Raw genomic sequence first — 226150 nt, 5'->3', positions numbered from 1 at the left:
CTTGAGGTGCTGCGCAAGCACATCGAGCGCATCTGCCACGTGCATTTCAAGGACGTGCGCAAACCCGTGGTGCAGCTGGCGCGCAACCAGATGTGGAGCTTTCCCGACTGCATCGTCAACGGCACCTTCACCGTGCCCGGCGACGGCGATATCGAGTTTGCGCCATTGCTCGATGAGCTGTTGGCCGCCGGTTACAGCGGCTGGCTGGTGGTCGAGGCCGAGCAGGACCCGGCCGTCGCGCCCAGCTATATCTATGCGAAAAAAGGCTATGACACGTTGCGAGCATTGCTCGACGAGAGGACTTAACCATGAGCTTGCTGGTCAAGAGTAACAAGCGCGGGCAAACCATGGTCGCCCTGGAAGCGGGGCGTCTGGAGTATGTGGGTTTCAGCGCTTATCGCCTGAGCCTTGGGGAGACGCTGCCGGTCAGCGCCGGCGACCAGGAGCTGTGCCTGGTGCTGCTCAGCGGCCGGGTGAATATCCAGGGCGAGGGCTTCGACTGGCAGAACCTGGGGGATCGTCAATCGGTGTTCGAGGACAAATCCCCGTTTGCCGCCTACCTGCCGCCCGGCACCGACGCCCGGGTCACCGCCTTGAGTGACGTACAGATCGCGGTGTGCGCCGCACCCGGCGCGGGCGGTTACACACCGCGCCTGATCCGCCCGGAACAGTGCAAGCGCAGCGTGCGCGGCAAAGGCGCCAACACCCGCTACGTGTGCGACATCCTGCCCGACAGCGAGCCGGCGCATTCATTGCTGGTGGTGGAAGTGCGCACGCCGTCCGGGCATTCGTCGAGCTACCCGCCGCACAAGCACGACACCGATGACCTGCCGCACCAGAGCTTCCTGGAAGAGACCTATTACCACCAGATCAATCCGCCCCAGGGCTTCGTATTCCAGCGCGTGTATACCGACGATCGCAGTATCGACCAGGCCGTGGCTGTGGAAAACAGCGACCTGGTGGTGGTGCCCAAGGGTTATCACCCGGTCAGCGTGCCGTACGGCTACGAGTCGTACTACCTGAACGTCATGGCCGGCCCCAAGCGTGCCTGGCATTTCCATAACGACCCGCAGCACAGTTGGCTGCTGGACCTCTGAAACGGTTTTGCACGGAGAACAACAACAATGAAGTCGCCGCTACGCTTTGCCCTTAACCGGATGGTCGCACCCAACCTGTCCCTGCCGGATTTCATCCAGTTGGCCGCGTCGCTCAAGTGCGATGCCATCGAGATCCGCAATGATCTCAAGGACCGCCAGATCGAATACGGCACGCCCGCCAGCCGCGTGCGCGAGTTGTGCGCGGCGCAGGGCATCACAGTGCTGTCGATCAACGCCTTGTATCCCTTTGACGTGTGGAACGATCAACGCCGGGCCCAGGCAATCGAGCTTGCCACCTATGCCCGTGAATGTGGCGCCCAGGGCCTGGTGATGTGCCCGTTCAACGAACCGGGCGACATGCGCACCGATGCCCAGCGCGCCGCCGGTTTGCGCACGGCACTGAGCGAACTGGCGCCGATCCTGCGCGAGTACGGCATCCTCGGCTTTGTCGAACCTCTGGGCTTCGAAGAGTCCGCCCTGCGCCGCAAGCGCGTGGCGGTGGACGCGATCAAGGCCATCGGCGGCCTGGATGTGTTCCGTGTGGTGCACGACACTTTCCATCACCATCTTGCCAACGAGCATGAGTTCTTCCCGGAACTCACTGGCCTGGTGCACATCTCCGGCGTGGAAGATGCCGACGCGCCGCTCAACGCGATCCGTGACGGCCACCGCGTACTGGTGGGCGAGGGCGACATCCTTGGCAATGCGGCGCAGATCGACACCTTGCTCAGCACCGGCTACAGCGGCTACCTGTCATTCGAGCCGTTTGCGAGCAGCGTGCATGAACTGGCGGATATCCGGCAGGCCTTGGGGGCCAGCATTGCCCACCTGAAAAAAAGTTAAGGGGCGCGACATGACCACCACCCGACTGACCATGGCCCAGGCCCTGGTGAAGTTCCTGGATAACCAATACATCGAAGTCGATGGCGTGCAGAGCAAGTTTGTCGCCGGCGTGTTCACCATTTTCGGTCACGGTAATGTGCTGGGCCTCGGCCAGGCGCTGGAGCAGGACAGCGGTGACCTGGTGGTGCACCAGGGCCGCAACGAGCAGGGCATGGCCCACGCCGCCATCGGCTTTGCCAAACAGCACCTGCGCCGCAAGATCTACGCGTGCACCGCCTCGGTGGGGCCCGGCGCGGCGAACATGCTCACCGCCGCGGCCACCGCCACCGCCAACCGCATTCCGTTGCTGCTATTGCCCGGTGATGTCTACGCCAGTCGCCAGCCTGATCCGGTGTTGCAGCAGATCGAGCAGTTCCACGACTTGAGCATCAGTACCAACGACGCTTTCCGCTCGGTCAGCAAATACTGGGACCGCATCAACCGCCCGGAGCAATTGATGAGCGCGGCGATCCACGCCATGCGCGTGCTTACTGATCCTGCGGAAACCGGCGCGGTCACCCTGGCGCTGCCCCAGGATGTGCAGGCCGAAGCCTGGGACTACCCGGATTATTTCCTGCAAAAACGCGTGCACCGCATCGAGCGTCGCCCGCCCACCGCCGCGATGCTCGACGATGCGCTAGCGGCTTTTCGCGGCAAGCGCAAACCGCTGATCATCTGTGGCGGCGGGGTGAAGTACTCCGGCGCGAATGCTGCGCTGCAAGCCTTTGCCGAGCGCTTCGATATCCCCTTCGCCGAAACCCAGGCGGGCAAGAGCGCGGTGGTGTCCAGTCACCCGCTGAACGTCGGCGGTATTGGCGAGACCGGTTGCCTGGCGGCCAACCTGCTGGCGCCCGAGGCGGACCTGATCATCGGCATCGGCACCCGTTATACCGACTTCACCACCTCGTCAAAATCGCTGTTCAAACAGGCCGAGGTGACGTTTCTCAACCTCAATATCAGCCCGTGCGATGCGTTGAAGCTCGACGGCGTGCAAGTGCTGGGCGATGCCAGGGTCGCCCTGGAAGCGCTGGCTGATGCCCTGGGCGACTACCGCGCCGGTTGGGGCGAACAGGTGCGCGACGCCAGGGCGCAACTGGACGCCGAAGTGGACCGGGTGCATCAGGTTGAATACCAGGGCGATGATTTCGTCCCTGAAGTCGATGACCACCTGGACCGCGCGGTCCTGCGCGAATTTATCGAACTGACCGGCTCCTGCCTGACCCAGAGTCGCGTACTCGGCGTGCTCAACCAGACCCTGGCCGACGACGCCATCATTGTCGCCGCCGCCGGCAGCCTGCCCGGCGATCTGCAGCGCGCCTGGCGCAGCAAGGGCGTGAACACCTACCACGTCGAATACGGCTATTCGTGCATGGGCTACGAGATCAACGCCGCCCTCGGCGTGAAGCTGGCCGAACCGGGCAAAGAGGTGTACGCGCTGGTCGGCGATGGCTCCTACATGATGCTGCATTCGGAACTGGCCACCTCGATCCAGGAGCGCCGCAAGATCAATGTGGTCCTGCTCGACAACATGGCTTTCGGTTGCATCAACAACCTGCAGATCGGCAACGGCATGGACAGCTTCGGCACCGAGTTCCGCTACCGCAACCCCGAGAGCGGCAAGCTCGACGGTGGCCTGGTGCCGGTGGATTTCGCCATGAGCGCGGCGGCGTATGGCTGTAAGACCTACAAGGTCAGCAGCGTGGAACAGCTTGAAGCGGCGCTGGCCGATGCACGTACCCAAAGCGTGTCGACCCTGATCGATATCAAGGTGCTGCCCAAAACCATGGTCCACGGCTACCTGTCGTGGTGGCGGGTGGGGGTGGCGCAGGTGTCCACCAGCGAACGCACCAACGCCGCCGCAAAAAAACTCAATGAACAATTGGCCAAGGCCCGGCAGTACTAATAACAAGAGGAGTGCATGTATGTCGTTGAAGCTTGGAGTGATCGGTACCGGTGCCATCGGCCGTGACCATATTCGTCGTTGCAGCCAGACCCTGCTCAACAGCCAGGTGGTGGCGGTCACCGATATCAACCTTGAACAGGCCGCCAGGGTGGTGGCCGATTTGAAGCTGGACGCCGAGGTGTACCCGGACGGCCATGCGTTGATCCACTCGCCGCAGGTGCAAGCCGTGCTGGTGACCTCCTGGGGGCCGAGCCACGAAGAGTTCGTGCTCGCCGCCATCGCCGCCGGTAAACCGGTGTTCTGCGAGAAACCTCTGGCCGTGACCGCCGAAGGCTGCCGCCGCATCGTCGAGGCCGAAGTGGCACACGGCAAGCGCCTGGTGCAGGTCGGTTTCATGCGCCCCTACGACGAAGGTTATCGCGCCTTGAAAGCGGTGATCGACAGCGGCCAGATCGGCGAGCCGCTGATGCTGCACTGCGCCCATCGCAACCCGACGGTGGGTGAGAACTACAAGACCGACATGGCGATTACCGACACCCTGATCCACGAACTGGACGTACTGCGTTGGCTGCTCAACGACGACTACGTCTCGGTGCAGGTGGTGTTCCCGCGCAAGACCAGCAAAGCCCTGGCGCACCTGCGCGACCCGCAGATCGTGCTGCTGGAGACCGTCAAGGGCACGCGTATCGACGTGGAAGTGTTCGTCAATTGCCAATACGGCTACGACATTCAATGCGAAGTGGTGGGGGAGAGCGGTATCGCCAAATTGCCGGAGCCTTCACAGGTACAGATGCGCAGTGGGGCGAAATTGTCGAACGCGATTCTGATGGATTGGAAGGACCGGTTTATCGGCGCCTATGACGTCGAATTGCAGGCGTTCATCGACAGCGTGCGCGCCGGGCAAGTGGGCGGGCCGTCGGCCTGGGACGGCTACGCGGCGGCGGTGGCGGCGGATGCCTGTATCGAAGCGCAGGACAGTGGACAGATCGTGCCGGTGAGCCTGCCGGATCGCCCGCATTTCTATGGCTGAACCACTGGAGAAACGCGGTTAAAAATGTGGGAGGGGGCTTGCCCCCGATAGCGGTGGATCAGTGACAAGAGTAGTTACTGGCACACTGCCGTCGGGGCATAGGTACCTACAAACCACGATGCGAAGCGAGTCGCTCTTGATCTTGATCTGCTTTTGATCTCAGGCGCCCCGTTAAACCACGCTGGCCGAACGCAGGCTTGAATCCGTGGGCAACCCGGCAGGACGCCGGGTTAGCCGCACTGGGCCATGGATGGCCCATTGCGGCGGCCCACGGATTCAAGCCGGAGAGAGGGCACACCGAGCCTAGGCGAGGTGCCGAGTGGTGGGGCAGGAGCCCTTTGGTTACTTTGGGGCTTTTCCAAAGTGACCCGCCGTCAGGGCGGAACCCTAAGTGGCCGTTACCGCAGAAACGGATATGTACTCGTTCCAATCCAACATCCTGGTCGGCCCAGAGGCCGCCATCGGGGGCAAGCCCCCTCCCACATTTGGACCTCGGAGCGTCAGGTAGATACGCGTTAGCTCCCTCGCCACAGGTGCGGTGTCGCACCAAAATTGTGTAGATACCTATGGCCATCGGGGGCAAGCCCCCTCCCACATTTGATTGGGTTTGCACTTCAAAGAAGGAATAAATCATGCGAATCGGACTACTCGGCTACGGCCACGGAGGGCGCTTCTTTCATGCGCCGCTGATTGCGACGTTGCCAGGCGCGACCTTTGTCGGCGTCGTCACACGATCCCCCGAACGCCGCCAGCAACTGGCAAACGACCACCCTGGCCTGCCAGCCTTCGACACCCTCGGCCAGATCGTCGAAGCCGGCGTCGACGCCCTCGTCATCTCCACCACCCTCAAAGGCCGTCCGGCCTTGGTGCTCGAAGCCATCGAACATGGCGTGGCGGTGGTCAGCGACAAACCCTTCGCCGCCAACGCCGAGCAGGCCCAGGCTTTGATCACCGCCGCTGAACGCCAAGGCACATTGCTCAGCGTCTACCAGAACCGGCGCTGGGACTCGGACTACCTGACCCTGCGCAAACTCATCGAAGCCGGTGCGCTGGGTCAGATCAGCCGTTTTGAATCCCGCGTCGAACGCTACAGCCCCCAGGCGGTGGGCAATGCCAGCGGCGGCGGCTGGTTGCGCGACCTCGGCAGCCATCTGGTGGACCAGGCCCTGCAACTGTTCGGCCCGGTGGACCGGGTATTTGCGCAACTGCACTTCACGCCCGAGCATCCCAGCCTCGATCACGGCTTTTTCGTGGCGCTGACCCATGCCAACGGGGTGATTTCGCACCTGTGGGGCAGCGCCTTGCAAAACAGCCAGGCGCCGCGATTTCGCGTCAGTGGCACGCTGGGTTGCTACACCGTTGAGGGGCTGGACGGCCAGGAAGACGCGCTGATGGCCGGCAAGTCACCGAAAACCGAAGGCGAGCATTGGGGCGCGGAAGAGCATCGACGCTGGGGCTGGTTCGAACAAGGGTCGGAGCGGGAACGGGTGCCCTCGGAAAAGGGTTGCTGGCCGCAGTTCTACCGGCAGTTGCAACGTGCCGTGCAAGGCCACGGGCCGCTGCCGGTAAACGCCTATGACGCGCTGGAAACCACCCGTATATTGGACGCCGCACGCCTCAGCGCCGAGCGCCAGCAGGTGGTTTCGACAAAAATAGAATAAAATTCTAAAACAGGTTGATATGGAAATTATTTTCCAATAAAGTCTTTTCCAGGTTGCATAAAGTACGTCTTGGGCTCGACCCCGGCGACTCAACAAAAACAAGATCAAAAACAACCAGGTACCGTCAGATGAAAATCTTCAACGCTGTACTGCGAGTTTTACGCCCTGCCCACACGCCACGCGCATTGCCTCGCGCCCGGCCGTTCTACTTCTCCTTCCTCAATGTGCTGTGCGTCGAAAACCAGGGCGCGCTGGTCTGCTGCATTCCCGGCGCTCCGGTGGTCCGCGTGCCTGCCGAACGCTGATAAACGCAACGTCCATAAAACCAACAAGAAAGTGGAGACAGACCGTTCATGAAGACCCCGATCCGTTTTACCGCGCTGGCCCTGTCGATGCTGCTCGCCAGCGGCGTTGCCGCGGCGGCTGACATCAAGGTGGGGGTGAGCATGTCCGCCTTCGATGACACCTTCCTGACCTACCTGCGCGAAGACATGGACAAGCAGGCCAAGTCCTATCCCAAGGGCGACGGCGTGCAACTGCAGTTCGAAGACGCCCGTGCCGACGTGGTCAAGCAACTGAGCCAGGTCGAGAATTTCATCAGTCAGAAAGTCGACGCCATCATCGTCAACCCGGTGGACACCGCCTCGACCAAGAACATTATCAGTGCGGCTACCAAGGCAGGCATCCCGCTGGTGTTCGTCAACCGTCGTCCGGACCAGAAAGACCTGCCCAAGGACGTGGTGGCGGTGGTCTCCGATGACGTCGAAGCCGGCAAGTTGCAAATGCAATACATCGCCGAAAAGCTCGGCGGCAAGGGCAAGATCGTGATCTTGCTGGGTGACCTGGCGAACAACTCCACCACCAACCGCACCAAGGGCGTGAAGGAAGTGCTGGCCAAGTACCCGGACATCAAGATCGAGCAGGAGCAAACCGGCATCTGGCTGCGGGACAGGGGCATGACCCTGGTCAACGACTGGCTGACCCAGGGCCGCGAGTTCAACGCGGTGCTGGCCAACAACGACGAGATGGCGATCGGCGCGTCCATGGCGCTGAAGTCGGCAGGTACCAAGCCAGGCACGGTGTTGATCGCCGGGGTCGACGGCACGCCGGACGGCCTCAACGCCATCACCAAGGGCGACATGGCCGCCTCGGCGTTCCAGGACGCCAAGGGCCAGGCCGTGGGCTCGGTGGAAGCGGCGCGCAAGATGGCCAGGCACGAGCCGGTGGAGCAGAACGTGGTGATCCCGTTCAAGCTCATCACCCCGGACAACGTCAAAGACTTCAAGTAGCCCTGAACTCACAACCCTAAGCTGGCAGGGCGGTCACGGCCGCCCTGCAGATGGAGTACCTTCCTATGCTCGCTCACGCCACTGTCGCGCCGCCGCCGGGTATCCAGCCGCTGGCGCAGGACGAACCCTACCTGCTGGAAATTCTCAACATCAGCAAAGGCTTTCCCGGCGTCGTGGCCCTGGACAATGTGCAGCTGCGCGTGCGCCCCGGCACGGTGCTGGCGCTGATGGGCGAGAACGGTGCGGGCAAGTCGACGCTGATGAAAATCATCGCCGGCATCTATCAGCCCGATGCCGGCGAAATCCGCCTGCGGGGCAAGCCGGTCACCTTCGAGACGCCGCTGGCGGCGCAGAAGGCCGGGATTGCGATGATCCACCAGGAACTCAACCTGATGCCGCACATGAGCATCGCCGAAAATATCTGGATCGGCCGCGAGCAGCTCAACAGCCTGCACATGGTCAACCACCGCGAAATGCACCGCTGCACCGCCGATCTGCTGGCGCGCCTGCGCATCAACCTCGACCCGGAAGAACAGGTCGGCAACCTGAGCATCGCCGAACGGCAGATGGTCGAGATTGCCAAGGCCGTGTCCTACGACTCCGATATCCTGATCATGGATGAGCCGACCTCGGCGATTACCGAAAAGGAAGTCGCGCACCTGTTTTCGATCATTGCCGACCTCAAGTCCCAGGGCAAAGGCATCGTCTACATCACGCATAAAATGAACGAAGTGTTTGCCATCGCCGATGAAGTGGCGGTGTTTCGCGACGGCCAGTACATCGGCCTGCAACGCGCCGACAGCATGAACAGCGACAGCCTGATCTCGATGATGGTCGGCCGCGAGCTGAGCCAGTTGTTCCCGGTGCGCGAGACGCCGATTGGCGACTTGTTGCTGTCGGTGCGCAATTTAAGCCTGGACGGCGTGTTCGAGGACGTTTCATTCGACCTGCACGCCGGTGAAATCCTCGGCATCGCGGGGCTGATGGGCTCGGGCCGCACCAACGTGGCGGAAACCATTTTCGGCATTACCCCCAGCAGCAGCGGGCAGATCACTCTGGACGGCAAGCCGGTGCGCATCAGCGATCCGCACATGGCCATCGAGAAGGGCTTTGCACTGTTGACCGAGGACCGCAAGCTCAGTGGCCTGTTCCCGTGCCTGTCGGTGCTGGAAAACATGGAAATGGCGGTGCTGCCGCACTATTCGGGCAACGGTTTCATCCAGCAGAAGGCCCTGCGCGCCCTGTGCGAAGACATGTGCAAGAAGCTGCGGGTGAAAACGCCATCGCTGGAACAGTGCATCGATACCCTGTCCGGCGGCAACCAGCAGAAAGCGCTGTTGGCGCGATGGCTGATGACTAATCCGCGCCTGTTGATCCTCGATGAGCCGACCCGTGGCATCGACGTGGGCGCCAAGGCCGAGATCTATCGATTGATCGCCTTCCTCGCCAGCGAAGGCATGGCGGTGATCATGATTTCCTCGGAACTGCCCGAAGTGCTCGGCATGAGCGACCGGGTGATGGTGATGCACGAAGGCGAACTGATGGGCACCCTGGATCGCGCGGATGCGACCCAGGAAAAAGTCATGCACTTGGCCTCCGGTATGACCGTGGTCCACTGACTCCAGAATAAGAAGGTGATGGGTTATGAATGCAATAACAGATAACAAGCCGGCCACGGCGCCGGTCAAGCACCGTCGACGCCTGCCTACCGAATTGAGCATCTTCCTGGTGCTGATCGGCATCGGCCTGGTGTTCGAATTGTTCGGCTGGATCGTGCGCGACCAGAGCTTTTTGATGAACTCCCAGCGCCTGGTGTTGATGATCCTGCAGGTGTCGATCATCGGCTTGCTGGCCATCGGCGTGACCCAGGTGATCATCACCACCGGTATCGACCTGTCGTCCGGCTCGGTGCTGGCTTTGTCCGCGATGATCGCCGCCAGTTTGGCGCAGACTTCCGATTTTTCCCGGGCGGTGTTTCCGTCCCTGACCGACTTGCCGGTGTGGATCCCGGTGGCGATGGGCCTGGGTGTGGGCCTGCTGGCGGGGGCGATCAACGGCAGTATTATTGCGGTCACCGGTATCCCGCCGTTCATTGCGACCCTGGGCATGATGGTCTCGGCCCGCGGCCTGGCACGTTACTACACCGAAGGCCAGCCGGTGAGCATGCTCTCGGACTCGTACACGGCCATCGGCCATGGCGCGATGCCGGTGATCATCTTTCTGGTGGTGGCGGTGATTTTCCACATCGCCCTGCGTTACACCAAGTACGGTAAGTACACCTATGCCATCGGCGGCAACATGCAGGCGGCGCGCACCTCGGGGATCAACGTCAAGCGTCACCTGATCATCGTCTACAGCATCGCGGGTCTGCTCGCAGGCCTGGCCGGCGTGGTGGCTTCGGCCCGCGCGGCGACCGGCCAGGCGGGCATGGGCATGTCCTACGAGCTGGACGCCATCGCGGCGGCAGTGATCGGCGGCACCAGCCTGGCGGGCGGGGTAGGGCGCATCACCGGCACCGTGATCGGCGCGCTGATCCTCGGCGTCATGGCCAGCGGCTTTACCTTCGTCGGGGTGGATGCGTATATCCAGGACATCATCAAGGGGTTGATTATCGTGGTGGCGGTGGTGATCGACCAATATCGCAACAAGCGCAAGCTCAAGCGCTAGGCGAACTCAAGGCTGCAGCAGGTCAAATGTGGGAGGGGGGCTTGCCCCCGATAGCGGTGTGTCAGCTTGAACATCTGTGTCTGGCTGACCGCCATCGGGGGCAAGCCCCCTCCCACATTTTTAGTTCTATGCCGTCCGGATCAACCGTCTGTCTTCTATATAGCTCCATAAACTTGAATTTCTTGCTATAAACGCACTCCGATGACCGTTCGCCAAGCCCGTCCTGGTGCTTTTGGGGGTTGTTCGGGAAAAATGCCTGTCATTTCAGTTGCTGCGCCTTCAAGTCGGCCTTAGACTGCCGCCCCTCGTAAATTGAGTGCCGGGTGGCGCTTGGAATGGATGGCGCCTTTCCGAGACCTGCAGAGGTCGGCCGGAACGCTCCCTTATTCGCCTTAATGCACGTATTTTTTATAGAGAAATCAATGACAAAGGAAAAGTTGCTGGCCATGCCGGCGGATGACTACATGAATGCCGAACAGCACGCTTTTTTCGAGAAGTTGCTGCAAGACATGAAAGTGGAACACCACGAGCGCATTGAACAGAACCGTATCGCCATTGAAAGCCTGGACACCCCGGCCGATCCGGCCGACGCTGCTTCCGTGGAAGAAGAGCGCACCTGGCTGGTCAATGCCATCGACCGCGACCAGCGCATGTTGCCGCAACTGGAACGTGCCCTGGAACGCATCAAGGAAGATTCCTTTGGCTGGTGTGATGACAGCGGCGAGCCTATCGGCCTCAAACGCCTGCTGATCAGCCCGACCACCAAATACTGCATCGAAGCGCAAGAGCGCCACGAACAGATCGACAAGCACCAGCGTCAAGCCTGACGCGGTGTACGGGGGGCCGTCTGATCGGCTCCCCGGAGAGCTTTGCGTTACAGCCCTGGTTATTGATCTACTGCAAGCGCCTGTACTAAAGGCCCATGGATAATGGCCCGATAGTGGCGTTTAATGCAGGCACAATAACGACAAGCAGCGGGGTAACGACAATGGCTGGAGATGGATCTCTGATGGGCGCAGCAGTACCACCGCAAACGGCGGCGCGGGTGCTGCCCGGCTGGCTGATACCGCTCGCGCAGAGTGCCGCTCTGGTGCTCTTACTGCTGGGCCTGGCGTTTGCCCGCTTGCCGATCTATCTGTGCCTGCCGCTGGCCTTGCTGGTGATCTGGCTACCCCGCCTGAAAAGTCCCAAGCCTTCTGTGGCCCACGCTACCGCCAGCGATGCGATTGGCGCGCTGACGCGCGACCTGTCCCATACCACCAGCCATAATGCACTCTCCGCTGCGGGCGTGGCCTATTCGGTCAAGCAACTGGCGGCGCGCCTGCAATCGCAGTTGAGCGCCTCCCAGCAAATCGTCAGCAGCGCGCAGGTGATGATCGGCACCGAACAGGTCACTGCCCAGCTCAGCCGCCAGGCGTTGGGCGCGGCCAGCCAGGCCCGTCAGCGCAGCAGCGAAGGCCGTGAAGTATTGGTGCAGTCGATCACCCGCATGCATCAGCTCAGCCAGCGTGCCGATGCCAGCCGCACGCTGATCGAAGCCTTGAGCCAGCGCAGCGAGGAAATCCAGCGCGTGACGCTGGTGATCCAGTCCATCGCCAGCCAGACCAACCTGCTGGCGCTGAACGCGGCGATTGAAGCAGCGCGGGCCGGAGAGCACGGGCGCGGGTTTGCGGTGGTCGCCGATGAGGTGCGCGGCCTCGCCGGACGTACGGCCACGGCCACCGATGAAGTCGGGGTGATGGTCGCCGACATCCAGCAGCGCACGGCCCAGGTGGTGGAGCAGATTCGCCAGCTGTCGGCGGACCTGCACACCGGTGTAGAGCAAGTGGAAGATGCCGGCGAACACCTGGCGAGCATCGCCGGCCTGGCGGCGGATGTGGAGCAGCAGGTCAGTGAAATCGCCCAGGGCACCGACACCAACCGCACTCAACTCGACAGCCTGTTCCACGCCGTGGAACAGATGCGCAGCGACCTTGCGATCAGCGATCAGCAAACCCGTCAGCTCGCCGATGCCGCTGTGCAGATGGAAGGGCAGGCAGAGACCATCAGCGAGCGCCTGGCGCAAGTCGGCCTGGATGACTATCACCAGCGCATCTATGACCTGGCCCGCGAAGGCGCCCGGCGAATTGGCGAACAGTTCGAGGCGGATGTGCTGCACAGCCGGGTCAGCCTGGAGGATCTGTTCGATCGCACCTACACGCTGATTCCAAATACCCACCCGAGCAAATATAAAACCCGTTTTGACGCCTACACCGATCAGGTATTGCCCGCTATCCAGGAGGCGCTGCTGCCGCGTCATGAAGGCTTGGTGTTTGCCATTGCCTGCACGCAGCAGGGCTACGTGCCGACGCATAACAAAGCGTTTTCCCACGCTTTGACCGGTGATGCTCAGGTGGACGCGGTGCAGAACCGCACCAAGCGCAAATTTGACGACCGCACGGGCTTGCGGTGCGGCAGTCATCAACAAGCCATGTTGCTGCAGACCTACACGCGCGATACCGGCGAATTGATGCACGACCTGTCAGTGCCGATCATGGTCCGCGGGCGGCATTGGGGTGGCTTGCGCCTGGGCTACAAGCCTCAATAGCAGCACGCCCACTCCTGCGGGAGGAGCGGCGTGCGGTCAGTGCGTTTGAATCAAGCGACAGGAGACTCATGCAGCAGGGCGTTGAGGTCATCGACCGCAGGCGCCCATTCGGCATCGACATGCAGTTGTTCCTTGAGGAAGCTCGCCTGTTGCTCGCTCCAGAAAGGCGCGTCGACGAGTTTCACGTCATCCGGCAGACGGTGCTCGGCGGTGAAGCGTTCGATGCCTTCCTGACTGGAGTCCAGGCCTAACTGGTCGAAGAGGGTTTCAAGTGTCGGGGTGGTGGTGTCCATCATATTCTCCATGCGGGCTGATCATCGTTCTGCATGTGAGGGGGATGGCGCGCCAGAGTTCTATCGGATTGTCACGAATTGAGTGCGCCTGAATCCACGGCGGCTTTCAGGGCCCTGGCGGCGTCTTTGCCGGCAAGGGCGGCAGCGTCGACGGTTTTGAACCAACGGTCTTTTTCGACCTGATGCGTTGTTACCGTGGTCAACGGCGGTTTGGCCCGCATGATGATGACCGCTTGAAACTCTCCGTCCACTTCCCTCGCATCGCCATGGATAAAAAATTCGCCAATATCAAATTCCGTCACGTATAGCCTTCCCTTCGCGGTAACTGCACTGATGAAACCTGACCCCAGGGGGCAAACTTCAAGGACGAGTCAGTATGGCAGTTGTTGAAGGGCCGCTGTGCAGTAAAGTGTGCAGTACAGTCAGCCAGCTGACGAAACGAGTGTGCCGTGCAGGCCAGGCGGGTTGGCTTCCAGCGCTTTTGCCAGTGCACAGGCCTTGCTGTGATCGCTGCGAAAGCCTTTTATTCTGCCGCTGGTCACTTCCTGGATATGAAAAAAGTTTCTTCCCGCCGGCACCACCCGATAAAGCACGGAATGGGAGTACCCATCGGGTGCAGGTAAGCAGTAGTATTGATGTTCGTCTGGACATGATGAATGAGTGTGAAAAGACGCAGTATCGTGTTGACGTCGTTGCATGCTCAGCTCCTGTCGATCGACCGGGTTGATATAAGCGCCACGTTTCGGCTGGTTTTGACCTGTGTTGCTGTTTTAGTATTGTCGTCGGCAACGCGCGCCTGGTTCCATGAGCCGGTGTTTTCTTTTGTGATGCGTGTCGGAAAACTGTGTTTTTAATCGGGTTATTCTCTGAAGTTGTTCGACTCGTATTCTCGGGTCGTTGAACCTGTGATTTGCTGTCGCCGGATGACCTTGCACACGGGGCACCGCGGCTGTCTGTGCGGGTCTTAGATTTTTTAACGAGTATGCCATTCGTGCCGTAACGGCCGTTTTTTTGTGCTGCCCGCTCAAGCGGTCAGTGCTTTATCGATGTGGGGGCGTTTCCTTGGCAGTCAGTAATCTGGATATGCACGCGTTGTTCGTGCTGGGTGATTTGCGCGCAAAGTTGGTCAAGCAGTTTCAATCTCGTTTTGTCTACGTTACCGAACAGACGCCGGAAGGTATCTACATCGCCGAGATCGATACTGAAGCGGCGTTGGTCGTGGACGACAAGCCACGCCTGGAACTCAAGGTGGGCGATCATTTTCGCGCGGCGGTATTGCCCAGTCGCGAAGGTGGCAAGTTCGAACTGAAGTTTCGCGATATCAAATTGACCGTTTATGGGCTGGGCGACTACGCCTTTGTGTCTTCGGCTGAAGGCGAGGGCATTGTGTTCAAGGAAGGCCACAGCGTCATGCTGGTATTTGCCGCTCACGAACAATTGCAGGAAGGCCTGACCAAAACCCTCAAGGCCGTCACCGGCAAAGCCGCCAAGTGGCGCAAGGGCGAACTGGTGACGTTCAAGGCCAGCGAGTAACGCCCTGCACACGTGCTCTTTATTTCCCGGAACCTCTACTACAGTTGAGTTGACTTAACTACCAGAGAGGCTTCGCGCATAGCAGCAAAGCCGTCCGCTGATGGCTGCGATATCGCGAGGTGCGAAGCAATGAAAGGATTGAGAACGCTGTTGGCTGCATCGCTGACGAGCCTGGGCCTGGCCATGGCGTCAGTGCCGGTATCGGCCGCCCAGGCGCCGGTGCACTTTGCCGACCTGAACTGGGAAAGCGGCAGCCTGATCACCGAGGTGCTGCGGTTCATTGTCGAGAAGGGCTACGACTTGCCCACCGACACCTTGCCCGGTACCACCATCACCCTGGAAACCGCCCTGGCCAAGAACGACATTCAGGTGATCGGTGAAGAGTGGGCCGGCCGCAGCGCGGTCTGGGTCAAGGCCGAGGCGCAAGGCAAGGTGGTGGGCCTGGGCGATACGGTCAAGGGCGCCACCGAGGGGTGGTGGGTGCCGGAGTACGTGGTCAAGGGTGATCCGACCAAAAATATAAAACCGCTGGCCCCTGACTTGAAAAGCGTGGAGGACCTGGCGCGCTACAAGGATGTGTTCAAGGACCCGGAGTCACCGGGCAAGGGGCGCTTTCTCAATAGCCCCATAGGTTGGACTTCGGAAGTGGTCAACCGGCAAAAGCTCAAGGCTTACGGCCTGGACGACAGCTACGTGAACTTTCGCAGTGGCTCGGGGGCGGCGCTGGATGCGGAGATTGCTTCGTCGATTCGTCGGGGCAAGCCGGTGCTGTTCTACTATTGGTCGCCTACGCCGTTGATGGGCCGCTACAAGCTGATTCAACTGCAAGAGCCGCCGTTCGATGCGCAGGCCTGGAAGACGCTGACGGATGCGGACAATCCTGATCCCAAGCCGACGCGGTCGCTGGCGTCCAGGTTGAGTATCGGGGTGTCCACGCCATTCCAGAAAGAGCATCCGCAGATTGCGCAGTTTTTCGAGAAGGTTGAGTTTCCTATCGAGCCGCTTAATCAGGCGTTGGCGAAAATGAGTGAGAATCATACGCCGCCTCGGGAGGTGGCCCAGGTGTTTCTCAAGGCTCATCCTGAGGTGTGGAAGGCGTGGTTGACGGATGATGTGGCACTCAAGGTTGAGTCGGCCCTCAAGTGATTCGACAATATCGCTACCTGATGGCGATCCAAATGTGGGAGGGGCTTGCTCCCATGAAGGCGGGACAGCCTATAGCTATCTGAGTGATGCACTGCAATCCAAATGTGGGAGGGGGCTTGCCCCCGATGGCGGCCTCAGAGCCGACCAGGATGTTGGATTGGACCGCGTACATATCCGTTTCTGCGGTAACGACTGCTATGGGTTCCGCCCTTACGGCGGCTCACTTTTGAAAAGCCGGAATGCCGGCCCAGTCAAAAGTAAGCAAAACGCTCTTGCCCCACCACTCGGCACCTCGCCTAGGCTCGGTGTGCCCGAGCGAAGGCTTGAATCCGTGGGTCGCCGCAATGGGCCATCCATGGCCCAGTGCGGCTAACCCGGCGTCCTGCCGGGTTGCCCTCGGATTCAAGCCTGCGTTCGGCCAGCGTGGTTTAACGGGGCGCCTGAGATCAAGAGCAAAAGCGCGGCGGCCTTAGAGCCGACCGGTATCGTGTGTCGATCCGCGATCCAAATGTGGGAGGGGGCTTGCCCCCGATGCGGTGGGTCAGCCAGCTCTGTTGTCTCTGACCCACCGCCATCGGGGGCAAGCCCCCTCCCACATTGCTTGCATTTGAGCTTTAGAATCGGGTTTGTACAGCCACCTCGAACGTTCGCGGTGAGCCGAGGTAATACGCCGGTGATACGTGGGCGAATTCGGCATACACCTCATTGGTCAGGTTGCGCACCCGGCCGGTTATCGAGGTGTGTATGTCCACTTTATAGCGCAGAAAACTGCCAAACAGCGTGTAGGCCGGCACTGTCTGGGTGTTGGCATTGTCGGCATACACCTGGGCGACATGGCGCGCGTCTACGCCGCCTTGCCAATTTTCTGAAAAGTCATAGGTCAGCCATAGATTGCCCACGCGCTTGGGCACGTTGGTCGGCGTATTGCCTTTACGCGAGACCACCGCACCGCTGGCGGTTTTTTCGTTGAAATCGTCGTATTGCGCGTCCACCCAGGCGACGTTGCCTTCAGCCAGTAATCGGGGGGTGATGCGCAGCGAACTGGCCAGTTCGATGCCCCTGGATGACTGCGCACCCACGGGAATGCTGCGGGTGGGGTCCAGTGGGTCGGTTACCGCAAAGTCCTTGCGTTCGATCCTGTAGACGGCAAGCGTAGCGGCGCCGCGGCCTTCGAGGTAGTCGAACTTGCTGCCTATTTCCCATTGCTTGCCGGTCGATACGTCGAACACCTGAGTCGTGGTGCTCGGCTGTTCGGCGGCGGTGCTGTATTGCACGTAGACGTTGGCGGAGGGCATGAACTGGTAGGTCAAACCCACGCGCCCGGTCACCGGTTCCCAACTGCGCTGGAGGTGCCTGGGGTTGGCGGCTGTCACCGTTCTGTGGTTGGTCACGTCCAGGTCGATGGCGTCGTAGCGCAGGCCTGTGAGCAACGACAAGGTGTCGGTCAAGCCCAGGCGGTTTTCCACGAACAACGCTTTTGTAGTCACTGCACTGGTCTTGTCTTTGACGAAACCGGGTCGGGTGCCCGGTATGTCGTAGAAATGGCCGGGCTGATAGCCGTTCGGCTCGACGGTACTGTTGCCCGGCACGTTCAATGGGCTGTTGGTGGTGCTGTTGACCTTGTATTCCAAGCCCCCGGACCAGGTGGCGGCCAGGCCGAAGACAGCGTCCTCATGACGCAGCTCGAACTGGTTGCCGTTCTGCTCACCCTGATGCCGCACCTGATAGGCGGTGGAGCGGTTCACCGCGCTGTTGTCGGCGTTGTATTGGTAGGTCTCCAGGTTGCGGTAATCGCGCTGGCTGTCGAGGTGGTAGAGGGTGTTTTTCAGCGTAGTGCTGTCGTTGATCCGGTAATCGATGATCGAGCGTGCCCAGAGTGTGCGCTGCTCATAGCGTCCGTCCGCGACGTTGTAGTTGTTGAAACGGTTGTGCCTGTCGATCTTCAGTTCGCCGGCCTTGGGGTTGAGCACGGGAGTGCCCCAGTAGGGGCTGTCTTCGTGCTCGTCCTGATATTCCAGGGCCAGGGTGTGGGTCAGGTCCGGGGTCAAGTCGCTGAGCAGGGAAAACGCCATGCTCCAGGCCTCGCGCTGATCACGGTCAATGTAGCTGTGCTGGGTGTTGCGGCTCACATCCACGCGCGCGTAATGCTGCACGGCGGCACCCGGCTCGGTGAGCGCATGGTTGAGGCCCAGCGCCAGGCCGGCGGTATCGTGACTGCCATACGTCAACTGGCCTTCGGCGGCTTGTTCCTCCCGGCTGGCCAGTCTGGTCACGTAGTTCAGCGAGCCGCCTACGGAGCCTGCGCCATTGATCAGGGAGGAGGGGCCGCCGACCAGTTCGACACGGTCGTAGATCCACGCATCCACCGGCCGCGCCAGGCCCGTGGCGACGTTGATACCGTTGAACATCTGGGTGATCTGGCCGCTGGTGAAGCCACGGTATGAGACGAATCCTCCAAAGCCCGGTGGCGCGCTGGCGTTGACGCCGGGCAAGGTATTGGCTGCATCGCGAAAGGTCTTGGCGCCATGGCGCTCGATGTCGTTGCGTGTGGCGATGGCGATTGACGCCGGGGTTTCGCGCACGCTCAATCCCAGCCGCGACGCCATGCCGCTGGATTGATCCAGGGTCAGGCCGGCATCACGGGTTTGCTCGCCTTCGATAGTTGTAGGGGCCAGCTCAAAGGCTGCGGCGCAAACGGGCAGGCAACCGTACAGGCCCGCCAGCAAGGGTAAATGTTTCATAGTTGAATCCTGAAAACTTGGCGTGAAAGCAACGCACGACCGCGCGTATTCCCTGAGGGAGCAGTGGTCAGTGCAGAGGGACAGCGCAGGGATCAGGCAGAGGCGGGTGGCGCGCGTGGGTTGGCCGTGGGCCAGGTGAGGCGGGCAGGAATGTCGGCGGCGAGAACAATGGCCGCAGGTGGGGCGTGCGGTTGTGGCAGCACCGCTACATTCAGGTGACTGCTGAGCGCGGGGCCCATGCCGCCGGTGGAGCACAGCGGGCAACCGAAGGCCTTGGCCAGGGTTGGCAGGCTCTCATCGATAGAGTTCGATTGCACGGGCGCCTGGGTGCGCGGGTCGACCGTACAAAACTGGCCGCTGATGCCGTTGAGCTGCATCCCGAGCATCTGCCCGTGCCCGATGCTGCAGGCGAACACATTGAACAGGACGCAGCCATACAGCATCCAGGCAATGAGCGAGCGGTCGGTACGGGCGAGTTTCATGGGGCGGCACTTTACCATCAACTGCCGACGAAATACCTGCAAAAAATATCAGGACGTCTATGCTCCATCCCACATTTTCTGGGGAGCGCCCGCCATGAGCTTTGCTGTTGCGCGCTGGATCGTCGGGATTTTCACCTGCATCAGCATGGTGCATTTGTACTGGGCTGCCGGCGGCAAACGCGGCAGCCTGGCCGCCATTCCGCAATTGCCTGGCGAATTCGCCGGCGGGCCAAGGCCGGCGTTCAAGCCCTCGGCGCTGGGTACGTTCCTGGTGGCGATGGGATTGGTGGCGATTGCGCTGCTGGTCTGCCTGCGCGCCGGTTTGTATTTTTCGCCGGTATCCCATGGCGCGCTGCAATGGGGGATCAGCGCGATTGCCGTGGTGATGTTTGCCAGGGCAATCGGGGATTCCGAGTTGGTGGGGTTCTTCAAGAAGGTGGTGGGCTCAAGGTTCGCCCGGCTGGATACCTACTTTTATTCGCCGCTGTGCCTGGTGTTGGGTGCCGGCTTACTGATAGTGGCGTGGGCATGAGATAAGGCAATCTGATGGCCCCTCTGTAACAAAATTCTCGCCAGAATCGCTTTTATTTTCAGGTGGTTAGGTGGGAAAGCCCATGCGCACTGTTGGAATCATGCTGATTGCTTGCTCACTGGCCGGCGGCGCGGCAGCCGTGCAGGCCCGGGAGCTGCGCGAGGGCGACAAATATATGTGCAGCTGGGGCGCGGGCACGGCCGCCAGGGCTCAGGAACTGAAGCTTTCAGGGGTGTCGCTGTACGCAGCGCGGCAGAAGATCCAGACCCTCAAGTTCAACAAATCGTGGATGCGCATGATGGCCATGGGCATTACCGAGCAAACCTATGACAGCCGCTCACGGCTTAAACCCGAGGCGATTCGCCAGAGCTTCTACCAGGACTGCCTGCGCTATAAAGTGGCGCGCAAATAAGCGTCTTGCGCAGGTTTGCGCGGGGCGGTTTACAAATCCACGACAAATACCGTGTATGTATTTGCATACAATCGCGACCTTGATCAGGAGGCGTGTATGCAGGTGCTTATTCGAGCGGCGACCGTCGATGACCTCGACACGCTCATTTCAATCCGTACTTCTGTGGTGCAAAACCACCTGAGTGTTGAGCAGATGGTCGACCTGGGAATCACACCGCAGGTACTGGCCGACACCCTGCGCGCAGCCCGGTGTGCATGGGTCGCGCAAGTGGACGGACAAGCGGCCGCCTTCTCCATGGTCGACCTGGAGGCTGGCGAGGTGTTCGCGATGTTCGTGTTGCCCACTTACGAGAATCTGGGACTGGGACGGCAGTTGATGGCCGAGGCCGAGGCCGCATTATTCGAACATCACGACCGCGCGTATCTGTTCACCGATGGGCGCGATGGGATCCGCGCCAACGGGTTCTATCAGCGCGTGGGTTGGGTGAAGAGCGGCAGTGCAGAAGGTGACGACGTTCGCTATGAAAAGAGCAGGGCGCGCTGATCCCATGAGCACCCCAGTCCCTGAGTCATCCAATAGCTTGCGCAATTTCGTAGTGGGCGTGCTGGCGATTGCGGCGCTGCTGGGTGTCTATTTCGTACAACTCAACGCGGAGGCCGACCGCCAGCGTGAAGCCGCCGCCGAGCAGTTAGCGTTGTGCCTGCATCTGAAGCGGGTCGCCGGTGCAGCCACTTCAACCTCTGTCGAACTCGACGCGGCGTGCAGGCAATTGAATATCGAGTTTTTGAAAAGTGTAAAAGTGGAATAAATAATAACCTTTATTTATAAGTGGATAAGTTCGGTACAGCAGCGCTAACTTGCACCAAAAAGTGGCGTCGATAGCCCTCTTACCTTAAAAAACATGTGGTTATTGAACGACTTACAACGGTTTAATCCGACGAAAGGAATAAAATAATCTTGTGAGCCGATTTTACAGCCGCTACTATAGCCGGGCGTTTACCTCCCACGGTTTATGCATTTTTAAATCCCAAGTTTCCATCAGCTACTTGGGATTTTTTTTGCTTGTAATTTGATCTTCGCACTACCGCAGCGGCAACCCTTATCAGTCAGACCGCCGCATCAGAGGCGGCGCAGAAACGACTTGACGATGTGCCGCGTGGCGTCGGTGGTGTCCAGTTCGTCGAGTACGCCGTAGGCGTACCACTGGCATTCGACGATCTCGTTGCACGGTCGTGCCTCGTCGACATTCACCACCGAGGCCTCGAACACATGGTGCAGGGTGTCGCGGGCCTTCAGCTCCTGCAAGTACAGCAGGCTGTCCACGTTTAACCCGGTCTCTTCTTCCAGCTCGCGTTCCGCGGCGCCCACCGGGCGTTCGCCGCGCTCTACCTTGCCGCCCGGCAATGCCCACTTCGATCTGGCCTTGCGCACGAAGAGGATGTGCCCTTCGTGTTCGCAGATGACTGTGGCCCGTATTTTCATCGTTTATACCTGCTACGGGATGTATGTCATAAAAGTGTAATGCAATTGTCATGCTAAGTGGTTATGGCGCGCCGCAGCGTGTATGTGGATACTGCCCGATTGACGAAATGAACGAGGAGGGCAGATGAGCACCGTACGTTGGGGCATGATCGGCTGTGGCAGTGTGACCGAATTGAAGAGTGGACCCGCTTTCTACAAAGCGCCAGGTTCGGCCCTGGTGGCCGTAATGGGGCGCCGTGAGGAGGCCGCGCGCGATTATGCGACACGCCATGGCATTGCCCGCTTTTATACAGATGCCCAGGCCCTGATCGACGACCCGGAGGTGGACGCGGTGTACATCGCCACGCCACCCGACAGCCACCTCGAATACAGCTTGATGGTGGCGGCGGCAGGCAAACACTGCTGCGTCGAAAAACCGATGTCGTTGAACGCCGAACAGAGTGCGCTGATGCAACGCACCTTCGAGCGCGCCGGGCTGTATCTGTTTGTCTCCTACTATCGGCGCTCATTACCGCGCTTCCAGCAGGTGCGCACCTGGGTGAAGGAAGGCCGTATCGGCGAGTTGCGTCATCTGACCTGGACCCTGTGCAAGCCCGCGGCGCCGGCAGATACCAACCCAGGGAATTGGCGCACTGATCCGGCCATTGCCGGCGGTGGTTATTTTGCCGACCTGGCCAGCCATGGCTTTGACCTGTTCCAGTACCTGGCGGGCGATATCGTCGAGGTCTCGGGCTTTACCGCGCGTCAGGCCGGGCGCTATGCGGCGGAGGATGCGGTTACCGCGTGCTGGACCTTTGCCAGCGGCGCATTGGGCATGGGCTGCTGGAACTTCGTCGCAGACCGCCGCGAAGACCGGGTCGAACTGATCGGTAGCCGCGGGCGCATTACATTTGCGGTATTCGAAGACCAGCCGCTGCGCCTCGAAGGCGAGACCGACGAGGTGCTGGAGGTGCCTTGCCACGCGCATATCCAATGGCACCACGTACTCGCGATGAATGCCCATATTCGTGGCGAGGCCAAACACCCTTCGCTGGCGATCGAGGCGTTGAAGACCGATCGCATCCTCGACAAGGTATTACAACGTTACTCCCAACACCCTTAATCGTCGCGATAGCGTGATGCTTCACTTTTATTGAGAAGGATGTCGCGATGAAATACTGGATGCTGTTGTGGCTGTTGATCGTTACTGGCGCGACGGCGGCGCCGCGCAGTCAAGGGCTGGCGGGGGAGTTTGATTTCTATGTGTTGTCGCTGTCATGGTCGCCAACGTTTTGCCTGACGCACCCGAACAATGAACAGTGTTCGGGCAAGGGCTATGGGTTCGTACTGCATGGATTATGGCCGCAGTACGCCAAGGGCGGGTGGCCAGCCTCCTGTGCGCCGCAGTCGCCGTTGAGCGATGAAGCGATCGACAAGGGCGCCACGCTGTTCCCCACGCGTGCGTTACTCAAGCACGAATGGGCCAAACATGGCACCTGCAGCGGGCTTGAGCCGATGGAGTATCTGGAAAAGTCCGATACGGCGCTGGGCGCGGTTGTCATTCCGCAACAATTGCAGCCGTTCAATACGCCGCCATCATTATCGGCGAGCGAAATCGAGGCACTGTTTCGCGACAGCAACCCGCGCATGGGCAGCCACGGGATGGCCGTCATCTGCAAAGGCAAAGTGCTGTCTGAGGTGCGGGTATGCCTGACCAAGGACCTGACCTTTGCCGGTTGTCCGCGCAGTGTGAAAAGCCAGTGCCGGGATGGCGATATTCGCATCCCCACCCAGCGCTGAGCAGGCTTGAACACCGTCGGATGGGAGCTATGCAGAGCAACGGCGTTTTTCAAGGCTGCATCGCGACCCGATAGCGCTCATCGAAATCGTCTGCCAACTGCGCAAGGGTCACATCGCCCAGGCGCTTCAAAAGCAGGGCCTGGGCCTGTGCGAAGGCGTCCGTCAATGCCGCGTTGACGGCCTGTTCGACCAGGCATTGTGGGTGGTCGGTGGACAGGCCGATGGCAAAGATCGACGGCGTACCCAAGGCGTTGTGAATCTCCAGCAAGGTGATTTCACCCAAAGGCTTGCCCAGGGTCCAGCCACCCTGGTGACCCTTTTCCGAGCATACGTATCCCTTGTCCTTGAGCAGGCCGAGCGTGCGTCGCACCACTACGGGGTTAGTGCCAAGCATCTGAGCAATGGTCTGCGACGTCGCTCGCTCTTCATGGCGTCCCATGTGGATCAATACGTGCAGCATGCGCGAAAGCCGGGTGTCGTTTCTCATCCAGTCATCCCCAATCGATTCTGCGCAAAGTATCGTCCGTAACCTGAAAAGTTGCGAGAAGCTTGACGCGTTAATTTCATGTAACTTATGGTGTGTCTTGAAAGCGTGGAGACAATCTTTGCGCACTCAATGCGAGGCTACCTTCATGGTATACGACGTGATTATTGTGGGCGGCAGCTACGCTGGCCTGTCCGCGGGCCTGCAACTGGCGCGGGCGCGACGCACCGTGCTGGTGATCGATGCGGGCCAGCGGCGCAATCGGTTTGCGGCGACATCCCATGGCTTTCTCGGCCAGGACGGGCAGACGCCGGAGGCCATCGCCGCCGAAGGTCGCAGCCAGTTGATGGAGTATCCGAGCGTGACCTGGGTGCAGGACTTCGTCATGGTGGCCACTGCACAGCCTGACGGATTCAGTGTGCGTACTGAAGGCAGCGGGGAGTTCAAGGCCAGGCGCTTGATCCTGGCCACCGGCGTGGTGGACGAGTTGCCTCCCATCGAGGGCTTGGCGGAGCGCTGGGGCAAGCGCGTGTTTCACTGCCCTTATTGCCATGGCTATGAGCTGGACCAAGGCCGTATAGGTGTGTTGGCCACGTCTGCCCTGGCGATGCACCACGCGCTGATGTTGCCGGATTGGGGCGCTACCACCTTGTTCACCGACGGTGTCTTCACCCCGGACGCCGAGCAACAGGCGCAGCTGGATCGGCGTGGGGTGAGCGTGGAAAGTGGCCGCGTACGCCGCGTCCAGGGTGAGCGCGCCGACTTGCAATTGCACGACGGCCGGGTATTCAATCTCGACGGGATCTTCACGATGTCGCGCACCCGCATCAGCGCCTTGGCGCAGCAACTGGGATGTGAGCTGGCCGATGGTTCCACCGGGCCATACCTGCACACCAACGAAACCCGCCAGACCTCCGTGCCCGGTGTGTTTGCCTGCGGTGATACCTCCCTGGCTGCTGGCTCCGTGGCACTGGCCGTCGCCGAGGGCGTGCGCGCCGGAGTGGGGGCGCATTTTTCGTTGATCAGTCAGGGCTGATTGGGCGCGCTGCTACGAGGCAAAAGGTCATTTTGTTCAATACGCTGAACCTTTATCTCTTTATCGTGATCCCGACTTCGTTTGGCATCACATAAGGAACTGCAATGAGCTTGACTCTTTCCATGGCTGCCTTTGCCCTGGCCACGTCGATCACGCCGGGACCGGTGAATGTGGTCGCCTTGAGTGCCGGTGCGCGTTTCGGGTTTGTCGCCAGCCAGAAACACGTGTTCGGTGCAGCCGTCGGCTTCACCTTATTGTTGGTGCTGATCGGCCTGGGGTTGCATGAAGTGCTGCTGCGCTGGCCGATCCTGACCCAGTTGATCCAGTGGGGTGGTGTGGCGTTCCTGCTGTATATGGCTTGGAAACTTGCCGTGGACGATGGCCGCCTGGACGCCGACGCCAGCGCCACAGCGCCGTCGATGCTGTACGGCGCGGTCATGCAGTGGCTCAATCCGAAAGCCTGGTTGGCGTGTGTGGCGGGGATGGGATTGTTTGTGGGCGATGGCGACGCCGGGCAGGTGTTGCTGTTTGCGGCACTCTACCTGGTGATCTGCTACCTGTCGGTGGCGTGTTGGGCCTACGCCGGAACCTTTCTGCGGCGCTACCTGCGCAATCCCAAGGGTGTGAGAGTCTTCAACCGCTCCATGGCCGCGTTGCTGGTGGCCAGTGTGGGTTATTTGCTGATGGCTTGAGCGTTTCGCGGTATTGCCCGGGCGTGGCGGCGAAATGCTGCTTGAACGCACGCTGGAAATGCGCCTGGTCGGCAAAGCCTGCGGCCAGGGCGACATCGGCGATCAGCGCGCCATTGCGCAGTTGAGTGCGGGCGAACTGGATGCGGTGGTTGACCAGGAACGCATGGGGCGTCAGCCCGTAATAGTGCTTGAAGGCGCGGATCAGGTAGGACGGCGACAGCTCGGCCGCGAGGCAAATGTCCTCGAGCTTCAAGGCCTCGGTACAGTGTTCACGGATGTAGTCGGCAGCCCGCTCCAGCTTGTGATTGACCTCGCGCATGGGGGTGAGGGAAGGGTTCAGGCGTTGCTGCACTTCGCTGAAGTAGCCCACCAGCGCGCTCTGTTTGTGCAGCAGTTCGGCCCGTTCATCCACCAACAGCCGGTACAGCGCCAGCAAGCCGTTGTACAACGCGGTGTCCCGCGTATGGGGCGTGTTGAACGCACGGTAACCCTGGTCGGTGCTGAACCCCAGCTGATGCTGCAGGTCGGTCAACCAGGGCGTGTCGAGATAGAGCATATGGTAGGACCAATGCTCGTTTTCGATGGGATTGCACGCATGCACGTCGCCGGGGTTCATCAACACCACGGTGCCGGCGCTGATCACGAAGGTCTGTTCGCCATAGTGGTAATAGCTGCGCCCGGCGGTGATAGCGCCAATGGAAAAATGCTCATGGGCGTGGCGGGTGTAGGTGACCTTGCGCCCATCGGCAATGGTGCGCGCCTCGATGAACGGCAGACGCTCGTCGCGCCAGAAACGCGGCGCATGCGCAGGGTGAGCGGGGCTGTTCAACGACATGGCGGTAGCTCCTGCCTGTTATGCGGGCGCCAGAAAGGCCGCTTCCAGCAATTGCCGAGTATAGGCATGTTGCGGGTTGGCGAAAATCGTCGCGGCATCCCCTTGCTCCACGACCTGGCCCTGCTTGACCACCATCAACTGATGACTCAGCGCCTTGACCACCGCCAGGTCATGGCTGATGAACAGGTAGGTCAGGTTGTACTTGGCCTGCAAGCCGCGCAGCAGTTCCACCACCTGGCGTTGCACCGTACGGTCCAGCGCCGACGTCGGTTCGTCCAGCAGGATCAGGCGCGGCTTGAGCACCAGGGCGCGGGCAATGGCGATGCGCTGGCGCTGGCCACCGGAAAACTCATGGGGGTAGCGATGCCGCGATTGCGGGTCCAGGCCAACCTCCTTGAGCGCGGCGATGATCGCGGCTTCCTGCTCGGCCGGCGTGCCCATCTTGTGAATGCGCAACCCTTCGCCAACGATCTCGCTGACGCACATGCGCGGGCTCAGGCTACCGAAGGGGTCCTGGAACACCACCTGCATTTCCCGGCGCAGCGGGCGTACCTGTTGCTGGGTGAGCCGATCAAGCTGCTGGCCTTCGAAGCGAATCCCGCCCTGGCTGCCAATCAAGCGCAGGATCGCCAGGCCCAGGGTGGATTTGCCCGAGCCGCTTTCGCCGACGATGCCCAGGGTCTGCCCCTGGGGCAGGCTGAAGTTGATGCCGTCCACGGCCTTGACGTAATCGACGGTGTTGCGCAAAAAGCCTTTCTTGATCGGGAACCAGACTTTCAGATCGTCCACTTCCAGCAGCGTTGGCCCCACGGCATTGCCGGCCGGCCCGCCGCTGGGTTCGGCCGCCAGCAGTTCCTGGGTGTAAGGGTGTTGCGGCGCCTGGAACAGCGTCTCGCAGTCGGCCTGCTCGACGATGCAGCCCTGTTGCATCACGCACACCCGGTGAGCGATCCGGCGGACCAGGTTCAGGTCGTGGCTGATCAGCAGCAACGCCATGCCCAGGCGCGCCTGCAGTTCCTTGAGCAGTTCCAGGATCTTCAGTTGCACCGTCACGTCGAGGGCCGTGGTCGGCTCATCGGCAATCAGCAGTTCCGGCTCGTTGGCCAGGGCCATGGCGATCATCACGCGCTGGCGCTGGCCTCCGGAGAGTTCATGGGGCAGCGCCTTGAGGCGTTTGTGCGGCTCGGGAATGCCCACCAGTTCCAGCAGTTCCAGGGTGCGCCGGGTGGCGACCTTGCCGGTGAGGCCCTTGTGCAGGCCGAGCACTTCATTGATCTGTTTTTCGATGCAGTGCAGCGGGTTCAGCGAGGTCATCGGCTCCTGGAAGATCATCGCGATGCGGTTGCCGCGAATGTGCCGCAGGGTCTTTTCCTTGAGCGTCAGCAGGTCTTGACCGGCGTAGCTGATGGTACCGGACGGGTGCCGCGCCAGAGGGTAGGGCAAGAGGCGCAGGATCGAATGCGCCGTCACCGATTTGCCCGAGCCGCTTTCGCCGACCAGGGCCAGGGTTTCGCCGCGCTTGATATCGAAGCTGACGTGATTGACCACGCGATGCTGATGCTCGCCGGTGACGAACTCGACACTGAGGTCGCGGATTTCGATCAGATTGTCCTGATTCATCTCATTTCCTCGGGTCGAAGGCATCGCGAGCGGACTCGCCGATAAACACCAGCAGGCTCAACATGATCGCCAGCACGGCAAACGCGCTCATGCCCAGCCACGGCGCCTGCAGGTTGGATTTGCCCTGGGCCACCAGTTCGCCCAGTGACGGTGAGCCGGCCGGCAGGCCGAAACCCAGGAAATCCAGGGCGGTGAGGGTGCCGATGGCGCCGGTGAGGATGAACGGCATGAACGTCATGGTCGAGACCATCGCATTGGGCAGGATATGGCGAAACATGATCGCGCCGTTCTGCATGCCCAGCGCACGGGCCGCGCGCACGTATTCGAGGTTGCGCCCTCGCAGGAACTCGGCACGCACCACGTCCACCAGGCTCATCCACGAGAACAACAGCATGATGCCCAGCAGCCACCAGAAGTTGGGTTGCACGAAGCTGGCGAGAATGATCAGCAGGTACAGCACCGGCAACCCGGACCAGATCTCCAGGAAGCGTTGCCCGGCCAGGTCCACCCAGCCGCCATAGAAACCCTGCAGGGCGCCGGCGATCACGCCGATGATCGAGCTGAGCACGGTCAGCGTCAACGCGAACAGCACCGATACGCGAAACCCGTAGATGACCCGCGCCAGGACATCGCGGCCCTGGTCATCGGTGCCCAGCAGGTTGACGCTCGACGGCGGCGCGGGGGCCGGCACTTTCAGGTCGTAGTTGATGCTCTGGTAGCTGAACGGGATCGGAGCCCACAAGGTCCAGGCATCCTTGGCCTTGAGCAGTTCCTGGATATACGGGCTCTTGTAGTTGGCTTCCAGGGGGAACTCGCCGCCGAAGGTGGTTTCCGGGTAGCGCTTGAGCGCCGGGAAATACCAGTCGCCGTCAAAGTGCACGGCCAGGGGCTTGTCGTTGGCAATCAATTCGGCGCCCAGGCTCAGCACGAACAGGATCAGGAACAGCCACAGTGACCACCAGCCACGCTTGTTCGCCTTGAACCGCTCGAACCGGCGGCGATTGAGGGGGGACAGGTTCATCTCAATGCTCCCGGCTGGCGAAGTCGATCCGCGGATCGACCAGGGTGTAGGTGAGGTCGCCGATCAGTTTCACGATCAGCCCCAGCAGGGTAAAGATAAACAGCGTACCGAACACCACCGGATAGTCGCGGTTGATCGCCGCTTCAAAGCTCATCAGGCCCAGGCCATCGAGGGAGAAGATCACTTCCACCAGCAACGAGCCGGTAAAGAAGATACCGATAAAGGCCGAGGGGAAACCGGCGATCACCAGCAGCATCGCGTTGCGAAACACATGGCCGTAGAGCACGCGGTGGTTGGTCAGGCCCTTGGCCTTGGCGGTGACCACGTACTGTTTGTTGATCTCGTCGAGAAAGCTGTTCTTGGTCAGCAGGGTCATGGTGGCGAAGTTGCCGATCACCAGGGCGGTCACGGGCAGGGCCAGGTGCCAGAAGTAATCGAGAATTTTGCCGCCCCAGCTCAATTCGTCGAAGTTGTTCGACGTGAGCCCGCGCAAGGGGAACCAGTCCAGGTAACTGCCGCCGGCAAACACCACGATCAGCAGGATGGCGAACAGGAACGCCGGGATCGCATAGCCGACGATGATTGCCGAGCTGGTCCACACATCGAAGTGACTGCCGTGACGCGTGGCCTTGGCGATGCCCAGGGGGATCGACACCAGGTACATGATCAGAGTGCTCCACAACCCGAGGGAAATCGACACCGGCATCTTCTCCCTGATCAGGTCGATGACCTTGGCGTCACGGAAGAAGCTGTCGCCGAAGTCCAGCCGGGCGTAGTTCTTGACCATGATCCACAAGCGTTCCGGTGCCGACTTGTCGAAACCGTACATTTTCTCGATTTCCTTGATCAGCGCCGGGTCCAGGCCCTGGGCGCCACGGTAGCTGCTGGAGCCGGCCACCGAGACTTCGGCGCCGCCACCGGCAATGCGGCTGGTGGCACCGTCAAAGCCTTCGAGCTTGGCGATCATCTGCTCCACCGGACCGCCCGGGGCGGCCTGGATGATGACGAAGTTGATCAGCAGGATCCCGAACAGCGTGGGGATGATCAGCAACAGGCGACGAACAATATAGGCCAGCATTCAATCGCCTCCGCTCGCCGCTTCGGCGCTTTGCGTGGTGTCCAGGGGAACCGCCGGTTTGACGTCGGGTTTGGCCCACCAGGTGGCGGTGCCGACGTCATAGCGCGGTGAGACTTTCGGGTGGCCGAGGTGGTCCCAATACGCCACACGGAACGTCTTGATGTGCCAGTTGGGAATCACGTAGTAGCCAAACTGCAGCACGCGGTCCAGTGCCCTGGCGTGGGCGATCAGGCTTTTGCGCGAGTCGGCGTCGATCAGCTGCTCGACCAACTGATCGACGGCGGGGTCCTTGAGCCCCATGTAGTTGCGGCTGCCCGGTTTGTCGGCGCTGGACGACTTCCAGAACTCACGCTGCTCATTACCCGGTGAAGTGGATTGCGGAAAGCTGCCGACCAGCATGTCGAAATCCCTTGAGCGCAGGCGGTTGACGAACTGCGACACGTCGACCCGGCGAATCACCAGGTCGATACCCAGGTCGGCCAGGTTGCGCTTGAACGGTAACAGGATGCGCTCGAACTCGGTCTGGGCCAGCAGGAATTCGATGGTCACCGGTTTGCCGGTGGTGTCGACCATCTTGTCATCGACGATCTTCCAGCCGGCTTCCTGCAGCAACTGGTACGCCTGGCGCTGCTGCGCGCGGATCATGCCGCTGCCGTCGGTTTTGGGCGGTTCGAACGCCTGGGTGAAGACCTCGGCGGGGATTTTATCGCGCAGCGGTTCGAGAATGGCCAGTTCATCCGGGCCGGGCAGGCCGGTGGCGGCCATTTCCGAGTTCTCGAAGTAACTGCGGGTGCGCGTGTAGGCGCCGTTGAACAGCTGTTTGTTGCTCCATTCGAAATCCAGCAACAGGCTGATGGCCTTGCGTACCCGCACGTCCTGGAACATCGGTTTGCGCGTGTTGAACACGAAACCCTGCATGCCGGTGGGGTTGCCGTTGGGGATTTCTTCCTTGATCAAACGACCCTGGGCCACGGCCGGAATGTTGTAGGCGTTGGCCCAGTTTTTCGCACTGAACTCCAGCCAATAGTCGAACTGCCCGGCTTTCAGGGCTTCCAGGGACACCGTGCTGTCGCGGTAATAATCGGTGATGCGGTTATCGAAGTTATAGAAACCCTTGGCCACCGGCAGATCCCTGGCCCAGTAGTCCTTGACCCGCTCGTAGCGAATCATGCGCCCGGCCTTGACCTCGGCCACCTTGTACGGGCCACTGCCCAGCGGTATTTCCAGATTGCCTTTGGAAAAGTCGCGGTTGGCCCACCAGTGCTTGGGCAGCACCGGCAATTGCCCGAGGATCAGTGGCAGCTCGCGGTTGTTGGTGCGCTTGAATTTGAACAGCACCCGCAGCGGGTCTTCGGCGACCACTTCATCCACGTCGGCGTAGTAGGTGCGGTAGAGCGGGGTGCCGTCCTTGATCAGGGTCTGGAAGGTGAACACCACGTCTTCGGCGCGGATCGGGTGGCCGTCATGGAAGCGTGCCTCGGGGCGCAGGTAGAAGCGCACCCAGCTGTTGTCCGGGGCCTTCTCGATCTTGCCGGCCACCAGGCCGTATTCGGTAATGGGCTCGTCCAGGCTCTGCATCGCCAGCGTGTCGTAGATCAGCGGCAGATTGTCCGCCGGTACGCCTTTGCTGATGTAGGGGTTGAGACTGTCGAAGCCGCCCATGGCCGATTCGCGGAAGGTGCCGCCTTTGGGGGCGTCGGGGTTGACGTAGTCGAAATGCTTGAAGTCGGCGGGGTACTTGGGGGGCTCGTTATAGAGCGTCAACGCATGTTGCGGGGCGGCCTGCGCCGCGCCGCACAGCAACAGGCCGGCCAATACAGTACTGCGCAAGGACATCATTGGGCTTTCTCCGAAGCTTTCAGCCACCACGCGCTCAAGCCCAGGCTGTAGGGCGGCGTGGTGACAAAGGCGAACCGGTTGCGGTACGCCAGGCGATGATAGTTGAGGTACCAGTTGGGAATGCTGTAGTGCTGCCAGAGCAGCACCCGGTCCAGGGCGCGACCGGCAGCCAGCTGTTCTTCGCGGGTCTGTGCCGCGAGCAGTTGTTCGAGCAGGTGATCGACCACAGGGTTGGCGATGCCCGCGTAATTCTTGCTGCCCTTGATGGTGGCCTGGCTGGAATGAAAATACTGCCATTGTTCCAGCCCTGGGCTGAGGGTCTGGTTGAGGGTGACCAGGACCATGTCGAAGTCGAACTGATCCAGGCGCTGCTTGTACTGTGCGCGGTCAACGGTGCGCAGGCGCGCGTCGATGCCGATACTGATCAGGTTCTCGACATAGGGCTGCAGGATGCGCTCCAGGTTCGGATTGACCAGCAGGATTTCCAGGCGCAGCGGTTGCCCGTCCTTGTTCAGCAGGCGTTGGCCGGACAGCTTCCACCCGGCCTCGCCAAGCAGGGCCAGGGCACGGCGCAGGGTTTCACGCGGGATGCCGCGACCGTCGGTCTGCGGCAGGCTGAAGGCCTGGGTGAACAGGTTGGCCGGCAGTTGCTCGCGGTAGGGCGAAAGCATCAGCCACTCGTGCCCGACCGGCACGCCCGTGGCCGAGAACTCGCTGTTGGGGTAATAGCTCAAGGCGCGTTTGTAGGCGCTGCTGAACAGGGTGCGGTTGGTCCATTCGAAGTCGAACATCAACCCCAGGGCTTCGCGCACCCTGGTCTGGCTGAAGGCCGGTCGCCGGCTGTTGATGAACAGGCCCTGGCTCTGGGTGGGAATCCGGTGGGCGATCTGCGCCTTGATGACCTCACCGCGATTCACTGCCGGGAAGTTATAGCCGGTGGTCCAGTTCTTGGCCTGGTGCTCGATATAAATGTCGAATTCGCCCGCCTTGAAGGCTTCAAAGGCGACGTCGCTGTCGCGGTAGAACTCCACCTCGACCTTGTTGTAGTTATATAAACCCTGGTTGACCGGCAGGTCCTTGCCCCAGTAATCCTTGATCCGTTCGAACACCAGCTGGCGACCAGGGGTGACCTTGCTGATGCGGTATGGCCCGCTGCCCAGTGGCGGTTCGAACGTGGTGGCCTTGAAGTCGCGATGCTTCCAGTAATGCTGGGGCAGCACCGGCAGCTCGCCCAGGCGCAGGATCAGCAGCGGGTTGCCGGCGCGCTTGAAGACAAAGCGGATGCGATGGCGATTGAGCACATCGACCCGCGCCACTTCCTGCAGGTGGGTACGGTACTGCGGGTGGCCTTCGGTCAACAGGGTGCGATAGGAAAATGCCACGTCGTCGGCGGTAATCGGCGTGCCGTCGTGAAAACGCGCCTCGTGGCGCAGGTTGAACACCACCCAGCTGCGGTCTTCGCTGTATTCCACCGATTGGGCAATCAGGCCGTAGCTGGACGTCGGCTCGTCACCGGACGGCGCGTACTGGCCGGTGCCGACCATCAGCGGCTCGTTGAGCTCGTTGACGCCGTACTGCAGGAAGTTGGGGGTGGAAACCGGGCTGGAGCCCTTGAAGGTGTAGGGGTTGAGGGTGTCGAACGTGCCAAAGGCCATCACCCGCAGTGTGCCGCCTTTGGGCGCTGCAGGGTTTACCCAATCGTAATGGGTGAATTTGGCCGGGTACTTGAGCGTGCCGAACTGCGCGTAACCGTGGCTCTCGGTAATCGTCGCGTTCGCCGCAAAGCTCAAGGCCAGACTTATCAGTAGAAGGAGGGGACGCTTCAAGTCAGAGATCCGATCCGGGCGGCTTGGGCTTTATGATCGGTACAGTAACAGCTTGTTCCGGATGGAAAAAGGCTGCTGAGAACACTGAAGATCCAATGTGGGAGGGGGCTTGCCTCCGATAGCGGTGGGTCAGTCAATAGACGGGCTGACTGACCCACCGCAATCGGGGGCAAGCCCCCTCCCACATGAGTTCCTCGGTGTTTCTGAGGCCTCAGCGCGGGCCTGACACCACCAGCATCTGCCCAGGCTTCAATGCCTGGCCGGTACGCGGGTTCCAGCGCTTGAGGTGTTGCATCTCGACATTGAAGCGCTTGGCGACCATGTACAGCGAATCGCCTTTCTTGACCTTGTACTGCACCGGCTTTTTCGCGGCGGCTTTGCGCGTGTCCTGCATCACCAGGGTCTGGCCGACCTTGAGGGCCTGGCCGTTGAGCTTGTTCCAACGCTGCAGGTCGTGCACATCGACCTTGTTGGCCTTGGCGATCAGCGTGAGGTTGTCGCCGTTGCGCACTTTGTAGCTGCGGGTACGCCCGGCAACCGTCTTGGTCTCGACTTCGTCGAACACCGGCTTTTTCGGGCGCATGCTCAACAACTCTTCGGGCTTCATCATCGACAGGGTGCTGGTGAGCAGTTGCGCCTTGGAGGTGGGCACCAGCAGATGCTGGGGCCCATCCAGGGTGGTGCGTTGTTTCAGGGCCGGGTTGAGCTGGAACAGCTCGTCTTCATCGATTTCCGCCAGCGCGGCGACCCGGGACAGGTCCATGCTTTGCTTGACTTCAACCACTTCGAAATACGGCGTGTTGGCGATCGGGTTCAGGTTGACGCCATAGGCCTCGGGGGCCAGCACCACCTGGGACAGCGCCAGGAACTTGGGCACGTAGTCCTTGGTTTCCTGGGGCAGGGGCAGGTTCCAGTAGTCTGTCGGCAGGCCAAGCTTCTCGTTGCGCTCGATGGCCCGGCTGACCGTGCCTTCCCCCGCATTGTAGGCCGCCAGGGCCAGCAGCCAGTCGCCGTTGAACATGTCATGCAGACGGGTCAGGTAGTCCAGGGCGGCGGTGGTGGAGGCGGTGATATCGCGGCGGCCATCGTAGGCGCGGGTCTGGCGCAGGTTGAAGTAGCGCCCGGTGGAGGGGATGAACTGCCACAGGCCGACCGCATCGCTGCGCGAATAGGCCATTGGGTTGTAGGCACTTTCAATCACTGGCAGCAGCGCCAGCTCCAGGGGCATGTTGCGTTCTTCAAGGCGTTCGACGATGTAATGAATATAGAGGCTGCCGCGTTCCCCGGCGTTTTCCAGGAAGGACGGGTTGCTGGCGAACCACAGGCGTTGTTGCTCGATGCGTGGGTTGACGCCGACACCGTCCTGCAATTGAAAGCCCCGACGCATGCGCTCCCAGACATCCTGGGGCACTTCGGGGCTGGGCTTCTCTGAGAGCCAGATAGGTTTTTGCTTGATCTTGGCAGCAAGATTGGGTTTGGGTTGCACGGTGGATTGTGCAGCGTAATGGGTCGATTGGCAGCCCGCCAGAGTTGCGGAAACGGCCACCGCCACGGCTTGAGCCAGGCGGGTCAATGCGTCTGAAGAAATGGATTTACGAATAGATGACGACATTGGCTGGAAGTAAGTTCCGGGCAAAAATGTCGGGCGATTCTAGAAAGCGCTTTGGTTCCGGTCAACCATTCAGAAATTTCGTATCAGATCGCTTCGGCTTAGAACTTATCTTTCCAGGCCCTCAAGCTAGCAAACACCTCGGCCCCAGAGCGGTTGTCGCGTCCATTCCGTTCGTCCGCTTTTTGTTTAACGGATGTTTCAGAGGTGCGCAGGAAAGGGTTAGTGCGTTTTTCAAGCGCCAGGTTGGACGGCAGCGTCATCTCGCCACGCGCCCGCAACTGAGCGACTTGCGCAACCCGCTCAGCGATGTCGGTGTTATGCGGTTCCACGGCTTGGGCAAACTTGAGGTTACTTTGTGTGTATTCGTGGGTGCAGTACATCAGGGTGTCAGCGGGCAGGGCGGCCAGGCGCTCAAGCGAGGTATGCATCTGCTCCGGCGTGCCTTCGAACAGGCGACCGCAACCGGCGGCAAACAGCGTGTCGCCGCACAACAACACGCCTTGATGGTAATAAGCGATGTGGCCGAGGGTGTGGCCGGGCACTGCGTACACGGCGAAGTCCAGGCCGAGCACGGTAATGCGGTCGTTGTCCTGCAAGTCGACGTCCCTGGCCGGGATGTTTTCGTTCGCGGGGCCGTAGACCTTGGCGCCGGTGAGTTTTTTGAGTTGCTCGACACCGCCGACATGATCATGGTGATGGTGAGTCACCAGGATGTCGCCGAGTACCCAGGAAGGGTTCTGCTCAAGCCAGGCGATGACCGGCGCGGCGTCACCGGGATCGACCACGGCGCAACGTCGGGTTTGCTCATCCTGTAACAACCAGATGTAGTTATCGGTGAAGGCGGGCAGGGCACTGATCTGTATCATTCTTCGATTCGCCAAGCTGAACACATTGGTGCATCTTAGAACGTCTAGGCGAATTGGAGAATGCAATGACTGATAAAGCGTTCGCCCAGGCCGATCCCGAGTGGCTGGCTCTGATCGGTGCCGCCCGCGAATGGCTGTCCGGGCCGCTGGGGCAATTGCTGCTGGATGAAGAGCGGCGCATGCTCGAAGACGAGCTGGGCCGGTTCTTTGGCGGCTACCTGGTGCATTACGGCCCCTCGGCCGAGTCGCCGCCGTGCGCACCGCAGGTGCAACGCAATGTACGCCTGGGGGCGCCGTTGCCGGGCGTGGAAATCGTCTGCGAGGAGCAGGCCTGGCCGTTGAGCGAACACGCCGCCGATGTGGTGGTGCTGCAGCACGGCCTGGATTTCTGCCTGTCTCCCCACGGTTTATTGCGCGAAGCCGCGAGCAGCGTGCGCCCGGGTGGCCATTTGCTGATTATTGGCATCAACCCCTGGAGCAGTTGGGGCCTGCGCCACCTGTTCGCCCATGACGGTTTGCGCCAGGCGCGTTGCATTGCGCCTTCGCGGGTCGGCGACTGGTTGAACCTGCTGGGCTTCGCGCTGGAGAAACGCCGCTTCGGGTGCTATCGTCCGCCGCTTGCGTCCGCCAAGTGGCAGGGCCGCCTCGCTGGCTGGGAACGCCGCGCAGGCGCCTGGCAACTGTCGGGTGGCGGCTTCTATTTATTGGTGGCACGCAAGATCGTGGTCGGGCTGCGCCCGGTGCAGCAAGTGCGCCGCGAACCGCTCGGCAAGCTGGTGCCAATGCCGCTGGCCAAGGTCAACCGCGAACAACGTCAACCGTAAAACCTCATTTTGATTCAGGCCGAATAACCGATGACCGATAGTGTAGAACTCTTCACCGATGGCGCCTGCAAGGGCAACCCCGGCCCCGGCGGCTGGGGCGCATTGCTGGTGTGCAAGGGCGTGGAGAAGGAGTTGTGGGGCGGCGAAGCCAATACCACCAACAACCGCATGGAGCTGATGGGCGCCATTCGTGGCCTCGAAGAGCTCAAGCGGCGCTGCAACGTCCTGCTGGTGACCGACTCGCAATATGTGATGAAGGGCATCAACGAGTGGATGGTCAACTGGAAGAAGCGCGGTTGGAAAACGGCGTCCAAGGAGCCGGTCAAGAATGCCGACCTGTGGCAATTGCTCGATGAGCAATGCAACCGCCATGACATCACCTGGAAATGGGTGCGCGGGCATATCGGCCATCCAGGCAACGAGCGTGCCGACCAACTGGCCAACCGTGGCGTGGATGAAGTGCGCGGCTACAAGCAGAGCTGATGCCGGCTGACGTGTTAACATCGCGCCCCTTGAACACACTACACCGTTGAGAGCTGAACCCTGATGGCCATCCGATCCGTTGTACTCGATACCGAAACCACCGGCATGCCGGTGACCGATGGTCACCGGATCATCGAAATCGGTTGTGTCGAACTGATGGGGCGCCGCCTGACCGGTCGTCACTTCCACGTCTACCTGCAACCGGACCGCGACAGTGACGAAGGCGCGATCGGCGTCCACGGCATCACCGACGAATTCCTCAAGGGCAAGCCGCGCTTTGCCGAAGTGGCCGATGAGTTTTTCGAGTTCATCAACGGCGCCCAACTGATCATCCATAACGCGGCGTTCGACGTCGGCTTCATCAATAATGAATTTGCCCTGATGGGGCAGATGGACCGAGCGGATATTTCCCGGCACTGCTCGATCCTCGACACCTTGATGATGGCCCGCGAGCGTCACCCCGGCCAACGCAACAGCCTTGATGCCTTGTGCAAGCGTTATGGCGTCGACAACTCCGGGCGTGAACTGCACGGCGCCTTGCTCGACTCCGAGATCCTGGCTGACGTTTACCTGACCATGACTGGTGGGCAGACCAGCCTGTCGCTGGCCGGTAATGCAACCGATGGCAGCGGTTCGGCGGAAGGCTCGGGCAATCGCCCCTCGGAGATCCGTCGCCTGCCGGCAGACCGCAGGCCCACGCCTGTCATCCGTGCCAGCGAGCAGGATCTGGCCGAGCATGTCGCGCGGTTGGAAGCGATTGCCAAGGCGGCCGGCGCACCGGCGTTGTGGACCCAACTGACGCAACAATAATCCTGGCACCCTACGATCGTTCCCACGCTCTGCGTGGGAATGCATCCTGTGACGCTCCGCGTCACGCCGTCAAGAGCGGACGCAGAGCGTCCAAGGCGGCATTCCCACGCGGAGCGTGGGAACGATCAGCATCAACAGTTGATCCCGACTGTCTTCGAAATCTTCATTCGCCACATTCGCTTCCAGCCTCTACCCTGAGTGCAAGCCCTCAGGAGTAGGCGCGCTCATGTACAAAGACCTGAAGTTTCCCGTCCTTATCGTGCACCGTGACATCAAGGCCGACACCGTTGCCGGTGACCGGGTTCGCGGCATCGCCAGGGAGTTGGAGCAGGAGGGCTTCAGTATCTTTTCTGCCGTGGACTACGCCGAAGGGCGGTTGGTGGCGTCCACCCACCACGGCCTGGCGTGCATGCTGATCGCAGCGGAAGGCGCCGGGGAAAACACCCACTTGCTGCAGAACATGGTCGAGCTGATCCGCCTGGCGCGGGTGAGGGCGCCCAACCTGCCGATCTTCGCCCTGGGCGAGCAAGTCACCCTGGAAAACGCCCCGGCTGATGCCATGAGCGAACTCAACCAGTTGCGCGGCATTCTGTATCTGTTCGAAGACACCGTACCGTTTCTGGCGCGCCAGGTCGCCCGCGCTGCGCGCACCTACCTCGATGGCCTGCTGCCGCCGTTCTTCAAGGCCCTGGTGCAACACACCGCCGACTCCAATTACTCATGGCATACCCCGGGCCACGGCGGTGGCGTGGCCTATCGCAAAAGCCCGGTGGGGCAGGCGTTTCATCAGTTCTTTGGGGAGAACACCCTGCGCTCGGACCTGTCTGTTTCCGTCCCCGAACTGGGCTCGCTGCTCGATCACACCGGGCCGCTGGCCGAAGCCGAAGCCCGCGCCGCCCGCAATTTCGGCGCCGACCATACGTTCTTCGTGATCAACGGCACCTCCACCGCCAACAAAATCGTCTGGCACTCCATGGTAGGCCGCGACGATCTGGTACTGGTGGACCGCAATTGCCACAAGTCGGTGCTGCATTCGATCATCATGACCGGCGCGATCCCGTTGTACCTGTGCCCGGAACGCAACGAACTGGGGATCATCGGCCCCATCCCCTTGAGTGAGTTCAGCCCCGAATCGATCCGCGCCAAGATCGACGCCAGCCCGCTGGCCCGGGGCCGCCCGGCGAAGGTCAAGCTGGCGGTGGTGACCAATTCCACCTACGACGGCCTGTGCTACAACGCCGAACTGATCAAGCAGCAATTGGGCAACAGTGTGGAGGTGCTGCACTTCGATGAGGCCTGGTATGCCTACGCGGCGTTCCACGAGTTTTTCGCCGGGCGCTATGGCATGGGCACGTTGCGTACGCCGGACAGCCCGTTGGTGTTCACCACGCACTCCACCCACAAGTTGCTGGCGGCCTTCAGTCAGGCATCGATGATCCATGTGCAGGATGGCGGTGCGCGGCAGCTGGACCGCGACCGCTTCAACGAAGCGTTCATGATGCATATTTCCACCTCGCCGCAATACAGTATCATCGCCTCCCTGGACGTGGCATCGGCCATGATGGAAGGTCCGGCGGGTCGCTCGCTGTTGCAGGAAATGTTCGACGAGGCCCTGAGTTTCCGCCGTGCACTGGCCAATCTGCGTCAGCATATCGCCGCCGACGATTGGTGGTTTTCCATCTGGCAGCCACCCTCGGTGGCCGGTATCGACCGGGTCGCCACGGCCGACTGGCTGCTGCACCCCCAGGACGACTGGCATGGTTTCGGCGACGTGGCTGAAGATTATGTGCTGCTGGACCCGATCAAGGTCACGCTGGTGATGCCCGGCCTCAACGCCGGTGGCGCCTTGAGCGATTGCGGGATTCCCGCCGCCGTGGTCAGCAAGTTCCTCTGGGAGCGCGGCCTGGTGGTGGAGAAGACCGGGCTGTATTCTTTCCTGGTGTTGTTTTCGATGGGCATCACCAAAGGCAAGTGGAGTACCTTGCTCACCGAGTTGCTGGAGTTCAAGCGCAGCTATGATGCCAATGCCAGCCTGGCCAGTTGCCTGCCTTCGGTATATGCCCAGGGCCCGGTCCGTTATCAAGGCCTGGGGTTGCGCGATCTGTGCAACCAGTTGCACAGTTGCTATCGCAGTAATGCGACAGCCCGGCACCTCAAGCGTATGTACACGGTGTTGCCGCAGATCGCGATGAAGCCGGCCGACGCCTACGATCAGTTGGTCAGGGGGGAAGTGGAAGCCGTTTCCATCGATGCCTTGCCAGGACGCATCGCAGCCGTGATGCTGGTGCCCTATCCGCCGGGCATCCCGTTGATCATGCCGGGCGAGCGCTTTACCGAGTCAACGCGTTCGATCGTCGATTACCTGGCGTTCGCCCGCACGTTCGATAGCAGTTTCCCCGGCTTCGTCGCTGATGTGCATGGGCTGCAACATGAAGATGACGGCAGTGGTCGTTGTTACACCGTCGATTGCATCAAAGGTTAAGGAACGTTATGCAAGCTGTCATGAACCCGAAGTATCCAGGGCTCAGTGTGCGAGTCGCCGATGAAGGCTTCGACGCTTATGTGTGGGGCAATGACTTCAGTTTCGAGGTCAGTGCCTATGGCGTGCCGCAGATGGACAAGCGTGTCGATCAGTGGCCGCTGGAGCGCATCCTGCCCTATCGCAAGTGCTATGGCATCGACCCGGAAGAATTCGCCAGCTTTCGCAACGCGCCCGACAGCGCGATCTTCATGGCCTATCTGGATGATCGTGCCGTCGGACACGTCGTGGTCAGTACCAACTGGAACGGCTTTGCCCACGTTGACGAGCTGGCGGTGGCGCTGCCTGCACGGCGTCACGGTGTCGCCAAGGCGCTGTTGGATGTGGCGCAGTTCTGGGCACGCAAGAAAAACCTGCCGGGCATGATGCTTGAAACCCAGAACAACAACCTCGGTGCCTGTCGCCTGTATGAGCGTAGCGGGTATGTCATGGGGGGCATCGATCAACTGCGCTATCGCGGCATCGACCCGCAAACCCGTGAAGTGGCGATTTTCTGGTATCGGCTGTTCAAGACTGAAGTCAGCTCCATCTGAGGCCGCGTCTATACGAGTTTCATGTCGTTGGACAGCAGGTTTTCGGCCTTCTGGGTCACGATCTCCAGCAGCGCGCTCAGGGCCGGTGACGCGGCCCCGTCATGCAGGGTCAGGGCATACAGCTTGACACTGATCGGTGGTGAGATCGGGCATACATCCAGTCCCGCGTCCCGTGCACCGCAGGCCGTGAACGGGTCGACAACCGCGAGGCCTTCGCCGGCTTCGACCATGCTGCGCATCATCTGGTACGTCTGCACCCGCGTCTGCACCACCGGCAGCGGGCGCAAGGCTTGCAGCTTGGCGTCCAGCAGGCGGCTCAGCGGGTCCTGGCCTTCCAGGCCAATCATCGACTGTCCCGCCAGGTCCTGCAGTGCGATGTACTTCTGCCTGGGTTTGAGCCAGCCATGGGGCGCGAGCAATTGCAGTTTGCCTTGGGCCAGCACGCTGCTTTGAATGTGCGGGTGTTCCGGATCACGCAGACTCAGACCCACTTCGGTTTCATGCAGCAACAAACTGCGGACGATCTCCCGGGTCGGTTGGCTTGACAGGTTGCACGGCGTGTCCTGGAAACGTCGGCGCAGCAGGGCGATGCTGTGGGGCAACAGCTGGTTAGCCAGCGGCGGGGTGCACAGCACACGCAAGGTTGGCGCGTGATGGTGCTTCAAGCGGCTGGCCAGGCGCTGTATCGGCTCCAGCGCTTCGTACAGGGGCGCAATGTGCGCCTGCAGCTCCAGGGTTTCACGGGTGGCTTGCAGGCGCCCGCGCACACTGGCAAACAGCATGAAGCCCAGTTGCAGCTCGGCATCCCTGAGGGTGGCGTCCACCTCGCCCACGGAGAGTTGCAGCCACTCGGCGGCCAGGCCTGGGTGTCCGGTCTGCAAGATGGCCTGAATCACTTCGATATGACGTAAACGCATGGCCGGAGTCTATGTGCAGCGCGTCGGGGATTCAATGGCGCAGGTCTTTGTGCGCAAAAAAGACTGCGCGCGTCGCCCTGGCCTATGGCTTTGCACCACGATCCTACTAGAATGCTGTGTCTGATCAGTAACGACCAATGCCGGTTACCCGGTACTTACAACAAAAACAGGTCTGGTCTCAAATGCCTCTATCCTCGATGCTCTTCGGGGTAACGGCCAAGCAACTCCTGGTGCTGGTGACCGTAGGATGCATGGCGGCTTACTTCTTGAATAATCACACTGAACACGCGCCGGAAAACCCCGAACTTGAAGCGTTTATCCGCTCCCAGGAACAGGTTGGCGAACAGGTGGGCGCGGTGCTCGGTATCACGTTGATCAGGCAGGTGGAGGCCTATCCCGCTTACGACCAGTCGGGCTACACGCGTTCGATGTATGCAGTTGAGGGGGAGAGAGGGCAGGTGGTGGTGATGCTCAAGCGAGGCGAGCAGGGCATTGAATTGACGCAAATCCGCAGCCCGTGAGCGTCCCCTGCCCAGTCGCCAGGACTGGGCAGGTGTTTAAGGCTAAATCTTATGAGGCGAGGGTGGTCTTTGATTCGCGTACGAGGACTGTGCCCGATTGAATCAATCTGAACTCATCACCCTCGAGCTTTTCCACCCGGTCGCCAATGGCCAGCTTGTAGGTGATGGCAGGCGCCGAGCCCGCCAGGTCGCCTTGCGCCGGTTCGGATTCCTGGAACTCATGCACCGAATATACGCGGCCTTCCGCGTCTCTGGCATGAAACTGTCCGACTAGTACTGCTGCCATCTGTTTAGAACCTCTGGAGATAAACACTCGATTTGCGGTTCTGTAGACCGTCAGGGAGCGGGGTAGTTTACCTATAAGAAAAAAATACTATTCGTTTAAAATTTCAGACGTTTCCCACGCGTTGGGTTGCACGGCAACTTTTGCGGCATTCTCAAAACCCGCTGGTGCACGCGCGGTGAAATCTCTATAACTACAGGCTCCTTAGTCAAACGTCGGGAAACCTCAATGAGCAAGGTCTACACGATTGCCGTCCTGGTCGGCAGCTTGAGAAAAGACTCGATCAACCGCAAAGTCGCCTTGGCACTGGCCGAGTTGGCGCCTGCCAACCTGAAGCTGAACATTGTTGAAATTGGCGATTTGCCGCTCTACAACGAGGACATAGACGGGCCAGGCGCGCCGCAAGCCTACAGCACTTTCCGTCAACAGGTGAGTTCATCCGACGCGGTGTTGTTCGTGACGCCCGAATACAACCGTTCCGTGCCGGCGCCGTTGAAGAATGCCATCGATGTCGGGTCCCGCCCCTATGGGCAGAGTGCCTGGAGCGGCAAGCCCGGTGCGATCATCAGCGTATCGCCAGGCGCCATTGGTGGCTTTGGTGCCAACCATCACCTGCGCCAGTCCCTGGTGTTTCTTGATGTGTGGTGCATGCAACAGCCTGAAGCCTACCTGGGCGGAGCGGGCAGCGTGTTCGATGAGGCCGGCAAGCTGTCGGAAAAGACCCGGCCGTTCCTGCAGGCGTTTATCGATGCCTTCGGCAAATGGGTCGAAAAACAACAGGGCTGAATCGGACCATGAGTCCGGGTGCGGGAGGGGTTTGCCCCTCCCGCCGTTGGATCAGCGCAGCCAGTTGGTGCGCGCCAGCTCGATCACTTCATCACCACGCCCGCTCATTACCGCCTTGAGCATATACAGGCTGAACCCCTTGGCCTGTTCGAGTTTGATCGTCGGCGGCATCACCAACTCCTGGGTGGCCGTCACCACATCCACCAGCACCGGGCCGTTGTGGGCCAGCGCTTGGCGCAGGGCCGGCTCCAGGTCTTCGGATTGTTCCACGCGAATCCCCAGGATTCCCATGGCATTGGACATGGCCGCGAAATCCGGGTTTTTCAGCTCGGTGCCCGTGTCCAGGTAGCCTGCGGCCTTCATCTCCATGGCGACGAAACCCAGTGATGCGTTATTGAACACGATCACTTTGACGGGCAGGTTCAATTGCGCCAGCGAAATGAAGTCCCCCATCAACATGGTGAAACCGCCGTCACCCGACATCGAGATGACCTGCCGACCCGGGAACGCCGCCTGCGCCCCGATGGCCTGGGGCATGGCGTTGGCCATGGAACCGTGGTTGAACGAGCCGATCAGGCGGCGCTTGCCGTTCATCTTCAGGTAGCGCGCGGCCCATACGGTCGGTGAACCGACATCGGCGGTGAAAATCGCATCATCATCGGCCAGCTCGCTGAGCAGGCGTGCTACGTATTGAGGGTGGATCGGTCGATCAGCCTTGGACGGTTGCGCCAAGTCATCCAGGCCCTGGCGCGCTTTCTCGTAATGCTTGAGGGAGGTTTCGAGGAAGCTGCGATCGGTCTTGCGGGTCAGGCGCGGCAACAGCGCGCCGATGGTTTCACTGACATCGGCGGCGATGCCCAGGTCCAGGGTCGCGCGTCGACCCAGGGCCTGGGGGTCACGGTCAACCTGGATAATTCTGGCGTCGGTCGGATAGAACTGACGGTAAGGGAAGTCGGTGCCGAGCATGATCAGCGTGTCGCAGTCGAGCATCGCGTGGTAGCCGGAGCTGAAACCGATCAGGCCGGTCATGCCCACATCGAACGGGTTATCCCATTCCACATGCTCCTTGCCGCGAAGCGCATGCACCACCGGCGCGCCGAGGGCGTCGGCCAACGCCACCACCTGGTCATGGGCACCGGCGCAACCGCTGCCGCACAGCAGTGTGACTTTCTCGCTGCTCTGGAGCATATCGCTCAAGCGCTGCAAGTCGGCCTCGGCCGGCAATGTGCGCGGTGCATGCAGCGCCGGCCACGGCTTGAGCTTGTCGTCTACCTCCAGCAGCGACACGTCTCCCGGAATCACCACCACCGCCACGCCCCGGTTGAGGATCGCCGAACGCATGGCGCGATGCAGCACCTGGGGCATCTGCTCGGGGTTGCTCACCAGCTCGATAAAATGGCTGCATTCCTTGAACAGTTCCTGGGGATGGGTTTCCTGAAAATAATTCAGGCCGATCTCCGAGGACGGAATCTGCGCAGCAATCGCCAGTACCGGCACATGGTTGCGATGGCAGTCGAACAGACCGTTGATCAAATGCAGGTTGCCCGGCCCGCAACTGCCGGCACACACGGTCAGCTCACCGGTGGCGGCGGCCTCGGCGCCGGCGGCGAACGCGGCCACTTCTTCGTGGCGCACATGCATCCATTCGATGCTGTCCATGCTGCGCAGGGCGTCGGTGAGCCCATTGAGGCTATCGCCGGTCAGGCCCCAGATGCGCTTGATGCCCGCCTGTTCAAGGGTGGTCGCCAACTGCTGGGCCAGGTTGATTTTCGCCATGAAGCACTCCAATCGTCAGTGAGGTTGAAAAACTGCTGATCAGTAGGGGACAGTTCAATCACGGCGAATGCTCCACGTTTAATGTGAAGATTGCGTCATGCTTGCGCGGTACTGCCGCGTACGCCGCGCGGTAAACCACTGGTCACACACCAGCGCCAGCCACGGAGCGGCCTTGGCGTTGGGCAGGCGCCCGCGGCTCAGGCGGCGCATCTGGTCGCGCACCAGGGCGAGGGTGGCGAGGGCGGCCAGGGGTTTGCGTTTCCAGTCGATGGGTTTGAGCTGTGGGTTGAGGTCGCGGCCCTCGCGCCAGTGTTTGATCAGTTGCGGCTCCAGGGTCAGGGCGGTGGCGATGCCGGCCATGGCAATGCCGCTGTCGAGCACTTGTTGCACGACGGGCAGGCGGCGAATACCGCCGGTGACCATCAACGGCATCCTGGCGATCGTGACCAGTTCCTTGGCGAACTCCAGGAAGTACGCCTCACGGGCCAGGGTGCGGCCGTCCCGTGCCTCGCCTTGCATGGCCGGCGCTTCGTAGCTGCCGCCGGACAATTCCAGCAAGTCAATCGGCAGTGGGTTGAGCAGTTCGACCACGGCACGTGCGTCGGCGGCATCGAACCCGCCGCGCTGGAAGTCGGCGGAGTTGAGCTTTACCGCCACGCAAAAGGACGGGCTGACGCTGGCGCGCACGGCATGGATCACCTCGAGCAGCAGGCGCGCGCGGTTTTCCAGTGAGCCGCCCCAGCGGTCGGTGCGATGGTTGCTCAAGGGTGAGAGAAACTGACTCAGCAGGTAACCGTGGGCACCGTGGATCTGCACCCCGGTGAACCCGGCTTTCTCGGCCAGGCGGGCGCTGGTGGCGAAGCGTTGGATCACGTCCTGGATGTCGTCTTCGGTCATGGCCCTGGGCTTGGCGAACATTCTGGAAAAGCTGCCCAGGTCCAGCGCGATGGCAGACGGCGCCAGTGCCTGTTGGCCCAGATTGGCCATGGTCTGGCGCCCCGGATGGCTGAGCTGCACCCAGAAGTGCACGCCCTTGGCCCGCGCCACATCGGCCCATTCGCGAAAGCTCTCCAGGTGTTGCTCGTTTTCCAGCGCAACGCCACCGGGGCCGGTCATGGCGCGGCGTTCGATCATGACGTTGCCGGTGAGCAGCAGGCCGGGTTCACCCTCGGCCCAGGCCTTGTACAACTGCTTCAGTTCGCGGGAGGGTGCCTGATTCAGATCAGCCATGTTTTCTTCCATCGCCGCCTTGGCGATGCGGTTGGAAATAACCTGGCCGTTGGGCAGTTGCAAGGCTTCAAAAGGTGACATGCGTTGACTCCTGAGCGGGGGAGGCCTCAGGCTAAGCTTAAAGTTAACTTTAATGTCAAGCGGACGGTTCGATGAATATTGGTGAACTGGCAAAACAGAGCGGGTTGGCGGCGTCGCGCATCCGTTTTTATGAGGCCGAGGGGTTGATCAGTCAGGTCGGGCGCCAGGCCAATGGTTATCGGCGCTATGCCCCTGAGGCGCTGCAGACGCTGCAATTGATCCAGAGCGCGCAGCAGGCCGGCTTTACCTTGCAGGAACTCAAGGCGTTGATGCCCGCGCCGGGGGAGCACAAGCGTGATGAGTTGATCGAGGCATTGGAGCGCAAGGTGGCGCAGATCGAGGTGATGCAGGCGCAGTTGGCTCACAACAAGGCGCAATTATTGGGCGTGATCGAGGCGGTACGAGCGCAGCCCGAAGGCGTGCCTTGCTCCATGGGGCAGAAGCAGGTGCTGGCGTCGATTAAAACCTAACCGTGAAAATGCGCTGATTTGCAGAACAAGCAGATCCAAATGTGGGAGGGGGCTTGCCCCCGATTGCGGCGGGCCAGTCATATTGATGTTGACTGACACTCCGTCATCGGGGGCAAGCCCCCTCCCACATTTTTACTCAGCGGCGGCGGAACAGTGGCAGCGGTTCATCGGTAGCGGCCTGGTACGTCACCGAAAAGTCCTTGAGGCTTTCCAGCGCTTCGTACGGGTCTTTGTCGGCGCGCAAGGCGAAGGCATCGAACCCGCAGCGGCGCAGGTAGAACAGCTGGTCGCGCAGCACATCGCCAATCGCGCGTAATTCGCCTTTGTACCCATAACGTTCACGCAACAGGCGTGCGTTGGAGTAGTTGCGCCCGTCGGTGAAGGCCGGGAAGTTCAGGGCGATGACCTGGAAATGCTCGACATCTTCACCGATCTCTTCGGCTTCTTCATCGGCGTCCAGCCACACGCCCAGGCCGCCGTCGCGGGCCTTGAGGGCGTGGCCGTGTTCGCGCCACAGGGCCAGCGGCACGATCAGGTCGTCGCAGTTGGAGATACCGTCGAAGCTCGCGTCCTTGGGCAGCAGGTGCCAGGTTTCGTCGACGACGGCGTTGTTCTTAATGATTCGCTGCATAGACGCGCTCCTTGAACAGGTCGATGCCGATGCGTTGGTAGGTGTCGATGAAACGCTCATCTTCGGTGCGCTGTTCGATGTACACGTCGATCAGCTTGCCGATCACCTCCGGCATGGCTTCCTGGGCGAAGGATGGGCCGAGGATCTTGCCCAGGCTCGCATCGCGGCTGGCGCTGCCACCCAGGGACACTTGGTAGAATTCTTCGCCTTTCTTGTCCACGCCCAGGATGCCGATGTGGCCGACGTGGTGGTGACCACAGGCGTTCATGCAACCGGAAATGTTCAGGTCCAGCTCGCCGATGTCGAACAGGTAGTCCAGGTCGTCGAAACGGCGCTGGATCGACTCGGCTATCGGGATCGACTTGGCGTTGGCCAGGGAGCAGAAATCGCCGCCCGGGCAGCAGATGATATCGGTCAACAGGCCGATGTTCGGTGTGGCAAAACCGCCTTCGCGCAGCTCGCCCCACAGGGTGAACAGCTGGCTCTGCTCGACGTCCGCAAGAATGATGTTCTGCTCGTGGGACGTGCGCAGTTGGCCGAAGCTGTAGCGTTCGGCCAGGTCGGCGACGGCATCGAGCTGCTTGTCGGTGATATCGCCAGGGGCTACACCGGTAGGCTTGAGCGACAGGGTCACCGCTACATAGCCCGGCTTCTTGTGCGCCAGGGTGTTGCGCGCACGCCAGCGGGCAAAGCCCGGATGCTGTTGGTCGAGTGCGGCCAGCTCGGCGTCCTGGTTGGCCAAAGCCTTGTACTCAGGGTCGACGAAGTGCTTGGCGACGCGATGCACTTCGGCTTCGGTCAGGGTGGTCTGGCCGCCGCGCAGGTGTTCCATCTCGGCGTCGACCTTCTGGGCGAATACCTCAGGGGTCAGCGCCTTGACCAGGATCTTGATCCGGGCCTTGTATTTGTTGTCACGACGACCATAGCGGTTGTAGACCCGCAGGATGGCATCGAGGTAGCTCAACAGGTCCTGCCACGGCAGGAACTCGTTGATGAACGCACCGACCACCGGCGTACGGCCCAGACCACCGCCGACCAGCACGCGGAAACCCAGCTCGCCGGCAGCGTTGTGCACCGGCTCAAGGCCGATATCGTGCACTTCGATGGCGGCGCGGTCCGAGGTCGAGCCATTGATGGCGATCTTGAACTTGCGCGGCAGGTAAGCGAATTCCGGGTGGAAGGTGGTCCACTGGCGGACGATTTCGCACCACGGCCGAGGGTCGATCAACTCGTCGGCGGCGACGCCGGCAAACTGGTCGGTGGTCACGTTGCGCAGGCAGTTACCGCTGGTCTGAATGGCGTGCATCTGCACGGTGGCCAGTTCAGCCAGGATGTCCGGCACATCTTCCAGGGCCGGCCAGTTGAACTGCACGTTCTGGCGGGTACTGATGTGGGCATAGCCTTTGTCGAAGTCGCGGGCGATCTTGGCCATCATTCGCGTCTGGCGCGAGGTCAGCTGGCCATAAGGCACGGCCACCCGCAGCATCGGCGCAAAGCGCTGAACATAAAGGCCATTTTGCAGGCGCAGAGGGCGGAACTCTTCTTCGCTCAGTTCACCTGCTAAGTAGCGTCGGGTCTGATCACGGAACTGCTTGACGCGGTCCTCGATGATGCGCTGATCGTATTCGTCGTATACGTACATATAGGTCCTGTTCTCGGCAAATCTGCGCGCACGGCCGCGCACTCCCAACGGAGCCGGCGCACGATACCAGTTTGCGTATATGCGCAAAAGTGATGTTTGGGTATATGTAAATAACCAAACTGACTAATGAGAACCGTTATCGCCATACCCACATTTGTCATGCGGGCAATCATGATCTTTACTGTGATCGAGTCTTAGTGCTGTCACCTATAAAACCGACAAGAGGCGATGCAATGAGCAATTCCACCAAAACCCGTAAACCTGACAGTACCGTGGATGCCTGGGCCATTCTGTTCCTGATCATCCTGGTGGTCGGGACGGCCGTGTTCTGGGTCAGCCACCAGTAACAAAGAGCGTTGATTGGGCCTCGATTGGCTGTCGCATTGCCACTCTCCTGGCGATCATTATTCCAGGCTCGAGCAACCCTGTTGAAGGGTCTGACTGCGTGTGTGTGGTTACCCGTTGAGCCTGCAACTGCTGTTGCGTTAGACCCCGGCCAGGTGCAGTACCAGCTTGACGATGCCGAACAAGGTCAAGGCAAATACCGCCGTGAAGAGCACGCCCAGGATGACAAAGTGGCTGGGCTTGCCGTGGGTGAAATCGCGGGCGCGGTTCTTGCCGCTTTGTACACCAAAGGCCGCCGCAATGACGCTGTGGAGCATCTGCCAGAAGGTCGGCGGCTTATTGTTGGCTGGATCGTTCATAAAACCCTCGTGCGCATGGCTGTCCTCAAGAGCATAGCCAATCTGCCGGTGAGGGCTGCCCTCACTAGTTATTCACCACCGCCCAAGGGTTGAGCGGTGATGTCCTGTCACTTCCATTCAACGGAGTGACACCATGTCTGAATTACCCACCCAAGCCAGTGCTGATACGCGACCGGCGGCCACGCAGAGTATCCATGGGATTTTCTCGAAAAGGCCGTACCCCAGTGGCTGGTCGACGCGACGCCTGCCCGCAGGTCGGCGCTTAAACACAGCACAACGCCCTTGCCGTCGACCTATGAAACGCTTTCGACTGCACAGCGCCGGGCCCTCGACGCGAGCGTTAAAGCCTGCGCGATCGCCCAGGTCCGGTTGGACACCTGGTTGACCTGCACCAGATGGTCAGCGAGTACGCTAAAGGTCAATTGCGGTCGCTGAAAGTGGAATACAACCTGGCCAACTCCCTGCATCACGAAATACTCAAGAGCGCGCAAACTCCCGAAGCGCGGTTTGCGGTTATTGAGCAGATCAGCGACCAATACGCCGATGTCTTTGCGCCGTTTTACGCTGCACCTGAGGATCCAGTGAGCGGGTATTGGTCTCGTTCCACCCAATGGCGGGCAGGACCCAATGAACAAGTGATCAGCGAACTTGAAGCCCGTTGGTGGCGAGCGGTGGGTGAGCGTTATGGCATAGCGGGCGATGCATCGGTGTTTGAGTTGCAGGTGCCGGCATTTGTAATGGACGCCCTGTCGCAGGTGCACGGCGTGGCTGCCGGATCTGCAATGGCTGGACCTGCGAGACAATCAATTGGTGACGTTACCGCTGACGGTGCTGGCCGATGATGCCGCATTGATGAAGACCAACTTGACGGGGAACCGCCTCAACGCAGCGAGCCAGGCCGCGCTGGATTCGGCGCGTCAGCGCGTTGAGGTTACACAGGGCTTGCCCTCTGGGGCATTGGCTCGGTTTGAACAACAGCGTGTGCCGGCCGTCTTCCCCCCCGCAGGAAAGTGGTCTGACGATGAGGCGCCATCTGTTGCCAATGCCCCAGCAGATCGCCGTAGCCGAAGGTGCCGCGGGCTTTGTCAAGCGCTTGCAGCAACTGTCGCCGTTGGTGACCGAGGAAAATGCGTTGCTGTGGTTCGAACAATTGCGTAACGGTGGGATGAGCGATCCACAAATAGACACGCTGTTGACCACCTGGCATCAGGAATACGTCGGTCTGACTCGCCAGCTCAACGGCTGGCTGTACACCCGTGAATTAACTGGCCCGGACGTAAGCCCTCTGGCTGAGGAGCGCCAGTCTGTGGCACTGAAGATCATCGAATGCTGGCAGGCCGGCGTGTCGGCCAACGCCGGCTATGAGCTGAGTCTGCACGGCTTGCGCGTCGACAACCTGCCTGAACTGACGGTGCAGTTCAGCCATGTTCACACGCTGAATTTAACCGCAGTGGGGTTCTCGGCATCGGGGGCCGAAGGCTTTCTCAATAGCTTCCCCGGGGTGCGCAAGCTGATTTTGAGTGGTAATGAGCTGTCGGTGGTGCCCGAGGCAGTGGGGCGCATGACCCAGCTTGAGGCGCTGGATTTAAACACTAATGCCATCGCCGACCCCGAGCCTTTGTATCGATTGTCGATTGGCGCACACCTGCGTCGCCTGGACCTGGGCAAAAACCGCCTTGAGCAGTGGCCCAGAGGCACGTTGGCCTTGCCCAACCTGACAACCTTGGACCTATGTGGCAATTACATTGTTGATTTACCCTCCAGTTTGTTCGATGGCCGTCATGACGCGTTGGTGAATGGCACCGATCTGGCCGATAACGAAACGCTATCACTCGACAGTCTTGATCGGATGAGGGTTTATGGCCTTACCCACAATGGGCCGGTGATGGGATGGGATCAGTCAGAAATTGAAGGCTGGATTCAAGGGTTTGAACATACGTCCGATGAGGCTCAATCCAGCAGTGACAGCGACGAAAGCGCCGATGAACCTCTGGAGGATATTGTTGATCCCAGCCGCGATTCGGGAGAGGCGGTGCTGTCGTCCTGGCTGACTCACTCACCTCAAGGCTTGGCCGCACCTCGGCGGCGGATGTGGCAGCAATTGGCCCAGGAACCGCTGCATGAGCGTTTTTTCCATTTGCTCGAACGCCTGCGCGATACCGATGAGTTCCGGTTCCAACCGGTCGATCTTACCCGGCGGGTGTGGGAAGTGATTGAAAGCGCCGTCGGCAGTAGCGAGATGCGAGAGTCGTTGTTCGCGGCCTCGGCCACCCATGGCACCTGTATCGACGGGCGTATTCTCACCTTCAGCTCGTTGGAAGTGATGGTGCTCGTCGAGCGTGTGCTGTGTGACGTGCCGACCCGTTCCCTGAAGGTCAGGGGCCAGCGTTTACTGGCGCTGTCCCGGCAATTATTCCGCTTGGAGCAGGTTGATACCCTTGCCATGCGCAATGCCGCAGGCAGGGACGAGGCTGAGGTACGCCTGGAGTATCGGCTCGGTTTGACCCGTGGCTGGCCGGACGGGCTGGAGCTGCCGGGGCAACCCTCGCGTATGGCGTTTGGTACCCCGATCAGTGGGGCCGTCTTGACCAGCGCCCGCGAGCAGGTGCTGGCGGCGCAAGCGTCTGATGCGTTCTATGAACGCCTGATTCGCCATGACTACTGGAACCAGTACCTGGAAGAACGCTATCCCGATGAGTTCCAGCAACTTCAGCGCGACGCTGAAGCGGCCCATGAGGCGGTCGAGGACAAGTATGCGGACAGGGAGGAGGGCGCTGACAGTCAAGAGCGCTGCGAGGCGGCGATGAATCAACTGCAATTTGACCGAGAAAGCGCCCGGGTGAAATTGCGGCTTGAACTGTCCCGCCAGGAGGTGCACGAATTGTCGGCGGACATTGTTGTGGCGGCACCGGGCAGGCCTGCGTCGCCGCAGCCGGGGCCCTCGACACGTCAGTAAGCCAGACAGCCGTAGCCCATAGGATTACGCCCACGCCCTGGCAGCGTGGGCGTAATCAAAGCAAAGCCTCTCTTACACTTCCAGGCCGAGAAACAGTTTCTGATCCAGCGGCGCGCCGATCACGGCTTTGTCCAGATTGATCACGGCGCGGTTATCCGCCTTGGCCTGCTCCATCAGCTCCTTGCGCGTAAATAGGCGCTCGGCTGGGGTCTTCAGGTGGCCGAACTCAGGCGTCGAAGCCGGCGATTCAGCGGATGGGTAATGAAAGTGCGCGTACCACAGGTCGGTATCCTCCGGCCTTTTTCCGGATTGGATTTTACGTTTGTCGCGTATGGCATATTCGGTGAGAAAGTCTCCGGCCTTCAAGGGCACGCGTTTTTTCACCAGGTGGATGCTGACAAAATCATGGGTGTGTAAAAAGTCGACCTTGGCGGCTTTGGGACGCTGCAGCAGATAGCCTTCGCCGCACAATTGATAAGCCTGTGCAGTGGCCTCTGTTGCCGCCTGCTCGTAGCTATTGCGCAGTGCAATGGCGGGTTCATCCGTTGCGTTTTTGAGCTCCTCGGCAAGCGCTGTGAATTTGGCCGCATGTTGAGTCAGCATTACCTCCCAGTCATTGGGGTTGATTTCTTCCCGTCGGGTGGCGTCCAGGAGTTTGCGCTGTTGGAAGCGAATGCTGGCGTCGATACCGGGGCGCTCGTTTTTGAGGGCCTGGCCATCCGCTCGGATTCTTTTTAATGAGCGTGCCGCCGGAGTGGGTGCCGTTCTCGGCTCACTCGGGGGCGCGACGATTGCCCAGTCGCCCTCGCGACTTTGGTAAGTGTTAACCACTTCTCCAGTCAGCGTATCGGTGATATCGACGTAACTGACCGGCTCATCGGGCTTGCTTGGGCGCAAATCGCCGATCAGGCTTCTTTGATCAACGGTTTTGATGACGCGTCGGGTTGCCGGTTTTGGGCGTTTGCTCTTGTCGCGGGCGGGGCGGGGGGCAAGCTTTTGTTCAACCAGGATCAAGTTGGCCAGTTGTGCCTCAAGCTCCGTACGGGCCAGCCTGAGTTGATCAAGAAAGGGCTGCCGGTAGTGTTCCCGCAGCAGGGCGCACCGCATGTCGGTCAGCGAGACAACGGCGTTCTCCAGGCGGGCATAGTGCTGGAGCACATCCTTGAGCACGTCGATCTGTTCGGTCTCGGTGTAGCCAGCAGTGGTGCGCATTTCCGTATGGGCGTTGACCGTGGCATAGATCTGGCGGTCTGCGAGGGTATCAAGGTAGGGGCGCTCTTCGGGTTTATCGGCGTCAAGCGCGCGGTTGATGAGCATCTCAGCCAGGGATAACAGGATGTGTTGCTTTATGACGATAGGGGAGATGGGCTGATTGACCGGAACCTCTCTGAGCATGCTTTCACGCAGTGCCGGGCTGGCGCGCTGCACAATGGCGTCGCACTTTTCTGCTGTTTCGAGCAATTGATCCAATGTTTCCAGTCGTTGTGCTGCGGCGCCCATGTACTCATCGTAGGCGTCAGTAATGTTACGCGGCAGCTCGGTGTCGATACGCCTGAGCAGTTCACTAAAGTTTTCGCCGCGTTGGGTGTGCAACGTGTGGGAGATTTTTTGATGCAAGTCTGCGTAGTTCAACACCCAGTATTTGTAAATGTTTAACGTAGCGTTGTCTCGTGCGGTCTTGTATTGCGGTTCTGTCCTGTCCAAGTCCATCAATTCGCCGGCCATGACTTCGGTTTTCAGCAGCCCGGTTATAAACGCCTGGGTGTTTGTGCGGTAGTTGTCTACGGCAATCTCCCACTGGGTCATGGCGTGGGTCGTGGAGCGCTGTCTTTGCGCATGGCGCTCAGCGATTCGGGGGCGCAACACAGGCAATAATTCGGGGTTGTTAAGCCTTTCCCAATCCTCTCTGAGCGCCTGTTTTTGCTCAGTCAGCCGGATGCGTGCTGCCCTTACCGCTTCGCTGAAGGGTCGGGTCTGGTCCGCGACACGTTTCATTTCCCGGGTATGAATTTCCAGCTGCGGGATCAGTTGTTCCAATCGCTGTTTCTTACGGTCTACCAACTCGGCCACCCTTTGTCTGGGCATGCCACCTTCCAGCCGGGCATGGCGGTCCAGGCGCCAGTGCCCTTGGCCATCGCTGAACAACCTGAAACCGGGACGCTGCGGGTGCTGCGGATGCACCAGGTAGACCTCGTTGAAACCCGGCACCACGCTGACCTGGAACAACAGACCGCCGACGCTGGCGTGCCAGGTCCCATCAATGCGGTACAACCCTTTGAACGCACCGCTGAGCTGCGCGGGCGGCAAGGTTTCGGGCCACGGCACCTGCACCTCCAGTAACGCCTTGAGCAGCTTGGCGCCGGCCTGCGGGCTGGCAATCGAGCGGCTGAAGTCCAGGGCCGTTTGGCCGGTAGCGGGTGGCTCGCCGGGCAACGCCACGGCGCCATGGTGCACCTGCGGTGCCACTTGCGCGGGAGGCTGTTCTGCCGTGCGGCGCCAGGCTTCCAGTTGCAGGGCATGCTCCTGCGCAGTGGGCTGTGACAATGGCTTTGCGGGCTGGTCGTTGGGGGCGGCGGCGTGCAGCAGCACCATCGCGGTGTTGATCAAAAGGTCAATCAACGCCAATTCGCGAGTGGTTGGGTCATTGCTGTCCAGGCCTGCCAAGTCCTGTTCCAGGCTGCTGATCAGCACCACGAGCCAGCCGACCAGCATGGCCGGGCCCCGCACCAGCGGCAACAGCAGGGTATTGAACAGCAGCCACGCGCCTTCCATCACAACGGCCCAGCGGCTTTCGTGGTTGGACACCGACTCGCGGTCGGCCAGGTCCACCAGTGCCCGTGCCGTGCTGCCAAACAGATGATTGAGCAGTTGGCCGTTGACTTGCGATTGCAGCCATTCGCCCGCGCCTTCATCGACGGCGAGCGTCGCAGGGGCTGGTTTTTCAGGGATGCTGAATTCATCCCCGGGCAGGAAGCGAATGATGTGCGGTTCCTTGATGCCGCCATGGTCATAGATGGGGCGGGCCTTGTCGCTGAGCCACGCCAGCACCGTGTCTTGCAGCGCACCGGGTGCTGCCAGTGCATCAAGCAAGGCCTGGCGGGTCGGGTATTCATGCAGGGCTTCGGCATACAGCGGCTGGTACAGCAGGTGTGGGCCGACACTCGTATCACGCGGCTCGATAATGAACGCGTTGTTGACTTCATCCGGCGCAGCGCCAGGTTTGCGGCACAAAGCCAACGGGCGCAGAACAATCTCCTGTTCGTCGACGATTCGGTCCGAGGGCATCTGGCCCATCAACGCCTTCACATAGCGATAACCGGTGACGGTTACGCCATGCTGCCCGCGGATCTTGTATTCCAGTGCCTGCATCGGCAACTTGACCTTGAGTTCGCGGGTAAACAGGGTTTCTCGTCGTCGTGCCTCAGCGGTGTCGGACAACAAGGTGTCTTTGATTTTCTGTGGATAGGTGGCGCCGATATCGACGCGCTGGATCAGTCCGGTACTGCCCAGCAGGTAATCTTCGTTGAGCCAGCTTGGAAGAGGCGTTGGGTTTTTGGACAACAGCGTGAGTGTGCCTTTAGGCTTGCCGGCGAGGTTCTTCAGCGCCAGTTCCGTCAGCGACATGCGCACATGTTCGATAATGCCCGCGCCGCCTGGGTAACCGGCGGCCACAGCAAAGTCCAGCACCACTTCGTCAGGGTCGAAGTCGCCATGATCGGCTTGCATCTGCTTGCGCAAGGCGGCGCGGCTGAAATCGTGGATGTTTTCAATGCCTTCATTGAACGCGCGGCCTTGGTTGTGTTGCAGCACCTGCGCCATGGCCTGCAGGTGGCGATGGTAGGCAAAGCGGTCGACGGCGCTGGCCTGGGCAAGCCATGGCGGCAGTTGCTCATTGACCTTCTGCAAGGTCGTCGCAGCGGCTGTCGGCACCTGGGTAAACAGCCGCGCTGGATCGGTCAGGGTGTCGAGGCGTCGATCAAGGGCTCTTTCCTCCTGGCCCTGAAACTTCAACGTCGCCAGGTCTTCCAGTTGCTGATTGAGGATCAGGCCGGCCTGTTGCTCGAACACATTGCCGTCCGGTTCGTTGCGCCGCCACGTGAGGCTGTCGAACTGGAAGCGCGCCTGCATCCTGGCGCCCCAGGCCTGGCCGAACTCATCCAGGCCGTCAAACACCTGGATATCCCCGGCCACGCTGTACAGCAGCACCTGCTTTTCGCGCACCAGCAGCAGGTCGGGGGTTAGCAGGCTGACCTGTTCGCCGGCGTGGGTGAATGTGTTCTCAATCAAATAAACATAGGTGGCGGGTGAGGATTGGGGCAGGCGCTCGGCTTGCACCGGCCAGGTGGCGACGACCCTGAGCATGTCCCGCTGGGTCGGGTTCAAGCTCGATTGGCTGGCGGCTATCGCCGTCATCCGGCCGTTGAGAAACTCGCCCAGCCACTGCCAGCGGCTGCTGCCATGGCTGTCGGTTTCGCTCCAGTAGTCGGCCAGCGCAGCCTGGAAATACAGGTGAATCGATTCGGGCAGTTCATCAATGATGCTTGCGATTGCCTGCATGTCGATCAGTTGCGGGGCATCAGGCTTGAGGATCGTGGGGATCTGTTGCGTCAAGTAGTACGCCAGCTCGCGTTTTGGCTGCAGGTCGAGCAGCTGTGGGTTGAGCACGTGGGCGATGGTAACTTCCATCAACGACCGGTAGGTGTACACACCCTCGGGGTGCGGGCTGGCCAGCTTGACCGTAGCCAAATCCAGCTTGAGCGATGGGTAGCGCTCCAGAATACGGCTGCGCACGGCATTGAACACCACAGAATACAAGGCTGGGCGCGTAGCGAAATGCGCATGAATGGCCTGGGCGGGCAGCTGGCTCAGGGCGGTGGGGGAACTCGGGGTGGGCATGATGAAATCCTTTTGCCTGTTATGGGAAGCGACAGGAAATCGAATGTGGTAACCGCGCAGGCGGTACAGGAATACCACTGCCGGCGACCCGCCCCGAACGCGCACGAGGTCATATATGCACCGCCTGGCGCGCTGGGCGCCGTGATGAGCTGTCAGTCCATTTCAAAGGAGTGACACGATGGACGATTCCTCCCAGACTTCCTCGCCGGCCGTGCCAGCAAACGACGCACCTGAGCCAATAAAAAAACTCGCCGCCACCCAAAGCCTGCACGGTGATTTCCTGGAGCGCAGCAGCCCTGATTGGCTGATCAACGCGACGCCGTCCCGCAAGCAGGCGCTCAAAGACGCCAGCACGGTCATGCCGGCGTGGCTCGCCAACGCTACGCCTGAACAACGCAACGAGGTCACCGCCCGTTTCCTCGCCAACTTCACCACCCAGACGCAACTGGACAGCACGATGGCCACCTTCCAGGACATCGATGACTTCGCCCGGCCCTTGCTGCTCAAAGCCCTGAAGGATCAGTACCGACTGGACCTCGATGTCGACAAAATTCTGTTGTGCCTGCGCCGCCCGCTGGCGGTGGGTATTGCCGAAGTCGAAGCGGGGGATTTCGAGTTTTTGAAACTGTCCCTGCTGGAAGCGGCCTTGCACAACTTCGAGGCCTACGAGTGCAAGGAGGGCGCGTACCACAAGACCTCCGGGTTCATGCAAGCCACCGGCACCTCCGGCACCTACCACTCGGTGGCGATCAACCTGAAGGTCAGCGAGTTTTTGACGCTGTGTCGAAACCTCGATATCGGCGCGAAATACCAGGCCTATCTGCAAGCGTTTTTCTATCCCGAAGACGCCAGCGCGCAAGTCACCCTGCGTGACCAGTTCATCGCCAATCAGAAGGCCGCCGTCAGGGCTGCCGCCGAACAGGCACTGTTGACCGGGGATATCGAGTCGGCCGATTACCGCATGCTGCTGTCGGTGATCGAGGGTGAAATTCATCCCTGGATGGGCGACAAGCAGGTCTGGTTCAGAACCCTGGGCCTGATGCGGTTGCGGATGACCGGCTGTATGGTGTTCTCGATCTGCAAGAAATACAGCTACCCGGACGAACTGATCATCTATGTACCCCAGGATCCTGAGCATCCGCTCAAGCGCTACCGCTGGCGGCAGATGCAGGCTGAGTTCAAGCGCCTGTTCACCGCCCGCGACCCGGCCAGGGCCAATGATCCCTCGCCGACGACGTACCAGCAGTTCTTCAGTCGCTTCGTGCCCTACGACAAGCGGCCCTATTACTTCAGCCAGTTCACCCAGAAAGCCGCCGACTCACCTACCGATATCTGGCGCTCGCCGTGGAAGAGGTTGCTGGACTTCACCACGCCGCACTTCATCACCGGCATCAAGGAGTTGCCGCCCGAGGCGCCTGCCAAGCTTGAACCCAACCCCGACCCGTTCCTTGACCCCTCGACGCGCACGCGGCGTGGCAAAGGGGTCTGGGCAGAGAACATTGACCCGTGGAAGTACTTTTACGAGCAACACCGCGAGCAGGTGATCGCCGATGCCCGCGCCCATGCCGTGCCCACCGCAGACGTAGATGCCAAGGCCCGTGACGCCAAGCTGGCGCACCTGCTGGAAATCGGCATGTTGGGGTTGAACATGGTGTCGATGTTCGTGCCGGTGCTGGGCGAGGTCATGATGGGCGTGATGGCCGGGCAATTGCTCTACGAAACCCTGGAAGGCGCGATTGAGTGGGGCGAGGGCGACCGCCAGGCGGCCAAGGCGCACTTGATTGATGTGGCCGAGAACCTGGCGCAGATTGCGGTGATGGCCGGTGTGGGGGCGGGCGTCAGCCGCTGGCAAGCGGCCAAGGCCGAGCCGGTGATCGAAGCGCTGAGCGAGGTCACGCGGCCCGATGGCAAGGTTCGATTATGGAAGCCAAGCCTTAGCCGTTATGAGTACCCGGTGACCCTGGACCGCGCCGCATACCCCAACGCCCTGGGGCAGTATGTTAAAGAGGGCAAGACCTATATTCGCCAAGGCACCCAGGTCTACGAGCAATACTTCGATGCGCAGGTGCAGAAATGGCGGATCAAGCATCCGACTGACACCGAGGCTTACCAACCGCTGCTTGAACACAACGGTCACGGCGCCTGGCGGCACACCCTGGAGCGCCCGTTGGAGTGGGATCGGCTGACGCTGTTGCGGCGCATGGGTCATGAAACCGAGGCATTCACTGATCAGGAGTTGATCAAGATCGCGGATGTCAGCGGCGTCAGCGACAATACGCTGCGCAAGATGCATATGGATCACACGGCTGCACCTCCCGAACTGGCGGATGCGATGCGCCTGTTCAAGGCGGATGCAGACGCGGTGAGGGTGATCGAGCAACTGGAGGGCACCCGTGGGATTGATGACCTGTATTTGTATGCGCTGCCGCTGATCGTGGAGATGCCCGGATGGCCACTGGGGCGCGTGTTGGAAGTGTTTGAAGGCGCTGGTGCCTTTGGCCGGTCAGTCAAATATGGTGTCCGTCGCTCGCCCAAGGGCGTTGGCGCTAAACCGACGATCAAGGTGGGCCGCAACGACATTCTCGGCGGTGAGGTGCCTGCGCGCATTCTGTCGGCGCTGGACGAGTCGGAAGTGATGCAGTTGTTCGGTACACAAGCGCCCTGGAGTCCCGACTCGAGAAACGCCGCGTTCATCCGTAAGCTTGCCGATTATGCCCGCCAGCGCCGGCCGGCGATTTTCGATAGCATCTACGCGGGGACTGAGCCGTTGGACACGCGTATTGGGCTGTTGCAACGCACCTGCCCGGGGCTCAGCAAGACAGCGGCGCAAACCGTGCTCGACCACGCCCGCGGTGATGAGCTTGAACGGCTGGTCAGCACCTCGCGGGTGCCTTTGAACATGCTCGAAGAAGCCCGTTGGTATGCGCGGCAAGGGCGCGTGGCACGTGCCTATGCGGGGCTGCGCAGCGAGGTGATTGCGCCGGCCGACAGCAGACGGTTGGCACTGCATACCCTGGAAACACTTCCCGGCTGGCGGGACACGCTGCGCCTGGAAGTGCGCAGCAGCAACACCCAAGGCGAGTTGCTTGACAGTATTGGTGCGCCCGCCGCGCCGCAGAAAAAATACTTGGTCAAGCACGGCCCCAGCTACCAGGCGTTCGATGAGCGCGGGGAAGCGCTTAACAGTCTGGCGCTGGAGGGCGACAACTTCTATGCCTCGGTGATGCATGCCTTGCCCGATGAGGCGCGCCAGAGCCTGGGGGTGCCGCAGGTCAGCCAGCACCCAGCGTTGCAACGCAAACTTATCGAGCAAGCCGATGCACATCGCCTGGAAGCCTCGGCATGGCTGGAGCCGAAAACGCCCTGGTTCAAGCCGCCGGTGCGCATCAACGACACACTGATAGGTTATCGGGCCAGTGGACGGGGACCGAGTATGAACCCGCGGCTGGCTCAGCGTATGCGCAACATCTATCCAGACATGGATGACGTACAGATGCTTGCATTTTTTCGTGAACTGATGCGGACGGGGAATGATGCCCGGGCGATCGTCAGCAAGTTGAAAGCGCTGGTCGGCGAGCGCCAGGTACTGCACGACACGCTCAATCATTGGGTCAATCGTTCGTCGGCGGCCAATCGTCAGAATAATTTCATCTCCGGGGAGGCGCTTAAGCGAAGCTGGGGCCGTTCCTGGCTGGCCGGGAAAGTGCCGGGTGCCGATGCCTTGGTGTTGATCCTCAAAGAGCCTTTGCCGCCACTGACCGCGAATTTTTCACACGTGCGTGAATTATCGGTCATCGACACGGGCCTGAATGACACCAATATCGATGGGTTTCTGAGCCAATTTCCCTCTCTGGAAAAACTGACGTTACAGGCGCCCTACATTCCAACCGTAGAAACCACGACCGCCAGCCCGAAGTTGACCCGCGTGCCCCAGGTGTTGGCGCAGTTCAAAGGCCTCAAGCATCTGGCAGTCAGCTTCGATGCGCATCGGTTGAATGCGCAGTTGTCGTCGCAACTGGCGGCACTGGCCGGCCTTGAACACTTGGAAATTGGATATTTTGCCTACGACGGCGACGTCCTCAACGGCCTGGATTTGAGCCCCCTGCAACGCTTGAAACGCTTGACGATCATGGCGCCCAACGTGGTTATGCAATGGCCCTCCTATGTGCAGAAACTGCCGCTTTTAGAGCGACTGGACCTGGCCCAGACCGCCATTGCCACTCTGCCTGCCGAGCTCTATACCGGTTACGAGCGATTATGGAGCGGGTTATCGCTGGGCTGGTCGAAGTTCAGTTATGAAGACTTCAAGCCTGCCTATGAGCACGTCCGGAATTATGCGGGAGCGTTCGGGCCACACCTGGCGAGTCTGGACGAGATGGTCAGAGGCTTCGCGCGCGGAGAGTTGGGCCTGCTGATGGGCGAAGCGCCTCTCGGCCGGCGGCTGACGGACGTGATCATGGGCCTGTGGAACACGCCACAAACGCGGATGAACGCGGTGCAAGCACTGCGTGAAGAACACTTCGGCATTTTCAAACAGTTCTACGAACCCTCTCCGGTCCTCGGATTCAGGGTGCGCTTTGCGCGGGAGCGCTGGAGGACCGGGCATAATGCGAGCATCCTGACGTTGCTGGAGAAAAGCTGGCGCGGGGCGGTATGCGAACGCTATGGCCTGCCGACCGATAGCGATATTTCGATCTTTCAACTACCGGATCCGAACTTGTCATTGAGCGATCCCCTGGCCATTGAAAAAATTCGCGAATTGCCGATGTTGCCGGCCGGTACCTTTTCCCATGTGAAAACCTTGACAGTTAAATGGTTGGAGGATGTATCGCCCGATCAGATCAATGGTTTCATCCAAGCGTTCGCCGGGGTTCGAAGCCTTGAAGTGCGCTTAAGTCGCCTCACTGAGGTGCCGATCAGGGGGAGTGTGCTGCCAGAATTGACTTACCTGGACTTGTCCGACAACCAGATCGTAGTAACCCCGGCAGTACAGGCTCAATTCAATGAGTTGAACAGGCTACAAGTATTGAGTCTGCAATATAACCATCTGGGCAGCCTTGACGTCAGCGCACTCAGCCACCTGACAGCGTTGAACCTGCGTGGGTCGATGCTGCGCGAATGGCCACAGGGCGCTGAACAGCTTGCGCAATTGGCTTGCCTGGACTTACGTGACAATCAGTTGACGAGCCTTGCGCCGCTCGCGCTTGACGACTCGGATGTGTTGATGCGCACCGAATTGGCAGGCAACCCGCTAAGTGCCGAAGGCACGGCGGTACTCAATGCGGCGCGGCGCCGGATCGAGACGGCCAAGGGCTTGCCTGAGGGCGCATTGAGTCGGTTTGCGCTGGATCAGGAGCCTTTGGCGTTTCCGCCGAAGCAGACCGCGGATTCGGTCGCACAGTTTTTACTGCCCATCCGACAGAATGTTGGGAGCGTGAAGGGCACTCCGGAAATCGCCATAAGGTGGCTGAGCCCGTTCATGCAGCCTGAACAAGTATTGGCCCGGGTCAGGCAACTGCGCGAGATGGGGTTGGACGACGTGCAAGTCGATGCGCAGATCGGCCAGTGGCGTCAGACCCACGACGTGCTGACACGAGAGTTGAACGGCTGGTTGTTTACCCGCCAGGCGCGCTTTTATGACGGTATTGACAATCACTTGACACGAGAAAAAACCGTAACGGTTATCCGCGAATCCTGGGTGAAGGCGGTGGTAGAGGGACGTACCGGTGTCGAGGTCGAAGCGTTGAACCTGCAGTTGAGCCAACCCGGTGATCTTCCGGCGCTCTCCGTGCCGTTTACCCATGTGCGCAGCCTCAATCTGACGGGGGGCAAGCTCACTGCCCAGGGCAGCAACGGGTTTTTAGCCGCGTTTACCCAATTGAACCGGTTGATACTCAGCGGCAACAGGCTGACAGCGCTGCCCGAAGCCGTTCAGCGCATGGAGCAGCTTGAGCGTCTGGAACTGACCGAGAACGCATTCACGCAGGCGCCGTCGTTGCCTGCTCAACTGCGCAGCGAACGTTTGCGTTGGCTGGACTTGAGCCACAACAACCTGCAGGCGTTCGATCTGCGCGATTTCAGTCGCCTGGAGACACTGGACGTGAGCTACAACGACATCGCGAGCTGGCCCGACGGTGCGTTGGAGTCCCGGCACCTGACCCGGTTGAACCTGAGCGGCAATGCGTTGGAGTCCTTCCCGCAGCCTCTGCTTGGTGGCGCGCACGACGGCCTGGTCTCAGGTACGGACCTGTCCGATAACCATACCCTGACCGCGCAAGCCCTTGAACAAATGCGCGACTACGCCCAGGCGCATGAGGTCGATGAGGTCATGGGCTTTTCGCGAGCAGAACTTGACCGCGCTCATCGCCGCAATTTTGGAGGGACTGACACTGAGTCGGCCCCGGATTCCGACTCCGATCCTGATTCGGGCTCCGACTCCGGTTCTGACGACGATGACAGTGATCCGGACGCCGGCTACCTGCCGGCGGAGCGCATTGAAAACCCGCTGCAAAATACCGCGCAACCGGCACTTGACCCCTGGTTGGACAATACCTCTGCGGCGTTGGCGACACAACGAAGGGCGCATTGGAACCAACTGGCACAGGCACAAGATCATGATCGGTTTTTCCACCTCATTTCGCTGTTGCGCCTGACCTCGGAATTCAACCTCAACCGCCCGAGCCTGACGCAACGGGTTTGGGACGTTATCGCGGGGGCGGCAGAAAATGCCGAGCTACGTGGCACCTTGTTCGTCGAAGCCGAAACCCACGGCACCTGTATCGACGGGCGCATCCTGACGTTCAGCGAGATGGAAGTGCGAGTGTTCGAATACCGCGCCTTGCGCGACATTCCACAGCAACGGCTCGACCTCAGGGGCCGGGCGCTGCTGAACCTGTCGCGGCAGTTGTTTCGGTTGAGCAAGGCCGATCAACTGGCAGAAGCTGCCGCAGTGGGCATGGACCGGGCCGAGGTGCGTTTGAGTTACCGGATCGGCTTGACCCGCGGCTGGCCCGACGGCCTGGAGCTGCCAGGGCAACCCGCCTATATGGACTATGCCAGTCCGATCAGTGGCGAATTGCAGGCGCAGATCCGTGCGCAAATCATGGCTGCCGAAGGCACCGATGCGTTTGTCGAAAGCCTGATTCAGCGTGATTACTGGCTGCGTTACCTGGAGACGCGTTACGCCGAACAATTGGAGGCCCTTGAGGACGAACTGGCACGCCGTTATGAAGCCTTGGAGGACGCGCACGGTGATTGGGGCGACGCCCAGAGCAAGGCGCGCTACGACGAAGCCATAGGCCAGTTGGAGATCGAGCGGGCCGCCGCCCGCACCCAGAAACGCATGGAACTGTCCCGCGCAGAGATACAACGGTTATCGGGCATGGAACCTCTCACGCCTGCACCGTCGTCACCCCAGCCCGGCCCGTCCCGGCGCCCCTGAGTCAGTGCTTTAAGAGCGCCGAACCTTTGACTTCAGTTGTCATACCCCAGGTTCGGCGCCAGCCAGCGCTCCGTCACGCTGAGGTCCTGGCCTTTGCGCGCGGTGTAGCTGGCGACCTGATCCTTGTCGACCTTGCCCACGGCAAAGTACTGTGCCTGGGGATGGGCGAAGTACCAGCCGCTGACTGCCGCCGCCGGGAACATCGCGTAGTGCTCGGTGAGGAACACACCGCTGCGCCCGGCATGCATTTCCCGGGCCTCGGGGTCGAGCAGTTGGAACAGCTGGGCTTTCTCGGTGTGGTCCGGGCAGGCCGGGTAACCCGGGGCAGGGCGGATGCCGCTGTATTGCTCCTTGATCAGCGCCTCGTTGTCCAGTTGCTCGTCCTTGGTGTAACCCCAGTGCTCTTTACGCACCTGCTGGTGCAGCCACTCGGCGCAGGCTTCGGCCAAGCGATCAGCCAGCGCCTTGACCATGATCGAGTTGTAGTCGTCGCCAGCGTCCTGATACGCCTTGGCGACTTCTTCGGCGCCGATACCGGCGGTGGTGATGAAACCGCCGATGTAGTCGGTTATGCCGCTGTCCTTGGGCGCCACGAAGTCGGCCAGGGAGAAGTTGGGCTTGCCGTCGGTCTTGATGATCTGCTGGCGCAGGTGATGCAGCTTGGCAATCGGCTGGCCGTCGTCACCGTAGACTTCCAGGTCATCGTCCTGCATCTGGTTGGTCGGCCAGAAACCGAACACCGCGCGGGCGCTGATGAGTTTTTCGTCTATCAACTTCCTAAGCATGTCCTGTGCATCGGCATACAGCGCGGTGGCGGCTTCTCCCACCACTTCATCGGTAAGGATGCGCGGGAACTTGCCGGCCAGGTCCCAGGAAATAAAGAACGGTGTCCAGTCGATGTAGTTGGCCAGGACGTTGAGGTCGATATTGTCCAGCACCTTGGCGCCGGTAAAGCTCGGTTTGACCGGGGTGTAGCTGCTCCAGTCGAACTGCGGTTTCTTGGCGATCGCCGCCGCGTAGCTCAGGCGCTCGGTACGGGCGCTGCGGTTGGAAGTGCGCTCACGTACGTCGATGTATTCCAGGCGGGTTTTCTCGACGAAACCGGCCTTCAGTTCCTTGGACAGCAACTGCGTGGCCACGCCCACAGCGCGGGAGGCGTCGGTGACGTAGATCACCGCGTCATTGCTGTACTTGGGCTCGATCTTCACCGCTGTGTGCGCCTTTGACGTAGTGGCTCCCCCGATCATCAGCGGCAAGTGGAAATCCTGGCGCTGCATTTCGCGGGCCACATGCACCATTTCATCCAGGGATGGCGTGATCAGGCCGGACAGGCCAATGATGTCGCATTTCTGCTCCTTGGCCACCTGCAGGATCTTCTCCGCCGGTACCATCACGCCCAGGTCGACAATGTCGTAGCCGTTGCAACCCAGCACCACGCCGACAATGTTCTTGCCGATGTCATGCACGTCGCCCTTGACCGTGGCCATCAGGATCTTGCCCTTGGCTTCGGGCTTGTCGCCTTTTTCCAGCTCGATGAACGGAATCAGGTGAGCCACGGCCTGCTTCATCACCCGTGCGGATTTCACCACCTGGGGCAGGAACATTTTGCCGGCGCCAAACAGGTCGCCGACGATGTTCATGCCCGACATCAACGGGCCTTCGATCACTTCGATCGGGCGCGCAAACGACAGGCGCGATTCTTCGGTGTCTTCGACAATGTGCGTGGTGATGCCCTTGACGAGCGCATGCTCCAGGCGCTTGTTGACCTCCCAGCCACGCCATTCCTCGGTCTCGGCTTCCTTGACGCTGCCGTCGCCCTTGTACTTGTCGGCAATCGCCAGCAGGGCGTCGGTGCCGTCCGGGGTGCGGTTGAGCACCACGTCTTCCACTGCATCGCGCAATTCGGCCGGGATCTGGTCGTAGATCTCCAACTGGCCGGCGTTGACGATGCCCATGGTCAGGCCGTTGCGGATCGCATACAGCAGGAACACCGAGTGGATCGCCTCGCGCACCGGGTTGTTGCCGCGGAACGAGAACGACACGTTGGACACGCCACCGGAGGTCAGCGCATACGGCAGTTCGTCGCGGATATAGGCGCAGGCGTTGATGAAGTCGACGGCATAGTTGTTGTGCTCTTCGATGCCGGTGGCGACCGCGAAGATGTTCGGGTCGAAGATGATGTCTTCCGGCGGAAAGCCGACTTCGTTGACCAGGATGTCGTAGGAGCGTTTGCAGATCTCTTTCTTGCGCGCTTCGGTGTCGGCCTGGCCGGCTTCGTCGAACGCCATCACCACCACCGCCGCGCCGTAGCGCTTGCACAACTTGGCGTGATGAATGAACTGCTCCACGCCTTCCTTCATGCTGATGGAGTTGACGATGCCCTTGCCCTGGATGCACTTGAGCCCGGCTTCAATCACTTCCCACTTGGAGGAGTCGATCATGATCGGCACGCGGGAGATGTCCGGCTCGCCGGCAATCAGATTGAGGAAGGTCACCATCGCCTTCTTCGAATCGAGCATGCCCTCGTCCATGTTGATGTCGATCACCTGGGCGCCGGCTTCTACCTGCTGCAGGGCGACTTCGAGGGCTTCGGTGTAGTTGTCTTCGCGGATCAGCCGGGCGAACTTGGCCGAGCCGGTGATGTTGGTACGTTCGCCGACGTTGACGAACAACGAACTGCGATCGATGGTGAACGGCTCCAGGCCCGACAGGCGGCAGGCCTTGGGAATGTCCGGGATCGGGCGCGGCGCATACCCGGCCACGGCCTTGGCGATGGCTTCGATATGCCCAGGCGTAGTGCCGCAGCAACCGCCGACGATGTTCAGGAAGCCGCTCTGGGCGAACTCTTCGATAACCTTGGCGGTTTCTGACGGCAGTTCATCGTACTCGCCGAACTCGTTGGGCAGGCCAGCGTTCGGGTGCGCCGACACATGGGTGTTGGCCTTGTTCGACAACTCTTCCAGGTAGGGGCGCAGTTCGCTGGCGCCAAGGGCACAGTTCAAACCGACCGAGATCGGCTTGGCGTGCGCCACGGAGTTCCAGAACGCTTCGGTGGTCTGGCCTGACAGGGTACGGCCGGAGGCGTCGGTGATGGTGCCGGAAATCATGATCGGCAGTTCGATACCCAGGGCTTCGAACACGCCTTGCACGGCAAAGATCGCTGCCTTGGCGTTGAGGGTGTCGAAGATGGTTTCGATCAGGATCAGGTCGGCGCCGCCTTCGATCAGGCCCTGGGTGGCCTCGGTGTAGTTTTCCACCAGTTCATCGAAGGTCACGTTGCGGTAGCCGGGGTTATTCACATCTGGTGACAGCGAGCAGGTGCGGCTGGTCGGGCCCAGCACGCCGGCCACGAAGCGCGGCTTGGCCGGGTTTTCGTGGGTCTTGGCGTCGGCGACTTTGCGCGCCAGGCGCGCGCCTTCCACGTTCAGTTCATAGGCCAGTTCTTCCATGCCGTAGTCGGCCATGGAGATGCGCGTGGCGTTGAAGGTGTTGGTTTCAAGAATGTCGGCGCCAGCGTCCAGGTACGCTTTCTCGATACCGCCGATCACGTCCGGGCGGGTCAGTACCAGCAGGTCGTTGTTACCCTTGACGTCGCTGGGCCAGTCGGCGAAGCGTTTGCCACGGTAGTCCTGCTCCTCGAGCTTATAGCTCTGGATCATCGTGCCCATACCACCGTCCAGGATCAGGATACGTTCCTTGAGGGCGTGGTGAAGGGCTTGCAGACGAACGCTACGATCGGACATGGGACTACTCTGGTCAGGCATTACGGAGGACGTGAATGATAACAAACCTGTGCCGGATTTGAGCATGCGGGGTTCTGCATGAATATCGCTCATGTTGGCTGCCGTCATGGCCCGGGTCATGCAGCTGTTTTTCAACGTTGGGCCCCCATGACGCCTTGGAGGGCCTGTTAGTCGGAAAGGGCGGCGCTGCAGGCGTTTGGCGTTGAGGATGCGCCACCCCTCAGGCAAAAGCATCAGGGCTGCCGTTCGGCGGCTCAGGGCCTGATATATTTCCAGTAGGCTTTTCCATAGTCCATCAGCAACTCGGTCCCTGCAGGGATATCCCGCCAGGCAACTAGAAAGACCATGTATTTGCCGACATACAAGGCGCCGACATTTTTGATGCCTGCGTCGGGCAGGTTGGGCACCTTGACCGCATTGATGAGGCTCAGCGTATTGCTATTGCCGTGGCCGCTGACGGTTGCGCTGTGAGTATTGGTCTGGAATAAATAAGTACCGACTGCCGCTTCACTTTTTTCCACTATCTCGGTATTGAGCGAGGCTTGATCCAGGTGCAACTTGCCGGTGTACGGCCCAATGACATCGAAGCGTTTTATATCGGTTCGCGCTACGACTGAAAGCCCGCGCTGCGGCCCATCAGCCAGTTTCTTGACCTCCAGCAGTCGATCAAGCCGGCGATGATGGTTGCCCTCCTTGGCGATCCAGTCGCGGATACTTTTGGTTGCCGCCTCCTTGACTTCGATGTACTGCGGACCGGTGAACTCGTCAAAAAAATGGTTGGCGTCGGTAATCTCGATGTTTTGCAGCGGGCCTTCAAGCTCAAGGGTCAAGCTGCGCCTGACATCTTTCGGGTCTTGCAGGATCGGTGCGTTATTGTTGATTTTGTGATCAAAAGAGGCCGTGATTGAAGTGGATCGGCGTCGCGTGGGCAGGATATCGTCTTCCAGGCGTGGTCTTTTTGAACTTCCTGCCGTGGGCACCGCCGGCCGTTTCCTCGCTACCGGCTGGTCCTGCGGGCTTCTTTGCCCGAAGAGCCACCTTTCTCTACCGGCGCGGGTCATGCTGCCGTTGTCGTTGACGTAGCTGCTCCAGATGACCGGATCGAGATTTTTCTGCTCGACAAATGCGTGCATGGACATCCTTGAATTGGTGGCGTTGTAGTGCTTGTTCCACTCTTGCAGGTGTTCGGGTTTCAGAGCGTTGAACTGCTCACCTCTGGCGTATTTGGCGAGTACTTTGCCTGCCGCTTTATAGGTGCCATCAGGGTTTACGTGGTCGGCAAAGGCCACCGGATCCAGGTTATGGTCGGCGGCGAAGCCTTCAAGGGTGAGGCTGTTGCGCTCGCGCTGGGACGCCTTGCTCCAGTGCTCCATATGCTCGTAAGTGACGCTGGTGCGAGCGGTTCCTGCGCGGTCCAGCATCTTTTGCCCGCGGGGCGTCAGGGTGTTGCGGCTGTTGACGAACTGCCGAAAGGCGCTGGGGTCCAGGTTGTAAGTGCTGACGAAATTGTCCATGGTTTTTTTCAGCGCGTCTTCACTGGCCTCGGTCCATTTCAACAGCACCGAGGGCGTTACCACGCTTGGCGCATCCGGAGCGCCGCCCGAGAGCTTGATCGGGCTTGAATACCAATGACCGGGCTCAACCGACGACAGCGTGATCGACAAATCCCGGTTGGTCTTTGGATTGACCAGTACGATTGAAAAGCTGTTGTCGGCGCCGGCGGCGGTTTCCTGAATGAACCCATAGGAGTTATCGCGCACCTGGTACACCGCGATTTTGCCCTTGTCGTCGACATTACAGATGAACTTCTGGTTGTAGTCCGTTCGGGAGAAGATACCGCGCGCGTCGGGCTTGAGGCCTCTGATCAACTCAGGGTCAACCGCGTACTGACGGATCAACGGGCTGCTGTTGCTGATGACCGTGATCGGCTCTCTAAAGCGCGGCCCGAAGGCTTTATTGGCGGCGGTATCGATCAAGCGATAATCCGGCGCGTCGAGGCTGCCGACGTTGCGCATCGGGACATTGGCGAAGCCGTCCACGGTAAACAGTTGATCGCCCGCCTGCAGCGGCTTCCAGCTGTCAGGGTCGACCGAGCGCATATGCCTGGCGGCGATCGTCCCATCGCGCAGTTGGGCGATACCCCGTTTTGCCTGGCGCATCAATTTATGGCCCAGCTTGAGCAAACCAAAGCGCGCGAGCCTGAGCAGGCTGGGCAGGGCGGCCAGGGGGTTGAGTTCCTGGAGTGTGCCAATCACCAGTTTCCCGGTCAGTTTCGCGAGTTTAGGCAGCGCCAGGCGCACCCCGGTCTTGCCTGCCTGGATAAGCAGGCGAGTAGAGCCGGCCACATACCGCCCCACCGGCAACGCGAAAGCTACGATGTCGATGAACAGGCTGGCGACGCCTGACTTGATGCGCTGGGGATCGCCGGAGGCGATGTCGTCGATACCCCCCCAAAGTGGGATAAAAATCTTGCCCCAGAACGCCAAGTCTTCGAGTACTTCAGCGGGGATGTCCACTTTGCGCGTGTCTTTACGGGTTTTTTCCAGGAGGGCTTGTTCATCGCAGAAAAACAGCTCGCGGGCAATCATGCTCGCCAGGGTTTCACTGCGCGGCGCATACAACGTGTTGGGCGCAAACGACGGGATGCGCGGCCCAGCGTCGATGACAGGCAGCGTCTCGCCGACTTGTTCAACGATCAACTGTGCTTTTTTGCCTGGCCTGGGCGCCTTGTTCTCGCGGTAAGCCTCTCGATCAAACGGTACTTCGGTGGCCAGCCTGTACTTGTCCCAGCTCATGGCGTCGCGTAGTTCTACCACTTTGCCGTTTAGCGGTAGGGCTTTGATTTCTCTGCGTCGACGAATCAGGCCGGCGAAGGGGAATACCTCAATGTAGAGGGCATGGAAGGGCGAGCGGGGCTTTACGATGCGCAGGATAAAACCTGTCCGGTAACGAACGGCATCGGTCTTGGCTTTGGTTTCATATTCAATGGGCACCTTGTTCAGGGCTTCTCTTAATGAATACACGGTGATCTCGTCCTGATCTACATCCAGAGTCGCACTGCCCAAGTGCGCAAGCAGTGATTGGATCAAGGTCTTGTAGGCATTTCTCGGCACCTCGAGGGCTTCGCGAAAGGCTTTGTCGTACTCCGTGTCCGACGCAAAGCGCCAACGGCTGGGCAGGTTGAGTTTGAGGTTCTGAACCGCGTTGAACAGCTCATATTCATGCTGCTCCAGTGCGGTGACGGCCTGGGTGAGCTCATCGCGGGAGTGGCCCGACGCTCGGCTGGCAATCAGGCCGTTGGCTTGTGCCCATTGGACAGTAGGGGCCAGCCTGGCGGCAGCGACCAGCGCCTGCTGTTTGACGTCGCCCTCACTGACGCGAAAATGTTCCGCCGCCAGGTTAAGCAATTGTTCGAAACTCATGTGGCGCGATGAGCCGGGAGCAAGCGATTCGGCCAGCACAAAACCGCTTCGAAAGTTAACCCAGGTACTGGCGGCGGCGTAGGGCAGGTCATCGGGGATATCGGCTACCCACACTTCACTGGCGACGTGGGCCTTGACGACACACACTGCCAATTGCGCCCCGTCAGTGCTGATCGACAAATTGTGGTGATAGCGGCTGATCAAGTCCTGGCGGATCGACTTATAAGACGCCCCCGGAGTGATGAATAACTTCAATTCGTTATCTATCGTCGAGTCGGGGTTGGGGATGATTGTCAGCCACAGTGCACGCCACAGCAACTTCACCAGCACCGGTTGGGGGCAGGTTTCGTCCTTTTGACTGCCATACCAGTCCAGCGCCCGGGCGATGCGCTCGGCCAGCGCCAGGTTCTCGGGGCTATTGAGCAGTTGCTCAAGCAATACGGTTGGCGTGGTGGTGAGCATCTCCTGCTGTGGGGCGGTAAACGTGTCAGGCAATACGTGGCGGAACAGCGATTGGCGGGTTTGTGTTTCGATCTCGCGAATAACCTCCTTGATCTTTTGGTCGGCAGGCGCATCCAGCAGGTGCTCCAGGTCGCTGAGGTCGCCTTCGTGCCCGAGTTTCCTGAGGGTGCGGTGTTCCTGCAAACCGCAGAGAACCGCTTTCCATTGCTCGCCTGTTTTGGGCAGTGCCGGAATGATCGAGTAGTACTTGAGCACCAAGTCAAACCGTACCGAACCATCGCTTTTGAGGCCGTTACCCACGCGCCGGTTGATATCCAGTAACACGTCGGCGTCGATGTACCAATAAGTGGGCATATGGCGCAGGATCACCGAATGGTCGGCGATGCTGAACGTTTCGGGAGGGTCGGGTATCGGTGACCGCGCGCTGCTGAACAGGGTTGAGAGCAGGTTGTAGAGAAAGTCCCGGCCCAGAATGGAGTCATCCGGTTCGGGCTTTTCCCGCAGGAACTGCTGAAAGTCCTCATCGGCTTCCAGTTTTGCCAGCACCCGGAAAGCTTCCTTGCACTCGCGATTCAGTTCGGAATCGGCTGGAGGGCGGTAGTAAACCTCGGCGGCGGACAATGAGCCTGAGCTTTGTGCCGTCGCGAAATCAATCAGGTGGTCCAGATGCGCTTGCTGTTCAGGCAAACCTTTGAAATAGAAACCCTGCAAAGCGTTATTCATTCAATCCTCACAACCCATAGTTCAAGAGGATTCACTTTATTCAGCCAGCTTTTGCAGGAGGCCTATATAGATACGTACAGGCTGTTGCAGGAAACGGGCAGGGCCGCCAGTGCCTTTGGTCAGCAGGATCAGGTCTTTCCCGACAAAAACACTCGGACTTTGTACCTGCGTAATAATTTGGCGTAAACTGCGGGCAAGCCTGTGAGGAGTTTCCATGACTGCCATAACCATTACCGACGCCGCCCACGATTACCTGGCCGACCTGCTGTCCAAGCAGAACACCCCGGGTATCGGCATCCGCGTCTTTATCACCCAGCCCGGCACTCAGTACGCCGAGACTTGCATTGCCTATTGCAAGCCTGGCGAAGAGAAGCCTGAAGACACCGCCCTGGGGCTGAAGAGTTTCACCGCGTACATCGACGCCTTCAGCGAAGCCTTCCTTGACGACGCGGTAGTCGACTACGCCACCGACCGTATGGGGGGGCAGTTGACCATCAAGGCGCCGAACGCCAAGGTGCCGAACGTCAATGCCGACAGCCCGGTCAACGAGCGCATCAACTACTACCTGCAAACCGAAATCAACCCGGGGCTGGCCAGCCATGGCGGTCAGGTGAGCCTGATCGACGTAGTGGACGACGGTATCGCCGTGTTGAAGTTCGGCGGCGGCTGCCAGGGCTGCGGCCAGGCAGACGTGACTCTGCGTGAAGGCATCGAACGTACCCTGCTCGAACGCATTCCGGAGCTTAAGGGTGTGCGTGACGTGACCGACCACACGCAGAAAGAAAACGCCTACTACTGAGTAAGGCGTTCACTGCGAGCATAAAAACGGCGCCCCGTGAGCGCCGTTTTTTATTTTTTTCAATGGCTTGTGCAACATTCCTTGTGCAGAACATTGGCTGTGGAAGGGGACTTGCTCCCGATAGTGGTGGGTCAATTGACACATCATTGACTGAACCGGCGCTATCGGGAGCAAGCCCCCTCCCACCGTTTTGACGGCGTTTACCCAGGGCGGTAAAGGTGGGCATGGCCGGCACGGTAAAGCGACGACTCACTGAAGCCGTCACTGGCCAGCACCCGGCCCACCAGGATCAGTGCGGTACGCCGAAAGCCTTTCGCTTCAACTTTCCCGACGATGTCCTCAAGCGTGCCAACGACCCAGTCCTGGTCCGGCCAGGTCGCCCTGTGCACCACGGCAATCGGGCAGTCAGCGCCGTAGTGGGGCAGCAGTTGGGCGACGATGTGTTCCAGATGACTGACCCCCAGGTGAATCGCCATTGTGGTGCCATGTCGCGCCAGGCTGTCGAAACCCTCACCGTCGGGCATGCTGGTCTTGTCGGCGTAACGGGTCAGTATCACGCTCTGCGCGATATCCGGCAGGGTCAATTCGGTTTCCAGCAGCGCTGCGCAAGCCGCTACCGCCGTGACCCCCGGAATGATCTGGAACGGGATGCCCAGTTCACGCAAGTGACGAATCTGTTCGCCGATCGCCCCGTACAGACTGGGGTCGCCGGAGTGCACTCGCGCGACGTCCTGGCCTCTGGCATGGGCCGCCTTGATCAGCTCGATGATCTGTTCCAGGTGCAAGTGGGCGCTGTTGACCACCTGCTGCGCCTGATGGCCCTCCAGCACCGCGGCGGGTACCAGCGAGCCTGCATAGATGATCACCGGGCAACTGCGAATCAAGCGCTGGCCTTTGACGGTGATCAGTTCAGGGTCGCCGGGGCCTGCGCCGATGAAGTAAACGGTCATGCAAGATTCCTGTTGGAGTGCCCATGAGCATGAACAATGCTCAAGATCGGGTGCGGTGATTATCCGGGCTGTGGTCGACGCCAGCCAATGCAAAGGTAGCCTGCGCGCTTTTACGGCGAGTGATCAGCAGTCGGGCAGGGACGCCGGCGAGGTGCTCGGCCAGGGCCAGGGCGGCGCTTTCGGCAACCCCATGACACTGAGTATGGGCAAACGCGACGGCGGATTTGTGGCTCAAGCGGTCCTCATAGGCGCTCAGGTGCGCGGCACTGAAACACAGCAGCGGCACATTCAGGATCTGAGCCAGTGCCAAAAGCCCTGGCTCAGCCTGTTTGCGCTCGATACTCGCCAATGCGCCGATGCGCTGGCGGTCGATTCCGACCTCGGCGAGGGCGCTGTCAACCAGCGCCAGCAGGGCCTGAGCACCACAGCCGCGCTGACAGCCCAGGCCGACGACCAGGGTCATGCCGAGTAGGATTCGTCGCGGTGACGGCGGAACAGCCAGGCGCTGATCAAGCCCAGGGCCAGCCAGAACGCAACGTTGGTCAACTGCGACGCGATCTTGAACTGGGTTTCGAGGGCTTCTGGTGCCAGCATCGAATGCACTTCGGGTTGCGGTGCGCCGATCACATGGGGCACTACAAGAATCGCCACACCCAATACTTTCAGCAACCCGTTGCGCCCGAACACCAGCAACGCAATCCCCGCAGCCGTCGAGGCGGCGGTGCCGACCCACCAGATCTGGCGCTGTGCCAGGTCTGCGGCGGCGGTGCCCGGCAACTCCGGTGGCAGGCCCAGAGTGGGAGCGAGTACAAAGGTCGCGTAACCGGCCAGCCCCCACAGCAAGCCTTGGGCAGTGCGAGTGGGGGCGCGCAACGTGTAGAGCCCGGCCAGCATCAGCGCAAACCCGACTGCCACTACCAGGTTGCCACCGGTGGTGGACAGCACGCGTTGCCAGCCGTCCTGCGGCTCCCAGGCCTGGGCGTCATGGGTGTGTGCAGGCGCGCCGGCCGTGTGTTCATGTGGGACCTCGGTGGCTGACGGAGCCTTTTCGAAGGTTTCTGCCTGCAAAATCAGCGGAGCGACCCAGAAGCTTTGCAGCAGAGTCAGCAACAGGGCAGCCGAAAGGCCGGTGAAACCCGCAGTTTGCGCGATACGCTTGATCATCTCGGCAGGCCTCAGTGGCACGGGAAAGCGGCGCTGTGGCGCGTATCGTGGGCGGCGTTGTGCACCGCCTCGATATGTGAGAAGCCGGCAAAGTACACCAGGCACGCGCCGAGGATCGACGCGCCGATGGCGGCGGTCAGGCGTTGACTCAGGCTGGAGGTGCTGCTGGCGGCGTGCGAGGTGCTGCGGATGATCGACATGGCGCGTCCCTTTCAAGTGTCTTGAGTGAAACGAGCGCATGCAAACACCGCGAGCCAGGCACGCAGCGTTCTGAACAGCGCCCGCCCACCGCGGGTTTGTTATCTGAATGTGTTCGGGCCGGTCTCCGGGCTCGCAAGGGGCGGCTCTGAAAGAGCCTCCGGACAAGCATCTCCTTCCCATGCACATGCACAGTGGATTTGACGCTTCGCTCGCTTACCGTTGCGGGGGCAGCACCGGACTGCTCATGTCCTCGATCAAGCAAGGCATGGGTCACCGGTTTCCCGTTTCACCCTGTGAAGGGCACCCGAAACATACTGCATAGGAAAACACGCGTATCACTGGCTCGTCAATTGAGGCGAGACCCGGCGGTGGGTTCGGCAGGAACGGGCAGCCCGGAGCAATATTTCCGAGTCGTGGGTAGTGCTCGACCTGACCGACAATGGCGAGATTGATTTCTACCTCGAGAGCCGCGGCCAAATCGGGCATGCCGACATTGTGGGTGATGTGCCGGTGAGCTATCGCTATGCGCGCGCTGTAGCTCGAGCATGGAACATTGACCGCCGGCCACGCACTGCGTAGCCTTGCCTGCTCGAGGTTCTTCGGCTGCGGTCGAAGCTAAGAAGGGAACGCGGTTCAAGCCGCGGCTGCCCCCGCAACTGTGAAGGGTTCAGCTGACTGCAACGCCACTGCCGATACGGCGGGAAGGCGCAGCCGGCGCCGGTCGTAGACCTGCAAGCCCCAAGCCAGGAGACCTGCCTCGCAATCGATTTTTCAATTCAACCGGGCGGGGTGATCCGGTGACGAAACCTGCTGCTGCGCGCCGTCGCAGAGCCTGTCGTCCCGTATGCCCGCCCCAAAGGGCATCCGATGAAAACACTGGCCAAACTCCCCGTCACCATCGTTACCGGTTTTCTCGGTTCGGGTAAGACCACCTTGCTGCGCCACATGCTCGACAACGCCCAGGGCCGTCGCATTGCGGTGATCGTCAACGAATTCGGTGAGCTGGGTATTGACGGTGAAATCCTCAAGCAGTGCTCCGTCGGGTGCACTGAAGAAGAAGCCAACGGCCGCGTGTACGAACTGGCCAATGGATGCCTGTGCTGCACGGTGCAGGAAGAGTTCTTCCCGGTGATGCGTGAGCTGGTCGCCCGTCGCGGTGACCTTGACCACATTCTCATCGAAACCTCGGGCCTGGCGCTGCCCAAACCGTTGGTACAAGCTTTCCAGTGGCCGGAAATCCGCAGCGCCTGCACCGTGGACGCGGTGATCACTGTTGTCGACAGCCCGGCCGTGGCCGCCGGCACCTTCGCCGCGTTCCCCGACCAGGTCGATGCCCAGCGCAAGCTCGACCCGAACCTGGATCACGAATCGCCCCTGCACGAGCTGTTCGCCGACCAGTTGGCCAGCGCCGACCTGGTGATTCTCAACAAGGCCGACCTGATCAGCGCCGAAGACCTGGCCCGGGTGCGCCTGGAAGTGGCTGAAGAGCTGCCGCCGGCGGTGAAGATCATCGAAGCCAGCAGCGGTCGCCTGCCGTTGGACGTGCTGATTGGCCTGGGCGCAGGCTCCGAGGAGCATATCGACGCGCGCCACAGCCATCATGATCAGCACCACGACGGTGAGGACGACCACGATCACGATGCCTTCGACTCCATTTCCATCGACCTGCCTCAAGCCGATGAAGCCCTGTTGCTCGACGCCTTGACCCAATTGGTGGTGCAGCACGGCATCCTGCGCGTCAAAGGTTTCGCCGCGATCCCGAACAAACCGATGCGCCTGCTGATCCAGGGCGTGGGCACGCGCTTCGACAAGCACTTCGACCGTGCCTGGGGCCTGGAAGAAGCACGCACCACGCGCCTGGTGCTGATTGGCCAGGAACTGGATGCCGTGGGCCTTGAAGCGCAACTGCGCGCCGCCCTCAGCGTTTAACCATGCACCTGCTCAGGACCCAACCCGGTGGCTTCGTCGCGGACGACAATATCGCCGACCTTGGCCAAACCCCCGCCGAGCTGGTGATCCTGTGCAGCGGCGATTCCAGCCTGGCGCTGCTCGCCGAAGCGGCGCAGCAACTGCCCGAGGATTACCCCAGCCTGCGCCTGGCCAACCCGATGCAGGTGCAGAACCACGCTTCGGTCGACCTGTACGTCGATGAGGTGTTGCGCCACGCCAGGGTCATCCTGATTTCCCTGCATGGCGGCATCGGTTATTGGCGCTACGGCATCGAGCGCCTGGTGGAACTGGCCGAACGCGGCGTCACGCTGATCCTGGTGCCGGGGGATGATCGTCCGGACCCGGAACTCAGCGGCCTGAGCACCGTCGCCGCCGAACAGCGCGAGCGTCTGTGGCACTTTCTGCGCCAGGGTGGCCTGGGCAATGCGCTGGATTTTTATCGCTGCCTGGCCAGTGCCCATCTGGGCCGCGACTACGCCTGGGCCGAACCGCAAACCTTGCCGCGTACGGCGATCTATCGCCCGCACACCGCCAATGCCCGCCTCAATGACTGGCAGGCGCAGTGGCACGCCGACTTCCCCGTGGCTGCGGTGCTGTTCTACCGCTCGCACTTGCAGGCGGCCAATACCGGGTTTATCGATGTGTTCTGCCAGCGCTTGCAGGCCGCGGGCCTGAACCCGTTGCCCATCGCAGTGGCCAGTTTGAAAGAGCCCGGTTGCCTCACGGTGGTCGAGGACCTGTTGGACGACGTGCAAGCCGCAGTGATACTCAACACCACAGGCTTTGCCCAATCCAGCCCGGAAGCACCGCACCTGCGCCCGTTTCGGCGCAATATCCCGGTGATCCAGGCGATCTGCGCCCAGGATAACCAGCCCGGCTGGGAGGCCAGCGCACAGGGGCTCGGCCCCCGCGACCTGGCGATGCACATTGCCTTGCCGGAGCTGGACGGGCGCATCATCAGCCGGCCGATCAGCTTCAAGGACCTGGCCTGGCGCAGTGAGCGCAGCCAGTCGGACGTGGTGTGCTACCGCGCCGCGCCCGAGCGTATGGATTTTGTCGCCGAACTGGCGCGCCGCTGGGTCGAGCTGGCGCGGCTGCCCAATGCACACAAGCGTGTCGCCTTGATCCTGGCCAATTACCCAACCCGCGACGGCCGTATCGGCAACGGTGTAGGTCTGGATACGCCGGCGGCGGCGCTGAACATCCTGCGCGCGTTGCAAGCCGAAGGATATCCAGTGCCATCCACCTTGCCGGACAGCGGCACCGCCTTGATCCACGCGTTGCTGGGCGGCGTCACCAACGACCTGGACAGCCTCGACCTGCGCCCGTGCCATCAAAGCCTGGGCCTGGACGAGTATGACGCGATGTTCCAGCGCCTGCCCGAGGCCAATCGTCAAGCCGTACTCGAGCGCTGGGGGGCGCCGCATCAGGACCCGATGTGCCGCGACGGCCGCCTGATGATCGCCGGCCTGCGCCTGGACCAGACCTTCGTCGGCATTCAGCCGGCGCGGGGTTATCAGGTTGATCAGAGCGCGGTGTATCACGACCCTGACCTGGTGCCGCCGCACGGCTACCTGGCGTTCTACTTCTGGCTGCGCCAGACCTACGGCGCCCATGCGCTGATCCATGTGGGCAAGCACGGCAACCTCGAATGGTTGCCTGGCAAGGGCGTGGGCCTGTCGGAAAACTGTTGGCCGGACGTGCTGCTCGGCCCGCTGCCGAATATCTACCCCTTTATCGTCAACGACCCGGGCGAGGGCGCCCAGGCCAAGCGGCGCACCCAGGCGGTGATCATCGACCACCTGATGCCGCCCCTGACCCGCGCCGAAACCTACGGCCCGCTGCGCGACCTGGAATTGCTGGCCGACGAATATTACGAAGCGCAGTTGCTCGACCCGCGACGTGCGCTGGAATTGCAGAAAGACATCCTCAAGCTGGTGCGCGAAACCCGTATCGACCAGGAACTCGAGCTGGACGGCGAGGCCGATGCCGACATCTGGTTACCGCGCCTGGACACCTACCTGTGTGACCTGAAGGAATCACAGATTCGCGACGGCCTGCATGTCTTCGGCGAATCGCCGGCAGGGCGCTTGCGTATCGATACGTTGCTGGCCTTGCTGCGCATTCCCCGTGGCGATGGCCGTGGCGCGCAATCGAGCCTGTTGCGGGTGCTGGCCAAGGCGTTCGAACTGGGTTTCGATCCACTGGACTGTGCGCTCGCAGAGCCGTGGACCGGGCGTCGGCCCGAGGTGTTGCGCAAGCTCGACGCGCAGGCGTGGCGCACCGCCGGCGACACCCGCGAGCGCCTGGAGCTCTATGCGACGCGTTTGATCGAGCAGGCGCTGGAGGGGCCGCTGGAGCAGTTGGAGGAAGCCGGCTGGGATGACGTGAAGGCGGTGGTCGAAAGCCTGCGCATTGTCGTGGCGCCGCGCCTGGACGCCTGCGGCCCGGCAGAAATGCGCGGCCTGCTGGATGCCCTGGGCGGGCGCTTTGTGCCGGCAGGTCCCAGTGGCGCGCCGAGTCGGGGCCGCCTGGATGTATTGCCCACGGGGCGCAATTTCTTCACCGTGGATGTGCGCAACCTGCCGACCACCACGGCCTGGCGCATCGGTTTCCAGTCGGCCAGTCTGTTGCTTGAACGGCACCTGCAGGACCACGGCGACCATCTGCGCCAGCTGGGCCTGTCGGTGTGGGGCACTGCCACCATGCGCACCGGTGGCGACGATATCGCCCAGGCCATGGCGCTGATGGGCGTGCGCCCGGTATGGGCCACCGGCAGCCAGCGCGTGGACGACTTCGAGATTCTGCCGATCAGCCTGTTGGATCGCCCGCGTGTCGACGTGACGCTGCGCGTCTCCGGCTTCTTTCGCGATGCGTTCGCCAACCTGATCCGCCTGTTCGATGCGGCGGTGCAAGCGGTGGCGGCCCTCGACGAGCCGGATGACATGAACCCGCTGGCCGCCAAGGTGCGCAGCGAGCGCCAAGCCCTGCGTGAGTCGGGCCTGGACGAAGCGGCCGCAGCGAAACAGGCCGGCTGGCGCATTTTCGGCGCCAAGCCAGGCGCCTATGGCGCGGGCGTGCAGGGCGCAATTGACGGTCGCCTGTGGCAAAGCCGCGAGGACCTGGCCGAGGTCTACCTCAACTGGGGTGGCTACGCCTATGGCGCCGCCGACGAGGGCACCGCCGCCCGTGGGCAATTCGCCCAGCGCTTGAGCCAGGTGCAGGCGGTGCTGCAGAACCAGGACAACCGTGAACACGATGTGCTCGACTCCAACGATTACTACCAATTCCAGGGCGGCATGCTCGCCGCCGTGGAAACCCTGAGCGGCAGCAAGGCCGCCAGCTATCATGGCGATCACAGCCAGCCGGACCTGCCGAAAATCCGCACCTTGAAGGAAGAGCTCAATCGGGTGGTGCGCTCCCGTGCGGCCAACCCGAAGTGGATCGAAGGCGTGAAGCGCCACGGCTATAAAGGTGCGTTTGAAATGGCCGCGACCGTGGACAACCTGTTCGCCTTCGACGCCACCACCGCATTGATCGATGATCACCAATACGCGCTGCTCGCCGATGCCTACCTGCTCGACCCTGATACCCGCGCGTTTGTGCAGCAGCACAACCCCGACGCGCTGCGCGACATGACCGAGCGCATGCTCGAAGCCCAGCAGCGCGGCCTGTGGCAAGCGCCCGGCGCTTACCGCGAAGCGTTGGAAAACCTGTTGCTGGATATGGAAGAAGACAGCTGATGACCGATATTGCGCATTTCCCCCTGGCCGCCGTGGTCGGCGCCGATGAGCTGAAACTGGCGCTGTGCCTGAACGCCATCGATCCGAGGATCGGCGGTGTGCTGATCGAAGGTCCGCGCGGCATGGCCAAGTCCACCCTGGCCCGTGGCCTGGCGGACCTGCTCGCCAGCGGGCAGTTTGTCACTTTGCCCCTGGGCGCAACCGAGGAACGCCTGGTCGGCACCCTGGATCTGGATGCCGCGCTCGGCGAGGGCCGTGCACAGTTTTCCCCCGGCGTGCTGGCCAAGGCCGATGGCGGCGTGTTGTACGTCGATGAAGTCAACCTGCTGCCCGATCACCTGGTCGACCTGCTGCTGGATGTGGCCGCCAGCGGCACCAACCTGATCGAACGTGATGGCATCTCTCATCGGCATGCGGCACGCTTTGTGCTGATCGGCACGATGAACCCGGAAGAGGGGGAGTTGCGCCCGCAGCTGCTCGACCGCTTTGGTTTCAACGTGGCCTTGAGCGGGCAGACGGTGCCGGCCGAGCGTGGCCAGATCATCCGTCGTCGCCTGGATTTCGACAGTGACCCCGCCGCGTTCTGTGAACAGTGGGCCGAGCCGCAAGCCGCTTTGCGCGAACGCTGCATCCAGGCCCGCGCACGCCTGAACAGTATCGAGCTGGATGATCAAGCTCTTGCGCAGATTACCCAGCGTTGTTTTGCCGCCGGCGTGGACGGGATGCGCGCGGACCTTGTATGGCTGCGCGGGGCCAGGGCGCATGCGGCCTGGCGCGGGGCCGGCGCTATCGCCGAGGAAGATATCGATGCGGTCGCGGAATTTGCCTTGCGTCACCGACGCCAGGAGCAGGCACCTGCGGCCAGCCCGCCCAATCAGGCGCAAGCCCCCCAATCCTCGAACCCCTCGCCGGGCCAAGGCCAATGGGGCGATATGCCCGCGCCGGCCCTGCCCACCGGCGCCCGCCGTGATGTTCCCGCCTGGCCAAAAAAGCCCTAGGCATTCGCCCTCGACCTGACGCGGGAGCGGATGCGCGGCCCCAGGCGGGGCAGTTGGAAAACGGCAGGCAAGGCAAGGCGCGCAGCGCGGGGCAGGGCCGGATCAACTGGCCGGGCACCTTGCTCGGTGGCAGGCCGCAAAGCCGTGACGATGTGCGCTGGCATATGCGCAGCCATTGCGCCCATGAGCTGTGGCTGGTGATTGTCGACGCCTCGGCTTCAACCCGCCGGCACCGGGCGTTGAGCGATGCCAAGGGCCTGTTGGCGCAATTGTTTGATGATGCCTACCGGCAACGGGCGCGCCTGGCCTTGCTGACGGCCAGCGGGCAAGCGCCGAAGTGGCAGGTGCAGGGCTTGAAGGCGGCAAAAAACCTGGCGCACTGGCTGGAACAGCTAGGCGCCGGAGGGGGGACCCCATTGCTGGCAGCCCTGATCGAGGCGGGGCATTGGCTGGTGGCGCGGCGCAAGCGTTATCCGGCTGAGCAGCAGCGCTTGCTGGTGATTACCGATGGACGGCTCAAGGTGATCGACGGGTTGTCACTGCTGGCGTGCCCGGGGTTGCTGGTGGATATCGAGCGTGGGCCGATCAGGTTGGGACGGGCGCGAGAGCTGGCTATCGGGTTGCAGCTGGATTATCGGCATATCGATGATGTGTAGTGCCTGGCCAGCCGCCATCGGGGGCAAGCCCCCTCCCACAGGGAAACGCATTCCAAATGTGGGAGGGGGCTTGCCCCCGATGGCGGCCTTCAATACACCACAGATTGATCAGCCCGCCCCCGGTACATTCGGCCAAAGATCGGCGACCAAAAACAGCCGCTCAGCTTCTTCCCAATCGTCACCGCTCTGCACCAGCCGCACCAGCAACTGCGCGGGCGCCATCGGGTCCAGGTCTGCCAGCCAGCCGGCCATCTGCTCCTCACGCCATACCTCATCCGCCGGGTAATGCGCCGGCGCCAGCCATGCATGGCGAGGCAGGGGTTGCCAGCGGCCGGCGGGGCGGGTGCTCACAAAGTCCGGCCAATCGCGCTGATGCAACCAGCGCCCACGCAAATGCTGCGGGTGGGCGCCCAGCGGTGGCTCGGCCTGGCCCGGCCACGGGTAAAGCAGGTACCCGCCCAGCCACAGGTGCGCATCGAACTGCTGGATATCCAGCGCTGCCAGCGCTTCGCGGCTCTCCGGCCGTGCCGAGATCGGTAATTGATGCTGGGCCAGGTGCGCCAGCTTGCGGTCCAGCCGGTCATGGCAGCCGGGGCCGAGCCATTGCGCAGTGTCCTGGCCGTTGCCGTCCTGTGGGCCAAGATAGAGTTTGATCGCCAATTCCAGGTGATGCACGCCATCGCGGTCGCGCAGCAGCATATCCAGCTCGCCCAGGGTGTGCCCGGCACGGCGGATCGGCAGGTTGGCCGCCAGCAGCTCCACGCCGGGCGCATGCTGCACGGCGAACTGCCACAGGCGCTCATAGTAGAGGCCCAGGCGCCGGGTGCGCGACAGGCTCAGCCACTGCTGTAACGCGCGGCTGTCCTGATCGAGCGCACGTAACCAGGCGTCGAGCACATGCGGCGCCTGTACCCAGTCACTGCCCGCCAGCGGATGGCGTTGCGGCCACGGCGTCTGTGTGAGCATGGGCGGCGCGAGCATCACCCACGCCAGGTCGCGCACCTCGGGGTGTCGCAGTTGGCGGGGCAGGGCGTGCAGGTCAGGGAACAGAGTCATGGTGCGAGCATAGCCTCTTAAGTCGCGTGCAGGTGCCTGAGGGACGCCTGAGAACCATTGTCATCACAGCCGGGCGGCGACAAAGGATTTTGCCTGACGCGGCCTTTCGCCCATAATCCTTTCTTTTTGCCACACCCCTACGCCCGCAGGAGCCCCATGGAGCAATTTCGCAATATCGGCATTATCGGTCGCCTGGGCAGTACCCAGGTGCTGGACACCGTCCGCCGACTGAAAAAATTCCTGCTGGAACGCCACCTGCATGTGATCCTCGAAGACACCATCGGCGAAATCCTGCCGGGCCACGGCCTGCAGACCTCGTCGCGCAAAATGCTCGGCGAAGTGTGCGACATGGTCATCGTGGTCGGCGGTGACGGCAGCCTGCTCGGCGCGGCCCGTGCCCTGGCGCGGCATAACGTGCCGGTGCTGGGGATCAACCGTGGCAGCCTGGGGTTTCTCACCGATATTCGCCCCGACGAGCTGGAAGTCGAAGTGGCCAAGGTGCTCGACGGCCACTACCTGGTGGAAAACCGCTTCCTGCTGCAGGCCGAAGTGCGCCGCCACGGCGAAGCCATCGGCCAGGGCGATGCCCTCAATGACGTGGTGCTGCATCCCGGCAAATCCACGCGGATGATCGAGTTCGAGCTGTATATCGACGGCCAGTTCGTGTGCAGCCAAAAGGCCGACGGCCTCATCGTGGCCACGCCCACCGGCTCCACCGCGTATGCACTGTCGGCCGGCGGCCCGATCATGCATCCCAAGCTCGATGCCATTGTGATCGTGCCGATGTATCCCCATATGTTGTCGAGTCGGCCGATTGTGGTCGATGGCAACAGTGAGCTGAAGATCGTGGTGTCCAAAGACATGCAAATCTATCCGCAAGTCTCCTGCGACGGGCAGAACCATTTCACCTGCGCCCCCGGTGACACCATCACCGTGAGCAAAAAGGCACAGAAGTTGCGTTTGATCCATCCGCTGGACCACAACTACTACGAAGTGTGCCGCACCAAGCTGGGCTGGGGCAGCCGCTTGGGGGGCGGAGGCGACTGATGCTCGATCCCGCGCGCAGCTACGACCTGATTGGTGACGTGCACGGTTGCGCCCATACGCTGGAGCACTTGCTCGACCGGATGGGTTACCACAAGCAGGGCGGCACCTGGCGCCATCCGTCGCGCATGGCGGTGTTTCTCGGCGATATCATCGACCGTGGGCCACGCATCCGCGAAGCGCTGCACATCGTCCACGACATGACCGAGGCCGGCCAGGCGCTGTGCATCATGGGCAACCATGAGTTCAATGCGCTGGGTTGGACCACGCCGGCACCGCCGGGCAGCGGCAAGCAGTTCGTGCGCGAGCACAACCCACGTCATGCGCGGTTGATCCAGGAGACACTGACCCAGTTCGAACAGCACCCGGGCGACTGGCACGACTTCCTCGGCTGGTTCTACGACATGCCGCTGTTTGTCGACGCCGGGCGTTTTCGTGTGGTGCATGCGTGCTGGGACGAGGGCTTTATCCAGCCGCTGCGCGCGACCTTCCCGGATGGCTGCATCGATCAGCATTTCCTGCAGGCCGCCGCCGTACCGGGCAGCTTTGCCTGCAACGCGTTCGATCGCCTGCTGCGCGGCACCGACATGCGCCTGCCCCACGGACTCACGTTGACCGGTGGCGATGGCCTGACGCGCTCGTTCTTTCGCACCAAGTTCTGGGAAGACGACCCGAAAACCTACGGCGACATCGTGTTCCAGCCCGACGCCTTGCCCGAGCCCGTGGCGCGCACGCCGTTGTCCTCCACTGAAAAGAATTCTTTGCTGCGCTATGGCGTCGACGAGCCGTTGTTGTTTGTCGGTCATTACTGGCGCAGCGGCAATCCGGCGCCGATCCGCCCGAACCTGGCCTGCCTGGACTACAGCGCTGTGCTGTACGGCAAGCTGGTGGCGTATCGCCTGGACCAGGAAACCCGACTGGATCCGCATAAATTCGTCTGGGTCGACGTTGAGCGACCTGAGGTTATCCAATGAGTACCGTGGCTGTATTGCGCCTGCCCCTGAGCGTCGACCTGGGCGGTTTCGTCAAATTGCTGCAACGCATGCAGGTGCCCCATCGCGTCAGCGAGGAAGCGGGCGAGCAAGTGCTGTGGGTGCCCGAGAGCATCAGTGACGACGTGCGCGTGTTGTACCAGCGCTTTCCCGCCGGCGACATGGACCTGCAACTGGATATTCCCGAGCAGGCGCCGGTTGCGCGCCCCGGCTTTATCCAGCAGGTCCGGCATAGTCCGGTCACGACACTGGTGCTGCTGGCAAGCCTGATCGTGGGCGCGGTGACGCTGCTCGGCGAAAACCTGCAAACCATGGCCTGGCTGACGTTCCTGCCGTTCCGGGTGCTGGGCGAGTACATCCAGTTCACGCCGTTGGCCGACAGCCTGGCGTCCGGGCAGTGGTGGCGGTTGGTCACGCCGATGCTGATTCACTTCGGCATCCTGCACCTGGCCATGAACGGCATGTGGTACTGGGAACTGGGCCGACGCATTGAAGCGCGCCAGGGCGGCATCAACCTGCTGGGCCTGACCCTGTTGTTCAGCCTGGTCTCCAATTACGCGCAGTACGCTTACGGCGGTCCGGGCCTGTTTGGCGGGTTGTCCGGCGTGTTGTACGGCCTGCTCGGGCATTGCTGGATCTTTCAGTTACTCGCGCCCAACCCGGCGTATCGTCTGCCCCGTGGGGTGCTGGTGATGATGCTGGTGTGGCTGGTGCTCTGCCTGTCGGGGCTGGTCTCGATGATCGGCTTCGGTGAAATCGCCAACGCGGCCCATGTGGGCGGCCTGGTTATCGGTTGCCTGACCGGTTTGCTGGGCGGGCTGTACAACCGCCGCAAATCGTCTATTTGATAAGGAAGAGCCTTATGTCCTCTTTTGCTGCAATGATCGAAAACATCACCCCGGACATCTACGAGAGCCTCAAGCTCGCCGTGGAAATCGGCAAGTGGTCCGATGGGCGCAAGCTCACCGCCGAACAGCGCGAGCTGTCGTTGCAGGCGATGATCGCCTGGGAACTGCAGAACCTGCCCGAAGACCAGCGCACCGGCTACATGGGCCCGCAGGAATGCGCGTCGAAATCGGCACCGGTGCCGAACATCCTGTTCAAGTCGGATGCGATCCATTGATTGAAATCGGTCGCGGTGCAGTCAGCAAAATGTCGGCGAAACTCGGTGAGTCGACCGTTCAATACGCGTTTCGTCTTGGCGACACCGAGGTTGCGGTCAACCCGTTGATCGGTACCCACATTCGCCTGGAATACCTGGGTGCCATTCATTGCAGCCATTGCGGCCGCAAGACCAAGAACAGCTTCAGCCAGGGCTATTGCTACCCGTGCATGACCAAGCTGGCCCAGTGTGACCTGTGCATCATGAGCCCCGAGCGCTGCCATTACGACGCCGGCACCTGCCGCGATCCGGGCTGGGGTGAAACATTCTGCATGACCGACCATGTGGTGTACCTGGCCAACTCGTCGGGGATCAAGGTCGGCATCACCCGCGCCACGCAGTTGCCGACCCGCTGGCTCGACCAGGGTGCCAGCCAGGCGCTGCCGATCATGCGCGTGGCCACGCGCCAGCAGTCCGGCTTTGTCGAAGACCTGTTTCGCAGCCAGGTGGCCGACAAGACCAACTGGCGTGCGCTGCTCAAGGGCGATGCGCAGTCCGTCGACCTCAAGCAGGTGCGCGATGAACTGTTCGCCACCTGCGCCGAAGGCTTGCTCGGTTTGCAGGAACGCTTTGGCCTGCAGGCCATCCAAACCATTGCCGACGTCGAGCCGATCGAGATCCGCTACCCGGTGGAGCAGTACCCGGCCAAGATCGTCAGCTTCAACCTGGACAAGAATCCGATTGCCGAAGGCACGCTGCTGGGAATCAAGGGCCAATACCTGATCTTCGACACCGGCGTGATCAATATTCGTAAATACACGGCCTACCAGCTCGCCGTGCATCAGTAGAAGGATGCCACCCATGCGCACCGAACAACCGAAGATGATTTACCTGAAGGACTATCAGGCGCCGGACTACCTGATCGACGAGACGCACCTGACCTTCGAGTTGTTCGAGGACCACAGCCTGGTCCACGCGCAATTGGTGATGCGCCGCAATCCCGAGCGTGGCGCCGGTTTGCCGCCGTTGGTGCTGGACGGCCAGCAATTGGAGCTGTTGAGTGTCAACCTGGCCGACCAGCCGCTGACGGCCGCCGACTACCAGCTGACCGACAGCCACCTGACCGTGCAGCCCACGCGTGAAACCTTCACCCTCGACACCACGGTCAAGATTCACCCGGAGACCAACACCGCCCTGGAAGGCCTGTACAAGTCCAGCGGCATGTTCTGCACCCAGTGTGAGGCCGAGGGTTTTCGCAAGATCACTTACTACCTCGACCGCCCCGACGTGATGAGCGTGTTCACCACCACGGTGATCGCCGAGCAGCACAGCTATCCGGTGCTGCTGTCCAACGGCAACCCGATTGCCAGCGGCCCCGGCGAAGACGGTCGGCACTGGGCGACCTGGGAAGACCCGTTCAAGAAACCCGCCTACCTGTTTGCCCTGGTGGCCGGCGACCTGTGGTGTGTCGAAGACAGCTTCACCACCATGACCGACCGCGAGGTCGCGCTGCGCATCTACGTCGAGCCGGAAAATATCGACAAGTGCCAGCACGCCATGACCAGCCTGAAAAAATCCATGCGCTGGGATGAACAAACCTACGGCCGCGAGTATGACCTCGACATCTTCATGATCGTGGCGGTGAACGACTTCAACATGGGCGCCATGGAGAACAAAGGCCTCAATATCTTCAACTCCAGCGCCGTGCTGGCCCGCGCCGAAACCGCCACCGACGCCGCGCACCAGCGCGTCGAGGCCATCGTCGCCCACGAATACTTCCACAACTGGTCGGGCAACCGCGTGACCTGCCGCGACTGGTTTCAGTTGTCGCTCAAGGAAGGTTTCACCGTGTTCCGCGACTCGGGTTTCTCTGCCGACATGAACTCGGCCACGGTCAAGCGCATCCAGGACGTGGCGTACCTGCGTACCCACCAGTTCGCCGAAGACGCCGGGCCGATGGCCCACGCGGTGCGCCCGGACAGCTTTATCGAAATCTCCAACTTCTACACCCTGACCGTGTACGAAAAGGGCTCGGAAGTGGTCGGCATGATCCACACCTTGCTTGGCGCCGAGGGCTTTCGCAAAGGCAGCGACCTGTACTTCGAGCGCCATGACGGCCAGGCCGTGACCTGCGACGACTTCATCAAGGCCATGGAAGATGCCAATGGCGTCGACCTCAGCCAGTTCAAACGCTGGTACAGCCAGGCCGGCACGCCGCGTTTGGCGGTGAGCGAGTCCTACGATGCGGCAGCCAGGACCTACAGCCTGACGTTCCGCCAGAGCTGCCCGCCGACCCCGGACAAGGTGGAAAAGCTGCCTTTCGTGATCCCGGTCGAATTGGGCCTGCTGGACGGGCAGGGCGGCGCTATCCCCTTGCGCCTGGCCGATGAACCGGCGGCTGGCGCTACCTCACGGGTGATCTCGGTGACGCAAGCTGAGCAGACGTTCTCCTTCGTCGATATCGCTGAAAAGCCGTTGCCTTCTCTACTGCGCGGTTTCTCGGCGCCGGTGAAACTGAGCTTCGCCTACACCCGCGATCAACTGATGTTCCTGATGCAGCACGACAGCGACGGTTTCAACCGCTGGGATGCCGGCCAGCAACTGTCGGTGCAGGTGTTGCAGGAGCTGATCGGCCAGCATCAGGCCGGGCAACCGCTCAAGCTCGATCAACGCCTGATCGACGCGCTGCGCACCGTGTTGAGCGACGAAAGCCTGGACCAGGCCATGGTCGCCGAAATGCTCTCGCTGCCGAGCGAAGCCTACCTGACCGAAATCAGCGACGTGGCGGATGTGGATGCCATTCACGCTGCCCGTGAGTACGCCCGCAAGCAACTGGCCGAGAACCTGTTCGAAGGCCTGTGGCTGCGCTACCAGGCCAACCGTGAGTTGTCCAAGCAAACCCCGTACGTGGCCGAGGCCGAGCACTTTGCCCGGCGCGCCCTGCAGAACATCGCGTTGTCGTACCTGATGCTCAGCGGCAAACCTGAAGTGCTGGCGGCGACACTGGATCAGTTCGACACCAGCGACAACATGACCGAGCGCCTGACGGCCCTGGCCGTGCTGGTGAACTCGCCCTTCGAGGCGGAAAAAGCCCAGGCCCTGGCGGTGTTTGCCGAGAACTTCAAGGACAACCCGCTGGTCATGGACCAGTGGTTCAGCGTGCAGGCCGGCAGCACCCTGCCGGACGGGCTGGCGCGGGTCAAGGCGCTGATGGAGCACCCCGCGTTCACGATCAAGAACCCGAACAAGGTACGCGCCCTCATCGGCGCATTTGCCGGGCAGAACCTGATCAACTTCCATGCCGCGGATGGTTCGGGCTACCGTTTCCTGGCGGACCTGGTGATCCAGCTCAATACGCTGAACCCACAGATCGCTTCGCGCCAATTGGCACCCCTGACGCGCTGGCGTAAATACGACGACGCGCGACAAGCGCTGATGAAAGCGGAACTGGAACGCATTCGTGGCTCGGGCGAGTTGTCCAGCGATGTGTTCGAGGTGGTCAGCAAGAGCCTTGCCTGACCTGGCTATCTTCCTGAAGATGGGTGCCAATGTGGGAGGGGGCTTGCTCCCGATGGCGGCCTCTGGGCCGACCAGGATGTTGGATCAGGCCGAGTACATATCCGTTTCTGCGGTAACGGCTGCTATGGGTTCCGCTTTTACAGCGGCTCACTTTTGAAAAGCGCAAAAGTAAGCAAAACGCTCTTGCCCCACCACTCGGCACCTCGCTAATGCTCGGTGTGCCCGAACGCAGGCTTGAATCCGTGGGCCGCCGCAATGGGCCATCCCTGGCCCAGTGCGGCTAACCCGGCGTCCTGCCGGGTTACCCACGGATTCAAGCCTGCGTTCGGCCAGCGTGGTTTAACGGGGCGCTTAAGATCAAAAGCCAGATCAAGATCAAGAGCGACTCGCTTCGCATCGTGGTTACCGGCTACAGCGGTGTGTGGCCTATGCCTCGATGCGTTGAGTCAGTAAATGCATCAGCGACTGACACATCGCTATCGGGGGCAAGCCCCCTTCCACATTGATCAGAACGGGATTACTAACGTGCCGCTTATTGGGAAAGCGGCGTCAACACCTCGGCCTTGTCATCCAGCACCATCACCACCAGTAGCCTGGCGGGCCGGGTCTGGCTGGCGTTGCTCGATTCGAAGTGCCGCGAGCCGGCGGGCTCGTAGAACGAGTCACCGGCCTTGTAGGTAATGGCTTTCTCATCGTTGACCCGTGAGGTGATTTCGCCTTCCAGCACATACGCCACGGCGGTGCCGGTGTGGCTGTGGGGCACGGTGGCCTGGCCGGGAGCGTAGTCCACGGTAAGCATGATGGTTTTCTTGCCGGGCACGTTGGCCAAGGCGTGCTCCTGCAGTACTTTGAGCGTTTCCTGGTGGTACACCGGTTCGTGGGCGTAAGCGTTGAGCGAGGCCAGTATCGCAGCGGTGGCGAGCAGTCGTTTCATGGGGATTTCCACGTAGTTCGAGACCCGTCCACCCTACGCTGGCGGTCCTGTTCGACCAATGACCAATCCTGCGCAAAACCACCTAGCCAATCTGCCGCAGAATGTCGCGGACCTTGTCCAGTGCCGGGTCGATATCGAGGGTTTCGATGGCGCCGAAGCCGAGAATCAGCCCGGCGCGTGGCGCCGTGTCGTGAAAAAACACATCCAGGGGGTACAGCCCCACTTGGGCCTTGCGCGCCAGTTGCATCAGCAACGGGATATCCACCGGCACCTTGCACAGCGCCGCCAGATGAAACCCGGCCACCGTCGGCACCGCCTCGAACCAGGGCGACAGGTCGCCCGCCAGGCGCTGCAGAATCCGTTCGCGGCGCCCCGCGTACACGCTGTGGCAGCGGCGAATGTGTTTGAGCAGATAGCCTTCGCTGATGAACTTGGCCAACGCCCATTGCGGCAGGGTGGAGCTGTGCTGGTCGGTCAATTGCTTGGCTTTGAGGACCGCGCCATGTATCGCCGGCGGCAGCACCGCGTAGCCCAGGCGCAACTCGGGCAACAGGGTTTTGGAAAAGGTCCCGACGTAGGTCACCACGCCTCGTGTGTCCATGCTTTGCAGGGAGTCGGTGGGGCGGCCCTCATAGCGGAACTCACTGTCGTAGTCGTCTTCGATGATGATCGCGCCGAGCGCGATGGCGCGGTCGAGCAGGGCCTCGCGCCGCGCCAGGCTCATGGGCATGCCGAGGGGGAACTGGTGCGACGGCGTCACATAGATCAGGCGGGTGCCGTCGGGGATCTGGTCGACCTGGATGCCCTGCGCATCGACCGGCACGCTGGCGACCCTGGCCCCCATCGCCACGAACAACTGACGCGCCGGGCTGTAGCCGGGGTCTTCCATGGCGACGATGCTGCCTGGCTCGAGTACCACGCGGGCGATGAGGTCCAGCGCCTGTTGCGCGCCATTGGTCACCACGATGTTACTGGCGCGACCTTTCACCCCACGGGAAAACGCAATATGCCCGGCGATGGCCTCGCGCAGCGCCGGCAAGCCTTCCGGTTGGCTGTAGAAACCGCAGTTCTGGGCGATACGGCGCAACGCATCCAGGGTGCAGCGTCGCCATTCCTCCTGAGGGAACTGATTGCGCGTGGTGGCCCCGCCGATAAACTCATACCGCAGGATCTCGGCGCTGGCGGGATGATGCATGGGCGAGGGCAACGCCGCCCATTTGCCCAGGCTGGCGGCGCAGGCCAGGTCGGTGGCGGTCTGCACGCGGTCGGGCCGGGGTGCCCACGCATTGACGAAGGTGCCCCGGCCGATCCTGCCGACCAGGAGGCCTTCGTACGTCAAGGTGGCGTAAGTGTCCGACACGGTTTTGCGTGAGACGCCCAGTTGCTCTGCGAGCAGGCGGCTGGGCGGTAATTGCGCGCCGGCTGAAAGTCGCCCGCAGGTGATGGCTTCGCGCAGTTGCTGGTAAAGCTGGGCAGCCAGGTCCTTGCGGCCGTTGATGACGAGGTGCAGTTCCATGTTTCATCCCGGGACAGATCGATCTGCGCCAAGGTTACGCGCAAATCGATCTGAAGAAACCAGGCGGGGTCAGGACAGGAAACCACCGTCCACATTCAGCGACACCCCGGTGGTGTAGCTGGACGCATCGCTGGCCAGGAACAACACGGCGCCGGCCATTTCGCTGGGGTCGGCCACGCGCTTGAGCGGGATCTGTGCCAGGGCCATCTTCAGGATCGCGTCGTTCTTGACCAGCGCCGAGGCGAACTTGGTGTCGGTCAGGCCCGGCAGCAATGCGTTGCAACGGATGCCGAACGCGGCGCATTCCTTGGCGAACACCTTGGTCATATTGATCACGGCGGCCTTGGTCACCGAATAGATGCCCTGGAATACACCCGGGGAAATGCCGTTGATCGAAGCCACGTTGATGATGCTGCCGCCGCCGTTGTCGCGCATCAGTTTGCCGGCCTCCACCGACATGAAGAAGTAGCCGCGGATGTTCACATCAACGGTCTTCTGGAACGCACCGAGGTCGGTGTCCAGCACGTTGCAGAACTGTGGATTGGTCGCGGCGTTGTTGACCAGGATGTCCAGGCGGCCGAACTGTTCACGGATACCGGAGAACACCTGGGCGATCTGCTCCATTTCACCGATATGGCAGGCAACCGCGGTGGCCTTGCCGCCGTCGGCGATGATCGCGTCGGCAACGTGCTGGCAGCCTTCCAGTTTGCGGCTCGAGACAATCACGTGGGCGCCTTGCTGGGCCAGCAGCTTGGCGATGGCCTCGCCAATGCCACGGCTGGCGCCGGAAACGAAAGCGATCTTGCCGTCGAGGTCGAACAGGTGGGTCTTGGACATGAGCGGTTCCTTGTGATTGTTATCAGAGGGCGGATTTGCCAATGACCGCCAGGCTCATCTGCTCCAGCAGCTTGTTCATATGGATGAACTGGGCAAAGCGTTTGTCCTGGGTCTGGCCGTGGAAGAAACGGTAATAGATCTGCTGCACGATGCCGGCCAGGCGAAACAGGCCGTAGGTGTAGTAGAAGTCGAAATTGTCGATGCGGATGCCCGAGCGTTCGGCGTAGTAGTCGACGAACTGGCGGCGGGTGAGCATGCCTGGCGCATTGCTCGGCTGGCGTCGCATCAACTGCACGGGCGCAGGGTCGGCGGCTTCGATCCAGTAGGCGAGGGTGTTGCCCAGGTCCATCAACGGGTCGCCGAGGGTGGTCAGTTCCCAGTCCAGCACGCCGATGATCTGCATCGGGTTGTGCGGGTCCAGGATCACGTTGTCGAAGCGATAGTCGTTGTGCACGATGCTGGAGGTCGGGTGATCGCCCGGCATCTTGTCGTTGAGCCAGGCGCGCACGGCTTCCCAGCGGGGGGCGTCGGGGGTCAGGGCTTTTTCGTAGCGCTCGCTCCAGCCACGGATCTGACGTTCCACATAACCCTGCGGCTTGCCCAGGTCGGCCAGGCCGCAGGCGGTGTAGTCGACCTGATGCAATTCGACGAATTTGTCGATAAAGCTTTTGCACAGGGCTTCGGTGCGCGTTGCGTCCAGGCCCAGCTCGGCAGGCAGGTCTGAGCGCAGGATGATGCCGTTGACGCGCTCCATCACGTAGAACTCGGCGCCGATCACCGACTCATCGGTGCAATGCACGTAGGCCTTGGGGCAGTACGGAAAGCCGTCTTTGAGCTGGTTGAGAATGCGGTATTCGCGGCCCATGTCATGGGCGGACTTGGCCTTGTGGCCGAACGGCGGGCGACGCAATACGAATTCCTGGCCAGGGTATTCCAGCAGATACGTCAGGTTCGACGCGCCGCCGGGGAACTGGCTGATCTTGACCGTGCCGTTCAGGCCGGGAATATGGGCCTTTAGATAGGGATCGATCAGGCTCGCATCAAGTTCTTCGCCGGGGCGAATCTGGGTCGATTGGTCGTTAAGCGTCATGCTTATCCCTTCTGCTTATTTTAAAGGCCTTGGACTATTGGCTAATCTAATGCGCGTCGCCGCCCAGCGACAAGGTCGGGACGGCTTAATAGGTCAGCGTGTTGAAGCAGGATCAGCGTGCCTGATCGGTCATTTATCGGGCGCCGGCAATGCTACCGGCGTAAGTACCGGGCGACCGGCAAAGTATTCCACCAGATTGTCGGCGACCCGTTGCACGGTATCGTGGGTGGCTTCTGGCGACAGGCCCGCCACATGCGAGGTGAGTACGGTATTGCTCAGACGCTTGAGTGCGTCGGGTACCTTGGGTTCGTCGTCAAATACATCCAGCGCGGCGCCGCCGATACGCCGCTGTTGCAACGCCGCTACCAGGTCGGCGGTGACCACGACGCTGCCGCGGCCGATGTTGACCAGAAAGCCGTTTGGCCCCAGTGCGTCAAGGGCGTGGCGATCGATCAGGTGGCGAGTACCGGCGCCACCGGGCGTGGCCAGGATCAGGAAATCCGAAGTGCGCGCCAGTTCCACGGCGGTTGCACAGTAGGTGTAGTCCACGTCATCGCGTGGTTGGCGGTTGTGGTAACTCACCTGCATGCCAAAGCCCAGCGCCGCGCGCTTGGCGATCTCCAGGCCGACGGCGCCCAGCCCGAGAATTCCCAGCTGCTTGCCGCCCAGGGAAGGGCGCATCACCTTCGGCCATTCGTCGCGGCGCACGGCGGCGTCCGTCTGGGGGATGCCGCGCACGAGTGAGAGCAGCAACGCCATGGCATGGTCGGCCACCGACGGCGCATTCACCCCGGCACCATTGGTCACCACAATCCCGCGGTTGGCCGCTGCCTGCAGGTCCACATGTTCATAGCCTGCACCAATCACGCAGATGATTTCCAGCAGCGGCAACGCGGCGATTTCTTCGGCATGCAGCCCCAGCGGCCCGCGGGTCAATACCGCCTTGATCTGCCCGCCATGGGCCTTGATCGCTTGCGCGCGCTCAGCGGGTGTCGGCGCCAGGATTACATGGAAATCATTGCTCTCGATGATTTGCAGGTATTCGTTGATGGTTTCAACCAGGACCAGAACGGTGGTGGGCATGGGCAGCTCTCCGGTGAGTTCGATGCCCGGATTATGCTGCATTTTTGTTGCATGAAATGTCGCAGGCCCGAGAAAGCTCCACTGACTTTGCGGAAAGTGCCAGCGTCTCGGCGAGTACGAGACGCTGTTTACGCGCGCTGATTATTTGGCGGACGTGGTTTTTCGTACCTTGCTCTGTTCTGCCGCTACGATGTCCATGTAATCGTAGGTAGGAAAGAACTCCGTCCTGAACGGCCCCCACGCAGAGCGCTCGATCGCAAGATTCACTTCGCGCAGGCGTGAGGCGGGGAAGCGTAGAACGATGACGTGACCGATTCCCATGGCAATGTTCCAACTGACAATTTCTACCCCTTCAGGAGGAAACACCTTGAAGAGTTCCTGCTCCGTGAGTTTGGCTCTTATTTCGTTCAAGTTGCGAGATTGATCATGCTTAAGAAAGACGGTCAACATGACGGCATTGTCAGCACTGACGGCGACTGGTTTTCCAGGGGCGGAAGCCTGTGCATGAACGCCGGTTGAAACAAGGGTAGATAGCAGTAAAACATAAGCGAATAAAGGCTTTAATATTGTTTTCATTGGGTGAGGCCTGTTATGAGTGTTGTCTTTAGTCGTGAAGTTCACGGTTCAAGGCTGGCGTGTTGGCGTGGTTTTTATTGAGCCTGTATAAGGCGCATGCACAACATATATTCGAACCAGTGGATTGGAGTCGATCATGTCGCGCGGCACTTCGCGGGAATAAGTAAATTCTTGCGTATTTAATGTCTCAAGTTTCCGGACGATGGTTCTTGTTGTCCCTTTGTCGGGTATCAGGATATGGCTTTTTTTGTCACCGGTTACCATGAAGTAACCGCCGCCGCCGTTCTCGTACTTGGACAGCCCGGTATCGCTGTAGAAAAATTCATAGCGGTTACGGTCAGGGTCCCACAGTGATATGCCGACCACGCCTGGGTACTTGTCCTTTACGTCAATGTCCGGCGCGCCCTCTACATATACTTTTGTCGTCAGCCAGCGGGGGGACGTCGCCAGGGCGCTGGCGTCGGAGTTTTCGGCTGTTGACTGTGCCTGACTGGTAAGTGGGGAGATTATTCCGACGAAAAGTAACAGGGTAAACAGTAGGTTATATTTTTTCATAGAGTCGCTCCTGGCGAATTCAGTGTTCGCTTTTGTTGTCATGGTTTCAGAAATGCGGCTTGTTCATGCTGGGTTGAAATATAGGCTTGACACGATGAGCGCTCAATACCTGGGCAAATCCTTGTAACAAAAGCGGCGGTTAATAAATTTATAGGGAGTACGGTGATAAACTCTATGTAGGAATTATCTTGCTTGGGCTGGTTAATTAAATACTAGTGGGTGCCTGTCGGGGGTTTAAACCGCAGAACAATGAGCGACTGGGCTGATTTAAATAAATCGAGTTGTGTCAGTGTGCCCATTTTCATCGCGCGTCATGCCCGGCGGGCGGAATCGACGAATGAGGCGCTCGGCTCAGCCTGGCAGGTAATGGCATAAGCGCGAGATCAACGACCAAAAATCGCTCTCAAGCCCCTGCACTGAGTTGCCGCTCCTCAGCTAAGTCTTTGCTTATTCTCAATAATCCCGGACAATCGCGCCCCTGTTGAGGTCGTGGCGCTGCCTGTCAGGTTTTTCTGACTCGTCCCGGCCGTGTGAATGCGGAGATCCGACCGGATGAATGATCAGGCCAATAGCGTCAACGAACGCTATGCAACGACACCTGCAACGCTCACAAGCTGGAGCCGCCAGGACACCACCTGGATGCTTGGGCTGTTCGGCACCGCCATCGGCGCCGGCACTTTGTTCTTGCCGATCAACGCGGGCCTGGGGGGCTTCTGGCCGCTGGTGATCCTGGCGCTGCTGGCCTTCCCGATGACATTTTTTGCCCACCGAGGGCTGACCCGCTTCGTCCTGTCCGGCCGTGAAGGCTCCGACATCACCGACGTGGTCGAAGAGCATTTCGGCCTCAAGGCCGGCGCTCTGATCACCTTGCTGTACTTCTTCGCGATTTTCCCGATCCTGCTGATCTACAGCGTGGCCCTGACCAACACCGTCAGCAGTTTCATGGAACATCAATTGCACATCATGCCGCCGCCTCGAGCGGTCCTGGCGTTTGTGCTGATCCTGGGCCTGCTCGCAGTGGTGCGTTGCGGTGAACAGGTGATTGTCAAGGCCATGAGTCTGATGGTGTATCCGTTTATCGTGGCTTTGCTGTTCCTCGCTGTCTACCTGGTGCCCCATTGGAATGGCGGTATCCTCAGCACCGCCAGTGAAATTCCGGCACCTTCGGCCTTGCTCAACACCTTGTGGCTGGCAATCCCGGTGATGGTGTTCTCCTTCAACCATTCGCCGATCATCTCGGCCTTTGCGGTGGACCAGAAACGCCAGTACGGCGCACATGCCGACGAGCGCAGTTCACAGATCCTGTGCCGCGCGCACCTGTTGATGGTGGCAATGGTGCTGTTCTTCGTGTTCAGCTGCGTGCTGACCCTGTCCCCGGCGCAATTGGCCGAGGCGAAGGCGCAGAACCTGTCGATCCTGTCGTACCTGGCCAACCATTTCGATAACCCGACCATTGCCTTCGCCGCGCCGTTGATTGCGTTTGTGGCAATTGCCAAATCGTTCCTGGGCCACTACATCGGTGCCAGCGAGGGCCTCAAGGGCCTGGTGCTCAAGACCGGTCGCCGTCCGGCGGCCAAGTCGCTGGACCGCATGACCGCCGCCTTCATGCTGGTGGTGTGCTGGATCGTCGCCACGCTGAACCCGAGCATTCTCGGCATGATCGAGACCCTGGGCGGCCCGGTGATTGCGTCGATTCTGTTCCTGATGCCGATGTACGCCATCCGCAAGGTGCCGGCCATGGCCAAGTACCGTGGGCAGGCGTCGAATGTGTTTGTCACCGCCGTCGGCCTGGTGGCAATTACCGCGTTGGTATATTCGCTGATTATTTAAGTGCTGACACACGCTTCAAAATCGGCAGAGATCCAAATGTGGGAGGGGGCTTGCCCCCGATAGCGGAGTGCCAGTCACTTGTGAGTTGACTGAACCACTGCTATCGGGGGCAAGCCCCCTCCCACAGGTGTTTTGTGGTGTTGCTGATACTTTATCCAGGCATAAAAAACGCCGCGTACCTTGCGATACGCGGCGTTAGCTACATCAACACACCGTTAAGCTTGAATTACCGGGATGTTGGCGCTTGCCGCGATCTTGCGGAACTCGGCAATCTGGTCGAAGTTCAGGTAGCGGTAGACGTCACTGGCCATGGTGTCCAGTTTCGCTGCGTAGCCCATGTACTCTTCGACAGTCGGCAGGCGACCCAGGGTAGAAGCCACTGCCGCCAGCTCGGCCGAAGCCAGGTAGACGTTGGCACCATCGCCCAGACGGTTCGGGAAGTTACGAGTCGACGTCGACACTACGGTCGAATTCGGTTCTACGCGTGCCTGGTTACCCATGCACAGCGAGCAGCCCGGCATTTCCATGCGTGCGCCAGCCTTGCCGTAGATGCCGTAGTAGCCTTCTTCAGTCAGCTGGTGAGCGTCCATCTTGGTCGGCGGCGACAGCCACAGACGGGTTGGCAGTTGGCCCTTGACCTGTTCCAGCAGCTTGCCGGCAGCGCGGAAGTGACCGATGTTGGTCATGCACGAGCCGATGAACACTTCGTCGATCTTCTCACCGGCAACGCTGGACAGCAGACGAGCGTCGTCCGGGTCGTTTGGTGCGCAGAGGATCGGCTCGTTGATTTCGGCCAGGTCGATCTCGATGACTTCGGCGTATTCGGCGTCGGCATCGGCTTCCATCAGCTCAGGGTTGGCCACCCAGGCTTCCATCGCTTGGGCGCGACGTTCCAGGGTACGCGCATCACCGTAGCCTTCACCGATCATCCAGCGCAGCAGGGTGATGTTGGAGTTCAGGTACTCGGTGACGGAGTCCTTGGACAGCTTGATGGTGCAACCGGCAGCCGAACGTTCGGCCGAGGCGTCGGACAGCTCGAAAGCCTGCTCCAGCGTCAGGTCGTTCAGTCCTTCGATTTCCAGAATGCGGCCGGAGAAGGCGTTTTTCTTGCCTTTCTTCTCTACGGTCAGCAGGCCAGCCTGGATCGCGTAGTAAGGAATGGCATGCACCAGGTCACGCAGGGTGATGCCAGGCTTCATCTTGCCTTTGAAGCGCACCAGGATCGATTCCGGCATGTCCAGTGGCATCACGCCAGTGGCAGCGGCGAACGCCACCAGGCCGGAACCGGCCGGGAAGGAGATGCCCATCGGGAAGCGGGTGTGGGAGTCACCACCGGTACCCACGGTGTCCGGCAGCAGCATGCGGTTCAGCCAGCTGTGGATGATGCCGTCGCCTGGACGCAGCGATACACCACCACGGGTCATGATGAAGTCAGGCAGGGTGTGGTGGGTGGTCACGTCGATCGGCTTGGGATAGGCCGCGGTGTGGCAGAACGACTGCATCACCAGGTCGGTCGAGAAGCCCAGGCACGCCAGGTCTTTGAGTTCATCACGGGTCATTGGACCGGTGGTGTCCTGGGAGCCGACGGTGGTCATCTTCGGTTCGCAGTACGTACCTGGACGAACGCCTTTGCCTTCCGGCAGGCCGCATGCCTTGCCGACCATTTTCTGTGCCAGGGTGAAGCCTTTGCCGGTGTCGACAGGCGCTTCAGGCAACTTGAACAGGTCGGTAGGGCCCAGGCCCAGTTCGGCACGGGCCTTGTCGGTCAGGCCGCGACCGATGATCAGCGGGATACGGCCACCGGCGCGCACTTCGTCCAACAGCACCGGGGTCTTCATTTCGAAGGTGGTGATGACTTCGTCGGTGCCGTGCTTGCAGACTTTGCCAGCATGGGGGTAAAGGTCGATCACGTCGCCCATGTTCATGTTGGTGACGTCGAATTCGATGGGCAGTGCGCCCGCATCTTCCATGGTGTTGTAGAAGATCGGCGCGATCTTGCTGCCGAAGCAGAAGCCGCCGGCGCGCTTGTTCGGCACGTAAGGCACGTCGTCGCCGAAGAACCACAGCACCGAGTTGGTGGCCGATTTACGCGACGAACCGGTACCGACCACGTCACCGACGTAGGCAATCGGGAAGCCCTGGCCGCGCATTTCTTCGATCTGCTTCATCGGGCCGGTCTTGCCTTGCTCGTCCGGCACGATGCCTTCACGGGCCATTTTCAGCATGGCCAGGGCGTGCAGCGGGATGTCAGGGCGGGACCAGGCGTCCGGGGCAGGGGACAGGTCGTCGGTATTGGTTTCCCCGGTGACCTTGAACACGCGCAGGCTGATCTTGTCGGCCAGGGTAGGGCGGTTGCGGAACCACTCGCCGTCAGCCCAGGACTGGATCACGCCCTTGGCGTGTTCGTTGCCGTTGCGGGCTTTTTCCGCCACGTCGTGGAAGGCGTCGAACATCAGCAGGGTGTGCTTGAGCTGGGCGGCCGCGACAGGCGCCAGGGTGGCGTCGTCCAGCAGCTCGACCAACGTCACGATGTTGTAGCCGCCTTGCATGGTACCGAGCAGCTCAACCGCGCGTTTCTTGTCGATCAGGGGAGAAGTGGCTTCGCCCTTGGCCAGGGCGGACAGGAAGCCGGCCTTGACGTAGGCCGCTTCGTCAACGCCTGGTGGAATGCGGTTGGTGATCAGGTCAACGAGGAATTCTTCTTCGCCAGCCGGGGGATTTTTCAGCAGCTCGACCAGGCCTGCGGTTTGTTCGGCGTTAAGCGGCTGGGGAACGATACCCAGGGCGGCACGCTCTTCGATATGTTTGCGGTAGGCTTCAAGCACAGTTATTACCCTCATCAGTGGTCCCACGGGACGCTCATCCAGGAATGACCGGCACGCATGCGCTCAGGGGCTTTTTGGGCCGCAAAGCCAGCGCTGCCGGCATTCCTTTACAGAAGCTGCTTTCAAAGTTTTACGCCTGCAGAACGGAGCTGATGAGGGTTGGCGCAAGTCTTGACCTACCGGGGTCAAACCTGCGCCAACACCGTTCTGAAGGAACGACTGTGCTCGTGACGCTTTGAAAACAGCTTCCAGCGGATTATTGGCGCCTTACAAGGCCGGGTGATTCTACGGCAAAAAAAATCTAAAGGTAAGTTGCGTTGCCAAGTTTGCAGGATGATCAACCTTAGACAAAGGGCTAACATGGCGCACTGTTCCGCTGATTTGCGTGTTTTCGCCCATGCCCAACCAAACCATCAAGACCCCCTGCGTCGGCCTGTGCTCCACGGTCTACGGCGATCTCGTGTGCCGCGGCTGCAAGCGCTTTCACCACGAGGTGATCCAGTGGAACGGCTATAACGAAGAAGAAAAGCGCGCGGTGTGGCTCAGGCTTGAACAGTTGCTGGTGCAGGTGATGGCCGGCAAAATCGAGGTTTTCGACCCCAGGACACTGCGCGGGCAGTTGGAACAGCGCAAGATTCGCTTTGTGCCGCACCAGTCCGAATATTGCTGGGCCTACCAGTTGATTGCGCGTGGGGCGCGGGTGATCAATAACCTGGAGGCCTACGGCATGGTGCTGCTGCCGGAGTTTCGCGACTGGGCGCTGCCGCAGCTGCGTGATGCCATCGACCGGGAATTCTTTATTCTTTCCGAGGCCCATTACCAGCGCTATATCGCGCCGGGCTTCCTGAAGGATGCATTCGCTGACTGACAATACAAATCCAAAGTGTGGGAGGGGCTTGCCCCCGATGGCTGAGTGTCAGTAACAGATGCATTGGCTGACACACTGTCATCGGGGGCAAGCCCCCTCCCACATTGGGTTATTGGTGCCTGAAGGCGCGATGTCAGGACTGGGTGGCGAGTTCTTCCAGATGGTCCATCAGTGTCTGCGGCTTGAGCACCAGCACGTCGCTTTCCACCGCATCGAGCACCACCTCCGCCGTATTGCCGATCAACGCCCCGGAAATCCCGGTACGCGCCACGGTGCCGATGATGGTCACGGCCGCTTGCCATTTATGCGCCGCGAAGGGAATCAACACATCCGCCGGCCCTTCTTCGATATGCAGGTGTGCGTCATCCACGTCGAATTCGGCCTGGAAGGCTTTGCATTGCTCGCGATAACGCGCCGCGATGGTTTCCCTGAGCTGGAAGGTCGGGTCCGCCGCCGACAGCATCGGCGATGGATGCGCGCTGATGACGTGCAACTGCGCCTTGGCCAGGCTGGCGATATCGAAGCCGTGGTCGATGATGGCGTTATGCAGTGCGCGGTGTTCGCTGTCGGTATTGCCCACGTCGATGGCCGCCAGAATCACCCGTTCGGCCCAGGGCGTAGCGGTCTTGACCAGCAGCACGGGCGTTGGGCAATAGCGCAGCAGTTTCCAGTCCGCCGGGGCCAGCAGGGCCTTTTTCAACGGGCTGTCGGGTAAGTGCTGCTTGATCACCAGCCCGCAGCCCTCGGCCTGCTGCACCTCGATGATGGTTTCGTGCAGGCTGTCGTTCCACGCCTGTTCGGTGGAAACGCTATACCCATCCTCCTGCAGACCGGACTTGAGCAGGCTCAGCAGCGCCGAATGCTCATGCTTCCTGTCACACACCAGCAGATGCAAGTGCGCGCCGGTGACGCCTGCGATCAGCTTGGCGCGCTTGAGCGCCAGGCTCTCGGAATGCTCGGGCTCGATGACCACCAGGATGCTGCGGATGGCTTGCATGGTCGGATCTCCAGGAAGGGGCCTGGAACAACTATAGTTGCTGCTGGCCTGGTGTCATCTTGATGTACATCAAGGCCCATGGCTGGCGGTCTGCGGCGGGGTCGGTATAATCGGCGGCCTTTTGTGATCCTTTGCCCGTGAGCCCGATGATCCTGCCCGAAATCCACGAATTCCTCGGCTGCCGCACCCCTGATGCCTGGGTGCAGGCCGCGCTGGCCGATCAGGACACCCTGCTGATCGACCACAAGAACTGTGAATTCAAAGCCGCCAGCACCGCCCTGAGCCTGATCGCCAAGTACCACGGCCACGTCGACCTGATCAGTATGATGTCGCGCCTGGCCCGTGAAGAGCTGGTGCATCATGAGCAGGTCATGCGGCTGATCAAGAAACGCAAGGTCGAGCTGCGTCAATTGTCCGCCGGCCGTTACGCCTCGGGCTTGCGCAAGGTGGTGCGCAACCATGAGCCGGTCAAGCTGGTGGACACGCTGGTGGTGGGTGCCTTTATCGAAGCGCGCAGTTGCGAGCGTTTCGAAGCGTTGGTGCCGCATCTGGACGAAGAGCTCGGAAAGTTCTACTTCGGCTTGCTCAAAAGTGAGGCGCGGCATTTCCAGGGTTACTTGAAATTGGCGTACCAGTACGGTGATGCCAAGGACATCGCCCAAGTGATCGAGCGGGTCAGGGCGGCCGAGCAGGAACTGATCGAGTCACCCGACGTTGAGTTCCGCTTTCACAGCGGCGTGCCAGCCTGAAGCCACGGCCACGCCGATCAAGGCGCTGATTGCGCTCAGCAGCAGAATCACCGTCTGCGTGCCGAGCGGCGCGGCCAGCATGGCAATCATCAAGCCGGCCAGGGGCTGGGCCAGGTTGTTGAGCAAGGTGATCACGCCCACTGTCTTGCCAAAGTCCTGCACCGGGATGACCCGCTGACGCATGCTGCGCATGTACACGTTGAACATCTTGTCGAAGCCGGTCACCAGCAGGAAGCCCACGGCGTACGCCCATAGGCCGGGGCTGATGGCAGTCATCAGCGCGCCGACGGCAATCATCGAATACGACAGCCCGCCGAGCACCTTCAGCGCCAGGCTCGAACGCGCCAGGTAAAACAGAATCACGAGGGTAACCACCGCGCCGGCGGCTTGCAGCAGGGCGTAGGCGTCCTTGTCGGCCGCGTATTGCCCGGTGACCATCGCCGCCGAGGTGGCGAGCGTGACCCCGACAATCAGGTTCACACCGACCGCCAGGGTGATGATGCGTTTCAACTCCACCCGGTTACGGATGTGGCCGACGGCGGTACGCAAGGGTTGCAGCCACGGACCCGAGTGTTGCTCATGGACAGGCAGGTGCACCGTGGTGTTGCGCTGCCAGATCAGCATCGACAGGTCCGCCAGCACAAACAGCGCGGCAATCCCCAGCACCACCCAGGGCCACGCCCAGACGTCCAGCATCAGCGCCGCCACCAAAGGCCCGAGGACCAGGCCGCTCTGGTCGGCGATCTGTGAATAGGACAAGGTTTTGGCGTAGGTGTAGTGCTGGAAGATATGCGGCATCACCACTTCCCGCGCCATGATGCCCTGGGTGGTCAATACCCCGCACAACGCGGACAGGATCACCAGCCACTGGATACCGTCGAACAGCCCATACAGCGCGACCGCCACCACACAGGCCAATGCCCGGTACACCTGGCTGATATGCAGGATGCGCACCGGGGAAAACCGGTCGCACAAGGCCCCGCATACGGGAAACGCCAGGTAGCGCGGCAGCGACTCGACAAAGAACGCAAGGCCCGCCCACGACACGCTGCCGGTGGTCTGGAACACCACCAGCGGCACGATGAACAGCAGGATCTGGTCCGCCAACCGCGACAGGAACAATGAAACGAAGAACGCCAGATAATCCTTGCGCATATGACTCCCTGTGAATGGCGTAAAAGAGTGCAGGCTATTTGTTAAAAACTCTTAAAAGCATGAAGCTTGCCGATGCGGTACAGGGCCGCTGCTCTCCTCGACCAGCTTGCCACCTATAATGCCGGCCTTTCAATCTGCATTCGCACACAGAGAACTTATGGAAAACCTGGGTCAGGGCAAAGTCCTGCTGGTTGAGGACGACGAGAAACTGGCGGGGCTGATCGCGCATTTTCTGTCGCAACATGGTTTCGACGTGCGGGTGGTGCACCGGGGCGACCTGGCCTTGACCGCTTTTCTGGCGTTCAAGCCGAAAATCGTCGTGCTCGACTTGATGCTGCCGGGCCAGAGCGGACTGCATGTGTGCCGCGAGATTCGCAGTGTGTCGGATACGCCTATCGTGATCCTGACGGCCAAGGAAGATGACCTGGACCATATCCTCGGCCTTGAGTCCGGCGCCGACGATTACGTGATCAAGCCGATCAAGCCGCCAGTGCTGCTCGCCCGTCTGCGCGCCCTGCAACGTCGTCAGACGCCCGAGCCCGTAGTTCGCGGCGCCCTGGGGTTCGGTCGGTTGTCGATTGATCGCAGTTGCCGTGTGGTCAGCCTGGGGGATGACAAGATTGATCTCACCACCATGGAGTTCGAATTGCTGTGGCTGCTGGCGAGCAACGCCGGAACCACCCTTTCGCGCGACGACATTCTCAACCGTATGCGCGGTATTGCCTTCGATGGCCTGAATCGCAGCGTCGACGTGTATATCAGTAAGCTGCGCGGCAAGCTCAATGACAACCCGCGTGAGCCGGTGTGCATCAAGACCATCTGGGGCAAGGGCTACCTGTTCAATCCGTTCGCGTGGGAGGTTTAGGTGCTGCGCCTGTATCTGCGCCTCTATGTGATCCTCGCGCTCGGCCTGGCCGGGTCGATCTGGCTGGTCAATTACGGCCTGGACGCGTACATGCCCGAGTCCAACGAGACCTATAACCGAGAGGCCTTGCGCGGTCCGGCGTGGGCCCTGGTGGAGCAACTGCGGCCGGTGCGGGGAGCGGCGCGCCAGGCACGCCTGGAGGAGCTGCAACCGCATTATGGGTTGCGTCTGAAACTGGTGCAGCGCGACGCCCAGCAGCTGAGCGAGCGCGAACAGAAGCTGCTGGCGGGTGATCAAGTGGTGGTGCGCGAGGACTTCATGAAGTTTCTCGCGCCTATCGACGACGGCGCGCAATTGCTTGAGATCCAATTGCCGGAAGAGCCCAAGTGGCTGTACCTGTGGGCCTATGCCTTCCTCGGCGTAAGCCTGGCCATCGTCCTGTATTTCTGGGTGCGCCCGCACTGGCGCGACCTGGAGCACATTCGCCTGGCGGCACAGCGCTTTGGCGACAACGACCTCGGTTCGCGCATCCTGCTGCCGCGTCGCTCCACCGTGCGCGCACTGGCCGGGCACTTCAATCAGATGGCCGGGCGCATCGAAAGCCTGATCGCCAACCAGCGCGAACTGACCAACGCGGTGTCCCACGAATTGCGCACGCCGATTGCGCGCTTGTCCTTTGAACTGGATCAGCTCAGGCAGCAGGCCGATCCGCGCCAGAGCCGCGAACTGATCGCCAATATGTACGCCGACCTTGGCGAGTTGGAAGAAATGGTCTCCGAGCTGTTGACCTACGCCAGCCTGGAGCGTGGCGCGACCCAGGTGACTCGCGAGAATATCGAGGCCCACAGCTGGCTGGACAGTGTGCTCGGCAGCGTGGCGCTGGAGGCGGAGGCGGCGGGCGTGCAATTGTCGCTGCGCACCTGTGAGGTCGATTTCATTCAGATCGAACCGCGCTTCATGGCAAGGGCGGTGATAAACCTGCTGCGCAACGCGATCCGTTATGCCGATCACCGCGTGGAAGTGTCGCTGGTGACGTTCGGCAGCGGCTATGAAGTGCGAGTCAATGACGACGGCCCGGGCGTACCGCCGGAGGGGCGCGCCAAGATCTTCGAACCCTTCCTGCGCCTGGATACCAGCCGCGACCGCCGCACGGGCGGGTTTGGCTTGGGCTTGGCACTGGTCAAACGGGTCAGCCAGTGGCACGGCGGTCAGGTGCAAGTGCTGGTTTCGGAGTGGGGCGGGGCGTCGTTTCGGATGACGTGGGGGGATGTGGAATAGGGCGCTCGGCAGTTGAAAATCCAAGTGCCCGATAAACCACAGCCCTGAGTGTGCCGGCAGCGGCTCAGCGCATGAACTGGCGCGGCCTGTACTCAATTACAGACGGTATATATCTGTCTGGTTGGTTCAAACCTGCCATGTTAATCATAATTTTTTGCCCATGGTTTTTAGAGACGATAGGTGTGATTTTTCCTAAAAATTTCTGCTTGAGCAAAACGTCGGTCGCCATATCGACCAGATGCGGCGTTGCTGTTGGATTGTTCTGCGTAACGAGGCCGCGTATCACGTCTCTTTTTTTGCTTACATCCGTTGAACCGTAGGTCATCGTCACTTTACCTTCAAACGCTTTTACGGGTTTTTTTATTTCCTGTTGGAATAGCCGCGCAAACGCTTTGCTTCGCCCTTCTCCTGAATAACAAATCAGCAGGCGCACGTTATCGAAACTGGCAGGGTCCACCCCTTTACTGCGCAATAATTTAACTAAACCCGGCGCATCATAAAGGGTATTATCCACAATCACTTTTGTGCCGTTTCCAGATAGCTTGTCGAACAAACCACGCTCTACGCCGTGGGCGACGATGTTAAGACGGTTTGTTTGTTTGAAGACATCCGAAAACGTGTATATTTCGTCGGCGATGTTCTGAAAGCCGGTCATCGGTCCCCCCATTTGAATCACATTATCCCTCCCCAGTGCGATATCCAACGCACGCTCCCTACTTGTCAGTCCATGACGACCCAGGCCAGTTGTTGCATGATCGAGCTTCGCGTGCGGTGTGTAATTCTGAAGCGGTTTTCCATAGGACTTGTTCTTCACAGGATTGAATGCTGTCCATTTTCCGGTTTTGTTGTCCAGCTTCGCAGGTGCTGACAAGGTCGCACTGCCTTTTTTATAGGTGCCCTCGGCGATATCGGGACGGGAGGCAAACTTGGACAATTCATAGCGTCCGGTTCGGGCACGGGTCAGGTTGTTGAATGGGCCATTGGCCGTATAAGAAGATATATTGGGCGTGCTTTTGAAGAGTTGGCTACCGAACGCTCGAGTGCTCCTGAGCCGGGAGGGCACCGAGGATAGCCCCCTGACTGTTTTCGGAAGACTTGGCGCCAGAAGCATGACTCCATCAAATACAAGCCCGATGGTTGCCTCTTGCCAGTCGCCCTGAATCGCATGCCGGATTCCGTTCGCGAACGGGATGGTACCCAGTAAAGCGTTGGTGTTTGCTTCGTGCTCGCCGTCTTCTTCGTCAAACTTGGTGGTGTGATGGGCGGCGGCCGTTAGGCTTTTCAAGTCGCAGTCCTCGTAGCAATACCGGGTCACCGCCTCACTGAGCAGTCGGCTGCGGGGACTGATATAGGACGCGGGGATAAATGACTCATCTGCCGCTACCGGTGCCGCCTGCAATTGACTTTCACGCACTTGACTGTCCTTCAGGGGTTCTACGATCACGTTTTTGTAGCGATAGCCCGTCACGGAGTTCTTGTGCGTTTCTTGCCACTCTTCTTGTAAGCCGGCTTTGACAGAACTTGGCCGTATGTAGTTTTTTGCCGGGTTGAATTCGTAGGTGATGGTTTTGCCTCGATGGGTAGCCTTAATTAGCAACGGCTCCTCGAGGTTGCTCTTCTCCGGCGTGGGGTACGACATTTCCGTGTAACTCCCGATGCCAGTACTGGTGAATTTTTGAATCGGTCTTTTGCGCAGTATTTCAATTTCTCCGTATTGCAACTGCTGCCTGTCGGCCAGAGGCAGTTGCGCAATCAAATGCCTGGTGAGATGGGTCAGTGAGGCCTTTCGCCGGCTATCGAAGTCTGCAAGATCGGCGGTGTGAATGGCTTTGATGTCCGGAAGGACGTTGAGTGACTGGATCGCACCCGTCGGGACTTTTTGCTGGTCGAATGAGTACCACTCTTTATTGTTTTTCAAACTCTGCAGGTCTGCAGAGAGGCTGAAGTCCAGCAACGAGTAAGGTCCATAGGTAACATCCCATGGGGCGATATTGAGTGCGTTGCTGGTTTTATCCGCGGCTCGGCTGATGACCTTGGCGGTGAGGTCGACATTTTTAAAGTGCTTGCCCATCAGTTCCAACGCCTTATCTTTCAGACGGGGCAAGGGCGCGCTTAAGTCGGTGCTGATAGCTGTCAGCCCGCCCATCACCTCAGAGAACGTGCTGTGCGCAGCGCTCAACTGCTGGGCCGAATAGTTTCCCGTAGTGGATGCTGGCAGGACCCCGTGCATCAATGCCCAATCGATCAATGCGTCCTGCTTGACCTCATTGAGCAGCTGTTCATCCTGGTCCGTGATGGGTTCGAGACTGCCGTAGTTTGCCACTTGGTTAAAGGTCATGTTTGCGCAGCTGCCGGGGCTCTTGGCCTCGATGAAGGCCACCGTGGATTTCAGGCTGAACCAGCTGGGCGAGCCGTAGGTCACGTAGCTGGGAATATCTTTGACCAGCAGTTCAGGCGCTGCTCGGGAAAGCAACAGGTAGGCGGCCGTCGGCGCCAAATCAGGGGTTGCGCGCCCGCTGGATACCAGGTGTTCCTCAAGACCCTGGCGGATATTCTCCAACGGCCTGCCGTGAAAGGCCTTGTCGGCCAGATCATACTGGGCCACTTCATTTCTCTTGGCAGGCTCCATCCAGGATGGAGAGCCCAGCCCCAGCGACATTGCTGCCAAGACCCAGTCGGAACTGTCTTTGTCCTCTGCGGCCCCCATCTTCTTTTGGAGGACGGCCTCCAATTCCCTGGCTTTCGGTGAAGCGAGAATCTCGCTCAATATGTGGCGAGGATATTGAAGCTGCTGAGGTGTGAAGTGAAGGTTTTTTGTCAAGTAATTAAAGGCATCGCCTTTTTTATCGCTGGCGTGCGTGCCGCCGAGTCCCGGCAGTTGCAAGTTGTTATAGGCGATATGCGAGTAAACCTGCTTTTGTTCATCCAGGCTCAGGGGCACCTCCCAACCCAGGGCACCGGTGAAGTTGCCATCAGGCGGGGCTGGCGCAACGTCGTGTCTGAGGTGTTCAATAAGGATTTTTATTTCATCTTTTGTTTCCGGAATTTTACGGCCGCTATCGGCGATGAATCGCTCAATGCTGACGTTATCCTCGGGCATCAACTGCGCGTCCTGGAAGTACCAGGAAGAGGGATCGATCGGTACGTGGTTGCTTTGCAGAAACTCCTTGATCCTGGCTTTTTCGATGCGCTCGGCAGCCCCGGGTGTCTGCGGCTCGGCGATGAAAATCGGCCGGGTATCAGCGGGCTCCGGCGCGGGTCTGAGTGATTCGAGTGCCTTGCTTAACTGCTGAAACAGTCGGTTTTCATTGTGAATATCGCCCAGGGTCTTTTGCTGCCGATCAAGTGTCTCTTCAGATCCGCTCTCAAGCTGTGCGCTTGACAGGGAGGTATCGGGCATCGGAAACGCGCCTACCTGTTTCAGCTCATTTGCGCGGTTCATGGCCTGCTGCCGGGTATCAGGAAGAGACTCGCCGTAAAACGCAGCGATCTCAGAAAGCGTGGCAGGACGCTCGGCATGTGCGCCGGGCGAAGACTGGCCGGGGGCGGGCACTACGACGGAGCTGCGACCCGGTGCCAAGGTGCTCGCGGCTTGCATGATCAACCGCCAGGAGTCTGGCATTGGTTTGCCCTGCCCAGGGCTGAACGCATAGATTTGCGCAGGATCATGACGGGACCTGGGTTTGATACTCACGGTGATGTGTTCCAGCGACCCGCCCAATTGAGGGGAAATGCGGATGGGCTTGGAGCGATCAATTTTATTGAGGTCGGCCCATTGCTGAAAGTCGGGCCCTGCGAGCAGGTCATCGAGGTGCTGGCGCCATTGTCCGAACCTTGAGTCGCAAGGAACGGGTAACACCGGGGTGTTGTAATTGCTTGCACTTTCGTCATCTGCCGCATTGACCAGCTCAGCGGCATAAGCGGCGGCGAGTTGGCTATCCGCTTTGTAACCTGGCGAGCGCTTGATCAGCTCAATCCATGACGAGGTCGGTGTATCGTGCTCGGCAGGCGACACCGCTGTGGCCGTATTCGCTGCAGCGGGATCGGTGGAAGAGGGTTGCTCAGTAGGAAAAATTTCTGCGGGGCGTTGAGAGATAACGGGCATCGACTGGCTCCGGAAAGACGACTTGGCTACCGCACGTTTCGTACGTGAGGCAGTGCTAATCCGTCGTCGGTTTCCGAAAGCACGTTCCCGCTTTGACTATTGCAAAGTTTTTATCAGGCTAGCCAACCCAATCCGTATAGGTTTTGCGCCAGGCGTCAGTGATCAATGGCACTCAAGATCGCATGGGCCACTTTCACTCGCTCGGCATTCGGGTAGTTCCTGTTCGCCAGGATGACCACGCCAATTTCCCTGCTGGGCACATATGCCACGTAGGCGCCGAATCCACTGGTAGAACCGGTCTTGTTGTACAGCACGTTGCCTGGTTGCGCCTGCGCCGGTTTCAGCCAGTTGACCCTGTGCGGCTCCATCGCCATCGGCGTTGAGTTGCCTTCGATCAACGCTTGCAGGGTGATGGGGTAGGGGTAGCGTTCCCAGCCCAGGCCCTGGGTCATGCCGCCGACCGTGTAGTAACCGGTGTGGGTGGCGGCGATCGCCTGTTGCAGCGGTTTGCTCAAGGTCTCGGGGTGCATGTTCAGCATCACGTAGCCCGCCAGGTCCTGGGTGCTGGTCTTGATACCGTAGGCTTCGCTGTCCAGTGCCCCGGCGCCCACGCGCACCGGTTTTTCCTGTTTGTCGTAGCCTTGGGCATACCGGCTGAACTGGTCGGCGGGCACGTTGATATAGGTGTTTTTCAAGCCTAGCGCCGGAAGCAGCGTCTGTTCCATGGCGATGTTGAACGGCTGGCCCAGGCTTTTGGCCGCGAGGTAGCCGAACAGGCCAATGCTCGGGTTGGAGTAGAGGCGCTGGGTCCCTGGGCTGTCACTGGGTTGCCAGGTTTTGTAGTAATCGAGCATGGTCGCGGCGCTGTCGGCCTCGCGCGGGAATTGCAACGGCAGGCCGCCCGCTGTGTAGGTCGCCAGTTGCAACAGGCTGATGCGGTCGAAAGCGCTGCCGGCCAGTTCGGCCCAGTGCTGGCTGGCGCTGTCCGACAGCTTCAGCTTGCCGCTGGCCAGGGCATATCCACCGAGCGTGGAGGTGAAGGTCTTGGTCACTGAGCCGACTTCGAACAACGTGTCTTCAGTGACGGGTCGCGCGCCCTCCCTGGACGTCATGCCGTAGTTAAAGTATTGCGCCCGCCCGTTTTTCACCACCGCCACCGACAGCCCGGTGATACGCTGCTGCTGCATGAGTGGTTTGATGTTGCTGTCGACGACTTTGCGCAGGTCAGCGACGGCCATGCAAGGGCCTGAGGCCAGCAACAACGAGAAGATCAGGAGATTTCGTACGCTAAGACAGGATTTTTTTTGCATGTTGTTTTCGCTTCCACTTAACGGGTTGACGAATGCTGAGGGCCTGCGCGGGCGTCGCCAATCTAGGCGCTAACGGGCATGGGTACAAACGATGATATCTTGCACGAGCTATTAGAAAAAATAGGGCCAACCATGCTGCGTTCCCATCTACCCCTCAATGCCCTGCGCGCCTTCGAGGCTTCGGCCCGTCACTTGAGCTTTACGCGTGCTGCCATCGAGTTATGTGTAACCCAGGCGGCGGTCAGCCACCAGGTCAAAAGCCTGGAAGCGCAACTCAACGTCACACTGTTCAAACGCTTGCCTCGCGGGCTGATGCTCACGCGCGAAGGCGAAACCCTGTTGCCGGTGCTGCGCGAATCGTTCGACCGCATTGCCCATACGCTGGGCCAGTTCGAGGCCGGGCATTACCGCGAGGTGCTGTCGGTCGGCGCCGTCGGTACCTTTGCGGTGGGCTGGCTGTTGGCGCGCTTGCCGGACTTCCAGAGTCGCTACCCGTTTATCGATCTGCGCCTGTCCACGCACAACAACCGCGTCGATGTCGCCGCGGAAGGCCTGGATTATGCGATCCGTTTTGGTGCCGGCGCCTGGCACGGCACTGAAGCCTGCCAACTGCTGGAAGCACCGCTCAGCGTGCTGTGTGTACCGCACCTTGCCGAGCAGTTGCACACGCCTGCCGACCTGTTGAAGCACACATTGCTGCGCTCTTACCGCGCCGATGAATGGAATCTGTGGTTCCAGGCTGCCGGATTACCCGCAGACACTTTATTGCCGCGCAGCATCGTGTTCGATTCGTCGCTGGCGATGATGGACGCGGCGCTGCAGGGCATCGGCGTGGCACTCGCGCCGGCGCTGATGTTTTCGCGGCAATTGGAGCGTGATGTGATTCGCCAGCCCTTCGGGGTGCAGATCACCACCGGCAGTTACTGGCTGACGCGCTTGCAGTCGCGGGCCGAAACACCTGCCATGCTGGCGTTCAAAGGGTGGTTGCAGACGAGTAGCGTCTGATAGAAGAGGGGACAGGCCCCTCCAACGTCTGATTGTGTCTAGGCGAGGTACTTGCGGAACCATCCCAGGGTGCGTTCCCAGGCCAGGTTCGCGGCTGCATCGTCGTAACGCGGCGTCGAATCATTATGAAAACCGTGGTTGGCGCCCTTGTAGATATACGTTTCGTAGGTCGTACCTGCGGCCTTCAGCGCCTGCTCGTACGCCGGCCAACCTTCATTGATGCGCGTATCCAACTCACCGTAATGCAGCATGATCGGCGCCTTGATGCGCGGCACGTCCCTGGCCTCGGGCTGGCGTCCGTAGAACGACACGGCCGCGCCCAGTTCCGGGTAGGCCACTGCCGCCGCGTTTGTGACGCCGCCGCCATAACAGAAACCGGTGATGCCGACTTTGCCGGTACCGCTGTCGTGGTGCATCAGCCACTCGATGGCGGCGAAGAAGTCGTTCATCAGCTTTGTCGGGTCAACGGTCTGCTGCAGGGCCACGCCTTTTTCATCGTTGCCGGGATAGCCACCCACCGAGGTCAGGCCATCCGGCGCCAGGGCGATAAAGCCGGCCTTGGCCAGGCGCCGTGCGACGTCTTCGATGTAGGGGTTGAGGCCACGGTTTTCGTGCACGACCACCACCGCAGGTAACTTGCCGACGGCCTTGGCCGGCCGCACCAGGTAGCCGCGCACCGTGCCGTTGCCCTTGGGTGACGGATAGGTGATGTAGTCGGCGACGATGTCGGGATCGGTGAATTTCACCTGTTCGGCCAGCGCGTAGTTGGGGCTCAGGGCGGCGAGCAGGGCCGAGGCGGTCAGACCGCCAAAGGTGAACAGCGCGGCGCGGTCGAGAAATTCGCGGCGGTTAAGCGTGCCGTGGGCGTAGCCGTCGTAGAGTTCCAGCAGCTCGGGAGCAAAGTCCTTGGCGGTAAGACGAGTCATCGGTGCGGTCCTCGATTAGCGGTATGGCGGGGGACGACACTTCTGTTTAGCAGGCCTTGGGCCGTAGCGCTAGCGCGCGAACCTTTTGGCCCCGGCCACGCAACCGATCACCGCCACCGTGACCAGCAGCATCCCCAGGCTCACCTGCTCATGCAACAGGCCCGCCGCCAGGGCCAGGCCAAAGAACGGTTGCAGCAGCTGCAACTGGCCGACCGCGGCGATGCCCCCCTGTGCCAGGCCGCGATACCAGAACACAAAGCCGATCAACATGCTGAACACTGTCACGTAGCCCAGGCTCAGCCAGGCCGGCAGGCTGATGGCCGTGAACGAGGCGGGCGCCAGCAGCAGGCTCAACGGCGCGACGACGGGCAGCGACACCACCAAGGCCCAGCAAATCACCTGCCAGCCGCCGAGGCTGCGTGACAGCGTGGCGCCTTCGGCATAGCCCAGGCCGCAGACCAGCACCGCCAACAGCATCAGCACATCTCCGGCGGGCGCTGCACTCAGGCCCTGGGCGAAGGCATAACCCATCACCAGCGCACTGCCCATCACTGAAAAAAGCCAGAACACCGGCCTGGGCCGCTCACCGCCGCGCAGCACGCCGAAGATTGCCGTTGCCAGCGGCAGCAGGCCGATAAACACAATGGAGTGCGCCGAAGTCACGTATTGCAGCGCCAGCGCGGTCAGCAGGGGAAACCCGATTACCACGCCGAGCGCGACAATGGCCAAGGGCGTCCATTGTCGGCGGGAGGGGCGTTTTTCCTTGAACAATCGCAGCAGGCACACCCCCAGGATGGCGGCGAGCGTCGCGCGGATCACGGTCAGGAACACCGGGTCGAACTCCATCACCGCCAGGCGCGTGGCCGGTAACGATCCGCTGAAAATCACTACGCCGATAAATCCGTTGATCCAGCCCTGGGTGCGCGTATCCAGAGTGCCGAGCGGAGAGGTGCGTTGCATGGGGACTGGTCCGAAAAAGAGGAGTTGCGTAGGCGCCATCCTAGGGCCGAAGATTGGGGCAATCAAAAAATTGTCATGGATACACCCACTATGCCCCGCGCCCGCTATAAATCGCTGGTCGATACGTTCGCCGAGGCCATTCGCTCGGGCACCATGTCGCCCGGCACACGCCTGCCCACCCACCGTCAACTCGCCGCCGAGCATGGGCTGGCGTTGGCCACGGCGAGCCGGGTGTACAGCGAGCTGGAGGCGATGGGGCTGGTCAGTGGTGAGACCGGGCGTGGCACCTTCGTGCGCGAGATAGCATTGCCGCCGGGGCAGGGCAGCGGGCAAATGCCTGTGGCAACGGGCATGCTCGACCTGAATTTCAACTACCCGTCATTGCCCGGCCAGGCAGACTTGCTGCGCAACGCACTGCGCCAGTTGGCGTTGTCGGGCGACCTCGAAGCGCTGTTGCGTTATCAACCCCATGCCGGCCGCCTGCATGAGCGCGCGGTCGTCGCGCGGCACCTGTTGCATCGCGGGCTGGCGGCGCAGGCCGAACAGGTATTGCTGGTCAGCGGCGCCCAGCACGGCTTGGCAATAACAATGATGGCGCTGCTCAAACCTGGCGATGTGATTGCCGTCGATGCATTGACCTATTCCGGCTTGAAGGTGCTGGCCGAGACCCTGCACCTGGAAATCGTCGCGATCCCGGCCAGTGCCACCGGGCCGGACCTGGATCATCTGCAGGCGCTGTGCCGCAAGCGCCCGGTGCGCGCGGTCTACAGCATACCGACCGTGCATAACCCGCTGGGCTGGGTGATGAGCCTGGCGCAGCGCGAGCGCCTGGTGGCGATCGCCCGACAGCATCAGTTGATGATCATCGAGGACGCCGCCTACGCTTTTCTCGCCGAACATGCACCGCCGCCGGTGGCGATGCTGGCGCCTGAGCGCACGGTGTACGTCGGTGGATTATCCAAGAGTGTCGCCACTGGCTTGCGCGTGGGTTTTGTCGCGGCGCCCCTGGATTGGGTCAAGCGATTGGAGCGCACCCTGATGGCAACCACCTGGAACGTGCCGGGGGTGATGAGTGCAATCGCCGTGGCCTGGATCGAAGACGGCACCGTGGCGCGGCTGGAGGCGCAAAAACGTGAGGATGCCCAGGCGCGGCAACGTTTGGCGGCGCAAGTGCTGAAGGGGCTGAGCTATATCAGCCATCCCTCGTCCTATTTCCTGTGGCTACCGCTGACCGAAGACAGCCGCGCCGATCAGGTGGCCATGAGTTTGCAACGCGAGGGTATTTGCGTATCCACCGCCGACCCTTTTGCCGTCTCCACGCATGTGCCCCATGCCCTGCGTCTGGCCTTGGGGTCGGTGTCGATGACGGCGTTACGTGAGGCGCTGACGACGGTGCGCAAGGTGGTGCAATGGTGAACCGTGGCTGAACGGCTCACCGGGCAAGGGTCAGTATTTATAAGCCTGGCGACCGATCAGCAGCCATTTGCCGTGCTGCTTCTGCCAGACCTGGAAATTGTCGATATCGGTCGGCACTTCCACACCACTGTTCACCGCCAGGGCATGGAAGTGGTTGCGCACCAGTGCAGTGTCGCCGTTCAGGGTGATGGTCTGGTTTTGCATTTCCAGGGTCTTGAACGCGCTGGTGTGGGTTTCCAGATCAGCGATGAACTGCGCCTTGTTCTGCACCTTGCCGCTGGAGTGACCGTAGGTGAGGGTGTCCGATGTCAGTGCGTGAAGTTGCTTGAGATCCAGGTGCAACATGGCCTGGGTCAGTTGATCGACTGCCTGGGCCACCTCCTTCTCGGCAGGGGCCGGCGCGGCTATGACGTAGCTGGAGAACAGGCACAGAAAAGCGATCAGCACTTTGACGTTGGGCATGGATGTTTCCTTATTTTTGTGGGCGTAGAGGTGACGAGGTCTGTCGTCGTACAACCATGCATTAATTGCAAGGGAGAAGGAAAGTGAAATTTCGCTCAGATCCGACTTCCTTTGAGGTTATGTTGGTGACCGGCATCCCCATCCGCGAGGCATAACATGGAATTTGACTGGCACAGTGGCGTCATCACCCGCGCCACACCCGTGACTCCAAGCTACAGGAATACCCAGAACGTGCGCCGCTTCATGCTTGAACACTGCGGCCCGGCGTTCAAGTTCAACCGGCCATTCATGGCCTGGATACGCAACGGCGTGCCCAAGACACTAGGCGATGTGGTGGACGAGTGGCAGCGTCGTACTGCTTGAGGCTACAGCCAAAGTGTTGACGCCACTTTAGGAGCGAGCTTGCTCGCGAAAAACGTCAATGATACCGCTTGCTTCCTGAATCAACGCGGCGCCTGTGAGTTTTTCGCGAGCAAGCTCGCTCCTACACAAAGCAGCCGTACCCACCGGTAACCACGATGCGAAGCGAGTCGCTTTTGATCTTGATCTCAGGCGCCCCGTTAAACCACGCTGGCCGAACGCAGGCTTGAATCCGTGGGCAACCCGGCAGGACGCCGGGTTAGCCGCACTGGGCCATGGATTCAAGCCTTCGTTCGGGCACACCGAGCCTAAGCGAGGTGCCGAGTGGTGGGGCAAGAGCGTTTTGCTTACTTTTGCGCTTTTCAAAAGTGAGCCGCTGTAAAAGCGGAACCCTAAGTGGCCGTGACCTAAATAACGGATATGTACTCGGTCTGATCCAAGATACTGGTCAGCCCAGAGGCCGCCATCGGGGGCAAGCCCCCTCCCACATTTGAAACTCGGAACACGACAACTAATCGGCCTACAGCGGCGGTGTCCGCGGCGGAATTACACGTTTGTTACCAGTGGCCTCAAACGCCGCCGCAAAGCGCAACAGCGCCGAATCATCATAGGCCCGCCCGGCAAACGTCAGCCCGACCGGCATGCCAATGTCCGCCATCACCCCCATCGGGACGGTGACCGTAGGTACGCCGAGATGGCGAATGGCAAGGTTGCCATTGGCCACCCACACGCCATTGCTCCAGGCGATATCGGCAGAAGCTTCGTTGACATCCGCATCAGCGGGCCCAACATCAGCCACAGTCGGGAACAGCACCGCGTCGAGGCGCAGGGTGTCCATCCAGTCTTCCAGGTCCAGGCGACGAGTTTGCTCAAGGCCGCGCAAGCCGTCGGGCAATGTGCCGATCTCGTTCCACGGCGTGATACCGCGCTGGGCCATGCGCACGTATTCGTCCATGCCGGCGGCCAGGTCGTCTTCGCGATTGGGCAGGGTGCCAGGGTCGTGGGGGAAGATCTTCGGGCCATCGACATCCGCCAGGCGGTTCAGGGCCGGGTCGCCGTTGGCGCGCAGGAAGTCATCAAAAGCCCAGGCTGAGAGTTCCCACAACTCATCGTGCAGAAATTGCCGGGACACCAGGCCACGGGTGAACACCGTCGGCGCGCCGGGGCGGTCGCCTTCGCAATTGGACACCAAGGGAAAGTCAACTTCGATAACTTCGGCGCCAGCGGCTTCCAGGGCCTGGCGCGCCGCTTGCCACAGCTCGATCACCGAGGCGCGGGTGTGGATTTTCTGCCCGGTCGGCCCGCCGATCCCCGGTTTTTCGCTGGTGCCGGCCTCGGGGTCGGCGTTGATGTACATGCGCGGCACACCGAAGCGTTTGCCGGCGAGGGCCGCTTTGCCTTCTGCGAGTTCGGCATAAGACGCCGGGCGTACCGAGCTGACGCTGGGAATCGGCACCCAGGGTTGCAGGCGCCACAGGTCGCCACGGGTGTCCGGGTCGTCGGCGACCACCACGTCGAGCACTTCCAGCAGGTCCGCCATGGTGCGCGCATAGGGCACCACCACGTCCATGGTCGGGGTCAGCGGCCAGTTGCCGCGCACCGAAATCACCCCGCGCGAAGGCGTATACGCACACAAACCGTTGTTGGAGGCCGGGCCGCGACCGCTCGACCAGGTTTCTTCAGCCAGGCCGAACGCGGCGAAGCTTGCCGCTGTCGCCGTGCCGGCGCCATTGGACGACCCCGAGGCGAACGGTGCAGTGAGGTAAGCGGCGTTGTACGGGCTTTCGGCACGGCCATACACCCCCCGTTGCATGCCGCCGTTGGCCATGGGCGGCATATTGGTCTTGCCCAGGCAGATGGCGCCGCCGGCGCGCAGGCGTTCAATGGTGAAGGCATCGCGCTGAGCGATCAGCTTGGCGAATGCCGGGCTGCCGGACGCGGCGGTGAGGCCCTTGACCAGGTAACTGTCCTTGGCGGTATAGGGAATGCCATCCAGCGGCCCCAGGGTCTGGCCTTGCGCCCTGCGTGCATCGGACGCTTGGGCTTCCTTCAAGGCTTCAGGATTGCGCACCACCACGGCGTTCAGCGCGGTGGCGGTCTGCGGCCCGTCATAGGCGTCGATCCGCGCCAGGTAGGCGCGGACCAGTTCAACGGCAGTGGTCTGGCCGGATTCAAGCGCAGCGCGCAATTGGGCAATAGAGACTTCGGTAACTTGCATCACGTTTTTTCGCCGCCTTCACGTGGGGGTATGGCGGCAGTCTACGGACAGATATTTGCCAGTGCCAGCTTACTGCTAAGGTAAGCGGCCTGATCATCCACATTGCACTCCAAGGAGGAGAACATGCCTAAACCCTACATCGCCCTGGCCGGTTTGCTTGGCTTTTCGTTGTACACCGTGGCGACGATGCTGACGGCCGAGCAATCGCTCATTGCATTTGGCCAGGAACTGATGTCGCGGCCGGACACCGCGCAGGTGGTGATTGACCTGTACCTGATGGCGATCCTGGCGTGTGTGTGGATGTACCGGGACGCGCGCGGGCGAGGGCGCTCCGTGGCGTCATTGATCCCCTATTTCCTGTTGACGGCGGTGTTCGTGTCGGTGGGGCCGCTGCTGTATATCGTTGTCAATGGGTTCTCCCGTAGCCCACCGAACCAGGGTTGACGCAGGCTCCGGTGGCGAGCGAGCCTGCTCACTCGCCACGCTGGGTGGCATCATCAAGGGTTGAGAAACGCCTGGTAGTTGTCCTTGGTGATCTGCTGATAAGGAATCGTCAGTTCAGCCGTGTACGGCTCATGCTTGACCATCTTCAGCGCCAGGTCGATGGAACCCACTGCCTGGCCCTTGTTGTCCTGATACACCGTGACCAGCAGTTGGCCTTTTTTCACTGCCTCCAGCCCTGCCGTACCGCCGTCGCTGCCCGCTACCAGAATGTCCTTGCCCGGCTGCATGCCCGCCTGGCTGATCGCCATGGCCGCGCCGATCGCCATCTCATCGGCATTGGCGGCCACCGCGTCAATCTTGCGCCCGGATACAATCCAGTTATTCATCAGGTCGATCGCCTTGCTGCGTTGCCACTCCGCGCTTTGCTCCTCAACGATCTTGATATCGGGGTAATCCTTGAGCACGGCCTTCACGCCCAGTGTGCGATTGTAGGTGGCGTTGTTGGACAGCAGCCCGAGCATGATCGCCAAGTTGCCTTTGCCGCCCATTTTTTCCGCCAGATAGCGCATCTGGATTTCCCCGGCCTTGATTTCATCCGAGCCGACATAGCCCACTCCCGGCGGCACCTCCTTGAACTCGGGGCGGCGGTTGACGTACACCAGAGGAATCTTGGCCTGCCGGGCGTTGAGCGTGATTTTTTGCGTGGCGGCCGTGTCCACCGCGTTGACAATGATTGCGTCCATGCCTTGGGCGGTGAAGTTCTGTACCTGATTGAGCTGGCGCACCACGTCGCCCTGGGCGTCTTCAAATTGCAGGGTTACGCCGGGAAGCTCCTTGGCGTGGGCCGCCATGTAGTCGCGCATCTGTGCCAGGAATACGTCGTCGACCTGGGCGATGCTCACGCCGATACGCACATCGGCCAAGGCCCAAGGCGTAACGACAAGAGTAAAGAGTGCCGTCAGGAGTCGTTTTCTCATGATGTTGCTCCACTGTTTTTGTTGTTGTTAAAGCGATTCATGCCTGGCGCTTGGCCCGCATCCGTGCCACGGCGGCGGCGAAATCCGAGTATGGCCATCGTTCGTCCAGGGCTTGCAGCATCAACTGTTGCCCTGTTTGCGGGGCCAGGCCTTGCAGGGGTGGGTCGGTGTCAAGGTTGGTGGGAAAGGAGTAACCGTCGGCGGTACAGGCGATCACCGCCTGAGCATCCAGGGCTGGATTGGCCAGCAGCACCGGGTAGATCGCCAGCATCATGCGCTCGCGATCGGTGGCTTCCATCGGCTTGCCGAACGCCGAGGAAATCTGCAACAGATTGGCCATGCGCTGACGGTCCGGCGTACGGTTGGTGCCGGCGGCATGAAACAGCGCCGGGTTAAAGAACAACAGGTCGCCCTTGTTCAGCGGCAATTGCACGGCATGCTGTTGGAAATAATCGATAAAATCAGTGCGGCGCCAGGCCAGGTAACCCAATGCATATTGCTGGGAGAACGGCAGTAACTGGGTAGGGCCGGTTTCCAGCGGCATGTCCGAATGGGCGACGGCGCCTTGCAGGGTCAGGTATTGGGACAGTACATGCAGCGGCAGTGGAAATCGTTCGACCTCAGCGTCGGTCTGAAAACCCAGATGGTAATCGCGATGCGGCTGCTGCGCCTGGCCGCCCGGGTACACCACGTTAACCTGGGCGGTGACCTGAAAGCCCGGACCCAACCAAGACTCGGCAATCAATCCCAGCAATGGGTTGGCGTAATACTCGACAAACGATTCGGGAGACTGCAGCGCGGCTTTCTGCAACACATTCCAGATACGCCCATTGCTGCCGGCCTTGGCGAAGTGATCCGCCGCGACGCTTTGGGCGGCCTCGTTGGCGAAGATCGCCGCAAATACCTGGCTATGGCGATCCACCACGTCCAGATCCTCGTAGCCCCCGCGTACCACCATCACCCCAGGACCATCGAGGAACACCCGGTGCAGTTCATTCATCACGCTGAGGCGGTCGCTGTTGCGCAAGGTCCGGGCTTGATAGATGGGCACATTGCGCAAGACTTCAGTGCACAGCGGATACTCATCGGCACTGGCCCGCTGCGTGCAAATCCGGCTGAAATCCGCCAGGCTTACGGCGTCGCCGCGCACAAAGGCAGGCATCACGCACCTCCTGGCAGGCTCAAGGCCTGATGCGGTTGTGGAGTGCTGCTGTCGGTGCAACCGACCACGCCTTGCTCCAGGTCGATCACCGCACCGGTCATCATTCCCGACTCGCAGGACAGCAAAAACGCCACGCTTTGTGCCACTTCCTCCGGCTTGAGCAGCCGTCCAAACGGTTGCGCGGCTTCCGCTTGTGCCAACCAGCCATCCTGTGCGCCGTGGTACTGGCGCTGGATTTGATCTTCGTGAGGCGTATCCATCCAGCCGATGTTCAAACCATTCACGCGAATGCGGTTGCGTAAGGCGCTGAACGCGACGTTCTTGGTCAAGATCGCCAATGCACCCTTGGACGCGGCATAGGCACTCAGGAATGATTGGCCGCCATGCCCGGTGACGCTCTGGATATTCACCACGGCGCCTTCCACGCCCTGGCTGATCATCAATTTCAACGCTTCCTGCATCAGAAAGAACGGTGCGCGCACATTCACTGCAAACAGGCGCTCAAACAGTTGCGGCGACGTGTCGAGAATGGTGCCGCGGTCTGACATCCCGGCGCAGTTGACCAGCCCATGCAAGGTGCCGAAATGCGTGCGCGCCGCATCGATGACCGCGCGGCAATCCTCGACGTTTTCCAGGTCCGCTTCGACAAAATAGGCCTGACAATCGAGCTGCGCCAATTGCCGCACCTGTTCTTCGCCCTGGGAGCGACGGCGCCCGCAGATGATCAACCCGGCCGCCCCCCGGCGTGCCAGGGTGTGGGCCACCGCCGCACCGAGGCCTTGAGTGCTGCCGGTGACGACAAAAAACTGACCGATGAATGAAGTGGCGAGATCGGTGTGGGGCATTGGGAACTCCTGATGTTTTGTTGTTGTTCATTGCACGGCTCGACGTCGGACAAAACTGAGACTAGCATTGCATTACCTCAGTAATACCTAAAAAGAACCTCAAAAAAACCTCATGGAATCTGTATGCTTGAACGCGCCAAACATTTCTCCATCAAGCAACTGGCGACCCAGGCCGGGGTCAGCAAGGCCACGGTCGATCGTGTGTTGCACCAACGCGGCAGCGTGCATGCGCAAACCACCCGGCGCATCGAACAAGCGCTGGAGGAGTTGGAGTCCCAGGAAAAGAACGGCCTGGCGGTGGGGCGTACCTTCCATGTCGACGTGATCATGCACACTCCGCAGCGGTTCAGCGCGGCGGTGCAGGCAGCAGTCACCGCTCAATTGGCCAGCTTGGCGCCGTTTCGCATCGCGCCGCGTTTTCACCTTTTCGAAGAGATCGAGCCCCAGGCCATGCACGATCAACTGCTGCGCTGCCTCGGCACCGGTAGCCAAGGGGTCGTGCTCAAGGCAGCCGATGAACCGGCGGTAAACCAGGCAGTCAAGCAACTGATTGCCGCAGGCATTCCGGTGGTGACCCTGGTCACGGATCTGCCGCAAAGCGAGCGCGTTGGCTATGTGGGCATGGACAACCGCACAGCCGGCCAGACTGCCGCGTACCTGATGTCGCGCTGGCTGCCGGCGCAGCCCCAGGAAGTGGCGGTGGTGATCGGCAGCGAGTTGTTCCGTGGCGAAGAAGAGCGTGAGATGGGGTTTCGCGCCTGGCTGCGCGGGCGTGCCGCGCACCTGAGGGTGCTGGATATCAGCGGCGGCTATGGCGTGTATGAACGCACCTTCGAACGCGTCACCCATGCGCTGCACCAGCATCCCGAGCTCAAGGCGGTCTACAGCGTCGGGGGCGGCAATCGTGCGATCGTCGATGCGTTCGCTGCGCTCGGCCGCCCACTGGAAGTGTTTATCGGCCATGACTTGGACGAGGAGAACCGCCAGTTGCTGCTCGAGGAAAAAGTTGCCGCGATCATCGACCACAACCTGCAGATCGATGCGCGGCATGTGTTCCTGCACATCCTCCAATACCACCGGCTCTGGAAGACCGGGCCGATTGCGCCTTCACAGGTGCAGATCGTGACACCGTTCAACCTGCCGGACTGAGAAATCCAACAACAACATCAGGAGTTCGACCATGCTACGTATCGCTGTTTTAGGTGCCGGGCGCATCGCCAGGATCCACGCGGCCAATGTCACCGGCCATCCCAACGCCACCCTGGTGCTGGTGGCCGATCCCTGGCGCGAAGGGGTCGACGCACTCAGCGCGCAACTGGGTTGCGAGGCGGCGTACGACTGCGCCGCCGTACTGACTCGTACAGACATCGACGCCGTAGTGATTGGTACTCCCACCGATACCCATATCGATCTGTTGCTGGCGGCGGTCGCCGAAGGCAAGGCGGTTCTCTGCGAAAAACCTATCGACCTCGACATCGCCAAGGCCCGCAGCGCCGCGCAAACGGTTGAACGCCTGGGCGGCAAGGTCATGCTCGGCTTCAATCGGCGCTTCGATCCCGACATGCTGCGCCTGCGCGAGGCCCTGGATGCCGGGCGGATCGGAGCGGTGCGTCAGGTGATTATTACCAGCCGCGATCCCGGCCTGGCGCCGCGTGACTACCTGAAGCATTCCGGCGGCATTCTGCGCGACATGACCATCCATGACTTTGACACCGCCCGGCATTTACTCGGCGAGGAGCTGGTGCAGGTCAGCGCCTTCGCCAGCCGCCTGGTGGACCCCAGCCTGGAGCAGATCGACGATTACGACAGCGTGATGGTGTTGCTGCGCACCGCCTCGGGCAAGCAATGCCATATTAACTGTTGCCGTCAGGCGGTATACGGCTATGACCAACGCGTGGAGATATCAGGTGCCCACGGCGTGCTGCTCACCGACAATCATCGCGCAAGCACGCTTCGCCATTGGAGCACCGAACACACCGAGGCGCTGGAGCCACTGCAGCACTTTTTCCTTGAGCGCTATGCGGATGCCTATCGCAATGAACTGACGCAGTTTATCGACGCACTGAACAACGACTGTGAGTTGCCCACCAGCGTGCGTGATGGGCTGTATGCATTGCATCTGGCGGATTGCGCGTTGGAGTCGGTGAAGACGGGGAAGAGTGTAACGGTCAATTACGACTTCTAGAACGGGACGCAGAGGGGGGCGGGTTGGCCCGCCCCTATTGATCAGACGCCTTTGGTCGAAGGCAAAAAGATCGTCAGGATGCCCGCCAACGGCAGGAACGAGCAGATTTTGTAGACGTATTCGATGCCATGGTGATCCGCGAGCAAGCCCAGCAACGCCGCGCCAATCCCGCTGAAACCGAACATCAGGCCGAAGAATATCCCGGCGATCATGCCGACATTGCCCGGCACCAGTTCCTGGGCAAACACCACGATGGCCGAGAACGCCGAGGCGATGATAAAGCCGATGACCACGCTGAGTACGGCAGTCCAGAACAGGTCCACGTAGGGCAGGGCGAGGGTGAACGGCGCGGCGCCGAGAATCGAGAACCAGATGACTTTCTTGCGGCCGATCCGGTCGCCGATCGGGCCGCCGGCGAAGGTGCCCACGGCCACCGCGCCGAGGAACAGGAACAGGTACATCTGGGAGCTGGCGACCGATAGCTGGAATTTCTCGATCAGGTAGAACGTGAAGTAGCTGGTCAGGCTGGTCATGTACCAATATTTGGAGAACACCAGCAGCGCCAGTACCACCAGGGCAAAGGTCACGCGGCCTTTGGACAAGCCGTGCGTCGCCTGGCCGCCTTGCTTGAGCTTGAACAGGTTGAGGTGGTGACGGTACCAGCGGCTCAAGCCGTACAGCACCCCGATTGCGAACACCGCGAACAGGCCGAACCAGGCGATATGGGACTGGCCGTAGGGAATGATGATGGCCGCCGCCAGCAACGGGCCGAAGGCGCTGCCGGTGTTGCCGCCGACCTGGAAGGTCGATTGCGCCAAACCGTAGCGGCCGCCGGAGGCCAGGCGTGCCACGCGGGACGTTTCCGGATGAAACGTCGACGAGCCGACCCCCACCAGCGCCGCCGCCAGCAGGATCGCGGGGAAGCTGCCGACGAATGCCAGCATCAGGATGCCGATCAAGGTGCAGACCATGCCCGCCGGTAACAGCCAGGGCTTGGGGTGACGGTCGGTGTGGTAGCCGATCCACGGTTGCAGCAGGGAGGCGGTCAGTTGGAAGGTCAGGGTGATCAGGCCGACCTGGGTAAACGTCAGGCCATAGTTGGCCTTGAGCATCGGGTAGATCGACGGCAGCACGGCCTGGATCAAGTCATTGATCAGGTGCGCCAGGGCACAGGCGCCGAGCACGCGCATGACCAGCGGGCTTATCTGGGGCGTGGTGGTTGCAGCGGCGGGTGTCGCGGTGAGGGTCGACATTCAGGCATTCCATACAAGGCAGCTAACAAGGGCAGACAGTACGTGAGCCGGCGGCCCATTTCTAATTGTTTCGGGCACTATGCTAGAGTCGACGAAAATGCCTGTCTCGCGAGATTCGGGCAGAAAACCTCGCAAAAAGGGCGAAATCATCAAATCCCTCGACCAATTCCTCCACGAGATCGATGAAGGCGATTGGGCTGTCATCAGCTCGGCCACCGATTACCCGGAAAACTGGGTGATTCCCGAACACAGCCACAACAAGCATCAATTGCTGTATGCCATTGGCGGCGTCATGGTGGTGTATTCGGCCTTGAGTCAATGGACGGTGCCGCCCAATCGCGGCTTCTGGATGCCCTGTGGGCATGTGCATGCGCTGCGCTGCGTGGGCACCTTGAAGATGCGCAGCGTGTTTGTGCGCCCGGACAGCTATCCCAATCTGCCGGCAGAGCCGAAGACGGTCACGGTTTCGCCGCTGTTGAGTGAATTGATCAAAGCCTCGGTCAGCCTGAAACCGCCCTACGCCGAAGACTCACGCTCATCCAGGATCATGCGCCTGATCCTGGATGAGCTGGCCAACCTGCCTGCGCTGCCATTATCGCTTCCGCAGCCCGTCGACCCGCGTATCAACCACATCTGCCTGACCTTGCAGCAGGACCCGGGCGATGCCTCCACCGTCGCGGACTGGAGCGCGCGCCTGGATCTGGATCAAACCACTATCCAGCGCCTGTTCCGTCGCGAAACCGGCATGACCTTCGGCCAATGGCGCCAGCAGGCACGCTTGCTGTTGGCGCTGGAACGCATCGCGGTGGGCGAGAAGATTATCGATGTGGCCCTTGAGCTGGGCTATGAGAGCCCGAGCGCCTTTACCAGCATGTTCAAGAAACAGTTTGGCAAGACGCCGAGTCATTTCTTCAAGTAGCGTTGTTGACGACACGAGCATGCAGTGACCCACGAGATGCCAGGTAAGCCAGCCATGCGGCGCCCACCAGCAATCCCGCGCTCAGTTCAAAGGTCGCCCGGTAGCCGCTCAGGTCGAAGGCCGCGCCGCCGACCGTGGCGCCTGCGGCAATCGCCAGTTGAATAATGGCAACCATCAAGCCGCCGCCGGCCTCGGCGTCGTCAGGCAAGGTCTTCGACAACCACGTCCACCAGCCCACCGGGGCAGCGGTCGCCACCAGGCCCCAACTGCCCAGCAATACGGTGGTCATGCCCTTTGATTCGCCGAACTGCAGCAGTGCGAGCGCGATGCCTGCCATGATCAGCGGGATGGCCATCAGCGTCGGGTACAGGGTGTGCTTGAGCACGCGTTCAATCAGGAATGTCCCCGCCAGACCCGCGAGGCCGAGCACCAGCAGCATCAAGGACAGTGTGGATACCTCGACCCCGGTAACACTTTCCAGGAACGGCCGCAGATAGGTGAACAGCATGAACTGGCCCATGAAGAACACACTGATGGCCGCCATGCCCAGGGCCACTGCCGGGGTTTTCATCAGGCGCAGCACATTGCCGGCTTTTGCCTTGGCCCGGTTCTTCAGGGTGGGCAGGCTCGCCAGCAGCCAGACCAGTGCAATCACCGCCACCGGCACCACACAGAAAAACGCCCCGCGCCAGCCGATGATCCCGCCGAGAAAGCTGCCCAGCGGCGCCGCGATCACCGTGGCCAGCGCGTTGCCGCCGTTCACGATGGCCAAGGCGCGTGGCACCTGAGCCTCTGGCACCAGGCGCATCGCCGTGGCCGCCGACAGCGACCAGAAACCGCCAATCGCCACGCCAATCAACGCACGCCCAAGCATGAACACCCCGTAATTGGGGGCGAATGCCACCACGCTGCCCGAGATAATCATCAGCAGCGTCAGCGCCATCAGCAGGCGTTTGCGATCCACCTGCGCGGCAATCGAGGCGATCACCAGGCTGGTGAGCAGGGCAAACACGCCGGACACCGAAATGCCCTGGCCGGCCTGGCCTTGGGTGATATGCAAGTCAGCGGCCAGCGGGGTCAGCAGGCTTACCGGCATGAATTCGGAGGCGACCAGGGCGAATGCCGCCAGCGACATGGCCAGTACGGCGCCCCAGCGTTGGGGGTGAGGGGAGGCCGGGATCATTTCAAATGGCTCTGGAAGAAAGTGGCGAGTGTGGCGAATGGGATCAGGTCGACCCGGTCATAGAGATCGACGTGCCCCGCATTCGGGATGATCAGCAATTGCTTGGGCTCGGCAGCGCGCTCAAAGGCGTCTTCGCTGAATTCACGGGAATGCGCGTCGGCCCCGGCAATCAACAACAGTGGACGTGGCGAAATCGTCTCGATGTCATTGAATGGGTAGAAGTTCATGAACTTCACATTGCTGGTGAGCGTTGGCCGGGTAGTGGTCAGCTTCGATGCGCCCGTTGGAGTGACTTCGCCACGGGGTGTGCGGTAGAAATCGTAGAATTCATCGCCGACGACGTCGCCGGTGAGACTCTGGGGCGTACCGCCGGTGTAAACGGTCTCGCCGCCCTGGAATTCGACATAGCGCTGGTTGGCCGCTTGGCGCAGGATTTGCCGGCGCTGCTCGCCGGTCATGCCGTGCTTGAGGCCATCGCGGTTGGCCGCGCCCATGTCATACATGCTGACCGTGGCAATCGCCTTGATGCGCGGATCGATCTTCGCCGCACTGATCACGAAGCTGGCGCTGCCGCAGACGCCGATGGCACCGATGCGCTCTCGATCGACCGAGGGGTGGGTGCCGAGAAAGTCCACGGCGGCGCTGAAGTCCTCGGTGTAAAGGTCGGGCAGCACCGCGTTGCGCGGGGTGCCGGCGCTTTCGCCCCAGAACGAGAGGTCCAGGGACAGCGTGACGAAGCCCTGTTCGGCCATTTTGGTGGCGTAGAGGTTAGCGCTTTGTTGCCTGACGGCGCCCATTGGATGACCGACGACAATGGCCGGGTTCTTTGAACCAGCAACCCGATTTTTTGGCGCAAACAACGTGCCCGCGACCTGCATCCCATATTGGTTATTGAAGGTGACGTTCTCGGCGGTCACCTTATCGCTTGTGTAGAAGTTATCAGCACCGTTGGACATATCGGCTCCTAGTGAGGACAGGGAGGTCACCAGCAAACCCAAAGCAAGCAGAAGGCGTTTCATCGGGAGGTTCCTTGCGAAGTGTCCGAGCATTTTCCCGGTGCCAGCAGAGCTTCTGTAGTGCATTTGAACGGATTACTTGCCTGATCCTCTGAGTTTCATGCTGTGGCGCAGACGTCGGTAGCCGGTGCGGGTACAGTCATGTCAAGAGATTCATTGATGCATTGGAAGGGCCCGCCATGACGATCAATCCACCGGCGCTGGACACGCTGATCCAGTCCGTTGACTCGCACATCCAGGCGCCAGGGGATTGCCCAATGCCGATACCCGGCCTGGGCTTCTATCGGCGTGAACAGCCGGCCGCACCGGTGGTGTGCATGGTCGAACCGAGCATCGTGCTGGTGGTGCAGGGCAAGAAACAGTTGTGGGTCGGCGGTGAGGGCTATCCCTACGACACGTCACGATTTCTGGTGACTTCGCTGGATATCCCGGCCAACTCCGAAGTGCTGGCCGCCAGCGTCGAGCAGCCGTGTCTGGGGCTGACGTTCAAACTCGACCTGCGCATGCTGGCCGAGCTGATCGCCCAGGGCGACCTGCCGCCCACGCGTGAGCGCGCGATGATGAAGGGCGTTGGCATCGGCTCGGTGACGGGGGGCATGCTGGCGGCCTTCGCGCGCCTGGTGGCGCTGCTCGATGAGCCCGAAGCGATAGCGGTATTGGCGCCGTTGATCCAGCGCGAGATTCACTACCGGTTATTGCAGAGCGATCAGGCCGGCCGGCTGCGCCAGATCTGCTCGGTGGACGGGCAGGGCTATCGGATCGCCAAGGCCATCGATTGGCTGAAACTGAATTTCGATAGCCCATTGCGTGTGGAAGAACTGGCGGCGCGCGTGCAAATGAGCGCGGCAACCTTTCATCATCACTTTCGGCAACTGACCTCGATGAGCCCGTTGCAGTATCAGAAATGGCTGCGCTTGAATGAGGCTAGACGCTTGATGTTGAACGAGCACCAGGACGTGTCCAGTGCCGCGTTCAAGGTTGGCTATGAAAGCCCGTCGCAGTTCAGCCGTGAGTACAGTCGGCTGTTTGGCGTGCCACCCAGGCGCGACATCGCTGCGCTGCGGGGCGGGGCAGGTGTCACTGATCGGCCGGGGCCAGGTTAGCGTAGAAGATGCACCCGATCAGTCGGGCGAACAGGCTCAGGGTTTCCGGCAGGTTGGGATCGTCGAACAGCATGGCGCGTGAATCGAGCGCGCACAGCGCACCGAACAGGCGCCCGTCGGGCAGGAAAATCGGCGCGCCGGCATAGCTTTCGATGGCGTATTGCTTGACCACCGGGCGTGTGGCAAAGCGTCCGTCGACGCTGATCTGCGGCACGAACAGGGTTTGGGGATTGATGCAGAATTCACTGCACAGGGTGGTTTCCAGGTCGAGTACGTCGTCGACATGGATGCCCATCTGCAGAGGGTCATAGGCCGAGCACACCACCCACTCCAGGTCGGTGAATTTGGCGATGCCGGCAAAGCGCATACCGGTCAGGCGGGTGACCAGCTTTAGAATGTTGGTGCTCGCTTCGATTTCGGCGATGGCCGCGCGTTCGTCGGCGCTCAGGAGCGATTGTGCATAGGTGACGCTTGGAACCATGTGATCACTCCAAAATGCGTGGCCGCAGGCCGCGACCACGCACAGTCAGGTCTTAATTAATCCGTGGGTGCTGCTGCACCAGATTTTCGCGCTTAGCCTGGAGGGCTGCAATCTCGGCATCGATGTCCTCGATCTTCTGCTCGATATTGTCATGATGCTCCTGCAGCAGTTCCTTGGCTTCTTCCATATCCGACGCCGCCGGAGCCGCGCCGCGCAGCGGTTTATTCGCGGTTTCCTTCATGGTCAGGCCGGTAACCAGGCCCACCACGGCGAATACCATCAAGTAGTAAGCCGGCATGTACAGGTCGTTGGTGCTTTCCACCAGCCACGCCACTGCGGTGGGCGTGACGCCGGCAATCAGTACCGAGACGTTGAACGCGCTGGCTAATGCACTGTAGCGCAGATGTGTAGGAAACATAGCGGGCAGCGTGGAGGCCATCACGCCGATAAAGAAGTTCAGCACGATCGCCAGGATCAGCAGGCCGCTGAAGATCAGCCCGGTCTTGCCGCTGGTAATCAGCATGAACGCCGGGATGGACAGGCACAGCAGGCCGATGCTGCCGGCGATGATGAACGGCTTGCGCCCGATCTTGTCGCTGACAAAACCGATGAACGGTTGCACGAACAGCATGCCGACCATGATCGCAATGATGATCAGCACGCCGCTGTTTTCGGCGTAATGCAGGTTGTGCGACAGGTAGCTGGGCATGTAAGTGAGCAGCATGTAGTAGGTCACGTTGGTGGCCGCGACGATACCGATGCAGGTCAGCAGGCTGCGCCAGTGCTTGGTGGCGATCTCTTTGAACGACACCTTGGGGCCATGGCTGAGACCTTCGCGGTCACCCTGTTCGAGCTTGTCGACATGCTGCTGGAACGCCGGGGTTTCTTCCAGGGCGTGGCGCAGGTACAGGCCGATAATGCCCAGCGGCAGCGCCAGGAAGAACGGCAGGCGCCAGCCCCAGGCCTCGAATTCGGCTTCACCGAGCACTGTGGAAATCAATACCACCACGCCCGCGCCCAGCACGAAGCCGGCAATCGAGCCGAAGTCCAACCAACTGCCCAGGAAGCCGCGTTTGCGGTCCGGGGCGTATTCGGCGACGAAAATCGACGCGCCGGTGTATTCGCCACCCACCGAGAAGCCCTGGGCCATTTTGCACAGCAGCAACAGGATCGGGGCCCAGATACCAATGGACGCGTAGCCGGGAATCAGGCCGATGGCGAAGGTACTCAGGGACATGATCACGATGGTGGCGGCAAGGACCTTCTGCCGCCCGTATTTGTCACCCAGGGCGCCAAAGAACAGACCGCCCAGTGGACGGATCAGGAAGGGCACGGAGAAAGTGGCCAGTGCAGCGATCATTTGTACGCTGGGGGACGCGTCCGGGAAGAACACCTTGCCCAGTACATAGGCGACAAAACCATAGACGCCAAAGTCGAACCATTCCATGGCGTTGCCCAATGCGGCGGCGGTGATCGCCTTGCGCATCTTGTTGTCGTCGACGATGGTGATGTCGTTCAATCCGATGGGACTGACGCGTTTCTTACGTAATTTCATGCGGGTCACTCTAGACGCTGAACGGGGAGGTGCCATCGCTGCGATGGCACCGCTCTGTCACTTCAGATACAAGCGGACACGAAATAATTCACCCATCGGCAGATTTTTTCTCACGGCGGGCGCCGCACGCGCCGGCAACGCCACGAAAGTGTGAGCGCTGTGCCGAGGCGTCCAGTGTGGCAAGCCACCTGGCAAAGCCACCGATTTGACGCCAGAAACCAGCCCGTATCCTGCGAGCGATTAATCACCTGGCCAGAAATATTCTCGCTACAATCCGCCGCTTTGCCAGCCGGCCCGGGCTGTCAAACCACGAGAAACCCCATGCTGACCGGTAGCTACACCACTTCCCTTGTCGTGATGTCCCTGTGCGTCGCCATCCTGGCGTCCTATACCGCGCTGGACCTGGCGGGGCGGATCGCGACCGCCAAGGGACGTACGGTTTATCTATGGATCACCGGCGGTGCCGTCGCGATGGGTGTGGGGGTGTGGTCGATGCACTTTATCGGCATGCTGGCCCTGCGCCTGCCGTTCGAAATGGGCTTCGACCTGGACATTACCGCGCTGTCATTGCTGATTGCCGTGTTATCCAGCGGTTTTGCCTTATGGCTGGTCAGCCAGCCACGCCTGCCGGCCTGGCAACTGGCATTCGGCGCGTTGGTCATGGGCGCAGGCATCGCCAGCATGCACTACACCGGCATGGCCGCGATGCGCATGACGCCGGGCATCGATTACGATCCGGCGTTGTTCGGCGCCTCGTTGTTGATCGCCGTGGTGGCTTCCGGCGCGGCGCTGTGGATCGCCTTCAACCTGCGCCGCAATACACCCTATGTGCGCCTGGCACGCGGCGGCGCGGCGGTGGTGATGGGCGTGGCCATCGTCGGTATGCATTACACCGGCATGGCCGCCGCGCGTTTTGCCGACGACAGCTTCTGCGCCGCCGCACAGACCGGCTTGAGCGGCAACGGCCTGGATAACCTGGTGCTGGTGACCTCATTGGCGGTGCTGGTCATCGCTCTGTTGACCTCGCTGCTCGACGCGCGGCTGCAAGCGCGCACCGCCGTGCTGGCCGACTCCCTGACCCTGGCCAACCAGGAGCTGACCCACCTGGCCCTGCACGACATGCTCACCGGCCTGCCCAATCGCACGCTGCTGTCGGATCGGATTCAACAAGGTATCCAGGCGGTGAAGGAGCAGGGCGGTTGCTTTGCGCTGATGTTTATCGACCTGGACGGCTTCAAGCCGGTCAACGATGCCTTCGGTCACCACATGGGCGACCAGTTGCTGCGCGAAGTCGGCCTGCGCCTGCGCGAGGACCTGCGCAGCCAGGACACGTTGGCGCGCATCGGCGGTGACGAGTTTGTATTAATGGTGCACCTGACCCAGCCGGACGATGCCGTGGGCCTGGCCGAACGCCAGGTCAGCCTGGTCAACCGCGCCTTCACGGTCGCCGAGCACGAGCTGAAAATCTCCGCCAGCATTGGCATCGCCATGTTCCCGGGCAACGGTACCAACCCCCAGGAACTGTTGATGAATGCCGATGCGGCGATGTACCACGCCAAGGGCATGGGCAAGAACGGCTACCGGTTCTTCGATGTGTCGATGAACACCAACGCGCGCAAACAGCTGCAGTTATTGCAGGACCTGCGCAACGCTCTGGACAACGCGCAATTTCGTTTGTACTACCAGCCCAAGTTCGACGCGATCAGCGGGGTTGCGGTAGGGGCAGAGGCGCTGTTGCGCTGGGAGCATCCACAGCAAGGTTTGTTGCTGCCGGCCACGTTCATTGAGCTGGCGGAAAAAACCGGGCTGATCATTCCCGTCGGCGAGTGGGTACTCGATGAAGCCTGTCGCCAGATGAGCCTGTGGTTCGCCCAGGGTTATGAAAGTTGGCGCATCGCGGTGAACCTGTCGGCGCTGCAGTTCTGCCACCCAGGGCTGGTCGCCAGCGTGGCCGCCGCCCTGGAGCGGCACCAACTGCCGGCCAACCGCCTGACGCTGGAAATCACCGAAACCACCGCCATGAGCGATGCAGGCGCGAGCATGACGGTATTGCAGCAGCTCTCGGACATGGGCGTCGACCTGTCCATCGATGACTTCGGCACCGGCTATTCCAGCCTGATGTACCTCAAGCGCCTGCCGGCCAATGAACTGAAGATCGACCGGGGTTTCGTGCGCGACCTGGAGCACGACAGCGACGACGCCGCCATCGTGTCGGCCATCGTTGCGCTGGGCCAGGCCCTGGGTTTGCGGATCGTCGCCGAAGGCGTGGAAACCGATGCGCAGCAGCGCTTCCTGACCCGCCTGGGCTGTAACTCGCTGCAAGGCTATTTGCTGGGCCATCCGTTGCCGGCCGACGTGTTCATGACCGATATCCAGCGCGCCCGGGACGCGTCGGCGCCTGATAAAAGCCGTGGGTGAGGGTTATGCTCGCAGCAGTCGTCGCTGACCCTCAAAACGAGCGCACAATCCGCCCCAGCGTCTCCATTGCCTTTTCCGACGCTTCGGTCCACGGGCTGCCGTAGTTCAAGCGGATGCAGTTGCGAAAGCGCCGGGTCGCCGAAAAGATCGGGCCCGGGGCGATGCTGATGCCTTGCGCCAGGGCCATCTGGAACAGCTTCAATGAATCGGTTTGCTCAGGCAGTTCCAGCCACAGGAAATACCCGCCGGCCGGCTGGCTGACGCGGGTCTGCGCCGGGAAGTAACGGGCGATGGCGGCGAGCATCGCGCTTTGCTGTTCTTCCAGGGCGTAGCGCAGTTTGCGCAGGTGCCGGTCGTAGCCGCCGTGTTGCAGGTAGTCGGCAATCGCGGCCTGGGCCGGCATCGACGGGCACAGCGATGTCATCAGTTTCAGGCGCTCGACCTTCTGCGCGAAGCGACCGGCCGCCACCCAGCCTACGCGGTACCCTGGCGCCAGGCTCTTGGCAAAGGAGCCGCAGTGCATCACCAACCCCTCGGTGTCGAAGGCCTTGGCTGGTTTTGGCGCGTGTTGCCCGTAATACAGCTCGGCATACACATCGTCTTCGATCAGCGGCACCTGATGACTGCGCAGCAACTCCACCAGCGCCTGCTTTTTTTCTTCCGGCACCGTCGCGCCCATCGGGTTCTGGAAGCTGGTCATGGTCCAGCAGGCCTTGATCGGGTAACGCGAAAGGCTTTGCGACAGGGCGTTGAGGTCGATGCCGTCGCGCGGGTGCACGGGGATTTCCACGGCTTTGAGTTTCAAGCGCTCGAGCACTTGCAGGCAGGCATAAAACGCCGGGGCTTCGATTGCCACCAGGTCGCCGGGCTCGGTCACCGCTTGCAGGCACAGGTTCAGCGCTTCGAGGGCGCCATTGGTGATCAGCAGTTCTTCCATGGGCAGCATCAGGCCGCCGACCATATAACGCAGCGCAATCTGACGGCGCAGTTGCGGGTTGCCGGGGGACATGTCGGTGACCACCAGGCGCGGGTCCATCTCACGGCTGGCACTGGCCAGGGAGCGGGCCAGGCGCGGCAGTGGGAACAGCATGGGGCTGGGGAAGGCCGAACCGAAGGGCACGGTGTTCGGGTCCTTGATCGAATCGAGCACCGAAAACACCAACTCACTTACATCGACTTCGGTGGACTCGTGCACCTGCTCGCTCACCACCGGCTCGGAAAACGGGCTGGGCGCGTGGGTATTGACGAAGTAGCCGGAGCGCGGCCGCGCGCGGATCAGGCCGCGCCGCTCCAGCAGGTAGTAGGCCTGGAAGACCGTGGACGGGCTGACGCCGTAGGTCTGGCTGGCGTAACGCACCGACGGCACGCGCTGGCCGGGGCCGAGGACGCCGGAGCGGATCAGTTCTGCGATGTCATCGGCGAATTTTTCGTAGCGTTTCATGGGTGCCTTGAACAGTTTTTCAGTGTGTGCGCTGGGCAAATGTGGGAGGGGGCTTGCCCCCGATTGCGGTGTATCAGTCACCGAATAACCAACTGAGCCACCGCCATCGGGGGCAAGCCCCCTCCCACATTGGATCTCTATACATTGGCGTTTTATGCATTCAGGGGATTATCAGCGGTTCAGTGGCGCGACAAAGCGGCTGTCGGCAGCGCTGTAAATCCACGGCTCATCCACATCCGTCACCTTGAAGCGCAGCGTCTGTGAACTGCTCGCCGGTGTGTCCGCCAGCAGCGTCACCGAGACCGGCACATCCACGATTTCCCCCGGTGCCAGGCTGATCTCGGTCTTGCCTTGCAACTGGAAGCCCTCGGCGTCCACCAGCTCCACACGATAGTCCTGGTGCTGCTGAGTCTTGTTGATGACCTTGAGGCTGTAGATGTTTTCGATCAAGCCCTGGCTGTTCTCGCGGAACAGGCCCCGATCCTTGGTCACGTCCAGCGACACCATCGGCCGTTCGACCAAAGCCACCGCCAATGCGGCGAGCATGACCAGCAGCACGGCACTGTAGCCGATCAGGCGCGGCCGTAGCAGCCGGGTCTTGCCACCTTGCAGTTGATGTTCGCTGGTATAGCTCACCAGGCCACGGGCATAGCCCATTTTGTCCATGATCGAATCGCAGGCGTCGATGCAGGCCGCGCAACCGATGCATGCCATTTGCAGGCCGTCGCGGATATCGATGCCGGTGGGGCACACCTGCACGCACAGCTGGCAGTCGATGCAGTCGCCGAGGCCGACATCGGCAGGTGTCACTTCGCGTTTACGCGGGCCACGGCGTTCGCCACGGGCGGCGTCATAGGCAATGGCCAGGGTATCCTTATCGAACATTACGCTCTGGAAGCGCGCATACGGGCACATGTGCATGCACACCGCTTCGCGCAGCCACCCGGCGTTGAGGTAGGTGGCCGCGGTAAAGAACAGCATCCAGAACAGACTGACGCCGCCCAGTTGCCAGGTCAGCAGCTGCGCAGCCAACGGGCGGATGGGCGTGAAATAGCCGACAAAGGTCAGCCCGGTCAGTACGCTGATGCCCAGCCACAGCGTGTGTTTGGCCGAACGCCGTGCCAGCTTGTCCAGGCTCCAGGGCGCCGCGTGCAGCTTGATGCGTTGGTTGCGCTCGCCTTCGGTGATTTTTTCGCACCACATGAACAGCCAGGTGAACACGCTTTGCGGGCAGGTGTAGCCACACCACACACGGCCGGCAAACACAGTGATCGCAAACAGGCCAAAGGCGCAGATGATCAACAGGGCCGAGAGCAGAATGAAATCCTGGGGCCAGAACGTTGCGCCGAAGATATGGAATTTGCTCTCGGCCAAATCCCACAGCACCGCCTGGCGTGCGCCCCAGTTCAGCCACACGGTGCCGAAAAAGGCCAGGAACAACAACGCGCCACCGCTCATGCGCAAGGTGCGGTAGAGGCCGGTGAAGCTGCGGGTGTGGATCAGGTTATTGCGGGATGCGGCCTTCACCTTCTTCGGGTGAATGGGCACAAAAGTTTCCACGGTGGGGATTCGTTCGCTCATGGTCGTTCGCTCATCAGCCTCCATCAGGCGGATGAACTATGGGCGGCGCGCTGTTTGCGTAACAGACTCAGGTTGGCGGTTAAAAAGCGGATCAGATGGCAATATGGGCCTTGATGCGAGACCCTGTAGGAGCGAGCTTGCTCGCGAAAAAACCACAGGCACCGCGTTCTTGCAGGAAGCACGCGTTATCGTTGAGGTTTTTCGCGAGCAAGCTCGCTCCTACAGAGGCATCGATTAAATCACCGAACCCGGTTCGTCGGCCTTCACATGCTGGCGTCCGTCATGGGCACCCGCGACGGTGAGTGCATCGGCCTCGGCTTCGGTGATGTAGATGCGTTCAGCCGCCAGTTCCACGTACGACATGGATTTTTCGCTATCGGTCACAATATTGACGCGGGTCGCAGGCACGCTTTGCTCCTGGCCATTGTCATTCAGCGTGAAATAGCACAGTTGATTGTCGATACGGATAGGCATACCGGTCTCCTTTTCATGGGCTCTGATCATTTAGGAGCCAATGAGCAGTGCAGGTTCCACGCAACTGACTGACGGTCGCCGCTGTCCACCGTCTATCAATAATCACAAAAAGGATGGCATTGATGGACGCTTGGCTACATGTGGCATGGCTAACCCTGCAGGCTGAGTTTGCTGATATCGGCGACGCCCGGCAGGTCACCCAGATTACCGTGCGCCTGCTGATGGCCGCGATCCTCGGCGGCATCCTGGGGTTTGAACGCGAGAGCAAGGGCAAGGCTGCCGGGGTGCGCACCCATATGCTGGTGGCGCTGGGGGCTGCGCTGTTTGTGATGGTGCCGCAGATGTCCGGCAATCAGGCCGATGCCATGAGCCGGGTGGTGCAGGGCGTGATTGCCGGGATCGGCTTCCTCGGGGCCGGAACCATTATCAAGGGCAAGGATGAGGACGCCGGCCACGTCATAGGCCTGACCACCGCCGCCGGGCTGTGGATGACCGCTGCGATTGGGGTCTCGGCCGGTTTGGGTCGGGAATCGACAGCGGTCCTGAGTACGTTGCTGGCCTTGGTGGTGTTCAGCGTGATGCCGAAAATCGTCAAGCGTTTCGAGAAGGACTGACGATAACCGGCGGCATGGTGGTTGGCGGCTCCTGCACCGGTGGCGGCTCATTCTCCGGCGGTTCCTGTTCCGGAACCGGTGCAGGCTCGGTGGGTGGCAGGGTCGGGTTGTCGATATTCGGGTCGGGCGTCTCTGCCGGGATCGGGATAGTCATGGGTGTGGCCTCCTTTGTGCTTTGCTCTATCGGTGGACAGCCACGGGAGGGAATTGATTCCCCGCCCGGTGGCGACATATCCGCCTGAACTTTTGCCCGGCGCCCAGGCTCGGACCTAATACGGGCACTGCTCAGAGCGAGTGCGCCGCCATCTTACGAATTCGGATCAAGCACAGAGCGTCCACTGGGCGTAAGGGGAATATGCTCGATGACTGCTGAAACACTGGTTCCAGAACATTCCTTATTGCCGTTGTCCCAGGCACTGCTGTTACCCAGAATCGCCATTGAAAGCACCATGCCGGTGATTGACGGCGGCGAATTTGCCGTCAAGGCGGTGGTGGGCCAGCAGGTCAATGTCACCAGTAAAGTGTTCGCCGATGGCCATGACAAGCTGGCGGTGTTGGTGCGCTGGCGCCCGCTCGGGCAGGAAAACTGGCACAGCGTGGTTATGAATGATGTGGGCAACAACGGCTGGGAAGGTGCATTTACCGTCACCACCCAGGGGCCCCATGAATTCTGCATTGAAGCCTGGATTGATACCTTCGCAAGCTTCTGCTACGAGCTGCGTAAGAAACATGAAGCCGGGGTGCCGGTCAGCCTGGAGCTGCAGGAAGGCCGCAGCCTGGTGCTGCAGGCCGCCGAGCGCAGTGACAATGAGCTGCGCGACCGCTTGATGCTGCTGCACCACGAACTCTCCGGCCTGCTGGAAACCGAGCAGGTCGCGCAGTTCCTGCACGAAGACAGTGCACACCTGATGACCCAGGCCGACCACCGTGCCTATTTGAGCATCAGCACGGTGTACCCGATTGACGTGGAGCGCGAGCGTGCCCAGTTCGCCAGCTGGTACGAGCTGTTTCCGCGCTCGATTACCGATGATCCGGCCCGCCATGGCACGTTCAACGATGTGCATTCGCGCCTGTCGATGATCCACGACATGGGGTTTGACGTGCTGTATTTCCCGCCGATCCATCCCATCGGCCGCAGCCACCGCAAGGGTAAGAACAACTCCCTGACCGCCGGTCCCGACGATCCCGGCAGCCCTTACGCCATCGGCAGCGAGGAAGGCGGACACGAGGCGATTCACCCGCAACTGGGCAGCCGCGAGGATTTCCGCCGCCTGGTCAAGGCCGCCGCCGACCACGGCCTGGAAATCGCCCTGGATTTCGCCATCCAGTGCTCCCAGGACCACCCGTGGCTCAAAGAGCATCCGGGCTGGTTCAACTGGCGCCCGGACGGCACGATCAAATACGCGGAAAATCCACCGAAAAAGTACCAGGACATCGTCAACGTCGATTTCTACGCGGCGGACGCGATCCCCGGCCTGTGGACCGAACTGCGCGACATCGTGGTGGGCTGGGTGGAAGAGGGCGTGAAGACCTTTCGCGTGGACAACCCGCACACCAAGCCGCTGCCGTTCTGGCAATGGTTGATCAGCGACGTGCGCAGCAAATACCCGGAAGTGATCTTCCTCGCCGAAGCCTTTACCACCCCGGCCATGATGGCGCGCCTGGGCAAGGTCGGTTATTCCCAGAGCTACACCTATTTCACCTGGCGCAACACCAAGGCCGAACTGAGTGAGTATTTCACCCAGTTGAACCAGTCGCCATGGCGCGAGTGCTACCGCCCGAATTTCTTCGTCAATACGCCGGACATCAACCCAGGCTTTCTGCATGAGTGCGGCCGGGCGGGCTTTCTGATCCGCGCCGCGCTGGCCACCATGGGCTCGGGCCTGTGGGGCATGTACTCCGGGTTTGAACTGTGCGAGTCAGCGCCGGTGCCGGGCAAGGAGGAATACCTGGACTCGGAGAAATACGAGATCCGCCCCCGCGACTTCACCGCGCCCGGCAACATCATTGCCGAGATCGCCCAGCTCAACCGCATCCGCCGCCAAAACCCGGCGTTGCAGACGCACCTGGGGCTCAAGCTCTACAACGCCTGGAACGACAACATCCTGTACTTCGGCAAGCGCAGCGAGGACGGCAGCAATTTCGTGCTGGTGGCCGTCAACCTCGACCCGCACAACGCTCAGGAAGCGCACTTCGAGCTGCCGCTGTGGGAGATGGGCCTGCCGGACGATGCCCAGACCCAGGGTGAAGACTTGATGAACGGCCATCGCTGGACCTGGTACGGCAAGAACCAATGGACCCGATTGGACCCGCAGATGCCGTTCGGAATCTGGCGCATCACTGCTTCCTAGGCCAGTGGAGACCAAAGTGTGGGAGGGGGCTTGCCCCCGATCGCGGTGTCTCAGTCACCGAATAACCAACTGAGCCACCGCCATCGGGGGCAAGCCCCCTCCCACATTGATCGCATTTGCGTCTGCAGCATTTCAGGAGTGTGCAATGGCGAAGAAACCCAAGGCAGCCACCTTTATCAAAGACCCGCTCTGGTACAAGGACGCGGTGATCTATCAGGTGCACGTCAAATCCTATTTCGACTCCAACAACGATGGCATTGGTGACTTTCCCGGGTTGATCGCCAAGCTCGACTACATTGCCGACCTGGGTGTCAACACCATTTGGCTGTTGCCGTTCTACCCCTCGCCGCGTCGCGATGACGGCTACGACATTGCCGAATACCGTGGCGTGCACAGCGACTACGGGACCATGGCCGATGCCAAACGCTTCATCGCCGAGGCCCATAAACGCGGGCTGCGGGTGATTACCGAACTGGTGATCAACCACACCTCCGACCAGCACCCCTGGTTCCAGCGGGCACGCAAGGCCAAACCGGGCTCGGCGGCGCGGGACTTCTACGTCTGGTCCGATGACGACCAGAAATACGACGGCACGCGGATCATTTTCCTCGACACCGAGAAGTCCAACTGGACCTGGGACCCGGTGGCCGGCCAGTACTTCTGGCACCGTTTCTATTCGCACCAGCCGGACCTGAACTTCGACAACCCGCAGGTCATGAAGGCGGTGCTGTCGGTGATGCGCTACTGGCTCGACCTGGGCATCGACGGCCTGCGCCTCGACGCGATTCCCTACCTGATCGAGCGTGACGGCACCAACAACGAGAACCTGCCCGAGACCCACGGGGTGCTCAAGCAGATCCGCGCCGAAATAGACGCCAATTACCCTGATCGCATGTTGTTGGCCGAGGCCAACCAATGGCCGGAAGACACGCAACTCTACTTCGGTGACCGCAAGGGCGACGACGGCGATGAATGCCATATGGCCTTCCACTTCCCGTTGATGCCGCGCATGTATATGGCGCTGGCCCAGGAAGATCGTTTCCCCATCACCGACATCCTGCGCCAGACCCCGGAGATTCCGGCCAATTGCCAGTGGGCGATCTTCCTGCGCAACCACGATGAATTGACCCTGGAAATGGTCACCGACAAAGAGCGCGACTACCTGTGGAACTACTACGCCGCAGATCGCCGCGCGCGTATCAACCTGGGCATTCGCCGACGCCTAGCACCCCTGGTGGAGCGTGACCGGCGCCGCGTGGAACTGCTCAACAGCCTGTTGCTGTCGATGCCCGGCACGCCGACCCTCTACTACGGCGACGAAATCGGCATGGGCGACAACATTTACCTGGGCGACCGCGATGGCGTACGTACGCCAATGCAATGGTCCATCGATCGCAATGGCGGCTTTTCCCGCGCCGACCCGGCCAGCCTGGTATTGCCGCCGATCATGGACGCGCAGTACGGCTACCAGTCGGTCAACGTCGAAACCCAGGCCCAGGACCCGCATTCATTGCTGAACTGGACGCGGCGCATGCTGGCGGTGCGCAAGCAGTCCAGGGCGTTCGGTCGCGGCAGCCTGAAAATGCTGTCGCCGAGCAACCGCCGCATCCTGGCGTATACCCGTGAATACACCGGGGAGGACGGCCGCAGCGAAATCATCCTGTGCGTGGCCAACGTCTCGCGCAGCGCCCAGGCCGCGGAACTGGACCTGTCGGCATTCGCCGGGATGGTGCCGGTGGAGATGCTGGGCGGTAACGCCTTCCCGCCCATCGGCCAGCTGAATTTCCTGCTGACTTTGGCGCCCTATGGCTTTTATTGGTTCGTGCTGGCGGCGGAAAACCAGATGCCCAGCTGGCATGTGGAACCGGCCCAGAGCATTCCCGACTTCACGACATTGGTGTTGAAAAAACGTATGGAAGAGTTGCTCGAAGAACCCGGTCGCACCACCCTGGAACACACCTCGTTGCCGGCCTGGCTGCCCAAGCGCCGCTGGTTCGCCGGCAAGGACGCCACCATCGACAGCGTGCATATTGCCTATGGCGTGCGCTTCGGTGATGCGCAGCATCCGGTGCTGCTCAGCGAAATCGACGTCACCAGCGCGGGGCAGACCAGCCGCTATCAATTGCCGTTCGGTTTCCTCGGCGAAGACCAGCTCACCAGCGCCTTGCCGCAGCAACTGGCATTGGCGCGGGTAAGGCGCAGCCGCCAGGTGGGGCTGGTCACCGACGCGTTCAGCCTCGAGCATTTTATTCGCAGTGTGATTCAAGGCATGCAGGCCGCTACCGTGCTCAATTGCAGCGAGGGTGACCTGCGCTTCGAGGCGACACCGCACCTGGCCGCCTTGCAACTGACGGACGAATCAGCGGTGCGCTACCTGTCTGCCGAGCAGTCCAACAGTTCGGTGGTGGTCGGCGAGAGCCTGGTGCTCAAGTTGATCCGCAAAGTCAGCGCCGGGGTTCACCCGGAACTGGAGATGAGCGCCTACCTGACCGAAGCCGCCTACCCGAACATTTCGCCGCTGATGGGCTCGATGAGCCGGCGCGACGCACAGGGCGAGGACAGCTTGCTGATGATTGCCCAGGGCTACCTGAGCAACCAGGGCGATGCCTGGAGCTGGACCCAGAACAACCTCGAGCGGGCCATTCGCGACGAGTTGGCCGAAGCGATGTCCGAACAGGAGCAGCACTACAACGCCCTCGGCGAGCTGGCGGACTTCGCCGGCCTGCTCGGTCAGCGCCTGGGTGAAATGCACGTGGTGTTGGGCGCGCCCACCCAGAACAAGGACTTCAAGCCCGAAGTCACCTCGGCCAGGGACGCCCAGGCCTGGGCCAAGGACGTAGGCGCGCAGATCGAACGTGCCTTGCACTTGCTCAAACTAAATCAAAGCCAGTTGAACCCCGCCGATCAGGCGCTGGTCAGTGAATTACTGGCGCAGAAAAAAGCCATCGGCAGCCACGTCCAGGCATTGGCGAAAGCCACGCTGGGCGGATTGCGGATTCGCGTCCACGGTGACTTGCACCTGGGCCAGGTATTGGTCGTCAAGGGCGACGCCTATTTGATCGACTTTGAAGGCGAGCCGGCGCGACCGCTGCATGAACGGCGAGGCAAACACAGCCCGTACAAGGATGTCAGCGGGGTGTTGCGCTCCTTTGATTACGCAGCGGCCATGGCCCTGAATGTGCAGGGGGTTGATCATTCGCCGGAGGCGGACGCCGCGCGTCGGCGTGTGACCGAGCGCTTCCTGAGTGAAGCCCGCCAGGCATTTACCCAGGCTTATCAGGCAGCGACGGCTACACTGGCGCATGACTGGCAGGATGCCAACGGCCAGGACGCCGCGCTGACCTTGTTCAGCCTGGAGAAGGCCGCGTATGAAGTGGCCTACGAAGCGGAAAATCGCCCGAGCTGGTTGCCGGTGCCCTTGCAAGGGTTGCACGGTTTGCTCAGCGGGCTTACACCTGAATCGAAAACTGCACGCGGTGGGGAGACGTCATGAGTTTTACGCATAGAGAACCGCTGCAGCCCAAGTTGACTGCAATGCCGGCATCCAGGGACGTCGAAGCGCTGGTGCGCGCCGAGCACCCTGATCCATTCTCGATCCTTGGGCCGCACGATGATGAGCAGGGCGGGCAGTTTATCCGTGCGTTCCTGCCTGAAGCCCTGAGCGTCCAGGTACTGGCGCGTGACAGCGGCGAGCCGATCGGCAGCCTCGACGCGACCCAGGTGCCGGGACTGTTCGTCGGGCACTTCGGCACGCGCCAGGATTACCTGCTGAAGATCCAGTGGGCCGGCGGCGAGCAGATCACCGAAGACCCGTACAGCTTCAGCCAACTGCTGCTCGGTGAAATGGACCTGTACCTGTTTGCCGAAGGCAACCACCGTGACCTGGGCAATTGCCTGGGCGCCCAGGTCACCACGGTGGACGGTGTGCAGGGCGTACGGTTTGCCGTGTGGGCACCGAATGCCCGACGCGTTTCGGTGGTCGGCGATTTCAACGTTTGGGACGGTCGCCGTCACCCGATGCGCCTGCGTCATCCTTCGGGCGTGTGGGAAATCTTTGTCCCACGCCTGCAACCGGGCGCGGCCTACAAATATGAAATTCTTGGCGCCCACGGCATCCTGCCGCTCAAGGCCGACCCGATGGCCCTGGCCACTCAACTGCCGCCGGATACCGCTTCGAAGGTCGCCGCGCCGTTGCAGGTAGACTGGCAGGACCATGACTGGATGCAGGCACGTGGCGACAAACAGAAATCCACCGCGCCGCTGTCGATCTATGAGTTGCACGTCGGGTCCTGGCAGTGCGAGCTGGACGAGGCCGGCGAAGTGTCACGCCAATACGGCTGGCGCGAACTGGCCGAGCGGCTGATTCCCTATGTGGAGCAACTCGGCTTCACGCACATCGAACTGATGCCGATCATGGAGCATCCGTTCGGCGGTTCCTGGGGCTATCAGGCCTTGTCCCAGTTCGCGCCGAGCGCACGCTTTGGCTCGCCGGAAGATTTCGCCTACTTCGTCGACGCCTGCCACCGGGCGGATATTGGCGTGATCCTCGACTGGGTGCCGGCGCATTTTCCCACCGACACCCACGGCCTGGCGCAATTCGACGGCACTGCGCTGTACGAATACGCCAACCCGCTGGAGGGTTTCCACCAGGATTGGGACACGCTGATCTACAACCTGGGCCGCACCGAAGTGCACGGTTTCATGCTGGCGTCGGCGTTGCACTGGCTCAAGCACTTCCATATCGACGGCCTGCGCGTGGATGCGGTGGCCTCGATGCTGTATCGCGATTATTCACGCAAGGCCGGTGAATGGGTGCCCAACCGCCACGGCGGCCGGGAGAACCTGGAAGCGATCGATTTCCTGCGCCATCTGAACGACGTGGTCGCACTGGAAGCGCCGGGCGCGCTGGTGATTGCCGAGGAGTCCACTGCATGGCCAGGCGTAAGTCAAAGCACCCAGCAAGGGGGCCTGGGCTTCAACTACAAATGGAACATGGGCTGGATGCACGACTCGCTGCATTACATCCAGCAAGACCCGGTCTACCGCGCCCATCATCACAACGAACTGAGTTTCGGCTTGGTGTATGCCTGGTCCGAGCGCTTTATCCTGCCGATCTCCCACGATGAGGTGGTGCACGGCAAGCACTCGCTGATCGACAAGATGCCCGGCGACCGCTGGCAGAAATTCGCCAACCTGCGCGCCTACTTGAGTTTCATGTGGATGCATCCGGGCAAGAAGCTCTTGTTCATGGGCTGCGAATTCGGCCAGTGGCGCGAGTGGAATCACGACCAGCAACTGGACTGGTACCTGCTGCAATACCCGGAACACCGTGGGGTGCAGAAGCTGGTGGGCGACCTGAACCGCTTGTACCGCGAGGAACCGGCGCTGCACGAGCAGGACGACGCGCCCCAGGGCTTTCAGTGGCTGATTGGCGATGACGCCATCAACAGCGTCTACGCCTGGCTGCGCTGGAGCAAGGACGGCAAGCCGGTGCTGGTGGTCGCCAACTTCACGCCGGTGCCGCGTGAGGCCTACGCCGTCGGCGTGCCGTTTGCCGGGCGCTGGAGCGAAGTGATCAACAGTGATGCCGATATGTACGCCGGGTCCAACTACGGTAATGGCGGTGCGGTGCAGACCGTGGATGAACCTCGCCACGGTCAGCCGGTGTCGCTGTCGTTGAACCTGCCGCCTCTGGGCGTGCTGATTCTGCGGCCACAGGAGTCATAGGTATCTACACAACGCTGCAGCGCCAAACGTAACCACGCTGGCCGAACGCAGGCTTGAATCCGTGGGCAACCCGGCAGGATGCCGGGTTAGCCGCACTGGGCAAGGGATTACCCATCGCGGCGGCCCAGAGGCAGCCATCGGGGGCAAGCCCCCTCCCACATTTGGACCGGGGCCGACACAAAATACCGGTCGGCTCTAAGGCCGCCGCGCTTTTGATCTTGATCTCAGGCGCCCCGTTAAACCACGCTGGCCGAACGGATTCAAGCCTCCGTTCGGGCACACCGAGCATTAGCGAGGTGCCGAGTGGTGGGGCAAGAGCGTTTTGCTTACTTTTGCGCTTTTCAAAAGTGAGCCGCTGTAAAAGCGGAACCCATAGCAGCCGTGACCGCAGAAACGGATATGTACTCGGTCCAATCCAACATCCTGGTCATCCCAGAGGCCGCCATCGAGGGCAAGCCCCCTCCCACATTTGGATTGCAGTGCATCTGCTCAGAAGGGTTAAACGCTCTAGCACGCACGATCCTGTTGTCCGGGCTACTGGCAGGGTGCCACAATGGCGCCTCTGTCGGAGCAGCCAAACAGGCGAATCGCATGCATAGCCTTGGGCATGGGCAAGACCCGGACCACGTCATCGAAGAACAAGTGCGAACCGACCGTTTGCATCAGCTGTTTCGCCAGTCATTCTCGGCCATATTTGGCGCCTGCCTGGGCGCCATCATGCTCTGCTGGCTATGCTGGGAGCGTTTCGATCACCAGGTCATGGTGGTCTGGCTGGTGCTGCTGGCGGGTTCCTCACTGGTGCGCCTGCAGCTGTTCCTGGAATGGTTTCGCTGTCCCAATAGCGAACGCACGCCCGCGCGCTGGGAGCGTCGTTACGGGCTGACACTGATGCTGTCGGCAGGGATCTGGGGCGGCGGGGCGCTGGCGGTGATGCCCGTCGATGACCGCCTGTCCCAAGTGCTGGTCATGCTGTTTGCCGTGGGCATGTCGGTCAGCGCAGTGTCGTGCTATTCGGCTTATCGCTCCATGTCGCTGGGGTCCATGGGCCTGGTGCTGTTGCCGTGTACCCTGTGGCTTTTGTTCCAGCCGGCGCCGATGCAGATGGGCGTGGCGCTGGCGGTGTTGGTGTTTTCCTCCTTTGTAGTGGGCGCCACGCGCAAGCTCTCCGATGCCCTGGAAAAAGCCTTTCGCCTGACCCGCCAGATGGAACGTGCGCACACCCTTTCAACCCACGCCGCCCAGACCGATGAACTGACCGGGTTGATGAACCGTCGTGCCTTCTACGAGCGTGCCCAGGCGCTGTACGCCCAGTGCCATCGCGAGCAGCAGCCGTTGTGCGCGCTGATGTTGGACATGGATCACTTCAAAAGCATCAATGACACCTACGGTCATCAGACCGGCGATCAGGTGTTGCGCCAGATTGGCGGCGTGATCAGCGCCTCGTTTCGCCAGGTCGATGTGTCCGGTCGTCTGGGGGGCGAAGAATTCGCAATATTGCTGCCCAATACGTCTCTGGAGACCGCGCGCAGCATTGCAGAGCAACTGGTCCAGGCCATTGGCGACCTGCGCGCCGACCCGGTGCAGGGGCTGAGTGCCAGTCTGGGCCTTGCATCGACCCACGCCGAGCCGCTGGACCTGAATGGCTTGATGGACTGCGCCGACAAGGCGCTGTACCGGGCCAAGGCGCTGGGTCGCAATCAGGTCGCGGTGGCGGGCTGATCCTTGGCCATGGCCCTGGCCAACGCGCGCGCCACCTGTTCGGCGGAGTAGGGTTTGGCGAGGAACTCAAAGCCCTCGTACCCACTGTCCGCCAGTTCTTCGCTGTAGCCCGAGACGAGTACCACCGGCAGGTCCGCACGGCGCTGACGCAGCAGCTTGGCCATGGCCACGCCTGTCATCCCTGGCATCACCACATCCGAGAAAACCGCGTCGAAGGCCTCGGCGTCTTTGCCGGCAAGCGTCAGCGCTTGTTCGGCATTGGTGGCCCAGGTGGTCTGGTAACCCAGATCCTTGAGGATCTGGTTGGCGAAACGTCCCACCTCCAGGTTGTCTTCGACGATCAGTACATGCCGTTGGGCAACGTCCAGCGGTGGCGCCAGCTCTGGCTGTTCGTCCTGCGGCGGTGCGGCTTCGCCTTCCACTTCCACCTGGGGCAGGTACAAGGTAAACACCGTACCCCGGCCGAGGGTGCTGGCCACATCGATATTGCCACCCGATTGCTTGGCAAAGCCGAAGACTTGTGACAAACCCAGCCCGGTGCCCTTGCCCACGGCCTTGGTGGTGAAGAACGGCTCGAAAATGCGCTCGAAGGCATCGCCGGCAATACCGCTGCCGGTATCGGCCAGGGAAATGCTGATGTGGGGCAGGGGCGACCCGGCGTCGCCGCGGATGCTCGGCAGTGGTTGCTGCCCCACGACCTTGATGGTCAGGCTGCCCTGGCCGTCCATCGCGTCGCGGGCGTTGAGGGCAATGTTGATCAATGCGGTTTCGAACTGGCTCGGATCGATGCGCGCAAAGCAGTGCTGATCGGGCAATTGCACCTGCACTTGAATGCGTGCGCCGGTGACGCTTTCGAGCATATCACCGATGTTGCGCACCCGTTGGCTGACATCGAACACCTGTGGATTCAGCGGCTGGCGGCGGGCAAAGGCGAGCAGTTGGCTGGTGAGTTTGCTGGCCCGCTCGACGGTATCGGATACCGCCCACATGTAGCGTTGCCGGCGTTCTTCCGACAGCTCCGGCTGGCGCAGGAAATCCACGGATGAGCGAATGATCGTCAGCAGGTTGTTGAAGTCATGGGCGACGCCGCCGGTCAGCTGGCCGATGGCCTCGAGCTTTTGCGACTGGCGCAGCGCGGCTTCGGCCTGGGCGAGGGCGCGGGTGCGTTCTTCCACGCGCTGCTCCAGGGTCGCGTTGAGTTCGGTATAGGCTGCAAGGCCCGCCCGCACTGCGGCATCGGCGCGCACGCGTTCGATATGCGCCCAGGAGCGCTCGGTGACTTCGCGCAGCAGTGCCAGGTCATAGGAGGACCAGTAGCGGGGCTGTTTGTCGTGCACGGCCATCAATGCGGTGAGGCGCCCGTGTTTGATCAGGGGTATGCAGATGGTCGCCGTAACGCCGAGCGCCTGGAAATTAGCGGTTTCGTGAGCTGGCAGTTCGAGCAGGTTGTTGCAGATGACCAAGGGTTCCCCAGCCCGCAGACAGGTCACCGCGCGCTCACCGAACGCGGCCAGGCTGTAATGGCCAATAATGCTCGGTGAGCCCTGCGCCGACCAGTCGCCGCGAATGGTAAAGCCATCCTGATCGTCTTCCATGTCGGCGTAGGCGCAAATCGACACGTGCAGGTGCTCGGCCAGCAAACGCGTGGTCGAGGTCATGATGGCTTCGGCGTCGGTGGCGGTGGCGACGCTGTTGCCGATGGCGTCCAGCACTTCCAGGCGCCGCGTGAGAAACACCGTGTCGGTGGTTTCGGTCACGGTATCGAGCAACCCGACCACCGCACCTTTCGCGTTTCGAATCGGGCTGTAGCAAAAGGTGAAGTACGCTTGTTCAGGCGCCTCGTTGCGCTGGATCACCAGAGGGAAGTTTTCGATGTAGGTGGCCTGCCCGGCAAACGCGGTGTCGGCAATGGGGCGGATGTCATCCCATACCTCGTGCCACACGTCGCTGAATGGGCGGCCCAGGGCATCGGGCTTGTTACCCAGGATCGGCACGAAGGCGTCGTTGTAGAGGGTGATCAACTGAGGCCCCCAGACAATCGCCTGGGGGAAGCTGGAGGCGAAGCACAGCGCCACGGTTGTCTTCAACACGTCCGGCCAGTGTTCAAGGGGCCCCAGGGGCGAATTGGCCCAATCATGCCGACGAACCCGCTCTGCCATTTCGCTGCTGCCTTGCAGCCAATTCATCATTGGGTTCACACCTTTCGCTACCCGTAGTTAAGCCTTGAAGAGGTCAGACTGCCTAGCTACAGACCGGTATGACCGCAATCAGTTCAGCACGTTGGACTGCTGGATAGCACTTTGATTTTATTGCGCATTTGGTGGCTCGGCCACAGGCTTTATTGTGTGCCGAACAGCCCCGTCCAATAGATGCCTGCATCGCTTTTCGGGTCCATCGCGTAGGCCGCGCCCAAATCGCGAAATTGCGGGTTCATCAGGTTGGCGCAATGGCCGGGGCTGGCGAGCCACCCGTCGAGTACCTTGCGCGGCGTATCGAGACCGGCGGCGATATTTTCGCCGATATTTTTTCCCACATAGCCGGCCAGTTCGGCACGGTCGCCGGGGGTACGACCATCGTGGTCGAGGTGATCGAAAAAGTTGCCGTTGGCCATATTGCGCGTATGGCTGTTGGCGGCGTTGGCCAACTCGTCGTTCCACGACAGCGGCGTGGTCGCCGTGAACGTCTGGGTGCCGCACTCGCGCGGCTGGGCGCGGGCGGCATTGATCAGGTCGAGCAGCTTGCGGCCTTCGGTCTGCCAGTCGCCCAGGCCACTGGTGAGCAGCGGGCGCGCCAGTACGATGCGCCAGTCCTGGCCGTTGTTGCTCACGCCGATATCGACGAATTGCGGGTCGAGCACCACGCGACAGAAGCTTTCACGCACCGCTTTCATGGCGGCCTCGGCGTCCTTGGGCCCGGACAGGCTGATGGCCTGTACGTTGACCATCGGGTACGCAGCCCGCGCCAGCGACTGCTGCAGATCGCCGACATTGGAGGCCGGCAGCACCAGCCGTGTGTCACTGGCCAGCGGCGGCAACTCCTGGGAACCCTGGTCGTCGCAGCGCTGCACCTGGCTGCGGTACTGATTGATCTGTTGTACCAACTGACTTTCTTCATTCGCCATCGCGCTGGCGCAGAACACCGTACTGGCGGCCAGCGTCGTAAGACCCATCATCAATGACAGAACGCGCATGGACGTTACCCTTGAACTTGAAAGTGCCCATGATGCGCGATCCAGGGGCATGCATGCACCCGTTGGTCCGAACTTTTTTCACTCATTTGTTGAACGTCGGATGCCACGGACCCCGGCGACATCACACGTAACAGGTACAATCGCCACTGCCTTGACGCGAAACCCCAGGAATTTGCATGTTCAGCCTTACCCGCTACACCACGCCGTGTCCCGAACCGGTCAACAGCCAGATCCTGCAGATGGTGGTCGACAACCTCACCGACATCAGCAGCGTGGCCCTGGCGCCCAGCAATCTGCTCTACAACATCTACCAGTACGCCATCGGTTTTGAGGTGCACCTGTACCTGGAGGCGTTGGACGGCTCGAAGGGCATCAGCGTCGAGCTGGTGGTGGCGATGCAGGACGAGACCGTCGTCGGCTTTTGCCTGTATCTGCCGGTGAAGGACGACCCCCAGGCCTGTGGTGTGGCCTTTATGGCCGTGCACGCCGGTTCCAGGCGCCAGGGTCTGGCCCGGGCCATGCTGGACGATGTACTTGCGCGTTATCCCCACGCCGAACTGGCGTGTTCGGTTGAAAAGGTCCCGGCATTCGAAGCCATGGGCTTCAAAGTGCGCGGCGCGCGCGGCACGCAAGTGCTGATGAATACGCGGGACTACGGCACCGCTGGGTTGATGGGCGTGCTGGACGTGGCCGCTATCTACAGCTGCGTGGAAGTGCGGCAGATCCATACCTACCTGCTGCAAAAGCATGGCAAGCGCGCCATGGTGGATGCGGAAAAGCAGCGTGATCGGCATTTGGATCAACTGGCGCGCAAGGTGCGGGTGTTTGTCGATCAACGCCTGGCCTAAGGTTCAAACACTGAGGATTAACTGTAGGAGCGAGCTTGCTCGCGAAAAACGTCAACGATAACGCGTGCTTCCTGAATGAACACGGCGCCTGTGAGTTTTTCGCGAGCAAGCTCGCTCCTACTGAGGGCGGCGTACGCTTAACTGACTGGCATTAGGGCAAGCCCCTCCAACAGTTCGATTTTCTTTTATCAGATAGGCCTCATCCCGCTTTTGAGACGCCGCGCTTGACCATCGCCACTATGGTCGCCAGCAGTTCCTGCTGCGCTTCTTCACGGCTGATCTCTGCGCTGGCGGCCGCATGGGACAAGGCTTCGGCAGCGCCCAGCATGGCACGCAGGCCGGCCTGGGAAAGCCTGCCATCCGGCGCGAACGGCGCAAGGGCATCGCGGCATTTGTCGAGGAAGATCGCTTCGTACTTGCACTTGAGCGCTTCCAACTCCGGTGAGCCACTCAGTGCCGCCGTCACCCCCGGAATCTCGCGACCTTGCAGCAGCACACAATCCACATAGGACGACGCGATCACCCATGCGCGGTCTTCAAGCGTCGCGCTGCTGGCCTCGATGGCGTTGACAAACACCTGATTCTGGCGCCCGTCGAAGTCTTCATACAGCGCGGCCAACAAGCCCGAGCGCGTGACGAAGTGATCGTAGACTACCGGCTTGGTTACCCCGGCCAGCTCGGCCAGGCGGCCCAGGGTCAGAGCGTCGGTGCCTTCTTCGCGCACCAGTTGCCAGGCGGTTTCCAATAATTGATGCAGGCGTTCTTCACGGGAAAGGCGCCGCCGGGGGGCAGGGGATTGTTCGCTTGACATGCTTATATACCAAAAGTAACTTAAGGGCGTTAACTTACTAAAAGTAGCTTAAGCCCAAAAGGACACATTGTCATGCACGCACTTATCATTGTTGCTCATCACGACCGGCAATCCCTCACCCGCAGTATGGCCGAGCAGGTCGGCGCCGGTTTGAGCGCATCCGGCCATACCTTTGAAATCGCCGACCTCGCGGCCGAAGGTTTCGACCCTCGCTACACCGCCGCAGACCACCAGGTACACCGCAGCCGCGCAACGCCGCCGGCGGATGTGCTGGCCGAACAGGCACGCATCGACCGCGCCGACGCGTTGGTGCTGGCGTTCCCGATCTATTGGTGGTCCATGCCGGCGTTGCTCAAGGGTTGGATCGACCGTGTCTTCGTCAACGGCTGGGCGATCGAGTACGGCCCGGACATCCCCATGACCAAGAAGCTGCGGCACTTGCAGGTGCATCTGCTGGCCTTGGGCGCTGCGGATGCAAGCGCCTTTGACCGGCACGGCTATGCCAAGGCCATGCGCACGCAGATCGATTACGGGATCTTTGACTATTGCGGCGCGCAGGTGCTGACCTCGGAGCTGCTGCTGGAGTCGGAAAGCGACAGTGCCCAAGCGCATTTGCACAAGGCCAGGACGGTCGGGCAGGGGCTGTTTGAGCGTGAGACAGTCGCGGGGTGATTCAAGCGTCGCGAAACAGATCGTGAGCGTCGAGCAAGCGGTAGGCAATCTCGGGCTGCTTCTCCATGCCGCGACGAATCGCTGCCGGGATCGATTGCCGGGTCTTGCGACACAGGCCGGGCAGTTCGTCGATGACGATCTGGATCCCGCGCATGCTCTTGACCTCGGTATGGCCTGGCGCGATGTGCAGGCGGATGCCCAACTGCTCGTACATCCGCTGCTGCATATGCTCCAGGTCCGGCAGGTCCTTGAGGTTTTCCAGGCGCTCGAGCAGGCGCTTTTCCTCCTGGCGTGTCAGGCTGAGGATACGCAGGTCAGCGCCCGGCGCCTCCAGCAAGCGTTCGCGCTCGCAGTCGCAGACGCCGGGTGGGCAGGGTTGGCGAATGGTCATGTGCGTGCCCTCCCGTAACCTGCGCCTTGGACTTAGTCGCTGAGCGTCACGCCGAGGCTGCCCAAGGCTTTCCAGTACCCGGGGTAGGTCTTGGCCACACAGTCCGGGTCCTGGATCCGGATGCCCGAGACTTTCAGCCCGGCCAGGGCAAAGCACATGGCGATGCGGTGGTCGGCATGGGTGTCGATCGATGCGGTGCACGCCGTGCCGGCCAGGGCCGGGTCAGCCGCCACCAGCAGATCGTCGCCCTCGATGGTCGCCAGGCCCGGCCGGATTGCGTTGAGGCCGTCGTGCAGCGCCTGCACGCGGTCACACTCCTTGACGCGCAGGTTGGCCAGTTCAGTGAAGCGCACCGGGGTGTTGTTGAAGGCGGCGAGCACCGCCAGGGTCGGGATGGCGTCCTGCATCTGCGAGCCCACCACCGTGGCCTGCATGTTCGGGAACTGGGCGATCACCGCCTGGGCCTTGGCGTCCGGCTGGGTGAAGTCGCCGGCGGCAACGCCGATGTCGATACGGCCGCCGGTCAACACTTCTGCGGCCCACAGGTAGGTGGCGGCGGAGGCGTCGGGTTCGATCAGGTAATCATGGGCGCTGTAGCCGGTCGCGGCCACGCGCCAGGTGCTGTCGTTGACGGCTTCAACCTGGGCGCCGAAGGCACGCATGCAATCGAGGGTCAGGTCCACATAGCCACGGGCGCCGATGTCCTTGCCGGTCAATGCGACTTCGATCGGCGCTTCGCCGCAGGCTGCGAGCATCAGCAGCGCCGATACATATTGGCTGGACAGCCCGCCATCGATCTCGAAGCGCTTGGCTTGGACCTTGCCCACGCCGTGCACGGTCACCGGTGGGCAGCCGGTCGGGCTGTCGACCCGGATGCCGTTCTGGCCGAGGGTGTCGAGCAGTGGCCCGATCGGGCGCTTTTGCATGTAGTCGTCGCCGTCCAGTATCACGGTGCCTTCCACGGTGGCGACAGCGGCGGTGAGAAAGCGCATGGCGGTGCCGGCATTGCCGAGGAACAGCGGTTGCGCTGGCCATTGCAGTTTGCCCTGGCCGGTAACCACGAAGGTGGTGTCGTCTGGCTCATCGATGGTCACACCCATCTGCCGCAGGGCCACCGACATGTGGCGGGTGTCGTCGCTCTTCAGGGCACCGCTCAAGCGGCTGGTGCCGTTGGCCAGGGCCGCCAGCAACAGGGCGCGGTTGGTAATGGATTTGGAGCCGGGGGGCGCGACCTTGCCATTGAGAGGAAAGTTGGGCGGTGTAACGGTCACGGTTTTCTGCGAACTCAAGGGACAAGGCTCCTGATCAAGGCGAGGTGGCATGGAGTGGCCGACGGGGCGGACCCGAATAATCGGCCAAAGGTGCGGTGCTTGTCGAGATTTAGCGCTGGCTCAGCCAGTAATCGTGCAGCGCTCGGGCGGCCGGTTCGATTTCGCCGACCTGTTGCTGATGAGCCTGCACATCCAGGTCCGCCGGCAGCTCGAAGTTATCCTGCTCGGCGCACCAGGAGATTTTTTCGAACTGAACGGCCAGTTCGGCGGGCAGCGCCGGCCAGTTGCCGATGGCGGCGCCACGGATATAGCCAAAGCACCATTCCTCCGCGAGGGTCACGGATTGGCCGTGGTGCTCTTTTTCATCGAACAGGGCCTTGAATGCCTTGGAATCGCCGGCCAGTTGCGCCGCCAGCGTGTTGAAGTGGCGCACACACAGTTCAAGGAACTGCCCGGCCTCTGCGGGGCTTTCCCAGTCCGGGTTCTGCCCGCCCCAGATTGCCGGGAACCACTCGGCGATCTCCACCTGCGTCGGGCTGGAGACCAAGGCCGTGAAATAACCGTCGAGTTCAGCCAGGTTCAGCACCGAATGGTCGTCGCCGTACTTGAGCAGGGTCTCTTCGATCAGGTCGAAATCGGCGGGGGTGAGGGGCTGGGCGTGCATGGGGCATATCCTTCAAACGTCGAACGCCGCAGTGGGGCGGCTTAAAGCGCCAAGGATGGCGCCTGGCAAGGTTTTTTGCCAGTCCCGCTTTTGGCCGATGCGCCGTTGCCTGGCCTTGTTATAGTTCAGGCCTTATCACTCGCCAGTCAGGGATCACTGCCATGTCCGAATACCAAGCTTTCGTCGTCGAACTCAACGGCAACGTTGCCCATGTGCAGATCAACCGCCCGGAAAAGATCAACGCGATGAACGCGGCGTTCTGGAGCGAAATCATCGATATCTTCCAATGGGTCGAAGACACCGATGCGGTGCGCGCGGTGGTGCTCAGTGGTGCCGGCAAGCACTTTTCCTCCGGCATCGACCTGATGATGCTGGCTTCGGTGGCCAATGAGCTGGGCAAGGATGTGGGCCGTAACGCGCGCGTGCTGCGGCGCAAGATCCTCGAACTGCAAACCTCGTTCAATGCGGTCGACAATTGCCGCAAGCCGGTGCTGGCAGCGATCCACGGCTACTGCATCGGCGGCGCCATTGACCTGATCAGCGCCTGTGACATGCGCTATGCCGCCGAGGACGCGCTGTTCTCGATCAAGGAAGTTGATATCGGCATGGCCGCCGACGTCGGCACCTTGCAGCGCCTGCCGCGCATCGTCGGCGACGGCATGTTGCGCGAACTGGCCTACACCGGTCGTCAGTTCGGCGCCGAAGAAGCGCGCAGCATCGGCCTGGTCAATCGTGTGTATGCCGACCCGGCCAGCCTGCTGGCGGGCGTCATGGCCATCGCCCATGAAATCGCCGCCAAGTCGCCGATTGCCGTCACAGGCACAAAGGCGATGATCAGCTATATGCGCGACCACAGCATCAATGACGGCCTGGAATACGTTGCCACCTGGAACTCGGCTATGTTGCAATCCAACGACCTGCGCGTGGCCATCGCGGCCCATATGAGCAAACAGACACCCGAATTCGTGGATTGATTGATATGACCCCAGGCTGGATTACCACAACGCTGCTGGACAACGACGCCGCCGGCGGCTGGGCCGTGGCCCGCAGCCGCGACGGCTTTTTGCACGATGCCAACGGGCCGCTGTTCCCCCGCGAATGGCTCAAGCGCCAGGACCTGTCGATCTTTGCCGAACACGGCATCGGGCATCTCGATGGCGAGCCGGTGTACCTGCTGGAAATCAACGGTGCTGCCCAGGTGCCGGGCTGCAGTTGGCAAGGCCTGCGCGGTTTTATGCTGCAAGGCGATCACACCCTGTACAAAGTGCTGGGCTATGCCGCGCAAATCGGCACCTGGGCGCGCGAGCATTGCTTCTGCGGCAGTTGCGGCCAGGCCATGGTCCAGGTGCCACGGGAACGGGCGATGTACTGCCAAGACTGCGACCTGCGCAGCTATCCGCGGATTTCGCCGAGCATGATCGTGCTGGTGACCCGTGGCGATGAAATCCTGCTGGCGCGCTCGCCACGCTTTGTCACCGGGGTCTACAGCACCCTGGCCGGCTTTGCCGAGCCGGGTGAGTCGGCTGAAGACTGCCTGATCCGTGAGGTGCGCGAGGAAGTGCAGGTCGAGGTGAAGAACCTGCAGTACATGGGCAGCCAGTGCTGGCCGTTCCCGCATTCGATGATGCTGGGCTTTCATGCCGAGTATGCCGGTGGCGACATCGTGCCCCAGGCCGATGAAATCGAAGATGCGCAGTGGTTCAATATCCACGACCTGCCGCCGTTGCCGGCGTCACGCTCGATTGCGCGCTACCTGATCGACCTCTATGTGGCGCGTCGCCTAGGCCACGCTGAACCAGTGCTGCCAGGCTAGGCGCACGGTCAGGCCGAGCACCACGGTGATGAACACCGGGCGAATGAACTTGGCGCCGCCGCTGATGGCGCTGCGAGCGCCAAAGAATGCGCCGCCCATCACCGAGATGCCCATCGCCAGGCCGACGATCCAGTCCACCGAACCGTTGATGATGAACACCGTCAGTGCCGCCGCGTTGCTGACGAAGTTCATGCTGCGCGCCACACCGCTGGCCTTCACCAGGTCGATCGGGTGCAGCAGCATGGTGCTCACGGTCCAGAACGCGCCGGTGCCGGGCCCGGCCACGCCGTCGTAGAAACCCAGGCCGAAGCCCTGAGTAGCCTGCCATTTCTTCTTGATGGGTGCCTCGGCGTCCAGCGGCGCCTTGGGCGTGCCGCCGAACAGCAGGTACACCCCGCAGGCGAACACGATCACCGGCAGCATCTTGTTCAGGGTTTCGGCGGGCAAATAGTGCGCGACCACGGCGCCGGTCAACGCACCGATCAATGTACCGACGATGGCATGCACCCATTGGCGCGGGTGGAACAGCTTGCGGCGGTAGAAGGTAAAGCTGGCGGTGGCCGAGCCAAAGGTGGAACTGAGCTTGTTGGTGCCCAGCACCAGGTGCGGTGGCATGCCGGCGGTAAGCAGGGCAGGGGTGGTGAGCAGGCCGCCGCCGCCGGCGATGGCGTCGATGAAACCGGCAACAAAGGCCACGACGGCGAGAATGGCGAGGGTGGTCAGGTCAACGCTGAGTTCGAAGGGCATGGGCAGGGCTTATTGTTGGCGGGGCTGCTGGGAAGGCCGCCATCTTACCCCCCGGATGTACGCAAAACCAAATGTGGGAGGGGGCTTGCCCCCGATGGCGGCCTCTGGGCCGACCAGGATGTTGGATCAGATCGAGTACATATCCGTTTCTGCGGTCACGGCCACTTAGGGTTCCGCCCTGACGGCGGCTCACTTTTGAAAAGCCGGAATGCCGGCCCAGTCAAAAGTAAGCAAAACGCTCTTGCCCCACCACTCGGCACCTCGCCTAGGCTCGGTGTGCCCGAACGCAGGCTTGAATCCGTGGGCCGCCGCAATGGGCCATCCCTGGCCCAGTGCGGCTAACCCGGCGTCCTGCCGGGTTACCCACGGATTCAAGCCTGCGTTCGGCCAGCGTGGTTTAACGGGGCGCCTGAGATCAAGATCAAAAGCCAGATCAAGAGCGACTCGCTGCGCATCGTGGTTACGGTTGAGCGCTACAGAGTTGTGTAGATACCTATGGCCATCGGGGGCAAGCCCCCTCCCACATTTTGATCCTGGGTGCTGGGTTATTTATGGGTACCCAGCCATTCCAGCGCCGTGCGCCAGATGCAGATGCCCAGAAAGTACGCCGACATCAGCGACCACAGCCCGAACGTCCACGGGTTGGTGTTCGGATAATCCACCACCATCAGGAAACTGCACAGCAACCAGATCGTGGTCACCGCGATATTGATCGGCATGAAGCGCTTGACCCGGAACGGGTGCAGGAACTTCATCGGCGTCACGGTCAGCAGCGCCAGGCCGATCACGGTCAGCAGGGTGACCCAGGCGTCCGGCTGGATGATGTACACGCACAGGGCCACCACATTCCACGCCGCCGGGAAGCCGACGAAATAGTTGTCCTTGCTCTTCATGTTCACGTTGCAAAAGCAGAACAGCGACGACACCAGGATCACCGACACCGCAAACAGGTGGGTGAATTCCGGCAGGTCGATATAGCGGTAGATAAACAGTGCCGGGATGAACACGTAGGTGAGGTAATCGATCACCAGGTCCAGTACCGAGCCGTCAAAGCTGGGCAACACCGTGCTGACGTTGACCCGTCGGGCCAGGGAGCCGTCGACGCCATCGACCACCAGCGCCAGGCCCAGCCACAGCAGGCAGGCCTTGGGCGAGTTTTCCAGCAGCGCCAGGGTGGCCAGGAATGCCAATACCACACCGGTGGCGGTGAAGCCGTGGGCGCCCCAGGCTTTGATTCTGGCTACATGCAGGGTCGATATCACGGGCGGTTCTCCAAAGGGTCAAACGGGGCAGCCGACCGCGTAACGCTGTCGAGTCTGGCCGGGGAATGCAGGTATCGACCGGGAAGGCGGGGATAAGGTTCACCACCCGGCGTATGGCTTAGCGTAGCAAGCGTAGGAAGTTTCGGCATCACCCCTGGCGAAACACCAGGGCCTTCAAGCCACTTTGCGGGTCGATATCCGGAAATTCCGGCGGGTTTTCCAAGCGTTCCATAAAGCGCAGGCCCGGTGCCTCGCGGGTGACGCCGTCGATCAGGAAGTCTTCGCCGAAGGCCGGATCGTTCATGCACGCCAGCACGGTGCCCTGGGCCGTGAGCAAGTCCGGCAGGCGACGCAATACGCGCTGGTAGTCCTTGGTCAGCAGGAAGCTGCCTTTCTGGAAGGAGGGCGGGTCAATGATCACCAGGTCATAGGGGCCGCCGTGGGTGACCTTGGCCCAGGACTTGAACAGGTCGTGGCCCAGAAAGCTCACCTTGCTCAAGTCGTGACCATTGAGGCGATGGTTGTCACGGCCACGGCTCAGGGCGCCACGGGCCATGTCCAGGTTCACTACATGCTCGGCGCCGCCTTCGATAGCGGCCACGGAAAATCCGCAGGTGTAGGCAAACAGGTTAAGCACGCGCTGGCCTTTGGCCTGCTCGCGCACCCAGTCGCGGCCGTAGCGCATGTCGAGAAACAGGCCGCTGTTCTGCTTTTTACCCAGGTCGATCAGGTAGCGCAGGCCGCCTTCGGTAATGGTCAGCTCGTCGAGGGCGTCACCGACCAGCCATTCGGTGCTGCTTTGCGGCAGATAGCGGTGTTGCAGCGCTACGGTATGGGCGCCGCAACCGGCCCAGTCGATCTGCAACAACAGCTGCTTCAAGGCCTGCAGATACTCGGTTTCCTTGAACAGCGCCACCAGCACCACGCCTTGCAGCCAGTCCACCGTCAGTTGCTCAAGGCCCGGCCAGCAGCGGCCACGGCCGTGGAACAGTCGGCGGGTTTCAGCGGGCGGGCTGGCCAGGGCAGTGAGCAGATGGGCGTGCAGGGTAGCGAGTGCGTCTGGGGTCATCGGTGAGCGTCAGTCGTTGAGCGGGCGGCATTTTAAACACAATTGAGCGTCAGAGCGTGGCGATCAGGGCTGGACCAAAGGTTTCGCGCAGAAACACCGGGGCAATGTAGCGCTCGTAATGGGCTTCGGACAGCAGGAAAAACTCGCGATCAATCGCATCGCGCAAGTCGGTGAGGGGGCGCTCGCGAAACTCCGGCAGCAACGCCAGACCATAGGCGTCCAGTTTCGACATGACCCGCGCACCCCGGGCAATCAGCTGGTACGCCCAGCAATACGGCGACTGCTGCGGCATGAAGCGAATCTTGCGGTCCTCCAGTTGCTGGCGCAGGCGCTGTGGGTCGAACACTTCCAGCTTGCTGCTCATCACCTGTACCAGCAACTGCTCCAGGCGCAGCCACACCGCATGCTTTTCCTCGGTGCTATAGCCGTTCCACTGGATCACTTCGTGGTGATAACGCTTGCAGCCCCGGCAAACCAGGTCACCGTAGACGGTGGAGCACAGGCCTATGCAGGGCGTTTTGATGGTTTGATTGGGCATAAAAGGCAATTTGCAAAGTGATGGAGCACCGCATTCCCAATGTGGGAGGGAGCAAGCCCCCTCCACATTGCGGAGCTGCGCTGTTAATCAATCCCAGCTCAGCGCGCCACCTGTCTGGTACTCGATCACGCGGGTTTCGAAGAAGTTTTTCTCTTTCTTCAAGTCCATGATCTCGCTCATCCAAGGGAACGGGTTGGTCGTCCCTGGATACTCTTCTTTAAGACCAATCTGCGACAAACGACGGTTAGCGATGAACTTGAGGTAATCCTCCATCATCGCCGCATTCATCCCCAGCACCCCACGCGGCATGGTATCCCGCGCATATTCAATCTCCAGCTGCGTGCCCTGCAGAATCATCTGGGTCGCTTCTTCCTTCATCTCGGCATCCCACAAATGCGGGTTTTCGATCTTGATCTGGTTGATCACATCGATCCCGAAGTTCAGGTGCATCGACTCATCGCGCAGGATGTACTGGAACTGTTCGGCCACGCCGGTCATTTTGTTGCGGCGGCCCATGGACAGGATCTGGGTGAAGCCGCAATAGAAGAAGATGCCTTCCAGTACGCAGTAGTAGGCGACCAAGTTGCGCAGCAGCTCTTTATCAGTCTCGACGGTGCCGGTTTCGAACTTCGGATCGGAGATCGAGCGGGTGTACTTCAGGCCCCAGGCGGCTTTTTTAGCGACCGATGGGATCTCGTGGTACATGTTGAAGATCTCGCCTTCATCCATGGCCAACGATTCGATGCAGTATTGGTAGGCGTGGGTATGGATCGCTTCTTCGAAGGCCTGGCGCAGGATGTACTGGCGGCACTCGGGGTTGGTGATCAGGCGGTACACGGCCAGCACCAGGTTGTTGGCCACCAGGGAATCGGCGGTGGAGAAGAAGCCGAGGTTGCGCATGACGATGCGACGTTCGTCGTCGGTCAGGCCTTCGGGGTTTTTCCACAGGGCGATGTCGGCGGTCATGTTGACCTCTTGCGGCATCCAGTGGTTGGCGCAGCCGTCGAGGTATTTCTGCCAGGCCCAGTCGTACTTGAAGGGCACAAGTTGGTTGAGGTCGGCGCGGCAGTTGATCATGCGCTTTTCGTCGACGGCGACGCGGGCGGAGGCGCCTTCGAGTTCGGCGAGGCCTTCGGCGACGTCGAGTTTGTCCAGTTCGGCCTTGGCGCGTGCGATGGCGGCAGAGTCATTGGCGGTGACGGCGCGGGCTTCGATGGCGGCGGCGGCGCCGGCTCCGTCGAGGCGGTCCATGTTGGCTTCGGTGGCGTGGCCGGCGTTGGCGCCTCTGACTACCGCTGCAACGCTGTCTTCGTTGTCGACTTCATCCCAACTCAGCATTGAAATACTCCTTCCAGATCTGTTCTGACGGTGTGTGAACCCGTCCAAAAAATAGGCGGTTTGCAGGCTTCAGGCATTGAAATACTGCGCATAGTGTGGTCGGAAAATACCGATGCTGCACACTATGTAGTGGTCTGTTCTGTTTGTGGGCACACTATATGGTGTGTAACAGGGTAGGTCAACGCGCAAGAAGATCGTCTTAATGTTTAAACGTTGCGTTGAAAAGATCGTGGTATAGCGACGCAACATTAAATAGAATGAATCTCATTTGAGACTCAGTCGCGCCGCGCAGGTCGCTTGCCATGAATGATGCTGTTGTACCGACCCATGCCCCCGAACCGACCGTGTCGAGCCTGTACCGCGACCATTACAGCTGGCTGGAAAGCTGGCTGCGCCGGCGTTTGGGCAATGCCTGGGACGCCGCGGACCTGAGCCAGGATACCTTCCTGCGCGTGCTCGCCAGCGCGCAGCCGATCGAGCAGATGCAGGAGCCGCGCGCCTATCTGGTGACCGTCGGCAAACGCCTGCTGGTGAATTTCCATCAGCGGCGCAGCCTCGAACAGGCTTATCTGAATGCATTGGCCAGCCTGCCGCAGGCCTGCGTGCCTTCGCCGGAACAACGCTGGCTGTTGCTGGAAACCTTGCACGCCTTGGACGACCTGCTTGAGGGTTTACCGGTGCAGGTGCGCCGCGCTTTTCTGTGGAGCCAGCTGGAAGGCCTGGGTTATCGGGAGATCGCCGCACGCCTCAACGTCTGCGAGCGCACGGTAAAACGCTACATGTCCCAGGCCTATGAACACTGCCTGCTGGTGAACCTGTGAACCGCGACGTTGCCCGCGCCGCCGCCCAGTGGCTGGCGCTGCTGGAGTCCGGCGCGGCCACCGAGCGCGACCACGCCGCGTTGCAGCGCTGGCGTGACAGCCATCCCCAGCACGAACAGACCTGGCAACGCGCGCAGGCCCTGCGCCAGCGTTTCAGCGACTTGCCCCAGGCCCTGGCGATGGCCAGCCTCGATCGCCCGCAACCCGGACGGCGTGCTGTGCTCAAGCGCGCGCTGGGCATAGCGGCACTGCTGCCGACGGCCTGGCTGCTCAGCCGGCAATTGCCCATCCAGACCTGGCGCGCCGATCTGCACACGGCCACGGGGGAACGCACGCGCATGGCATTGGCTGACGGCGCCAGCGTACAACTCAATACCGCGACGGCGGTGGACGTGGACCCGGCGCAGCGACGCATCACCCTGGTCGAGGGCGAGCTGGCGTTGAATGTACCCGCAGCGACGGCGATGAGCGTACAGACGCGTTACGGCGAGCTGACGGTCAGCCAGGCTGAAGTGTGTGTTCGGCAATTGGACACCGGTTGCCTGGTGTCCGTGCTCAAGGGCTCTGTGCGGGTACGCGACCTGGACGGGCGCACGGCAACCTTGCAAGGCGGTCAGCAAGCGCCGTTGAAAAGTACCGGGCTCGGCGCCTGGGTCGCGTTCGATGCGCTGCAACTGGGCTGGCGCGACGGTGTACTGACCGCGCAGAACCAGGCGCTGGGGGATTTCCTGCGGGAGTTGGCGCGTTATCGGCCAGGCGTGCTGCGCTGGGACCCGCGCCTGGAACAGTTGCGGGTCACCGGCAGTTTTCGTTTGGACGATACCGATCGCATCCTCGACCTGCTGGCCTCCAGCCTGGGGTTGCACGTACAGGCGCGGACCCGCTATTGGGTCACGCTGTCCTGAAGCGCTGGGACGGGCAGCGCTTTATATATCCATATCGAATAAATAAAGAGTTATATATTCCTTTTATTGTTCTTCTCGATGGCGCATTTTGAGGGCCTGCGCATTCGTGCGGATTGACCCAACAGCCAAAAGGAAAGCCGACATGACCATCAAAGCGATCAACGTGCGCAACCAGTTCAAGGGCACCATCAAGGAAATTCTGCTGGGGGAAGTGGTGTCGGAAATCGACGTGCAGACTGCGTCCGGCATCGTCACTTCGGTCATCACCACCCGTTCGGTGCGTGACCTGGAGTTGAAAGTGGGCAGTGAAGTGATTGCCTTCGTGAAGTCCACCGAAGTGTCGATTGCCAAACTCTGAGACACGCATAAGAACGGGGCCGCCGCGCTGCCCCGGTCCCTCGTCACTTACAGCTGGCGCAGGGCGCGCTCCATGCGTTGCAAGCCTTCTTCCAGCATCGCCCGTGGGCAGCCGAAGTTCAGGCGCACGAACTGTTGGCTGTCATCGCCAAACTCGATCCCGGCACTCAACCCAACCTTGGCCTGTTCAAGGAAAAACTGTTGCGGGTCTTCCAGGCCCAGGGCGCTGCAATCGAGCCAGGCCAGGAATGTACCTTCCGGCGCGTGCATGATCACGCCGGGCAGGCGGTTTTGCACGGCGTCGAGCAGGTAGTCACGGTTGCCTTGCAGGTAATGCAACAGTGCCTCGAGCCAGTCGCCGCATGCGCTGTAGGCGGCGCGGGTAGCTTCCAGGCCCAAGGGGCTGACGCTGTCGACCATGCCGCAACGGGCCTGGTTGAAACGCTCGCGAATCGCGGCATTCTGGATCACCGCAAAACAGGTCTTCAGGCCGGCGACGTTATAGGCCTTGCTGGCCGACATCAGTGTGATGGTGCGTTGCGCGATTTCGGGGCTGAGGCTGGCGGTGGGAATATGGCGACGGCCGTCAAAGCACAGCTCGGCGTGGATTTCATCGGAAATGATCAGCGCGCCGTTTTCCATGCACGCCTGTGCAATCGCCAGCAGCTCGTCGCGGGGGAAGACCTTGCCGATCGGGTTGTGCGGGTTGCTCAGCAGCAGCGCACCGGCACCGCTCAAGGCATCGCGCATGGCCGCCAGCGGCGTGCGGTATCGGCCATCGATCAGCTCGAACGGCACTTCGATGCGCGGCAGGTTCCAGTGGCCGGGTGCGAGGCGAATCGGCCGATAGTTGGGGGTTTGCAGCACCACCGGCTGGCCTGGCTGGACGAACGCGTGCAGCGCCATATTGAAACCCGGCTCGACGCCGGGCAGGAACAACAGCTCATCCGGTTCCACACGCCAGGCGTACTTGGTCCACAGGTCAGCGATGATCGCCTCGCGCACATCCGGGCCGGCGACACTGTAGCCGAGCACCTGCAGGTCGAGGCGCGCATGCAGGGCCTCGAGCACGGCGGGCGGGGCGGCGATGTCCATGTCGGCGATCCACATCGGCAACACGTCTTGCGGGTAGCGGTTCCACTTGGTGCTGCCGGTGCCGAGGCGTGGGTGGATCGTGTCGAAATCAAAGCTCATGGGGCGCTCGTATCAGGGGGGTATAAAGAGTGGCGCTGATTCTAGCGCCATTCGTTTTATAGGCCAGCGCTGAATATGTCGGGCCACCGTTCCATCACCGACAAGCTCTGTCATAAAAACGCCATGGTGCTGGGGATCGAATCAGGGAAGGGCTATTTTGGTGCATCTCAATCACTCGAGTAGTCACGGATGAAATACCAAGCCTTCAACCGCACCTTGATTGCCACTGTCCTGGTGTTGACGGTCAGTGGTGTGCAGGCCGCTTCTCAGGCTCCGGTGGGCGGGGAAAACGGCATGGTGGTCACCGCCCAGCATTTGGCAACGCAGGTGGGCGTGGATGTGCTCAAGGCCGGTGGCAATGCGGTGGATGCGGCCGTTGCGGTCGGTTACGCCCTGGCCGTGGTGTACCCGGCGGCGGGCAACCTGGGCGGCGGCGGGTTCATGACCGTGCAACTGGCGGACGGGCGCAAGACGTTCCTCGATTTCCGCGAAAAAGCCCCGCTGGCGGCGACGGCCGATATGTACCTGGATAAAGACGGCAACGTCATCGAAGGCCTGAGCGCCAAGGGTCACCTGGCCGTCGGCGTGCCTGGCACTGTTTCCGGCATGGAGCTGGCCCTGAACAAATACGGCACGCTCAAGCGCGCCCAGGTGATTGCGCCGGCGATCAAGCTGGCAGAAAACGGTTTTGCCCTGGAGCAGGGCGACATCGACCTGCTGCACACCGCCACCGCAGAGTTTGAAAAAGATCAGGACCTGCGCGCGATCTTCCTGCACAACGGGCAGCCGCTGCAGGTCGGCCAGACGCTGGTGCAGAAGGACCTGGCCAGGACCCTCAAGGAAGTGTCCGCCAAGGGCAGCGATGGCTTCTATAAAGGTTGGGTCGCCAAGGCCCTGGTCGACTCCAGCCAGGCCGGCAAGGGGTTGATCACCCAGGCTGACCTGGACCGATACAAAACCCGCGAACTGGCGCCCATCGAGTGCGACTACCGTGGCTACCATGTGGTCTCGGCGCCGCCGCCAAGCTCCGGTGGCGTGGTGATCTGCCAGATCATGAATATCCTCGAAGGCTACCCGATGGCGGACCTGGGCTATCACTCGGCCCAGGGCCTGCACTATCAGATCGAAGCGATGCGCCACGCGTATGTGGACCGCAACAGCTACCTCGGCGACCCGGACTTCGTGAAGAACCCGATCGCGCATCTGCTGGATAAAAACTACGCGGCGAAACTGCGCGACGCGATCGAGCCGCACAAGGCCGGGGATTCCCAGGCGATCAAGCCGGGGGTATCGCCCCATGAAGGCAATAACACCACTCACTATTCGATTGTCGACACCTGGGGCAACGCGGTTTCCGTCACCTACACCCTCAACGACTGGTTCGGCGCGGGGGTTATGGCAAGCAAGACCGGGGTGATCCTCAATGATGAAATGGACGACTTCACCGTCAAGGTCGGCGTGCCGAACATGTACGGGCTGGTCCAGGGTGAAGCCAATGCCATTGCGCCAGGCAAGGCGCCATTGTCGTCAATGAGCCCGACCATCGTGACCAAGGATGGCAAGGCGGTCATGGTGGTGGGGACGCCGGGCGGCAGTCGCATCATCACCGCCACGTTGCTGACCATCCTGAATGTCATCGACTACAAGATGAACATCCAGGAGGCCGTGGACGCGCCGCGTTTCCACCAGCAGTGGATGCCGCAGGCCACCAACCTGGAAACCTTTGCGGTCAGCCCGGATACCCGCAAGCTCCTCGAAAGCTGGGGCCATACGTTCGCCGGGCCCCAGGATGCCAATCACGTGGCCGCCATCCTGGTGGGCGCTCCGGCCCTGGATGCCAAGCCGGTGGGCAACAACCGCTTCTATGGCGCGAATGACCCGCGTCGCAATACCGGGCTGTCGTTGGGGTACTGACACCCGACTCGCTCGCGCATGGAACATCTGCGGCCTTTTCGGGCTCTACCCCAGGAGCCCCGAAAGGACCCCAGCCATGAAAGCGCTGAAAATCGCCACCTTCAACATCAACGGTATTCGTGCCCGCCTGCCTAACTTGCTGGACTGGCTGGCGCGCGAGCGGCCGGACATCGTTTGCCTGCAGGAACTCAAGGCGCCGGAAAGCCTGTTTCCCTATGCCGATTTCGAGGCGGCCGGCTACGGCGCGATTTGCCTGGGCCAGGCCTCGTGGAACGGGGTGGCGATCCTGGCCAGGGACGCGCAGCCGCTGGAAAGCCGGCGCGGCCTGCCCGGTGACGACAGCGACGATCAAAGCCGCTACATCGAAGCGGCCGTGCATGGCGTGCTGGTCGGCTGTTTGTATCTGCCCAATGGCAACCCGCAACCGGGGCCGAAATTCGATTACAAACTGGCCTGGTTCGAACGCCTGATCGACTACGCCCGGACGTTGCAGGCCAGTGAGCATCCGGTGCTGCTGGCCGGGGATTTCAATGTGGTGCCCACCGACCTGGACATCTACAACCCGCGCTCCTGGCTCAAGGATGCGTTGCTGCAACCCGAGAGCCGCGCCTGCTACCAACGCCTGCTGGAACAGGGCTGGACGGATTCAGTGCGGCATTTGTACCCCGAAGAGCGGGTGTATACGTTCTGGGACTATTTCCGCCAGCACTGGCAGAAGAATTCAGGCCTGCGCATCGATCATCTGTTGCTCAACCCCGCGCTCAAGCCCTATCTCAAGAATGCCGGCGTCGATGCCTGGGTGCGCAACGAGGCGCATGCCAGCGACCATGCGCCGACCTGGATTGAACTCGGCACGCGCAAGAAGCGTTAATCGCTCGTTGCAGACGCGAGCAAGCGTTCGACGGCCGCAAACGCCGCCGCCCGGCGCGCTTGCCAGTCTCCCCTGATCACCGCCACCGGCTGATGGTGCGCGTGCATCCAGTCCAGGCTGGCCTGGAAGAACGCCCGGCGGTCCGCCAGTTGCGGTTGGCAGCGCTGGCCGTCGGCGCTCCATTCCACGTCTTCGGGCGACAGCAGCAGATGCAGATCGTAATGACGGGCCAGCAGTTCGCTGTCGAGCCAGCCTGGGTAATCGCCAAACAGCGTCTGGCTCCAGAGCCGGTTGGTCAGCAGGTGGGTATCGAGGATCAGCAGCGCCGGGTGCCTGGCGCGCGCCGCATCCTCCCAGGCCAACTGGCCCCGGGCGATCGCCGGGATATCCGCCAGGCAGGTATCGCGTTGATGTTCGTCGATGAAATGGCGCACGTATTCACCCACCATCAGCCCGCCGAAGTGCGCATGCAGCTCGGCCGCCAGCCAGCTCTTGCCGCTCGATTCCGGGCCTGCCAGCACCACCACCTTCATGGGTGCAACGCCGGGTCGGCGCGCCATTCACGCCAGCCTTGCACGGCAATCACGGTAAACAGCGCATACAGCGCGGCGGTGAGGTAGAGGCCTTTGTAGAGGAATAACCCGACGAAAATCACATCCAGCACGATCCACAGCGACCAGCATTGCACGCGTTTTTGCGCCATCCACAGCTGCGCCACCAGGCTGAAGCCGGTCAGCGCCGCGTCGAGCCAGGGCTGGGCGGCGTCGGTCCAGTGAGCCATGGCGGCGCCGAGCAACAGACTGCCAACAGCGCCCACGGCCATGCCGGTCATGACCGCCGGCATGCCCAGGCGGGTGACCTGACGTCCCTGCCTGACCGCGCCGGCGCGGGTCCATTGCCACCAGCCATAGAGCTGAAGGACGGCATACACCACTTGCAGCAACATGTCGGAGTAGAGTTTTACATCGTAGAACACCCAGGTATAGAGCAGCACCATCACCAGGCCGATGGGCCAGCACCAGGGGTTCTGCTTGACCGTCAGCCAGACGGCGATCACCCCCAGCGCGGCGGCGAACAGTTCAAGCCCGGACATGGCGGTTCCTTGGGGAGTGGGAGAGGGCGGTGATTGTACCCAGAGGTGGACGATCCTCAAAACACAGCAGGTAAATGTGCGATGGGGCATAGGTGTCTACATAACTCTGTAGCCCCAAACGTAACCACGATGCGAAGCGAGCCGCTCTTGATCTGGCTTTTGATCTTGATCTGCTTTTGATCCTAGGCGCCCCGTTAAACCACGCTGGCCGAACGCAGGCTTGAATCCGTGGGCAACCCGGCAGGACGCCGGGTTAGCCGCACTGGGCCATGGATGGCCCATTGCGGCGGCCCACGGATTCAAGCCGGAGAGAGGGCACACCGAGCCCAAGCGAGGTGCCGAGTGGTGGGGCAAGAGCCCTTTGGTTACTTTGGGGCTTTTCCAAAGTGACCCGCCGTCAGGGCGGAACCCTAAGTGGCCGTTACCGCAGAAACGGATATGTACTCGACCTGATCCAACATCCTGGTCGGCCCAGAGGCCGCCATCGGGGGCAAGCCCCCTCCCACATTTGGACCGGATCGACTCAAAATCCTGGTCGGCTCTGAGGCCGCCATCGGGGGCAAGCCCCCTCCCACAATTTAACCCAGGGCTAAATTCGGAACTGGCGCAACAACCCGTCAAGCTGCTCGCTCAAGCCACGCAACTGCGCGCTGGCCACGCTCGACTGTTCAGCCGCCAGCGCGGTGCTGTGGGACAGCCCGGCCGCCTGGGTGACGTTCTGATTGATGTCTTCCACCACATGCGCCTGTTGCAGGGTGGCACTGGCAATCGAGGCATTCAGGCCGTTGAGATTATGCAGCGCCTGGCCGATGGCATTGAGGCTCGCACCGGCCAGGCCGGCTTGCTCGATGGTCAGTTGCGAGGCGCTGTGGCTGTCGCTGATCACCTTGACCGCCGCTTCCGAATGCCCTTGCAGGCGCTCGATCATTGCCTGGATTTCAGCCGTGGATTTTTGCGTGCGCTGGGCCAGCAGCCGTACCTCATCGGCTACCACGGCAAACCCACGGCCCTGTTCGCCGGCGCGTGCGGCTTCGATGGCGGCGTTGAGGGCGAGCAGGTTGGTCTGGTCGGCAATCGAACGAATCACTTCCAGCACGCCGCCGATCTGGGTGCTTTCGCTGGACAGGGTACGGATCACCTCCACGGCCTGGCTGATGGTGCTCGAGAGCTGGTCGATCTGCTGCAAACTGCTGTCGATGTTGACCTGGCCTTGCTGCGCCTGGGCCTGGGCATCGCGCATTTCGCTGGCGGCGTGCTCGGCATTCTTGGCCACGTCCTGCACGCCGTAGGTGACTTCATTGATGGCGGTGGCCACCAGTTCCATCTGTTGCGACTGCTGCTGGCTGCGGTCGTGGGCCTGGCTGGCGTTGTGGCCCAACTCGGTCGACGACTCGCCCAGGGCGTTGGCACACACCTGCAATTGGCCGACCACCTGGCGCAATTTGGCGGTGAAGGTATTGAAGTGCCGGGACAGCTGGGTGACTTCGTCACGCCCGTGAGTGTCGAGGCTGCGGGTCAGGTCGCTTTCGCCGCTGGCGATGTTGGCCATCGCAGTCACCGCCGCCTGCAACGGCTGCACGATACTGCGCGCGATCAACAGCACCAGCAGGGCCATGACCAGCGCAATGGCCAGGCCGATAGCAGAGGCTTTCCACACCTGGACGCTGAACTCGGCCTGCACGTCGTCCACGTAGACGCCCGAGCCGATGATCCAGCCCCAGGGCTCGAACAGTTGGATGTATGAGGTTTTCTGCACCGGCGCATCGGCCCCAGGCTTGGGCCAGCGGTAATTGACGATGCCGGCGCCCTTGGCTTTGGCCAGGCTCACGAATTCATTGAACACGGCAAACCCGTCCGGATCGCGGATCGCCGAGAGGTTCTGGCCGTCCAGCTTGGGGTTGGCCGCGTGCATGATCATCACGGGGGTGAGGTCGTTGATCCAGAAGTAGTCATCGTGGTCGTACCGCAGGCTGCGCACTGTGCGCAGGGCTTGTTGCTGCGCCGCCTCACGGGTGAGGACGCCGGTCTTTTCCAGGTTCTGATAGTAGCCGAGCACGCCGCTGGCGGTTTGCACCACGTGCTGGGTCTGTTGGCGCTTGGCCTGGTAGAGGTCATCATGGATCTGTTTGAGCATCAGGGCGCCCAAAGTCAGCAGCATCAGCACGGCGACTATCAGGATCAGCCAGAGGCGCCGGCTGATCGACATATTGCGCAAACTGTTCATCGTCCTGTCACTCCGTGCCTTTTATAATTGTGGGTGTTGCATCGACTTTTGCGGCTTGTCTGATAGGCTTTCGGCCCGAAGTCGAAAAACCTGAGTACTGCCTGATTTTTCACGGAATTTTTGCATTCCGGCATTGAGAATCAACGCCGGGCGCTGCACTGCGCTCGTTGTCAGTGAACTTTAAAAAACACTAGGAGGCACGCCAGGCGCGTGACCTTTGGAGAAAGCATGGATTTTTGGACCGCCATACAGGCACTGATTCTTGGCGTGGTCGAGGGGCTGACGGAGTTTCTGCCGATCTCCAGCACCGGCCACCAGATCATCGTCGCCGACCTGATCAACTTCGGCGGCGAGCGTTTCGAGGCATTCAATATCATTATCCAGCTGGGCGCGATCCTCGCCGTGGTCTGGGAATTCCGGCGCAAGATCCTCGACGTGGTCATCGGCTTGCCCACCCAGCGCAACGCCCAGCGTTTCACTGTGAACCTGATCATCGCGGTGTTGCCGGCGGTGGTGCTGGGGGTGATTTTCGCTGACCTGATCAAGCATTACCTGTTCAACCCGATCACCGTGGCCACGGCCCTGGTGGTGGGCGGTGTGATCATGTTGTGGGCGGAACGTCGCCAACATGCGGTGCATGCGCAAACCGTCGACGAGATCACCTGGAAAGACGCTCTCAAGGTCGGCGTGGCCCAGTGCCTGGCCATGATCCCGGGCACATCACGCTCCGGTGCAACCATCATCGGCGGCCTGTTGTTCGGCCTGTCGCGCAAAACCGCTACCGAGTTTTCGTTCTTCCTGGCCATGCCGACCATGGTCGGTGCTGCGCTTTACTCGGGCTACAAATACCGCGACCTGTTCCAGCCGGCGGACCTGCCGGTGTTCGCCATTGGCTTTGTCACCTCGTTCATCTTCGCGATGATCGCGGTCAAGGGCCTGCTCAAATTCATCGCCAACCACAGCTATGCGGCCTTTGCCTGGTACCGCATCGCGTTCGGCCTGGTGATCCTGGCGACCTGGCAATTCGGCTGGATCGACTGGACCGCCGTCAAGCCATGAACATTCAGCACCCACGCCTGAAAGCGTTGCTCCTGGTGCTGCTGTGCGCGGCGCCGCTGCTGGGTTCGGCGCTGCTGTGGCAGCGCGGCGAAACCGTGATCCCGCTGGCAGCCTACGGCGTGGTCAGCGTGATGGCGTTCTTTCTGTACTGGAGCGACAAGCGCAAGGCGCAGACCGAGGGCCGGCGCGTCCCGGAAAACATCCTGCACGCCGTCGAGCTGGCGGGCGGTTGGCCGGGGGCATTGATCGCGCAGCAGGTGTTCCGGCACAAGACGCGCAAGGTGTCCTACCAGGTGCTGTTCTGGGTGATCGTGCTGCTGCACCAGGTGTTCTGGCTGGACCAACTGTTTCTCGGCGGCACGCTACTGTCGATCCTCTAGCACCAACCCGACCTGTGTGCGCTTGGGCAGCTTGCTCACCACCAGCTGGTGCGAGCGCTGCAACAAGCCACGCAGTTCCTCGGAACCGAGCGGGTAGGGCGTGTTCATGATGATCCACTGCGCACGTGCCAGGTACGGCGCCGGGTGGATGCCCGGGCGATCAACGTGGCCGAGGAACAGTGCCTTGTCGACCTTGAACGCCAGGGAGTCGCCGCGCAGGTTCTGCAGCGCGAACATCTTGTTGCCGGCAATCGAGAATACCCGCACGCCGCCCCATTTGTAGTCCTCGCGCGCCCCTGGCAGGCTCAGGCAGAACGCCGCGACTTGTGCTTCGGTCATGCTCATAACAGACGGTCTCCGCAGCCTTTGAAACCCTCTTCCATATAGTCGATCCAGGCGCGAATGGCCGGCAGCACGCCGCGCCGATGCGGGTACACGGCCTGCAGCCAGCCACCGGGTAACGACCATTGCGGCAACAGTTGCACCAGCCGGCCGTTGGCCAGTTCTTCTTCGCAATCCATCATCGGCAGCACCGTGAAGCCCACGCCCATGAGGGCGCTGGTCTTGCGTACGATGAAGTCTTCGATGCCCAGGCGAGCCTCCATGACCAGCTCATGGGCGTTGCCCTGGGGGTCGATGATGCGCTGGTGCACCATGCGGTCCGCCTCGAGTGCACCCATGATCGGCAATTGCCTGAGGTCTTCCAGGGTCTCTACCCGGCGGTCACGCAGGAGTGCCGGGCTCGCCACCAGCACAGTTTGCGCCCGGCGCAGGCGTTTGGTGACCAGCAGCGTGTCTTCGTCGCCCAACTCGCGTACGCGCAACGCCACGTCGATGCCTTCGGCCACCAGGTCGACGCGACGATTCACCAGCGTCATGTCCAACTGCACCAGCGGGTGCGCGGCGAGAAACCCGGCCACCAGTTCCGGCATGATCTGCTGAGCCAGCCCGACCGGGCACGTGACCCGTAGGCGCCCCCGGGGCTCGGTGGACATGCTGGCCACGGCCTCATCGGCCATTTCCGCCTCCACCAGCATTGCCTGGCAGTGGCGCAGGTAGCGTTCGCCGACGGCGGTCAGGGTCAGTTGCCGCGTGGTGCGTTGCAGCAGGCGTGCGCCCAGGCGCTCCTCCAGCTCGGCAATGCGCCGCGACAGCCGCGACTTGGGAATCCCCAATAAACGCCCGGCGGCGGCGAAACCGCCGGCTTCGACGACTTTGGCAAAGTAATAAAGGTCGTTAAGGTCTTGCATGCGGTGCCCATTGTCCTGTCAGTGGGACAATCTATCGCATTCCAGGTGGCTTATCGATGATTGATTAGGTGCGTAGCATCACCACCATCTGATCGCCCCTGTCGATCCCACCTCGGAGACCCCACCATGAAACTGTTGCATATCGATTCCAGCATCCTCGGCGACAACTCGGCTTCGCGTCAGCTCAGCGCCGGCGTGGTCAAGGCATGGCAAGCCGCCGAGCCGGGCGTGGAAGTGACTTACCGTGACCTGGCCAGCGAAGGCATCAATCATTTTTCCGGTGCGACCCTGGGCGCCTTGGGCACCGCCGCCGAACTGCGCGATGCCGCGCAAAAGCATGAAGCCGAACTGAGTGCATCGTCGCTGGCTGAGTTCCTCGCCGCCGATGCCGTGGTGGTGGGTGCGCCGATGTACAACTTCACCATCCCGACCCAACTCAAAGCCTGGATCGACCGTATCGCCGTCGCCGGCCAGACCTTCCGCTACACCGAAGCCGGTCCTGAAGGCCTGTGCGGCAACAAGAAAGTCATCATCGTCTCCACCGCCGGCGGCCTGCATGCCGGCCAGGCATCCGGTGCCGCCCATGAGGGCTACTTGAAGCTGCTGTTCGGCTTCCTCGGCATCACCGATATCGAAATCGTACGCGCCGAAGGCCTGGCCTACGGTGATGAAATGCGCAGCAAAGCGTTGAGCGATGCCAACGTGCAGATCAGCGAGCAATTGTTCGCCGCCGCGTAAGGCTTGTGTAAATGTTCGCCTCGCCCGGTGTCAATCTGAAGCCGGGCGCCTAAACTCTGTATTCTGATCGCCTGAGCGCGAGCGGAGTACGGAGTTTTTCGCCGTTATGGCCCAGGTTATGCAAACGTGGCTCAATACCCGGGAATTTTTAGACGGCCTGCCGGTTCTCATGCAGCAAAGGTGGACATCCCATGATGCGTCTCTGTGCTGTTTTGGTTCTTTCCCTGTGCGGCGGCCTGCTTTCAGTGCACGCCGCGCCTGCGCCGCACCCGCATTGGAGCGTGGGCTTTCATCGCATGAGCATTCTCGACCCGCTGGATTCGCAGCCGATGAAGGCTATTGCGTTTTACCCTTCCACCGACGCCGAACACACCACGGCGCTGGGCCCCTACCATGTGGCGGCTGGCGAAGACGCCAAGGTGGCCATCGGCCGTTTCCCGATGCTGATGCTGTCTCATGGCAATACCGGCACACCGCTGGCCCTGCATGACCTCGCCACCTCGCTGGCGCGCAAGGGCTTTGTGGTGGTGGCGGTGCTGCATCCCGGCGACAACTACCAGGACCACAGCCGCCTGGGCACCGTGAGCAATTTGTATGGTCGCCCGATCCAGATTTCACAGGCCATCACTGCGGCGTTGAACGACCCGATGCTGTCGCCCTTCGTCGACATCGACCAGGTGGGTGTGATCGGCTATTCGGCCGGCGGCGAAACCGCGTTGATCCTGGCGGGTGCCAAACCGGATTTCGAGCGCCTGCGCCGCTATTGCCAGCAGCGTCCGGAGGACCGTGATGCCTGCACCACCAAGGGCGAGCTGGTGGTCGACCGTGACGACTTGCAGCCCCAGGCTGATCCGCGCATCCATGCGCTGATGCTGATGGCGCCGCTGAGCCTGATGTTCGGTCGCCATACCCTGGCCGACGTGCACGTACCGGTGCTGCTCTACAGCGGCGATGGCGACCAGTTGGTGGCCGTGGACAAGAACGCGGCCGCCCTGGCGCGCAAACTGCCGCAGCCGCCGGACTTCAAACTGCTGGCCGGGGCAGGGCACTTCGTGTTCATGGCGCCGTGTGACAGCGATCAATTGGCGACGATGCCGGCCATCTGTACCGATGCCGATGGCGTCGACCGTGAGGGCATCCACCGCGACCTGATCTCCGAGGCCGGGCGCTTTTTCAGTCACACCCTCGGCGAGGCGACCCGCGCCGGGCTACAGACCGCTGATCAGTAAGCGCGACGCTTGAGCTGCACGGTCAGTACCAGCGCGGTCACTGACAGCAGCGCCGCGCAGAAGAAGATCCAGTCGTAGCCGAGGTTCAGTGCCACGGCGCCCATCAACGGCCCGGCAATCGCCAGGGACAGGTCGAAAAACACCGCAAACGCACTCAGCCCGGCGCCCCGGCTGCTGTCCGGCACGCGCTTGATGGCTTCCACGCCAAGCGCCGGGTAGACCAGTGACAAACCGACGCCGGCCAACCCTGCGCCAATCAACGCCACGCCGGTCGACGGCGCCAACCACAGCAGCGCGAGGCCCAGGGTTTCGATGACCATGCAGGCGATGGCGGCGGTAAAACCACCGACGCGGCTGATGGCGGAAATAAACACCAGGCGCGACACAATGAAACACGCGCCGAACACCGTCAGGCAGTACGCCGCGCCGGTCCAGCCGCGACTCAGGTAATACAGGGTGATAAACGTGGTCAACGTGCCGTAGCCAATCGAGGCCAGGCACAGGCTGGTGCCATACGGTGCGATATGGCCGAACACCGCCCAGAACGGCAGGCGCTTGCCGCGCACCACCGGTACCGAAGGTTTATTGCGGATCAGCACCAGGCCCAGCGCGGCCAACCCCGCCAGCGCCAGGCCCAGGCTGGCGAAGCCGTAATCGGCCACCATCACCACCCCCAGCGGCGCGCCAATGGCAATTGCGCCGTAGGAGGCGATGCCGTTCCAGGAGATCGAGCGGGCCGTATGCTCGGTGCCGACCGCGCCCATGCACCAACTGATGGTGCCGACGCCAATCAAACCCTGGGCCACACCCAGCAGCAGCCGACCGGCGATCAGGATACCCAGGCTCAGCGCCGGCAAGTGCTCAAGCAGGACGGCGATGAACGTCAGCACGCCACTGATCAGGATACCGGCCAGGCCCAGCACAATCGCACGCTTGGTGCCGACATTGTCCGACATGCGCCCGGCCATCGGCCGACTGAGCAGGGTGGCCAGGTACTGCGATCCGATGGTCACGCCGGCAACGACTGCGCTGTAGCCCAGATGCTCGTGCACATAGCCTGGAATCACCGCAATCGGCAGGCCGATACAGATGAACGCGATAAAGGTGTAGAAGACGATGGAGACGATCTGCAGGGTGATCGACAGGGAGGAGGGTGCGGCGGGCATGTGGGCTTATTCGCTGGCGGGCAGTGCGGCCATGATGGCATAACCCGGTAGCAAATGTGGGAGGGGGCTTGCCCCCGATGGCAGTGTCTCAGTCAATACATCCATTGGCTGACACTCCGCTATCGGGGGCAAGCCCCCTCCCACATTTGGACCAGTTTGATCCGGCAGCTACGTACTGCTCTTAGAACACCACACCCTGGCTGCGCAGGTAGTCGTCATAGGTGCCGCTGAAGTCGATCACGCCGCTGGCGCTCAACTCGATGATGCGGGTGGCCAGGGACGATACGAACTCACGGTCATGGCTGACGAAGATCAGCGTACCCGGATAGTTCTCCAGCGCCAGGTTCAGCGCTTCGATGGATTCCATGTCCAGGTGGTTGGTCGGTTCGTCCATGATCAGCACGTTCGGCTTTTGCAGGATCAGCTTGCCGAACAGCATGCGGCCTTGTTCACCACCGGAGATCACTTTTACCGACTTCTGGATTTCGTCGTTGGAGAACAGCATGCGGCCCAATGTGCCACGAATCATCTGCTCGCCCTGGGTCCACTGGCCCATCCAGTCGAACAGGGTGACGTCGTCTTCGAAGTCATGGGCATGGTCCTGGGCGTAGTAGCCCAGTTCCGCGGCGTCGGTCCACTTGATGCTGCCGGCGTCCGGGGTCAGTTCGTTGACCAGGGTGCGCAGCAGGGTGGTCTTGCCGATACCGTTCGGGCCGATGATCGCCACGCGCTCGCCGGCTTCAACCTGGAAGCTGAAGTCCTTGAACAACGGCTTGCCGTCAAAACCCTTGGCCATCTTCTCGACCATGACCGCCTGACGGTGCAGCTTTTTGTTCTGTTCGAAACGGATGAATGGGCTCACGCGGCTTGAAGGCTTGACCTCGGCCAGTTGGATCTTGTCGATTGCCTTGGCACGGGAAGTGGCCTGCTTGGCTTTCGAGGCGTTGGCCGAGAAGCGGCTGACGAAGGATTGCAGCTCGGAGATCTGCGCCTTCTTCTTGGCGTTGTCCGACAGCAGTTGCTCGCGGGACTGGGTCGCCACGGTCATGTATTCGTCGTAGTTGCCCGGGAACAGGCGCAGCTCGCCGTAGTCCAGGTCAGCCATGTGGGTGCACACGCTGTTCAGGAAGTGACGGTCGTGAGAGATGATGATCATCAGGCTGGAGCGCTGGGTCAGGATGTTTTCCAGCCAGCGAATGGTGTTGATGTCCAGGTGGTTGGTCGGTTCGTCGAGCAACAGCACTTCCGGATCGGAGAACAGCGCCTGGGCCAGCAATACGCGCAGCTTCCAGCCGGGCGACACTTCGCTCATCGGGCCGAAATGCTGTTCCAGTGGAATGCCCAGGCCCAGCAGCAGCTCGCCGGCGCGGGATTCGGCGGTGTAGCCGTCCATCTCGGCGAACTCGGTTTCCAGCTCGGCCACGGCCATGCCGTCTTCTTCACTCATTTCCGGCAACGAGTAGATGCGGTCACGCTCGGCCTTGACCCTCCACAGCTCTTCGTGGCCCATGATCACGGTGTCGAGCACGGTGAATTGTTCGTAGGCGAACTGGTCCTGGCGCAGCTTGCCCAGGCGCACATTCGGCTCCAGCATGACCTGGCCGCCGGACGGCTCGAGGTCGCCGCCGAGGATTTTCATGAAGGTCGACTTGCCGCAACCGTTGGCACCGATCAAACCATAGCGGTTGCCGGCGCCGAACTTGACCGAGACGTTCTCGAAGAGCGGCTTGGCGCCGAACTGCATGGTGATGTTAGCTGTGGAGATCAATTACTTTACCTATCAATAGCTTAGGGTGCGCTTATTTGAGCTGGGACCAATTTGGGACCAATCTGGAGCTTTTCCATTTCGCTCCAGTCCGAGCTTGAGTTGATCCAACGCGCATAAGTCGAGAGCAGCATCTGCACACTATGGCCGAGCTGCTGGGAAATGAAGGCGGGGTTCATGCCAGACATAATGCATATTGTCGCATAGGTGTGACGACAGTTGTATGGCGGCCGACGACGGATATTCAGCGCCTTTAGCGTCGGAACCCACTGTTTGTGTAGGTCAGATGTCTGTTTCACGTACTCCGCGTTCTTCGAGGGCGGAAAAATGAAAGGCGTTTCCAGCACCTTGCCTTTCCCTTTTTTCCGACGTTCTGCGTACTCCCTGGCAAATTGCAGAGCGTGCATGGCGCGGTCATTCAACAGAACGAAGCGATCTCCGCCAGTTTTCGTACGTTCCACCACTTCCCCCAAGGCGATCCCGCGACACACGTGGGCCGTCCTCTTCTCTTCGTCTACCGCATCCCAGCGCATAGCCAGGGCTTCGGACAGACGCATTCCTGTAAAAAACACAAACTCAAAAAACGCCGCATAGATCGTGCTGGGCCAGTGATCGTGCTGATACATCTTCGCGATGATCTGGTTTGCTTCTTCCAGCGTGAAGGGATCAATTTCCTTTTTGCTGCGCTTGGGCAGCTCAAGGATTGCCGCTGGGTTCTTCGGGATCAGTTCTTCAGATACGGCTGAATTCAGGATGGTGGACAGCTTCGAGATGGCATTGCGCTTAACGCCCGGCGACTTCCACTCGCTGGCGGCCATTATCCGGCGGAGCAGGGTGGTAGTGATCAGGTCAATCCGCACCAGGGCCAGCCCCGGCATCCAGTACCTGTTCAGTGCTCCCTTGTAGTTCCCCTTCGTGCCGGCCACTACCTCGCGACTGTCCAGCCAGAGCTGGGCGTACTCGCCGAAGTTGATTTTGCCCCCGGATACGTTGCTGGAACTGGGGAACAGCTCGGCGTACTTATCGTCATCGAGCAGCCCCAGCTTGATCAGGCCTTTTACTTGATCAACAACCTGTGCGGCAGACTTGATTCCTTTCTGTGTCGGGGGATAGGGGAGCGTTTCACTCCGCCGGCTGCCGTTCCACATGAACCGGATGCGGATCGATCCGTGGTGGAGGTCCATTCCTGCGGGCAAACCCATTGGCTTTCGAGCCATTCGTAGTATCTCCTGATGCTGTAGATGATCCTGCCGCAATGAGTGTTCCAGACACCTACAGGTATCTGCTTTCTGGCACGCTTGGAGCGCAGGGCGGCGAGGGTGGTGCCCAGGATCTCGGCCATCTGCGCCTCGGGCACCTTGTCGCCAGTGATCCCGTCGTTTAGCTGTTCTGCTGCTGCCATACCTACCTCCCGCCGCCCACAGTGGGCCGCGCTGTCTTGATGATGTGAACTGCCAGGCCGAAGGTGATCAGCAGCCAGGCGCAGGTGCCGGCGAATGCGTAGATCAGTGCCTCGGTGGTGCCGGTGCCGAGAAGGTCGAGCCCGAGCCAGCCGAACCAGCCGATGGTTCCTGCCAGGTACAGCAAAGCGCCCAGCAGTATCAGGGTGAGTTTCATAGCGAACATGGGGTGTCCTTGCCGCGCTGGGCGGCAGAAGGTGGTTACAGGTCTTGAGAGTGCTTGGTGAGGGTGGCTTTCTTCTTTTGATCGCGGCCTCACGCTTGCGCAGCGCATTCATCTGGTCGTCCAGCTTTCGCCATCCGGCCTCAATGGCTTCGCGCTTGGATGTGTAAAGGTCCGCCTGGTGGTAGATCTTCCGACTCTGGGCTTGCATCCAGCCGTTTGGGCTGTACATGCCTACGATCTCGACCTTTTTCGGAGCGAAGCCAGCGGTCAGCGCCCAGGCCTCATAGGGAAATTGGTTTTCAGTCATGCAGGAATACCTCGCCCGCCGGAATCGGCAGGCATATAGGGGGTTGGAGTAATGGCGTTTTGCCCGGATATCTGTGTCTTTTGGATGGGTGTAAAACGGATATTCATCCCACCCAGTCGCCAGGAGGGCGCGTGCCCCATCAACTAGATGCGCCAATTGCGCACGCGTACCGCGGCCAAACGATGTTTCTCAAGTTCGTCTGGCGGCGCCCTAACGACAAAGCACCGGTCGCTGCGAAGATCATCGAGCCGGCGCCCATTCATGGCCTGGGCGAAGTCGCAGCTGAGCTGATGGGACCTTGGCCCGACTACCCGTCCGCTATTGATGAGGCGATGGCGGCGGCTGAGCGTTGGGTCGATAGTCAGTTGCCCTGAAGTACCGCACCGGCAGGCATGTAGGGGGATTGGGGTTAGGGAAGCGTGCTGCCGATTTGCGCTGCTACGACGGTGATTGCACGGCGGAGCGCGCCACCTCGCCCGGCTTCATCTGTCCATCCGATGTTCTCGCCGAAGCCGCGTAGCTCGACCATCACGTACTGCAGGTTGGTGAACCAGAGCACACTGAGTTGGAGGGTTGTCGCCAGACGGAGTGCATCGCCGTCATTGGTCAGCGGGGACCAGACGACGTCCAATCCTGACTTTTTATCGACGATCCATATTCCGCCAGAAGGGCAGTGCCGGTTTTCTTCAAGATCAATGCCCGCCGCTTTCGCTGCAAGATCCAGCAGCTCACAGTCGTTCATGGCCTTGCCCCCTTGTAGATGAAGACGTAGGCGAAACAGAGGGTGGCGATCATGGCGTCACCCGCTGGCCGAGCATCACATCGGAGACGATTTCCCAGAGCTGGGTCGGTGACCACTGGTAGCGATCGAAGTCAGTGTCTGGCTGAACGCCGAAAGTACAGGTCGAGTGGGCGCCTGCCGGGTACTCGCCTCGCTTCGCCATGATCGTCGCCACCCGACCATCACCGCCCGGCGTCGTAGCGTGGTAGTCGTAGGCGATGGTGTTGTAGTCATTGCCCGCCGCTACCTTGAACTCACCGTCGATAACCAGATTGGCCCGGCCATCAGGTGTCCATGGCCGCCCGCCGCCGGCAGTGCGCGAACCTTCATGCAGATAAAGCATGTAGGCCCCGTCGTCGCATCGCTCCATCTTGAAGCAGTGATTCAACTGAGTACCGACGATTACGCGGGAGGTGAAGTTGAAGCGGTGGTCGTGGATCGCAGAGTGGGCAAAGCAGGCACGCCTGGGCAGTTCAGGGTGCCAGACGTGCAGGCGTTGATTGCCTTCCAGCTGGACCTGCACAAAGCCCAGGCCGTGCAGGGTGATCTTGTCGGTCATTACGTCGTCAATGATGCTCATGAATTCACCTTTTCGAAGTAGAACACCACCGGGGCTCCGGTCTCTGTCACCAGGCCATATGCCTTGGCCAAGCGGTAAATTGGGGTGTAGTTGTTCAGCGACTCGACATGCCTTGCGATCCAGCTGCGCCAACCTTCCAGCGACTGGCCACCCTTGCTGATGTTGCAGGGCGCACAGGCCGGCATGATATTCTCCAGCACGTCATGCTCGGGCCGGAGCGGCTTGCCCGATACCAGCTTCCAGGTGCCAGCGGCGGTCTGCTTGGAAAGCAGCTCACGCACCACCGGGGCGAGATGGTCGGCGTGCCACCGGTCACCCAGCAGCACCCCGCAATAGGCGCAGTGCCCGCCGTACTTCAGGCGCACTTGCTCGCGCTCAGCTTTCTTTAGGCGCATTTATCACTCCGTACCCATCAGGTAGGTGGGCTCAGTTGCCTCCGCCAGCCAATCGCGAAGGCACCCACATTCAGCGTGCGGCGGATCTTCATCCGTCCACTGCCGATCAAGCATGGTTTCGCTGGTCAACTCGACGTCCCAGTCTGCGTAGTCGGCAGGGTCATCGCCGTTCATCTCAGCCAGCACACGCCGTGCTTCGTCTTCGCCGGTTGCCGCTACCCAGTCTTGATCGCCGACGCTGTAGCAGCGCAGGTCAGGGCGTGCCGGTTGGGAACCGTTCAGTTCGAACTCAGGAGGTTGGTTTTCATCAGGCATGACTTCGTCCTTGCCGCTATAGCGGCTGACTTTGAAGGGGGAGGGGATTGTTTGACCTTGACCCTGGAAAAGGCCGTGGAATGTGCTACAAATGAGATGCCGCGCATGCGTTTCAGGTATTCGTTGTTGGGGTGTTGCGCGGCAGACGCTCTATTATTCTGTTGGAGCGGGCTCTCCTGCTGTGAGCATTGATCGGTAGGCTGTCGCATTTAGCCGCGAGTTAAAAACTCCCTTCCTCTGGGCTACTAATTCAAGGCCTTGGTCTGCCGATCATCTCTTCTGATTTGCTTCAAGCGGCCCCTGTTACCCGGTCAAGGGTATTCACAAGCGCCAAAATGAAACGTTCATATGTTTGAATGTTTCCGTCAGCTTGCGGAGGAACCGCATGGGCTGATTTTCCATTTCCCGATGTAATCGTTTCACCCAAAGGAGCTACACCATGCAAGGAAGTATTAAGAGAAATTTCGCGTTTCTGTTGATCCCGCTCGTTGCGGCCTGTACCACGACTGACCGAACCCGAGAGGGCGGGGCACAGATTGAAAGCGCACCGCGCGTTCAGGCTGTTCAAGCAGTTCAATTCGATAACTGTTTGGTGGGATGCCCTACTGGTGGAAGTCCTTTGACGTTGAACCGCCAGGCGTACACGCTTAACAACAACGGTTCGACGAAGTTTGCGAATTGGGTGTCGTACAAGATCACCAAGGAAACACCGGCAAGCGGCCGCCCGCGCAGCTGGAAGACGGACCCGGATATTCCCGCTGGTGAAACGCTGGACCCGGTGGACTACAACGGCGCAAACGTCGCGCTCAAAGTCGACCGTGGCCACCAGGCAAACCTGGCATCGATGGCCGGCGTGCCGGACTGGCAAACCCTCAACTACCTGTCGAACATTACCCCGCAAAAGGCTGATTTGAATCAGGGGCCTTGGGCGCGCCTTGAGGACCAAGAGCGCAACCTCAGCAAGGAGGCGGGTGTTGACCAGGTGTTCGTCGCCACCGGGCCGCTCTATGAGCATTTTGTCGGCACACTGCCAGGCACGAACAAGGTCCACACAATCCCTAGTGGGTACTGGAAAATCATCTTCGTCGGCAGCTCACCTGAGAACGGCATCTATGCTTCATTCGTGATGAATCAGGAGACGGCTAAAGGCGCCAACTTCTGCGACTACCAGGTGACTGTGAACCAGATTGAGGAACGGTCTGGGCTGACTTTCTGGAGCAATTTGCCTCAGGCGGTGCAGACAGCCTTGAAGTCGAAGCAAGGGCAATTGCCGGCGCGAATTGGCTGTAAGTAACTGCCACAAGTGCGCCAAGGGAGGCTGTCGGACCCGGCAGCCTTTTCCTCCAAAGGCTTGATTCAAACAGTATCTGCACCTGCCTGGCGAAACACGGGGAGGGTGCCAGCCTGTTCGCGTACTGCCCTCATACCTTCCGCGTCGTAACCCCAGATGTTGCTGTCGTCGAACCTCTCGGGGCCGAGGCAGCCAGGGTGCATCGGCTCGCCGGTGCGGATGTAATCCCTGAACCCTTCGACCAGCGACCGAAGCGTGCCTCCATGGCTGAAGCCTCGCCACCGGCCACCCCAGGTTGTTTTGTGCGTGAAGATCCGCCGCGCGCTGTAGTCGTCGATGAACCAGACCTTGCCGCGGTGATCCACTTCCATTCGGGCGTAACGATTGGCGACATGGTTGAAAAAGAACCGGCGGCCGTGGTCACCGATGATCCGGATCACCTGGTTCACCTGTTCGGTGCGTAGTTGCTTCAGGGTGAGTTTGTTGTCTGTAGGCACGGGGGGTCCTTGCGGTCTATGCTTGACCGCTCCAGTAATCGTTTGAGGATTTTTTATGCCCGATCAAATGGAGATGCTTGAGCTCATTCTCACGGCAGAGGTGCTGACTCTCGGCAAGGCAATTCGGGCTGAAAGGCTTGCAAAGAAAGGCGTTGACCCGGGGGATTGCACCGCTGAAGCGATTCGCGATGTAAAGGTTTTACGTCAAAGGTTGATGAATGATCTGGCTATGACGAGAATTTAGGCCGCCAATCGTTGGTAAAGCTCAATGATATCGGCAGCGTTTGCCCTGACTAGCGCCTCAGCTTCATCTGGGCACACGCTGTTGCCGATGAGTCTAACCTGATTCGTCTTGTTGATCGGCAGCCACTGCTCGGTACCGGTGACCGGATCAACGAACAGGCCACGATCAATGATGTAGTCCTTGTCGAAGCCCTGGGCTGCTTTGAGTTCAGGCGGCTGCAGCATGCGCAATGTGATATCCACCAGAACATAACCGCCGAGCATGATCATCTCGGCGGGCTCCCTGAAATGCTCAGGCAGATGCTCATGCATGAAGGCGGCGCAGCGGCGGGCGCCTTCCATTTGTTCTGACGTCAACGTATCCGGCACCTGCACCACCTCGACCAAGGCAACGCGGTCTTTTGTCGGCAGCGTGTGCATCGGCTCTGTCAGCGAAACGCCGCCCTTATCGCACCCGTAGTACTTCACCAGGTAAGCGGTGGCAAGACGCTGGTTGGCACCTGACTGGCAGATGGTGGATGTCGGTTGGTATGCCGATCGCCCGTCGCCTTTGTAGAACCCACCATTCGCCTGTTCAAAGAATGCCGCTGTGACGGCATGATGCCCGGTACTGGTGGCGACCACGCCCAAGGGGCCGTCGACGTCAGCACCAACTGAGCCCTTTCGCAAAGTGACCATATTTGCTGCGACGATCCCGTGTCGCGCCGCACCGGCCAGCACAGTCTGAGCAGGATCATAGGGAGAGCCTCCCACAGCGTTCTGCCCGAATGCCGTCATATGCCCGCAAATAATGGCCTGTTCGCCGCGATTGGCGCCGGTGACCGTGCGGGCCGACTCATCTGGCGAGTAACCGCTGCGTTCACCATGGTGTGTGAGGTGGGTCAAGTGACACGCCGCCATTGCGAAGTGGCCACCTTTTACCTGGGCAACTTGAGTTCTCAGTGCTTCCTGAACATCGAAGTTGCGCTGCGATGACCCGTTGGCACATTCAGTGAGAAACGGCGCTGCCACGGGTTGCACCAGAGCGTGGTGTGTGCCGCCGGCGCTGATGGTAGAAACTGACTCATCCACGCCGTGTGTACTGGTGTGCGCTTCCGACGTCCCGCGCATTGGCACAATGAATGGCTTATCGCTGGTAATGACGTGGCGCCACATCCCCTTGGCAACCCGCCGGCGGGTATTCAGCGCCATTGGCTTGTCCCGGAAAATCGTTTTGCCCAGGTTGCTCCAGTCAATGCACTCGGCCGCAGTGCGCCAGGGTTGTTGTTTCGCTGTTGGCTTCTTGTGCCGAATCGGCCCCGGCCAAACAATCGGCACACCATCGCTGCGCGCTACCAAGTACAAGCGTTTTCGGATGGTGGGAGCGCCGGCATTTGCCGCGATACGCTCCCGCCATTCGACCTTGTAACCAAGGCCTCGCACCAAGGCTTCTTTGGGCACGTATTCGCCGATGGCCTCCAGAATCTCCGGCATATCCGGGTGATCATCCGGCAGCCCGGTGCTGAGCGCCGAAATGAATGACTTGAAGGTGCGCCCGCGCTGGGCCTTGATGGGCTGGCCGCTGTCGTCGATTGGGCCCCAATCGCAAAACTCTTCGACGTTCTCCAGGAACATCAGGCGAGGCCGGGTGGCATGCGCCCAGCGAACAACAACCCAGGCCAGCCCCCGCACTCCACGGTCGCGCGGTGCACCACCTTTGGCCTTGCTGTGGTGGCGACAATCAGGCGATGCCCACAAGATGCCTACGGGCTGCCCGCCGGTTGCCATGACCGGGTCAACCTCGAACACATCGGCAACGTAGTGAGCCGTCTGCGGGTGATTGGCTCGGTGCACCGCCAGGGCAATCGGGTTGTGGTTTACCGCGACGTCTGGCTCACGGTACGCCCGGGCAATGCCAGTGCTGGCGCCACCGCCGCCGGCGAACAGGTCCACCACCAGCTCTTTCTGGAATGGCAGGCCGATGCTCGGCTGGCCATGGATGAATTGGGGTTTCTTCTGTTGTGCGGACATGGATAATCCTTACCGCAGATAGCGGTTTATCGGAGAGGTTGAAAATGGAAATGTTTTTTTTCAGAGGAGTGGATTGCCGCACTGATGAGGAGAACGGCGGAAAAATCCTCGCCAAAGGCGATGCTGAGCAACTCGTTTTTTTTGCCGGGGATTCAACGGTGATGATAGGGAATGAGCTCAATACAATTGATGCTTCAAGCCGCAACGCGATGCACGGTCACAATATATGCAGCGACCAGTACAAAACTACATACGTTTCCTTCACCACGGATCGGCTTACAGCGGAGAAGTTTGCAACCAATTCAGGTCGTATGGATGGGTATGTCTACGTAATCTGTGCCAAAGCGCTAAGCGAACTGGGGATTTCCTATTCGTTTCAAGAAGCTCAGGTAAACAATCACGAGTTCGAGGTGTTAGTAAATTTGGCAGGGTTTGACTCGCTCCCTCATGCTGCGATCATCGAAAAGCTTTCAATAGCGGTTTGAAAAATCACGAAGCTAGATGTCAATTTTTCCGGTGTTGGGGTATCACGAGTGACCGGCATGGATCCTCGTCAGTAAAAAGTGAGTCTAAAAATTGCCTGCAGAATTTCCAGAGTTTTCTCTTAAAAAAATCATACTTAGAAAAGTTCGTCCTGAGGATGTTGGCTCTGTCTACGCGGGTCTGTCGGATCCGCGAGTGGTGGCTCAGTATGGTGTTTCCTATAAAAGTTTGGCTGCTACTGATGAGCAGATGAGATGGTTTGAGCAAATAGTCAGCCAGGAGACAGGAAGATGGTGGGCTATAGCCCTCAACACAGATGATTCAATGATTGGAGCATGCGGGCTGAATGATTGGTGCCATAAGCACCGCAAGGCTGAAATCGGCTATTGGCTGATGCCCGAGCACTGGCGGAAAGGTCTCTTAACTGAAGCTCTACCAGCAGTTATCCGGTACGGCTTTCGGGATATGGGGCTACATCGGATCCACGCAGACGTGGAGCCTGATAACAAGCCCAGCTGCGCGCTTCTGACAAAGTTTGGATTTCACCTCGAAGGAACGCTTCGTGATGTTGAGGTTAAGGATGGCAAGTTTCTAAGTCTTCACCAGTACGGCCTGCTTGCCTCAGACGCCGCTGCATCACGGTTTCTTAATTAATCACCACCGTGGAGTATCGGTGGTGGCAATTTGGTTTGGGTTGGGGTATTACGGGTGACCGGCATGGAGCCGGATCAAGGAGCAAAACGAAATGTCGATGAAGATCACGATTAATCGCAAAGGCCTCGATCAACTTCTAAAAAACGCAAAGGAAATGGAGGGAACGCATCAGGTGAAACTCACAGATACGCTTAATCCGGAATTTGTCTCATCCCATAGCAAATTTTCTGATTTAGACGCCTTGTTTGCTGCATCCGGATTCATAATTGATAGCCTCGAAGACTTTGCCGCCATTCCTGACGACGAATGGGACAAATTTATTTCTGAGAATACGGACTTCAGTAGCTGGGAAGAGATGCAGCGCTCCGGCGGAACCGCTTACATGAAAGCCAAGCTTCACAAAGGCCTATAGGCTACTTGGCCACCCGTGTCTTTCCTGATTTCGTTAAGCTTTAACTGTGGGATTCCCGCGCCACGTTTTCTCTAATCACGACTGCGTGGCACGGATAACGCTAGTCAGTTGGCGGCGAGCTTGAGCTGATCAGTGAGTTGCGTCGGCAGATTACGCAGCGTCAGCGTGCCACCAGCCTGGTCAAACTCGATCTTGTCGCCCAGCAGGTGAGCATCGAAGCTGATCGACATGCCTTCGGTACGGCCGGTGAACCGCCGGAATTTGTTGAGCGTCTTTTTATCCAGTGGCAGCGTGTCGGACAGGCCGTAGTCCTTTGCCTTGATGAAGTCGTAGAAGTTCTTCGGCCGGTCTTCGTCGATCATGCCCGACAGCTCGTCGAGCGTGATCGGCTCCCCGATTTTGGCCTGGGCCATTGAATAGTTGACCAGGGTGGCCGTCTTCTCACAGGCTGACTCTTCTGACAGATCCTCGCTTTCTACAAAGTCGCTGAACGCCTTTAGCAAAGTCCGGGTTTCGCTCGGGCCGTCGATTCCTTCCTGGCAGCCGATGAAATCGCGAAAGTACTCGTTGAACTTGCGGCCCTGCTTGCCCTTGAGGTAGGAGATGTATTGCAGCGACCGCGGGTTGTTCTGCCATTCGCTGATATTGATCCGCGCGGCCAGGCGGATGTGGTCCAGGTCCAGGCGTTTCACTGTCATCAGGTGGAGTTCTTCGGTCATGGTCACAGCTTCTGTTTCCTGCACCAGGGCTATGACCAGATAGTCGGTCATACCTTGCTGGTAATGGCAGAAGAGCGCGTGCCCACCGGTGGAAAGGTTCGATTCTTCCATCAGCTTGGTCAGCTGTTCCACCGCTGTGGTGCTGAACTCCAAGAAGGTGGAGCCGCCGGCCAGGTATTCGCGGAGCCAGCCGCTCAGCGGATAGGCGCCCGACTCGGCGTGAAAGAACCCCCAGGCCTTGCCGGCGGTGGCGTTGTAGTTTTCGTTGAACTGCTGCATCAGGTCATCACGGGCCTGGCTTTCAACCTGCTCAGTTGAGGCCAGAAGCAGCACCGCCGGGTTGCCGTCGGGCTTTTTGTCGATTTTGTGGATTGCACTGTGGCGTACGGGCATTTGTTGAACCTCGGGTAGGCGCCGCCCTCCGGATTCCGGTGGTGGCAATTTGGTTTGAGTTAAGGTATTTATTGGCTCTCTAATGACACACGGAGTAAGTGGCTATGGGCGGCATCAAACGAACGATTGAAGAAAACGAATCCAAGTACAACGAGGCTTTAAAAATCGCCGTTGAGGCTGGCACTCTTCAGAAATGCGATAACCACGATGGCACTTACTTTTCGGATTCTGGAGATATCGAAGAGGCGGAAGAGTTCGCTAGAGAGCAGTTTTCTAAAGGTGAAGTGCACTATTTCGATGACGAAAATGAGCTAGTGGAAGCTGTGCGCGCCGTATCAGAAGAGAATAGTGCAGATCAATGCTTCAGCTGCGATGTTGACTGATAATTTATCAGTTAGATAAAGGTTGAAGTATCTCGTCGCCCGGGTCTTTCTGGATGGCGAGCAGGCTTTTATTGCGGAATTCCCGCGCCACGTTTTGCGATATCTCGATTTCGTGGCGCGGCGGATTCAGTAGCGGCTGGCACTTCGCGGAGCCGAGCGCATGCAGGTGATGAATCATCAGCGTCATCGCCTCGCCTTGCTCAGTAATGCCCGACCACTCCATCAGGTCGGCAAGTGCCTGACGCGTGCCGGGGCGAACCCTGAGCCTCAATTCCTCTTCGGCATTCGCCACGCGCTTCCTGGCAGACTTGGCCGAGCGTTCTTTCTGGGTTACTGCTGCCATGGCCTACCTCTTCTATTCCGCTGGCCGACAGTGCGAGCCAGGTTTGTCGTTTGCGTTGCTGGGTGCGGGCTATGCGGCGCATGAATCGACCTTCACCTGGCACCAGGCGCCGACGGCTTCGAAGATCCGCGCTGCGTGCGCCTCGTCCAGCGATATCGCTTCAGGGATGGCGATCCAGCCGGAAGCCACCATCTGGCTCTGGTTGGCCTCGTCGCGCAGTTTCTTGTAGCAATGCTCGATCACGTCTTCCAGGTGGTCGGAGAGGTAGTTGCCATCGGGCGCCACCTCCACCGACTTGCTGTAGCGATCGCCGCGGGCGTCGATACAGAGGGCGCTGAGGTAGATCGTCCACCGGTGAGGAATTCCGCAAACGGCCTGGCCGATCTTTCCGGGCGGGATGTTCTTCAGCGACTTGTAATTAATCATGCCCTGGCGGCCGCTGGGGTCGATGTTGACCACCGCGACGTGGTTGGCGGCCAGCAGCGACCGGCAGGACCGCTCAATGCGTGCTTTGAGATTATGGGGCTTGCGCTTGCTCATAATGCCTCCGCGAGTTTGCGGAGTGCGTTACGCTCAGTCCTCGAGATCGGCGGCTTGCGGCGCTTGAGGATGGTTTCGGGATCGATCTTGGTGGAGCGCTTCGGCGGTGGCGGGTTGATCTCCGGGCTTTCGCCTTGGTAGATCGTCCCGCCGGCGGACAGGAACTGAGCGGTGCGCTCCGATATTGAATCGGCGTGCTGGCGTTGCTGTTCGACCAGGCTGAGGTGGTTGCTGATCATGGCTGCCTCACTTAATTCTGATTGAACTGTCGCCGCGCTCCAGGTGAGCCCATTTCGGCTCTTCGATCAGCTCATGTTCGGCATCTTCGCCGGCGGCCATGCGCTTACGGACAGTCTCGTTATGCTCTCGGATCTCCTTGAGCTTGGCGGCAATGGCCTTTTTGTCCGGAGCAATGCTCGACTTCACAGTGGTTAACTCGTCCGGCACGGCGTCTTCGTTGTCGACGATCACCCGTTCGCTTCCCATCGCCAGGGTAATGGTGAAGAGCGGACGCTTGATCGACTTGATATTGGCGGCTTCCATGTTGCGGCGCAGGTAGTCGCTGATCTGTGACACGCTGTTGGACTTGATCCGCTTGAGCTCGGCCAATCGCTCGATTTCATTTTCGATGGCGGTCACGTCGCTTTCGATATTGCGACGCAACATAACGATGTTGTCGGCCTTGATGTTGAAGTCGCCTTGAACCTCGTCCATGGCGTGCTGCAAGGCCTCTTTCAGGCCTTCATCGTCGGTGTCGGCCATGGCCTGGAGTTCGGCGAGTTTGCCGGTGAGTGCGTAGAGCTGGGTCATGCTGCTGCCTCCGTGCCTTTCTCAAGGCTGGCTTTGCGTTCTTCGAATGCACGAGTGATGCGGGCGATGTGTGCAGGCTCGTTTCGCCGGGTGGCTTCGCGAATGTATTTCACGTTGAGCGTCTTCAGCTCGTAGATAGTCACGGCCTTTCCAATGGTTTCGACGGCCGAGGCTAGCCAGTCGATGCGCTCTTGTTTTTGGCGCAGAATTTCGGCGTCCTTGTCGTCGGCGTTGGCAAGAGCCTCTTCTTCTTTGAGCTGGGTGACGTATTCGTCGTCATCGAACAGGCCAAGGAACACATCAGCGCTGAAGCCGAGCATCGACAGGGATTTCTTGATCGCGTCGGTAAGGGACTTCTTCGGCGCTTCGCCGTCGGTTGTGGTGCCGAACTTCGACTTGTAGAGGTAGCGAGTGCAACCGTACTGCTCGATTTCTCCACGCTTGCCGTCGAGCGTGAACCAGAACTTGATCTTGATGGTGTGGTTCAGCTCAAGCCCGAGCGATGCGCGCTTGTCGCCATCACCAACGAACATTTCCGCACCAGGGTCGAAGCGCTCTTCCACCACCGACCAACCGAACCCGATACCGACAGGCCCGAAAATCTCGGTCGCCTTCATGATCATCGCCGTACCGTTGAGGCTGGTGATCTTCTGACCGCCGACTTCGGCTTTTTTCGTGTGACTGGTATCGGTCTTGCTGACCTGATTCCAGATTTGCATATTTTTATCGGACATCACTTGCTCCTCCAGCCATCAGCGCGCTTGAACAGCTCCTTGAAGGAAGCGGCCGGTAGCCTGCTCATGTATTTTTTGTTGTCGCGGTACCATTCTTCCAAGGCCGCTTTGGGCGTCTGGATAGCCACGACGTGGGAGACCTGCTGTTTGTATGAGGTCGAGTTGGCCACTTGCGAGTGGAATGTCCGGCTCACCACTACAGTGTTGGTCATTCCCTGCTTGACCAGGTTGTTCAACTCTTCCTGGGATTGAACTGCAATGGCGCCCGGGTGCTTCTGCTGGAACAACCTGTAGCAGGCCTCCCGTACAAGCTCGGTACTGCCGTACTCGACGTATTCAACGTCCGGGATGCCCGCCTCGATCTTCTTCGCCACTTCATCCAGGCGCCCGGTGTCGATCCAGGCGTTTTTAGATACCTGTTTCAAGTCCCAGCCGCTGACCGTCTGGCGATCACGCTCAAGCTGCAGGTGTTCAGGGAGGATGTCGTAGCCGTAGGTCAGGTCGGTGTCGCAAACAAATAGCGTGCCGACATAGAGCTTTCCGGGCCTGGAGGGCAGGATGTGGCCGTATTTGGTGCCGATCACGTCGCTCATTGGTGGCTGCATGCGCAGACACATGCTGCGGATTTCCGCCTCGTCGTCATCGGTGAGGCCGGAGACGACGAATTCAACACCCTGATTCTGCCGATGCGCCGGGGTCTCATTGATGCACAACACTTCGGCGTCGAACTGGTCGCTGTGCCGGAACTCAGGCACCCACTGCTTGTTGCCGTTCCAAACCGTCACGTCGTAACCGTTCCGGGTCAGCACCAGCAGGGCGATTTTGTAGCCCTCGCCGAAGCTGCCGATGGCATCAGTGCGGTCAGACTTGGACGTGCTGCCCAGCACCAGGGTGCTGGCCTCCAGCCTTGCAAAGCGGCTGGTGATGAACAGCTGGCCGTCAGCGAAGGCGTATTCGAAAGGCGACTCACTATCCAGGGCGTTCTGTACCAGCTCCCGGATGGCCTCTTTCAGGCCCCAGTGGCGGACGTAATCGCGGGACAGGGGGAGTTCGTAGGACTTGGAACGGATGCGATCTGCAATTGCTGCGAGCATGGCGATACTCCGGCGCCATCCTTGCGGGGCGCTGTGAGGTGTTGTTTATTGAGTGATTCGATCAGCGAGGGCGCTGAGCAGCATCAGGAACGTAAAGAGGGCAATGACAGGGAAGGCGCCGCACCAGATGAGCATGCGCCTGGTCCGCTGGTGGGAATTCAAGGCCGAATCCTCACCGCAATCCGACCACCTTTCATGGTTGGCGCTAGGCGCTGCGGCAGATCCCGCACCAGGTCCTCACGCTTGCGACCGATCAGCTCGTTGAAGGGGAGGCCGAAGCCAAGGATGGCGATGCGGCGCTCGATATCGTCGAGCTGCTCGTCGATCAGCGATCTAACCGGTGCGGTGGTCATGCGGCCTCCTTGCGGAGCCTGGTGATTTTCAGCAGGCGCTGGCAGTAGTGGTTGAATTCGTCGACGGTGATTGCGTCGCCGGTGAGCATGTTTGTGATCATCCGCACTACGACGGCTTGCGCGCCTGGCTCGCTGCTGGGATGCTCAAGCGCTTCAAGCGCCTCATCGATCAGGATGTGCGGGCTCATACATCGGCATCCACGTCGTCTTCGCGCTCTTCGCGTTCCGCCGCTACAGCGTCTTCGGCGTAGGGCCGCAGCAGCGCTACAGCGATCTTCTCGACCGCTTCAATGGGCTTTTGCTGGCCCAGCAGGTCGGCAGCGTGGGATCGGGCATCGCTCTGGCTGCCGAGCATTGCCGACAGCAGGAGGCGGGCAAACGAATCACGCTGGTCCAGACCGTCGATCTGGCGCTGGTTCAGGTGGCCTTGCAGGACCGTGCAGAACCGGTCGAACGTTACGACCTGCGGCTGGCCGAAGCGCCGCTTCCATTTGATGTCGACGCCGCACACTAGGCGCTCTGCCGAATGCTCAAGCCAGTCAGTCACCTCGTCGCTCTCGCTGACCTCTGGAGGCAACTGCGCGTCGTAACGCTCCTGGCATATCTTCAATGCTGCGTTCATGGTCGCCTCCAAAGTGGCGGGTTGTTCACCTGTATTCGTCAACACTCATGCCTCTCGCTGGTTGCCGATGGGCGCGGGGGAGGAGTGCTGACGTAATAAAGGTGCGGAAGTGAGCCCAGGCCCGCTACTGGCGACGGCCTGGGTTTTTTTCGTCAGCGGTGTGGCCCGTTGCCCGCTGCTGATTGCAGGGCTGGCCGGTCGTCTTCGGTGTGGGCTTCGAGCTTCCTACTCACAGCGTCAAACAGCATCTGTTCGCCGTGGATCACAGGTCTTTACAACATGCACGCTACAGCTCTGAATGCCCTGGCTGATTGGGGCAGGGTGCATGAGGTCCGGCGTTCCCAGCCGAGGCTATCGGGATCGCTAATTCAAATCTTTTGGAGCTGGCCGTGACACGCTACTGGCGTCGGTCACCGGCTTGAATCAAATGTCACTCCAGCCGCGGGCCTTTCGGCTTGTTCTCCCGCTGGATAACTGTTCTTGGCGCTTTACGCTGCACGCCCGGGTCAGTTGCCAACCCTCTGAACTGTTTAGGCCGGTTCATCGCTGCCTTTGAATCTGGGCCGGTTGTGATCCGGCAAGGGAGTCGCTAAAGAACGTCGCGGCTTTCGCTGCTGGCCGGCGGTGTTCGCTGCTGGCTTGAGGTAAATTTACCATTTGGAAATTACCTGTCAATGCATATTGGTAAATAAAATGGTAAACAATTCCACGATTCAAGGTAAATCTATGATGTGTATTGGTTTTGTAAGGGCGTAAAAAAGCCCGCTTAAGAGCGGGCTCATTTACATGTCGCTGTATTTTCGCCACTCGATTCTGACGGCGCCGGAATCCAAATGGTCGATGCGGATACCTGCGGTGTCGCCAATGTCTTGGATCACCTGTCGCCAAGCCTCCGGGCTTTCGTCGTCCAATCTGAACACTTCAACTGCCTGGATCTCCTGCACATTCGGTGAGGCGATGATCCGCTGGAGTCGGTGACCGACAAGTTCATATGAGTTTCTCGGCTTGCCAGTGGAGTAGGGGGACTGGTTCATGCTTCGCTCCTTGCGGGTACTGTATGAATAAACAGTATTTCGGTCGTCGCACATTGGCAAGTGAAAATTCTTCCATTGGCTCAGAACCCGGCTGCGAGTCAGCGCCGGGATCCTGAATGACAGTGGGGCAACTGGTACACTGGGTCGATTGGACCAAGGAGATGGGAATGCGCGGATTAGCAATTACGGCCCTAGCGCTAGCGGTAACCGGATGCGGCGGAGATATAGACCGAGCTCGAACGTCAGTCGCTAGCCACCTAAAAGATCCTGACTCTGCAAAATTTAGAAATGAGCGGCAAGTTTCAGACGTGGCCGTTTGTGGCGAGGTGAATGGGAAGAATACGTTCGGCGCCTATTCTGGATTCGCCCAATTTCTTGCTATGAAAAGACCTGGCGGGTTTGACGTGATAATCGATCCAAATATGACGGACCGGTTCGCAGGAAGCGTCTGCGGTTATGCCAAGGCCGAGACGGACGCAAAAACTGAAGTCAAGGCCCCGCAGCCTGTTCTGGAAATTCCAGGGGTTAGGTGGTCCGTTCAATTAGCGTCCGTCAGCAGTGAGGAAAAGGCTGAGGCGATCAGTAGAGATCTTGTGAGTTCTGGGTGGAGGCCCTACACAACACGCAGTGATGGAAAAAGTCGCGTGTTTGTAGGGCCATTCTCCACGAGGGCAGAAGCCAATGCTCAGATGGATGACCTGGCGCGTAAGAAGGCTTTCAACGGGTTTGTGCTGCGATACCAAGAGCCGGCGGCATCGGGCAAATAGTAGAGATGTACGTAAAATATGGCAGAGACAAGAAACCCGGCACTGGGCCGGGCTTTCGTCATACATATCGATAAGATTGCGGTGCGGTAATGTTTTCACCGTAGTCGCGCAAGTTGATTGGGTTTTGGTATTTTGTAACCTCACCAACCTTTATGGCGAAAGCTTTTTCTCGGCCTGAAAAATACTCGCTGTAAAAATCCTTGCTGATGCCAGCATGTTTTTTTGTTTCTTTCCAGACGCTGGACGGTGAACCTTCAATGACGCCATCTATTGAAAATTCACCAATAATTTTTCCTACTGGCATAGTCACATAGACTATGACTTTAGAAATATTCTCGCGCTTGAAAATGTTTTTTCTAAACTCAAAAAGCTTTTCGCCTTGGAAGATCTTGTCCGCGAACTCTGGTTTAATTGACAATAAGACGTTCATCGGGTGACCCCATTTCAATAATTTTATCAAACTGATTGCGGGAAAGGTCTATGCAACTCCAGCGAAGTGCTTCATCTATACCTGCTTCGTCGATAAGTCTACCGCGATTTGGTCGCTTGGGAAAGGCAATGTTGTATGTAAAGCGGACGATAAACTGGTTGTTGTTCTTTTTATAGAAATCTATTAGCTCGTTTTCTGAAAATACGCTGTGTGGCCGGCAATAGTTTAAATATTCTTCTATATCCTTAAAGTCGTTCATGTGCTTTGTCTCCTCAACAACGCATACAGAACTAGCGACGGCGCGGAAACGTGCTGCGCCTGCACCATCGCCAGTCCTGTAAATCACCAGAACATCTCCTCTTTTCATGGCGGCGATTCCAGGCATGTTGCAGAGGTAAACCTTGTGTATGCTATTTGTATGCGACACATCTCTAACAATCAGAGCGGGATCTTCATTGCGAAGGATTGAGTCGGGAAACAAGATAGAGTGGAACTCAGGTTTGACAGCTAATAGATGAATTTTGTTTCCGGCCATATTGACCGTAGGATAGTCAAGGGTAGGATTTCCGGTTGTACTAGGAATACTTTTTTTATAAACGAACTCTACGCCATTTGCTGTGCCCTTGCTGCCGTGCCGGACAAATCCATATTTCTCAAAAAGCGAGATAAGACCTTTGTGTTTTTCAAATATAGTTACGTATGCATCGTCAGCTTTGTGTAGGATCAAGTGGTCAAATATTTTTTTTAGGAATCGCTCTCCCAGCTTTGTTCCATGGGCATTTATTTTCAGCGTCCCTATTTTTAAATGCGTTCCATTTGGCAGGGCTGGAGTCACATCATCTACAGAGCCTTTTTCAAGCTTTAAGTATAGAAAACCATCAAGCTTGTGGTTGTCGTTAAAAAATACATATGCGCTGGATCCTTCTGCGCTTTTCTTGGCGAACCATGCTGGTAATTCTTTATAGTCCGCTTTTAACGAATCAAAAAAAACGTCTTGAAAGTCTATGTCGGAAAATTTAGTGTGCTGTAGATTCATCTGCTCTTCCCTGATGCGTGGTTAAAAAGAAACCCAGACCTCATTGTGGCCTTTGTCCTCTCGTATTCATTGAATTCTCAGTTCGTACATCAAGGCTTTTCTCGCAAAATCCTTCCCGCCTTCACCTCTTCCGCATACCCGGCCAGCCGATCCTCGTCCGCATGAAGCGCCGTGCACATCTTCAGCACGGCCTGGGCGCCCGCCTCGTTCCCTGCCAGGCTCAGCCGCTCCGCAATCCTCATCAGCTCTACGGCTGACCACTTTAGGTCGGAGGCCACGCCTTGCAGGTCGCGCTTAAGGTCTTGGTTGGGCTTGTTGAGGGCCATAGCTGGCTCCTTTTGGTTAGCGGGCGTACATACCCCACCAGAATACGTGCCCCAGGATAGCTATCTGCTCATCCTGCATCTGCTGAAAGGTGTAGTCCTCATCGGGGTGCTCATCACGATTGAAGCTGCGCAAACGAATTCCCGACGGCAAACGGTAGAGCTGCTTAACTCGCAGCTGGCCATTGTGGTTGATAGCGTAAAGATCTCCATCTGCAACATCGCCCAGCCCGGTTTTCCCGGTATTTACCCCCACGGTCGCGCCGTCCCGGAGAACTGGGATCATGCTGTTGCCGCGAACAGTCACGCACTTAGCGTTGCTGAACTGGACCCCGTTTTCGCGCAGGCTTTTTTTGCCGAATCGCAAAAACTCTGCGTCGTGCTCTTCGATGGAGAATCGCCCGGAGCCGGCAGCCAGCTCTACCTCCCTCAGAAATGGAACGCAGACCTCGTCGTCGTTAACTGGTGTCTGATCGTCCCAAACGCTGATCTGCTTCAGGGGTACTTCTACCTGGATCCGCGGCTGCGCTGCATCTGAAACGGTGCCAGAGGATAATTCAGCTTCGCTCAAAGGCCTATCCAGAGATCCGAGCTCAAGCCCGCACTTCTGCTCGAAGTCGCGCGCCATCTTCTCCCCGATATTTCTGAGGTGTTCGGCCTTGTCCGTAAACAGGCGTGAAATGTAAGACGGCTGCTTGTCGACCTTGGCGGCGAAGTCAGCGTCTTTACCCCCGAAGTCGCGATCAATGATCTGGCGTACTCGGGCTCTGCGTATGTCTTTGATTTCCATCCCTCGATTAAAACCTTTATTTCCCTTAAGGGAAATTACCTTTACTTGGTAAATATCTATGGTAAATTCATGCATAAATGAACCAGAAGGTAAATCCGTATGGACTTCCCCACGTACGCAAAGCAGCTTCCGCGCGGCGGAAGAAAACGCCTCGCTTTAAGCCTCGGTATCCCAGCGAGCTACCTGTCTCGACTCATCTCTGGCGACCGGTCGATTACCGCCGAGCGCGCCATTGATATTGAACACGCAACGGGCGGGAAGGTGACGCGCCAGGAATGCTTGCCAGAAATCCAGTGGAAGCACGCCAGCTAAGCGACATCCCTGTCCGCCGTTCCATGAAGCCAGATTAGAAGAGAGCAGTCCCCATGCAAACGTCCAGTTCCAGACACACCGTACAAACCCGTGATCAGGTGCTGGTCGCTCACGCTGCAAACCAGATCGCACGCACCAGTTTGAGCCAGGACGACTTCGCCCAAGCGCTGAGCCGTGAGATCTACCTGACCGTGCCCGCCGCGAAGATCAAAGACGCGAAAGTCCCGGACTTCGAAGAGCTGGCCCGCCTGAACGACGTGGGCGAGTTCATTAAAGCTACCGGCCGCTGGCTCAAGCGTGTTCAGCGCTGGCTGTCCGGCGATCAGGAAATGCCGTCCTGGCTGGAAGAGTCGTGGGTCAACGCCCTTGAGCCTGAATTCCGCGACCACTGCCTGAATGAGTTAGCAAGCCGCCACGGCTTGACCGGCGCCCGCCAGATGACCAGCGACCAATGCGCCAACAAGAGCTTTGGCGCATTGATCCGAGCCTTGGGCGATGTGATCGACACCGGCAGCGAGGTGTTTGACGACCAGGTGATGTGCGAGCAGGACCTGCCGCACCTGCCAGCGTTCGCCAAGCAGTGCCGTCAGGTTGAAGCAAAGGCGGGGGAGTTGCGCCGCAAGGCTGAGGCACTGATCAACGACAAGCCTGCACTGAAATCAATCGCCTGAATCCCAGGCACAAAAAAGCCGACGTACGAGGTCGGCTTTTTCTACAGCGGTAAACAACTGGAGCGAATCATGCACCAACACACCGAATCGATCAATAGCCCCAACAATCTCGCGCCACGTTCTCCGCAATCTGAAAACGTGGCGCGCAATTCCTCAGTGATTCCGTTCGACTTCGACGGCGCCGCGATCCGAGTCATTACCGACAAGCTCGGCGACCCCTGGTTTGTTGCCCGCGATGTCGCTGACGCCCTCGGCTACTCAAAACCGGAAAACGCCGTGGCCCGTCACTGTAAGGCTGCGACCACTACCCCGAAACAGGGTGGTGGTTTCATGACCATCATTCCTGAGCGGGATCTGTACCGGCTGGTGATGAAGTCGAAGCTGCCGGCTGCGGAGAAGTTTGAAGAGTGGGTGGTGGGCCAGGTCCTGCCGAGCATTCGCAAGGCCGGTACCTTTTCTGCCCAAGGGCCGAACAATTCCAAGATCGTCGGCGAGCTCGCCATCCTGGAATGCTTCGACCGCCTGTTGAAGCCAGCGAACTCCAGCAAGATGCTGATGCTGGCTAAGATCGCCGCCAACAACGGCCTTGATGCAAAATTCCTCCCAGGCTATGCCGTGGACGCCGCGCCTTATGTCGCTGGCGGCTCTTCCATGCCGACCAAGGCAATCACCGCCCTTATCAAAGAACACGCCATCGCCAGCACCGCGCGCGCATTCAACATTGCACTGGAGACCCACGGCTTCCTCAAGGTGCTCCAGCGCAAAAACTCCAAGCAAGAAACGGTGGATTTCTGGTCCGTGACCGAGAAGGGCATGGCCTACGGCAAGAACCTCACCAGCCCTCAATGCCCCCGCGAGACGCAGCCTCACTGGTACGTGGATCGCTTCCTTGAATTGGCCGCTAAGGTCGGGAAGGCCTGACATGCAATACACCGTCAAGATTAACCAGGTGAAGGCGCTCGAATGGGGGCTGAATTCTCAGCAGGCCCTGTTGTTCGCTTTCGTCTACGGCTGCCCGAGCTGGACCAAGCCAATCAAGACCGATGACGGGATCTTCTTCGCGCTGAGCAAGGCCAAGATCATTGAGGAGCTGCCGCTGCTCACCGATAAGCCCGACACCGCTTACCGCATGCTGAAGGCCCTGGAAGAGGCCGGTTTGATTGAGCTTCGCCCTGAAGCATTCCGACTCACCGAAAAAGGCTGTGAGTGGAACCCGGACCGTATGGGCCACGTCACCGCGCACCAACCGCCGGTCCTCCCGCCCCGGCGCAGGACGAAAAAGAAACCAATCCCTTCTGGCTTGCGTGCTCTGGTATTCGCCCGCGACGGTCACGCGTGCTTGCGCTGCGGCTGCTCGGTGCTGATGCGTTTGAGGGCTGATCATGTGGTTCCTGAAAGCCAGGGCGGAGAGGCCTCTTTGGGCAATCTTCAAACCCTTTGCATGTCCTGCAATAGCTGGAAAGGCGTGCAGACGATTGATTTTCGCACCTTAGCGGGAGGTGCGGCATGAGCATGACTCTCATGGTGGCCGCGATGAAACTTCGCGTCGGTAATCCATTGCGGAAGTTGGTGCTGATCAAGCTGGCCGATAACGCCAGCGACGTTGGGGAGTGCTGGCCTTCCTATCAGCACATCGCCGATCAGTGTGAAATCAGCAAGCGTTCTGTCATGAACCACATCACTGCTTTGTGTGACGCAGGACTGTTGTGTAAAGAAATTCGAAAGGGTGGGCCGAAGGGGAATTCGTCGAACGTGTACTTCCTCACTCTCGATGGTGGTGCACCTCCTGCACCAGGGGTGGTGCAGCAGATTCACCAGGGTGGTGCAGCAGGTTCACCCCCTAGTGAATCTCCTGCACCAGGGGGTAGTGCAGCAGCTGCACCCAGAATCAGTAACTCTCTTGAACCAGTCATAGAACCGGTCATTGAACCAATTACGCCCCAGGCTACCGCCAAGGTCGTGACGGGGCAGGTCGTGCCATTTGTTTCGCAGCAACCACGAGTTGAGATCCCCGCCGACATGCCAGGGCCGAAGGATCAGACCTGCAAGACTTTCAAAGTCTGGGCCAACTACGCCATGGCCTACCGCAAACGCTACAACGCCTGGCCGGTTTGGAACGCCAAGTCTGGCAAGCAGATGGCATTGCTCGTCGACCGCCTCGGTGCCGACGTCGCCCACCACGTGGCCGCCCACTTCCTTAAAACCAGCGATGCCGCTGTACTGCGCAAGTGCCATAGCCTCAACGAGCTGCTGGCCAACGCCGAGAGCTACCACACTCAGTGGGTCACCGGGCAGCGCATCAACGGAACAACGGCCCGCCAGATGGAGCGCACCGAGGCGAACCACTCTGCAGCCGAGCAGGCCGCCCAGATGGTCCTGGCCAAACGCAAATCGGGTGACCGCAATGAATACCTCTGAAATGAACGACCAGCAGGTTGCAGGGCTGGCCGCCGCCATCTGCGCAACCGCCGAGGCCATGGGTCAGGAAATGAACCCAGGCACTGCCGCGATGATGGCCGAAGACCTCTGCGCCTACCAGGTACCCGTTGTCAAAGCCGCGTTGAAGTCTTGCCGCTTCGAAGTGAAGGGCAAGCTGGCTATGGCCGACATCCTGCAGCGTGTCCAGACCTCCGACGGCCGCCCTGGGAAGGACGAGGCCTGGGCCATTGCAATGACCACCAATGACGAATATGAAACCGTGGTGCTGACCGACGAGATCCAACTGGCACTGGCTGCCGCGAAACCCATCCTGGATGGCGGCGACAAAATCGGCGCGCGCATGGCGTTCATCGATGCCTATCAGCGGTTCGTGATCCAAGCTCGCGAGGATGCAAAGCCGGTCAACTGGCATGTATCCGTAGGCTTCGACGCTAACCGTCGTATCCAAGCTGTGACCAAGGCGATGGAGTTGAAGCGAATCCCGCGCGAACACGCCCAGAAGTACCTGGCGGACCTGAGTATCGAGCCCGTCACGGAAGATGGCCGCGCGATTGCGGGTTTGCTTACTGGCACCGTTACTCGGCCAGCGCCGGCTCTGCGCGAAAAGCTTGAGCTTGTGAAGTCATCGATGTTGGAGATGCGTGCAGCCAGCGCTGAGAAAAAAGACGAGATCCGGATTGAAGCTGCCAATGAGTTGGCAGACCGCCGGGCGTTCCTTATCAAGCAGGCCCGAGAGCTGGAAGAGAAGAGGGCGGTGCAATGACCGACAAGATCAGCGTCAACTGCCAGGCCAAGCTCACTGAGGCCATCACATGCCTGACCACCATGTACCGGGACAAGAAGTTTGTAGTGGTCTCCCTGCGCCCAGGCAAGGACCGTACGCTCGACCAGAACCGGCTGTGGTTCGGCATGTACAAGCGCATCGCCGAGATGAGCCAGATCGGCGATGCGGCCGACGCCCGCCGTTACTGCAAGCTGCACTTCGGCGTGCAGATCCTGCTGAACGAGGACGCTGGGTTCCAGGCCGAGTGGTACCGGGTCATGCGTCATCTGCCATACGAAACGAAGCTGGCCATGATGGGCGAGTGCCATTTGTTTGGCCCTGATGGCTTCCCGGTGACCAGCCTGTTCAACCGCGCCCAGGGCGTCGCTTACACCGATCGCATCGCCGCCTATTTCACAGGCCAGGGTGTGGTTTTCAATGATCTGCTCAGCAAGGAGGCTGCATGATCGCCAAGCAACCCAAACCGAAGAAGTGCAAGAACCCCGCATGCGGCATCAGCTTCCCGCCGCAGCGCCTGGGCCAAGCCGTATGCAGCCCGAAATGCGGCTTGGCCATCAAGGACGTGAATCAGGCGAAGGCGCGCAAGTCGCTGGCCCAGGTTAACCGCCGCGAGATCAAAGTCCGTAAGGAGAAGCTGAAGAGTAGGGCGGATCACCTGCGTGAGGCCCAGGCCGCAGTGAATGCGTACGTGCGCCTTCGCGACGCGTACTTGCCGTGCATCAGTTGCGACTCGGCGCCCAACGACAACGACCTCATGACCGGCAGCCGCTGGGACGCCGGACATTACCGTTCCGTCGGCGCCTGCCCGGAGCTGCGCTTCGAGCCGCTGAACATCCACCGGCAGTGCGTGAAGTGCAACCGCAACCTGTCCGGCAACGCCGTGGAGTACCGCATTCGCCTGGTGGTTCGCATCGGCGCCGAGAAGGTGGCCTGGCTGGAAGGGCAGCATGCGCCCTGCAAGTACACCGTGGAAGAGATCAAGGCCATCAAGGCCAAGTATCGAGCAATGACCAGAGAACTGAAAAAAGGGGAAGCCGCATGAAGCTGATCAATGCAAGACAGGTGTGGACCGAAGCACAACATGAATCGAACGCGTCGATCAGCGCTGTGGCAATCGACAAAGCGCAATCCGCACCGATCAAGAAAGGCCAGCGCATGCGCCGCGCCGAGGCAGTCTTTGCTGCGCTTGGAGATGACAAGGAAGAGCGCATCCAGGTTGTGCGGCAGAAGATCAGCATCAGCGAGACGCGCGGGACACAGGTTGGTCGCTCCACCGCCCGCGCCGCTCACCTGGCGACCATAGGTAAGGTTTTGCGCGCCATAGACACTCTGCCGTTCCAGGTGCAGCAGTTCGGGCACTATCTCTATCACCCAGCGATGAACATGCGGCACCTGCTGAATGCGGTGCTGCTGATCACCGCAAAGGCTGCGCTGCCAGACCTGACATCCGCCAAGCGCGTGAAGGCGCAGTACCTGGTTACCCTGGCCCTGCAATCGTACAAGGGGGAGGTGGCCGGATCTGCCGAGTGGGGGCCGGCGCGGGTCGCTGCCGAGATGAACACCTTCTTCGGCGTTACCATTGACCCAAAGAACTGGACGCGCGACTGGCTTGACCTGTGGGAATCCCTGAAAGAAGTGATCAAGGAAGTGGATATTCAGGCACAACAGCCAGTGTGGCAGGTGATTCACGCGGAAAAAGATCAAGAGGCGGCATAATGATGTTGACATGACGGGGTTTTGAGCGTACTTTTCCCATAGTGCACAAGTAACGCGAAACGCACACGAAACTCTGAACCCGGCCACTCGCCGGGTTTTTTTCCAGCCGAAAGAAATTTGAGTAGAATCAGTAACTCATACGACTTCTATTTTGGCTGGAGGCATGTGTGCCGCATAAAGACCTTCGGGTAGACGATAATGTCTCTGCCGATATATCTGACCACCCTAAAGATATTTTTTTCGCTGCTGTTGAAACGACTCGCATGCCGATGATCGTCACGGACCCCAATTCGCCAAACAACCCGATAATTTTCGCCAATCAAGCTTTTTTGGAGATGACGGGTTACGAGCACGACGAGATTTTTGGCAAAAATTGTCGTTTTCTCCAAGGGGTGGATACCGATAGGGACGTCGTAACCTCTATCAGGAACGCCATAAAAGCGAAGCAAGAGTTCTCCACTGAGATTCTGAATTACAGAAAAGATGGCAGCAGCTTTTGGAACGCGTTGTTCATATCTCCTATTTATAACGAAAAGGGCGATTTGATTTATTTCTTTGCCTCGCAGTTGGACGTGAGCCGACGACGCGATGCAGAGGAAGGGCTGAGACAAGCTCAGAAAATGGAAGCGCTTGGCCAGCTCACCGGCGGGATCGCGCATGACTTCAACAATCTCCTCCAGGTCATAGGCGGCTATGTCGATCTAATTGGTAGTGCTGTCGAAAAGCCTGAAGCAAACCTAGAGCGGATCAAAAAGAGCGCTTTCCACGCAAAATCTGCAGTCGAGAAGGCCAGTACACTGACGAAGCAGCTATTGGCTTTTTCGCGAAAGCAAAAGCTGCAAGGTCGGGTTTTGAATTTAAACACCCTGGTTGGACTCGTAGAGCCGCTGATTGAGCGGACATTTGGTAGTGGCGTCAGGATAGAACTTGATCTAGACGATTCGTTACAAAATTGCCGAATCGATCCTACTCAAGCGGAAATGGCGCTCCTGAATATCTTTATCAATGCGCGCGATGCATTGATAGGTCGTAATAATCCGAAAGTATTCATTGAAACAAGAAACGTCAGTATTCGAGACTTGGCCACATCCTACGAAGGACTTTTCCCAGGCTCTTATGTAAGCATATCGGTAACGGACAACGGCATTGGTATGCCTTCAACGATTCGCGATAGGGTGATGGATCCATTTTTTACCACCAAAGATGAGGGCAAAGGATCTGGATTGGGATTGTCTATGGTTTATGGTTTTGCCAAGCAGTCCGGTGGGGTAGCTCGGATCTATTCAGAAGAAGGTATTGGCACAACCCTTCGCTTGTACTTCCCTGTTGATACGGCTTCCGTTACGCCCGAGGAGAATAGGCAGAAGTCTGACTATGAGGATGGTACTGAAAAGGTCCTGATCGTAGAAGATCGTCCAGACGTTGCTGAGCTAGTTAAGATGGTGCTTGAGGATTACGGGTACACTACTGAAATATCGCTGAATGCGCGTGAGGCGTTAAAGCGATACGAAGCCGGCGAAAAGTACGATCTTCTTTTCACAGATTTAATCATGCCTGGTGGTATGAATGGGGTAATGCTGGCGAGAGAGGTCAGGAGACGCATGCCGAAGACCAAGGTATTGCTTACTACCGGTTATGCAGAAAACTCCATCGAGCGCACGGATGCAGGTGGATCGGAATTTGAAGTGATATCGAAGCCGTATCTGCCTCACGACCTCGCTCGTAAAGTCAGGCAGATCCTGGATTCTCCAGGTGGCATTTAATTCTTGTTATCTATGCATCAATAACCATGCGGCTTTTTAGCTGCTGAATGAAACGAGTCCTTTGAAGCCCGACTATCATGTCGGGTTTTTTTGTGGGGGAAGGATCAAGCTCCGTCGTTCCCGAGGCTTCCTTCTGTTAGGCCTGGACGCTGATGAGCCAGTAGTGCGGCGCTGGGGGAAAAACCGGCAGCCCGTGCATCCTGATCTCACTGTGCTTCCGAGGTGGCGCGAGACCAGATTAGCGAGATCGATGCATTTGGGCGTGGACGCTGGAATGGTCTTTGGATGACTGCGGGAAAGACCGCGCACCTATTCAGGGCCTCGACATGATCGGGGCCTTTTCGTTTTCGGCTCCACCACACCCATTGCTCCGAGCTGGGAGTGCTGTGTGAGCCGATTCAATTCCCAAACATGCCCCACGGAGTCGAGCGCATGGAGTATCTACAGCGCCTGCTCGACAAGATCGACAGGTTCGAATTGTTGATTGCGGGTCTCATTGGGGCTGTCGTTGCGAGCTGGTGGCATAAGGACGACTTGTCCGACTGGCGCGCTTGGATGGTGTTCTTGGTCACTGGGGTGGCCTGCTCTCTGTACCTGACGAGCATGGTCAGCGCCTACCTGAATGTCACCGAGCCCAAGATCGTCGCCGGCATCGGTTTCTTGCTGGGCACGTTCGGCGGCTCGCTCCTGGCAGCAATCAACCGAGCCATCAAAGCCGCTGACCTCTGGGCGCTTATCCGCCAGCGGTTCGGGGGAGGCAATCCACCATGAATCTTGAACTGATCAACTCCATCGCCTGCGGCCTTATCGCGCTGTGGGCCACCTGGTGCGTACTGAGCGGCAAGGTGAGGGACGGCATTCTTGGGAAGCTGATCTACACCACGATCGCCATCACCGGTTTCGTTGTGTCGGTGCGCAGCCAGAATGTCTTCTTCGGCCCGAGCACCGCTGGCCTGACATTGCACGTCTCCCTGGCCCTCGCCGGTGCCCGCCACATCTTTATGGTCACATACTGGCAGCCTGTTAAATCCTGGCTCTGCCGGAACCTGAGCTGTGAACATTGCTTGGGCTGCGACAAGGCGCCGGGTGGCATCGACCGCAGGAAGCAATAATCCGCGCCACGTTTTCGAATGCGCTAGAACGTGGCGCAGACTAGGGTTACTGCTCAGTCAACCAGCTTATCCATTCATCCTTGCCGCCATTAAGGCTCGCTCCTTGCTTAGAGGTTTGAGCACCGCGGGTTGCTCTCCGATTTTCATGAACAGGAAATAATGGTCGTGATCGTCGTGCAGGATACGGTAGACGTCAGCTGTTCTGTCAGTGCTAGGCGAAGTCAGCTTGTCCACGATCAATGTGTAAGCGCTAACTCCCAGCTCGTCCAAAGCTGTTTGCAGCTCTGCGTCAATCCTTGCTCGCCATTTCTTCATGTTGTGTCGATATGCTAGGACTACAAGAACGATTGCCATTATTGGCATTACCCCGGCCGCGAAGACCGTAAAAAACGTATTCATGATCTCTCTTTGTTAAATAAGAAAACCGTTCATGAATACCCGCAAGCTTGCAAGACGGCAAGAGAAGGGCACGATATGAGTCGACCAATGCCGCCATTATCGCTGCTTGAATTGTCCGACTTTGGCGTTCGCATTACTCCTGCTCCCGAGGTGTTGGAATGGCTCCAAGCAGAGATCCTTGCCGACACCGGCAGCATTCACAACGAAGACCATGCCCACCTACTGGATGCAGACATCCGGGTTATGTGGGCGTCGTCGAGCTTCGCCAAGCAGGGCCGTACCGTCCTGGGCCAAGCCGAGCAGGTAGCGTTCCGCGCGGGTGGCTGGCAGAAAGCCCGAATGGAGCAGCAGATGCGTGATTGGTTCGGCGATGTGCCGGCCTTCATCATCACTCTGGCTGCTGACTACTGCGCCCAGTGCAGCGACACCGACTTCTGTGCCCTGGTAGAGCATGAGCTGTATCACATCGCCCACGCCATGGATAAGTACGGACAGCCAGCCTTTACCAAGGAAGGGGCGCCCAAGCTTGAGATGCGCGGTCACGACGTCGAAGAGTTCGTCGGTGTGGTCCGCCGCTACGGTGCGAGCCCTGACGTTCAAGCGTTGGTGGATGCTGCAAACAGTCCTGCTGAGGTGGGGAAATTGAACATTGCGAGGGCCTGCGGAACCTGTCTGCTCAAGCTGGCTTAATCCTTGACAGCCCTTGACGGAAAACAAATCTATGGCAGCCCTGAAAGATGAGGTGAAGGCCTTTATTGTCCAAGCCCTGGCCTGCTTCGATACTCCCAGTCAGGTTTGCCAGGCCGTCAAGGAGCAATACGGCATTGAGGTGTCCCGCCAACTGTGTGAGCGATACGACCCAACCAAGTATTCCGGTCGGGACCTCGGGCAGAAGTGGAAGACGTTTTTTGAAGAGTGCCGCAAGCGCTTCCGGGAAGAGACTGTCGATATTCCGATCGCTAACCGCGCCTTCCGTCTGCGTGCCATGAACCGTTTTGTGGAGAAGGCCGAGTCGATGAAGAACATCGGCCTAGCCCTGCAGATCCTCGAGCAAGCCGCGAAAGAAACCGGTGACATTTACGTCAACCGGGCCAGGAAGGAAGAGGCGGGCGACGAACCGGTGATCCCGACCCGCATCCAGGTAGACGTGGTGGATGCGAGGAAGCCGAATGCCGAGCCTTAACGTTCCGCAGGCTCAGTTCCTCACGCTGCCCCACAAATTCCGTGCGTTCGTTGCCGGTTTCGGATCAGGTAAGACCTGGGTGGGCTGTTCGGCGCTGAGCAAGCACTTCATGGAGTGGCCTGGCGTCAACGCTGGCTACTTCGCACCGACTTACCCGCAGATCCGGGACATCTTCTATCCGACCATGGATGAGGTTGCCTACGACTGGGGGCTGAAGACCAAGATCAACCAGGCGAACCACGAGGTTCACATCTACAGCGGCCGGCAGTACCGCGGCACCGTGATTTGCCGGTCGATGGAGAAGCCGCAGACGATTGTCGGTTTCAAAATCGGCCAAGCTCTTGTGGATGAGCTGGACGTGCTGACCGCAGTCAAGGCGCAGCAGGCTTGGCGCAAGATCATCGCCCGGATGCGCTACAACTTACCCGGGCTGAAGAACGGGGTGGACGTCACCACGACGCCGGAGGGCTTCAAGTTCGTCTTCCTGCAGTTTGTGAAACAGCTGCGTGACAAGCCTTCACTGAAAGAGATGTACGGCCTGGTGCAGGCCAGCACGTTCGACAACGAGCTGAACCTGCCGGATGACTACATCGCCTCCCTGATGGAGTCATATCCGCCACAGCTGATCATGGCGTACCTCAAGGGCCAGTTCGTCAACCTGACGTCGGGAACGATTTACACTGCGTACGACCGCAAGCTCAACGGATGCTTCGACACCGTGCAGCCCGGCGAGCCGCTGTTCATCGGTATGGACTTCAACGTCGGGAAGATGGCAGCGATCACGCACGTTAAGCGCGACCAGGGGCTGCCCAGGGCAGTAGATGAGCTGATCGACGGCTACGACACGCCCGATATGATCCGTCGCATCAAGGAGCGCTACTGGGAGCACGACGGTAACGACTTCAAGAAGACATGCGAGATCAGGATTTACCCGGATGCCTCGGGCGATTCGCGCAAGTCCGTGAACGCTAGCATCACCGATCTGGCCATGCTCAAACAGGCCGGGTTCGCGGTCATCGCTCCAGCGGCAAACCCGCCGGTGAAGGATCGAATCAACGCAATGAACGCCGTCTTCTGTAATGCGCAGGGCGAGCGCCGCTACCTGGTCAACCCGCTCACCTGCCCAACCTATGCCGACGGCCTGGAGCAGCAGGTGTGGGGCGCGAATGGGGAGCCAGACAAAACCGCCGGCATCGATCACGCGAACGACGCCGGCGGCTACTTCATCCACCGCGAGTACCCGATCATCAAACCGGTCACCGCTATCAAAATGGGATACGCCCGATGAGCAACGACGTCTCCTTCAAGCGGGCGGAATACACGGCAGTGCTGGACCGCTGGGCAACCGTCCGCGACGTCTGCGCCGGCCAGCACCGGGTAGTCGATCGGCTGCCTTACATCAACGCGCACGACAAGTCGCCGGAGAACGAAGATCGGAACCGGGCTTACCGCGAGCGGGCGGTGTTCAAGAACGCCACCGGTCACACCCGTAACGGGCTGCTGGGCCTGGCTTTCCATAAAGACCCGACCCTCACGGTGCCGAAGAAGCTGGAATACCTGCAAGACAACGCCAACGGCTCCGGAGTGAGCATTTACCAGCATTCACAAGGCACGCTTGAGAAGGTGCTTGAGGCTGGCCGCCACGGCCTGTACGTCGACTATCACCAGGACGACGGCATCGGCGGGCACTCGGTGATCCTGTCGTACTGCGCCGAGGACATCATCAACTGGCGCACCGGCATGGTGAACGGCCATAGCGTGCTGACCCTGGTGGTGCTGCGCGAGTCGCCGGAGATTCCCGACGGGTTCGGCTACAAAACGGCTGAGCAGTACCGGGAGCTGGCGCTAGAGGATGACGGGTTTGTGTGCCGGGTCTGGCGTCGGTCCGGGCCGAAAGGTGGCGGGCCGCTGGCGGTCATCGAAGAGTTCAGGCCGGAAGGCGTTACCGGGCGTCTCAAGGAGATCCCGTTCACCTTCGTCGGCGCGCAGAACAACGACCCAAGCATCGACGAATCGCCGCTATACGACATCGCCATGATCAACCTGGGCCATTACCGGAACAGCGCTGACTACGAAGACAGCGTGTTCTGGTGCGGGCAGGCTCAACCGTGGATCAGCGGCCTGGATGAGCAATGGCGCGACTGGATGGAGAAGAACGGCATCTATGTTGGCTCCAGAGCCCCGATGATGCTACCTGTCGGTGGCGCATTCGGTTACGCGCAGCCCACGCCCAATACGCTGGTCAAGGAGGCCATGGCCGACAAAAACCAGATGATGATCGAACTCGGCGCTCGGATGGTTGTGGCTTCGCTTGCTACCAAGACCGCTACAGAGTCCCGCGGCGATCAGTCGGCATCCACGTCGGTCCTGGCTGGCTGCGTTGCCAACGTCAGCGAGGCCTACACCCGTGCACTCATGTGGTGTTGCTTTTACATGGGCATTGCCGACAACAAAGTCGGTTACCAGGTCAATCAGGAGTTCGTCGAACTGACGGCTGATCCGCAGATGATTACGGCGTTGGTTGGCTTGTGGCAGAACGGCGGATTCGCCAAGGCTGACTTGCGGGCTTACCTGCGCAAGCTTGGGCTGATCGCGCCAGAGCGCACGGACAAGCAGATCGATGGCGAGCTGGAAGAGCAGGGCGATGGCCTTGGGCTGGACGACGAGGACAAAGTAGATGGCAGCGAACCAGGCAGCACTTGACGCGACCATCCGGCACGCCGTCTTCCTCGAAAAACTCAAGGCAGGGGAGGTGGGCAAGTTCGCTCCCTTCCTCAAGGAGATCGACCGCTCAATCCGTGACAGGCTCACCCAGTCGGACCTAACAGAGTATAACGTCAAGCGCCTTGAAGCTTTGCTGAAGGAAGTGGATAGCCTACTGTTGGGCATCTTGGACCGTTACAGCGCGCAACTGAATCTCGACCTGGTGGACATCGCCAATTACGAGGCTGAGTTCGAGGCGACCAGCATTGCCAGGTCAGCACCGGTCGGCGTGTCGCTGGATGTAGTCGCGCCTACGGCTGCTGCAATCCGCACCGCGGTGCTGACGAATCCGCTCAGCGTGCGCGGTACCGGTGGCGGCAAGCTGTTGAAAACCTTCATCAAGAGCTGGACCGGCGCCGAACGTGAGCGCGTCACCGGCACCATCCGGCAGGGGTTCTTCGAAGGGCAGACGAACTTCCAGATCATCAAGAGCATTCGCGGTACCAAAGCCGCAGGGTACAAAGACGGAATCTTGGCAACTACCAACCGCAATGCCAGTACTGTCGTTCACACCGCCATCCAGCATGTGTCTTCCCAGGCGCGGATGGAGGTGGCCAAGGCAAACACGGATATCGTGGAAGAGATCCAGATGGTCGCCACGCTGGATAGCAAGACCAGCCAGCAGTGCCGCTCAATGGACAAGCGTAAGTTTCCGGTGGATTCAGGCCCAAGGCCGCCATTCCACCCGAACTGCCGTACCACCTTCATCCTACTGACCAGGCTCAGCGCAATGTTCGCCAAAGGCGCTACGCGGGCTTCTGTCGGTGCCAATGGCGGGCAACAGGTCAATGCTGATCTGGATTACTACCACTGGCTCCAGCAGCAACCGGCATCGTTCCAGGACGTGGCTATCGGACCTGTACGGGGCAAGCTGTTCCGGGAGGGCGGGTTGACCGTCGAGCGCTTCACTGAGCTGCAGCTTGATCGCAACTTTGCGCCGCTGACTCTGGTGCAGATGAAGGGGCTGGAGCCGCTGGCCTTCGAGCGAGCAGGGATCTAACCGAACAAATTCAATCAGCCGCCTCCGGGCGGTTTTTTATTGCCTGCAAAGCGGGCGACCAAACCCAAGGGGTGCATCAACGTGGCAGAAGAAAACGAAATCGACCTGGAAAACCCGGCAATCAAGGCCGCTATCGCGACTGCCGTTGAAGCCTCCGTGACTGGGCTGAAGTCCAAAAACAACGAGCTGCTGGGCAAGCTGAAAGAAACGTCCGGCAAGCTGACCCAGTTCGAGACCCAGTTCGAAGGCATCGACATCGATGCCGTCAAAGGACTACTCAGCCGTGCCGGCCAAGACGAGGAAACCAAGCTGCTGACAGAGGGCAAGGTGGACGAGGTGTTCAATAAGCGCACCGAACGCTTGCGTGGCGAATACGACAAGCAGTTGAAGACCGTCAGCGCGCGCGCGGAGAAGGCTGAGTCCTTCGCAGCCAAGTTCCAGGGCAAAGTCCTGGGGGACGCGGTGCGCAGCGCTGCATTGAAGGCTGGTGCGATCCCTGAAGCCACGGACGACATCATCCTGCGCGCCAAAGGCGTGTTCACGCTGAATGAAGATGGCGAAGCGGTAGCTGTGGATGAGTCCGGCCAGACCATCCTCGGCAAAGACGGCAAGACCCCTCTGACCCCGCTCGAATGGGCGGAATCTCTGCGCGAAAGCGCACCCCACCTGTGGCCAAGGGCTTCAGGAACACAAGCCCCGGGCGGGGGCGGCGGCCAGGCTGCATTCAAGCGCTCCGAAATGACCTCCGAGCAGAAGCGCGACTACCAGCGCAAGCACGGCCAAACCGCATTCCTGCAATTGCCCAAGTAAGGGGAAATACCCATGGCGACAACCGTAAACAGCGACCTGATCATCTACAACGATGAGGCGCAAACCGCATACCTGGAGCGCGTCCAGGACAACCTGGATGTGTTCAACGCATCCTCCAACGGCGCCATCGTCCTTGACAACGAAATGATCGAAGGCGATTTCCGCAAACGAGCGTTCTACAAGCTCGGCGGCGGGCTGGATCACCGCGACGTCAACTCCGAAGCCAAAGTGGTTTCGAAGAAGATCGGCGCTGGCGAAGCTGTTGGTGTGAAGGCTCCGTGGAAATATGGCCCATACCAAACCACCGAAGAGGCGTTCAAGCGTCGCGGCCGTCCGGTGGATGAGTTCTCCCAAATCATCGGCGTTGATGTGGCAGACGCTACCCTGGAAGGCTTCATTCACTACGCCACCGCAGCTCTGCGTGCCGCGATCGGCTCCAACGCTGGCATGGTTGTCTCGGCAAACATCGAAACCGACGGCAAGAAGACCCTGACCCGCGGCATGCGCAAATTCGGCGACAAGTTCGGCCGCATTGCCCTGTGGGTCATGCACTCGTCGGCCTATTTCGACATCGTGGACGAGGCGATCGCGAACAAGGTCTACGAGGAAGCCGGCGTAGTCATCTACGGCGGTCTGCCTGGCACGCTTGGCAAGCCAGTGCTGGTGACCGACACCGCACCGGCTGACGTGATTTTCGGCCTGCTGCCGAATGCCGTTGTGATCACCGAGTCGCAGGCGCCTGGCTTCCGGTCCTACGAGGTGAACGATGAAGAGAACCTCGGCATAGGCTACCGCGCAGAAGGCACCGTAAACATCGACGTGCTGGGCTACAGCTGGAAGGAAACCACTGGCGGTGCCAACCCAACCCTGGCCGCTGTTGGTTCGGCCGCCAACTGGGTCAAGCACTCGGACAGCAACAAGGTCACCGCCGGCGTGATGATTACCCTGACCACCACGCCGCCTGCCGCCGGCTGATACCCACCCCAAGACGCGGCCAGCAATGGCCGCCATGGAGAGAATCATGGAACTCGTTTATAGCAACCAGCTGGGTGACTTCGACCCGAACAAGCGCTACCGCAATCCCGATCTGTTCCGCGCAGTTGAGCGTGGCGTGACCAAGGTCGTTATCGTGGGCGATTACCCTGAGATCAAAGCCGCCTACGATGCCGCCGAGATCGAGGTGGAAGTACAGACTCGCAAGACTCCGGTTACCTCCGCTGCTGGCAAGGCAAGGACTGCCAAGGACAAGGTATCTGCCGGGAAAGAGAGGACGGGCAAAAATGTTCTGAACGGTGGCACCAATGGCACCATCAAGGACGGCACCGAAGACGAGCCGGTCTACATTCAGAAGCTGGAATCGAACGACCAGTGGATCATCATCACCCGCGACGGTGTACGATTCGGCGAGTTCGTCGGCACTGCCGATGAAGCGAAGGCCGAGGCTGACCGCCTGAACGAAGTCAAGGAGTAATCATGCTCATCATCGAGGACGGCACTGGCAAGCCTGACGCCGAAAGCTATGCGAGCGCCGAGGATCTGGCCCTGTATGCCGTGAAATTCGGCGCGGTCATCCCTGCGGGCGCTCCGGCGCAAGAGGCGTTGCTTCGCCGGGCCGCCTTGGTGATGGATGGCATGACCTGGAAGGGCCGCAAGTCGAATAGCGAGCAGGCTTTATCCTGGCCGCGCCGGGAAGTGTTGCTGGATCGCGAGATCAAGCCGAACAACTACCTGCCGGCGCGCATCCAGTACGGGCAGATGGCCCTGGCCGCCGAGATTCATCAGGACGATATCGATCCAATCGACAAGCGCAAGGGGGCTGTGACGCTGGAGCGCGTCGAGGGCGCGGTAACTCGCGAGTACGCGGCGATATCGAACACCAGCAATCGATTGCTGCCGGCGGCGCCGGATCGACCGAGTGCAACGCAGTTTGCCGACTACCTACAAAAGCGCGGGCTGTTCGCAGTGCGAGCATAGTGATAGCTTCATGCCTCCTAACACATTGGAGGTGAGTATGAAGTTTCAAGACGATGATGAAATGCTGGCTTGGGATAAGTTTGCAGCAGCAGCGATCGGTGCTGTTCAAGGGAAGTGGGATCAGCAGCAAAACCGCCAGAAGGCCGGTGGCTCGTATTTCGCTAGCGCCCCAAAAACGGAAAGCGATCTCGCTGATGCGTCAGCGCAAATAGCAGACTTGCTGCTTGATCTGCGCAGGAAGCGGATTAACCAATAGTCAGCCCAGCCATAGCTGGGCTTTTCACATCTGGAGCCAACATGGCCTTCTACGACGAAATGGCCGTGATGGCTCTGGAGATGATCACAGAGTTCGGCCAGCCTGTAGCCATCAGCAAGACTGAGCCAGGCGAGTACAATCCGGAGACGGGCGGGGAAGCGCCGGGCGCCATTGTCGAACAGATCGCCCAGGGCATTCTGCTCGACTTCACCGGCCTCGAATTCCAGAACAGCACCCTCATCCGGCAGGGCGACAAGAAGCTCAAGATCGCGGCGCAGGGATTGGCCTGGGTGCCAGGCCTGCTCGACAAAGTGGTTGCCCAGGGCCGCACTTGGTCAATTGTCCCGCCACTGAAAGAGGTCAACCCGGCCGGCACGCCGATCCTGTATGAGCTGCAGGTGCGGTCGTGAGCCGGGCCGGTGCCGGCCAATCCGGAAGCTTCGCCCTGAGCCTGGCCGAGTTTGCCGCCCAGACCAGCGAAGCGATCGATGCAAGCGTGCGCGAGATCATCATCGAGGTCGGCAGTGGCCTGATTCGGATGTCTCCCGTGGGCAATCCGGAGATCTGGGCGCAGAACGCAGTGGCCACCCAGTACAACAAGGCCGTCGACGACCACAACAGCGCGCTGCGCAGCGATCCAGCCAACCTTACCAAGGGCGGCAGGCTCAAGAAGGGCCGCAAGCTCAACGACGGCATGGATATCGTCGCGCCGGAAGGCTACGTCGGGGGCCGGTTCCGTGCGAATTGGCACATCTCGCTCGGCGTGGTTGAGAACGTCACCTTTGACGAGGTAGACCCGAGCGGCGCAGAAACCACTGCCGCGCTGGTCGCAGCAATGAGCGACTTCACCGCCGGCCAGATGGCCTACCTCATCAACAACTTGCCCTACGCGATCCCGCTGGAGTTCGGCCATTCCACCCAGGCCCCCGGCGGCATGGTGCGGGTAACCGTGGCTCGCTTCCAGCAGATCGTGCTGGAGGCCATCAGGAGCAACCAGGTATGAGTCACGCAATCATCGCCTCGATCTACGAGGCCAAGCTCATAGCTTGGAATGCTGCCAGGCCGGAGAAGCTAAAGATTGTGTTCGAGAACACGGCCTACACGCCGGCGGCTGATGAGACGTATCTGCGGGCTTTCACGATCCCGGGCGACACCGCGAGCAACACGCTCGGCGGCGATCACCGGCTTTACACCGGCGTGTTTCAGGTCAGCATCATCGCGCCTGCCGGCACCGGCAAAGCAAAGACAAACCCACTTGCCGCCGAGATCATCGCGCTATTCCCGCTGTACGTGCGAGAAGTGAAGAACGGATTCGTAGTAACGCCCATGACGCCTGTAGATGTCGGTCCAGGCATTGTCGGCGACTCAACCTACACCGTGCCGCTCTCGTTTACCTACCGCTCCGATACCACCCCGTAACCCGCCCGTTGGGCAAATCCTGAACCCGCCATTGAGCGGGTTTTGTCATTTCTGCATAGAGGAAAACCCATGTCTGTCTATTTCCCCAACGGGGCAACGCTTTCGATTTCCAGCGGGTTCGCTGCCGCCAAGCTAATCTCCGCAATCAGCAACGCGAACCCCGGTGTCGCCACCAGCGCCGCAAACGGCTTTGCGAATGGCGACATTCTGCTCGTCACGTCCGGCTGGGAGGACATCAACGAGCGCGCCGTGCGGGTATCCAATGCTGCCGCTGGCGCATTTACCCTGGAAGGTATCGACACATCCAATGTTGCTTTCTTCCCGGACGGCATCAGCGGCGGCACTGCCAAGAAAGTTACCGGCTGGGTAGCGGTCAACCAGGTGATCGGCAACTCCATGTCTGGCGGCGAGCAGCAATATTGGACTTACGCGCCGCTCGAAGCGCGCCGCGACAAGCAGATCCCGACCACCAAGAACGCGCAGGCCTTCGCCTTCCAGTTGGCCGATGATGACAGCCTGGCTTGGTACGAAGAGCTCGATAAGGCTGACCGCGAGAAGGAAGTACGCATCCTGCGTATGTCGCTGCCCAACGGCAAAACGATCTACTACGCCGGTTATGCTTCCTTCAACAAGACGCCGACGCTGGTGCGTAACGAAGGCGCGGCCGTCTCTTTCGGCTTCACCATCAACGCCGAGATCACCGCGTATCGCGCGCCTGTTGTCGCTGGCGGCGGGGCTTAATCATGGCGAAGTTCAAGATCGCCCAATCACCGACCTTTCTGGGGGCCGTGATGGTCCCGTTAGTAGGCCAGGATCCGGTGAAGGTGGGTTTCACCTTCAAATATCGAAACCGCATCGAGCTTGCGGCATTGTTCGACGAGTGGAACCAGCGGCGCAAGGACGGCCTCGATAAGTTCGGCGAAAAGCCCTCCGTGTCCGAAATCGTTGCTGTCGACACCGAAAACCAGATTCAGCAAATCAAGGATCTGGTTGTGGGCTGGGAGTTCGATGACAAGTTTGACGACGAGAGCATCAAGGCGCTGGTGACGTCCTGTCAGGGGACAACCGAGGCTATCGTAGACGCCTATCAGGATGCTTATTCCAAGGCCCGCACGGGAAACTGATACGCGCCGCCCGCGCCCTGTATGAGTCCCCGCCGGATGCCGAGCAGATCGCTGCTTTCGGCTGGGACGCAGAGGATATGGAAGAAGAGTTCGATGTTTGGCCGTGCCTTTGGCCAGCATTCTTGCTGTTCAACCGCATGTCCACCCAGTGGCGAGCAGGCGCCGGCGGCGCGATCGGTCTCGACTACAGCAGCATCCGCGACGTAGCCGGATTCCTCGGCATCAAGAAAAAGAAACTCGCTGAAATCTTCCCTGACCTTCAGGTGTTGGAAGGCGAAGCCCTGCGCGTTATGGCGGAAGAAAGGGAAAACAGCCCGTAAACGCGGGCACTTATTCAAGGTGAGTCGATGAACATTGCAGAACTCGGCGTCAAGATCGACTCGGCCGATGCAATCCAGGCGAAAACGAGCCTGGATGAAATGGCGAAGGCTGGCGGCCGGGCCGAACAGTCCGCCGTTTCGCTGATGAACGAAATGCAGGCGCTGGAAAAATCGCTGTCCACCAGCGCCAAAACCACCCAGGACTTGGCGAAGCAGCGCGACGCTCTCGCCAAGCTGACCAAGACCGGCGCCTATGGCGAGGCCGAGGCAGCGAAGATCTCGGCTCAGCTCGATAAGCAGCAGATCGCCCTGGCCAAGTCTGCGATGGAAGAGCAGAAGGCGCTGAACAGCCTGCTGGGCGCCATTGACCCGGCCCGCGCGGCGCTGGCAAAACTGGACAATCAGATCGAGCAGCTCGGCAAACACCTCGACGAGGGCCGGATCAGCCAGGAACAGTACAACAGCGCCCTGAGCAAGATCGAGAAGGATTACGGAAAGCTCGAAAAGACCGCCACCGGTTTCGACAAACTCCGCCTCGGCACCCGACAAGCCCAGGAAAACGTTGTTCAGCTTGGTAATGCGCTCTCGTCGGGTGACTGGGGTAGCGGCGTTCGTGCCGTCGCGCAGTTGGGCGCCGGTGCTGGTGCGGGCGCTGCCGGGTTGCTGGCTATCCTGGCGCCGTTAGCACTGGCCACCGCCGCGGTTGGTGGCCTCGCCGTTGCTTTCTACAAGGGCAGCGAAGAGCAGGACCGCTACAACAAATCGTTGATTCTGACCGGTAACTACGCCGGGGTCAGTGCCGGACAACTTGGCGACATGGCGCGGCAGGTCAGCGCTACCGTGGGCACCACTGGCCAGGCGGCCGCAGTGTTGGCGCTGCTGGCGGACAACGGAAAGATCGCTGGCGAGAGCTTTACCGGAATCACCCAGGCCGCAGTGTCGATGCAGGAAGCCACGGGCAAGGCAGTAAGCGAGACGGTTGCGGAGTTCGTGAAGCTCGCCGATGACCCGGTTAAAGCCTCGGCAGCGCTGAACGAGCAGTACCACTACCTCACCGCCTCGGTCTACTCGCAAATTGCCGCGCTGGAAGAGCAGGGCGATCACGCCGGTGCCGTGAAGCTCGCGACCGATGCCTACGCTGATGCGATCAATGAGCGCACTCCAAAGATTCTGGCAAACCTCAGTCTTTGGGAAAAGGCTTACAACGCCGTGGCGCGCGCCGCCGACGGGATCAAGAATATTGGTCGTCGCGACATCAACGCGGATATTGAAAGCGCGAAAGCAGACCTGCTTGAAGCGCAAAACATGGACGGTTTGTTCCAAAACAAAAAGTCCAAAGACTCGCTGATTGAGTTTCGGCAAAACCGCCTGAACATGCTTGAGGACGAGAAGGCCGCTCAGGCCGATATCGCCAAGTGGGAGGGCGAACAAGCGAAGGCGCAGGGCGATGCAGTGTCGTCCATGGGTAAGATCGATGCACTCACAAAGTCTTCATGGACAAACGAGCAAAAGCGCGTCGAGGCGGTAAAGGAGTACAAGAAATGGCTTGAGGATATCCGCAAGGTCGACCCGAAAGATTCCCGGCTCAATCAGGCAGCGATCGACAAGAACATTGCCAACATCAATGACAAGTTCAAGGACCCCAAAACAGCCGGCACCCAGGTTGACCTGACGGGCTTCAATGATGCCAAGAACAACCTTGCAGCGATCACCGACACCTACAAAAATTACCAGAAGGAACTAGAAGCGGCGCAGAAGGCTGGCCTGTTGTCCGAGGAAGACTATCTGCTGCGGCGCCAGGCGCTGATCGGCAACGAGCTTGACCAGGTGACTGCTGCTTACGAAGCCGAGATATCGGCCCTGGAGGCGTCAAAGGCCAAGAAGACAACATCGGCCGCGCAAAGCATCCAGCTGGACCAGAAGATCGCCGATGCGCGCGCGGGCATGGTCAAGGCGCAGAAGGACGCGGATAGCCAGCTTGAAGTGCTGGCTACCAACGAGACCGGGAGGATCGCCAAGCAGGAGCGGGCAATCAGCTCCTACGTGCAGGCGCTGAGTCAGCAACAGCGTGCGCTGAAGCTTGCTGGGAAGCGCGCAGTATTGGGCGTGGGCCAGGGTGATCGTCAGAACGCATTGAACGGGCAACTGAACAGCCAGCAAGACCGGTTTGCTCTGCAGTCGCTGGAACTGGAAAACCAGCGATCCGACCCGTCACGCAAAATGTCGGACGAGGAATTCACCCGCAAGTCGCAGGCGCTCGCTGACGCGAACAAGAAAGCCACCGATCAGATCAGGCAGAACTACGCAGACGTGGAAAGTGCCCAGGGTGATTGGACCAAGGGTGCAACGGCCGCATGGGAAAACTACCTGGACTCAGCAAAGGACATCGCCGGCCAGACGAAGAGCCTGTTCGGCAACGCTTTCAGCTCCATGGAGGATTCGATCGTCAACTTCGCCATGACCGGTAAAGCGTCGTTCTCGGACTTCGCCAAGTCGATCCTGGCCGATATGGCGCGCATCGCCACCCGTCAAGCAGCATCGGGACTGCTCGGCTCTCTAGTGGGCCTTGGCGTTTCGGCAGCAGGTGCGTATTTCGGCGGAGGCGCGACACCAGCATCGGCTGGCTCAACTGCTGCAGGCTACAGCCCTGAAGTGCTGGCAGGCTGGTCCGGAGTCACCCAGGCCAAAGGTGGCGCATGGGCGAGCGGCGTCCAGATGTT

The 226150-nt window shown here is 60.5% G+C and carries 214 protein-coding genes, 2 pseudogenes and 2 riboswitches (2 of these 218 running past the window's edge); of the genes and pseudogenes, 114 read left to right on the top strand and 102 right to left on the bottom strand.

Annotation, left to right across the window (positions count from 1 at the left end; genetic code table 11):
• From iolE to BOP93_RS14835, 12 genes are all read left to right on the top strand, one after another.
• Positions 1–306: the final stretch of a myo-inosose-2 dehydratase gene (iolE, locus tag BOP93_RS14890; protein ID WP_104503239.1), read on the top strand. Its footprint begins 582 nt before the window's first position; 306 of the gene's 888 nt are visible here — the last part of the coding sequence; the start codon falls outside the window, past its left edge; the stop codon is at positions 304–306.
• 2 nt (positions 307–308) lie between these two features.
• A complete protein-coding gene (gene iolB, locus BOP93_RS14885) occupies positions 309–1097 on the top strand; it encodes a 5-deoxy-glucuronate isomerase (protein ID WP_104503238.1) in 789 nt (262 codons plus the stop codon).
• Between the two features lie 27 nt (positions 1098–1124).
• Positions 1125–1940: a TIM barrel protein gene (locus tag BOP93_RS14880; RefSeq protein ID WP_104503237.1), complete on the top strand. Its 816-nt coding sequence runs from the start codon at positions 1125–1127 to the stop codon at positions 1938–1940.
• A gap of 10 nt (positions 1941–1950) precedes the next feature.
• On the top strand, positions 1951–3882 hold the full coding sequence (iolD, locus tag BOP93_RS14875) for a 3D-(3,5/4)-trihydroxycyclohexane-1,2-dione acylhydrolase (decyclizing) (protein ID WP_104503236.1): 1932 nt from the start codon (positions 1951–1953) through the stop codon (positions 3880–3882).
• A 19-nt stretch (positions 3883–3901) separates the two neighbouring features.
• Entirely contained in the window at positions 3902–4912 is a 1011-nt protein-coding gene (locus tag BOP93_RS14870) for a Gfo/Idh/MocA family protein (RefSeq protein WP_104503235.1), read from the top strand.
• 632 nt (positions 4913–5544) lie between these two features.
• Positions 5545–6573 carry a Gfo/Idh/MocA family protein gene (locus BOP93_RS14860; RefSeq protein ID WP_104503234.1) on the top strand — a complete coding sequence of 343 codons (1029 nt, stop codon included), beginning with the start codon at positions 5545–5547 and terminating at the stop codon, positions 6571–6573.
• Between the two features lie 128 nt (positions 6574–6701).
• On the top strand, positions 6702–6878 hold the full coding sequence (locus BOP93_RS27635; protein ID WP_163001556.1) for a hypothetical protein: 177 nt from the start codon (positions 6702–6704) through the stop codon (positions 6876–6878).
• Positions 6879–6926: 48 nt separating this feature from the next.
• Entirely contained in the window at positions 6927–7862 is a 936-nt protein-coding gene (locus BOP93_RS14855) for a sugar ABC transporter substrate-binding protein (protein ID WP_104503233.1), read from the top strand.
• A 65-nt stretch (positions 7863–7927) separates the two neighbouring features.
• Positions 7928–9481: a sugar ABC transporter ATP-binding protein gene (locus BOP93_RS14850; RefSeq protein WP_104503232.1), complete on the top strand. Its 1554-nt coding sequence runs from the start codon at positions 7928–7930 to the stop codon at positions 9479–9481.
• Between the two features lie 25 nt (positions 9482–9506).
• Positions 9507–10529 carry an ABC transporter permease gene (locus BOP93_RS14845; protein WP_024076018.1) on the top strand — a complete coding sequence of 341 codons (1023 nt, stop codon included), beginning with the start codon at positions 9507–9509 and terminating at the stop codon, positions 10527–10529.
• A gap of 422 nt (positions 10530–10951) precedes the next feature.
• On the top strand, positions 10952–11356 hold the full coding sequence (locus tag BOP93_RS14840; RefSeq protein ID WP_003191666.1) for a TraR/DksA family transcriptional regulator: 405 nt from the start codon (positions 10952–10954) through the stop codon (positions 11354–11356).
• 95 nt (positions 11357–11451) lie between these two features.
• Entirely contained in the window at positions 11452–13116 is a 1665-nt protein-coding gene (locus tag BOP93_RS14835) for a methyl-accepting chemotaxis protein (RefSeq protein ID WP_430758782.1), read from the top strand.
• 50 nt (positions 13117–13166) lie between these two features.
• Here the strand turns inward: BOP93_RS14835 and BOP93_RS14830 are convergent, their stop codons facing one another.
• From BOP93_RS14830 to BOP93_RS27450, 3 genes are all read right to left on the bottom strand, one after another.
• Positions 13167–13409 (bottom strand): DUF2789 domain-containing protein, encoded by a 243-nt coding sequence (locus BOP93_RS14830; RefSeq protein WP_065885227.1) that lies wholly within the window; start codon positions 13407–13409, stop codon positions 13167–13169.
• A 71-nt stretch (positions 13410–13480) separates the two neighbouring features.
• Positions 13481–13711, bottom strand: a complete 231-nt coding sequence (locus tag BOP93_RS14825) for a hypothetical protein (protein WP_104503230.1) — start codon at positions 13709–13711, stop codon at positions 13481–13483.
• 120 nt (positions 13712–13831) lie between these two features.
• Entirely contained in the window at positions 13832–14107 is a 276-nt protein-coding gene (locus BOP93_RS27450) for a hypothetical protein (RefSeq protein WP_157943505.1), read from the bottom strand.
• A 364-nt stretch (positions 14108–14471) separates the two neighbouring features.
• Between BOP93_RS27450 and BOP93_RS14820 the strand changes: the two genes are divergently transcribed.
• Positions 14472–14942: a hypothetical protein gene (locus BOP93_RS14820; RefSeq protein ID WP_057725140.1), complete on the top strand. Its 471-nt coding sequence runs from the start codon at positions 14472–14474 to the stop codon at positions 14940–14942.
• 129 nt (positions 14943–15071) lie between these two features.
• The gene (locus tag BOP93_RS14815; protein ID WP_104503229.1) at positions 15072–16088 is read left to right on the top strand and encodes an ABC transporter substrate-binding protein; all 1017 of its coding nucleotides are present in this window, start codon (positions 15072–15074) and stop codon (positions 16086–16088) included.
• 614 nt (positions 16089–16702) lie between these two features.
• Here the strand turns inward: BOP93_RS14815 and BOP93_RS14805 are convergent.
• Complete coding sequence (locus BOP93_RS14805; RefSeq protein WP_104503228.1) at positions 16703–18829, bottom strand: TonB-dependent receptor; 2127 nt, start codon at positions 18827–18829, stop codon at positions 16703–16705.
• A gap of 92 nt (positions 18830–18921) precedes the next feature.
• The gene (locus tag BOP93_RS14800; protein ID WP_104503227.1) at positions 18922–19311 is read right to left on the bottom strand and encodes a DUF2946 domain-containing protein; all 390 of its coding nucleotides are present in this window, start codon (positions 19309–19311) and stop codon (positions 18922–18924) included.
• 94 nt (positions 19312–19405) lie between these two features.
• Here BOP93_RS14800 and BOP93_RS14795 point away from each other — a divergent pair, with 94 nt between their 5' ends.
• From BOP93_RS14795 to BOP93_RS14780, 4 genes are all read left to right on the top strand, one after another.
• Entirely contained in the window at positions 19406–19843 is a 438-nt protein-coding gene (locus BOP93_RS14795; protein WP_104503226.1) for a DUF3995 domain-containing protein, read from the top strand.
• 82 nt (positions 19844–19925) lie between these two features.
• A complete protein-coding gene (locus BOP93_RS14790; protein ID WP_104503225.1) occupies positions 19926–20255 on the top strand; it encodes a hypothetical protein in 330 nt (109 codons plus the stop codon).
• Positions 20256–20351: 96 nt separating this feature from the next.
• The gene (locus BOP93_RS14785) at positions 20352–20798 is read left to right on the top strand and encodes a GNAT family N-acetyltransferase (protein ID WP_104503224.1); all 447 of its coding nucleotides are present in this window, start codon (positions 20352–20354) and stop codon (positions 20796–20798) included.
• 4 nt (positions 20799–20802) lie between these two features.
• Positions 20803–21063, top strand: coding sequence for a hypothetical protein (locus tag BOP93_RS14780; RefSeq protein ID WP_104503223.1), 261 nt, complete (start codon positions 20803–20805; stop codon positions 21061–21063).
• Positions 21064–21374: 311 nt separating this feature from the next.
• On the opposite strand, the gene BOP93_RS14775 is transcribed toward BOP93_RS14780, so the two are convergent.
• Positions 21375–21737, bottom strand: a complete 363-nt coding sequence (locus BOP93_RS14775; RefSeq protein ID WP_104503222.1) for an NUDIX hydrolase — start codon at positions 21735–21737, stop codon at positions 21375–21377.
• Positions 21738–21861: 124 nt separating this feature from the next.
• Between BOP93_RS14775 and BOP93_RS14770 the strand changes: the two genes are divergently transcribed.
• Positions 21862–22839 carry a Gfo/Idh/MocA family protein gene (locus BOP93_RS14770; protein ID WP_104503221.1) on the top strand — a complete coding sequence of 326 codons (978 nt, stop codon included), beginning with the start codon at positions 21862–21864 and terminating at the stop codon, positions 22837–22839.
• Between the two features lie 47 nt (positions 22840–22886).
• Positions 22887–23516 carry a ribonuclease T2 family protein gene (locus BOP93_RS14765; protein ID WP_104503220.1) on the top strand — a complete coding sequence of 210 codons (630 nt, stop codon included), beginning with the start codon at positions 22887–22889 and terminating at the stop codon, positions 23514–23516.
• Between the two features lie 49 nt (positions 23517–23565).
• Here the strand turns inward: BOP93_RS14765 and BOP93_RS14760 are convergent, their stop codons facing one another.
• Positions 23566–24003, bottom strand: a complete 438-nt coding sequence (locus tag BOP93_RS14760) for an RrF2 family transcriptional regulator (RefSeq protein WP_104503219.1) — start codon at positions 24001–24003, stop codon at positions 23566–23568.
• Positions 24004–24148: 145 nt separating this feature from the next.
• On the opposite strand from BOP93_RS14760, the gene BOP93_RS14755 reads away from it, so the two are divergent.
• Positions 24149–25036: an NAD(P)/FAD-dependent oxidoreductase gene (locus BOP93_RS14755; RefSeq protein ID WP_104503218.1), complete on the top strand. Its 888-nt coding sequence runs from the start codon at positions 24149–24151 to the stop codon at positions 25034–25036.
• Between the two features lie 104 nt (positions 25037–25140).
• Positions 25141–25728 (top strand): LysE family translocator, encoded by a 588-nt coding sequence (locus tag BOP93_RS14750; protein ID WP_104503217.1) that lies wholly within the window; start codon positions 25141–25143, stop codon positions 25726–25728.
• Here BOP93_RS14750 and BOP93_RS14745 read toward each other — a convergent pair.
• The 8 genes from BOP93_RS14745 to gloB all read right to left on the bottom strand — a co-directional run bounded on the left by BOP93_RS14745 (position 25670) and on the right by gloB (position 36425).
• Entirely contained in the window at positions 25670–26563 is an 894-nt protein-coding gene (locus BOP93_RS14745; protein ID WP_104503216.1) for an AraC family transcriptional regulator, read from the bottom strand. The genes BOP93_RS14750 and BOP93_RS14745 overlap by 59 nt on opposite strands.
• An 18-nt stretch (positions 26564–26581) precedes the next feature.
• Complete coding sequence (locus BOP93_RS14740; protein ID WP_104503215.1) at positions 26582–28183, bottom strand: ABC transporter ATP-binding protein; 1602 nt, start codon at positions 28181–28183, stop codon at positions 26582–26584.
• Position 28184: 1 nt separating this feature from the next.
• A complete protein-coding gene (locus tag BOP93_RS14735) occupies positions 28185–29204 on the bottom strand; it encodes an ABC transporter permease (protein WP_017738565.1) in 1020 nt (339 codons plus the stop codon).
• A 1-nt stretch (position 29205) separates the two neighbouring features.
• The gene (locus BOP93_RS14730) at positions 29206–30282 is read right to left on the bottom strand and encodes a microcin C ABC transporter permease YejB (RefSeq protein WP_104503214.1); all 1077 of its coding nucleotides are present in this window, start codon (positions 30280–30282) and stop codon (positions 29206–29208) included.
• Positions 30283–32121, bottom strand: coding sequence for an extracellular solute-binding protein (locus tag BOP93_RS14725; RefSeq protein WP_104503213.1), 1839 nt, complete (start codon positions 32119–32121; stop codon positions 30283–30285).
• A complete protein-coding gene (locus tag BOP93_RS14720; protein WP_104503212.1) occupies positions 32118–33947 on the bottom strand; it encodes an extracellular solute-binding protein in 1830 nt (609 codons plus the stop codon). The genes BOP93_RS14725 and BOP93_RS14720 overlap by 4 nt, the downstream gene beginning before the upstream one ends.
• A gap of 211 nt (positions 33948–34158) precedes the next feature.
• The gene (locus BOP93_RS14715; RefSeq protein WP_065895368.1) at positions 34159–35559 is read right to left on the bottom strand and encodes a transglycosylase SLT domain-containing protein; all 1401 of its coding nucleotides are present in this window, start codon (positions 35557–35559) and stop codon (positions 34159–34161) included.
• 98 nt (positions 35560–35657) lie between these two features.
• Complete coding sequence (gloB, locus tag BOP93_RS14710; protein WP_104503211.1) at positions 35658–36425, bottom strand: hydroxyacylglutathione hydrolase; 768 nt, start codon at positions 36423–36425, stop codon at positions 35658–35660.
• A gap of 65 nt (positions 36426–36490) precedes the next feature.
• Here gloB and BOP93_RS14705 point away from each other — a divergent pair, with 65 nt between their 5' ends.
• The 5 genes from BOP93_RS14705 to BOP93_RS14685 all read left to right on the top strand — a co-directional run bounded on the left by BOP93_RS14705 (position 36491) and on the right by BOP93_RS14685 (position 41614).
• Entirely contained in the window at positions 36491–37249 is a 759-nt protein-coding gene (locus tag BOP93_RS14705) for a class I SAM-dependent methyltransferase (RefSeq protein ID WP_104503210.1), read from the top strand.
• Between the two features lie 30 nt (positions 37250–37279).
• A complete protein-coding gene (gene rnhA, locus BOP93_RS14700) occupies positions 37280–37732 on the top strand; it encodes a ribonuclease HI (protein ID WP_057725161.1) in 453 nt (150 codons plus the stop codon).
• A 69-nt stretch (positions 37733–37801) separates the two neighbouring features.
• Positions 37802–38542, top strand: a complete 741-nt coding sequence (gene dnaQ, locus BOP93_RS14695; protein WP_163001637.1) for a DNA polymerase III subunit epsilon — start codon at positions 37802–37804, stop codon at positions 38540–38542.
• 226 nt (positions 38543–38768) lie between these two features.
• The gene (locus tag BOP93_RS14690) at positions 38769–41024 is read left to right on the top strand and encodes an Orn/Lys/Arg decarboxylase N-terminal domain-containing protein (RefSeq protein ID WP_065933533.1); all 2256 of its coding nucleotides are present in this window, start codon (positions 38769–38771) and stop codon (positions 41022–41024) included.
• A gap of 8 nt (positions 41025–41032) precedes the next feature.
• Positions 41033–41614, top strand: a complete 582-nt coding sequence (locus BOP93_RS14685) for a GNAT family N-acetyltransferase (RefSeq protein WP_065885252.1) — start codon at positions 41033–41035, stop codon at positions 41612–41614.
• An 8-nt stretch (positions 41615–41622) separates the two neighbouring features.
• On the opposite strand, the gene BOP93_RS14680 is transcribed toward BOP93_RS14685, so the two are convergent.
• Positions 41623–42531, bottom strand: a complete 909-nt coding sequence (locus tag BOP93_RS14680; RefSeq protein WP_104503209.1) for a LysR substrate-binding domain-containing protein — start codon at positions 42529–42531, stop codon at positions 41623–41625.
• A 182-nt stretch (positions 42532–42713) separates the two neighbouring features.
• Between BOP93_RS14680 and BOP93_RS14675 the strand changes: the two genes are divergently transcribed.
• Entirely contained in the window at positions 42714–43052 is a 339-nt protein-coding gene (locus BOP93_RS14675) for a hypothetical protein (RefSeq protein WP_104505293.1), read from the top strand.
• Between the two features lie 49 nt (positions 43053–43101).
• On the opposite strand, the gene BOP93_RS14670 is transcribed toward BOP93_RS14675, so the two are convergent.
• Positions 43102–43338 carry a hypothetical protein gene (locus tag BOP93_RS14670; RefSeq protein ID WP_104503208.1) on the bottom strand — a complete coding sequence of 79 codons (237 nt, stop codon included), beginning with the start codon at positions 43336–43338 and terminating at the stop codon, positions 43102–43104.
• 225 nt (positions 43339–43563) lie between these two features.
• On the opposite strand from BOP93_RS14670, the gene BOP93_RS14665 reads away from it, so the two are divergent.
• On the top strand, positions 43564–44121 hold the full coding sequence (locus BOP93_RS14665; RefSeq protein ID WP_065885255.1) for an NADPH-dependent FMN reductase: 558 nt from the start codon (positions 43564–43566) through the stop codon (positions 44119–44121).
• Positions 44122–44172: 51 nt separating this feature from the next.
• Here the strand turns inward: BOP93_RS14665 and poxB are convergent, their stop codons facing one another.
• Both poxB and BOP93_RS14655 read right to left on the bottom strand, forming a co-directional pair.
• The gene (gene poxB, locus BOP93_RS14660; protein WP_065885256.1) at positions 44173–45897 is read right to left on the bottom strand and encodes a ubiquinone-dependent pyruvate dehydrogenase; all 1725 of its coding nucleotides are present in this window, start codon (positions 45895–45897) and stop codon (positions 44173–44175) included.
• A 78-nt stretch (positions 45898–45975) separates the two neighbouring features.
• Entirely contained in the window at positions 45976–47208 is a 1233-nt protein-coding gene (locus BOP93_RS14655; RefSeq protein ID WP_104503207.1) for an NADH:flavin oxidoreductase/NADH oxidase family protein, read from the bottom strand.
• Positions 47209–47279: 71 nt separating this feature from the next.
• On the opposite strand from BOP93_RS14655, the gene BOP93_RS14650 reads away from it, so the two are divergent.
• Positions 47280–47678, top strand: coding sequence for a MerR family transcriptional regulator (locus tag BOP93_RS14650; RefSeq protein WP_104503206.1), 399 nt, complete (start codon positions 47280–47282; stop codon positions 47676–47678).
• A 136-nt stretch (positions 47679–47814) separates the two neighbouring features.
• Here BOP93_RS14650 and BOP93_RS14645 read toward each other — a convergent pair whose 3' ends face one another.
• The 3 genes from BOP93_RS14645 to BOP93_RS14635 all read right to left on the bottom strand — a co-directional run bounded on the left by BOP93_RS14645 (position 47815) and on the right by BOP93_RS14635 (position 50655).
• On the bottom strand, positions 47815–48309 hold the full coding sequence (locus tag BOP93_RS14645; RefSeq protein ID WP_104503205.1) for a DUF934 domain-containing protein: 495 nt from the start codon (positions 48307–48309) through the stop codon (positions 47815–47817).
• Positions 48293–49951: a nitrite/sulfite reductase gene (locus BOP93_RS14640; RefSeq protein WP_104503204.1), complete on the bottom strand. Its 1659-nt coding sequence runs from the start codon at positions 49949–49951 to the stop codon at positions 48293–48295. The genes BOP93_RS14645 and BOP93_RS14640 overlap by 17 nt, the downstream gene beginning before the upstream one ends.
• Before the next feature lie 485 nt (positions 49952–50436).
• Positions 50437–50655, bottom strand: coding sequence for a DUF2970 domain-containing protein (locus BOP93_RS14635; RefSeq protein ID WP_104503203.1), 219 nt, complete (start codon positions 50653–50655; stop codon positions 50437–50439).
• A gap of 395 nt (positions 50656–51050) precedes the next feature.
• On the opposite strand from BOP93_RS14635, the gene BOP93_RS14630 reads away from it, so the two are divergent.
• Positions 51051–51497 carry a hypothetical protein gene (locus BOP93_RS14630; RefSeq protein WP_104503202.1) on the top strand — a complete coding sequence of 149 codons (447 nt, stop codon included), beginning with the start codon at positions 51051–51053 and terminating at the stop codon, positions 51495–51497.
• 179 nt (positions 51498–51676) lie between these two features.
• A complete protein-coding gene (locus tag BOP93_RS14625) occupies positions 51677–53611 on the top strand; it encodes an NEL-type E3 ubiquitin ligase domain-containing protein (protein WP_104503201.1) in 1935 nt (644 codons plus the stop codon).
• A 72-nt stretch (positions 53612–53683) separates the two neighbouring features.
• Here BOP93_RS14625 and BOP93_RS14620 read toward each other — a convergent pair whose 3' ends face one another.
• Complete coding sequence (locus BOP93_RS14620; RefSeq protein WP_104503200.1) at positions 53684–58507, bottom strand: dermonecrotic toxin domain-containing protein; 4824 nt, start codon at positions 58505–58507, stop codon at positions 53684–53686.
• Between the two features lie 178 nt (positions 58508–58685).
• On the opposite strand from BOP93_RS14620, the gene BOP93_RS14615 reads away from it, so the two are divergent.
• A complete protein-coding gene (locus tag BOP93_RS14615) occupies positions 58686–65948 on the top strand; it encodes an NEL-type E3 ubiquitin ligase domain-containing protein (RefSeq protein ID WP_104503199.1) in 7263 nt (2420 codons plus the stop codon).
• A 32-nt stretch (positions 65949–65980) separates the two neighbouring features.
• Here BOP93_RS14615 and metH read toward each other — a convergent pair whose 3' ends face one another.
• From metH to BOP93_RS27440, 3 genes are all read right to left on the bottom strand, one after another.
• On the bottom strand, positions 65981–69691 hold the full coding sequence (gene metH / locus BOP93_RS14610) for a methionine synthase (RefSeq protein WP_104503198.1): 3711 nt from the start codon (positions 69689–69691) through the stop codon (positions 65981–65983).
• Between the two features lie 254 nt (positions 69692–69945).
• The gene (locus tag BOP93_RS14605; protein ID WP_104503197.1) at positions 69946–74298 is read right to left on the bottom strand and encodes an SET domain-containing protein; all 4353 of its coding nucleotides are present in this window, start codon (positions 74296–74298) and stop codon (positions 69946–69948) included.
• A gap of 36 nt (positions 74299–74334) precedes the next feature.
• Complete coding sequence (locus tag BOP93_RS27440; RefSeq protein WP_157943504.1) at positions 74335–74514, bottom strand: hypothetical protein; 180 nt, start codon at positions 74512–74514, stop codon at positions 74335–74337.
• Here BOP93_RS27440 and nfuA point away from each other — a divergent pair.
• On the top strand, positions 74513–75097 hold the full coding sequence (gene nfuA, locus BOP93_RS14600; RefSeq protein ID WP_003190728.1) for a Fe-S biogenesis protein NfuA: 585 nt from the start codon (positions 74513–74515) through the stop codon (positions 75095–75097). The two genes, BOP93_RS27440 and nfuA, sit on opposite strands and share 2 nt — an antisense overlap.
• A 200-nt stretch (positions 75098–75297) precedes the next feature.
• Here nfuA and cobM read toward each other — a convergent pair whose 3' ends face one another.
• The 4 genes from cobM to BOP93_RS14580 are packed head-to-tail and all read right to left on the bottom strand — an operon-like array spanning position 75298 to position 77411.
• Positions 75298–76047, bottom strand: coding sequence for a precorrin-4 C(11)-methyltransferase (gene cobM, locus BOP93_RS14595; RefSeq protein ID WP_104503196.1), 750 nt, complete (start codon positions 76045–76047; stop codon positions 75298–75300).
• 40 nt (positions 76048–76087) lie between these two features.
• Positions 76088–76510: a cobalamin biosynthesis protein gene (locus BOP93_RS14590; RefSeq protein WP_104503195.1), complete on the bottom strand. Its 423-nt coding sequence runs from the start codon at positions 76508–76510 to the stop codon at positions 76088–76090.
• Positions 76507–77211: a CbtA family protein gene (locus BOP93_RS14585; protein ID WP_104503194.1), complete on the bottom strand. Its 705-nt coding sequence runs from the start codon at positions 77209–77211 to the stop codon at positions 76507–76509. Before BOP93_RS14585 ends, BOP93_RS14590 begins: the two co-directional genes overlap by 4 nt.
• An 11-nt stretch (positions 77212–77222) precedes the next feature.
• Entirely contained in the window at positions 77223–77411 is a 189-nt protein-coding gene (locus tag BOP93_RS14580; protein ID WP_104503193.1) for a CbtB domain-containing protein, read from the bottom strand.
• Between the two features lie 98 nt (positions 77412–77509).
• Positions 77510–77735: riboswitch (cobalamin riboswitch) on the bottom strand.
• Positions 77736–77987: 252 nt separating this feature from the next.
• Positions 77988–78186, top strand: a riboswitch (cobalamin riboswitch).
• Positions 78187–78279: 93 nt separating this feature from the next.
• On the opposite strand from BOP93_RS14580, the gene cobW reads away from it, so the two are divergent.
• Genes cobW through BOP93_RS14560 form a run of 4 tightly spaced genes read left to right on the top strand, consistent with a single transcriptional unit; the run spans position 78280 to position 84759 of the window.
• Positions 78280–79341 carry a cobalamin biosynthesis protein CobW gene (cobW, locus tag BOP93_RS14575; protein ID WP_104503192.1) on the top strand — a complete coding sequence of 354 codons (1062 nt, stop codon included), beginning with the start codon at positions 78280–78282 and terminating at the stop codon, positions 79339–79341.
• Positions 79342–79343: 2 nt separating this feature from the next.
• The gene (gene cobN / locus BOP93_RS14570; protein WP_104503191.1) at positions 79344–83105 is read left to right on the top strand and encodes a cobaltochelatase subunit CobN; all 3762 of its coding nucleotides are present in this window, start codon (positions 79344–79346) and stop codon (positions 83103–83105) included.
• Positions 83105–84103 carry an ATP-binding protein gene (locus tag BOP93_RS14565; protein ID WP_104503190.1) on the top strand — a complete coding sequence of 333 codons (999 nt, stop codon included), beginning with the start codon at positions 83105–83107 and terminating at the stop codon, positions 84101–84103. The genes cobN and BOP93_RS14565 overlap by 1 nt, the downstream gene beginning before the upstream one ends.
• Positions 84104–84156: 53 nt before the next feature.
• A complete protein-coding gene (locus BOP93_RS14560; protein WP_104503189.1) occupies positions 84157–84759 on the top strand; it encodes a vWA domain-containing protein in 603 nt (200 codons plus the stop codon).
• A 108-nt stretch (positions 84760–84867) separates the two neighbouring features.
• On the opposite strand, the gene BOP93_RS14555 is transcribed toward BOP93_RS14560, so the two are convergent.
• Positions 84868–85815, bottom strand: a complete 948-nt coding sequence (locus BOP93_RS14555) for a DUF1853 family protein (protein WP_104503188.1) — start codon at positions 85813–85815, stop codon at positions 84868–84870.
• 156 nt (positions 85816–85971) lie between these two features.
• On the opposite strand from BOP93_RS14555, the gene BOP93_RS14550 reads away from it, so the two are divergent.
• The 6 genes from BOP93_RS14550 to pepN are packed head-to-tail and all read left to right on the top strand — an operon-like array spanning position 85972 to position 92472.
• Positions 85972–86862: an NAD(+) kinase gene (locus BOP93_RS14550; RefSeq protein WP_057725186.1), complete on the top strand. Its 891-nt coding sequence runs from the start codon at positions 85972–85974 to the stop codon at positions 86860–86862.
• Entirely contained in the window at positions 86859–87833 is a 975-nt protein-coding gene (locus BOP93_RS14545) for a metallophosphoesterase (protein ID WP_420220233.1), read from the top strand. The genes BOP93_RS14550 and BOP93_RS14545 overlap by 4 nt, the downstream gene beginning before the upstream one ends.
• Positions 87830–88699, top strand: coding sequence for a rhomboid family intramembrane serine protease (locus tag BOP93_RS14540; RefSeq protein ID WP_104503186.1), 870 nt, complete (start codon positions 87830–87832; stop codon positions 88697–88699). Before BOP93_RS14545 ends, BOP93_RS14540 begins: the two co-directional genes overlap by 4 nt.
• Positions 88700–88713: 14 nt before the next feature.
• On the top strand, positions 88714–88974 hold the full coding sequence (locus BOP93_RS14535) for a YeaC family protein (protein WP_065885275.1): 261 nt from the start codon (positions 88714–88716) through the stop codon (positions 88972–88974).
• Complete coding sequence (locus BOP93_RS14530) at positions 88971–89801, top strand: DUF2797 domain-containing protein (RefSeq protein WP_162303230.1); 831 nt, start codon at positions 88971–88973, stop codon at positions 89799–89801. Before BOP93_RS14535 ends, BOP93_RS14530 begins: the two co-directional genes overlap by 4 nt.
• A 13-nt stretch (positions 89802–89814) precedes the next feature.
• A complete protein-coding gene (gene pepN / locus BOP93_RS14525) occupies positions 89815–92472 on the top strand; it encodes an aminopeptidase N (RefSeq protein WP_104503185.1) in 2658 nt (885 codons plus the stop codon).
• A gap of 532 nt (positions 92473–93004) precedes the next feature.
• Here pepN and BOP93_RS14515 read toward each other — a convergent pair.
• The 7 genes from BOP93_RS14515 to BOP93_RS14485 form a co-directional block, all read right to left on the bottom strand.
• On the bottom strand, positions 93005–93406 hold the full coding sequence (locus BOP93_RS14515; RefSeq protein WP_104503184.1) for a cupin domain-containing protein: 402 nt from the start codon (positions 93404–93406) through the stop codon (positions 93005–93007).
• Between the two features lie 82 nt (positions 93407–93488).
• Entirely contained in the window at positions 93489–94922 is a 1434-nt protein-coding gene (locus BOP93_RS14510) for a PLP-dependent aminotransferase family protein (protein WP_104503183.1), read from the bottom strand.
• Positions 94923–94991: 69 nt separating this feature from the next.
• Positions 94992–95759, bottom strand: a complete 768-nt coding sequence (locus BOP93_RS14505) for an SDR family oxidoreductase (protein WP_104503182.1) — start codon at positions 95757–95759, stop codon at positions 94992–94994.
• 22 nt (positions 95760–95781) lie between these two features.
• On the bottom strand, positions 95782–96849 hold the full coding sequence (locus BOP93_RS14500; RefSeq protein ID WP_104503181.1) for a phosphotransferase family protein: 1068 nt from the start codon (positions 96847–96849) through the stop codon (positions 95782–95784).
• A 129-nt stretch (positions 96850–96978) separates the two neighbouring features.
• Positions 96979–97932 carry a 2-hydroxyacid dehydrogenase gene (locus BOP93_RS14495; protein WP_104505291.1) on the bottom strand — a complete coding sequence of 318 codons (954 nt, stop codon included), beginning with the start codon at positions 97930–97932 and terminating at the stop codon, positions 96979–96981.
• A gap of 141 nt (positions 97933–98073) precedes the next feature.
• Positions 98074–98508: a hypothetical protein gene (locus BOP93_RS14490; RefSeq protein WP_104503180.1), complete on the bottom strand. Its 435-nt coding sequence runs from the start codon at positions 98506–98508 to the stop codon at positions 98074–98076.
• 48 nt (positions 98509–98556) lie between these two features.
• Positions 98557–99063, bottom strand: coding sequence for a DUF4822 domain-containing protein (locus tag BOP93_RS14485; RefSeq protein WP_065937459.1), 507 nt, complete (start codon positions 99061–99063; stop codon positions 98557–98559).
• A 552-nt stretch (positions 99064–99615) separates the two neighbouring features.
• On the opposite strand from BOP93_RS14485, the gene BOP93_RS14480 reads away from it, so the two are divergent.
• Entirely contained in the window at positions 99616–100893 is a 1278-nt protein-coding gene (locus tag BOP93_RS14480) for a serine/threonine transporter (RefSeq protein WP_104503179.1), read from the top strand.
• 215 nt (positions 100894–101108) lie between these two features.
• Here BOP93_RS14480 and acnB read toward each other — a convergent pair whose 3' ends face one another.
• On the bottom strand, positions 101109–103718 hold the full coding sequence (gene acnB, locus BOP93_RS14475) for a bifunctional aconitate hydratase 2/2-methylisocitrate dehydratase (protein ID WP_104503178.1): 2610 nt from the start codon (positions 103716–103718) through the stop codon (positions 101109–101111).
• Positions 103719–104115: 397 nt separating this feature from the next.
• On the opposite strand from acnB, the gene BOP93_RS14470 reads away from it, so the two are divergent.
• A complete protein-coding gene (locus BOP93_RS14470; RefSeq protein ID WP_104503177.1) occupies positions 104116–104586 on the top strand; it encodes a DUF1289 domain-containing protein in 471 nt (156 codons plus the stop codon).
• Positions 104587–104719: 133 nt separating this feature from the next.
• Here the strand turns inward: BOP93_RS14470 and BOP93_RS14465 are convergent, their stop codons facing one another.
• Complete coding sequence (locus BOP93_RS14465) at positions 104720–105583, bottom strand: universal stress protein (protein ID WP_065898325.1); 864 nt, start codon at positions 105581–105583, stop codon at positions 104720–104722.
• A 146-nt stretch (positions 105584–105729) separates the two neighbouring features.
• Between BOP93_RS14465 and BOP93_RS14460 the strand changes: the two genes are divergently transcribed.
• Positions 105730–106332, top strand: coding sequence for a tRNA-(ms[2]io[6]A)-hydroxylase (locus BOP93_RS14460; RefSeq protein WP_104503176.1), 603 nt, complete (start codon positions 105730–105732; stop codon positions 106330–106332).
• On the opposite strand, the gene BOP93_RS14455 is transcribed toward BOP93_RS14460, so the two are convergent.
• Positions 106288–107487 (bottom strand): MFS transporter, encoded by a 1200-nt coding sequence (locus tag BOP93_RS14455; RefSeq protein WP_104503175.1) that lies wholly within the window; start codon positions 107485–107487, stop codon positions 106288–106290. The two genes, BOP93_RS14460 and BOP93_RS14455, sit on opposite strands and share 45 nt — an antisense overlap.
• A 157-nt stretch (positions 107488–107644) precedes the next feature.
• On the opposite strand from BOP93_RS14455, the gene BOP93_RS14450 reads away from it, so the two are divergent.
• Both BOP93_RS14450 and BOP93_RS14445 read left to right on the top strand, forming a co-directional pair.
• Complete coding sequence (locus BOP93_RS14450) at positions 107645–108352, top strand: winged helix-turn-helix domain-containing protein (RefSeq protein ID WP_104503174.1); 708 nt, start codon at positions 107645–107647, stop codon at positions 108350–108352.
• A complete protein-coding gene (locus tag BOP93_RS14445; RefSeq protein ID WP_104503173.1) occupies positions 108353–109630 on the top strand; it encodes an ATP-binding protein in 1278 nt (425 codons plus the stop codon). It begins immediately after the preceding gene.
• Positions 109631–109694: 64 nt separating this feature from the next.
• Here the strand turns inward: BOP93_RS14445 and BOP93_RS14440 are convergent, their stop codons facing one another.
• Together BOP93_RS14440 and ampC are read right to left on the bottom strand one after the other, a co-directional pair.
• Complete coding sequence (locus BOP93_RS14440) at positions 109695–113735, bottom strand: hypothetical protein (protein WP_104503172.1); 4041 nt, start codon at positions 113733–113735, stop codon at positions 109695–109697.
• Positions 113736–113890: 155 nt separating this feature from the next.
• Positions 113891–115045: a class C beta-lactamase gene (gene ampC / locus BOP93_RS14435; protein WP_104503171.1), complete on the bottom strand. Its 1155-nt coding sequence runs from the start codon at positions 115043–115045 to the stop codon at positions 113891–113893.
• Between the two features lie 132 nt (positions 115046–115177).
• Here ampC and BOP93_RS14430 point away from each other — a divergent pair, with 132 nt between their 5' ends.
• Entirely contained in the window at positions 115178–116050 is an 873-nt protein-coding gene (locus BOP93_RS14430) for a LysR family transcriptional regulator (RefSeq protein ID WP_104503170.1), read from the top strand.
• Between the two features lie 38 nt (positions 116051–116088).
• Here the strand turns inward: BOP93_RS14430 and yghX are convergent, their stop codons facing one another.
• Both yghX and BOP93_RS14420 read right to left on the bottom strand, forming a co-directional pair.
• Positions 116089–116976: a YghX family hydrolase gene (gene yghX / locus BOP93_RS14425; protein WP_104503169.1), complete on the bottom strand. Its 888-nt coding sequence runs from the start codon at positions 116974–116976 to the stop codon at positions 116089–116091.
• Positions 116977–117045: 69 nt separating this feature from the next.
• Positions 117046–117936: a DMT family transporter gene (locus BOP93_RS14420; protein ID WP_104503168.1), complete on the bottom strand. Its 891-nt coding sequence runs from the start codon at positions 117934–117936 to the stop codon at positions 117046–117048.
• 90 nt (positions 117937–118026) lie between these two features.
• Between BOP93_RS14420 and BOP93_RS14415 the strand changes: the two genes are divergently transcribed.
• Complete coding sequence (locus BOP93_RS14415) at positions 118027–119352, top strand: PLP-dependent aminotransferase family protein (RefSeq protein WP_104503167.1); 1326 nt, start codon at positions 118027–118029, stop codon at positions 119350–119352.
• Positions 119353–119382: 30 nt separating this feature from the next.
• Here the strand turns inward: BOP93_RS14415 and BOP93_RS14410 are convergent, their stop codons facing one another.
• Entirely contained in the window at positions 119383–119814 is a 432-nt protein-coding gene (locus tag BOP93_RS14410; protein ID WP_065885298.1) for a nuclear transport factor 2 family protein, read from the bottom strand.
• A gap of 156 nt (positions 119815–119970) precedes the next feature.
• Between BOP93_RS14410 and BOP93_RS14405 the strand changes: the two genes are divergently transcribed.
• On the top strand, positions 119971–120177 hold the full coding sequence (locus BOP93_RS14405; protein ID WP_104503166.1) for a DUF6434 domain-containing protein: 207 nt from the start codon (positions 119971–119973) through the stop codon (positions 120175–120177).
• Between the two features lie 517 nt (positions 120178–120694).
• Here the strand turns inward: BOP93_RS14405 and BOP93_RS14395 are convergent.
• Entirely contained in the window at positions 120695–122395 is a 1701-nt protein-coding gene (locus BOP93_RS14395; RefSeq protein ID WP_162303217.1) for an amidase, read from the bottom strand.
• A gap of 120 nt (positions 122396–122515) precedes the next feature.
• Between BOP93_RS14395 and BOP93_RS14390 the strand changes: the two genes are divergently transcribed.
• Complete coding sequence (locus BOP93_RS14390) at positions 122516–122836, top strand: DUF2834 domain-containing protein (protein WP_104503164.1); 321 nt, start codon at positions 122516–122518, stop codon at positions 122834–122836.
• A gap of 53 nt (positions 122837–122889) precedes the next feature.
• Here the strand turns inward: BOP93_RS14390 and BOP93_RS14385 are convergent, their stop codons facing one another.
• From BOP93_RS14385 to BOP93_RS14375, 3 genes are read right to left on the bottom strand one after another with little or no spacing between them, the layout of a single operon-like run.
• Positions 122890–123813, bottom strand: coding sequence for a sugar ABC transporter substrate-binding protein (locus tag BOP93_RS14385; protein WP_104503163.1), 924 nt, complete (start codon positions 123811–123813; stop codon positions 122890–122892).
• Between the two features lie 37 nt (positions 123814–123850).
• Entirely contained in the window at positions 123851–124975 is a 1125-nt protein-coding gene (locus tag BOP93_RS14380) for a phytanoyl-CoA dioxygenase family protein (protein ID WP_104503162.1), read from the bottom strand.
• A complete protein-coding gene (locus BOP93_RS14375) occupies positions 124975–125820 on the bottom strand; it encodes an SDR family oxidoreductase (protein ID WP_104503161.1) in 846 nt (281 codons plus the stop codon). Before BOP93_RS14375 ends, BOP93_RS14380 begins: the two co-directional genes overlap by 1 nt.
• Positions 125821–125943: 123 nt before the next feature.
• On the opposite strand from BOP93_RS14375, the gene BOP93_RS14370 reads away from it, so the two are divergent.
• Together BOP93_RS14370 and iolG are read left to right on the top strand one after the other, a co-directional pair.
• Entirely contained in the window at positions 125944–126969 is a 1026-nt protein-coding gene (locus tag BOP93_RS14370; RefSeq protein WP_104503160.1) for a LacI family DNA-binding transcriptional regulator, read from the top strand.
• 31 nt (positions 126970–127000) lie between these two features.
• Positions 127001–128005 carry an inositol 2-dehydrogenase gene (iolG, locus tag BOP93_RS14365; protein WP_104503159.1) on the top strand — a complete coding sequence of 335 codons (1005 nt, stop codon included), beginning with the start codon at positions 127001–127003 and terminating at the stop codon, positions 128003–128005.
• 41 nt (positions 128006–128046) lie between these two features.
• Here iolG and BOP93_RS14360 read toward each other — a convergent pair whose 3' ends face one another.
• Positions 128047–129258: an MFS transporter gene (locus BOP93_RS14360; RefSeq protein WP_065885307.1), complete on the bottom strand. Its 1212-nt coding sequence runs from the start codon at positions 129256–129258 to the stop codon at positions 128047–128049.
• A 97-nt stretch (positions 129259–129355) separates the two neighbouring features.
• On the opposite strand from BOP93_RS14360, the gene BOP93_RS14355 reads away from it, so the two are divergent.
• Entirely contained in the window at positions 129356–130177 is an 822-nt protein-coding gene (locus BOP93_RS14355; RefSeq protein WP_104503158.1) for an AraC family transcriptional regulator, read from the top strand.
• Here the strand turns inward: BOP93_RS14355 and BOP93_RS14350 are convergent.
• Both BOP93_RS14350 and BOP93_RS14345 read right to left on the bottom strand, forming a co-directional pair.
• Positions 130170–131360 carry an MFS transporter gene (locus tag BOP93_RS14350; protein WP_104503157.1) on the bottom strand — a complete coding sequence of 397 codons (1191 nt, stop codon included), beginning with the start codon at positions 131358–131360 and terminating at the stop codon, positions 130170–130172. The genes BOP93_RS14355 and BOP93_RS14350 overlap by 8 nt on opposite strands.
• A complete protein-coding gene (locus BOP93_RS14345; RefSeq protein WP_104503156.1) occupies positions 131357–132379 on the bottom strand; it encodes an alpha/beta hydrolase in 1023 nt (340 codons plus the stop codon). The genes BOP93_RS14350 and BOP93_RS14345 overlap by 4 nt, the downstream gene beginning before the upstream one ends.
• 176 nt (positions 132380–132555) lie before the next feature.
• Here BOP93_RS14345 and BOP93_RS14340 point away from each other — a divergent pair, with 176 nt between their 5' ends.
• On the top strand, positions 132556–133479 hold the full coding sequence (locus tag BOP93_RS14340; RefSeq protein ID WP_065895422.1) for an AraC family transcriptional regulator: 924 nt from the start codon (positions 132556–132558) through the stop codon (positions 133477–133479).
• Here the strand turns inward: BOP93_RS14340 and BOP93_RS14335 are convergent.
• Both BOP93_RS14335 and proP read right to left on the bottom strand, forming a co-directional pair.
• Entirely contained in the window at positions 133454–133960 is a 507-nt protein-coding gene (locus tag BOP93_RS14335) for a GAF domain-containing protein (protein WP_104503155.1), read from the bottom strand. The two genes, BOP93_RS14340 and BOP93_RS14335, sit on opposite strands and share 26 nt — an antisense overlap.
• Before the next feature lie 52 nt (positions 133961–134012).
• Positions 134013–135515 (bottom strand): glycine betaine/L-proline transporter ProP, encoded by a 1503-nt coding sequence (gene proP / locus BOP93_RS14330; RefSeq protein WP_065885310.1) that lies wholly within the window; start codon positions 135513–135515, stop codon positions 134013–134015.
• 321 nt (positions 135516–135836) lie between these two features.
• Here proP and BOP93_RS14325 point away from each other — a divergent pair, with 321 nt between their 5' ends.
• Complete coding sequence (locus tag BOP93_RS14325) at positions 135837–137933, top strand: putative bifunctional diguanylate cyclase/phosphodiesterase (protein ID WP_104503154.1); 2097 nt, start codon at positions 135837–135839, stop codon at positions 137931–137933.
• 31 nt (positions 137934–137964) lie between these two features.
• Here BOP93_RS14325 and mapR read toward each other — a convergent pair whose 3' ends face one another.
• The 3 genes from mapR to BOP93_RS14310 all read right to left on the bottom strand — a co-directional run bounded on the left by mapR (position 137965) and on the right by BOP93_RS14310 (position 141429).
• Positions 137965–139374 carry a GntR family transcriptional regulator MpaR gene (gene mapR / locus BOP93_RS14320; RefSeq protein ID WP_104503153.1) on the bottom strand — a complete coding sequence of 470 codons (1410 nt, stop codon included), beginning with the start codon at positions 139372–139374 and terminating at the stop codon, positions 137965–137967.
• Between the two features lie 171 nt (positions 139375–139545).
• Positions 139546–140955 carry a cytochrome c oxidase accessory protein CcoG gene (gene ccoG, locus BOP93_RS14315; RefSeq protein ID WP_104503152.1) on the bottom strand — a complete coding sequence of 470 codons (1410 nt, stop codon included), beginning with the start codon at positions 140953–140955 and terminating at the stop codon, positions 139546–139548.
• A 234-nt stretch (positions 140956–141189) separates the two neighbouring features.
• Positions 141190–141429 (bottom strand): DUF3203 family protein, encoded by a 240-nt coding sequence (locus BOP93_RS14310; RefSeq protein WP_104503151.1) that lies wholly within the window; start codon positions 141427–141429, stop codon positions 141190–141192.
• Between the two features lie 122 nt (positions 141430–141551).
• Here BOP93_RS14310 and BOP93_RS14305 point away from each other — a divergent pair, with 122 nt between their 5' ends.
• The gene (locus BOP93_RS14305) at positions 141552–142043 is read left to right on the top strand and encodes an MgtC/SapB family protein (protein ID WP_104503150.1); all 492 of its coding nucleotides are present in this window, start codon (positions 141552–141554) and stop codon (positions 142041–142043) included.
• Here BOP93_RS14305 and BOP93_RS27630 read toward each other — a convergent pair.
• Positions 142021–142197 (bottom strand): hypothetical protein, encoded by a 177-nt coding sequence (locus BOP93_RS27630; RefSeq protein WP_163003436.1) that lies wholly within the window; start codon positions 142195–142197, stop codon positions 142021–142023. The genes BOP93_RS14305 and BOP93_RS27630 overlap by 23 nt on opposite strands.
• Positions 142198–142405: 208 nt before the next feature.
• Between BOP93_RS27630 and BOP93_RS14300 the strand changes: the two genes are divergently transcribed.
• The 4 genes from BOP93_RS14300 (at position 142406) to BOP93_RS14285 (ending at position 151840) form a co-directional block, all read left to right on the top strand.
• Positions 142406–144394, top strand: coding sequence for an alpha-1,4-glucan--maltose-1-phosphate maltosyltransferase (locus BOP93_RS14300; protein ID WP_104503149.1), 1989 nt, complete (start codon positions 142406–142408; stop codon positions 144392–144394).
• A gap of 145 nt (positions 144395–144539) precedes the next feature.
• Positions 144540–147887: a maltose alpha-D-glucosyltransferase gene (gene treS / locus BOP93_RS14295; RefSeq protein WP_104503148.1), complete on the top strand. Its 3348-nt coding sequence runs from the start codon at positions 144540–144542 to the stop codon at positions 147885–147887.
• Entirely contained in the window at positions 147884–150121 is a 2238-nt protein-coding gene (glgB, locus tag BOP93_RS14290; RefSeq protein WP_104503147.1) for a 1,4-alpha-glucan branching protein GlgB, read from the top strand. Before treS ends, glgB begins: the two co-directional genes overlap by 4 nt.
• A 591-nt stretch (positions 150122–150712) precedes the next feature.
• Positions 150713–151840 (top strand): GGDEF domain-containing protein, encoded by a 1128-nt coding sequence (locus BOP93_RS14285; RefSeq protein WP_104503146.1) that lies wholly within the window; start codon positions 150713–150715, stop codon positions 151838–151840.
• Here the strand turns inward: BOP93_RS14285 and BOP93_RS14280 are convergent.
• Positions 151819–154029 carry a GAF domain-containing protein gene (locus BOP93_RS14280; protein WP_104503145.1) on the bottom strand — a complete coding sequence of 737 codons (2211 nt, stop codon included), beginning with the start codon at positions 154027–154029 and terminating at the stop codon, positions 151819–151821. The genes BOP93_RS14285 and BOP93_RS14280 overlap by 22 nt on opposite strands.
• Before the next feature lie 149 nt (positions 154030–154178).
• On the bottom strand, positions 154179–155030 hold the full coding sequence (locus BOP93_RS14275; protein WP_104503144.1) for a CAP domain-containing protein: 852 nt from the start codon (positions 155028–155030) through the stop codon (positions 154179–154181).
• 176 nt (positions 155031–155206) lie between these two features.
• Between BOP93_RS14275 and BOP93_RS14270 the strand changes: the two genes are divergently transcribed.
• A complete protein-coding gene (locus tag BOP93_RS14270) occupies positions 155207–155878 on the top strand; it encodes a GNAT family N-acetyltransferase (protein WP_104503143.1) in 672 nt (223 codons plus the stop codon).
• Between the two features lie 199 nt (positions 155879–156077).
• Here BOP93_RS14270 and BOP93_RS14265 read toward each other — a convergent pair whose 3' ends face one another.
• Entirely contained in the window at positions 156078–156689 is a 612-nt protein-coding gene (locus BOP93_RS14265; RefSeq protein WP_104503142.1) for a TetR/AcrR family transcriptional regulator, read from the bottom strand.
• 72 nt (positions 156690–156761) lie between these two features.
• Between BOP93_RS14265 and BOP93_RS14260 the strand changes: the two genes are divergently transcribed.
• Positions 156762–157361 carry an NAD(P)H-dependent oxidoreductase gene (locus BOP93_RS14260; RefSeq protein WP_104503141.1) on the top strand — a complete coding sequence of 200 codons (600 nt, stop codon included), beginning with the start codon at positions 156762–156764 and terminating at the stop codon, positions 157359–157361.
• 1 nt (position 157362) lies between these two features.
• Here the strand turns inward: BOP93_RS14260 and BOP93_RS14255 are convergent, their stop codons facing one another.
• The 3 genes from BOP93_RS14255 to BOP93_RS14245 all read right to left on the bottom strand — a co-directional run bounded on the left by BOP93_RS14255 (position 157363) and on the right by BOP93_RS14245 (position 159687).
• Entirely contained in the window at positions 157363–157752 is a 390-nt protein-coding gene (locus BOP93_RS14255) for a hypothetical protein (protein ID WP_104503140.1), read from the bottom strand.
• 32 nt (positions 157753–157784) lie between these two features.
• On the bottom strand, positions 157785–159041 hold the full coding sequence (gene aroA, locus BOP93_RS14250; RefSeq protein ID WP_104503139.1) for a 3-phosphoshikimate 1-carboxyvinyltransferase: 1257 nt from the start codon (positions 159039–159041) through the stop codon (positions 157785–157787).
• Between the two features lie 91 nt (positions 159042–159132).
• On the bottom strand, positions 159133–159687 hold the full coding sequence (locus tag BOP93_RS14245; RefSeq protein WP_104503138.1) for a UPF0149 family protein: 555 nt from the start codon (positions 159685–159687) through the stop codon (positions 159133–159135).
• 161 nt (positions 159688–159848) lie between these two features.
• Here BOP93_RS14245 and BOP93_RS14240 point away from each other — a divergent pair, with 161 nt between their 5' ends.
• Positions 159849–160661 carry a crotonase/enoyl-CoA hydratase family protein gene (locus tag BOP93_RS14240; protein WP_104503137.1) on the top strand — a complete coding sequence of 271 codons (813 nt, stop codon included), beginning with the start codon at positions 159849–159851 and terminating at the stop codon, positions 160659–160661.
• Positions 160662–160666: 5 nt separating this feature from the next.
• Complete coding sequence (nudC, locus tag BOP93_RS14235) at positions 160667–161500, top strand: NAD(+) diphosphatase (RefSeq protein ID WP_104503136.1); 834 nt, start codon at positions 160667–160669, stop codon at positions 161498–161500.
• Here the strand turns inward: nudC and BOP93_RS14230 are convergent.
• From BOP93_RS14230 to BOP93_RS14205, 5 genes are all read right to left on the bottom strand, one after another.
• On the bottom strand, positions 161468–162247 hold the full coding sequence (locus tag BOP93_RS14230; protein ID WP_065884472.1) for a TSUP family transporter: 780 nt from the start codon (positions 162245–162247) through the stop codon (positions 161468–161470). The genes nudC and BOP93_RS14230 overlap by 33 nt on opposite strands.
• A 545-nt stretch (positions 162248–162792) precedes the next feature.
• Complete coding sequence (gene pcsA / locus BOP93_RS14220; RefSeq protein ID WP_065884474.1) at positions 162793–163509, bottom strand: phosphatidylcholine synthase; 717 nt, start codon at positions 163507–163509, stop codon at positions 162793–162795.
• Positions 163510–163657: 148 nt separating this feature from the next.
• Complete coding sequence (locus tag BOP93_RS14215; protein ID WP_104503135.1) at positions 163658–164578, bottom strand: class I SAM-dependent methyltransferase; 921 nt, start codon at positions 164576–164578, stop codon at positions 163658–163660.
• A 49-nt stretch (positions 164579–164627) separates the two neighbouring features.
• Positions 164628–165116, bottom strand: a complete 489-nt coding sequence (locus tag BOP93_RS14210; RefSeq protein ID WP_104503134.1) for a DUF1289 domain-containing protein — start codon at positions 165114–165116, stop codon at positions 164628–164630.
• An 87-nt stretch (positions 165117–165203) separates the two neighbouring features.
• Positions 165204–166454, bottom strand: a complete 1251-nt coding sequence (locus BOP93_RS14205) for a ribonucleotide-diphosphate reductase subunit beta (protein ID WP_104503133.1) — start codon at positions 166452–166454, stop codon at positions 165204–165206.
• 302 nt (positions 166455–166756) lie between these two features.
• Between BOP93_RS14205 and BOP93_RS14200 the strand changes: the two genes are divergently transcribed.
• The 3 genes from BOP93_RS14200 (at position 166757) to BOP93_RS14190 (ending at position 168538) form a co-directional block, all read left to right on the top strand.
• A complete protein-coding gene (locus BOP93_RS14200) occupies positions 166757–167275 on the top strand; it encodes a sigma-70 family RNA polymerase sigma factor (RefSeq protein ID WP_104503132.1) in 519 nt (172 codons plus the stop codon).
• Entirely contained in the window at positions 167272–168180 is a 909-nt protein-coding gene (locus BOP93_RS14195; RefSeq protein ID WP_104503131.1) for a FecR domain-containing protein, read from the top strand. Before BOP93_RS14200 ends, BOP93_RS14195 begins: the two co-directional genes overlap by 4 nt.
• A gap of 142 nt (positions 168181–168322) precedes the next feature.
• On the top strand, positions 168323–168538 hold the full coding sequence (locus BOP93_RS14190; RefSeq protein WP_057725249.1) for a TOBE domain-containing protein: 216 nt from the start codon (positions 168323–168325) through the stop codon (positions 168536–168538).
• Positions 168539–168585: 47 nt separating this feature from the next.
• Here BOP93_RS14190 and BOP93_RS14185 read toward each other — a convergent pair whose 3' ends face one another.
• Complete coding sequence (locus BOP93_RS14185) at positions 168586–169731, bottom strand: MalY/PatB family protein (RefSeq protein ID WP_104503130.1); 1146 nt, start codon at positions 169729–169731, stop codon at positions 168586–168588.
• Between the two features lie 189 nt (positions 169732–169920).
• Between BOP93_RS14185 and ggt the strand changes: the two genes are divergently transcribed.
• Together ggt and xth are read left to right on the top strand one after the other, a co-directional pair.
• Positions 169921–171645 carry a gamma-glutamyltransferase gene (ggt, locus tag BOP93_RS14180; RefSeq protein ID WP_104503129.1) on the top strand — a complete coding sequence of 575 codons (1725 nt, stop codon included), beginning with the start codon at positions 169921–169923 and terminating at the stop codon, positions 171643–171645.
• A gap of 76 nt (positions 171646–171721) precedes the next feature.
• Positions 171722–172516, top strand: a complete 795-nt coding sequence (gene xth, locus BOP93_RS14175) for an exodeoxyribonuclease III (RefSeq protein WP_104503128.1) — start codon at positions 171722–171724, stop codon at positions 172514–172516.
• Here xth and BOP93_RS14170 read toward each other — a convergent pair.
• The 3 genes from BOP93_RS14170 to BOP93_RS14155 all read right to left on the bottom strand — a co-directional run bounded on the left by BOP93_RS14170 (position 172513) and on the right by BOP93_RS14155 (position 175833).
• Entirely contained in the window at positions 172513–173049 is a 537-nt protein-coding gene (locus BOP93_RS14170) for an AAA family ATPase (RefSeq protein WP_104503127.1), read from the bottom strand. The genes xth and BOP93_RS14170 overlap by 4 nt on opposite strands.
• Complete coding sequence (pnuC, locus tag BOP93_RS14165; RefSeq protein ID WP_104503126.1) at positions 173046–173609, bottom strand: nicotinamide riboside transporter PnuC; 564 nt, start codon at positions 173607–173609, stop codon at positions 173046–173048. Before pnuC ends, BOP93_RS14170 begins: the two co-directional genes overlap by 4 nt.
• Before the next feature lie 589 nt (positions 173610–174198).
• Positions 174199–175833, bottom strand: a complete 1635-nt coding sequence (locus BOP93_RS14155) for a methyl-accepting chemotaxis protein (RefSeq protein WP_104503125.1) — start codon at positions 175831–175833, stop codon at positions 174199–174201.
• 228 nt (positions 175834–176061) lie between these two features.
• On the opposite strand from BOP93_RS14155, the gene BOP93_RS14150 reads away from it, so the two are divergent.
• Both BOP93_RS14150 and BOP93_RS14145 read left to right on the top strand, forming a co-directional pair.
• Complete coding sequence (locus tag BOP93_RS14150) at positions 176062–176892, top strand: undecaprenyl-diphosphate phosphatase (RefSeq protein ID WP_065884577.1); 831 nt, start codon at positions 176062–176064, stop codon at positions 176890–176892.
• Positions 176889–177272, top strand: a complete 384-nt coding sequence (locus BOP93_RS14145) for a DUF1294 domain-containing protein (RefSeq protein WP_104503124.1) — start codon at positions 176889–176891, stop codon at positions 177270–177272. Before BOP93_RS14150 ends, BOP93_RS14145 begins: the two co-directional genes overlap by 4 nt.
• Here the strand turns inward: BOP93_RS14145 and BOP93_RS14140 are convergent.
• Together BOP93_RS14140 and BOP93_RS14135 are read right to left on the bottom strand one after the other, a co-directional pair.
• On the bottom strand, positions 177255–177617 hold the full coding sequence (locus BOP93_RS14140) for an MmcQ/YjbR family DNA-binding protein (RefSeq protein ID WP_065936376.1): 363 nt from the start codon (positions 177615–177617) through the stop codon (positions 177255–177257). The two genes, BOP93_RS14145 and BOP93_RS14140, sit on opposite strands and share 18 nt — an antisense overlap.
• Positions 177614–178522 (bottom strand): LysR substrate-binding domain-containing protein, encoded by a 909-nt coding sequence (locus tag BOP93_RS14135; protein WP_104503123.1) that lies wholly within the window; start codon positions 178520–178522, stop codon positions 177614–177616. The genes BOP93_RS14140 and BOP93_RS14135 overlap by 4 nt, the downstream gene beginning before the upstream one ends.
• 126 nt (positions 178523–178648) lie before the next feature.
• Between BOP93_RS14135 and BOP93_RS14130 the strand changes: the two genes are divergently transcribed.
• Together BOP93_RS14130 and BOP93_RS14125 are read left to right on the top strand one after the other, a co-directional pair.
• Positions 178649–179260 carry an FMN-dependent NADH-azoreductase gene (locus BOP93_RS14130; RefSeq protein WP_104503122.1) on the top strand — a complete coding sequence of 204 codons (612 nt, stop codon included), beginning with the start codon at positions 178649–178651 and terminating at the stop codon, positions 179258–179260.
• A gap of 191 nt (positions 179261–179451) precedes the next feature.
• Positions 179452–180489 (top strand): alpha/beta hydrolase family protein, encoded by a 1038-nt coding sequence (locus tag BOP93_RS14125; RefSeq protein WP_104503121.1) that lies wholly within the window; start codon positions 179452–179454, stop codon positions 180487–180489.
• On the opposite strand, the gene BOP93_RS14120 is transcribed toward BOP93_RS14125, so the two are convergent.
• The 4 genes from BOP93_RS14120 to BOP93_RS14105 form a co-directional block, all read right to left on the bottom strand.
• Complete coding sequence (locus tag BOP93_RS14120; RefSeq protein WP_104503120.1) at positions 180483–181655, bottom strand: MFS transporter; 1173 nt, start codon at positions 181653–181655, stop codon at positions 180483–180485. The genes BOP93_RS14125 and BOP93_RS14120 overlap by 7 nt on opposite strands.
• A gap of 181 nt (positions 181656–181836) precedes the next feature.
• A complete protein-coding gene (locus BOP93_RS14115) occupies positions 181837–183423 on the bottom strand; it encodes an ABC-F family ATPase (RefSeq protein ID WP_082632055.1) in 1587 nt (528 codons plus the stop codon).
• A gap of 20 nt (positions 183424–183443) precedes the next feature.
• Entirely contained in the window at positions 183444–184637 is a 1194-nt protein-coding gene (locus tag BOP93_RS14110; RefSeq protein WP_104503119.1) for a tyrosine-type recombinase/integrase, read from the bottom strand.
• 187 nt (positions 184638–184824) lie between these two features.
• Entirely contained in the window at positions 184825–185046 is a 222-nt protein-coding gene (locus tag BOP93_RS14105; protein ID WP_104503118.1) for a hypothetical protein, read from the bottom strand.
• A 438-nt stretch (positions 185047–185484) separates the two neighbouring features.
• Between BOP93_RS14105 and BOP93_RS14100 the strand changes: the two genes are divergently transcribed.
• Entirely contained in the window at positions 185485–185727 is a 243-nt protein-coding gene (locus BOP93_RS14100; protein WP_104503117.1) for a hypothetical protein, read from the top strand.
• A gap of 35 nt (positions 185728–185762) precedes the next feature.
• Here the strand turns inward: BOP93_RS14100 and BOP93_RS14095 are convergent, their stop codons facing one another.
• The 4 genes from BOP93_RS14095 to BOP93_RS14080 are packed head-to-tail and all read right to left on the bottom strand — an operon-like array spanning position 185763 to position 187424.
• Positions 185763–186095: a hypothetical protein gene (locus tag BOP93_RS14095; RefSeq protein ID WP_104503116.1), complete on the bottom strand. Its 333-nt coding sequence runs from the start codon at positions 186093–186095 to the stop codon at positions 185763–185765.
• 49 nt (positions 186096–186144) lie between these two features.
• Positions 186145–186714 carry a hypothetical protein gene (locus BOP93_RS14090; RefSeq protein WP_065932951.1) on the bottom strand — a complete coding sequence of 190 codons (570 nt, stop codon included), beginning with the start codon at positions 186712–186714 and terminating at the stop codon, positions 186145–186147.
• A complete protein-coding gene (locus BOP93_RS14085; RefSeq protein WP_104503115.1) occupies positions 186711–187109 on the bottom strand; it encodes an HNH endonuclease in 399 nt (132 codons plus the stop codon). Before BOP93_RS14085 ends, BOP93_RS14090 begins: the two co-directional genes overlap by 4 nt.
• 3 nt (positions 187110–187112) lie before the next feature.
• Entirely contained in the window at positions 187113–187424 is a 312-nt protein-coding gene (locus BOP93_RS14080) for a hypothetical protein (protein WP_104503114.1), read from the bottom strand.
• Positions 187425–187863: 439 nt separating this feature from the next.
• On the opposite strand from BOP93_RS14080, the gene BOP93_RS14075 reads away from it, so the two are divergent.
• On the top strand, positions 187864–188718 hold the full coding sequence (locus tag BOP93_RS14075; RefSeq protein ID WP_104503113.1) for a DNA/RNA non-specific endonuclease: 855 nt from the start codon (positions 187864–187866) through the stop codon (positions 188716–188718).
• 62 nt (positions 188719–188780) lie between these two features.
• On the opposite strand, the gene BOP93_RS14070 is transcribed toward BOP93_RS14075, so the two are convergent.
• Positions 188781–189212: a hypothetical protein gene (locus BOP93_RS14070; protein ID WP_104503112.1), complete on the bottom strand. Its 432-nt coding sequence runs from the start codon at positions 189210–189212 to the stop codon at positions 188781–188783.
• A gap of 55 nt (positions 189213–189267) precedes the next feature.
• Here BOP93_RS14070 and BOP93_RS14065 point away from each other — a divergent pair, with 55 nt between their 5' ends.
• The gene (locus BOP93_RS14065; protein WP_104503111.1) at positions 189268–189456 is read left to right on the top strand and encodes a hypothetical protein; all 189 of its coding nucleotides are present in this window, start codon (positions 189268–189270) and stop codon (positions 189454–189456) included.
• On the opposite strand, the gene BOP93_RS14060 is transcribed toward BOP93_RS14065, so the two are convergent.
• Positions 189453–191465, bottom strand: a complete 2013-nt coding sequence (locus BOP93_RS14060) for a DNA cytosine methyltransferase (protein WP_104503110.1) — start codon at positions 191463–191465, stop codon at positions 189453–189455. The two genes, BOP93_RS14065 and BOP93_RS14060, sit on opposite strands and share 4 nt — an antisense overlap.
• 44 nt (positions 191466–191509) lie before the next feature.
• On the opposite strand from BOP93_RS14060, the gene BOP93_RS14055 reads away from it, so the two are divergent.
• From BOP93_RS14055 to BOP93_RS14045, 3 genes are all read left to right on the top strand, one after another.
• On the top strand, positions 191510–191950 hold the full coding sequence (locus tag BOP93_RS14055; protein WP_104503109.1) for a hypothetical protein: 441 nt from the start codon (positions 191510–191512) through the stop codon (positions 191948–191950).
• 91 nt (positions 191951–192041) lie between these two features.
• A complete protein-coding gene (locus BOP93_RS14050; RefSeq protein WP_104503108.1) occupies positions 192042–192602 on the top strand; it encodes a GNAT family N-acetyltransferase in 561 nt (186 codons plus the stop codon).
• 91 nt (positions 192603–192693) lie between these two features.
• Positions 192694–193014 (top strand): hypothetical protein, encoded by a 321-nt coding sequence (locus BOP93_RS14045; RefSeq protein ID WP_104503107.1) that lies wholly within the window; start codon positions 192694–192696, stop codon positions 193012–193014.
• A 104-nt stretch (positions 193015–193118) separates the two neighbouring features.
• Here BOP93_RS14045 and yejK read toward each other — a convergent pair whose 3' ends face one another.
• The gene (yejK, locus tag BOP93_RS14040) at positions 193119–194126 is read right to left on the bottom strand and encodes a nucleoid-associated protein YejK (protein ID WP_104503106.1); all 1008 of its coding nucleotides are present in this window, start codon (positions 194124–194126) and stop codon (positions 193119–193121) included.
• Between the two features lie 104 nt (positions 194127–194230).
• Between yejK and BOP93_RS14035 the strand changes: the two genes are divergently transcribed.
• Positions 194231–194509, top strand: coding sequence for a hypothetical protein (locus tag BOP93_RS14035; protein ID WP_104503105.1), 279 nt, complete (start codon positions 194231–194233; stop codon positions 194507–194509).
• 7 nt (positions 194510–194516) lie between these two features.
• Here BOP93_RS14035 and BOP93_RS14030 read toward each other — a convergent pair whose 3' ends face one another.
• The 10 genes from BOP93_RS14030 to BOP93_RS13985 form a co-directional block, all read right to left on the bottom strand.
• Positions 194517–194852, bottom strand: coding sequence for a hypothetical protein (locus BOP93_RS14030; RefSeq protein WP_104503104.1), 336 nt, complete (start codon positions 194850–194852; stop codon positions 194517–194519).
• Between the two features lie 69 nt (positions 194853–194921).
• Complete coding sequence (locus BOP93_RS14025) at positions 194922–195392, bottom strand: hypothetical protein (RefSeq protein WP_104503103.1); 471 nt, start codon at positions 195390–195392, stop codon at positions 194922–194924.
• Positions 195389–195631, bottom strand: a complete 243-nt coding sequence (locus BOP93_RS14020; protein ID WP_104503102.1) for a hypothetical protein — start codon at positions 195629–195631, stop codon at positions 195389–195391. The genes BOP93_RS14025 and BOP93_RS14020 overlap by 4 nt, the downstream gene beginning before the upstream one ends.
• Positions 195632–195638: 7 nt before the next feature.
• The gene (locus tag BOP93_RS14015; RefSeq protein ID WP_104503101.1) at positions 195639–196202 is read right to left on the bottom strand and encodes a siphovirus Gp157 family protein; all 564 of its coding nucleotides are present in this window, start codon (positions 196200–196202) and stop codon (positions 195639–195641) included.
• Entirely contained in the window at positions 196199–196936 is a 738-nt protein-coding gene (locus BOP93_RS14010; RefSeq protein WP_104503100.1) for a hypothetical protein, read from the bottom strand. The genes BOP93_RS14015 and BOP93_RS14010 overlap by 4 nt, the downstream gene beginning before the upstream one ends.
• Positions 196936–198030: a hypothetical protein gene (locus BOP93_RS14005; protein WP_104503099.1), complete on the bottom strand. Its 1095-nt coding sequence runs from the start codon at positions 198028–198030 to the stop codon at positions 196936–196938. The genes BOP93_RS14010 and BOP93_RS14005 overlap by 1 nt, the downstream gene beginning before the upstream one ends.
• A gap of 158 nt (positions 198031–198188) precedes the next feature.
• On the bottom strand, positions 198189–198383 hold the full coding sequence (locus BOP93_RS14000) for a hypothetical protein (RefSeq protein ID WP_104503098.1): 195 nt from the start codon (positions 198381–198383) through the stop codon (positions 198189–198191).
• On the bottom strand, positions 198380–198571 hold the full coding sequence (locus tag BOP93_RS13995) for a hypothetical protein (RefSeq protein WP_104503097.1): 192 nt from the start codon (positions 198569–198571) through the stop codon (positions 198380–198382). Before BOP93_RS13995 ends, BOP93_RS14000 begins: the two co-directional genes overlap by 4 nt.
• Positions 198568–199005, bottom strand: coding sequence for a hypothetical protein (locus BOP93_RS13990; RefSeq protein ID WP_104503096.1), 438 nt, complete (start codon positions 199003–199005; stop codon positions 198568–198570). The genes BOP93_RS13995 and BOP93_RS13990 overlap by 4 nt, the downstream gene beginning before the upstream one ends.
• A gap of 782 nt (positions 199006–199787) precedes the next feature.
• Positions 199788–200039, bottom strand: a complete 252-nt coding sequence (locus BOP93_RS13985; RefSeq protein ID WP_014717884.1) for a DUF1654 domain-containing protein — start codon at positions 200037–200039, stop codon at positions 199788–199790.
• A gap of 116 nt (positions 200040–200155) precedes the next feature.
• Here BOP93_RS13985 and BOP93_RS28240 point away from each other — a divergent pair, with 116 nt between their 5' ends.
• Positions 200156–200806, top strand: coding sequence for an SPOR domain-containing protein (locus tag BOP93_RS28240; RefSeq protein WP_104503095.1), 651 nt, complete (start codon positions 200156–200158; stop codon positions 200804–200806).
• 58 nt (positions 200807–200864) lie between these two features.
• On the opposite strand, the gene BOP93_RS13975 is transcribed toward BOP93_RS28240, so the two are convergent.
• From BOP93_RS13975 to BOP93_RS13960, 4 genes and pseudogenes are all read right to left on the bottom strand, one after another.
• On the bottom strand, positions 200865–201236 hold the full coding sequence (locus BOP93_RS13975) for an ASCH domain-containing protein (protein ID WP_104503094.1): 372 nt from the start codon (positions 201234–201236) through the stop codon (positions 200865–200867).
• Entirely contained in the window at positions 201214–202272 is a 1059-nt protein-coding gene (locus tag BOP93_RS13970; protein WP_104503093.1) for an N-acetyltransferase, read from the bottom strand. The genes BOP93_RS13975 and BOP93_RS13970 overlap by 23 nt, the downstream gene beginning before the upstream one ends.
• An 89-nt stretch (positions 202273–202361) precedes the next feature.
• Entirely contained in the window at positions 202362–202598 is a 237-nt protein-coding gene (locus BOP93_RS13965) for a hypothetical protein (protein WP_104503092.1), read from the bottom strand.
• Between the two features lie 16 nt (positions 202599–202614).
• A pseudogene (locus BOP93_RS13960) lies at positions 202615–203094 on the bottom strand (S24 family peptidase); the annotation flags it as partial.
• Between the two features lie 390 nt (positions 203095–203484).
• Between BOP93_RS13960 and BOP93_RS13955 the strand changes: the two are divergent.
• From BOP93_RS13955 to BOP93_RS13900, 13 genes and pseudogenes are all read left to right on the top strand, one after another.
• The gene (locus BOP93_RS13955; RefSeq protein ID WP_104503091.1) at positions 203485–203697 is read left to right on the top strand and encodes a transcriptional regulator; all 213 of its coding nucleotides are present in this window, start codon (positions 203485–203487) and stop codon (positions 203695–203697) included.
• A gap of 53 nt (positions 203698–203750) precedes the next feature.
• On the top strand, positions 203751–204368 hold the full coding sequence (locus tag BOP93_RS13950; RefSeq protein WP_104503090.1) for a hypothetical protein: 618 nt from the start codon (positions 203751–203753) through the stop codon (positions 204366–204368).
• A 69-nt stretch (positions 204369–204437) separates the two neighbouring features.
• Positions 204438–205289, top strand: coding sequence for a BRO-N domain-containing protein (locus BOP93_RS13945; protein ID WP_104503089.1), 852 nt, complete (start codon positions 204438–204440; stop codon positions 205287–205289).
• Position 205290: 1 nt separating this feature from the next.
• A pseudogene (locus tag BOP93_RS27835) lies at positions 205291–205584 on the top strand (phage replication protein); the annotation flags it as partial.
• Positions 205585–205590: 6 nt separating this feature from the next.
• A complete protein-coding gene (locus BOP93_RS27990; RefSeq protein ID WP_257791313.1) occupies positions 205591–205878 on the top strand; it encodes an HNH endonuclease in 288 nt (95 codons plus the stop codon).
• Positions 205875–206786: a helix-turn-helix domain-containing protein gene (locus BOP93_RS13935; protein ID WP_104503087.1), complete on the top strand. Its 912-nt coding sequence runs from the start codon at positions 205875–205877 to the stop codon at positions 206784–206786. Before BOP93_RS27990 ends, BOP93_RS13935 begins: the two co-directional genes overlap by 4 nt.
• On the top strand, positions 206773–207570 hold the full coding sequence (locus tag BOP93_RS13930; RefSeq protein WP_104503086.1) for a hypothetical protein: 798 nt from the start codon (positions 206773–206775) through the stop codon (positions 207568–207570). The genes BOP93_RS13935 and BOP93_RS13930 overlap by 14 nt, the downstream gene beginning before the upstream one ends.
• Positions 207567–208037 (top strand): hypothetical protein, encoded by a 471-nt coding sequence (locus BOP93_RS13925; protein WP_104503085.1) that lies wholly within the window; start codon positions 207567–207569, stop codon positions 208035–208037. Before BOP93_RS13930 ends, BOP93_RS13925 begins: the two co-directional genes overlap by 4 nt.
• Entirely contained in the window at positions 208034–208633 is a 600-nt protein-coding gene (locus tag BOP93_RS13920; RefSeq protein ID WP_101220430.1) for a recombination protein NinG, read from the top strand. Before BOP93_RS13925 ends, BOP93_RS13920 begins: the two co-directional genes overlap by 4 nt.
• Positions 208630–209307, top strand: coding sequence for a hypothetical protein (locus BOP93_RS13915; protein WP_104503084.1), 678 nt, complete (start codon positions 208630–208632; stop codon positions 209305–209307). Before BOP93_RS13920 ends, BOP93_RS13915 begins: the two co-directional genes overlap by 4 nt.
• 167 nt (positions 209308–209474) lie before the next feature.
• Positions 209475–211070 carry a histidine kinase famiy protein gene (locus BOP93_RS13910; protein ID WP_104503083.1) on the top strand — a complete coding sequence of 532 codons (1596 nt, stop codon included), beginning with the start codon at positions 209475–209477 and terminating at the stop codon, positions 211068–211070.
• 432 nt (positions 211071–211502) lie between these two features.
• Positions 211503–211841, top strand: a complete 339-nt coding sequence (locus BOP93_RS13905) for a hypothetical protein (RefSeq protein WP_003175039.1) — start codon at positions 211503–211505, stop codon at positions 211839–211841.
• A complete protein-coding gene (locus tag BOP93_RS13900; protein WP_104503082.1) occupies positions 211838–212182 on the top strand; it encodes a hypothetical protein in 345 nt (114 codons plus the stop codon). Before BOP93_RS13905 ends, BOP93_RS13900 begins: the two co-directional genes overlap by 4 nt.
• Positions 212183–212248: 66 nt before the next feature.
• Here the strand turns inward: BOP93_RS13900 and BOP93_RS13895 are convergent, their stop codons facing one another.
• The gene (locus BOP93_RS13895) at positions 212249–212581 is read right to left on the bottom strand and encodes a hypothetical protein (protein ID WP_104503081.1); all 333 of its coding nucleotides are present in this window, start codon (positions 212579–212581) and stop codon (positions 212249–212251) included.
• Between the two features lie 75 nt (positions 212582–212656).
• Between BOP93_RS13895 and BOP93_RS13890 the strand changes: the two genes are divergently transcribed.
• From BOP93_RS13890 to BOP93_RS13810, 17 genes are all read left to right on the top strand, one after another.
• A complete protein-coding gene (locus BOP93_RS13890; RefSeq protein ID WP_104503080.1) occupies positions 212657–213271 on the top strand; it encodes a putative metallopeptidase in 615 nt (204 codons plus the stop codon).
• 31 nt (positions 213272–213302) lie between these two features.
• A complete protein-coding gene (locus BOP93_RS13885) occupies positions 213303–213764 on the top strand; it encodes a DUF2280 domain-containing protein (protein WP_104503079.1) in 462 nt (153 codons plus the stop codon).
• Entirely contained in the window at positions 213751–215052 is a 1302-nt protein-coding gene (locus BOP93_RS13880; protein WP_104503078.1) for a terminase large subunit domain-containing protein, read from the top strand. The genes BOP93_RS13885 and BOP93_RS13880 overlap by 14 nt, the downstream gene beginning before the upstream one ends.
• The gene (locus BOP93_RS13875) at positions 215049–216467 is read left to right on the top strand and encodes a DUF4055 domain-containing protein (RefSeq protein ID WP_104503077.1); all 1419 of its coding nucleotides are present in this window, start codon (positions 215049–215051) and stop codon (positions 216465–216467) included. Before BOP93_RS13880 ends, BOP93_RS13875 begins: the two co-directional genes overlap by 4 nt.
• Positions 216442–217527 carry a minor capsid protein gene (locus BOP93_RS13870; protein WP_104503076.1) on the top strand — a complete coding sequence of 362 codons (1086 nt, stop codon included), beginning with the start codon at positions 216442–216444 and terminating at the stop codon, positions 217525–217527. The genes BOP93_RS13875 and BOP93_RS13870 overlap by 26 nt, the downstream gene beginning before the upstream one ends.
• An 81-nt stretch (positions 217528–217608) precedes the next feature.
• A complete protein-coding gene (locus tag BOP93_RS13865; protein ID WP_104503075.1) occupies positions 217609–218337 on the top strand; it encodes a hypothetical protein in 729 nt (242 codons plus the stop codon).
• Between the two features lie 12 nt (positions 218338–218349).
• On the top strand, positions 218350–219312 hold the full coding sequence (locus BOP93_RS13860) for a major capsid protein (RefSeq protein ID WP_065950825.1): 963 nt from the start codon (positions 218350–218352) through the stop codon (positions 219310–219312).
• A gap of 46 nt (positions 219313–219358) precedes the next feature.
• Complete coding sequence (locus BOP93_RS13855) at positions 219359–219808, top strand: CTP synthase (protein WP_237140356.1); 450 nt, start codon at positions 219359–219361, stop codon at positions 219806–219808.
• Positions 219808–220311 (top strand): DnaT-like ssDNA-binding protein, encoded by a 504-nt coding sequence (locus BOP93_RS13850; protein WP_162303229.1) that lies wholly within the window; start codon positions 219808–219810, stop codon positions 220309–220311. The genes BOP93_RS13855 and BOP93_RS13850 overlap by 1 nt, the downstream gene beginning before the upstream one ends.
• A gap of 37 nt (positions 220312–220348) precedes the next feature.
• On the top strand, positions 220349–220567 hold the full coding sequence (locus BOP93_RS13845) for a hypothetical protein (RefSeq protein ID WP_104503072.1): 219 nt from the start codon (positions 220349–220351) through the stop codon (positions 220565–220567).
• Between the two features lie 41 nt (positions 220568–220608).
• On the top strand, positions 220609–220977 hold the full coding sequence (locus tag BOP93_RS13840) for a hypothetical protein (protein ID WP_104503071.1): 369 nt from the start codon (positions 220609–220611) through the stop codon (positions 220975–220977).
• Positions 220974–221570 carry a hypothetical protein gene (locus BOP93_RS13835; protein ID WP_104503070.1) on the top strand — a complete coding sequence of 199 codons (597 nt, stop codon included), beginning with the start codon at positions 220974–220976 and terminating at the stop codon, positions 221568–221570. The genes BOP93_RS13840 and BOP93_RS13835 overlap by 4 nt, the downstream gene beginning before the upstream one ends.
• Entirely contained in the window at positions 221567–221986 is a 420-nt protein-coding gene (locus tag BOP93_RS13830; protein WP_104503069.1) for a phage tail terminator-like protein, read from the top strand. Before BOP93_RS13835 ends, BOP93_RS13830 begins: the two co-directional genes overlap by 4 nt.
• A 69-nt stretch (positions 221987–222055) precedes the next feature.
• Positions 222056–222727, top strand: coding sequence for a phage tail protein (locus tag BOP93_RS13825; protein ID WP_104503068.1), 672 nt, complete (start codon positions 222056–222058; stop codon positions 222725–222727).
• A gap of 2 nt (positions 222728–222729) precedes the next feature.
• Positions 222730–223110, top strand: coding sequence for a phage tail assembly chaperone (locus BOP93_RS13820; RefSeq protein ID WP_104503067.1), 381 nt, complete (start codon positions 222730–222732; stop codon positions 223108–223110).
• Positions 223107–223430 (top strand): DUF1799 domain-containing protein, encoded by a 324-nt coding sequence (locus BOP93_RS13815; protein WP_416350657.1) that lies wholly within the window; start codon positions 223107–223109, stop codon positions 223428–223430. Before BOP93_RS13820 ends, BOP93_RS13815 begins: the two co-directional genes overlap by 4 nt.
• Before the next feature lie 27 nt (positions 223431–223457).
• Positions 223458–226150, top strand: the 5' portion of a protein-coding gene (locus BOP93_RS13810) for a phage tail tape measure protein (RefSeq protein WP_104503066.1). Its footprint extends 358 nt past the window's final position; 2693 of the gene's 3051 nt are visible here — the first part of the coding sequence; its start codon is at positions 223458–223460; its stop codon lies beyond the right edge, outside the window.

The sequence above is a fragment of the Pseudomonas orientalis genome (genome assembly GCF_002934065.1).
Lineage (GTDB): Bacteria > Pseudomonadota > Gammaproteobacteria > Pseudomonadales > Pseudomonadaceae > Aquipseudomonas > Aquipseudomonas orientalis_A.
The sequence above is the reverse complement of the archived record's forward strand: the minus strand, read 5'-3'. Positions and strand labels throughout refer to the sequence as shown.

What these genes read in the sequence shown, in the direction of transcription:
- iolB (WP_104503238.1), top strand. Translation starts at nt 309, where the DNA reads ATGAGCTTGCTGGTCAAGAGTAACAAGCGCGGGCAAACCATGGTCGCC.
- BOP93_RS14880 (WP_104503237.1), top strand. Translation starts at nt 1,125, where the DNA reads ATGAAGTCGCCGCTACGCTTTGCCCTTAACCGGATGGTCGCACCCAAC.
- iolD (WP_104503236.1), top strand. Translation starts at nt 1,951, where the DNA reads ATGACCACCACCCGACTGACCATGGCCCAGGCCCTGGTGAAGTTCCTG.
- BOP93_RS14870 (WP_104503235.1), top strand. Translation starts at nt 3,902, where the DNA reads ATGTCGTTGAAGCTTGGAGTGATCGGTACCGGTGCCATCGGCCGTGAC.
- BOP93_RS14860 (WP_104503234.1), top strand. Translation starts at nt 5,545, where the DNA reads ATGCGAATCGGACTACTCGGCTACGGCCACGGAGGGCGCTTCTTTCAT.
- BOP93_RS27635 (WP_163001556.1), top strand. Translation starts at nt 6,702, where the DNA reads ATGAAAATCTTCAACGCTGTACTGCGAGTTTTACGCCCTGCCCACACG.
- BOP93_RS14855 (WP_104503233.1), top strand. Translation starts at nt 6,927, where the DNA reads ATGAAGACCCCGATCCGTTTTACCGCGCTGGCCCTGTCGATGCTGCTC.
- BOP93_RS14850 (WP_104503232.1), top strand. Translation starts at nt 7,928, where the DNA reads ATGCTCGCTCACGCCACTGTCGCGCCGCCGCCGGGTATCCAGCCGCTG.
- BOP93_RS14845 (WP_024076018.1), top strand. Translation starts at nt 9,507, where the DNA reads ATGAATGCAATAACAGATAACAAGCCGGCCACGGCGCCGGTCAAGCAC.
- BOP93_RS14840 (WP_003191666.1), top strand. Translation starts at nt 10,952, where the DNA reads ATGACAAAGGAAAAGTTGCTGGCCATGCCGGCGGATGACTACATGAAT.
- BOP93_RS14835 (WP_430758782.1), top strand. Translation starts at nt 11,452, where the DNA reads ATGGATAATGGCCCGATAGTGGCGTTTAATGCAGGCACAATAACGACA.
- BOP93_RS14830 (WP_065885227.1), bottom strand. Translation starts at nt 13,409, where the DNA reads ATGGACACCACCACCCCGACACTTGAAACCCTCTTCGACCAGTTAGGC.
- BOP93_RS27450 (WP_157943505.1), bottom strand. Translation starts at nt 14,107, where the DNA reads ATGCAACGACGTCAACACGATACTGCGTCTTTTCACACTCATTCATCA.
- BOP93_RS14815 (WP_104503229.1), top strand. Translation starts at nt 15,072, where the DNA reads ATGAAAGGATTGAGAACGCTGTTGGCTGCATCGCTGACGAGCCTGGGC.
- BOP93_RS14805 (WP_104503228.1), bottom strand. Translation starts at nt 18,829, where the DNA reads ATGAAACATTTACCCTTGCTGGCGGGCCTGTACGGTTGCCTGCCCGTT.
- BOP93_RS14800 (WP_104503227.1), bottom strand. Translation starts at nt 19,311, where the DNA reads ATGAAACTCGCCCGTACCGACCGCTCGCTCATTGCCTGGATGCTGTAT.
- BOP93_RS14795 (WP_104503226.1), top strand. Translation starts at nt 19,406, where the DNA reads ATGAGCTTTGCTGTTGCGCGCTGGATCGTCGGGATTTTCACCTGCATC.
- BOP93_RS14790 (WP_104503225.1), top strand. Translation starts at nt 19,926, where the DNA reads ATGCGCACTGTTGGAATCATGCTGATTGCTTGCTCACTGGCCGGCGGC.
- BOP93_RS14785 (WP_104503224.1), top strand. Translation starts at nt 20,352, where the DNA reads ATGCAGGTGCTTATTCGAGCGGCGACCGTCGATGACCTCGACACGCTC.
- BOP93_RS14780 (WP_104503223.1), top strand. Translation starts at nt 20,803, where the DNA reads ATGAGCACCCCAGTCCCTGAGTCATCCAATAGCTTGCGCAATTTCGTA.
- BOP93_RS14775 (WP_104503222.1), bottom strand. Translation starts at nt 21,737, where the DNA reads ATGAAAATACGGGCCACAGTCATCTGCGAACACGAAGGGCACATCCTC.
- BOP93_RS14770 (WP_104503221.1), top strand. Translation starts at nt 21,862, where the DNA reads ATGAGCACCGTACGTTGGGGCATGATCGGCTGTGGCAGTGTGACCGAA.
- BOP93_RS14765 (WP_104503220.1), top strand. Translation starts at nt 22,887, where the DNA reads ATGAAATACTGGATGCTGTTGTGGCTGTTGATCGTTACTGGCGCGACG.
- BOP93_RS14760 (WP_104503219.1), bottom strand. Translation starts at nt 24,003, where the DNA reads ATGAGAAACGACACCCGGCTTTCGCGCATGCTGCACGTATTGATCCAC.
- BOP93_RS14755 (WP_104503218.1), top strand. Translation starts at nt 24,149, where the DNA reads ATGGTATACGACGTGATTATTGTGGGCGGCAGCTACGCTGGCCTGTCC.
- BOP93_RS14750 (WP_104503217.1), top strand. Translation starts at nt 25,141, where the DNA reads ATGAGCTTGACTCTTTCCATGGCTGCCTTTGCCCTGGCCACGTCGATC.
- BOP93_RS14745 (WP_104503216.1), bottom strand. Translation starts at nt 26,563, where the DNA reads ATGTCGTTGAACAGCCCCGCTCACCCTGCGCATGCGCCGCGTTTCTGG.
- BOP93_RS14740 (WP_104503215.1), bottom strand. Translation starts at nt 28,183, where the DNA reads ATGAATCAGGACAATCTGATCGAAATCCGCGACCTCAGTGTCGAGTTC.
- BOP93_RS14735 (WP_017738565.1), bottom strand. Translation starts at nt 29,204, where the DNA reads ATGAACCTGTCCCCCCTCAATCGCCGCCGGTTCGAGCGGTTCAAGGCG.
- BOP93_RS14730 (WP_104503214.1), bottom strand. Translation starts at nt 30,282, where the DNA reads ATGCTGGCCTATATTGTTCGTCGCCTGTTGCTGATCATCCCCACGCTG.
- BOP93_RS14725 (WP_104503213.1), bottom strand. Translation starts at nt 32,121, where the DNA reads ATGATGTCCTTGCGCAGTACTGTATTGGCCGGCCTGTTGCTGTGCGGC.
- BOP93_RS14715 (WP_065895368.1), bottom strand. Translation starts at nt 35,559, where the DNA reads ATGTCGTCATCTATTCGTAAATCCATTTCTTCAGACGCATTGACCCGC.
- gloB (WP_104503211.1), bottom strand. Translation starts at nt 36,425, where the DNA reads ATGATACAGATCAGTGCCCTGCCCGCCTTCACCGATAACTACATCTGG.
- BOP93_RS14705 (WP_104503210.1), top strand. Translation starts at nt 36,491, where the DNA reads ATGACTGATAAAGCGTTCGCCCAGGCCGATCCCGAGTGGCTGGCTCTG.
- rnhA (WP_057725161.1), top strand. Translation starts at nt 37,280, where the DNA reads ATGACCGATAGTGTAGAACTCTTCACCGATGGCGCCTGCAAGGGCAAC.
- BOP93_RS14690 (WP_065933533.1), top strand. Translation starts at nt 38,769, where the DNA reads ATGTACAAAGACCTGAAGTTTCCCGTCCTTATCGTGCACCGTGACATC.
- BOP93_RS14685 (WP_065885252.1), top strand. Translation starts at nt 41,033, where the DNA reads ATGCAAGCTGTCATGAACCCGAAGTATCCAGGGCTCAGTGTGCGAGTC.
- BOP93_RS14680 (WP_104503209.1), bottom strand. Translation starts at nt 42,531, where the DNA reads ATGCGTTTACGTCATATCGAAGTGATTCAGGCCATCTTGCAGACCGGA.
- BOP93_RS14675 (WP_104505293.1), top strand. Translation starts at nt 42,714, where the DNA reads ATGCCTCTATCCTCGATGCTCTTCGGGGTAACGGCCAAGCAACTCCTG.
- BOP93_RS14670 (WP_104503208.1), bottom strand. Translation starts at nt 43,338, where the DNA reads ATGGCAGCAGTACTAGTCGGACAGTTTCATGCCAGAGACGCGGAAGGC.
- BOP93_RS14665 (WP_065885255.1), top strand. Translation starts at nt 43,564, where the DNA reads ATGAGCAAGGTCTACACGATTGCCGTCCTGGTCGGCAGCTTGAGAAAA.
- poxB (WP_065885256.1), bottom strand. Translation starts at nt 45,897, where the DNA reads ATGGCGAAAATCAACCTGGCCCAGCAGTTGGCGACCACCCTTGAACAG.
- BOP93_RS14655 (WP_104503207.1), bottom strand. Translation starts at nt 47,208, where the DNA reads ATGTCACCTTTTGAAGCCTTGCAACTGCCCAACGGCCAGGTTATTTCC.
- BOP93_RS14650 (WP_104503206.1), top strand. Translation starts at nt 47,280, where the DNA reads ATGAATATTGGTGAACTGGCAAAACAGAGCGGGTTGGCGGCGTCGCGC.
- BOP93_RS14645 (WP_104503205.1), bottom strand. Translation starts at nt 48,309, where the DNA reads ATGCAGCGAATCATTAAGAACAACGCCGTCGTCGACGAAACCTGGCAC.
- BOP93_RS14640 (WP_104503204.1), bottom strand. Translation starts at nt 49,951, where the DNA reads ATGTACGTATACGACGAATACGATCAGCGCATCATCGAGGACCGCGTC.
- BOP93_RS14635 (WP_104503203.1), bottom strand. Translation starts at nt 50,655, where the DNA reads ATGAACGATCCAGCCAACAATAAGCCGCCGACCTTCTGGCAGATGCTC.
- BOP93_RS14630 (WP_104503202.1), top strand. Translation starts at nt 51,051, where the DNA reads ATGGTCAGCGAGTACGCTAAAGGTCAATTGCGGTCGCTGAAAGTGGAA.
- BOP93_RS14625 (WP_104503201.1), top strand. Translation starts at nt 51,677, where the DNA reads ATGAGGCGCCATCTGTTGCCAATGCCCCAGCAGATCGCCGTAGCCGAA.
- BOP93_RS14620 (WP_104503200.1), bottom strand. Translation starts at nt 58,507, where the DNA reads ATGCCCACCCCGAGTTCCCCCACCGCCCTGAGCCAGCTGCCCGCCCAG.
- BOP93_RS14615 (WP_104503199.1), top strand. Translation starts at nt 58,686, where the DNA reads ATGGACGATTCCTCCCAGACTTCCTCGCCGGCCGTGCCAGCAAACGAC.
- metH (WP_104503198.1), bottom strand. Translation starts at nt 69,691, where the DNA reads ATGTCCGATCGTAGCGTTCGTCTGCAAGCCCTTCACCACGCCCTCAAG.
- BOP93_RS14605 (WP_104503197.1), bottom strand. Translation starts at nt 74,298, where the DNA reads ATGAATAACGCTTTGCAGGGTTTCTATTTCAAAGGTTTGCCTGAACAG.
- nfuA (WP_003190728.1), top strand. Translation starts at nt 74,513, where the DNA reads ATGACTGCCATAACCATTACCGACGCCGCCCACGATTACCTGGCCGAC.
- BOP93_RS27440 (WP_157943504.1), bottom strand. Translation starts at nt 74,514, where the DNA reads ATGGAAACTCCTCACAGGCTTGCCCGCAGTTTACGCCAAATTATTACG.
- cobM (WP_104503196.1), bottom strand. Translation starts at nt 76,047, where the DNA reads ATGACCGTTTACTTCATCGGCGCAGGCCCCGGCGACCCTGAACTGATC.
- BOP93_RS14590 (WP_104503195.1), bottom strand. Translation starts at nt 76,510, where the DNA reads ATGACCCTGGTCGTCGGCCTGGGCTGTCAGCGCGGCTGTGGTGCTCAG.
- BOP93_RS14585 (WP_104503194.1), bottom strand. Translation starts at nt 77,211, where the DNA reads ATGATCAAGCGTATCGCGCAAACTGCGGGTTTCACCGGCCTTTCGGCT.
- BOP93_RS14580 (WP_104503193.1), bottom strand. Translation starts at nt 77,411, where the DNA reads ATGTCGATCATCCGCAGCACCTCGCACGCCGCCAGCAGCACCTCCAGC.
- cobW (WP_104503192.1), top strand. Translation starts at nt 78,280, where the DNA reads ATGAAAACACTGGCCAAACTCCCCGTCACCATCGTTACCGGTTTTCTC.
- cobN (WP_104503191.1), top strand. Translation starts at nt 79,344, where the DNA reads ATGCACCTGCTCAGGACCCAACCCGGTGGCTTCGTCGCGGACGACAAT.
- BOP93_RS14565 (WP_104503190.1), top strand. Translation starts at nt 83,105, where the DNA reads ATGACCGATATTGCGCATTTCCCCCTGGCCGCCGTGGTCGGCGCCGAT.
- BOP93_RS14555 (WP_104503188.1), bottom strand. Translation starts at nt 85,815, where the DNA reads ATGACTCTGTTCCCTGACCTGCACGCCCTGCCCCGCCAACTGCGACAC.
- BOP93_RS14550 (WP_057725186.1), top strand. Translation starts at nt 85,972, where the DNA reads ATGGAGCAATTTCGCAATATCGGCATTATCGGTCGCCTGGGCAGTACC.
- BOP93_RS14540 (WP_104503186.1), top strand. Translation starts at nt 87,830, where the DNA reads ATGAGTACCGTGGCTGTATTGCGCCTGCCCCTGAGCGTCGACCTGGGC.
- BOP93_RS14535 (WP_065885275.1), top strand. Translation starts at nt 88,714, where the DNA reads ATGTCCTCTTTTGCTGCAATGATCGAAAACATCACCCCGGACATCTAC.
- pepN (WP_104503185.1), top strand. Translation starts at nt 89,815, where the DNA reads ATGCGCACCGAACAACCGAAGATGATTTACCTGAAGGACTATCAGGCG.
- BOP93_RS14515 (WP_104503184.1), bottom strand. Translation starts at nt 93,406, where the DNA reads ATGAAACGACTGCTCGCCACCGCTGCGATACTGGCCTCGCTCAACGCT.
- BOP93_RS14510 (WP_104503183.1), bottom strand. Translation starts at nt 94,922, where the DNA reads ATGGAACTGCACCTCGTCATCAACGGCCGCAAGGACCTGGCTGCCCAG.
- BOP93_RS14505 (WP_104503182.1), bottom strand. Translation starts at nt 95,759, where the DNA reads ATGTCCAAGACCCACCTGTTCGACCTCGACGGCAAGATCGCTTTCGTT.
- BOP93_RS14500 (WP_104503181.1), bottom strand. Translation starts at nt 96,849, where the DNA reads ATGACGCTTAACGACCAATCGACCCAGATTCGCCCCGGCGAAGAACTT.
- BOP93_RS14495 (WP_104505291.1), bottom strand. Translation starts at nt 97,932, where the DNA reads ATGCCCACCACCGTTCTGGTCCTGGTTGAAACCATCAACGAATACCTG.
- BOP93_RS14490 (WP_104503180.1), bottom strand. Translation starts at nt 98,508, where the DNA reads ATGAAAACAATATTAAAGCCTTTATTCGCTTATGTTTTACTGCTATCT.
- BOP93_RS14485 (WP_065937459.1), bottom strand. Translation starts at nt 99,063, where the DNA reads ATGAAAAAATATAACCTACTGTTTACCCTGTTACTTTTCGTCGGAATA.
- BOP93_RS14480 (WP_104503179.1), top strand. Translation starts at nt 99,616, where the DNA reads ATGAATGATCAGGCCAATAGCGTCAACGAACGCTATGCAACGACACCT.
- BOP93_RS14470 (WP_104503177.1), top strand. Translation starts at nt 104,116, where the DNA reads ATGCCCAACCAAACCATCAAGACCCCCTGCGTCGGCCTGTGCTCCACG.
- BOP93_RS14465 (WP_065898325.1), bottom strand. Translation starts at nt 105,583, where the DNA reads ATGCAAGCCATCCGCAGCATCCTGGTGGTCATCGAGCCCGAGCATTCC.
- BOP93_RS14460 (WP_104503176.1), top strand. Translation starts at nt 105,730, where the DNA reads ATGATCCTGCCCGAAATCCACGAATTCCTCGGCTGCCGCACCCCTGAT.
- BOP93_RS14455 (WP_104503175.1), bottom strand. Translation starts at nt 107,487, where the DNA reads ATGCGCAAGGATTATCTGGCGTTCTTCGTTTCATTGTTCCTGTCGCGG.
- BOP93_RS14450 (WP_104503174.1), top strand. Translation starts at nt 107,645, where the DNA reads ATGGAAAACCTGGGTCAGGGCAAAGTCCTGCTGGTTGAGGACGACGAG.
- BOP93_RS14440 (WP_104503172.1), bottom strand. Translation starts at nt 113,735, where the DNA reads ATGCCCGTTATCTCTCAACGCCCCGCAGAAATTTTTCCTACTGAGCAA.
- ampC (WP_104503171.1), bottom strand. Translation starts at nt 115,045, where the DNA reads ATGCAAAAAAAATCCTGTCTTAGCGTACGAAATCTCCTGATCTTCTCG.
- BOP93_RS14430 (WP_104503170.1), top strand. Translation starts at nt 115,178, where the DNA reads ATGCTGCGTTCCCATCTACCCCTCAATGCCCTGCGCGCCTTCGAGGCT.
- yghX (WP_104503169.1), bottom strand. Translation starts at nt 116,976, where the DNA reads ATGACTCGTCTTACCGCCAAGGACTTTGCTCCCGAGCTGCTGGAACTC.
- BOP93_RS14420 (WP_104503168.1), bottom strand. Translation starts at nt 117,936, where the DNA reads ATGCAACGCACCTCTCCGCTCGGCACTCTGGATACGCGCACCCAGGGC.
- BOP93_RS14415 (WP_104503167.1), top strand. Translation starts at nt 118,027, where the DNA reads ATGCCCCGCGCCCGCTATAAATCGCTGGTCGATACGTTCGCCGAGGCC.
- BOP93_RS14410 (WP_065885298.1), bottom strand. Translation starts at nt 119,814, where the DNA reads ATGCCCAACGTCAAAGTGCTGATCGCTTTTCTGTGCCTGTTCTCCAGC.
- BOP93_RS14405 (WP_104503166.1), top strand. Translation starts at nt 119,971, where the DNA reads ATGGAATTTGACTGGCACAGTGGCGTCATCACCCGCGCCACACCCGTG.
- BOP93_RS14390 (WP_104503164.1), top strand. Translation starts at nt 122,516, where the DNA reads ATGCCTAAACCCTACATCGCCCTGGCCGGTTTGCTTGGCTTTTCGTTG.
- BOP93_RS14385 (WP_104503163.1), bottom strand. Translation starts at nt 123,813, where the DNA reads ATGAGAAAACGACTCCTGACGGCACTCTTTACTCTTGTCGTTACGCCT.
- BOP93_RS14380 (WP_104503162.1), bottom strand. Translation starts at nt 124,975, where the DNA reads ATGCCTGCCTTTGTGCGCGGCGACGCCGTAAGCCTGGCGGATTTCAGC.
- BOP93_RS14375 (WP_104503161.1), bottom strand. Translation starts at nt 125,820, where the DNA reads ATGCCCCACACCGATCTCGCCACTTCATTCATCGGTCAGTTTTTTGTC.
- BOP93_RS14370 (WP_104503160.1), top strand. Translation starts at nt 125,944, where the DNA reads ATGCTTGAACGCGCCAAACATTTCTCCATCAAGCAACTGGCGACCCAG.
- iolG (WP_104503159.1), top strand. Translation starts at nt 127,001, where the DNA reads ATGCTACGTATCGCTGTTTTAGGTGCCGGGCGCATCGCCAGGATCCAC.
- BOP93_RS14360 (WP_065885307.1), bottom strand. Translation starts at nt 129,258, where the DNA reads ATGTCGACCCTCACCGCGACACCCGCCGCTGCAACCACCACGCCCCAG.
- BOP93_RS14355 (WP_104503158.1), top strand. Translation starts at nt 129,356, where the DNA reads ATGCCTGTCTCGCGAGATTCGGGCAGAAAACCTCGCAAAAAGGGCGAA.
- BOP93_RS14350 (WP_104503157.1), bottom strand. Translation starts at nt 131,360, where the DNA reads ATGATCCCGGCCTCCCCTCACCCCCAACGCTGGGGCGCCGTACTGGCC.
- BOP93_RS14345 (WP_104503156.1), bottom strand. Translation starts at nt 132,379, where the DNA reads ATGAAACGCCTTCTGCTTGCTTTGGGTTTGCTGGTGACCTCCCTGTCC.
- BOP93_RS14340 (WP_065895422.1), top strand. Translation starts at nt 132,556, where the DNA reads ATGACGATCAATCCACCGGCGCTGGACACGCTGATCCAGTCCGTTGAC.
- BOP93_RS14335 (WP_104503155.1), bottom strand. Translation starts at nt 133,960, where the DNA reads ATGGTTCCAAGCGTCACCTATGCACAATCGCTCCTGAGCGCCGACGAA.
- proP (WP_065885310.1), bottom strand. Translation starts at nt 135,515, where the DNA reads ATGAAATTACGTAAGAAACGCGTCAGTCCCATCGGATTGAACGACATC.
- BOP93_RS14325 (WP_104503154.1), top strand. Translation starts at nt 135,837, where the DNA reads ATGCTGACCGGTAGCTACACCACTTCCCTTGTCGTGATGTCCCTGTGC.
- mapR (WP_104503153.1), bottom strand. Translation starts at nt 139,374, where the DNA reads ATGAAACGCTACGAAAAATTCGCCGATGACATCGCAGAACTGATCCGC.
- ccoG (WP_104503152.1), bottom strand. Translation starts at nt 140,955, where the DNA reads ATGAGCGAACGAATCCCCACCGTGGAAACTTTTGTGCCCATTCACCCG.
- BOP93_RS14310 (WP_104503151.1), bottom strand. Translation starts at nt 141,429, where the DNA reads ATGCCTATCCGTATCGACAATCAACTGTGCTATTTCACGCTGAATGAC.
- BOP93_RS14305 (WP_104503150.1), top strand. Translation starts at nt 141,552, where the DNA reads ATGGACGCTTGGCTACATGTGGCATGGCTAACCCTGCAGGCTGAGTTT.
- BOP93_RS27630 (WP_163003436.1), bottom strand. Translation starts at nt 142,197, where the DNA reads ATGACTATCCCGATCCCGGCAGAGACGCCCGACCCGAATATCGACAAC.
- BOP93_RS14300 (WP_104503149.1), top strand. Translation starts at nt 142,406, where the DNA reads ATGACTGCTGAAACACTGGTTCCAGAACATTCCTTATTGCCGTTGTCC.
- treS (WP_104503148.1), top strand. Translation starts at nt 144,540, where the DNA reads ATGGCGAAGAAACCCAAGGCAGCCACCTTTATCAAAGACCCGCTCTGG.
- glgB (WP_104503147.1), top strand. Translation starts at nt 147,884, where the DNA reads ATGAGTTTTACGCATAGAGAACCGCTGCAGCCCAAGTTGACTGCAATG.
- BOP93_RS14285 (WP_104503146.1), top strand. Translation starts at nt 150,713, where the DNA reads ATGCATAGCCTTGGGCATGGGCAAGACCCGGACCACGTCATCGAAGAA.
- BOP93_RS14280 (WP_104503145.1), bottom strand. Translation starts at nt 154,029, where the DNA reads ATGATGAATTGGCTGCAAGGCAGCAGCGAAATGGCAGAGCGGGTTCGT.
- BOP93_RS14275 (WP_104503144.1), bottom strand. Translation starts at nt 155,030, where the DNA reads ATGCGCGTTCTGTCATTGATGATGGGTCTTACGACGCTGGCCGCCAGT.
- BOP93_RS14270 (WP_104503143.1), top strand. Translation starts at nt 155,207, where the DNA reads ATGTTCAGCCTTACCCGCTACACCACGCCGTGTCCCGAACCGGTCAAC.
- BOP93_RS14265 (WP_104503142.1), bottom strand. Translation starts at nt 156,689, where the DNA reads ATGTCAAGCGAACAATCCCCTGCCCCCCGGCGGCGCCTTTCCCGTGAA.
- BOP93_RS14260 (WP_104503141.1), top strand. Translation starts at nt 156,762, where the DNA reads ATGCACGCACTTATCATTGTTGCTCATCACGACCGGCAATCCCTCACC.
- BOP93_RS14255 (WP_104503140.1), bottom strand. Translation starts at nt 157,752, where the DNA reads ATGACCATTCGCCAACCCTGCCCACCCGGCGTCTGCGACTGCGAGCGC.
- BOP93_RS14245 (WP_104503138.1), bottom strand. Translation starts at nt 159,687, where the DNA reads ATGCACGCCCAGCCCCTCACCCCCGCCGATTTCGACCTGATCGAAGAG.
- BOP93_RS14240 (WP_104503137.1), top strand. Translation starts at nt 159,849, where the DNA reads ATGTCCGAATACCAAGCTTTCGTCGTCGAACTCAACGGCAACGTTGCC.
- nudC (WP_104503136.1), top strand. Translation starts at nt 160,667, where the DNA reads ATGACCCCAGGCTGGATTACCACAACGCTGCTGGACAACGACGCCGCC.
- BOP93_RS14230 (WP_065884472.1), bottom strand. Translation starts at nt 162,247, where the DNA reads ATGCCCTTCGAACTCAGCGTTGACCTGACCACCCTCGCCATTCTCGCC.
- BOP93_RS14215 (WP_104503135.1), bottom strand. Translation starts at nt 164,578, where the DNA reads ATGACCCCAGACGCACTCGCTACCCTGCACGCCCATCTGCTCACTGCC.
- BOP93_RS14210 (WP_104503134.1), bottom strand. Translation starts at nt 165,116, where the DNA reads ATGCCCAATCAAACCATCAAAACGCCCTGCATAGGCCTGTGCTCCACC.
- BOP93_RS14205 (WP_104503133.1), bottom strand. Translation starts at nt 166,454, where the DNA reads ATGCTGAGTTGGGATGAAGTCGACAACGAAGACAGCGTTGCAGCGGTA.
- BOP93_RS14200 (WP_104503132.1), top strand. Translation starts at nt 166,757, where the DNA reads ATGAATGATGCTGTTGTACCGACCCATGCCCCCGAACCGACCGTGTCG.
- BOP93_RS14190 (WP_057725249.1), top strand. Translation starts at nt 168,323, where the DNA reads ATGACCATCAAAGCGATCAACGTGCGCAACCAGTTCAAGGGCACCATC.
- BOP93_RS14185 (WP_104503130.1), bottom strand. Translation starts at nt 169,731, where the DNA reads ATGAGCTTTGATTTCGACACGATCCACCCACGCCTCGGCACCGGCAGC.
- ggt (WP_104503129.1), top strand. Translation starts at nt 169,921, where the DNA reads ATGAAATACCAAGCCTTCAACCGCACCTTGATTGCCACTGTCCTGGTG.
- xth (WP_104503128.1), top strand. Translation starts at nt 171,722, where the DNA reads ATGAAAGCGCTGAAAATCGCCACCTTCAACATCAACGGTATTCGTGCC.
- BOP93_RS14170 (WP_104503127.1), bottom strand. Translation starts at nt 173,049, where the DNA reads ATGAAGGTGGTGGTGCTGGCAGGCCCGGAATCGAGCGGCAAGAGCTGG.
- pnuC (WP_104503126.1), bottom strand. Translation starts at nt 173,609, where the DNA reads ATGTCCGGGCTTGAACTGTTCGCCGCCGCGCTGGGGGTGATCGCCGTC.
- BOP93_RS14155 (WP_104503125.1), bottom strand. Translation starts at nt 175,833, where the DNA reads ATGAACAGTTTGCGCAATATGTCGATCAGCCGGCGCCTCTGGCTGATC.
- BOP93_RS14150 (WP_065884577.1), top strand. Translation starts at nt 176,062, where the DNA reads ATGGATTTTTGGACCGCCATACAGGCACTGATTCTTGGCGTGGTCGAG.
- BOP93_RS14145 (WP_104503124.1), top strand. Translation starts at nt 176,889, where the DNA reads ATGAACATTCAGCACCCACGCCTGAAAGCGTTGCTCCTGGTGCTGCTG.
- BOP93_RS14140 (WP_065936376.1), bottom strand. Translation starts at nt 177,617, where the DNA reads ATGAGCATGACCGAAGCACAAGTCGCGGCGTTCTGCCTGAGCCTGCCA.
- BOP93_RS14135 (WP_104503123.1), bottom strand. Translation starts at nt 178,522, where the DNA reads ATGCAAGACCTTAACGACCTTTATTACTTTGCCAAAGTCGTCGAAGCC.
- BOP93_RS14130 (WP_104503122.1), top strand. Translation starts at nt 178,649, where the DNA reads ATGAAACTGTTGCATATCGATTCCAGCATCCTCGGCGACAACTCGGCT.
- BOP93_RS14125 (WP_104503121.1), top strand. Translation starts at nt 179,452, where the DNA reads ATGATGCGTCTCTGTGCTGTTTTGGTTCTTTCCCTGTGCGGCGGCCTG.
- BOP93_RS14120 (WP_104503120.1), bottom strand. Translation starts at nt 181,655, where the DNA reads ATGCCCGCCGCACCCTCCTCCCTGTCGATCACCCTGCAGATCGTCTCC.
- BOP93_RS14110 (WP_104503119.1), bottom strand. Translation starts at nt 184,637, where the DNA reads ATGGCTCGAAAGCCAATGGGTTTGCCCGCAGGAATGGACCTCCACCAC.
- BOP93_RS14105 (WP_104503118.1), bottom strand. Translation starts at nt 185,046, where the DNA reads ATGTTCGCTATGAAACTCACCCTGATACTGCTGGGCGCTTTGCTGTAC.
- BOP93_RS14095 (WP_104503116.1), bottom strand. Translation starts at nt 186,095, where the DNA reads ATGAACGACTGTGAGCTGCTGGATCTTGCAGCGAAAGCGGCGGGCATT.
- BOP93_RS14090 (WP_065932951.1), bottom strand. Translation starts at nt 186,714, where the DNA reads ATGAGCATCATTGACGACGTAATGACCGACAAGATCACCCTGCACGGC.
- BOP93_RS14085 (WP_104503115.1), bottom strand. Translation starts at nt 187,109, where the DNA reads ATGCGCCTAAAGAAAGCTGAGCGCGAGCAAGTGCGCCTGAAGTACGGC.
- BOP93_RS14080 (WP_104503114.1), bottom strand. Translation starts at nt 187,424, where the DNA reads ATGCCTGATGAAAACCAACCTCCTGAGTTCGAACTGAACGGTTCCCAA.
- BOP93_RS14075 (WP_104503113.1), top strand. Translation starts at nt 187,864, where the DNA reads ATGCAAGGAAGTATTAAGAGAAATTTCGCGTTTCTGTTGATCCCGCTC.
- BOP93_RS14065 (WP_104503111.1), top strand. Translation starts at nt 189,268, where the DNA reads ATGCCCGATCAAATGGAGATGCTTGAGCTCATTCTCACGGCAGAGGTG.
- BOP93_RS14060 (WP_104503110.1), bottom strand. Translation starts at nt 191,465, where the DNA reads ATGTCCGCACAACAGAAGAAACCCCAATTCATCCATGGCCAGCCGAGC.
- BOP93_RS14055 (WP_104503109.1), top strand. Translation starts at nt 191,510, where the DNA reads ATGGAAATGTTTTTTTTCAGAGGAGTGGATTGCCGCACTGATGAGGAG.
- BOP93_RS14045 (WP_104503107.1), top strand. Translation starts at nt 192,694, where the DNA reads ATGTCGATGAAGATCACGATTAATCGCAAAGGCCTCGATCAACTTCTA.
- yejK (WP_104503106.1), bottom strand. Translation starts at nt 194,126, where the DNA reads ATGCCCGTACGCCACAGTGCAATCCACAAAATCGACAAAAAGCCCGAC.
- BOP93_RS14035 (WP_104503105.1), top strand. Translation starts at nt 194,231, where the DNA reads ATGGGCGGCATCAAACGAACGATTGAAGAAAACGAATCCAAGTACAAC.
- BOP93_RS14030 (WP_104503104.1), bottom strand. Translation starts at nt 194,852, where the DNA reads ATGGCAGCAGTAACCCAGAAAGAACGCTCGGCCAAGTCTGCCAGGAAG.
- BOP93_RS14025 (WP_104503103.1), bottom strand. Translation starts at nt 195,392, where the DNA reads ATGAGCAAGCGCAAGCCCCATAATCTCAAAGCACGCATTGAGCGGTCC.
- BOP93_RS14020 (WP_104503102.1), bottom strand. Translation starts at nt 195,631, where the DNA reads ATGATCAGCAACCACCTCAGCCTGGTCGAACAGCAACGCCAGCACGCC.
- BOP93_RS14015 (WP_104503101.1), bottom strand. Translation starts at nt 196,202, where the DNA reads ATGACCCAGCTCTACGCACTCACCGGCAAACTCGCCGAACTCCAGGCC.
- BOP93_RS14010 (WP_104503100.1), bottom strand. Translation starts at nt 196,936, where the DNA reads ATGTCCGATAAAAATATGCAAATCTGGAATCAGGTCAGCAAGACCGAT.
- BOP93_RS14005 (WP_104503099.1), bottom strand. Translation starts at nt 198,030, where the DNA reads ATGCTCGCAGCAATTGCAGATCGCATCCGTTCCAAGTCCTACGAACTC.
- BOP93_RS14000 (WP_104503098.1), bottom strand. Translation starts at nt 198,383, where the DNA reads ATGACCACCGCACCGGTTAGATCGCTGATCGACGAGCAGCTCGACGAT.
- BOP93_RS13995 (WP_104503097.1), bottom strand. Translation starts at nt 198,571, where the DNA reads ATGAGCCCGCACATCCTGATCGATGAGGCGCTTGAAGCGCTTGAGCAT.
- BOP93_RS13990 (WP_104503096.1), bottom strand. Translation starts at nt 199,005, where the DNA reads ATGAACGCAGCATTGAAGATATGCCAGGAGCGTTACGACGCGCAGTTG.
- BOP93_RS13985 (WP_014717884.1), bottom strand. Translation starts at nt 200,039, where the DNA reads ATGAACCAGTCCCCCTACTCCACTGGCAAGCCGAGAAACTCATATGAA.
- BOP93_RS28240 (WP_104503095.1), top strand. Translation starts at nt 200,156, where the DNA reads ATGACAGTGGGGCAACTGGTACACTGGGTCGATTGGACCAAGGAGATG.
- BOP93_RS13975 (WP_104503094.1), bottom strand. Translation starts at nt 201,236, where the DNA reads ATGAACGTCTTATTGTCAATTAAACCAGAGTTCGCGGACAAGATCTTC.
- BOP93_RS13970 (WP_104503093.1), bottom strand. Translation starts at nt 202,272, where the DNA reads ATGAATCTACAGCACACTAAATTTTCCGACATAGACTTTCAAGACGTT.
- BOP93_RS13965 (WP_104503092.1), bottom strand. Translation starts at nt 202,598, where the DNA reads ATGGCCCTCAACAAGCCCAACCAAGACCTTAAGCGCGACCTGCAAGGC.
- BOP93_RS13955 (WP_104503091.1), top strand. Translation starts at nt 203,485, where the DNA reads ATGGACTTCCCCACGTACGCAAAGCAGCTTCCGCGCGGCGGAAGAAAA.
- BOP93_RS13950 (WP_104503090.1), top strand. Translation starts at nt 203,751, where the DNA reads ATGCAAACGTCCAGTTCCAGACACACCGTACAAACCCGTGATCAGGTG.
- BOP93_RS13945 (WP_104503089.1), top strand. Translation starts at nt 204,438, where the DNA reads ATGCACCAACACACCGAATCGATCAATAGCCCCAACAATCTCGCGCCA.
- BOP93_RS27990 (WP_257791313.1), top strand. Translation starts at nt 205,591, where the DNA reads ATGGGCCACGTCACCGCGCACCAACCGCCGGTCCTCCCGCCCCGGCGC.
- BOP93_RS13935 (WP_104503087.1), top strand. Translation starts at nt 205,875, where the DNA reads ATGAGCATGACTCTCATGGTGGCCGCGATGAAACTTCGCGTCGGTAAT.
- BOP93_RS13930 (WP_104503086.1), top strand. Translation starts at nt 206,773, where the DNA reads ATGAATACCTCTGAAATGAACGACCAGCAGGTTGCAGGGCTGGCCGCC.
- BOP93_RS13925 (WP_104503085.1), top strand. Translation starts at nt 207,567, where the DNA reads ATGACCGACAAGATCAGCGTCAACTGCCAGGCCAAGCTCACTGAGGCC.
- BOP93_RS13920 (WP_101220430.1), top strand. Translation starts at nt 208,034, where the DNA reads ATGATCGCCAAGCAACCCAAACCGAAGAAGTGCAAGAACCCCGCATGC.
- BOP93_RS13915 (WP_104503084.1), top strand. Translation starts at nt 208,630, where the DNA reads ATGAAGCTGATCAATGCAAGACAGGTGTGGACCGAAGCACAACATGAA.
- BOP93_RS13905 (WP_003175039.1), top strand. Translation starts at nt 211,503, where the DNA reads ATGGAGTATCTACAGCGCCTGCTCGACAAGATCGACAGGTTCGAATTG.
- BOP93_RS13900 (WP_104503082.1), top strand. Translation starts at nt 211,838, where the DNA reads ATGAATCTTGAACTGATCAACTCCATCGCCTGCGGCCTTATCGCGCTG.
- BOP93_RS13895 (WP_104503081.1), bottom strand. Translation starts at nt 212,581, where the DNA reads ATGAATACGTTTTTTACGGTCTTCGCGGCCGGGGTAATGCCAATAATG.
- BOP93_RS13890 (WP_104503080.1), top strand. Translation starts at nt 212,657, where the DNA reads ATGAGTCGACCAATGCCGCCATTATCGCTGCTTGAATTGTCCGACTTT.
- BOP93_RS13885 (WP_104503079.1), top strand. Translation starts at nt 213,303, where the DNA reads ATGGCAGCCCTGAAAGATGAGGTGAAGGCCTTTATTGTCCAAGCCCTG.
- BOP93_RS13880 (WP_104503078.1), top strand. Translation starts at nt 213,751, where the DNA reads ATGCCGAGCCTTAACGTTCCGCAGGCTCAGTTCCTCACGCTGCCCCAC.
- BOP93_RS13875 (WP_104503077.1), top strand. Translation starts at nt 215,049, where the DNA reads ATGAGCAACGACGTCTCCTTCAAGCGGGCGGAATACACGGCAGTGCTG.
- BOP93_RS13870 (WP_104503076.1), top strand. Translation starts at nt 216,442, where the DNA reads ATGGCAGCGAACCAGGCAGCACTTGACGCGACCATCCGGCACGCCGTC.
- BOP93_RS13860 (WP_065950825.1), top strand. Translation starts at nt 218,350, where the DNA reads ATGGCGACAACCGTAAACAGCGACCTGATCATCTACAACGATGAGGCG.
- BOP93_RS13855 (WP_237140356.1), top strand. Translation starts at nt 219,359, where the DNA reads ATGGAACTCGTTTATAGCAACCAGCTGGGTGACTTCGACCCGAACAAG.
- BOP93_RS13845 (WP_104503072.1), top strand. Translation starts at nt 220,349, where the DNA reads ATGAAGTTTCAAGACGATGATGAAATGCTGGCTTGGGATAAGTTTGCA.
- BOP93_RS13840 (WP_104503071.1), top strand. Translation starts at nt 220,609, where the DNA reads ATGGCCTTCTACGACGAAATGGCCGTGATGGCTCTGGAGATGATCACA.
- BOP93_RS13830 (WP_104503069.1), top strand. Translation starts at nt 221,567, where the DNA reads ATGAGTCACGCAATCATCGCCTCGATCTACGAGGCCAAGCTCATAGCT.
- BOP93_RS13825 (WP_104503068.1), top strand. Translation starts at nt 222,056, where the DNA reads ATGTCTGTCTATTTCCCCAACGGGGCAACGCTTTCGATTTCCAGCGGG.
- BOP93_RS13820 (WP_104503067.1), top strand. Translation starts at nt 222,730, where the DNA reads ATGGCGAAGTTCAAGATCGCCCAATCACCGACCTTTCTGGGGGCCGTG.